The following is a 228495-nucleotide window of genomic DNA, read 5'->3' on the forward strand; positions in this document are numbered from 1 at the left end:
GGCTGTTGAGCGTCGCACGGACGAAAATCTTGCGGATCGAACCCAGGGGGCGGGGGGCAGCGCTTTCGCCAGTCGGCGCCGTCAACGCTTGCCAGGCCATCCACAACAGATAGCACGCACCGGCCAGCCGCAACAAGTCGAACGCAGGTGCCCAGCTCATGACGACAGCACCCATGCCGGCGCTGACCAGCAGTGTCAGCAGCAAGTCCGCCAGCGAAATGCCCAGCGCAGCCGCCGCCCCGGCTCGCCAGCCGTGGGCAAGTGCGTGACTGGTGACGAACGCCATGTTCGGTCCGGGGACGATCAGCAGCAATGCGGCGGCGATGACGAACAGGTAGAGGTTGGCTGCATCCGGCATGACGAGTGCTCCTTTGGATTGGCTCAAAGGGTAGGCGCATCGAGGGGGCGGGGGGAGGTACAGTTGGCGAGGAGGTGGGGGCAACAGTTGATCGGCTGGCCGATCTGCGCAGCAGGAGGTAGGTTCATTCGCTGCCAATGGCCGCTCATGCAAAGGCAAGGGATCAAATCGCAGGCGAAAAAAAAGACCTTCGCAAAGGTCTTTTTTCTGATTTGGTGCCCCGAGGGAGACTCGAACTCCCACTCCTTTCGAAAACGGATTTTGAATCCGCCGCGTCTACCAATTCCGCCATCAGGGCTTACAGGCGGCGAAGTATAGAGACGACGCGACCACTGGTCAATCAGCTTTCATGGTCAATTTTGAAGATTTTTGCTAGAATTTTCAGCCCTATACAGCCGAACCCTATCATGCGCGTCGCCGATTTCTCTTTCGAGCTTCCTGATTCCCTGATCGCTCGCCACCCGCTGGCCGAGCGCCATGGCAGCCGCCTGTTGGTCCTCGATGGGCTGTCCGGTGCGCTGGATCATCGTCAATTCACCGATCTGCCGGGCTTTCTGCGGCCGGGCGACCTGATGGTGTTCAACAACACCCGGGTGATTCCCGCGCGGGTGTTTGGCCAGAAGGCGTCGGGGGGCAAGCTGGAAATCCTGGTGGAGCGCGTGCTGGACAGCCATCGCGTGCTGGCCCATGTGCGTTCCAGCAAGTCGCCCAAGCCCGGCTCGATGATCCTGATCGACGGCGGCGGCGAGGCCGAGATGGTCGCGCGGCACGATGCGCTGTTCGAACTGCGCTTCAACGAAGAGGTGCTGCCGCTGCTCGACAAGGTTGGCCACATGCCGTTGCCGCCCTATATCGACCGGCCCGACGACACCGCCGACCGCGAGCGCTACCAGACCGTGTACGCCGAGAAGGCCGGTGCGGTGGCGGCGCCGACGGCGGGGCTGCACTTCGACAAGGCACTGCTGGCGCAGATCGAGGCCATGGGCGTTGAAACTGCCTTTGTCACGTTGCATGTGGGCGCGGGCACCTTCCAGCCGGTGCGGGTCGAGAAGCTTGAAGATCACCACATGCATAAAGAGTGGCTAGAGGTCAGCCAGGACGTGGTCGATGCGGTGCAGGCGTGCAAGGCCCGCGGTGGCCGGGTGGTAGCGGTAGGTACCACCAGCGTGCGCTCGCTGGAAAGCGCGGCCCGCGATGGCGTATTGAAACCGTTCAGCGGCGACACCGACATCTTCATCTTTCCAGGGCGGCCGTTTCATGTGGTCGATGCTCTGGTGACCAACTTTCATTTGCCCGAGTCCACGCTGTTGATGCTGGTCTCGGCGTTCGCGGGTTATCCCGAAGCCATGGCGGCCTATGCGGCGGCAGTGGCCAACGAGTACCGCTTCTTCAGTTACGGTGATGCGATGTTCATCACCCGCAATCCGGCGCCTCGCGGTCCCAGCGAAGCCGCGCCAGGGGATCAAGCATGAGTCGCACCTGTCGTATGTCGTTCGAATTGCTGGCCACCGACGGCAAGGCCCGTCGTGGCCGCCTGACCTTCCCCCGTGGCGTGGTCGAAACCCCAGCGTTCATGCCGGTAGGCACCTATGGCACGGTCAAGGGCATGTTGCCGCGCGACATCGAGGCAATTGGTGCGCAGATGATCCTGGGCAACACCTTCCACCTGTGGCTGCGCCCTGGCACCGAGGTGATCAAGGCGCACGGCGACCTGCACGATTTCATGCAGTGGAAGGGGCCGATTCTGACCGACTCCGGTGGTTTCCAGGTGTTCAGCCTGGGTGCCATGCGCAAGATCAAGGAGGAGGGCGTGTACTTCGCCTCTCCGGTGGACGGCTCCAAGGTGTTCATGGGCCCCGAGGAATCGATGCAGGTGCAGCGCGACCTGGGCTCGGACGTCGTGATGATTTTCGACGAATGCACGCCTTATCCCGCCGACGAGCAGACCGCGCGCACGTCCATGGAGCTGTCGCTGCGCTGGGCGCAACGTTCCAAGGATGCCCACGCGGAAAGCACGGCGGCGCTGTTCGGCATCGTTCAGGGTGGCATGCACGAGAACCTGCGCATGCGCTCGCTCGAAGGCCTGGACAAGATCGGCTTCGATGGCCTGGCCATCGGCGGCCTGTCGGTGGGCGAGCCCAAGCACGAAATGATCAAGGTGCTCGACTACCTGCCGGGCCAGATGCCCGCTGACAAACCTCGTTACCTTATGGGGGTAGGCAAACCCGAAGACTTGGTCGAGGGTGTGCGCCGCGGCGTCGACATGTTCGACTGCGTGATGCCGACGCGCAACGCGCGCAATGGGCATCTGTTCATCGACACGGGCGTGCTGAAGATCCGCAACGCGTTCCATCGCCACGATGATTCGCCGCTGGACCCTACCTGCGATTGCTATACCTGCCGCAACTTCTCGCGCGCTTATCTGCACCACCTGGACAAGTGCGGCGAAATGCTCGGTAGCATGTTGAATACCATCCACAATTTGCGTCATTACCAGCTGCTGATGGCTGGTTTGCGCGAGGCTATTCAACAGGGTACATTGGCCGCCTTTGTCGATGCCTTCTATGCCAAGCGCGGGCTGCCTGTGCCGCCCTTGGACTGACCGTTTTATAAAGACTTTCAAGTCAATAACTTCTAAGTAACTGGAGCGTTGAATGAGCTTTTTGATCCCCGCCGCTTTCGCGGACGCCGCTGCACCGGCTGCTGGCCCTGCCGGCACTGGCTTCGAGTGGATTTTCCTGGTCGGTTTCCTGGTCATCTTCTACATGATGATCTGGCGCCCGCAGGCCAAGCGTGCCAAGGAACAGAAAAACCTGCTGGGCAACCTGCAGAAGGGTGACGAAGTCGTTACCAACGGCGGTATTGCCGGCAAGATCAACAAGGTCACCGACGACTTCGTGGTCATCGAAGTGTCCGACACCGTCGAGCTGAAAATCCAGAAGGGCGCCATCGCCGCGACCCTGCCCAAAGGCACGCTCAAAGCGATCTAAGCTGCAGACTTTTACCCATGTCGGGGCGCGCAAGGCGCCCCGCGTCTTGAACGGGCGGCGTGATGCTGAACAAATACCCTCTGTGGAAATATGTACTGATCCTGGCGGTGCTGGCGATCGGTTTTATCTATTCCGCACCTAATCTCTATCCTGATGACGCGGCCATCCAGGTCAGCGGCGCGAGCACTGCGCTGCAGGTCAATCAGGCCGATCTGGATCGCGTCGGCACGGCGCTCAACGCCGCCGGCATCCAGGTCAAATCTGCAAGCCTGGCCGAAAACGGCAAGGGCGGTCTGCTGCGCCTGACCAAGGCCGAAGATCAGCTGCCGGCGAAGGACGTCGTGCGCAAGGCGCTGGGCGATGACTACGTGGTGGCCTTGAACCTGGCCCCCACTACGCCGCCGTGGTTGCGCAGCCTGGGTGCAAGTCCGATGAAGCTGGGCCTCGACCTCTCCGGCGGTGTGCACTTCCTGCTCGAAGTGGACATGGACAAGGCGCTCGACGCCCGCATGAAAGTCTACGAGGGTGAAGTCAAGACGCTGCTGCGCAAGGAGCGTGTACGTTATCGCAGCCTGCCGCAGCAGGATGGCGCCATCCAGCTGGGCTTCAATGACACCGCCACCCGCGACCAGGCACAAGCCCTGATCCGCAAGACGTTCACCGATTTCGACCTGGTCGCCAGCGAGCGCAACGAGTTGTCGGTGCTGCGCCTGTCCATGACTCAGGCCAAGGTTGCGGAAATCCGCGAATACTCGATCAAGCAGAACCTGACCACGGTGCGCAACCGGGTCAACGAACTGGGCGTGGCCGAGCCGCTGGTTCAGCGCCAGGGTGCCAACCGTATCGTGGTCGAACTGCCGGGCGTGCAGGATACGGCCGAAGCCAAGCGCATCCTGGGCAAGACTGCCAACCTGGAATTCCGTCTCGGCGCAGGCCCGGATGACTCCAAGGCCACCACCGAGACCTTCGAGTTCCGCGAGGGCAACCGTCCTCCGGCCGCAGTCGAGCGTGGCTTGATCATCACCGGCGACCAGGTGACCGATGCTCAGGCCAGCTTCGACGAGCATGGCCAGCCCCAGGTGAACATCAAGCTCGATGGCCATGGCGGCGACCTGATGAGCCGCGCCACGCGCAGCAACGTCGGCCGCAGCATGGCAGTGATCTTCATCGAACAGCGCCCGACCACGCGCTACGTCAAGCAGACGGTCAACGGTGTCGAGAAGGACGTTGCGGTACAGACCTTCTCCGAAGAGAAGAAGATCATCAGCCTGGCGACCATCCAGTCGCCGTTGGGCAGCCAGTTCCGCATCACCGGCCTCAATGGCCAGGGCGAGTCTTCCGAGCTGGCCCTGCTGCTGCGCGCCGGTGGTCTGGCAGCGCCCATGTACTTCGCCGAAGAACGTACCATCGGGCCGAGCCTGGGCGCCGACAACATCACCAAGGGTATCGATGCGTCGCTGTGGGGCATGCTGTTCGTCTCGCTGTTCATCATCGCCATCTACCGTTTCTTCGGTGTGATCGCCACCGTGGCACTGGCCTTGAACATGGTCATGCTGCTGGCGCTGATGTCGTTGCTGGGCGCGACCCTGACGTTGCCGGGTATCGCCGGTATCGTATTGACGATGGGTATGGCGGTGGACGCCAACGTGCTGATCTTCTCGCGCATACGTGAAGAGATCGCCAATGGCATGAGCATCCAGCGCGCCATTCACGAAGGTTTCGACCGCGCCTACACCGCGATCATCGACGCCAACCTGACGACGCTGCTGGTCGGCGGGATTCTCTTCGCCATGGGCACCGGCCCGGTGAAGGGCTTCGCCGTTACCATGTCCCTCGGGATCTTTACCTCGATGTTCACGGCCATCATGGTGACCCGCGCTATGGTCAACCTGATCTACGGCGGTCGGGACTTCAAGAAGTTGTGGATTTAAGGGGCTGCCATGTTACGTACCATCAACTTCATGGGCGTGCGCAATATTGCGTTCGCCATCACCGTGCTCCTTACCGTGCTGGCGCTGTTCAGCATGTTCCACAAGGGCATGAACTACGGGCTGGACTTCACCGGCGGTACGCTCATCGAGCTGACCTACGAGAAGCCGGCCGACTTGGGCCTGGTCCGTGACGAGCTGGTGAAAGCCGGCTATCACGACGCTGTGGTGCAGAACTTCGGTGCTACCACCGACCTGCTGGTGCGCATGCCGGGTGAAGACCCGCAGCTGGGCAACCAGGTCGCGGCGGCGCTGCAGACGGTTGGCGGCGACAACCCGGCCACGGTCAAGCGTGTCGAGTTCGTCGGCCCGCAGGTCGGTGAAGAACTGCGCGACCAGGGCGGCCTCGGCATGCTGCTGGCCCTTGGCGGCGTACTCGTCTACCTGGCGTTCCGTTTCCAGTGGAAATTCGCGGTCGGCGCCATCTTGTCGCTGATTCACGACGTGATCGTCACCGTGGGCCTGTTGTCGTTCTTCCAGATCACCTTCGACCTGACGGTGCTGGCGGCGGTACTGGCCATCATCGGCTACTCGCTCAACGACACCATCGTGGTATTCGACCGGGTTCGCGAGAACTTCCGGGTGATGCGCAAGGCGTCCCTGATCGAGAACATCAACGTCTCCACAACGCAAACGTTGCTGCGTACCGTGGCGACCTCGGTGTCGACCCTGCTGGCCATCGCCGCCCTGATGTTCTTCGGCGGCGACAACCTGTGGGGCTTCTCGCTGGCACTGTTCATCGGCGTCATGGCCGGTACCTACTCGTCGATCTACATCGCCAACGTGGTACTGATCTGGCTGAACCTGAGCAGCGAGGATCTGATTCCTCCCGTGGCCAAGGACCAGGTCGACGACCGTCCATAACACGTCAGACGTTCACCCCGGCAATGCCTGAAAGGCGCGAGTATTGAACTCGCGCCTTTTTTCATGCTCCAAGGCTGGGAAACGTGGCTTCGTGCCATGACCGTAGTCAGGAGGTTCAAAGTGAATAAGTCGTTGCTGATTGGTGCAGTGCTGGGTGCTGTCGGTGTTACCGCCGGAGGCGCCGTTGCAACCTACAGCCTCGTGAACAAAGGCCCCGAGTACGCCGACGTATTGGCCGCAGAGCCGATCAAACAGCAGATCAAGACGCCGCGCGAAGTGTGCAAGGACGTCACTGTGACTCGGCAGAAGCCGGTCCAGGATCAGCACCAGATCGTCGGTAGCGTTCTGGGTGCGGTCGCCGGTGGCCTGCTCGGTAACCAGGTCGGCGGCGGCAACGGCAAGAAGATTGCGACCGTGGCCGGTGCGGTGGGCGGTGGCTACGCAGGCAACAAGGTGCAGGAAGGCATGCAGGGACGTGACACCTACAGCACGACACAGACCCGCTGCAACACGGTCAACGACATCAGCGACAAGGTCGTGGGCTACAACGTTAAGTACCAGCTCGACGGCAAGGTCGGCCAGGTGCGCATGGACCGCGACCCCGGCTCGCAGATCCCGGTGAACAAGCAGGGTCAATTGATCCTAGGTGAGAATCAGGCCGGGCAATAAGCCCCAGGTTCCCCCTCACCCACACGCGCCGCCGGCCCCGGCGGCGTCAGCTCCACACTGCGGCAATACTCCATGAACAGCCGAGTCGCCCGACTCGGCTGGTTGTTGCGCAGGTGCGCCATCACCAGGGTCGACGCCGGCATGTCGTCCTCGATCTCCAGATGCGCCAGCAGCTTGCCGTCGTAGGTCGTGTGGCTGCATGGCCGGGTGACTAACACCGAAAACCCCAAGCCTTGTCCCACCATGCAGCGCACCATCTCGATGGAAGGCGAGCTGTAGGCAACGACCGGCGCATAGCCCTTCTCGGTGAAGATATCCATGAAGTAACTGCGGCTGGGAACGGCATCGAGCAGGATCATCGGTTCCTCGCTCAGGGCCTGCAAAGTGACAGAGGTTCGTTGCGCCAGAGGATGGTCGAGCGGTAGCAGGGCATAGGGCTTGTGGGGCGCGTTGAGGGCTTGTTTGTGGATGGTGTTGCCCAGCTCCAGGTCGTAGAGAAAGGCCAGGTCGAAGCGACCACGGTGCAGGCCGTGCATCAGCTCGTGCTGTTCGCCGTCATAAAGTTGAATGGCCACTTCCGGGTACAGGCTCTTGAATCCGGCCACCAACTTGGGCATGTACAACGGCGCGGCCGACTCGAAACAGCCAATGGCAATGGTGCCTGAAACATTGCCATTCTCGGCGCGCGAATCCTGTTCCAATTCCTGAGACAGCCTCAATAACTCCTTGGCCTTTTCATAGATCCTGCCGCCTCCGGCCGTGAGTGAAACACCTTGGGCATGATGGCGGACGAACAAGGGTTGATTGAAGGCTTCTTCGAGATTCTTGATGGCCACGGAGATGGACGGCTGGGATATATGCAATTGCCTGGACGCTTCGGCAATGCTGTCCTGTTCGACAGCCGCCACGAAGTATTTGAGTTGCCGAAGGGTGAAGTGCATCAAGTTCAGCTCCTCGGCAGCGCCGTTCGGTCCTGCGCCGCCTGAATAGGTTTTACCTATGCCTGCGAAGACCATGCCAGTGCCTGGGCCACCCTGAACTACAGGGACTGTCTGAACCCTGATCACACTTCACGCCCAGCGATAGCGGCGCTCTGCAAACGAGCTTCAGAAGTGCGGCATTACGGCACACCCAATGAATCAAGGCGCCAAACCCGTTTCGCACCAAAAAGTTTCGTCTGCCATAAGACCGGAAACAGGCTGCGCTAAAACCGTGCAGTGGTTTTCAGGCTTTTCCAATCTTTATATCTGATCAAGTAGAAACAGGGAGTGCGATGTTTGCCTCAGGAACTTCTACTTAGGTTTTTCCTATGCAAGGGGCCCGAATTTACTAATTTCGGCAGAACCTGGCATCAATCATGATGGGTTCCAGACGGGCAGAACGGGCAACGTTCGAAGTTCATATCCGACAGGAAGTCACCCACCACTATTGACCTTGCCGAGCGAGCCGACAATGACGTTTGATTGGAAATACATGTTTGGTCTGCTCAGTGATACCGAGTTCTGGATGGCGGCCTGGACCGTGATTCAACTCAGTGTATTGACCTGGGTCGTCAGTATCGTGCTGGGCTTCGTACTGGCGCTGGCGAAGCAATCTTCCCGTCCACTGCTCAACCTGCCGGCACGCGGTTACATCTGGCTGTTTCGCAGCCTGCCGCTGCTGGTCCTGCTGATATTCGTCTACAACCTGCCACAGGCGCTGCCGTCTACGTCGGCGGTGCTGGCCAACCCGTTCTGGGCTGGATTGATCGCGCTGGTGTTGAGTGAAACGGCCTACGTCGCGGAGATCCATCGCGGTGGGTTGCTTTCCATCGCCAAGGGGCAAAGCGAGGCTGCGCGAGCCTTGGGTCTGCGCTTCGCCGGCACCCAGTGGCGCATCGTCATCCCCCAAGCCTTGCGCGTCGCACTGCCGTCGCTCACCAACGAATTCATTTCCATCGTCAAGCTCAGCTCGCTGGTGTCGGTGATCTCGCTGACCGAGATCCTCATGGTGGGTCAGCGCCTGTATTCGCAGAACTTTCTGGTCATGGAAACCATGGCAGGGGTGGCGTTCTTCTATGTGCTGATTGTGACCGTGTTCGACTTCCTGCTCAAACGCCTGGAGCGTTATCTGGACGTGACCCAGACCAAGGCCGCGCGTCAGCCGGATGCCGAAGTGCTGCGCCTGGCCACCCAGCACCGGGCCGCCGTGACGCGACCCGACAGCGCCGCGACCGGTCCCGCGTTGCAGGCGACCAAGCTACACAAGGCCTATAACGACGTCGAAGTGCTCGGTGCGGTGAGCCTGCAGATCGAGCCGGGCGAGGTGGTGTCGGTGATCGGTCCTTCGGGGTCGGGCAAGACCACGCTGATTCGCCTGCTCAACGGCCTGGAGCAGATCGACAACGGCGACATCAAGATCAACGGCAAACCGTTCATTCACCTGAATCGGCAGGGCGCGCAACCGCCGCGCTATGTGGAGCACGCCGAGCACCGCATGAACATCGGCATGGTGTTCCAGAGCTTCAATCTGTTCCCGCACATGACCGTGCTGAACAACCTGCTGATGGCGCCGCGTTATCACCGTCTGGCGCCGCTGGCCGAACTCAAGCAACAGGCCTACGCCCTGCTGCACAAGGTCGGCATGCTCGACCACGCCTGGAAATACCCGCATCAGTTGTCCGGCGGCCAACAGCAGCGCGTGGCGATCGCCCGGGCATTGATGATGCGCCCGCAGATCATGCTGTTCGACGAGCCCACCTCGGCGCTCGATCCGGAGAAGGTCAACGAGGTGCTGCAGGTCATCGAGGCCCTGGCCAGCGAGGGCATCACCATGATCATCGTGACCCACGAAATGAATTTTGCCTTCAAGGTTTCCGATCGCATCGTCTTCATGGAGAAGGGGCGAGTGGTCTGCGACGACAGCCCGCAGGCGCTGCGTGGCGGTCACAACCCGCGAGTGGAAGCGTTCCTGAAAGATGTCTCGTTGGCCTGAAGCCAACCCTACCGGTGCGAGGAGAGAACATGATCGAGCAATGGCAGATAGACCAGTTTCACCAGGATGGCTTTCTGGTGGTCGAGGATGTGCTGGCGGCGCCTGAAGTGGCAGCGCTGCAGCATGACTTCGATCAATGGGTGCAGGACAGCCGCAGCCAGGCTCAGGCCTGGGGTGAAACCCTGGATGGTCGCGCACGCTTCGATGTGGAAAGCGATCACCGTGCCGACCATCCCTCGCTGCGCCGGGTAGCGTCGCCCACTGAGATTTCGCCAGCGTATCGCCAGACGGCCTTCGAATCGCGCATGGCCGAAATCGCCGGGCAGTTGATCGGCGGGACCGGCACCCGTTTCCATCACAGCAAGATCAACTCCAAGCTGCCGCACACCGCCACCCAAGTGAAATGGCATCAGGATTTCCTCTTCACCCCGCACAGCAACGACGACCTGGTGACGGCCCTGTTGATGGTCAGCGAAGTGACCGCGCAGAACGGTCCGCTCAAGGTGGTACCTGGCAGCCATAAAGGCCCGCTGTGGTCGCACTGGCATGACGAGCGTTTCACCGGCGCGGTGGCCGATGCCGTGGTCGAGGAACACTGCCAGGCGCCGGTGGCCTGCTTCGGCCCGCCCGGCTCGGTGTGCTTCATGCACACTCGCCTGCTGCATGCCTCAAGCCCCAATCACACCGAAGATCCGCGGACGCTGTTCATCAGCGTGTACGCCGCCGAGGACGCTCTGCCACTGGCCGACAACCCGCTGCCCAGTGAGCACGCCGGACGCCTGGTGGCCGGGTGCGAGAGCGGCTTGATCCGCAGCACCGAGAACCATGTGCGTCTGCCCCAGAAACCCAAGGGTGCATCGTTTTTCGTCCAACAGGCCGGTACCGACCTGGCGACTGCCTGAATCCATTGACTGCGAGGAATACCCCATGAAGTTGCCAAGCCTGAAAGCCCGCCCCGTCGCCATGGCCGTGTTCGGCGCCATCCTGGCCGCCAGTTCGTTGAGCGCTTCGGCGTTCCAGCAGCCCGGCAAGATCGTCGCCGGGTCCGACATGACGTTCTTCCCTTACGAATACATGGAGAAGAACAAGCCTGCCGGCTTCGATATCGAGTTCCTCGACGGTCTCGCCAAGGTCATGGGCATGACTGCGGAAAACATCGACACCCGCTTTCCCAACCTGATCAGCGGGCTCCAGGCCGGACGGTTCGACATCACCAACTCGTCGATGTACATCACCGCCGACCGCATGAAGGTGATCGACATGGTCCCTTACCTGAAAAGCGGTGAGTCGATCCTCGCGGTCAAGGGCAGCGCCTATCAGCCCAAGACGCCGGAAGAGTTCTGCGGGCACAAGATCGGCTCCATGGGCGCCACCTCCTGGCTTCAGCAATTGCAAAAGCTGTCCGCCGAGTACTGCGTGAAGAACGGCCTGCAGCCGATCGCCATCAGTGAGTACGGCACCGATCCGCAAACTACCCAGGCCATGCTGGCCCACGCGGTGGAAGCGCAGATCACCGACGCGGCGGTCGCTCGCGGGGTGGTCGACAAGCTGGGCGATCGCGTGGTGATTTCTTCGCAGACCCTGATCTACCCGGTGCTCAACGGCTTCGGTGTAAAGAAGGGCAACGACGAGGTCCGCAACGCGCTGATCCATGGCTTGGAGAAATACAGCAAGACCCCCGAATACGCGGCCCTGCTGGACAAGTACAAGTTCCAGGCGCCGACCGCCGATGACATCGCCGCCTTGATGCCCAACCCCTGATATCGCGCCTCGACATCAGCCGACAGTACCCGTCGATCCTGGCGGGTACGTTTCAATGGAGTGCCCAGAGCATGGCCCTGAGTTTCGAAGAACAGACGCGCATCGACCTGGCCGCAACGTTCCGCATCATCGCCCACCTGGGCATGCACGAGGCGGTTGCCAACCATTTCAGCGCCGCCATCAGCGCCGACGGCAAGCAGTTCCTGCTCAACCCCAAGTGGGTGCATTTCTCGCGGCTGCGGGCCAGTGACCTGTTGCTGCTCGATGCCGACGACACCGAAGCCGCGCACCGCCCGGACGTGGACGCCACCGCCTGGTCGATCCACGGCCAGGTTCACCAGCGCCTGCCCGATGCCCGTGTGGTGCTGCACCTGCACCCGGTCTACACCACGGCCGTGGCTTGCCTTGCGCAACCGAAGATTCTGCCGGTCGACCAGAACACGGCGCGTTATTTCAACCGCATCGCGGTGGACGAACTCTACGGCGGCATGGCCGATACCAGCGCCGAGGGTGCCCGCCTGGCCAACCTGCTGCAGGACAAGCGCCGGCTATTGATGGGCAACCACGGCATCATCGTGGTCGCGCCGACGGTAGGCGAGGCGTTCGACGACATCTGGACTCTGGAGCGGGCCTGCCAAATTCTGGTCACGGCCTGGTCGACCGGCCAGCCGCTCAAGGTGCTGGCCGATGAGGTGGCGGAAAAGACCGCACGTGACTGGGAAAAGATCTCCGACTTTTCCCAACGCCACTTCGAAGAAATGAAGCACCTGATGATCCAGGCGGATCCTTCGCTGGTGGACTGAGCGCAACCGAGCGCCCGACTGATTGAAGCTTTGCACACAGCCTCGCGGGTGCCGCAGGACGCCGTGCGCCCGGCTTTCGAATTTTCATGAAGACAGCGACTGGCCACCGACGGCCTGTCGAAGGATGCCAAGATGAACCAACAGATCACCGAAATAGACACCCTAGTCGTAGGCGCCGGCCAGGCCGGCGTGGCCATGAGCGAGCACCTGAGCCGTCTGGGTATCCCTCATCTGGTGCTGGAGCGGCATCGTATCGCCGAAGCCTGGCGCTCGGGCCGCTGGGACTCGCTGGTGGCCAACGGCCCGGCCTGGCACGATCGGTTCCCGGGTCTGGAATTCGACATGGATCCCGATGGTTTTGCCGGCAAGGAGCAGGTGGCCGATTATTTCGAGGCCTATGCCCGCAAGTTCGATGCGCCGATCAAGACCGGGGTCGAGGTCAAGCGGGTCACGCGCAATGTGGGCCGTGCCGGCTTTACCGTGGAAACCAGCGATGGCATCTATTGCGTCAACCACTTGGTATCGGCCACCGGGCCGTTTCAGAAGCCGGTGATCCCGGCCATCGCGCCCACGGATTCGACCCTCCACCAGATTCACTCGGCGCACTATTTCAATCCTGAACAATTGCCCGAAGGCGCGGTGCTGGTGGTCGGTGCCGGTTCCTCCGGGGTGCAGATCGCCGAGGAGCTGCTGCGTGCCGGGCGTAAGGTCTACCTTTCGGTGGGTCCCCACGATCGGCCGCCGCGCGCCTACCGTGGGCGCGACTTCTGCTGGTGGCTGGGGGTACTCGGGCTGTGGGACAGCGAAACGGTGCAGGCGGGTCGGGAGCACGTCACCATCGCCGTCAGCGGTGCCCGCGGCGGGCACACCGTGGACTTCCGGCGACTGGCTCAGGCGGGCATGGTGCTGGTGGGTCTGACCGAGCGCTTTGCCGACGGCAAGGTCAGCTTCGCCCAGGATCTGAACGAGAATCTGGACCGGGGCGACGAGAACTACCTGGCACTGCTCGATGCTGCCGATGCCTACGCCGAGCGCAACGGCCTGGACCTGCCCCTGGAGCCGACTGCCCGCGAGCGCGTGGCCAACGCGGCGTGCATTGCCCAACCGCTGCAGACGCTGGACCTGACCGAGGCGGGGGTGTCCACGATCATCTGGGCCACTGGCTATTCGCAGGACTACAGCTGGCTGCAGGTCGACGCCTTCCACGCCAATGGCAAGCCACGCCATCAGCGCGGTGTGAGCAGCGAGCAGGGCGTCTACTTCGTCGGCCTGCCCTGGCTGTCGCGGCGCGGGTCGGCCTTTATCTGGGGCGTTTGGCACGACGCCAAGCATGTCGCCGATCAGATCGCCACGCAGCGCAAGTACCGCGCCTATGACGAGTCCCGAAGCGCTGCCCAGACACCCGCGCCGTTGCGCGCCAACGCTTGATCATCACTGTGTCGCGTCACCTCGACGCGCACGCCAAGGAGCCTCGTTCATGGTCACTCATACCCGCATCCGCATGTTCAACACCAAGGACACCTACCCCAACCAAAGCCTGGACAATGATTTGTGCCAGGCCGTCCGCGCCGGCAATACTGTTTACGTGCGCGGTCAGGTGGGCACCGACTTTGACGGCAACCTGGTCGGCCTGGGCGACCCTGCGGCGCAGGCCGAGCAGGCCATGAAAAACGTCGAGCAGTTGCTGGAAGAGGCAGGCAGTGACCTGTCGCACATCGTCAAGACCACCACCTACATCATCGATCCGCGTTATCGCGAGCCGGTCTATCACGTCGTTGGTCGTTGGCTCAAAGGTGTCTTTCCGATCTCCACGGGGCTGGTGGTCTCGGCCCTAGGCCAGCCGCAGTGGCTGATGGAAATCGACGTGATCGCCGTCATTCCTGACTGAGGAGTTCTCTGCCATGACCTTTTCCATCGCAGCACGCTGCGCCGAAACCGGCCAGTTGGGCATCGCCATCAGTTCGTCGAGCATCGCCGTGGGTGCTCGCTGCCCGTGGCTTTTGGCCGGTGTGGGCGCGGTGTCGTCGCAGAACATCACCCTGCCAGCCCTCGGTCCGCAGGCGCTGGCGCAACTGGAACAACAGGTGTCGCCTGACCAGGCGTTGCAACAGGTGTTGGACCGCGACGGCTTCGGTGCGTATCGCCAGATCATCGCCATCGATGCGCAAGGCCGCAGCGCCTACGCCAGTGGCAGCCAGACCTTGGGTATTCATCACGCGCGCAGCGGTGAGCAGTGCGTGGCCGCCGGCAACATGCTGGCCGGCACTGCGGTGGTCGACGCCGTGGTCGAGGCGTTCGAAAACGCCTCCGGGCACCTCGCCGAGCGTCTGCTGCACGCCATGCTCGCCGGCCTGGCCGCGGGCGGCGAAGCCGGACCGGTGCATTCGGCGGCGCTGAAGGTGGTGGGCGAGCTGCCGTGGCCCATTGTCGATCTGCGCGTTGACTGGGCCGAGCATGACCCTTTGGGCGAGCTGCAGAGTTTGTGGCAGGCCTATCGACCACAGCTGCAGGACTACATCGACCGTGCCCTGAATCCGGCGGTGGCACCGGGCTATGGCGTGCCCGGAGACGCGCGATGAGCGCCAGCCGTGAGCTGCTGGCGCACTTGGTGGCCTTCGACACCACCAGCCGCGAATCCAACCTTGCCCTGATCGAGTTCGTTCGAGACTACCTGGTCGGGCACGGTGTGAGCAGCGAGCTGATCTACAACGAGGATGGCAGTAAGGCCAATCTGTTCGCCAGCATCGGCCCGGCCGATGTACCGGGCATCGTTCTGTCGGGGCATACCGACGTGGTGCCGGTGGACGGTCAGGCCTGGACGTATCCACCCTTTCAGTTGAGCGAAGCGGACGGCCGGCTGTATGGCCGCGGCACGGCCGACATGAAAGGCTACATTGCCTGCGTGCTGGCGCAGGTGCCCGCTTTGGTGCAGGCGCCCCTGCGTCGGCCCGTGCACATTGCTTTGTCCTACGATGAAGAAGTCGGTTGCCTGGGCGTGCGTTCGCTGATCGAAGCCTTGCAGCGTCAGCCGGTGCAGCCGATGTTGTGCGTGATCGGCGAGCCCACCGAGCTGGCGCCGGTGCTCGGGCACAAGGGCAAACTGGCCATGCGCTGCGAGGTACAGGGCCTGGCCTGCCATTCGGCCCATGCGCCGAGCGGGGTCAATGCCATCGAATACGCCGCCCGGCTGATTGCCGAACTGGGCCGGCTGGGCGACGCGCTGCAGGCACCGACTGCCCGCAACGAGCGCTTCGATCCACCGTTTTCCACGGTGCAGGTGGGAGTGATCGCTGGCGGTACCGCGCTCAACATCGTCCCCCAGCACTGCCGTTTCGATTTCGAGGTGCGCTCGCTGCCTGCCGAAGATCCGCGACAGTTGACCCAGGCCCTGCAACGCTACGCCGAGCACACGCTGCTGCCAGCAATGCAGGCGATCAGTGGGCAGAGTGCGATTCGGTTCAGCGAGCTGTCCAGCTATCCGGGCCTGGACGTGAGCCATGCCAGCGAGGCTGCCCGCTTGATCGCGCGGTTCAGCGGTTCGCAGGCGTTTTCCACGGTGGCCTTCGGTACCGAAGGCGGGCTGTTCGACCAGGCGGGCATCGCCACTGTGGTGTGCGGACCCGGCAGCATGGCCCAAGGGCACAAGCCCGATGAGTTCGTCAGCGTCGCGCAGTTGGCCGGATGCGACGAAATGCTGGGACGGATACTGGCTTTCGCCTGCGAAGGCTAAGCAGAACGGGCGCTTGAATCGTGCCCATAAAAAAAGCACCCCGTAGGGTGCTTTCTTGTCGCAGCAAGGCTTAGCGCTTGAGCGAGGCTGGCAAGTGCGGCTGGATTGCAGTCAGCACTGCCTTGAAGCACTTGGTGTTGCCGGCAACGATGTGGCCGTTTTCAAGGAAGTTGTGACCGCCGGTGAAATCGCTCACCAGACCACCTGCTTCCTGGATCAACAGCACGCCTGCGGCCATGTCCCACTCCGACAGGCCCGACTCCCAGAATGCATCGAAGCGGCCGGCGGCAACGTAGGCCAGGTCCAGGCTGGCGGAACCGGCGCGGCGAATGCCGGCGGTCTGGCCGACCAGGCTGCGGAACATGCCCAGGTAGTTGTCCAGGTTGTCCGTCTGGTTGTCGCGGAACGGGAAGCCAGTGCCCAGCAGGGCGCCGTTCAGGCTGGTGCGACCGCTGACGCGCAGGCGGCGTCCATTGAGCTGGGCGCCACGGCCACGGCTGGCGGTGAATTCTTCCTGGCGGACCGGATCGAGCACCACGGCGTGTTCCAGGCGACCACGGTATTTGCAGGCGATGCTGACGGCGAAGTGCGGCACGCCGCGCAGGAAGTTGGTGGTGCCGTCCAGTGGGTCGATGATCCACAGGTAATCTTGGCCTTCGCCGCTGCCGGGGTGGAAGCCGGTCTCTTCGCCACGGATGCCGTGGGTCGGGTGGGCCCTGCGCAGGGCGTCGATGATTGTCTGTTCAGCGGCGCGATCGATTTCGGACACGTAGTCCTTGGCCTCTTTCTCGTCGACCTTGATGGTGTCCAAGCGCTCGATGGAGCGGAAGATCAATTCACTGGCGCTGCGGGCGGCGCGCAGCGCGATATTCAGCATGGGCTGCATGGACGTTTCACCTAAGGTCGTTAAAGAAAGCCGCGCATTCTAGCAGAAAAGTCGTGGACAAGAAGAGGGACATAGCCTTAGTTATAGGCCTTCTGTAATATTTGCCGCCCTTTCCCCGACACAGAGCCCTAGCCGTGCTGGATAACATCCGAGTCGTCCTGGTCAATACCAGCCATCCCGGCAACATCGGTGGCGCGGCGCGCGCCATGAAAAACATGGGGTTGTCGCGGCTGGTGCTGGTCGAGCCCCGCGAGTTCCCGTCGCCCGAGGCCGACGCACGTGCCTCGGGCGCCAGCGACGTGCTGGAAAACGCCCAGGTGGTCGCCTCTCTGGAGGAGGCGCTGGTGGGCTGCACCGTAGTGCTGGGCACCAGTGCCCGCGACCGCAGCCTGCCGTGGCCCCTGGTGGATCCTCGCGAGTGTGGCGAAAAAGTCATCGAAGAGGCCGGGCAGGGCAAGCAGATCGCGCTGGTGTTCGGCCGCGAGCACGCGGGCTTGACCAACGATGAGCTGCAGCGCTGTCATTTCCACGTGCACATCCCGTCCAATCCGGATTTCAGCTCCCTGAACCTGGCGGCGGCGGTGCAGGTGCTCGGGTATGAAGTGCGCATGGCCTGGCTGGCGGGCAAACGCCCGGCTGCCGCAATGGAGAAGGCCGAAGAGCTGGCCACCAGCGACGAGATGGAGCGCTTCTATGGCCATCTGCAAGACACCCTGGTCGACATCGCCTTTCTCGACCCGGAAAAGCCGCGGCACCTGATGGCTCGCCTGCGTCGGCTGTTCGGCCGCAGCGCGGTGAACAAGTCGGAAATGAGTATTTTGCGCGGCATTCTCACCGAGACCCAGAAGGTCGCTCGGGGCGAGCCGCATAAGCGCAAGGATCAATAAATGTTCGAACGTCTGCGGGAAGATATCCAGAGTGTTTTTCATCGCGATCCGGCTGCGCGCAATGCGTTCGAGGTGCTGACCTGCTACCCGGGCATGCATGCCATCTGGCTGCATCGGGCCGCCCACGCCTTGTGGAAGCGCGAGCTGAAGTGGCTGGCGCGCGTCGTGTCCAACTTCGGCCGCTGGATGACCGGCATCGAGATTCACCCCGGCGCTACCGTAGGCCGGCGGTTCTTCATCGACCACGGCATGGGGATCGTGATCGGCGAGACGGCCGAGATCGGTGACGACGTGACGATCTATCAAGGCGTGACCTTGGGCGGCACCAGTTGGAACAAGGGCAAGCGCCACCCAACCCTGGCCGATGGCGTGGTGGTGGGGGCGGGCGCCAAGGTGCTCGGGCCATTCACGGTGGGTGCCGGAGCCAAGGTTGGCTCCAATGCGGTGGTGACAAAAGAGGTGCCGCCTGGTGCGACCGTGGTCGGGATACCCGGCAAGATCATCGTCAAAAGCGATGACCAGCTGGACGCGCGACGCAAGGCCATGGCCGAAAAGATCGGCTTCGATGCCTACGGCGTCGGTGGCGAGGACATGCCGGACCCCGTGGCGCGGGCCATTGGCCAGCTGCTCGATCACCTGCATGCGGTGGACGGGCGCCTGGAAGGGATGTGTGGCGCGTTGAACCAGCTGGGCAGCGACTACCGTGCCAAGGACCTGCCGCCGCTGCGCGACGAGGACTTCGAGTGCGTGCAAGGCGCGGAGCGCAAGGCGCAGTCCTGAGTCGCTACTTCGCGGCCGATGACCGCTCCTACGCAGTGCGCGGCTCTCTGTAGGAGCGGTCCGTGGCCGCGAATCAGGCGCCGCGATCCAGCAGACACTCCGCAGCGCGTTCTTCGCGGCCGATGACCGCTCCCACGGGGTTATGGATGTGGTGTCTTCTCCCCTTGAGCATCATTAGTCTGCTACCATTGCGCCGCCGTTTTTGCACTCAAGTCCTAGTAATTCAGTAGGACTTATAGTTGACAAATTTACTCGGAAATAGGATGATCGAACCTATTCCGAGAACCCGTGGTACTAGCCATGCGACTGACAACGAAAGGCCGATACGCCGTCACTGCCATGCTCGACCTGGCATTGCACGCGCAGCGTGGCCCGGTCTCATTGGCCGACATCTCCGAGCGCCAGGGCATTTCCCTGTCTTACCTGGAGCAACTGTTCGCCAAGCTGCGCCGGGGCAACCTGGTGTCCAGCGTGCGCGGCCCCGGCGGTGGTTATCAGCTGTCCCGCGAAATGGAAGGCATCCAGGTTGCACAGGTCATCGATGCGGTCAACGAATCGGTCGATGCCACCAAGTGCCAGGGCCTGGGTGATTGCCACGCCGGAGACACCTGCCTGACCCACCACCTGTGGTGCGACCTCAGCCAGCAGATCCACGAATTTTTGAGCGGTATCAGTCTGTCCGACCTTGTCACTCGCCGTGAGGTGCAAGAAGTCGCTCAGCGCCAGGACCTGCGCCGTTGCAATGGCAACGGTCGCACGCAGCGCCTGGACAAGATCGAAACGTCTGCCGTCGAATGAGAAAGCCAGGTTAGCCGCCTGATAGGAGATTCCAATGAAGTTGCCGATTTACCTCGATTACTCCGCGACCACGCCAGTGGATCCACGCGTTGCACAGAAGATGATCGAATGCCTGCAGATGGACGGGAACTTCGGTAACCCGGCTTCCCGTTCGCACGTGTTCGGCTGGAAGGCTGAAGAAGCCGTCGAAAATGCCCGTCGCCAAGTGGCCGACCTGGTCGGTGCCGACCCGCGCGAGATCGTCTGGACCAGCGGTGCCACCGAGTCCGACAACCTGGCGATCAAAGGTGTGGCGCACTTCTACCAGACCAAAGGCAAGCACATCATCACCACCAAGATCGAGCACAAAGCGGTCCTGGATACCACTCGCCAGCTCGAGCGTGAAGGTTTCGACGTCACTTATCTCGAGCCTGGCACCGATGGCCTGGTCACCCCGGCCATGATCGAAGCCGCCATGCGCGAAGACACGATCCTGGTCTCGGTCATCCACGTGAACAACGAAATCGGTGTGATCAACGACATCGCTGCCATCGGCGAGCTGACTCGTTCGCGCGGCGTGCTGTTCCACGTCGATGCGGCCCAGTCCACCGGCAAGGTCGAGATCGATCTGTCGGCATTGAAGGTCGACCTGATGTCGTTCTCGGCGCACAAGACCTACGGTCCCAAGGGCATCGGCGCGTTGTACGTCAGCCGCAAGCCGCGTGTTCGCCTCGAAGCGGCCATGCATGGTGGCGGTCACGAGCGCGGCATGCGTTCGGGCACCCTGGCCACGCACCAGATCGTCGGCATGGGTGAAGCCTTCCGTATCGCCAAGGAAACCATGGCGAGCGAAAACGCCCGCATCAAGGCCCTGAGCGATCGCTTCTACCAGCAGGTCGAAAACCTCGAAGAGCTGTACGTCAACGGCAGCCTGACCGCCCGTGTACCGCATAACTTGAACCTGTCCTTCAACTATGTCGAAGGCGAGTCGCTGATCATGGCCCTCAAGGACCTGGCAGTTTCTTCCGGTTCCGCGTGCACCTCGGCCTCGCTCGAGCCTTCGTACGTACTGCGCGCCCTGGGCCGCAACGACGAGTTGGCGCACAGCTCCATCCGTTTCACCTTCGGTCGTTTCACCACCGAGGAAGAAGTCGATTACGCCGCGCAGAAAGTCTGCGAGGCCGTCACCAAGCTGCGCGCTCTGTCGCCGCTGTGGGACATGTACAAAGACGGTGTCGATATCTCGAAGATCGAGTGGGCGGCGCACTAAGTAGCTGCCGACAAGAGCGGCTTACCTGATGAGTTTCAGTAAGGATCAATACCATGGCTTACAGTGAAAAGGTCATCGACCACTACGAAAACCCACGTAACGTGGGCAAGATGGACGCCGAAGATGCCGACGTCGGCACCGGCATGGTCGGCGCTCCGGCGTGCGGCGATGTGATGCGTCTGCAGATCCGTGTCAACGAGCAGGGCATCATCGAAGATGCCAAGTTCAAGACCTACGGTTGCGGTTCGGCCATCGCTTCCAGCTCCCTCGCCACCGAGTGGATGAAGGGCAAGACCCTGGACGAAGCCGAGACCATCAAGAATACCCAGCTGGCTGAAGAACTGGCATTGCCGCCGGTTAAGATCCACTGCTCGGTACTCGCCGAGGACGCCATCAAGGCGGCCGTGCGCGACTACAAGCAGAAGAAAGGTCTGCTCTGAGTCAGAGCGAAGCTGGACACAGTCTCAGGTTCGACACAGCGCGGCGCGGGTGACCGCTCGCGCTAAACCGTTTGCAGGTAAGGAGTCACGATGGCCATCAGCATGACAGAAGCCGCCGCCAACCACGTTCGCCGTTCCCTGACAGGGCGCGGCAAGGGTGACGGCATTCGCTTGGGCGTACGCACCACCGGTTGCTCGGGCCTGGCCTATGTGCTGGAGTTCGTCGATGAAGCCGGTAGCGAAGACAAGGTCTTCGAGAATCATGGCGTCAAGGTGATCATCGATCCCAAGAGCCTGGTCTACCTGGACGGTACCGAACTCGATTTCGTCAAGGAAGGATTGAACGAAGGCTTCAAGTTCAACAACCCCAACGTGCGCGGCGAATGTGGCTGCGGCGAAAGCTTCAATATCTGAGGCTGATCCGTGGGTACTCCTTGTCATTTCGCCCTGTTCGACCTCAAGCCCGGCTTTCGCCTGGACCTCGATCAACTGGCCACACGCTATCGCGAGCTGGCCCGCGAGGTCCATCCTGACCGCTTTGCCGACGCCTCCGAGCGCGAGCAGCGCCAGGCCCTCGAAAAGTCTGCTGGCTTGAACGATGCCTACCAGACCTTGAAGGCCGCGCCCAAGCGTGCGCGCTATTTGCTGTCCATCAGTGGCCAGGAAGTACCGCAGGAAGTCACGGTCCACGACCCGGACTTTCTTCTGCAGCAGATGCAGTGGCGCGAAGAGCTCGAAGACCTGCAGGACAGTGCCGACCTGCCGGGCGTGGCAGCGTTCAAGCGCAGGGTCAAGACCGCGCAGGCTGAACTCGAAGACAGCTTCGCTGCCTGTTGGGATGACGCGGCGCAACGCGAACAGGCCGAACGTCTGATGCGGCGCATGCAGTTTCTCGACAAGCTCTCCTATGAAGTGCGCCAGCTCGAAGAGCGCCTCGACGATTAACCCAGTGTCGCTACGGCCACACGCCTGAATTCCTGACCTGATAAGCATGGCCCTACTGCAGATCGCCGAACCTGGCCAGAGTCCTCAACCACACCAGCGCCGTCTGGCCGTGGGGATCGACCTGGGCACTACCAATTCGCTGGTCGCTGCGCTGCGCAGCGGTCTCTCCGAACCCCTGGCGGACGCAGACGGGCAGGTCATTCTGCCGTCTGCCGTGCGCTATCACGCCGACCGCATCGAAGTGGGGGCGGCTGCCAAGGCTGCCGCCGCCAGCGATCCGCTCAATACCGTGCTTTCGGTCAAGCGCCTGATGGGCCGCGGCCTGGCTGACGTCAAGCAACTGGGCGAACAATTGCCCTATCGCTTCGTCGGCGGCGAGTCGCACATGCCGTTCATCGAAACCGCGCAAGGCCCGAAGAGCCCGGTGGAAGTCTCCGCCGACATCCTCAAGGCCCTGCGTCAGCGTGCCGAAGACACCCTGGGTGGCGAACTGGTGGGGGCGGTGATCACCGTGCCGGCCTACTTCGACGACGCCCAGCGCCAGGCCACCAAGGATGCTGCGCGTCTGGCCGGTCTGAACGTCTTGCGTCTGCTCAACGAGCCGACGGCTGCTGCCGTGGCCTATGGCCTGGATCAACACGCCGAAGGGCTGGTGGCGATCTACGACCTGGGCGGCGGGACGTTCGACATTTCCATCCTGCGCCTCACCGGCGGTGTGTTCGAAGTGCTGGCCACCGGCGGCGACAGCGCGCTGGGCGGCGATGACTTTGACCATGCTATCGCCGGTTGGATCGTCGAGCAGGCCGGTGTATCCGCCAACCTCGACCCTGGTGCGCAGCGCCAATTGCTCCAGGCGGCCTGCGCTGCCAAGGAAGCGTTGAGCCAGGCGCACAGCACCACCATCACCTACGGCAGCTGGAGCGCGGAACTCACCCGTGATGCTTTCCAGGCCCTGATCGAACCCATGGTCGCGCGCAGCCTCAAGGCGTGCCGGCGCGCCGTGCGTGACGCGAACATCGAGATCGACGAGATTCTCGCCGTGGTCATGGTTGGCGGTTCCACTCGCGTTCCTCGTGTGCGTGAAGCGGTGGGCGAGCTGTTCGGGCGCCAGCCCCTGACCGATATCGACCCCGACCAGGTTGTGGCCATCGGTGCCGCCATCCAGGCCGATACCCTGGCCGGCAACAAACGTGACGGCGGTGAACTGTTGCTGCTGGACGTCATTCCCCTGTCCCTGGGTCTGGAAACCATGGGCGGGCTGATGGAGAAGGTGATTCCGCGCAATACCACCATTCCCGTCGCCCGCGCCCAGGATTTCACCACGTATAAAGACGGCCAGTCGGCCCTGCTGGTGCATGTGCTGCAGGGTGAGCGCGAACTGATCAGCGACTGCCGTTCCCTGGCCCGCTTCGAGCTGCGCGGCATTCCTGCCATGGTGGCTGGCGCGGCGAAGATCCGCGTGACGTTCCAGGTCGACGCCGATGGCCTGCTCAGCGTGTCCGCGCGCGAGCTGGGTTCGGGTGTGGAAGCGAGCATTCAGGTCAAGCCGTCCTACGGCCTGACGGACGGCGAGATCGCCCGGATGCTCACCGATTCCTTCCAGTACGCCGGTGACGACAAGGTCGCTCGCCAGCTGCGTGAACATCAGGTCGATGGCGAGCGCTTGCTCGAGGCCGTGCAGGCTGCCCTGGACGCCGACGGCGAGCGCCTGCTCGACGACGAGGAGCGCATGGTGATCGGCCTGCAGATGGACGAGTTGCGCGCGCTGGTCAAAGGCAATGACGGTCCGGCCATCGAACAGCAGACCAAGCTGCTGTCGCAGGTGACCGATGCGTTCGCCGCGCGTCGCATGAACAATGCCGTGAAAGACGCCCTGTCAGGGCGCAACCTGAATGAAATTGAGGAATAACTGATGCCGAAGGTGACATTTCTGCCCCACGCCGAGCATTGCCCGGACGGTATGGTGGTCGAGGCTGAAACCGGCAGGTCGCTGCTCGACGTCGCTCACGATCATCACATCGAGATCGAGAGTGCCTGCGGCGGCGTGTGCGCCTGCACCACCTGCCATTGCGTGATCCGCGCCGGTTTCAACACGCTGGAAGAAGCCGACGAGCTGGAAGAGGACTTCCTCGATCGCGCCTGGGGGCTGGAGCCGACTTCGCGCCTGAGCTGCCAGGCCAAGGTCGGCACCGAGGACATCACCGTCGAGATCCCCAAGTACTCGCTCAATCACGCCGCCGAAGCGCCGCACTGACCGAGGGATTGTCATGAACTATGGTTGGAATGACGTACAGCGTATCGCCGAGGAGCTGGAAGAACAGCACCCGGAACTCGATCCGTACTCGATCGGCTTCACTCGCCTGCAGCAGATGATCAAGCAGCTGCCGGATTTCGACGACACCTCCGGTCGCGTCGGCGAGAAGGTCCTGGAAGCGGTGCAGACCCTCTGGGCCGCCGAAAAGGGCTGATCGATTTGCAGGTTAGGCAATACCCCGGAACCCGCGTATAATTCGCGGGTTTAATTTTTCGCTTCAATCACCGTTTCTGGAGTTTCACATGGCTGTTCAACGTACCTTCTCCATCATCAAGCCCGACGCTGTTGCCAAGAACGTCATCGGCGAGATCACCACTCGTTTCGAAAAGGCCGGCCTGCGCGTCGTTGCCTCGAAACTCAAGCAACTGTCCAAGGCCGAGGCCGAAGGCTTCTACGCCGAGCACAGCGCTCGTGGCTTCTTCGGTGAACTGGTTGCTTTCATGACTTCCGGCCCGGTTGTCGTTCAGGTTCTGGAAGGCGAAAACGCCATCGCTCTGAACCGCGAGCTGATGGGCGCCACCAACCCTAAAGAAGCCGCTGCCGGTACCATCCGCGCCGACTTCGCCGAGTCGATCGACGCCAACGCCGTTCACGGTTCGGACTCCGAAGCCGCTGCTGCTCGCGAAATCGCATACTTCTTCGCTACTACCGAAGTAACCACTCGCTAAGCTACGGCTCACGAGTGAAGGTGAATCCATGACTGATATGACTGGCAAGACGAACCTGTTGGGGTTGACCCAACCGGAAATGGAACAGTTCTTCGACTCGATCGGGGAGAAGCGCTTTCGTGCCGGTCAGGTCATGAAGTGGATTCACCATTTTGGCGTGGACGATTTCGATGCCATGACCAACGTCGGCAAGGCCCTGCGCGAAAAGCTCAAGGCCTGCGCCGAGATCCGCGGCCCCGAAGTGGTCAGCGAGGACATCTCCACCGACGGCACCCGCAAATGGGTGGTGCGCGTGGCGTCCGGCAGCTGCGTCGAAACCGTCTACATCCCCCAGGGCAAGCGCGGCACCTTGTGTGTTTCGTCCCAGGCGGGCTGTGCCCTGGATTGCAGTTTCTGCTCCACCGGCAAACAAGGCTTCAACAGCAACCTTACCGCCGCCGAAGTCATCGGCCAGGTGTGGATTGCCAACAAATCCTTCGGCAGCGTCCCGGCGACCGTCGACCGTGCCATCACCAACGTGGTGATGATGGGCATGGGCGAGCCGCTGCTGAACTTCGACAACGTCATCGCGGCCATGCGCCTGATGATGGATGACCTGGGCTATGGCATCTCCAAACGCCGGGTCACCCTGTCCACCTCCGGCGTCGTGCCGATGATCGACGTGCTCGCCGATCACATCGACGTCTCCCTGGCCCTGTCGCTGCATGCGCCCAACGACGCACTGCGCAACCAGCTGGTGCCGATCAACAAGAAGTACCCGCTCAAGATGCTGCTCGAGTCGTGCCAGCGCTACATGTCGCAACTGGGCGAAAAGCGTGTGCTGACCATCGAGTACACCTTGCTCAAGGACGTCAACGACCAGCTCGACCATGCGGTCGAAATGGTCGAGCTGCTCAAGAACGTGCCGTGCAAGATCAACCTGATCCCGTTCAACCCGTTCCCGCATTCCGGTTACGAGCGCCCGAGCAACAATGCCATCCGCCGTTTCCAGGATCACCTGCACCAGGCCGGTTTCAACGTGACCGTGCGCACCACCCGTGGCGAGGACATCGACGCCGCCTGTGGTCAGTTGGTCGGCCAGGTGATGGACCGCACGCGTCGCAGTGAACGCTACATCGCCGTACGCCAATTAGGCGCTGAGGCCGATATGCCGCAAACTGCCGCGAATCGGAACTGAACGAGAGGAACCCCATGACCCTGCGCGCCGCGCTGCTGATCGTCTTCGCCTTGCTGACCGGCTGCGTCACCACGGGCAAGGTCAACCCGATGGACACCAGCAAGGGTCGGGACGAGGCGCGTCAGGCATATGTGCAACTGGGTCTGGGCTACTTGCAGGAAGGCAGCACCGAACGGGCGAAGATTCCCCTGAAGAAGGCCCTGGAGCTCAACAGCTCCGACGCCGATGCCAACGCGGCGTTGGCGTTGGTGTTCCAGGCGGAAATGGAACCCGAGCTTGCCGAGCAGCACTTTCGCAAGGCTTTGAACGCACGCAGCGATGCCCGTATCCTGAACAACTACGGCAGCTTCCTGTACGAGCAAAAACGCTACAAGGAAGCTTACGAACTGTTCGAGAAGGCCGCTGCCGATACGCTCTATCCGGAGCGCTCGCGGGTTTTCGAGAACCTGGGCATGACCGCGGTTGCCCTGGGGCAGCGCGAGGTGGCACAGCAGAACCTGGAGAAAGCCCTGCGGCTCAACCGCCAGCAGCCACGCGCATTGCTGGAAATGGCCGAAATGTCGTACCAGGACATGCACTACGTGCCGGCCAAGGAGTATTTCGACCGGTTCACCCAGTTGAGCGAGCACACCGCGCGCAGCCTGCTGCTTGGTACGCGTCTGGCGAAAGTCTATGAAGACAAGAACAAGGCCGCCAGTTATGGCCTGCAACTCAAACGGCTTTATCCCGGTACGCCGGAATATCAGCAATACCTGTCGGAGCAAAGATGAAAGCGGCGCATCCCGAAGTAGCAGCAGGCTCTCGTGTAAACCCCGGCGATACCTTGCGTCAGGCCCGCGAAAGTAAAGCGTGGTCGTTGCCTGAGGTCGCCGCGCGGCTGAACCTCACCCCCACCTCGCTGGCCAACCTGGAAGCGGGCGCGTTCGACAAGCTGCCCGGCCACACCTTTTCCCGCGGCTACATCCGTGCCTACGCCAAGTTGCTGGGTCTGGACCAGGCCGTGCTGGTGCAGGCCTTCGACCAGTACACCGGCACCAACGCGCAGGGCAGCAACGTGCATGGCCTGGGGCGCATAGAAGAACCCTCGCGCCTGGCCCACAACCTGCTGCGTATCGTCAGCCTGATGCTGGTACTGGCGCTGGTCGGCGGCGGCTTCCTGTGGTGGCAGGACAAGACCACCACCCGTGGCAGCGATCCAACCAACGTCGCGTTGGAGCACGTCGAAGTCGAAAGCGCCGACGGCACCACCCAGATCCATCCGCTGGACGAGCCCGAAGACCAGGCCGTCGTGGCCGCGCGTGAAGGCGAACCCACCTCGTTGAGCCTGGGTCAGGGCCAGACCCCGGTTGATCCTGCTACCACCGGTACACCGGCGACCACGACGGCGCAGTCACCTGCCGCCGTTGCGCAGACGCCTGCAACTGTTGCCACACCTGTTCCCGCACCTGTTTCCGCACCTGTTTCTAATACTGCGACAACACCTGCCGCGCCGGCCCCCGTTGCAACGCCTGCGCCCGTCGAAGCACCCGTGGCCGGGCAGGGCCAGGTCGGCATGAACTTCGTCGCCGACTGCTGGACCCAGGTCACCGATGCCACCGGCAAGGTGCTGTACAGCGGCCTCAAGCGCAGTGGCGAAAACCTTCAGGTCAGCGGCAAGCCGCCGCTTTCCATACGCCTGGGCGTGGCCAATGCCGCCCAGGTGACTTACAACGGTCAAGCGGTGGATGTCGCACCCTTTACCAAGGGCAATACTGCTCGCATGAAGCTGGGGCAATAACATGCACGGTGAATCTCCGATCAAGCGCCGCGAATCGCGCAAAATATGGGTAGGCTCGGTGCCGGTTGGGGGCGATGCGCCCATCGCCGTGCAGAGCATGACCAACACCGACACCAATGATGTCGATGCCACCGTTGGGCAGATCCAGCGCCTGGTCGATGCCGGCGCCGACATCGTGCGCGTGTCCGTGCCCGACATGGACGCCGCCGAGGCCTTCGGTCGCATCAAGCAGCGCGTCAGCGTGCCGCTGGTGGCCGATATCCACTTCGACTACAAGATCGCCCTGCGCGTGGCCGAACTGGGTGTGGACTGCCTGCGCATCAACCCCGGCAACATTGGCCGCGAAGACCGCGTGCGCGCGGTGGTCGATGCCGCTCGCGATCGTGGCATCCCGATCCGTATCGGCGTCAACGCAGGCTCCCTGGAAAAGGACCTGCAGAAGAAGTACGGCGAACCGACCCCCGAAGCCCTGGTCGAGTCCGCGCTGCGTCACGTCGAGCACCTGGTACGCCTGGATTTCCACGACTTCAAGGTCAGCGTGAAGGCCTCCGACGTGTTCATGGCCGTCGATGCCTATCGCCTGCTGGCCAAGCAGATCATCCAGCCACTGCACTTGGGCATCACCGAAGCCGGTGGCCTGCGTTCCGGCACCGTGAAGTCGGCGGTCGGCCTGGGCATGCTGCTGGCCGACGGCATCGGCGACACCATCCGCATTTCCCTGGCGGCCGATCCGGTGGAAGAGGTCAAGGTTGGCTACGACATCCTCAAGTCGTTGCGCCTGCGTTCGCGCGGCATCAACTTCATTGCCTGCCCCAGCTGCTCGCGGCAAAACTTCGACGTGGTCAAGACCATGAACGAACTCGAAGGCCGTCTCGAAGACCTGCTGGTGCCGCTGGACGTCGCGGTCATCGGTTGCGTGGTCAACGGCCCGGGCGAGGCCAAGGAAGCGCACGTCGGCCTGACCGGCGGCACGCCGAACCTGATCTACATCGACGGCAAGCCGTCGCAGAAATTGACCAACGAGAATCTGGTGGACGAGCTTGAACGGCTCATCCGGCAGAAGGCCGCGGAAAAGGTCGAAGCCGACGCGGCGTTGATCGTCCGCGGCTAACAGGGATTCCTAAGGATATTTTGTGAGCAAGACTCTGCAAGCCATTCGTGGTATGAACGACATCCTGCCCGAGCAGACGCCGCTGTGGCGCTACTTCGAGGGCACTGTGGCCAGCCTGCTGGACGGCTACGGCTATCGCCAGATCCGCATGCCCATCGTCGAGTTCACCGACCTGTTCAAGCGCTCCATCGGCGAGGTCACCGACATCGTCGAAAAGGAGATGTACACCTTCGAGGATCGCAACGGTGATTCCCTCACGCTGCGTCCCGAAGGCACCGCGGCCTGTGTCCGCGCCGTGCTCGAGCATGGCTTGAGCGGTGGTGGCCAAGTGCAGAAGCTGTGGTACATGGGCCCGATGTTTCGCCATGAGCGGCCGCAGAAAGGGCGTTACCGCCAGTTTCACCAGATCGGCCTGGAAGTGTTCAACCTCGACGGCCCCGACATCGATGCCGAGCTGATCGTACTCACCTGGCGGCTGTGGAAGCTGCTGGGCATCCGCGACGCGGTGACCCTGGAGCTCAATAGCCTGGGCACCAGCGAGGCGCGTGGTCGCTACCGCGAGGCGCTGGTGGAGTTTCTCACCGCGCACCTGGACCAGATCGACGAAGACAGCCAGCGCCGCCTGAAGACCAACCCCTTGCGCGTGCTCGATACCAAGCATCCGGAAACCCAGGCGGTGTTGGTCAACGCGCCGAAGCTGGCGGATTATCTGGACGACGAATCGCGCGTGCATTTCGAAGGCCTGAAGGCGCGTCTGGATGCTGCCGGCATTCCCTACGTGATCAATCCCAAGCTGGTGCGGGGGCTGGACTACTACAGCAAGACCGTTTTCGAGTGGGTCACCGACAAGTTGGGCGCCCAGGGTACCGTTTGTGCCGGGGGCCGCTATGATGGCCTGGTCGAGCAGATGGGTGGCAAGCCGACGCCGGGCGTGGGTTTTGCCATGGGCATCGAACGTCTGATCCTGCTGCTCGAAACCCTGGAGCAGGTACCCGAGTCCATTTCGCGGCAGGTGGATGTCTACCTCTGCGCATTCGGCGAGCAGGCCGAGCTGGCAGGGCTGACCCTGGCCGAGCGGCTGCGCGACCAGGTGCCAGGTCTGCGCCTGATGGTCAACGCCGGTGCTGGCAGTTTCAAGAGCCAGTTCAAGAAGGCTGACAAGAGCGGTGCGTTGTACGCCCTTATCCTGGGGGACGACGAACTGGCCCAACAAGTGGTAGGTTTCAAACCCCTGCGCGGCCAGGGCGAACAACAGAACATTGCCTGGTCGGCATTGGCCGACCATCTGGCGACCTGCGTTGTGCAGGGCTGAATCAAGCAAGCATCAAGCATTTGCGTGAATAGGAGCATTGGGGTGTCGAGTACCGAAGACGAACAAATGGGCGAACTCAAGGACTGGTGGCAGCGTAACGGCAAGCCCCTGGTGACCGGTGGCCTGCTGGCCCTGGTGGTCGTGTTCGGCTGGCAAGCCTGGACCCGCTACCAGAGCAACCAGTCGCAGAGCGCTTCCAACCTGTACCAGCAGTTGCTGGAAGCCAGCCTGACCCCGACCGGCAAGCCCGATACCGCCCAGGTCGCGGATCTGGCCGGCAAGCTCAAGAACGAGTTCGGCGGCACTGCCTATGCGCAGTACGCCAGCCTGTTCCTGGCCAAGGCCGCTGTCGACACCGGCAAGCTCGACGACGCTGCAGCCGAACTCAAGACGGTGGTCGACAAGCCTGCCGATACCACACTGGGTGAAATTGCACGCCAGCGCCTGGCCCAGGTCATGGCCGCGCAGAACAAGGCCGAAGACGCCTTGAAACTGCTCGACGGCGATGCCGACAAGGCGTTCCTGGCCGCTCGCGAAGAACTCAAGGGCGACCTGCTGGTGCAGTTGGGCCGCAGCGATGACGCCTATGCCGCCTATCAAAAAGCCAAGGCTGCGCTCTCCGATGAAGCGGCGGTCGGCGGCCTTCAAATCAAGCTCGACGACCTGGCCAAAGGGGATGCGTGACGTGATCCGTTGGAAACATGCAGCATTGCTGGCCCTGGCCTTGATGGCCGTGGGTTGCAGCAGCAACAGCAAGAAGGAACTGCCTCCGGCCGAACTGACCGACTTCAAGGAAGAAGTGTCCTTGCAGAAAGTCTGGAGCCGCGGGATCGGCGACGGCCAGGGCAAGACCTACAACATGCTCGTGCCGGCAGTCGAGAACGATCGCATCTATGCCGCCGACGTGACCGGTGAAGTGGTCGCGATGAACCGCATGACCGGCGACGTGCTGTGGAAGAAGGATCTGGACCAGCCGGTTTCCGGTGCCGTCGGCGTGAGCTACGGTATGGTCACCCTGGGTACCCTGCGTGGCGACGTGATCGCACTGGACGCCGATACCGGCGAACAACGCTGGAAGGCGCGGGTGAACAGCGAAGTGCTGGCGCCACCGGCCAACAATGGCAACGTCGTGGTCGTGCAGACCCAGGACGATCGCCTGATCGGCCTGGATGCCAACACCGGTGACCAGCGCTGGCTGTACGACAGCACTCCAGCGGTGTTGACCCTGCGCGGTACGGGCGCTCCACTGGTGACCAACCAGCTGGCGATCGCCGGTCTGTCGACCGGCAAGGTCGTGGCGCTGGACGTTTCCAATGGCGTGCCGGTCTGGGAAGCACGGGTCGCCGTGCCACAGGGCCGCTCCGAGCTGGACCGCGTGGTCGATATCGACGGCGGCCTGCTGCTGTCCGGTGGCACGCTGTACGTCACCACCTACCAGGGCCGCATGGCGGGCCTGGACCTGGAAAGCGGGCGTGTGCTCTGGCAGCGCGATGCATCCAGTTATGCAGGTGTCGCGCAGGGCTTCGGCAACGTCTACACCAGCCTGGCTTCGGGCACTGTGGAAGGCGTCGACGAGCGTTCCACCACGGCCCTGTGGAGCAACGACCAACTGGCGCGTCGTCAGTTGTCGGCTCCTGAAGTCTTTTCAAGTTACATCGCGGTGGGCGACCTGGAAGGTTATGTCCACCTGTTGAGCCAGGTAGACGGTCGCTTCGTCAGCCGTACCCGGGTCGACAGCGATGGCGTGCGGGCTCGCCCGCTGGTCGTCGGCGACATGCTTTATATTTTCGGCAACAGTGGCAAGCTGGAAGCCCTGACCGTCAAGCAATGATTGACTATGCTTCCGGACACCCGCGGGTGCCTGGAAGCCGCTTCGTTTGAAGCGCCTCGAACTCCGGCCGCTGCCTGCAGCGGCCTTTGTATTTTCTGAATCAACGCAGTGGAGAGCCGCATGGTTCCCGTAATCGCCCTGGTGGGCCGACCCAACGTCGGTAAATCCACCATGTTCAACCGCCTGACCAAAAGCCGTGACGCCATCGTCGGCGACCTGTCCGGTCTTACCCGAGATCGCCAATACGGTGAGGCGCACTGGCAAGGGCGTTCCTACATTCTGGTCGACACCGGTGGCATTTCCGGTGACGAACACGGCATGGACGAGAAGATGGCCGAGCAGTCGCTGCTGGCCATCGAAGAAGCCGATGTCGTGATGTTCCTGGTCGATGCGCGCGCCGGTTTCACCGCCGCCGACCAGATGATCGCCGAGCACCTGCGCAAGCGTAATAAGCGCTCGCTGCTGGTAGCCAACAAGGTCGACAACGTCGATCCGGAAATGGCCAAGGCCGAATTCGCCCCGTTGGGCATGGGCGATGCCATCCCCGTGGCCGGCGCCCAGGGCCGTGGTGTCAATACGCTGCTCGAAGCTGCCTTGGGCGAGTTCCCGCGTGACGAGGAAGAAGTCGACCTCAACGCCGATGTGGCCGAAGGCGAGGAACCGGTGCGCATCCCCGGCCCGAGCGAGAAGGATGGCATCAAGATCGCCATCATCGGTCGCCCCAACGTCGGCAAGTCGACGCTGGTCAACCGCATGCTCGGTGAAGACCGGGTGATCGTCTATGACCAGCCCGGCACCACCCGCGACAGCATCTACATTCCCTTCGAGCGCAACGAAGAGAAGTACACGCTGATCGATACGGCCGGTGTGCGCAAGCGCGGCAAGATCCACGAGGAAGTCGAGAAGTTCTCGGTGGTGAAGACGCTGCAGGCGATCAAGGACGCCAACGTGGTGATCTTCGTCATGGATGCACGCGAAGGCGTGGTCGACCATGACCTGAACCTGCTGGGTTTCGCCCTGGAAACCGGTCGCGCCATCGTAATCGCACTGAACAAGTGGGACGGCATGCAGCCCAGCGAGCGCGACTATGTGAAGATCGAGCTCGAACGCCGGCTGTTCTTCGTCGACTTCGCCGATATCCATTTCATCTCGGCGCTGCATGGCACCGGTGTCGGTAACCTGTACGCCTCCGTGCAGGCATCGTTCAAGTCGGCGATCACCCGTTGGCCGACCAGCCGCCTGACCCAGATCCTCGAGGACGCGGTGCAGGAGCACCAGCCGCCGATGGTCAACAGCCGCCGGATCAAGCTGCGCTACGCTCACTTGGGTGGTGCCAACCCGCCATTGATCGTGATCCACGGCAACCAGGTGGAGAAAGTGCCGAAGTCGTACGTGCGCTATCTGGAAAATACCTATCGCCGCGTGCTCAAGCTGGTCGGTACGCCGATCCGTATCGAGTTCAAGGGCGGCGAGAACCCGTACGAAGGCAACAAGAACACGCTCACCGACCGCCAGGTCAACAAGAAACGCCGCCTGATGTCGCACCACAAGAAAGCCGACAAGAAGCGCCGCGACAAGCGCTGACACACCGCGGTGCAGCCGGACGCGGCTCGCGCCGCTGCTACAGGGGAATGCATGATCTGTAGCAGCGGCGCAAGCCGCGTCGGCGGTGCACGCGGTCCATCAGACACCCCGCAACCCCCGTAGCAGCGGCGCAAGCCGCGTCGGCGGTGCACGCGGTCCATCAGACACCCCGCAACCCCCGTAGCAGCGGCGCAAGCCGCGTCGGCGATGCGCGCGATCCGCCAGACACCCCGCAACCCCCGTAGCAGCGGCGCAAGCCGCGTCAGCGATGCACGCAATCCGCCAGACACCCCGCAACCCCCGTAGCAGCGGCGCAAGCCGCGTCGGCGGTGCATGCGGTCCATCAGGCACCCTGCGATCCCCGTAGCAGCGGCGCAAGCCGCGTCATCGGCCCATGCGATCCGCCTGCTACACTGGGAAACGTTTTCCCAGGGAGCGGCACATGATCAGCAAGCTGCCGAATGTCGGCACCACCATCTTCACCACGATGTCCCAACTCGCCGCGCAAACCGGCGCTTTGAACCTGTCTCAGGGGTTCCCGGATTTCGACGGTCCGCCTGCCTTGCTCGAAGCGGTGGGGCGCCATGTGCTGGCCGGGCATAACCAATACTCGCCCATGACCGGTCTGCCCGCCCTGCGCGAACAGGTGGCGGCCAAGGTCGAGCGGCTGTATCGGCGCACCGTGGATGCCGAAAACGAAATCACCATCACCCCCGGCGCCACCCAGGCGATTTTCTGCGCGATCCAGGCAACCATTCGCCACGGCGATGAAGTCATCGTGTTCGATCCCTGCTACGACAGCTACGAGCCTGCGGTCGAACTGGCGGGCGGCACGTGCGTGCACGTGCAACTGGATGCTGCGAATTTTAGCATCGACTGGCAGCAACTGGGCCAAGCGATCAACGCGCGTACCCGAATGATCGTGATCAACTCGCCGCACAATCCCAGCGGGGCCTTGATCAGTGCTGCAGATCTCGACCAACTGGCCGCGTTGATCGCCGACCGCGACATCTACATCCTCAGCGACGAGGTCTACGAGCATCTGGTGTTCGACGGCGTCGCCCATGCCAGCGTGCTGGCCCACGAACGGCTGTACGAGCGCGCGTTCGTGGTCAGCTCGTTCGGCAAGACCTACCACGTCACCGGCTGGAAGACGGGCTACGTGATCGCACCACCGGCCCTGACTCGAGAGCTGCGCAAGGTGCATCAGTACGTCAGCTTCTGTGGTGTCACGCCATTGCAGTACGCCCTGGCCGACTACATGATGGAGCACCCTCACCACGTGGATGAGCTGCCAGGTTTCTATCAGGGCAAGCGCGATCTGCTTTGCGATCTGTTGGCCGATTCGCGGTTCACGTTCTCGCCCACTCCGGGCACCTATTTCCAACTGGTCGATTATTCGGCAATTCGCCCCGACCTGAACGATGTCGACATGGCATTGTGGCTGACGCGCGAACATGGGGTGGCCAGCATTCCAGTGTCGGTGTTCTATCGCACGCCGGTTGCGGACCAGCGCCTGGTCCGCTTGTGTTTCGCCAAACGTGAGGAGACGCTGCGCGAGGCAGCCCACAAACTATGCCGAATCTGACGCAAGCAACCCTGGCCGAGCAGGCCCCTGAGCTAAGAATCGCGTTGGTGCAGACCCAGCTCGCGTGGCACGACCGCGAGGCCAATCTCGAACACTTCGATACCTTGCTGGAACAAGCCCAAGGCGCCGATCTGGTGGTCTTGCCCGAGATGTTCACCACTGGCTTTTCGATGGAATCCGCAAGCCTGTGCGAGCCGGAAAACGGCGTCACTCACGACTGGCTGCTGGCGTGGGCGGGCAAGCTCGACGCGGTGGTCACCGGCAGCGTGATCGTTCAGGCCGCCGACGGCAGCTACCGCAATCGCCTGCTGTGGGCCTGCCCGGATGGGCGGATGCTGCACTACGACAAGCGCCATCTGTTTCGCATGGCGGGGGAACACGAGCACTACAGTGCCGGTGAGCAGCAAGTGGTGTTTGCCGTGAAGGGGTGGCGTGTACGTCCGTTGATCTGTTACGACCTGCGTTTTCCGGTGTGGAGCCGAGATGCCGAGGGTACCGATTTGCTGCTGTACACGGCCAACTGGCCAGGCGCGCGGCGCATGCACTGGAACCGCCTGCTGCCAGCCCGCGCGATCGAGAACCTCTGCTACGTGGCGGCGGTGAATCGGGTTGGCACCGATGGCAAAGGCTTTGCCTACACGGGTGACAGCCAGTTGTTGGACTTTCAGGGCGAAACCCTGTTGTGCGCAGGCGAAGCCGATGGCGTGTTTCATGCCAGCCTGAACGCCCAGGCACTGCACGCCTATCGCAGCAAGTTCCCGGCCCACCTGGACGCGGACGAATTCGAGCTGCGCTAGGAACGGTTCCCTGCGATATACCTGACACCGAGGCGTCCTTTTCGCGGCCGATGACCGCTCCCACGGGTGTCCTCGGTCGTTTGTGGGAGCGGTCTGTGGCCGCGAAGGGTTCACCGCGTTTAGCCTGACACCTCGCGGTGAGTTTTTCGCGGCCGATGACCGCTCCTACGGGTGTGCTCGGTCGTTTGTGGACGCGGTCCGTGGCCGCGAAGGGTTCACCGCGTTGAGCCTGACGCACCGCAGTGTGTTTTTCGCGGCCGATGACCGCTCCCACGGCGTAGTGCAGGCATAAAAAAACCGGCCCTGGAGGGCCGGTTCTTGTGCTGCTGCCCGTATCAGGCCGCTTTCGCGTCCTGCTGGCTCAGCGAGCGATTCAGTGCGCTGAACAGCGCCTTGAAGCTGGCAGTGGTGATGTTTTCATCCACGCCCACCCCATGCACGGGACGTCCGCCGGCCACGCGCAGTTCGATGTAGGCCGCGGCCTTGGCATTGGTGCCTGCGCCGATGGCGTGTTCGTTGTAGTCCATGATTTCCACGCCGATCGGCATGGAGGCAACCAGCGCTTCCAGGGCGCCGTTGCCCTTGCCGCGCCAGTGCTGGGTTTCACCGTCGCTGTGCACTTCCACGTCCACGGCGCTGTTGCCGTTCTCTTCCTGCAACCGATGGCTGATCAATGCGTAGGGCGTGTTGGCCTGCAGGTACTCTTTACGCAACAAGGCGTAGATCTGCTGAGCGGTCATCTCCAGGCCAAGCCGATCGGTTTCGCCCTGGACCACCTGGCTGAACTCGATCTGCATGCGGCGCGGCAGGCTGATGCCGTATTCCTGTTCGAGCAAATAGGTGATGCCACCCTTGCCCGACTGGCTGTTCACGCGAATGACCGCTTCGTAGCTGCGACCGATGTCGGCCGGGTCGATCGGCAGGTAGGGCACTTCCCACAGCGTGCCTTCCTTCTGCTGGGTGAAACCCTTGCGAATGGCATCCTGGTGCGAGCCGGAAAACGCGGTATGGACCAGGTCGCCCACATACGGATGACGCGGATGCACCGGCAGTTGGTTGCATTCCTCGACCACCTTGCGGATGCCGTCGATGTCGGAGAAATCCAGCTCGGGGTCGACGCCCTGGGTGTACAGATTCAAGCCCAAGGTCACCAAGTCAACGTTGCCGGTACGCTCACCGTTGCCGAACAGGCAGCCTTCGACGCGATCCGCGCCGGCCATCAGGCCCAGTTCGGTGGCCGCTACCCCAGTGCCACGGTCATTGTGGGTGTGCAGGCTGAGCAGCACGCTGTCGCGGCGGGTGATGTGACGGCCGAACCATTCGATCTGATCGGCATAGATGTTCGGAGTGGACACTTCCACGGTGGCCGGCAGGTTGAGGATGACCTTGTTCTGCGGGGTAGGATTCCACACTTCGATCACCGCATCGCAGACTTCCTTGGCGAACTCCAGCTCGGTGGCGCTGAACGTCTCCGGCGAGTACTGGAAAGTCCACTGGGTTTCCGGCTGCTGCGCTGCGTATTTGACGAACAGCTTGGCGGCATTCACCGCGATGTCCTTGACGCCCTGTTTGTCCTGGTTGAAGACGATCTTGCGGAAGGACGGCGAGGTGGCGTTGTACAGGTGAACGATGGCTTTCTTGGCGCCCTTGAGCGATTCGAAGGTGCGCGCGATGAGGTCTTCACGGGCCTGAGTCAGGACCTGGATGGTCGTGTCGTCCGGGATGTGGCCCTCTTCGATGAGCGTGCGCACGAAATCGAAATCGGTCTGCGAGGCGGAAGGGAAGGAGGCTTCGATTTCCTTCACGCCCACGGCCACCAGGGTTTTCCAGAAGCGCAGCTTCTTGGCCGCATCCATGGGTTCGATCAGTGACTGATTGCCGTCGCGCAGGTCCGAGCTGCACCAGATGGGCGCCGCGGTGATGGACTTCGACGGCCAGGTGCGATCGGGGAGGTCGATAGTCGGGAACGCACGGTACTTCTGCGACGGGTCTTTGAGCATGGACATGGTGGAAATCCTTGGTGAGCAGCCTGGGAAAAGGGCCTGCCGGTCATTCGAATGGTGAAGGGGCGAGGCGACTCGTTTCAGCCAGGCAGTCGTGCACTGACCAGGCAGAGGCTGCGATGCTGGCGGAGCTGGATGAGGGTATGTGCAGTGTTCATGACCTCAACCCTAACCAGTGGGGTGAAAAATGGCAAGGGTGTTGAGGAAAATGGTAGGAGAGTTGGGTATCTTGGAGCAGGCGAGATTTTATTGCTGAAGATTTGAAAAGAGGTGCGAGAGATTGCGTGGCTTTAAGGGGCTGCGCAATGCGCTGGGTCGACGGTGCGGCCTTCGCGGGCAGAGCCCGCTCCTACAGGTGAAGCAGTGCTGAGAGGATTCCCGGTGGATCAAGGCTGGAAGGCGTTGATGAAGATCGCCGGATCTACCCTGGCATCGTTGAGGCTGACGTTCCAGTGCATGTGCGGCCCGGTGGCGCGGCCTGTGGAGCCTACACGTCCGACCACGGCGCCGCGCACCAGGTCCTGGCCGACCTTCACGTCGATCTTGGACATATGACAGAACATGCTGATGAACCCCTGTCCATGGTCGACGAACACCGTGTTGCCGTTGAAGAAGTAGTCGCCCACCAGGATCACCTTGCCATTGGCAGGGGTCTTGATCGGCGTGCCAGCCGGTACCGCGAAATCCAGGCCGGAATGCGGATTGCGCTCCTCGCCATTGAAGAAACGGCGTACACCGAACTTGCTCGACAAGGGTCCGCTGACCGGCTTGTCCAGCAGCAGATTGCTCGGCGTGCCGGCGCTGAAACTGCGATAGGCTCGCAGCTGCTCGGCCAGCTCGCCGTCGATGCGCTTGATGTCCGCAGGGTTTGGGTTGACCTGGCGGGTGTTCTTCAAGGTGATGCGCTGTTCCGGGTATTTCTTGCTGCCAACGTCGAAGCTGATAGCGCGACCGGCCACGCTGAGCTGCGCCTGGCCAGGCTTGGCGGTCAACGGGATGCCGACGATCGCGCGCCAGGTACCTTGCTCATTGACCACCAGCACGCGCTTGCCGTCATAGGTGGCTTTGGGGGCCTGACTGGCGTTGCCCAGATCGATCACCGCCACGCCACCGGGCACCGGCTTGTTCAACAGACGGGTGATGTAGCTGTCTGCCTGGGCGAACGAGGACAGACAGACGAGCAGGGCAACAACGAGAAAACGCGGCATGGATCAGTCCAGTAGGGAAAGGGTAACGGGCGTGAGGTGATTGTCTTCCACGCGCACTTCGAGTTCGCCTTCGCCCAATCTGGCGATCAGGCGTTGACCGCGCCGGGTTTGCTCGGCGCTGCGGATCGCCTGGCCCTGCTCGTCGAGCAGGATGCTGTAGCCACGGCCCAAGGTCGCCAGCGGGCTGACCACGTGCAGGGTCTGCACCTGGGCCTGCAACTGCTGGCGCCGGTCCTTCAGCGTGTCGCGCATGGCCCGCGGCAAGCGCTCGGCAAGGCCGTCCAGGCGTTGCTTGAGCAGGCGCAGGACACGGTCCGGGTGCTGCCCGGCCAGGCGTGTCTGCAACTGCGCCAGGCGATGTGCACGCGCAGTCATCTGCCGCTCGAAGGCGCGGCGCATGCGCATGTCCAGATCATCCAGGCGTTGTGCCTGCTGGCGCAGGCGCTCGCCGGGGTGGCGCAGGCGTCGGGTCAGCCCCTCAACGCGCAGGCGCTCGTGGGCCAGACGGTTGTGCATGCGCAGTACCAGGCGGCGTTGCAGGCTGTCGAGTCGCCGTTGCAGGTCGCCGGCATCCGGGGCCAGCAGCTCGGCGGCCGCCGAAGGTGTCGGGGCGCGCACGTCGGCGACGAAGTCGCTGATGGACACGTCGGTTTCATGGCCCACGGCGCTGACGATGGGCGTCACGCAGGCATCCACGGCGCGCGCTACGGATTCCTCGTTGAAGCACCAGAGGTCCTCCAGCGAGCCGCCGCCACGGGCCAGGATGATCGCATCGAAGCCGCGCGCATCGGCCAGGCGCAGGGCGCGGACGATCTGTGCGGTGGCTTCGCGGCCCTGCACGGCAGTGGGGATCAAGGTCAGCTGAATCTGTGGGGCACGTCGACGGAACACGCTGATGATGTCGCGGATCACCGCGCCGGTCGGCGAGCTGACGATACCGATGCGTTGCGGGTGGGCCGGCAGCGCCACCTTGCGCTCGCTGCTGAACAGGCCTTCGGCGTCGAGCTTTTCCTTGAGCGCGTCGAACGCCATGCGCAGCGCGCCGTCGCCGGCAGGCTCCACGGTGTCGAGGATCAGTTGATAGTCGCCACGGCCTTCGAACAGCGAGACCTTGCCGCGCACTTTCACCGCTGCGCCATCCTTGAGCACCTGGCGCACGCGTTGCGCGTTCTGCCGGAACAAGGCACAGCGCACCTGGGCGCCGCTGTCCTTGAGGGTGAAATAGACGTGGCCGGACGCCGGACGCGCCAGGTTGGAGATTTCACCTTCGACCCAGATGTTGCTGAAGACGTCTTCGAGCAATACACGGGCGCGGCCATTGAGCTGGCTGACGGTGATGACCTCGCGATCGAGGTTGAGGCGGGCGAAGGGGTCTTTGATCATGTTCGGCATCATAGAGACATTCGTCTGCGGATGCACTGGGGGAGGGGGTGCAGCGAAGGCCTCTTCACCGACGGGCAAAGAGGCCTGGAGCGTTACAGGAACTGCTCGGCGTAGTGACACGCCACTTGCCGGGTATCGACGTGCCGGAACGCAGGCACTTCGGTGCTGCAGCGTTCGGTGGCGTATGGGCAACGCTTGTGGAACGCACAGCCCGACGGAAGATTCAGCGGGTTGGGCAACTCGCCGACGATCTTGATCTTGGGTTTCAGCGGATCGGGCTTGATGGTCGGCGTGGCCGACAGCAGCGCCTGGGTATAGGGATGCAGCGGCTTGGCGTAGATATCCTCCTTGGGCCCCATTTCCGCTGGCCGGCCCAGGTACATCACCAGCACCTGGTCGGCCACGTGACGCACCACGGCCAGGTTGTGGGAGATGAACACGTAGGCGGTATTGAACTCCTGCTGCAGGTCCATGAACAGGTTCAGCACCTGCGCCTGGATCGACACGTCGAGGGCCGAGGTCGGCTCGTCGGCGACCAGCACTTTGGGCTGCAGCATCATGGCGCGGGCCAAGGCGATACGCTGGCGCTGGCCACCGGAGAACATGTGCGGATAGCGCTGGTAGTGCTCGGGGCGCAGGCCGACCTGCTGCATCATGGCCTGGACCTTCTCGCGCCGCTCGGCCTTGCTCAACGAGGTGTTGATCAGCAATGGCTCACCGAGTTGGTCGCCGATCTTCTGCCGTGGATTGAGCGAGGCGTAGGGGCTCTGGAAGACCATCTGCACGTCCTTGCGCAACTGCTTGCGCTCGGCCTTGGTAGCGCCTGCGACTTCCTGGCCGGCGATCTGCAAGGAGCCTGAGGACGGCTCTTCGATCAAGGTCAATGCGCGCGCCAGGGTCGACTTGCCGCAGCCCGACTCACCCACCACGGCCAGCGTCTTGCCGGCTTCCAGTTCGAACGACACGCCATTGAGGGCGCGGACCACGGCATCGGGCTTGAACAGCCCGGCCGAGACGTTGTAATGACGGGTAAGGTCGCGGGCGGTCAGTACGACGCTCATCACGCCACCTCCTGGTTGAGTGGGTAGAAACAGCGCGCCAGGCTCTGGGCTTTCGGGTCCAGGGCCGGGCGTTCGGTGCGGCAGTTTTCCCGCACGTACGGGCAGCGTGGCGAGAGCAGGCAACCCTGGGGACGGTCATAGCGGCCCGGTACGATGCCCGGCAAGGTGGCCAGGCGCTCGGCGCCTTCGCTGTGCTCCGGAATGGCCATCAGCAGCGCTTCGCTGTAGGGGTGCGCAGGAATGTCGAACAGTTGCGGTACATGCCCCACTTCCACCGCCTGGCCGGCGTACATCACGCACACGCGCTGGGCGGTTTCGGCCACCACGGCCAGGTCGTGGGTGATCAGGATCAGGCCCATGTTCTGCTCTTGTTGCAGGCTGAGCAGCAACTCCATGATCTGCGCCTGGATGGTCACGTCCAGTGCAGTGGTCGGTTCGTCGGCGATCAGCAGCTTGGGCTCGCCGGCAATCGCCATGGCGATCGCGACGCGCTGGCTCATGCCCCCGGACAGTTGGTGGGGGTAGGCATCCAGGCGGCTTTCGGCGGCGGGAATTTCCACTTTCTTGAGCAGTTCCAGAGCCCGCTGGCGTGCAGCCTTGCCGGACATGCCCAAATGCTGGCGCAACACTTCCTCGATCTGGAAGCCCACGGTGTAACTGGGGTTCAGCGCGGTCATCGGGTCCTGGAAGATCATCGCCAGGTCCTTGCCGACCACCTTGCGCCGTTGCCGTGCGTTGAGCTTGAGCATGTCGTGGCCGTCGAAGACCAGCGAGTCGGCGGTGACGATGCCCGGTGCGTCGATCAGGCCCATCAGGGCCATCATGGTCACTGACTTGCCCGAGCCCGACTCGCCGACGATGGCCAGCACTTCGCCCTTGTCGACGCTGAGGTCCAGCCCGTCCACGACCGGTACGGCCTTGGCGTCGCCGAAGCGTACGTTGAGATTGTTGATGTTCAAAAGTGACATGATCGGCTCCTCAGGCGGCGTTCTTGAGTTTGGGGTCCAGCGCATCGCGCAGCCCGTCGCCCATCAGATTGATTGCCAGCACGCTGAGCAGAATGGTCAGGCCCGGCAGGCTCACCACCCACCAGGCGCGTTCGATGTAGTCACGCGCCGAAGCCAGCATGGTGCCCCATTCCGGCGTTGGCGGTTGCACGCCCAGGCCCAGGAAGCCCAGGGCGGCGGCGTCGAGAATCGCCGAGGAGAAGCTCAAGGTGGCCTGCACGATCAACGGCGCCATGCAGTTGGGCAGCACGGTGATGAACATCAGACGCGGCAGCGAGGCCCCGGCCAGACGCGCGGCAGTCACGTAGTCGCGGTTCAGTTCGCCCATCACCGCCGCGCGGGTCAGGCGCACGTAGGAAGGCAGCGAAACCACCGCAATGGCAATCACGGTATTGATCAGGCCAGGGCCGAGGATGGCGACGATGGCCACGGCCAGCAGCAACGACGGCAGTGCCAGCATGACGTCCATCAGACGCATGATCGACGGCCCGAGAATGCGCGGGAAGAACCCGGCCAGCAGGCCCATGAGAATGCCCGGGATCAGCGACATCACCACCGACGACAGGCCGATCAGCAGCGACAGCCGCGAGCCCTGGATCAGGCGCGAGAGCAAATCACGGCCCAGCTCGTCGGTGCCCAGGATGAACTGCCATTGGCCGCCTTCCAGCCAGACCGGCGGCGTCAGCAGGAAATCACGGTACTGCTCGCTGGGGTTGTGCGGCGCCACCCACGGCGCGAACAACGCGCAGAAGACGATGATCAGCATGAACACCAGGCCCGCCACGGCGCCCTTGTTCTTGGCGAATGCCTGCCAGAATTCCTTGTACGGGGAGGGGTAGAGCGGGCTCTGATCCACTGCGACCGTTTCGATTTTCGTAGTCATGGATAGGGTCTCAACGCTGATGACGGATGCGTGGGTTGGCCAGGCCGTAGAGGATATCCACCACGAAGTTGACCAGGATCACCAGGCAGGCGATCAACAGGATGCCGTTCTGCACGACAGGGTAGTCACGGGCGCCGATGGCCTCGATCAGCCATTTGCCGATGCCCGGCCACGAGAAGATGGTTTCGGTCAGGACCGCGCCGGCCAGCAAGGTGCCGACCTGCAGGCCGAACACCGTGAGCACGGGAATCAGCGCGTTGCGCAGGCCGTGCACGAACACCACGCGGGCTGGCGACAGGCCCTTGGCACGGGCGGTGCGCACGTAGTCTTCCCGCAGCACTTCGAGCATCGAGGAACGAGTCATGCGGGCAATCACTGCCAGCGGGATGGTGCCCAGCACGATGGCTGGCAGGATCAGGTGATGCAGGGCATCCCAGAACGCGCCTTCGTCATCGCTGAGCAGGGTGTCGATGAGCATGAAGCCGGTTTTCGGCTGGATGTCGTACAGCAGGTCGATGCGCCCGGACACCGGTGTCCAGCCCAGGGTCACCGAGAAGAACATGATCAGGATCAGGCCCCACCAGAAGATGGGCATGGAATAGCCGGCCAGGGAAATGCCCATGACCCCATGGTCGAACAGCGATCCTCGCTTGAGCGCGGCGATCACCCCCGCCAGCAGGCCGAGCACGCCGGCGAAGATCAGCGCGGCGATGGACAGCTCCAGAGTGGCCGGGAACAGCGCGGTGAACTCGGTCCACACGCTCTCGCGGGTACGCAGCGACTCACCCAGGTTGCCTTGGGCGAGATTGCCGATGTAATCCAGGTACTGAGCATACAAAGGCTTGTTCAGACCCAGGCGTTCCATCGCCTGTGCGTGCATTTCGGGGTCGACCCGACGCTCGCCCATCATCACTTCGACAGGGTCACCGGGAATCAGGCGTATCAACGCGAAGGTCAATAGCGTGATGCCGAAGAAAGTGGGGATCAGCAATCCCACACGTCGGGCAATAAAACTAAACATCGTGCGTAGTACCTCATCAGCCGGTTAGGCAAGCCGCGCATCCGCCCGGGTGGGCGCCGATACGCGGCGTCTTTTTCTACTTCACCTGGGTGGTGGCGAAGTTGTTATTGGTCATCGGGCTTATGTGGAAGCCTTCGACGTTCTTGCGCATGGCCGAGAACACACGTGGATACGCTAGGCTCAACCAAGGTTGCTCTTTGAGAAAAATGACCTGCGCCTGTTCGTAGAACGCCGCGCGTGCCGCCGGTTCAGTGGCTTCGCGGGCCTGGCTGACCAGGGCGTCGAATTCCTTGTTGCACCAGCGCGCGGCATTTTCGCCGTTCTTCGCTGCTTCACAAGTCAGGTTCGGGCTGAGGAAGTTGTCCGGATCGCCGTTGTCGCCGGCCCAACCGTAGAAAGCCAAGTCATGTTCGCCCAGTTTCAGGCGCTTGATCAACTCGCCCCATTCCAGCACGCGAATATCCAGCTTGATGCCGACGCGGGCTAGGTCGGCCTGCAACAGTTGCGCTGCAAGGCTGGAGTTGGGGTTGGTCGGGCTGCTGCCGTTGCGCGCGAAGATGGTGAACGAGGTGCCTTCCGGAACGCCGGCTTCCTTGAGCAGGGCGCGGGCCTTGTCCGGATCGTAGGGCAGGTCTTTGAGGCTGTGGTTGTAGCCCAGCAGCGTGGTTGGGTAGGGGCCCACACCCGGTGTCGCGTTGCCCTCGCCGAACAGGGTACGAACGAAGGTCTGCTTGTCGAAGGCCATCTGGATGGCCTGACGCACGCGTACGTCGCTCAGGTATTTGTGGGTGGTGTTGATGGCCACATAGCTGGTCATCAGAGCATCCATCTCGGCGATCTTGAGCTGAGGATCGGCCTTGATGCCGGGTACGTCGTCCGGCTTGGGATAGACCGCCACCTGGCATTCGTTGGCGCGCAGCTTCTGCGCCCGCACGTTGTTGTCCACGGTGATGGCGAAAATCAGCGGGTCGGCCGGTGGCTTGCCCTTGTAGTAATCGGGGTTGGCCTTGTAGCGAACCTGGGCGTCCTTGCTGTAGCGCACGAACACGAACGGCCCGGTGCCGATCGGCTTGCTGTTCAAGTCGGCGGTCTTGCCGGCCTTGAGCAACTGGTCGCCGTATTCGGCTGAGTAGATCGAGGTGAAGGGCATCGCCATGTCGCGCAGGAACGGCGCTTCGGGGCGCTTGAGCACGAAACGCACGGTCATGTCGTCGAGCTTGTCGATGCTCTGGATCAGATCACCCATGGCCATCGATTCGAAATAGGGATAGCCCATGGTCGACTTGTCATGCCAGGGATGCTTGGCGTCGAACTGGCGCATGAAGCTCCACAGCACGTCGTCGGCATTGAGGGTACGGGTCGGCTTGAAGTACTCCGTGGTGTGGAATTTAACGCCTTCGCGCAGGTGGAACGTGTAGGTCTTGCCGTCTTCACTGATGTCCCAGCTCTTGGCCAGCCCCGGCTGGATGTCGGTGGTGCCCGGCGTGAAGTCGACCAAGCGGTTGAGCACCGTCTCGGCCGAGGCATCGCTCGTGACCGCGCCGGTGTACTGCACGATATCGAAACCTTCGGGGCTGGCTTCGGTGCAGACCACCAGCGGTTTGGCACTGGCGCCCAGGCTCAGGCCGAGCAGGGCGGCAGCTACGGCAGCCTTGAGTGATAGCGTTTTCATCGTTGCCCTCGCAATCGCAGGTAAGCGTAGCCGCTGCCCGGGATTCGTCGAACCCCGGGCGGCGGTCGCCGATCAAAGAATCTGGAACGGAATGGTGGTGACGACACGCAGCTCGTTGAGACTGCCATCGACCTGATTGGCGCTGGCCCGGTGAGCGCTGTAGGTTGCGCGGACAGTACTGGCCTTCAATGGCCCGCTCTGTACGGCGTACGAGGTGCCGAAGCCGTACTCGTAATGGCTCTCGCCGTCCTGAGCCTGGATGCCATCATAGCCGCCGCCCTTGTAGTGCGTGCCATCGATACCCCAGCCGCGCGCGGTGTAGACGCTGAACTTGAGGCCCGGTACGCCGTAGCCGGCCATGTCCAGGCCGTAGCCGACCTGGAACGATTTCTCGTTCGGGCCGTTGTAGTCTGAAAACAGCGAGTTGGCCAGGAAAATGGCGTTGGTCTCGTGCAGGTAGTCGAAATACTCGTCGCCTCTCACTTCCTGGAAAGCCAGGGTCAGGCTGTGCGCCTTGTGCGTGGCGGTCAACGACAGGCTGTAGGTGTCGTTGTCGATGGCGCCCATCTTCGAGCTGCCCGCATCTTTGGTCTTGTAGTAGTTGAAACCGGTGGTCAGGCCCAGCACCGAGGCATCGCCCAGTTCATGGGAGGCACCGAAATAGTACTGGTTCCAGACATCCTTGACGTTGGACGCGTACAGGCTGGTGGTCAGGCTTTTCAGCGGCTGGTAGTTGAGGCCGAAGATGTTGACCTGGTCGGTGGTGGTGCCGTTGCCGTACTCGGTCCTGAACTTGCTCAGGCTCTGCTCGGTTCGCGGCGACACGCGGCTGAAGGTGCCCAGGTCGAAGTCGAGGTTGTCGAACTCGGCGCTGTGCAGGCTGACACCCTCGAAGCTGGAGGGCAGGGCACGGTTGCCGATGAAGGCCAGTACCGGCGTGTTCATCGACTGGCGACCCGCGGTCAGGACGGTGTTGGAGACCCGTGCCTTGAGGTTGGCCAGGCCTGCCTTGGTCCATTGGTCGACCGCTTCGCCGTTGTGATCGGTCAAGGTCCGGTTGCCCCCTCCGGCCACACGTCCCTTGCCTTGTTCCAGGGCCACGGTGTTGTAGGCCGCCACTTCGGTGCTCAAGCCTACGGTGCCCTGGGTGAAGCCCGAGGTGTAGTTGACGATGGTGCCCTGGACCCAGGTGTCGCGGCTGCCGGTGCGTTCGGTCACGCCATTGCCCTTGTTGATGCCCCAGGTCAGGCCGCGCTTGCCCTTTTCCTTGGCGAACCAGTTGCGCGTCGAGCCGGTCACGCTCGAGTCTTCGATGAAGCCTTTGGCTTCATCCTGGGCGCTGCTGGTCTTGACGGTGAGGGGGATGAAGGCCTGGCTGGCTTCGTCGGCCAGGACCAGGGGCGCGAACCCACTCAACGACAAGGTGAAGACTGCTCTCTTGGTGATTTTCAACTGAAGCTCCTTACTTTTTTAGTTTTATGGCCGCTTTATCTGTGCGGCTGGCGCCCAATCCATGGCAAGTGATGACAGTTGCAAACGTTTGCTTGCTCTTTTTTGCCAAAAGCTCCCCAAACCCATGGCATGGCCACGGGTTAGGGGAAGGCTTGGCTTATCTAGTCGCGGACGCTCACGCCGCCGAAGTCGTTACGCCCGAACGGGCTGACCTTGAAGCCGTCGACCTTGACGCTGACTGGCTGGTTGACGGTGGAGTGGGCGATCGGGGTGATCGGCACCTGCTGCTTGAGCAACTGCTGGGCCTGGCGATAGAGCACGCTGCGCTCTTCGCGGTCGGTGACGCGCTTGGCTTGTTGCACCAGCTTGTCGTAGTCCTGGTTGCACCACATCGAGTAGTTGTTGCTGCCGATCGCATCGCAGCTGTACAGCGTGCCCAGCCAGTTGTCCGGATCACCATTGTCGCCGGTCCAGCCAATCAGCGAGACGTCGTGTTCGCCGCGTTTGGTGCGGTCCAGGTACTCGCCCCACTCATAGCTGACGATCTTGACCTTGAGGCCGATCTTGCCCCAGTCGGCCTGCAGCATTTCTGCCATGAGCTTGGCGTTGGGGTTGTAGGGACGCTGCACGGGCATGGCCCACAGGGTGATCTCGGTGCCTTCCTTGACGCCGGCGGCCTGCAGCATCTGCTTGGCTTTCTCCGGATCGAAGGGCGCGTCCTTGATGCTTTCGTCGTAGGACCACTGGGTCGGCGGCATGGCGTTGACGGCCTTTTGCCCGGCGCCCTGGTAGACGGCCTTGAGGATTGCGTCCTTGTTCACCGCCATGTCCATGGCCTGGCGCACTTCCAGCTGGTCGAACGGCTTGTGGCGCACGTTGTAGGTGATATAGCCCAGGTTGTAGCCGGCCTGCTCCATGACCTTGAGCTTGGGGTCTGCCTTCAGGCCCGCGAGGTCGGCGGGGCGTGGGTAGGCGGTGACTTGACACTCGTTCTTCTTGAGCTTCTGCATGCGCACCGACGCGTCGGTGTTGATGGCGAAGATCAGTTGGTCGACCTTCACCTGGCTCATGTCCCAGTACTGCGGGTTGGCCTTGTAGCGGATCTGCGAGTCTTTCTGGTAGCGCTGGAAGGCGAACGGACCGGTGCCGATCGGCTTCTGGTTGATGTCGCGCATGTTGCCGCTCTTGAGCAGTTGCTCGGCATACTCCGCAGACTGGATGGACGCGAAGTTCATGGCGATGTTCTGCACGAACGCGGCGTCTACGGCGTTGAGGGTGAACACCACGGTGTGGTCATCGGTTTTCTCGACCTTGGCGATGTTCTTGTCCAGGCTCATGCTGACGAAGTAGGGGAACTCGGTCGGGTACGCCTTGCGGAACGGCTGGTTGGAGTCGAGCATGCGGTTGAAAGTGAACAGCACGTCGTCGGCGTTGAAGTCGCGGGTCGGCTTGAACGCTTCGTTGCTGTGGAACTTGACCCCTTCGCGCAAGTGGAAGGTGTAGGTCAGGCCGTCTTCGGAGATGTCCCACTTGGTCGCCAGCGCGGGAATCACGCTGGTGCCGCCTTTTTCGAATTCGGTCAGGCGGTTGTAGATCGGTTGCGAAGCATCATTGTCGGTACCGCTGGTGTACTGGGCGATGTCGAAGCCTGCGGGGCTGCCTTCGGAGCAGTACACGAGGCTGTTGGCGGCCTGGCTGAGGCCGACCTGGCCGAGCAGGCCCAGAGCGAGCATGGCGGAGCAAAGCTGGGTATGTCGCATGATAGTCCCTGTCTTGTTGTTTTCCGATCGTGGGTCGCCAGGTCCCTAGCGGGAATACGGCGGCCGTCGCCAAGGAAAGCTAGTCCCATTTGGCGAGGGCGTATGTCGGCCTATTCCGGTAATGCTGTGGGAAAAATCCTGGCATTTGTGAAGGCGGGCAATGGACCACTCGGTTCACTGCCCGCTTCCATAGAGGCGGCGTGTTGATCAGTCCTTCACGCCTACGCCGTAGAACGAGTTCAAGCCAAAGGGGCTGATCTTGAAGTCGGTGACCTTGGCGCTCATGGGCTGGTAGACCGTGGAGTGCGCGATCGGGGTGATCGGCACTTGCTCCTTGAGGCGCACCTGGGCCTGCTTGTACAGCTCGGTGCGCTTGGCCTGGTCGGGTGTGGCCTTGGCGGTCTTGATCAGTTGGTCGTAGTCTTTGTCGCACCACTTGGAGAAGTTGTTGCCGTTCACTGCGTCGCAGCCGTACAGCGTGCCCAGCCAGTTGTCCGGGTCACCGTTGTCGCCGCTCCAGCCGATCAGCATGGCATCGGTCTCACCGGCCTTGGCGCGCTTGAGGTATTCACCCCACTCGTAGCTGACGATCTTGGCCTTGATACCGACCTTGGCCCAGTCCGACTGCAGCATTTCGGCCATCAGCTTGGCGTTGGGGTTGTAGGGACGCTGAACAGGCATGGCCCACAGGGTGATCTCGGTACCTTCCTTGACCCCGGCTTCCTTGAGCAGCTTCTTGGCCTCTTCGACGTTGTACCCGGCGTCCTTGATGCTCGTGTCATAGGACCACTGGGTCGGCGGCATGGCGTTGACCGCCAACTGGCCGGCGCCCTGGTACACCGCTTCGATGATGCTCTGCTTGTTCACCGCCATGTCCAGCGCCTGGCGAACCTTGAGGTTGCCCAGCGGTTCGTGGGTGACGTTGTAGGCGATGTAACCCAGGTTGAAGCCGGCCTGGTCGGGCATCTGCAGCTTCTTGTCTTCCTTGAGCGGCTTGAGATCGGCCGGACGCGGATAGACGCTGACCTGGCATTCGTTCTTCTTGAGCTTCTGCATGCGCACGGATGCATCGGTGGTGATGGCGAAGATCAGGTTGTCGATCTTCACGTCATCCGGGTTCCAGTAATCCTTGTTGCCCTTGTAGCGAATCTGCGCGTCTTTCTGATAGCGATTGAATACGAACGGGCCAGTACCAATCGGCTTCTGGTTGATGTCGGCGGCCTTGCCCTGCTTGAGCAATTGCGCGGCGTATTCGGCGGACTGGATCGAGGCGAAGCTCATGGCCATGTTCTGGATGAACGCGGCGTCGACCGTTTTCAACGTGAAGCGGACGGTGTGATCGTCGAGCTTCTCGATGTTGGTGATGTTCTCGTCCATGCCCATGTCGGTGAAGTACGGGAACTCGGTCGGATAGGCTTTGCGGAACGGCATGTTCTTGTCGATCATGCGGTTGAAGGTGAACAGCACGTCGTCGGCGTTGAATTCGCGGGACGGCTTGAAGTAGTCGGTGGTGTGGAACTTGACCCCTTCGCGCAAGTGGAAGGTGTAGGTCAGCGCATCTTCGGAAATGTCCCAGCTCGTGGCCAAGCCTGGGATGACTGCGGTGCCACCACGCTCGAACTGGCTCAGACGGTTGAAGATGGTTTCTGCCGAAGCGTCGAAATCCGTACCACTGGTATACAGCGCCGGGTCAAAACCCGCCGGACTGCCTTCAGAGCAGAATACAAGGTTGCTCGCAGCATGGGCGAAAGGGGCGCTGGCAAGCAAGCCGGCCCCGACGATGAACGGAATGACCGCGGTTTTGAGCATGGTGGCCTCAGTTGTTGTCATTTTAAGAATGAGGGCGACCTTGTGAGTCGACCCGGCCGATACTTATGCAGGCGGCATACCCAAATCAACTGTTTGCGTTGTATCGGCGCTGAAACGGTGGGACGGGCGTACACGAATGTCGCATCGATATAAGTTTTTCGGTAGTTGAACGCATGTTCAACAACATTTGACAGGCGAACGCACAGTTATCGACCCCATTGCACCACGGTGACGCACTGCAATGGGGCGTTCGGTATCACTGCGAAAGGCTGACACCATAGAAGGGCGTCAGGCCGAAGGGGCTGATGCGGAAATCCTGGACTTCCTTGCGCATGGGTTGGAATACGGTCGAGTTGGCAATCGGCGTGATGGGCACCTGTTGCTTGAGAATGGCCTGCGCCTGCTGGTACAGCTTCACGCGTTCGTCGCGGTCGCTGCTCAGCTTGGCCTGCTGGATCAGCTTGTCGTAGGCCGGATCGCACCATTTGGCGTAGTTGCTGCCCTTGACCGCGGCGCAGCTGTAGAGCACACCGAGCCAATTGTCGGGGTCGCCATTGTCGCCAGTCCAGCCATAGATCATGGTGTCGTGCTCGCCGTTCTTGGCGCGCTTGATGTACTCGCCCCATTCATAGCTGACGATGTTGGCCTTGATGTCGATCTTGGCCCAGTCATTCTGGATCATCTGCGCCGACATGCGCGCATTGGGGTTGGATGCGCGCTGCACCGTCATGGCCCACAGGTCGATGGTCGTGCCCTCTTTTATTCCGGCCTCCTTGAGCAGGGCACGGGCCTTGGTAATGTCGTGGGGCGCGTCTTTGATGCGGGTGTCGTACGACCATTGCGCAGGGGGCAGGGCGTTCTGCGCCAACTGACCGGCGCTCTGGTAGACCGCCTTGATGATGGCCGGCTTGTCGATGGCCATGTCCAGTGCCTGACGCACCTTGAGCTGATCGAGCGGCGGATGGGTCACGTTGTAGGCAAGAAAGCCCAGGTTGAAGCCGGGCTGGCTCAGCACCCGCAGGTTGGGATCCTGTTTCATCACGTCGATGTCGGCCGGGCGCGGATACCCACTGACCTGGCATTCGCCGGCCTTGAGTTTCTGCAGGCGCACTGCAGCATCGGTACTGATGGAGAAGATCAGGTTGTCGAGCTTGACGTCTTCGGGCTTCCAGTACGCCTTGTTGGCGGTGTAGCGGATCTGCGAATCCTTCTGGTAACGCTTGAACACGAACGGGCCGGTGCCGATGGGTTTCTGGTTGATGTCGGCAGCCTTGCCCTGCTTGAGCAATTGGTCTGCGTATTCGGCCGATTGCACCGAGGCGAAACTCATCGCCAGGTTCTGCACGAAAGCAGCGTCGACCGTGTTCAGGGTGAACATTACGGTGTGCTCATCCTGTTTGCTGACCGACTTGATGTTGGTGTTCAAGCCCATGTCGGTGAAGTACGGCGATTCCGAAGGGTAGGCCTTGCGGAATGGGTGCTCAGGGTCGAGCAGGCGCTGGAAGGTGAACAGCACATCGCCCGCGTTGAAGTCACGGCTGGGCGTGAAGTAGTCGGTGGTGTGGAACTTGACGCCTTCGCGCAGGTGGAAGGTGTAGGTCAAGCCGTCCGGGGAGACATCCCACGAGGTGGCCAGCCCTGGTTCGACTTCGGTACCGCCGCGCTTGAACTGGGTCAGGCGATTGAAGACGGTTTCCGCCGAGGCGTCGAAATCGGTGCCGCTGGTGTACTGGCTGGGGTCGAAACCGGCGGGGCTGGCTTCGGAGCAGTACACCAGCGTGCTTGCGGCTTGGGCCATGGGCATCCCGGCGCACAGGGCAGCGGTGAGCAGCAGGGGCTTGAAGGCAGGGATATCCATAGGGAGCCTCGATAGATGAAGGGATGTACAGACTGAGTCGTCTTCGCGGACAGAACCCCTCCTGCAGGAGGGGTATGCCCTCATGGGCGACAGCGTATCAAGGCATCATGACTTCGATGACGCCGTCGGCGTTGATGCTGACCTCGCTGGTGCCGGCTTCCACATCCGGGGTCACCGGGGCGGCGTCGGCACGTGCGGCTTTCATCATCATGGGAGCCGAGGCGTAGGGGCGAGGGTAACCCGCGCTGTTGAGGTTGAGGTTGACCACCTTGTAGCTCTTGCCACCCAGGGCGTCGGTGGCCAGTTGGGCCCGGGCCTTGAACGCGGCCACCGCTTCCTTGAGCAGGGCGTCTTCGCTCTGCTTGCGAGTCTTGTCGGCGATGGAGAAGTCCATGGCGCCCATCTTCAAGCTCTGCAACAGTTCGCCGGTGAGCTTGGACAAAGCAGGGAAGTCGGCGCTTTCCAGGCGAACTTCGGCACGTTCGCGCCAGCCAGTGATGGTCTGGCCCTTGTCATCGTAGATCGGATAGCTGTTGCGACTGCCCTGGCGTACGATCACGCCCTTGACCTCACGGGCCTGGGCCAGGGCCTTGTTCAGGGTATCGCTGATGCCGGCGGCGAGCTTGGCTGGGTCGGCGTTCTGTTCTTCGCTGTAGAGGGTCACGAGCATCAGGTCGCGAGGCACTTCCTGGCTGACCTCGGCACGCAGGGAAATCTGATTGTAGCGGGCCTCGTCGGCCAGGGCAGGGAGGCTGGACAACAGGCTTGCGCCAAGGACCAGGGCGGCGCTGCGGGTGATGACGGGCATGGAAAACTCCTTGTTGTAGGTGCTGCGTAAGACTGACCAGGCGGGATGCGGTTCCTGAGAGGCGCACATGGACCTACCACCTTTCACACTAAACCGAAGGTCTGGATGACGAACGCGGTCATTTGCCGCAGTTTCCGCTGTCGGCGCGCCGAGTTGGTTATACTTGCACCGATCCGCCTGCAGCGCTCACTGGAGAGCACATGCTCGCCCACCCTATGCCTCTTTCCGCATCCCGCCAGAACCTCTGGCGCCTGACCTTCATCCGCACACTGGTACTGGCCGCACAGGCCGGTTCGGTCGGCTTCGCCTACCTCACGCACCTGCTGCCCTTGCCTTGGCTGGCGTTGAGCACAACCCTGGCGGTGTCGGCCATTCTCTGCGCGCTGACCGTCCTGCGCCTGCGCTTCTCGTTGCCGGTCACCGAGCTGGAATATGCCCTGCAACTGGCTTGCGACCTGCTCATCCACAGTGTCCTGCTGTACTACTCGGGCGGCGGCGCCAACCCGTTCGTTTCCTACTACCTGGTGCCGCTGACCATCGCCGCCGTCACCCTGCCGTGGGTCTATTCCCTGGTGCTGTCGGGTATCGCCCTGGCGTGCTACACCTTCATGCTGGCGCACTTCTACCCCCTCGATGCACTGCCGATCGGCCGTGAAAACCTGCAGATCTACGGCATGTGGCTGAGCTTCGCCCTGGCGGCTTCGGTGATCACCTTCTTCGCCGCCAAGATGGCCGAGGAGTTGCGCCGCCAGGAACGACTGCGCGCCCAGCGCCGCGAAGAGGGGCTGCGCGACCAGCAGCTGCTGGCCGTGGCCACCGAGGCCGCAGGCGCCGCCCACGAACTGGGCACGCCGCTGGCCACGATGAGCGTGCTGCTCAAGGAAATGCGTCAGGACCATCCCCAGCCCGAACTGCAGGAAGACCTGCAAGTGCTGCAGGATCAGGTCAAGCTGTGCAAGGAGACCCTGCAGCAACTGGTGCGCGCCGCCGAGGCCAACCGACGCATGGCGGTAGTCGACCAGCCGGTGACCGCCTGGCTCGACGAAGCCCTCAATCGCTGGCACCTGATGCGCCCCGAATCCAGCTATCGCTTCCATCGCGTGGGCCAGGGCGAGGTTCCCCACCTGGCGCCGCCGCCGGACCTTACCCAAGCGCTGCTCAACCTGCTCAACAACGCCGCCGACGCCTGCCCCGACAACCTCGAGGTCAAGCTGGACTGGGACAGCGAAGACATCTTCATCGTGATCCGTGACCACGGCGCGGGTGTCCCCCTGGCGATTGCCGAGCAGATCGGCAAGCCGTTCTTCACCACCAAGGGCAAGGGCTTCGGCCTTGGCCTGTTCTTGAGCAAGGCCAGCGTGACTCGTGCTGGCGGCTCGGTAAAACTCTATAGTCATGAAGAGGGCGGTACGCTCACCGAGCTGCGCCTGCCCCGTGGCGTCCGAGGAGATGATCAATGACTGACGAACACCAAGTCGAAGGCGAAGAGCTGCCGCACCTGTTGCTGGTGGACGACGACGCCACCTTTACCCGTGTCATGGCCCGCGCCATGAGCCGCCGGGGCTTCCGTGTCAGTACCGCAGGCAGCGCCGAGGAAGGCTTGAAGCTGGCCCAGGACGATGTGCCGGACTACGCTGCGCTGGACCTGAAGATGGACGGCGATTCCGGACTGGTCCTGCTGCCCAAGCTGCTGGAGCTCGACCCGGAGATGCGCGTGGTGATTCTCACCGGCTATTCGAGCATTGCCACCGCCGTGGAGGCGATCAAGCGCGGCGCCTGCAACTACCTGTGCAAACCTGCGGACGCCGATGACGTATTGGCTGCCCTGTCGGCCGAGCACGCCGACCTCGATACCCTGGTGCCGGAAAACCCGATGTCGGTCGACCGCCTGCAATGGGAGCACATTCAGCGCGTGCTCACCGAGCACGCCGGCAACATTTCGGCCACGGCGCGAGCGCTAGGTATGCATCGACGCACATTGCAACGCAAATTGCAGAAGCGGCCCGTGCGTCGCTGAGCGTGCAGCGAAGGCTCTGGTTGGCGCCTTGCCCATGCGTGCGGGCGTCATTCACCCGCCAGCCGGGGGTTTCGGCGACTCATGCCATGATCGTACAACCCGCTTTAGGCTATGATTGCTTCAATCACCGACTGTTTCGAGAATGACTTTCACTATGGATACTCAGAGCGCCGCCCCTCGCGCCCGCCGCAAACCGCGCAGCCTGGCCCAGGAACTGGTCGCCGTGTTGACCCAGCGCATCCTCGATGGCCAACTCAAGCGTGGCGACAAGCTGCCAACCGAGTCGGCCATCATGGAGGAACAAGGCGTCAGCCGGACCGTGGTGCGTGAAGCCATTTCCCGGCTGCAGGCGGCGGGGCAGGTGGAAACCCGCCATGGCATCGGCACATTCGTGCTCGATACGCCCAGCCCCAGTGGCTTTCGCATCGATCCGGCGACCATCGTCACCTTGCGCGACGTACTGGCAGTGCTCGAGTTGCGCATCAGCCTGGAAGTCGAGTCCGCTGGCCTGGCCGCCAATCGGCGCTCGCCCGAACAACTCGCCGCCATGCGCGCAGCCCTCGATGCACTGAACGAAAGCGCGGCCCATGCCAGTGATGCCGTGGCGTCCGATTTCCAGTTTCATCTGCAGATTGCCTTGTCCACCGGCAACCGCTACTTCACCGACATCATGACGCACCTGGGCACCAGCATCATTCCCCGCACCCGGCTCAATTCCGCACGCCTGGCACACGATGACCAACAGCACTACATGACCCGGCTCAGCCGCGAGCACGAGGAAATCTACGACGCCATCGCCCGCCAGGACGCCGATGCCGCACGGGCTGCCATGCGCCTGCACCTGACCAACAGCCGCGAACGCCTGCGCCAGGCCCACCAGGAAGCCGAAGCAAGCGGGGTTTGATCCGGTACACCTGAGCCTGCGCGGTGAGGCCGGACGCGGCTCGCGCCGCTGCTACAGAAATACCGCAAGTCGCATTGGCGTTGCATGCGATCCGCTCGACCCGGCACAGATATACGCAATCCCGTGTAGCAGCGGCGCAAGCCGCGTCGGCGGACAAGGTGATCTGCCTGACCCTACGCGGCGAGGCCGGCACGAATATACGCAATCCCCATAGCAGCGGCGCAAGCCGCGTCGGCGGTCGATGCGGTGCATCTGTCGTATCGCTGACAAACGCAAAATACTTCGCTCCTGCTATTGAGGAACTCCAAGAGTGGTTGTACGATGACGTACGACATCAGCCAGCCACGGCTGCTCGGTTGTTCAATTTTCCATGCGACTCAGGGTGTTCAAACAATGAATCCACAAGAACTAAAGTCCATCCTCAATCACGGTTTGCTGTCTTTCCCGGTAACCGACTTCACTGCCCAGGGCGACTTCCACCGCGAAGGCTACATCAAGCGCCTCGAATGGCTTGCCCCTTACGGTGCCAGCGCCCTGTTCGCTGCCGGCGGCACCGGTGAGTTCTTCTCCCTGGCCGCCAGCGAGTACTCGCAGGTGATCAAGACCGCGGTCGACACCTGCGCCACCAGCGTGCCTATTCTTGCAGGCGTTGGCGGTTCCACTCGCCAGGCCATCGAATACGCACAGGAAGCCGAGCGCCTGGGCGCCAAAGGCCTGTTGCTGCTGCCGCACTACCTGACCGAAGCCAGCCAGGATGGCGTGGCCGCCCATGTCGAGGCCGTGTGCAAATCGGTCAACATCGGCGTCATCGTCTACAACCGCAACGTTTGCCGCCTGAACGCACCGTTGCTCGAGCGTCTGGCCGAAACCTGCCCGAACCTGATCGGCTACAAGGACGGCCTGGGCGACATCGAACTGATGGTCTCGATCCGTCGCCGTCTGGGCGACCGCTTCAGCTACCTGGGTGGCCTGCCGACCGCCGAAGTCTACGCAGCGGCCTACAAGGCGCTGGGCGTGCCGGTGTATTCGTCTGCCGTGTTCAACTTCATCCCCAAGACCGCGATGGACTTCTACCACGCGATCGCCGCAGAAGATCACGTCACCGTAGGCAAGCTGATCGACGATTTCTTCCTGCCTTACCTGGACATCCGCAATCGTAAATCCGGCTATGCCGTCAGCATCGTCAAGGCTGGCGCCAAGATCGCTGGCTACGACGCAGGTCCGGTGCGCACCCCGCTGACTGACCTGACCGGCGAAGAGTACGAAATGCTCGCCGCCCTGATGGACAAGATGGGTCCGCAGTAAGCTTCAGAACCGCGGTGCGGCTTTCGCGGCCGCTAACCGCTCCTACTGGGATCTTGCAGACGCTGGGGATCTTTGTGGGAGCGGGGCGGGCGGTGAGCCCTCTGCCCGTGAAGGAGCTGCCCAAACACACGCTTTGCCAGAATTTCCCCGCCTCATCCCCCTATCCTCGCTATCATTGTCGCCTGACCCCAGGCAACAGGTTCCTCCGGCATGCTCGCCCTATTTCTGCAGACCCTGAACGTGACCGCTCCGGTGTTCGCCATGCTGTTTCTCGGCTATGGGCTGAAGCGAATCGAGTGGATCAACGATAACTTCATCAAGACCGCCTCGGCCTTGGTATTCAACGTCTGCATGCCTTCGTTGCTGTTCCTGGGCATCTACCACGCCGACCTGCGCTCGGCGCTCAAGCCCGGTTTGCTGGTGTACTTCGTGGTGGCCACCGTCGGCAGCTTCGCCATCGCCTGGTGGATCGCCACCAAGCGTTGCCCCGAAGTCGATCGCGGGGTCTTCACCCAAGGCGCTTTTCGCGGCAACAACGGTGTCATCGGCCTGGCCCTGGCCGGCAGCATGTATGGCGACTATGGTATTTCCCTGGGTTCGATCCTCGCGGGCCTGGTGATCGTGCTGTACAACTCGCTGTCCGTCGTGGTGCTGGCGATCTACAGCCCCAACATCAAGTCCGACCCCCTGAGCATCTGCAAGAGCATCCTGGTCAACCCGCTGATCATCAGCGTGGCGTTGGCCGTGCCCTTCGCCTGGCTGCAAGTGCCCATCCCCAACTGGATCCTGACCTCCGCCGATTACGTTGCACAGATGAGCCTGCCGCTGGCGCTGATCTGCATCGGCGGCACCCTGTCGCTGGCGGCGCTGCGCAGCAGTGGCTCGGTGGCCTTGAGCGCCAGCGCGGTGAAAATGATCCTGCTGCCGATCGTCGGTACATTCGGTGCCTGGCTGTTGGGCTTTCGCGGGGCGGAACTGGGCATTCTGTTCCTGTATATTGGCGCTCCTTCGGCCTCGGTCGGTTATGTCATGGTGCGGGCCAGCGGCGGCAACTATTCGCTCGCTGCCGCCATCATCGTGATCACCACCCTGGCGGCAGCCATCACCACCAATATCGGAATTTTCCTATTGCAGTGGGGCGGCTGGATCTAGACGCTGCTTGCCCACCGGCAAGCATTTACCCGCTAAGGAACCGCAATGGATGATCAATCCACCCCCGAAGGTCTGCATCGGGGTCTGAAAAACAGGCATATCCAGCTCATTGCCCTGGGCGGGGCCATCGGTACCGGCCTGTTCCTGGGCATCGCCCAGACCATCGGCATGGCAGGCCCTTCGGTCATTCTGGGCTACGCCATCGGCGGCCTGATCGCCTTCTTCATCATGCGTCAACTGGGTGAAATGGTGGTCGAGGAACCGGTCACCGGGACTTTCAGCCATTTCGCCAACCGCTACTGGAGCGGCCTGGCCGGGTTCATGTCCGGCTGGAACTACTGGGTGCTGTACGTGCTGGTGGGCATGGCCGAGCTGACCGCCGTGGGCATCTACATCAAGTATTGGTGGCCGGACGTGCCCACTTGGGCCTCGGCTGCGGTGTTCTTCGTGCTGATCAACGCGATCAACATGTTCCAGGTGAAGATCTACGGCGAAATGGAGTTCTGGTTTTCGTTGATCAAAGTGGCGGCCATCGTCAGCATGATCGGCTTCGGCGCCTGGATGCTGGCCACCGGCAACGGCGGGCCGGATGCCAGCGTTGCCAACCTCTGGCAATACGGCGGCTTCTTCCCCAATGGCATCGGTGGCCTGACCCTGGCCATGGCGGTGATCATGTTCTCCTTCGGCGGCCTGGAATTGGTCGGCATTACCGCCGCCGAAGCCGATGACCCCAAGCGCAGCATTCCCAAGGCCACCAACCAGGTGATCTACCGCATCCTGCTGTTCTACGTGGGTGCATTGACCATCCTGCTGTCGCTGTACCCGTGGCAGAAAGTGGTCGAGGGCGGCAGCCCGTTCGTGATGATCTTCCACGCACTGGACAGCAACGTGGTGGCGACCGTGCTCAACGTGGTGGTGCTGACCGCAGCGCTGTCGGTCTACAACAGTTGCGTCTATTGCAACAGCCGCATGCTGTTTGGCCTGGCGGTGCAGGGCGATGCACCCAAGACGTTGCTCAAGGTCAACCGCCGTGGCGTGCCCATGAAGGCGCTGGGGATTTCCGCGCTGGCAACCGGGTTGAGCGTGCTCATCAACTACCTGATGCCAGGCGAGGCCTTCGGCCTGCTGATGGCGCTGGCGGTGTCGGCACTGGTCATCAACTGGGGCATCATCAGCATCACCCACTTGAAGTTCCGCAAGGCCATGCGCGCCAACGCTCATGCAACGTTCTTTCCGAGCTGGGGTTACCCGATCACCAACTGGGTATGCCTGCTGTTCCTGGCCGGCATTCTGGTGATCATGTACATGACCCCGGGCATCCGCATTTCGGTGCTTCTGATTCCCGTCTGGCTGGGAGTGCTGGCGCTGGCATGGGTTGTCAAGAAGCGGCGAGGGTAAGGGGCGCTCAGTGCTGCCGACGCCAGGCTCGAACGGTGCCCCACAGCACCACCGCGGCGAGCACCGGCAGCACGTAGAACAGCATCAGCTCTTCCAGCCTTGCAGCCAGTGGCATGCCGGTGGTGAACGCCACCACATGCAGGCCGTAAGCGACGTACAGGCCGAGCAGTACCAGTCCTTCGATCCGTGTCACGCGGTACCCTGAATAGAACAGCGGCAGGCACAGCAAGGTGACGCCGAGCATCACCGGCAGGTCGAAATCCAGCGCGTTGGGCGAAACGCTCAAGGGCGCTGGCGCCAGCAGGGCGGTCAGGCCGAGCACGCCGAGCAGGTTGAACAGGTTGCTGCCAATGACGTTGCCCACTGCAATCTCGCGGTGACCGCGCATTGCGGCCACCAGCGAGGTGGCGAGTTCCGGCAGCGAAGTACCGACCGCGACGATGGTCAATCCGATCACCCGATCCGACAGGCCGAAATCGGTGGCCAGTTCCAGCGCCGCTTCCAGCAACCAGTGGCTTCCGGCAACCAGTAGCAGCAGCCCGCCCAGCATCATGCCCAGGCACTTGAGCCAAGGCGCTGTGCCCTGGGTCGACGCCACTCGGCCCGGATGCCGCGACTGACGCCACAATACGCCCAGGTAGCCCACCAGGGCCAAAAGCAGGATGCTGCCTTCCAGGCGTCCGAGCTGCTCGTTCAGGGCCAATCCAAACACCAGCGCGCTGGCTGCGATCAGCAAGGGAATATCGAGCCTGAGCAGTTGCCGGGACACCCGTAGCGGGATGATCAGCGCAGAGAGCCCCAGGGTTACCAGCAAACTGAAGATGTTGCTGCCCACCAGGCTGCCGACGGCGATATCGGGCGTGCCAACATACGTGGCCTGCAGGCTGACGGCCAACTGCGGCGCGCTACTGCCCAGCGCCACCACGCCCAAACCCACCACCAGGGGCCGTACCTTGAGGGCGGCCGCCAGACGCACGGCGCCGCGCACCAGCCATTCGGCGCCGGCAATCAGCAAAACCAGCCCAGCCAGCAATTGCAGCAAGGTCGGAGCGGGCAGGGTGGCGAGATCGAAGATGGCGGTGGCTCCGGGTCAGTCTTGCAAGGTTTGCACGCGCACGCGGGCAGTGCCGCTACGCAGCATGCCCAACTTTTCGGCGGCGCCCTTGGACACATCGATCAAGCGCCCGCGCGAGTGTGGACCGCGGTCGTTGATCCGTACGATGACGTTGCGTTGGTTGGCCAGGTTGGTCACCACCACTCGGGTGCCGAATGGTAGCTGGCGGTGCGCCGCGGTCAGGCCGTGCTGATCGAAGCGTTCGCCACTGGCCGTGCGAGCGCCATGGTGGCGCGCGCCGTAATAAGAGGCGACCCCGTCACGGTCGTAACCACGCGGGTCGATGATGCCGTTCGAACTGGCGCAACCAGCCAACAACGCAATCGCACCGGCACACACGACATGACGCCCAAATGAACAAGCCCCCCGTAGCAGCGGCGCAAGCCGCGTCAGCGGTATCCGCGATCCGTTTGAATCACCGCGCCGACGCCGGACGCGGCTTGCGCCGCTGCTACAGGGGGTGTGCTGTTGCATCAGCCGGCCAGCTTGCTCTTGAGCAGCTCGTTGACCTGCTGCGGGTTGGCCTTGCCCTTGGACGCTTTCATGGCCTGACCGACGAAGAAGCCGAACATCTTGCCGCGTTTGGCTTCGTCCGCCGCGCGGTACTGTTCGACCTGCTCGGCGTTGGCGGCCAGCACTTCGTCCAGGACCTTCTCGATGGCGCCACTGTCGGTGACCTGCTTCAGGCCGCGCGCCTCGATGATCTGGTCGGCATCGCCTTCACCGTTGGCCATGGCTTCGAAGACCATCTTGGCGATCTTGCCGGAGATGGTGTTGTCCTTGATGCGCTGCAGCATGCCGCCCAATTGCGCCGCGCTGACCGGCGATTCCTCGATTTCCACGCCCTGCTTGTTCAGCAGGCTGCCCAGCTCGACCATGACCCAGTTGGCGGCCAGCTTGGCATCGCCGCAGCTGGCCACGACCTGCTCGAAGAAGTCCGCCTGCTCGCGGCTCGAAGCCAGCACGCTGGCGTCGTACGCAGACAAGCCGAATTCACGCTGGAAGCGCTCGCGCTTGGCCGGCGGCAACTCGGGCAGGGTCGCCCGGGTGGTTTCCAGGAACGAATCCTCGATCACCACCGGCAGCAGGTCGGGGTCGGGGAAGTAACGGTAGTCGTTGGCTTCCTCCTTGCTGCGCATGGCCCGTGTCTCGTCCTTGTTCGGGTCGTACAGGCGGGTCTGCTGGATGACCTTGCCACCGTCCTCGATCAGTTCGATCTGGCGCGCGATCTCGCTGTTGATGGCGCGTTCGATGAAGCGGAACGAGTTGACGTTCTTGATCTCACAGCGCGTACCGAACTCGACCTGACCCTTGGGCCGGATCGAGACGTTGCAGTCGCAGCGCAGCGAGCCTTCGGCCATGTTGCCGTCACAGATGCCCAGGTAGCGGACTAAAGCATGGATCGCCTTGACGTACGCCACGGCTTCCTTGGCGCTGCGCATGTCGGGCTCGGAAACGATTTCCAGCAGCGGTGTGCCAGCACGGTTGAGGTCGATGCCGGTGCTGCCGCTGAAGTCCTCGTGCAGGCTCTTGCCTGCGTCTTCTTCGAGGTGCGCACGGGTCACGCCGATGCGCTTGACCGTGCCGTCTTCCAGGGTGATATCCAAGTGGCCCTTGCCGACGATCGGCAGTTCCATCTGGCTGATCTGGTAGCCCTTGGGCAGGTCGGGGTAGAAGTAGTTCTTGCGCGCGAACACGTTGTGCTGGCCGATCTCGGCATCGATGGCCAGGCCGAACATCACGGCCATGCGCACGGCTTCCTGGTTGAGCACCGGCAGTACGCCGGGCATGCCCAGGTCGACCAAACTGGCCTGGGTGTTCGGCTCGGAGCCGAACGTAGTGGAACTGCCGGAGAAAATCTTCGACTGGGTGGCGAGCTGGGTATGAATCTCCAGCCCGATCACGACTTCCCATTGCATGATGTTTCTCCTTAGAAGCCTTCAGGCGCGCGAGTGTGCCAGTCGGTGACTTGCTGGTACTGGTGCGCCGCGTTGAGCAGGCGGCCTTCCTGGAAGTAGGGGGCCAGCAGCTGCACGCCAACTGGCAAGCCATCGACGAAACCGGCCGGCATCGACAGGCCGGGCAGGCCCGCCAGGTTGGCGGTGATCGTGTAGATGTCTTCCAGGTAGGCGGCCACCGGGTCGGCATTCTTGGCGCCCAGTTTCCAGGCCGGATTCGGCGTGGTCGGGCTGAGGATCATGTCGACGTCTTCGAAGGCGGCCATGAAATCGTTCTTGATCAGGCGGCGGATTTTCTGCGCCTGCAGGTAGTAGGCGTCGTAGTAACCGGCCGACAGTGCATAGGCCCCGACCATGATGCGGCGCTGTACTTCCGGCCCGAAGCCTTCGGCGCGCGAACGCTTGTACAAGTCGGTCAGGTCCTTGGGATTCTCGCAGCGATAGCCGAAGCGCACGCCGTCGAAACGCGACAGGTTGGAGGACGCCTCGGCCGGCGCGATCACGTAGTAGGCGGCGATCGCCTGCTGCATGTTCGGCAGGCTGATGGGCTGGATCACCGCGCCGAGTTTTTCCAGTGCCTCGATGCTTGCCTGTACTCGCTCGGCGATGCGCGGGTCGAGGCCGGCACCGAAGTATTCCTTCGGCACGCCGATGCGCAGACCCTGCAGGGAATCGCCCAGGGTGGCGCTGTAGTCGGGCACCGGTTCATCGATGCTGGTGGAGTCCTGCGGATCGAAGCCGGCCATGCCTTGCAGGAGCAGGGCGCAGTCTTCGGCGTTGCGCGCCAGTACGCCGGCCTGGTCGAGGCTGGAAGCGTAGGCGATCATGCCCCAGCGCGACACCCGACCATAGGTCGGCTTGATGCCGGTGAGGTTGGTGAACGCAGCCGGCTGGCGGATCGACCCGCCGGTGTCGGTGCCGGTAGCCACCGGAAGCAGACGCGCAGCCACGGCCGCAGCCGAGCCGCCCGATGAGCCGCCCGGCACGTGGGCCAGGTTCCAGGGGTTTTTCACCGCGCCGTAATGGCTGTTCTCGTTGGCCGAACCCATGGCGAATTCGTCCATGTTCAGCTTGCCCAGGGTGACCGCGCCGGCCGCATTGAGCTTGGCCACGACGGTAGCGTCGTAGGGGGCCTGGAAGTTGTCGAGCATCTTCGAGCCGCAGCTGGTGCGGATGCCTTGGGTGCAGAACAGGTCCTTGTGGGCCAGCGGCACGCCCAGCAGGGCACCGCTTTCACCGTTGGCGCGGCGCGCATCGGCGGCCTGTGCCTGGGCAATGGCGTGCTCGGGGGTGACGGTGATGAAGCTGTTGAGCTGCGGGTCCAGCTGGGCGATGCGCGCCAGCAGGGTGCGGGTCAGCTCTTCGGCGGAAAACTTCTTGTCGGCGAGTCCGCGGGCGATCTCGGCCAGTGTCAGTTGATGCATGGCAGGCTCTTTTCCCTTTACTCGATGACTTTCGGAACCAGGTACAGGCCGTTCTCGACCGCCGGTGCGATGGCCTGGTAAGCGTCGCGCTGGTTGCGTTCGGTCACCTGGTCGGCGCGCAGCCGCTGGCTGGCTTCCAGTGGATGGGCCAGTGGTTCGATGCCGCGGGTGTCGACCGCTTGCATCTGGTCGACCAGGCCCAGAATGCTGTTCAGTGCTTCGATGGTGCGTGGCAGATCGGCGTCATTCAGGCCCAGGCGGGCCAGGTGAGCGATTTTTTCCACGTCGCAGCGTTCAAGCGCCATGGGGGTCTCCAGTGGAAAATGAAATACGGCAAAGCCGTGGGTTTGGGGAACACTATCGCACTTTTGCGGTCATATGGCCGCGATCGAGTGCAGGCGTGCCCGGAAAAACAGCCAATTTAACATATTGGCGCCTTGCCCAAAATCCCCGCCGTTGTTAGAGTTTGCCGCACTTTTTTACCCACGCGTTGCCTAGGGTCCTTTTCCCATGTTCAAGAAACTGCGTGGCATGTTTTCCAGCGATCTTTCCATTGACCTGGGCACTGCCAACACCCTTATTTACGTGCGTGAGCGCGGTATCGTCCTGAATGAGCCATCGGTTGTGGCCATTCGGACCCACGGTAATCAGAAAAGTGTCGTTGCGGTCGGTACCGAAGCCAAGCGCATGCTCGGCCGTACCCCCGGCAACATCGCCGCCATTCGCCCGATGAAAGACGGCGTCATCGCCGACTTCAGCGTCTGCGAAAAGATGCTGCAATATTTCATCAACAAGGTGCACGAGAACAGCTTCCTGCAGCCCAGCCCGCGCGTGCTGATCTGTGTACCTTGCAAGTCCACCCAGGTGGAACGTCGTGCCATTCGTGAATCGGCGCTCGGCGCCGGTGCCCGCGAAGTGTTCCTGATCGAAGAGCCCATGGCGGCCGCCATCGGCGCCGGCCTGCCGGTCGAGGAAGCCCGTGGCTCGATGGTCGTCGACATCGGCGGTGGTACCACCGAAATCGCCCTGATCTCGCTCAATGGCGTGGTCTATGCCGAGTCCGTCCGCGTTGGCGGCGACCGCTTCGACGAAGCCATCGTCACCTACGTGCGTCGTAACTACGGCAGCCTGATCGGCGAATCCACCGCCGAGCGCATCAAGCAGGAAATCGGCACCGCCTACCCAGGCGGCGAAGTGCGCGAAGTCGACGTCCGCGGCCGCAACCTGGCCGAAGGCGTGCCACGTGCCTTCACCCTGAACTCCAACGAAGTGCTCGAGGCCCTGCAGGAATCTCTCGCCACTATCGTGCAGGCAGTCAAGAGCGCGCTCGAGCAGTCGCCTCCTGAACTGGCTTCCGACATCGCCGAGCGTGGCCTGGTGCTGACCGGTGGTGGCGCACTGCTGCGCGACCTCGACAAGCTGCTGGCCCAGGAAACCGGGCTGCCGGTGATCGTCGCCGAAGACCCGCTGACGTGCGTGGCTCGTGGTGGCGGTCGCGCCCTGGAAATGATGGACAAGCACACCATGGATCTGCTCTCCAGCGAATAACTTCGCGGGAAAGATTCCTGGGGTCGTTTACAGGTAGCGTCTTCGATGCTACCTGTATGCGTCCTGTACTTTCGATCCGGGCCGGTTTGCCGTCACATGAATGACCACATGAACATTTGCCTGGGAGGAGCGGCTTATTAAACCGCTTTTCACCAAGGGCCCCTCACTGGGCGTGCGCCTGTTGGTGCTGGTCGTGCTGTCGATCGCGCTGATGGTCGTCGACGCACGCTTCACCCTGCTCAAACCCGTGCGCAGCGAAATGTCGCTGGTGCTGATGCGTGCCTATTGGGTAACCGATCTGCCACAACGCCTGTACGAAGGCGTTGCCAGCCAGTTCGGCAGCCGCACCGAATTGCTGGCCGAAAACGAGAAACTCAAGACCGAAGGCCTGCTGCTGCAAGGTCGCCTGCAGAAGCTCGCGGCGCTGACCGAGCAGAATGTGCGCCTGCGCGAGCTGCTCAACTCTTCGGCGCTGGTGAACGAGAAGGTCGAGGTCGCCGAGCTGATCGGCATGGACCCGAACCCATTCACCCACCGCATCCTGATCAACAAGGGCGAACGCGACGGCGTGGTGCTCGGCCAGCCAGTGCTCGATGCCCGCGGGCTGATGGGCCAGGTGGTCGAATTGATGCCCTATACCTCGCGTGTGCTGCTGCTCACCGACACCACCCACAGCATTCCGGTGCAGGTCAACCGCAACGGCCTGCGCGCCATCGCCAGTGGCACGGGCAACCCCGAGCGTCTGGAGTTGCGTCATGTGGCCGATACCGCCGACATCAAGGAAGGGGACCTGTTGGTCAGCTCCGGCCTGGGCCAGCGTTTCCCGGCGGGCTACCCGGTGGCCACGGTCAAGGAAGTCATCCATGACTCCGGGCAGCCCTTCGCCATCGTTCGCGCCGTGCCGACCGCCGCCTTGAACCGCAGTCGTTATCTGCTGCTGGTGTTCAGCGACAGCCGCTCGCCGGAGCAGCGCGCCACCGAGGCCGCGCAGGCACAGGAAGCGGCCGATCGCCAGGGCGCCGCGCCCGAGGCCAGCGCCCAGGCAACGCCAGCCACCGCACCAACCACTGCGCCGGCTGCTGCCACACCCGCAGCTGCCGCACCTGCACGCAGCACCGCACCGGCCACCACCCCCGCGCACACGACCCCGGCGACACCTTCGCGGTCCGCGCCGGCTACATCACGGGAGAGGCAATAATGGTGAGTACGCGCTCGCGCAATGGCTGGGTCATCTGGGTGACTTTCGTGGTCGGCCTGTTGCTGTGCGTGTCGCCGATGCCGCAGTTCATGGAAGTCTTGCGACCGCTGTGGCTGGCCCTGCTGCTGGCTTACTGGACACTGTCGGTGCCGCACAAGGTAGGCATGACCACCGCCTGGGTTCTGGGCTTGGCGCAAGACGTGCTGTTCGGCACCCTGCTTGGGCAGAACGCGCTCATTCTCAGTCTCATCACGTTCCTCATTCTTTCCCTGGCCCAGCGCATGCGCATCTTCCCGATGTGGCAGCAGAGCCTGGTCATCCTCGTGGTCTTCGGCCTGGCGCAGCTGGTGCAGCTGTGGCTGAGCGCCTTGACCGGCAACCGTCAACCTACCCTGGCCCTGCTGCTGCCTGCGCTGATGAGCGCCTTGCTCTGGCCGTGGGTCAGCTACCTGTTGCGTGGCTTGCGCAGGCGCCTGGGCATCAACTGACGGGCCCGCGTGCGGCCCGACGCGGAGACGCCTCGCATGTCTACCCTGTACCTGGCTTCCAGTTCGCCCCGGCGGCGTGAGCTGCTGACGCAGATCGGCGTACCCTTCACCGTGGTCAAGGCTCCCATCGACGAAACGCCCCGGCCCGGTGAAGCCAGCCTCGCCTACGTGCAGCGCATGGCCGAAGAAAAGGCCAAGGCAGGCTGGCACTCGCTGCCGCAGCCGCGCGCCGGCCAGGTGCTGGGTGCGGACACGGCCGTGATCGCCCACGGGCGCATACTCGGCAAGCCCGGCGATGAAGTCGACGCTCTGGCGATGCTGGCGCTGTTGTCCGGCAGTACTCATGAGGTGATAACCACCGTGGCGCTGTTCGACGGGGCGCGGATGGACACCTGCACCGCATCTGCGCGCGTCACCTTCCGCTCAATCGGCGAAACCGAAGCCCGTGCCTATTGGGCCAGCGGCGAGCCGGCGGACAAGGCGGGCGGGTATGGCATCCAGGGCTTGGGGGCAATATTCGTAGAAAAGCTCGAAGGCAGTTATTCTGCCGTCGTCGGCCTGGGTTTGTTCGAAACCGCGGCACTGCTGCAACGCAATGGCATCGCCTGCTGGCAAGCGTCCTGAGAAGGGCCTTGCGGGAGCGCCATCGCCACTACAATAAAGACACCAGGAACGAGACCCAGCCATGAGCGAAGAGATTCTGATCAACATAACGCCGATGGAATCGCGCGTGGCCGTGGTGGAAAACGGTGTGTTGCAAGAGGTTCACGTCGAACGCACCCAGCGTCGCGGGATCGTCGGCAATATCTACAAGGGCAAAGTCGTGCGCGTGCTGCCCGGCATGCAGGCCGCGTTCATCGACATCGGCCTGGACCGGGCCGCGTTCATCCATGCCTCGGAAATCTCCCTGCGCGAAGGCTCGACCCTGGAAACCATCAGCGCCCTGGTCCATGAAGGGCAGAGCCTGGTGGTGCAAGTCACCAAGGACCCGATCGGTTCCAAGGGCGCACGCCTGACCACCCAGTTGTCGATTCCTTCGCGCTACCTGGTGTACATGCCACGTACCCGGCACGTCGGCATTTCCCTGAAGATCGAACACGAAGCCGAGCGCGAACGCCTGAAGAAGGTCGTGGCCGACTGCGTCGAGAAAGAAGGCATCCAGGAAGTCGGCGGGTTCATCCTGCGCACCGCTGCCGAAGGCGCGGGCGCCGAAGAAATTCTCATGGACATCCGCTACCTGCGCCGATTGTGGGACCAGATCAACGCGCAGATCCAGACCGTCGGCGCGCCCACGGAAATCTACGAAGACCTGGGCCTAGCGTTGCGCACCCTGCGCGACCTGGTCAACCCGAAGATCGAAAAGATCCGCATCGATTCCCGGGAAACCTTCCAGAGAACCACCCAGTTCGTGGCCGAACTGATGCCCGAAATCGCCGACCGCCTGGAGCATTATCCGGGCGAACGGCCGATCTTCGACCTGTACGGTGTGGAAGATGAGATCCAGCGTGCCCTGGACCGCAAGGTGCCGCTCAAGTCCGGCGGCTATCTGGTGGTGGACCCAGCCGAGGCGATGACCACCATCGACGTCAACACCGGCGCTTTCGTCGGTCACCGCAACCTCGAAGAAACCATCTTCAAGACCAATCTGGAAGCGGCCACCGCCATTGCCCGGCAACTGCGCCTGCGCAACATCGGCGGGATCATCATCATCGACTTCATCGACATGGAAGATGAGGAGCATCAGCGCCAGGTTCTGCGCACCCTGGAGAAGCAGCTGGAGCGCGACCACGCCAAGACCAACATCATCGGCATCACCGAGCTGGGGCTGGTGCAGATGACCCGCAAGCGCACCCGGGAGAGCCTCGAGCAGGTGCTGTGCGAACCCTGCATTTGCTGCCAGGGCCGCGGCAAGCTGAAGACTCCCGAGACAGTGTGTTACGAGATCTTTCGCGAGATCCTGCGCGAGGCACGGGCCTACCAGGCCGAAGGCTATCGCGTGCTGGCCAATCAGAAGGTGGTCGACCGTCTGCTCGATGAAGAATCGGGCAATGTGGCCGAGCTGGAAGCGTTCATCGGACGAACCATTCGCTTCCAGGTCGAGTCCATGTATTCCCAGGAACAATATGATGTGGTGCTGCTCTGAAACGGCCAGTGAAGCGAATCTCGATCTTGCAGGCTTCGACCTTTCGCGCTGACGCGGTACGGCGCGGGAGCATGCCTGCATGGTCCGTGTAAGTGCTGCGCTGGGTGGCGTGATCCGTTGGGCCCTGGCGCTGTGCGCCGTGCTGCTGGTCCTGCTGGCGCTGTACGTCAGCCTTGGCCGGCAACTGATTCCCCTGGTGGCCGAGTACGACGCGCAAATCGAGGCACGTGCCAGCGAGGCGCTGGGCCTGCCGGTGCGCATTGGCAGCCTGGAAGGGCGCTGGAACCGTCTGGCGCCGGTGCTGCTGGTGCACGATGTGCAGGTGGGCGAGGGCAGCAACGCCCTGCGTCTGGACCAGGTCAAGGTCGTGCCCGACCTGTGGGGCAGCCTGTTGGCGCGCGCGGTGCGCATTGCCCATCTCGAGCTGGGCGGCGTGCAGCTCAGCGCGGTCGAGGACGCCGCGGGCAAGTGGTCGGTCAAAGGCCTGCCGCAGCAACAGGATCAAGCCTTCGACCCGCAGCGCACCTTGCAGCAACTGCAACAGGTCGAGCAGCTGTCGGTGCTCGACAGTCAACTGACCCTGCAACCCTTCGAGCATGAACCGCTGACCCTCACCTATGTAGGTCTCAGCCTGCGCACCGTGGAAGACCATCAGCGCCTGGATCTGCGCCTGCACCTGCCCGACGGCCAGCCGCTGGCGCTGAACCTCGAAGCACAAGTGCGCGCCGAGCAGTGGCGCCAGGGCCGTGCCCAGGCCTATCTGAACCTGCCGCAAAGCGACTGGGCGCAGTGGTTGCCGAACCGCTACACCCAGGCCTTCAAGCTCGACCAACTCAAGGCGGGCGGCGAATTCTGGCTGGATTGGGCGGACGCCAACGTGCAGCGGGCAGTGGTCCAGCTCGATGCGCCGGCATTCAAGGGCGCCCGTGCCGACCACAAGCCCTATGCGATCGCCGATCTCAAGCTGCAAGCGTGGATGCAGCGCAGCGCCGAAGGTTTCGATGTGAACCTGGGTACCTTCGCCATGACCCTGGACGGCAAGCCCTGGCAGACCCATGTGGCGCTGCAGCAGCGCGCCGCGACGGCGTCGAGCCAGGAGCGATGGAGTGTGCAGGCCGATCGTCTCGAGCTGACGCCGATCACGCCGCTGCTCGACGCGCTGGCACCCTTGCCCAAGCAGGTGGCGGCTATCGTCAACGGCTTGAACTTCACCGGTGCGCTGCGCAACGTTTCGCTGGATATCCGACCCAACGCCACTGGGGCCGAGCGCATGAGCTACGCCGCCAACCTGGAAAACGTCGGCTTCGATGCCTATTACGGTGCCCCGGCGGCAGACAATGTCAGCGGCAGCCTGATTGGCGATATCGGCCAGGGCGAACTGCGCCTGGACAGCGAAAAGTTCATGCTGCACCTGAGCCCTATCTTCGAAAAGCCTTGGCATTACCTCAAGGCCAACGCCCGTCTCAACTTCAAGCTCGATGATCACGCCTTTACCCTGATCGCGCCGGCTATCCGAGTGTTGGGCGAGGAGGGCAAGATCGCTGCCGATTTCCTCATTCGCCTGCCGTTGCATCACGAGGCCGAGCCCTACATGGACCTGCGGGTCGGCCTGCTCGACGGCGACGGTGCCTACACCAGCAAGTACCTGCCCGAAGTGCTCAGCCCGTCGGTCGACCAATGGCTGCGCACGGCGATCAAGCGCGGCGCGGTCGACCAGGGCTACTTCCAGTATCAAGGCTCGCTGGCCAGTGCGGCCGAGGCCCACTCGCGCAGCATCACCTTGTTCTTCAAGGTCCACGACGTGACCCTGGCCTTCCAGCCCGGTTGGCCGGAAGCGCGCAAGGTTGCAGGCAATGTCTATATCCAGGACGGTGACGTGCGCATCCTGGCTGACCGTGGGCAGATCCTCGATACCAAGGTGAGCGACGTGTCCGTCAGCGTGCCCCACGTGCCGGTCGGTCAGGAGAGCCACTTGTATGTCAGCGGTAACTTCGACGGTGGTCTGGCCGATGGTCTGAAGGTCCTGCAGACCGCGCCCATCGGCACTGCCGACATCTTCGCCGGCTGGCAGGGCGAAGGCCCACTCAAGGGCAAGCTCGACCTCGACATCCCCTTGGTGAAGGGCCGCGAGCCCAAGGTCGTGGTGGATTTCAGCACCCGTGCGGCGCGCCTGAAAATCAAATCCCCTGAGCTTACGCTCAGCCAGCTGGGCGGAACATTTCGCTTCGACTTCGACAAGGGCCTGAGTGGCGAGGGCATCACCGCCCAGGCTTTCGATCAGCCGGTGACCGCGCAGATCTCCGCCGAAGGCAAGCCGGGCGCGCCGTTGACGCGAATCGTCGCCAACAGCCAGATCCCCGTGAAACGTCTGGTCGACTGGCTGCACGTCAAGCAGGCCGTACCGGCGTCCGGTGATATCGCCTACCAGCTGCAGCTCAAACTGGGTGCCGACAGCGAGTTGCGCGTGGACTCCGATTTGAAGGGCGTCGACATCGACCTGCCAGAACCCTTTGGCAAGACACGTGACCAAGCCCGTCCCACGGCGTTCGTGATGAACCTGCAGGGGCGTGAGCGCCGCTTCGACGTCACCTACGCCGATCTTGCCAGCTTCGCCTATACCTCGCCGCCCGATGACCTGGCCAGTGGCCGGGGCGAGCTGCTGGTCGGCACCGGTACGCCGCAGCTGCCCACGACCCAGGGCCTGCGCGTACGCGGTGCGCTGCAGACGCTGGACCTGGAACCGTGGCAGCGACAGGCGCAGAACTACACTGGTGGCGATCCTGGTGGCACTGCCAGCCAGGTCATCAACGCCGTTGACCTGCGCATCGGCACGCTCAAGGGGTTCGGTCAGCAACTCGATCAGGCTCACGTGCAACTCAACCGCAGCCCCAGCGCCTGGCACCTGGCCCTGGCCAGCCAGCAGATTACCGGCAAGGTCGATGTGCCCGATGGCAAGGCGACCCCGATCAATGTCGACCTGGACACCGTGCGCCTGCCGCCGATCGATCCGAACGCGGTCAAGGCCGACAACCCGGTAGAAGCACCGGACCCCTTGGCCAACGTCGATCCGCGCAAGATTCCGGCGGTGAATGTGCGGATCCGCCAACTGTTGCAGGGTGATGAATTGCTCGGCACCTGGTCGCTGAAGCTGCGCCCGACTGCCAAGGGGGTCGCCCTCAACGACCTCGACCTGGGCCTCAAGGGCTTGATGCTGCAGGGCGCGGCGACCTGGGAGGGCGCACCCGGCGCTTCCAGCACCTGGTTCCGCGGACGGTTGCAGGGCAAGAACCTGGCCGATGTGCTTCAAGCGTGGAAATTCGCGCCTACCGTCACCAGCGAATCGTTCCACCTGGACGCCGATGGTCGCTGGCCGGGGTCGCCTGCCTGGGTTGGGCTCAAGCGCTTCTCCGGCAACCTGGACGCTACCCTGCGCGACGGTCAGTTCGTCGAGGTCGAAGGCGCAGCCCAGGCCCTGCGCGTGTTCGGACTGCTCAACTTCAACGCCATCGGTCGCCGTCTGCGCCTGGATTTCTCCGATGTGCTGGGCAAGGGTTTGAGCTACGATCGAGTCAAGGGCCTGTTGGTGGCCAGCGAAGGGGTGTATGTGACTCGGACCCCGATCACCCTGCGCGGTCCGACGACCGATATCGATCTGGACGGCACCCTGGACATGGTCCGCGATGGCGTCAATGCCAAGGTGCAGGTCGCCTTGCCGATCACCAACAGCCTGCCGCTGGCAGCGGTTCTGGTCGGTGCGCCGGTCGTGGGTGGCGCTTTGTTCGTGGTGAACAAGCTGCTCGGTGATCGCGTCGCGCGTTTTGCCAGCGTGCAGTACCGCATCGAGGGCTCCTGGAAAGATCCGCAGATGACCCTGGTCAAGCCCTTCGGTGGTTGATGGCGCACTGACCGTAGCCTCCTATCGGACGGCTGACCAGGCCCTGGTATTGAAAAAGCGTCGGGGCGGACGCATGTAGTCATCATCCGTCACCGACACCTGGATTGCGCGGGCCGCTCCGGGCGACCCGCTGACATCCATTCATTTGCGCAGATCGCCTGGCGGCCTGCGAGCATCTACCTACGCAGCGGCGCCAAGCGAACTGCGAGCACCTATCCCCGCAGCGCGCCATGCGCCCTGCGAACAGCGCGGAGTAAATATGAGCCAGATGTTATCCACCGTCAGCGACCATCTGCTGGCACCCGGCGGCCTCACGCTCGACAGTCTGCAGTCGGTGTTGGGCGAGCTGGCCGGCCCGGGCATCGACGCTGCCGACCTGTATTTCCAGGGTCAGATTTCCGAGTCCTGGGCGCTGGAAGACGGCATCGTCAAGGAAGGCAGCTTCAACCTCGACCAGGGCGTGGGCGTGCGTGCCCAGTCCGGGGAAAAGACCGGCTTTGCCTACAGCAACGCCATCACCCAGGATGCCCTGGTCCAGGCCGCGCGTGCCGCGCGCTCGATCTCCCGCGCCGGTCAGAATGGCCGTGTGCAGGCCTTCAGCAGTCCCGTGGTCAGCCAGCTGTACGGCCCGGACAATCCGCTTGAAGTGCTGACCCGCGCCGAAAAGGTCGACCTGCTCAAGCGCGTCGACGCTGCCACCCGTGCGCTGGACCCACGTATCCAGCAAGTCACCGTGAGCATGGCCGGTGTCTGGGAGCGGATTCTGATCGCTGCAGCCGATGGCAGCCTGGCGGCCGACGTGCGGCCGCTGGTGCGTTTCAACGTCAGCGTCATCGTCGAGCACAACGGTCGTCGCGAGCGCGGCGGCCATGGTGGCGGCGGACGTACCGACTACCGCTATTTCCTCGCCGAAGACCGCGCCATGGGCTATGCCCGCGAGGCGCTGCGCCAGGCACTGGTCAATGTCGAAGCGGTGGCGGCTCCGGCCGGCACCATGCCTGTGGTGATGGGCGCCGGCTGGTCCGGCGTGCTGTTGCACGAAGCGGTCGGGCATGGCCTGGAAGGCGATTTCAACCGCAAGGGCAGTTCGGCCTACAGCGGTCGCGTCGGTGAAAAAGTGGCGTCGAGCCTGTGCACCATCGTCGACGACGGTACCCTGGCTGGGCGTCGCGGCTCGCTCAGCGTCGATGACGAAGGCACGCCTACCCAGTGCACCACCTTGATCGAGAACGGTGTGCTCAAAGGCTACATGCAGGACAAGCTCAACGCACGGCTGATGGGCGTGGCCGCCACCGGCAACGGTCGCCGCGAATCCTATGCGCACCTGCCCATGCCGCGCATGACCAACACCTACATGTTGGCAGGCGAGAGCGATCCGGCCGAGATCATCGCCTCGGTGAAGAAGGGCATCTATTGCGCCAACCTCGGCGGCGGGCAGGTGGATATCACCAGCGGCAAGTTCGTGTTCTCGACCAGCGAGGCCTACCTGATCGAAGACGGCAAGATCACCACGCCGGTCAAGGGCGCGACCCTGATCGGCAACGGCCCCGAGGCGATGAGCAGGGTGTCGATGGTCGGCAACGACCTGGCGCTGGACAGCGGAGTCGGTACCTGTGGCAAGGATGGGCAGTCGCTACCGGTCGGTGTCGGCCAGCCCACCCTGAAGATCGATGCCATCACCGTGGGTGGTACAGGCGCCTGAAGCGAGTGACGGGCAGGCCCGGCGGCCTGCCCGCAGACGTATCAACGCAAGCCGCGTTGAGTTTCGTCCAGCTCGCGGATGTACTTGAAGATCTTGCGCGTGGTGGCAGGCGGTTTGTTGTGCGCCGTCTCGTGCTGAGCCTGGCGAACCAGGTTGCGCAGGTGCTGGCGATCGGTCTCCGGGTAGTCGGCGAAGAACGCCTCCAGCACCTGGTCCGGCCCTGCTACCAGGCGGTCACGCCACCGCTCGAGGTTGTGGAAGCGTTCGTTGTACTGCCGGGTGGAGGCGTCCAGTTGATCGAGCAGCACCAGAATGGCGTCGATGTCCTGGTCGCGCATCAGCTTGCCGATGAACTGGATGTGGCGTTTGCGCGCGATGTTCGCCGTGTGCTTGGAGGCATCGGCCAACGCCCGGCGCAGGGCGTCGGTCAAGGGCAGGCGATCGAGCACGTCCGGCTTGAGCGTGGTGAGCCGCTCGCCCAGATCGGTCAGCGCATGCAGCTCGCGCTTGACCTGAGTTTTGCTTTTTCCCTCGTCGAGGGAGTCGTCGTAAGAATCAACCATGGGGGCCGTCCGCAAATAAACGCCGCCATGATAACCAGTCGGGGGCCGCTTGTCTGGCCCGGCCGTAGATCGGCCCGCGCCGAAACCCGAATTTGAGTGGAGAACACCATGAACGCACCCCAGAGCGTCGGCCCGCAGGCATTGCCCGTCCTGCAGGAGCAAGTGCAGCAGATCATCGATGAAGCCAAGCGCCAGGGGGCCAGTGCCTGTGAGGTGGCGGTGTCGCTGGAGCAGGGCCTGTCCACGTCGGTGCGCCAGCGCGAGGTCGAAACCGTCGAGTTCAATCGCGACCAGGGCTTCGGCATCACGCTGTACGTTGGCCAGCGCAAGGGCTCGGCGAGCACCTCGGCCAGCGGTCCACAGGCCATTCGCGAAACCGTCGCCGCGGCGCTGGCGATTGCCAAGCACACCTCCGAAGACGAAAGCTCGGGCCTGGCCGACGCCGCCCTGATGGCGCGCGAGCAGCCTGACTTCGATCTCTACCATGCCTGGGACATCACGCCCGAGCAGGCCATCGAAAAGGCCCTGGCCTGCGAAGCGGCCGCCTTCGATGCCGAACCCCTGATCAAGAATGCCGACGGCACTACGCTCAACACCCATCAAGGCTGCCGCGTGTATGGCAACAGCCATGGCTTCATCGGCGGCTATGCGTCGACCCGCCACAGCCTGAGCTGCGTGATGATCGCCGAGGCCAACGGGCAGATGCAGCGCGACTACTGGTACGACGTCAGCCGCCAGGGTGAGTTGCTGGCCGATGCCGCTAGCATCGGTCAGCGCGCCGCGCAACGCGCTGCGGCCCGGCTGGGCGCACGGCCGGTGCCGACGTGCGAGGTGCCGGTACTGTTCTCGGCCGAGCTGGCCGGGGGCTTGTTCGGCAATTTCCTGGCAGCCGTTTCCGGGGGCAATCTGTATCGCAAGTCCTCGTTCCTGGAAGGGGCGATGGGGCAGCGCCTGTTCCCCGAGTGGTTGACCCTGGACGAACGTCCGCACCTGATGCGCGCCATGGGCAGCGCAGCGTTCGACGGCGATGGCCTGGCCACCTACGCCAAGCCGTTCGTGGAAAACGGTGAGCTGGTCTCCTACGTGCTCAGTACCTATTCGGGGCGCAAGCTGGGCCTGCCCAGCACCGCCAACTCCGGCGGCGTGCACAACCTGTTCGTGACCCACGGCGACGAGGACCAGAAGGCATTGCTGCGGCGCATGGGCCGCGGCCTGCTGGTGACCGAGCTCATGGGCCACGGCCTGAACATGGTCACCGGCGACTATTCGCGTGGCGCTGCCGGGTTCTGGGTCGAGAACGGCGAGATCCAGTTTCCGGTTCAGGAAGTGACCATCGCCGGGAACATGCGCGACATGTTCAAACAGATCGTCGCGGTGGGTAATGATCTGGAGCTGCGCAGCAACATTCGCACCGGCTCGGTCCTGATCGAGCGCATGACGGTCGCCGGCAGTTGATCCTACTGCCGGTCCATCGCGGCCGGCACAGTTTGCAGCACAGGTGCCCACATGGGCGCTTGTGTTGATTCTCAATATCAATCAATAATAAAACTCATTCCGGCAAAAAGGTGCGCCGATGAGTTCTGCCGTTCACGAATTCGCCCATCTCGAAAACTGGCATTGGCTCGGCCTGCAAATCCGCTGCGCGCTCGCGCCCGACGAGCCGCGACTCATCGAACACTACCTCGCCCAAGGCCGCTATCTGGCGCGCTTTACCCCGACATCTTCATGGTCCGTGGCTCATGGCACCTTTCGCCTGATGCTCGCCACCGCCCTCGATCAAGCCCTGCCGTGGCATTGGCGCAGCCTGTGTCTGGATCAGGCCTGGCGGCCCTTGCGTGACCTGCGCAATTGCGCGGCACAGCCAGCCCAGGTCCGCCAGTGGCAGGACTGCGCCCACCAACTGGCGCGCTGCGAGTTGCTGCCTTCGATTCCACTCACTGATCTGCTGCAAGGATATTGCGATGAGTAACACCCGTATCGAGCGTGACAGCATGGGCGAACTGCAGGTGCCGGAGGCTGCCCTGTATGGCGCCCAGACCCAGCGTGCAGTCGACAACTTTCCGATCAGTCAGCAACGCATGCCCGCCCAATTCATCCGCGCGTTGATCCTGGCCAAGGCCGCTGCGGCGAAGGCCAACGTCGAGCTTGCGCAGATCAGCGCTGCACAGGGCGACGCCATCGTGCGCGCCTGCGAACAGCTCCTGGCCGGCGATTTCATGCAGCACTTCCCGGTGGATATCTACCAGACCGGCTCCGGCACCAGCTCCAACATGAATGCCAACGAAGTGATTGCCACCCTGGCGAGCCGACTCGTCAGCGAGCCGGTCAACGCCAATGACCACGTCAACTGTGGCCAGAGCAGCAACGACATCATCCCCACCAGCATCCACGTGAGCGCTGCGCTGGCCCTGCACGAGCAACTGCTGCCTGCGCTGCGGCATCTGGTCCAGGTCACCCTGGCAAAGGCCGAACAGGTCCATGCCTTCGTCAAGACCGGCCGCACGCACCTGATGGATGCCATGCCGGTGCGCATGAGCCAGGTTCTGCAGGGCTGGGCTGCCCAGGTCCAGGCTAATATCGATCATCTGCAAACCCTGCAACCTGCCTTGCAGGCCCTGGCGCAGGGCGGGACGGCGGTGGGGACCGGCATCAACGCCCATCCCCAGTTCGCCCAGCGTTTCTGTCATCACCTGGGCGAACTGACCCAGGTCGAGTTCACGCAGGGCGACAATCTGTTTGCCCTGATAGGTTCCCAGGACACGGCGGTGACCGTCTCCGGCCAGCTCAAGGGCACGGCCGTGACCCTGATGAAGATCGCCAACGACTTGCGCTGGATGAACTCCGGGCCACTGGCGGGTCTGGGGGAAATCGAGCTCGAGGCCTTGCAGCCAGGCTCCTCGATCATGCCGGGCAAGGTCAATCCGGTGATTCCCGAGGCGACCGCCATGGTCGCGGCGCAGGTCATCGGCAACGACGCGGCGATCGCCATCGCCGGGCAGTCCGGCAATTTCGAGCTCAATGTGATGCTGCCGATCATCGCCCACAACCTGCTGTCCAGCATCGAACTGATGGCCAATGCCAGTCGGCTGCTGGGCGACAAGGCGATCGCGACGTTCAAGGTCAATGAATCCAAGCTCAAGGAAGCGCTCGCGCGCAACCCCATTCTGGTGACCGCACTCAACCCGATCATCGGATATCAGCAGGCTGCCCAGATTGCCAAGCTAGCCTACAAGGAAGGTCGGCCGATCATCGACGTCGCGCTGGAGCATACCGACCTGAGCCGCGAGCAGCTCAGCGACCTGCTCGACCCGGAAAAGCTCACGGCTGGCGGTATCTGACCGCTCGGCAACTGCTGGGAGACCTGCGCCATGCAGCACTGGAAACGTATCACGGAGACGGCCAACGCCTGCTTTGTCCGGGGCGAGCTGATCGATGCGCGGGAACATTACCTGCAAGCCCTGGCCTGGGCGCAGGTGCTGTTCGAGCGCTGGGCAGATGTCGACGAAGCCGTCGCCGCATGCGTCATTTCCCACCACAACCTGGCCGATTTGCACCTGCAACTGCATCAACCCGAGGAAAGCGCGGAATACCTGTGCGCCATTCATGAACGTTTGCTGCGTGCGGCGCAGGACCTGCGGCTGCAGCCAGCGCTGCGCGACGCCGCCCTGCGCCATGCCAGCAAGACCTACGCCGAGCTGCTCGGCTTCACTCGCCGGCATGGCGAATACCCCCGTACCCACCGGTTGCTGTGTGGCGCCGCCGATACCAACGACGCGCCAGTGGTCACGCAACCCGATCACCTTCATTACGGAGTTCACTGAAAATGCCCTATACCCTGCCTGCTCTGTCTTATGCCTACGATGCCCTGGAACCGCACATCGACGCGGCCACCATGGAAATCCATCACACCAAGCACCACCAGACCTACATCACCAACGTCAACGCCGCCATCGAGGGCACCGAATACGCCGATTGGCCGGTGGAAAAACTGGTGGCCTCGGTCAAGCAACTGCCGGAGAACCTGCGTGGCGCCGTCACCAACCACGGTGGCGGGCATGCCAACCACAGCCTGTTCTGGGAAGTCATGTCGCCCAATGGCGGCGGTCAGCCGCAGGGCAGCGTCGCCCAGGCCATCGATACCGAACTGGGTGGGTTCGACTCGTTCAAGGAAGCGTTCACCAAGGCTGCCCTGAGTCGCTTCGGCAGCGGCTGGGCCTGGCTCAGCGTCACACCGGACAAGAAACTGGTCGTGGAGAGCAGTGGCAACCAGGACAGTCCGTTGATGAATGGCAACACGCCCATTCTTGGCCTCGACGTGTGGGAGCACGCCTACTACCTCAAGTACCAGAACCGCCGGCCTGAATACATCAATGCGTTCTACAACGTGGTCGACTGGGCCAACGTCGAGAAGCGCTACCAAGCCGCTGTGAACTGAGCCTCGCCATGGGATCGCAGACCTTTGCGCTGGCCAGTGTTCGCCGCTTTCGTCTGGCACTGGGCACGGTGCTGCTACTGGCGGGCGCGGCTTTGCTGGTGGGCGAGCTGCTGGCCTGGCTCGACCTTGAGCCGCGCATCCTGCGTGCGCTCGAGGGCGGGGCCATCTGCGCCTTGGGCACCGCCCTGGGTGCGGTCCCTGTACTGGTCATCCGCAGCATGCCCGTTGCGGTGGCCGATACGTTGCTGGGGTTCGGCGCCGGCGTGATGCTCGCAGCCACCGCCTTCTCGCTGATCATTCCCGGCTTGGATGCGGCAGCGGCAATCGGCTTTTCACGCTGGGGCGCCGGTGCCCTGATGAGCCTGGGCATCATGTCCGGGGCCTTCTGCCTGTACCTGGTGGATAGGCGAGTCTCCGGCGTTACGCCGGACTACCTGGTGGGCACCGCGCAACAGCCGGTGATCCCGGCACGCATCTGGATCTTCGTGATTGCCATCATCGCTCACAATATCCCGGAGGGCATGGCCATTGGCGTTTCGGCGGGCGGCGGCATGCACGACGCCGACAGCCTGGCGATGGGCATTGCCTTGCAGGACGTGCCCGAAGGACTGGTGATCGCGTTGGTGCTGGCAGGAGCGGGCATGGCGCGCTACAAGGCCTTCCTGATCGGTGCCGCATCCGGGCTGGTGGAGCCGGTGTTCGCGGTACTGTGTGCCTGGCTGGTGCGAATGGGCGAGCTGTTGCTTCCCCTGGGCCTGGCCTTCGCGGCCGGCGCGATGCTGCTGGTCGTGACCCACGAGATCATCCCCGAATCACGCAGCAACGGTCATCACAAGCTGGCAAGCCTGGGCCTGTGTGTCGGTTTCTGCCTGATGATGGTGATGGACACGGCGTTGTCTTGAGTCTGCAACCTTACGGTAGCGGACGGCTCGCTGGCCGCTACCTGGGTTCTGCCTCTGGGCCGTCGCGTGGGCCTACTCGCCTTCGTCGAACTTGTCGTTGATCAACTTGACGATGGCATCCAGAGCGTCCTGATCCTGCTCGCCTTCGGTGTGCAGATGAATGGTGGTGCCTTTGCCGGCAGCCAGCATCATTACACCCATGATGCTCTTCCCATCGACCAGGGCCTCGGGCGTACGGCCCACACGAACCTGGCAGGGAAAGCGTCCCGCCACGCCGACGAATTTTGCTGCGGCACGGGCGTGCAGGCCGAGCTTGTTGATGATTTCTACTTGAAGGGCGGGCATTGCGCGGGGGATCCTTTCAGCTGAGGTCGCGGTGGCGAACCTGGACATTCTTGAGCGACTGCTGCAGCAATCGGCCCAGGCGCTCGGTCAAGTATACCGAGCGATGGTGCCCGCCTGTACACCCAATGGCGATGGTGACATAGGCACGGCTGCTGGCCGCGAAGCGCGGCAGCCATTTGAGCAGGTAGGCAGCGATGTCCTGGTACATCTCTTCGACATCCGGCTGCGCTGCCAGGTATTCGGCGACTGGCGCATCAAGCCCGGACTGCTCGCGCAGTTCGGGTTTCCAGTAGGGGTTGGGCAGACAGCGAACGTCGAATACCAGATCGGCGTCTATCGGCATGCCCCGCTTGAAACCGAACGATTCCACCAGAAAGGCCGTGCCCGGCTCGGGCTTGTTCAACAGCCGGACCTTGATGGCATCGCGCAGCTGGTAGAGGTTCAGGTTGGTGGTGTTGATCTTCAGGTCGGCCAGATCGACGATGGGCCCCAGCAAGTCGCTTTCCACCCGGATGGCTTCGGCCAGCGAGCGATTGCTGTTGCTCAAAGGGTGTCGACGTCGGGTCTCGGAGAAGCGCTTGAGCAGCGTTTCTTCATCGGCATCCAGGTACAGGACATCGCATTGGATGTGCTTGGCACGCATTTCGGCGAGTAGCTGCGGGAAGCGTGACAGATGACTGGGCAGGTTGCGCGCATCGATCGACACGGCCACCTGAGGTTGCGCCAGCTCGGTATGAATCAGCGCACGCTCGGCCAGCTCGGGCAACAGCCCTGCTGGCAGGTTGTCGATGCAATAGAAACCGTTGTCTTCCAGAACATCCAGGGCAGTGCTCTTGCCTGAGCCTGAGCGGCCACTGACGATGATCAAACGCATGGTTAACGACCGTTCTGTTCGTCCAGTACCACTTGGTACAAGGCTTGATTGCTGGGCGCCGAACGCAGTCTCTCGCGTACCTCCTTGCGATCGAGCATGCTGGCGATCTGGCGGAGCAATTCCAGATGGGCATCGGTGGCCGCTTCGGGCACCAGAAGCACGAAGAGCAGGTCGACGGGGGCGCCGTCGATCGCGTCGTAGTCGATTGGGGCACTAAGATGCACGAGGGCACTGACAGGCGCATTGCAGCCCTTGAGCCGGCAATGTGGAATGGCAATGCCATTGCCGAATCCGGTGGAACCGAGTTTTTCACGGGCGATGAGGGCTTCGAACACGGTTTGCGTGTCGAGCGACGGCACTTCGCGACCGATCAGGTTGGCGATCTCTTCGAGTGCTTTCTTCTTGCTGCCGCCCGGCACGTTCACGCAGGAACGGCCGGGGGTCAGGATGGTTTCTAGTCGAATCATGGGTGGGGAGTGTCAGCGAGCAGTCGCGCCTTGCAGCAGACTCTGCTGTTTTTCCTTATGCTTTTTGAGTTGGCGATCCAGCTTGTCGGTAAGCAGGTCGATGGCCGCATACATGTCGTCATGCTCGGCATTGGCAACCACCTCGCCACCGGGTATGCGCAGGGTGGCTTCGATTTTCTGTTTGAGCTTCTCGACCTCCATGATCACCTGAACATTGGTGATCTTGTCGAAGTGGCGTTCGAGACGCTGGAGTTTTTCCCCGATGTAGGTTCGCAGGGGTTCGGTCACATCCAGTTGGTGTCCACTGATGTTGACTTGCATACCGCTTCTCCTTATTGCCATTGCATAAAGAAGCAGGCTTGGGTGCCTGCCACTGGAACGCTGTGGCACATCGCAGGGCTACATCAACCGCTTGCGTTCGCTGGACGGCGCAATCCCTAGGGATTCGCGATACTTGGCGACCGTTCGGCGGGCTACCTGGATGCCTTGTGCCTCCAGTAAACCAGCGATCTTGCTGTCACTCAACGGCTTTTTCTGATTTTCGGCGGCGACCAGTTTCTTGATGATCGCGCGAATCGCCGTGGACGAGCATTCGCCGCCTTCGGAAGTGCTGACGTGGCTTGAGAAAAAGTATTTCAGCTCGTAGATGCCACGGGGGGTGTGCATGTATTTCTGCGTGGTCACCCGCGAAATGGTCGACTCGTGCATGCCCACCGCCTCGGCGATGTCGTGCAGCACCAAGGGCTTCATGGCCTCGTCGCCGTAATCGAGGAAACCGCGCTGATGCTCGACGATCTGCGTGGCCACCTTCATCAAGGTCTCGTTGCGGCTCTGCAAGCTCTTGATGAACCAGCGCGCCTCCTGCAGCTGGTTGCGCATGAAGGTGTTGTCGGCGCTGGTGTCGGCGCGTCGCACGAAGCCTGCGTATTGCGCATTGACTCGCAGGCGCGGGACCGACTCCTGATTGAGCTCGACCAGCCAGCGATCGTTGTCCTTGCGCACGATGACGTCGGGCACGACGTATTCCGGTTCGCTGGATTCGATCTGCGAGCCGGGCCGCGGATTCAGGCTCTGTACCAGCTCGATGACCTGGCGCAGTTCGTCTTCCTTGAGCTTCATGCGGCGCATCAACTGGCTGTAGTCGCGCGACCCCAGCAGGTCGATGTAATCGCTCACCAAGCGCTGCGCCTCGGCCAGCCAGCGGGTCTTGGGCGGTAGCTGGCGCAGTTGCAGCATCAGGCATTCGCTCAGGTTGCGCGCGCCGATGCCGGCCGGCTCGAACTGCTGGATGCGATGAAGCACCGCTTCGATTTCGTCCAGCTCGATGTCAAGCTCGGGGTCGAACGATTCGCAGATTTCCTGCAACGTCTCGTCCAGGTAGCCCTGATTGTTGATGCAATCGATGATGGTCACGGCGATCAGGCGGTCGGTGTCGGACATGGGCGCCAGGTTCAGCTGCCACAACAGGTGGGTTTGCAGGCTTTCGCCGACCGATGTGCGGGTGGTGAAGTCCCACTCCTCGTCATCGTTGCTCGGCAGGCTGCTGGCGCTGGTCTGGTAGACGTCTTCCCACGCCGTGTCGACGGGCAGTTCGCTGGGGATGCGCTCGTTCCAATCGCCTTCCTCGAGGTTGTCCACCGTCGGCGCAGACTCCTGAAAGCTCGGTTCCTGGATTTCCTGGGTCGGCTTTTGCTCGATGTTGTCGGCCAGCGGGTCACTGTTGTCGAAGTCGTCGCCTTCTTCCTGGCGTTCGAGCATGGGATTGGATTCCAGCGCTTCCTGAATTTCCTGTTGGAGGTCCAGGGTCGATAGCTGGAGAAGGCGGATGGCCTGTTGCAACTGCGGTGTCATCGTCAGTTGCTGGCCCATACGTAGGACGAGCGATGGTTTCATGGCAGGAACTTAACACCTTGGTCGCCGGCGCGAAGCGCCTTCTACTACGGGTACCGAGGTACCCGGCTTATGTCGTAAGCAAATTATATGCCTGAAACCTGAGTGTTTGCCTAGGGCGCCATGAAAATTAATGCCCGCAGGAGGGCGATGGCGCCCTCGGGCCTTACAAGCGAAACTCGTGGCCCAGGTAGACTTCGCGTACCAGATCGTTGGCCAGGATGGTCTGGGCATCGCCTTCGGCAATCAGCTGGCCGTCGTTCACGATGTAGGCCGTTTCGCAGATATCCAGGGTCTCACGGACGTTGTGGTCGGTGATCAATACGCCGATGCCCTTGGTCTTGAGGTGGTGGATGATCTGCTTGATGTCGCCGACCGAAATCGGATCGACACCGGCGAAGGGTTCGTCGAGCAGGATGAACTTGGGTGCGGTGGCCAGCGCCCGAGCGATCTCCACACGACGACGCTCGCCGCCCGAAAGGCTCATGCCCAGGTTGTCGCGAATGTGCGTGATGTGGAATTCCTGCAGCAGGCCTTCGAGCTCTGCCAGTCGCGCCGTGGCATCGAGTTCCTTGCGGGTCTCGAGGATGGCCATGATGTTGTCGGCCACCGAGAGCTTGCGGAAAATCGAGGCCTCCTGCGGCAGGTAACCGATACCCGAGCGGGCGCGGCCATGCATGGGCTGGTGGCTGACGTCCAGGTCGTCGATGAGCACACGGCCCTGGTCGGCCTGGACCAGGCCGACGATCATGTAGAAACAGGTGGTCTTGCCGGCACCGTTGGGGCCCAGCAGGCCGACGATCTGCCCGCTCTCGATGGACAGGCTGACGTCACGAACGACTTGTCGGCTCTTGTAGCTCTTGGCCAGATGCTGCGCTTTCAGGACTGCCATTACTGGGCCTTCTGCGGTGCGTCGGATTTCTTCTTGGGCTGGATCACCATGTCGATGCGCGGACGCGGCGTGGTGACCTTGCTGCCCGTGGCACGGCCGGCGTTGACCACCTGGCGCACCGTGTCGTAGACGATCTTCTCGCCTTCGGACGTGTTGCCGTCGTTGATAACCTTGGCCTTATCGATCAGCACGATGCGGTTCTGCGCCGCGAAATACTGGATGGTCATGCCGTAGGCCTGCACGATGGGCTTGTCTGCAGCCGGCTTCTGCTCGTAGTAGGCCAGGTTGCCGACGGCGGTGAACACGTCCACGTCGCCCGTGGCATTGCGGGTGATGGTCACGGTGTTGCCGGTGATCTTCATCGACCCTTGGGTAATGATCACATTGCCCTTGTAGGTCGCCACGCCCTGTTTGTCGTCGAGCTGGGCATCGTCGGACTGGATATGAATGGGCTGATCGCGGTCAGTGGGCAGTGCCCAGGCGCTCGCGCTTCCCAGTGCTGCGCTCAGGCTGAGCAAAAAGGGGAGGGTTTTAACGAGCCTCATACTGTCCTCTTACGTTGGACAGCAAGTTGATCTTGCTGTCATTCAGATACGCTTTCATGCCCTTGGCCGTCGACACGCCACCGGCGCCGTCGATTCTAACGTCTTGGTCGGTCTGCGCATATTGCTTCTGTGGGAAAACGGTCATGCGCGAGCTGGTGATCACCGTGGCACGACTCTTCTGGTCGGTCCGTGCCACGCGCACGGAGTCGATGAGTTCCACTTCGCTGCCGTCGGGATTGACCTCGCCGCGCTCGCTGGTCACGTGCCACGGGTAGACGGTGCCGCGGTAGAGCTGCATGTCCGGCTTGGTCAGCAGGGTCACCTCGGACGTCTTGACGTGTTCGACCTTGTCGGCGGTCATGTCGTACTGCACGCCACCGTCTGGCAGGTACTGCCGGGCCCGCGCGTTGATAGCGTAGTAATCGATCTGGCTTTCGTCGACAGCCGCCGTGGGCTGCTCGAGGAAGCGCTCAGGGCTGATATCCCAGTAGCCGATGGCGGCGAACAGCAGCCCCAGCACACCCAGGATCACGATATTGCGGATTTTCTTGTTCAGCATGTCAGGCCCTACAGGTACGCGGCGCGGGCCGCTTCGAGATTGCCTTGGGCATCGAGGATCAGTTCGCAGAACTCGCGCGCCGCACCAAAGCCTCCATTGGCCTGGGTCACGCCGTCGGCATGCTGGCGGACGAAGGCATTGGCGTTGGCCACCGCCATGCCCAGGCCAACGCGGCGAATCACCGGCAGGTCGGGCAAGTCGTCGCCCAGGTAGGCGACTTGTTCATAGCTCAGGTCCAGTTCGGCGAGCAGGCCGTCGAGTACCACCAGCTTGTCCTCGCGGCCCTGGAACAGGTGTGCGATGCCCAGGTTTCGGGCCCGTCGCTCCACCACCGGGCTGCTGCGACCGGTGATGATCGCGGTGGTCACGCCGCTGTTGATGAGCATCTTGATGCCTTGGCCATCCAGCGTACTGAAGCTCTTGAACTCGCTGCCGTCTTCGTGGAAGTACAGGCGGCCGTCGGTCAGTACGCCGTCGACATCGAATACGGCCAGCTTGATAGCCTTGCCCCGTTGCAAGAGGTCGTTGCTGCCTGTCTGGTTCATAGAGGCTGCCTCGGTCATTACGCCATTCTCGCTCATTACATGACTCCCGCGCGCAGCAGGTCGCCAAGGTTGAAGGCGCCTACCGGACAGTCTTGATCGTCGACCACGATCAGTGAGTTGATCTTGTTGTCTTCCATGATCTTCAGCGCCTCGGCGGCCAGCATGTCGGCGCGGGCAGTCTTGCCGTGGGAGGTCATGACGTCCTCGATTCGAGTGCTGTGGACATCGATGGTGCGATCCAATGTGCGCCGCAGATCGCCGTCGGTGAAGATCCCGGCGAGGCGGCCATCGGCTTCGAGGATGGCCGTCATGCCCAGGCCCTTGCGGGTCATTTCCATCAGCGCATCGCGCAGCAGCGTGCCGCGCGCTACCTGTGGCAGCGCGGCGCCGGTGTGCATCACGTGCTCGACCTTGAGCAGCAGGCGACGGCCCAGGGCGCCACCGGGATGTGAGAAGGCGAAGTCGTCGGCGGTGAAGCCGCGCGCCTCGAGCAGGGCGATGGCCAGGGCATCGCCCAGCACCAGGGTGGCCGTGGTGGAGGAGGTCGGTGCCAGGTTCAACGGGCAGGCCTCCTGCGCCACGCGGGCATCGAGGTTGACTTCGGCAGCCTGGGCCAGGGGCGAGTCGGGGTTGCCGGTCATGCTGATCATGGGAATGCCCATGCGTTTGATCAGAGGCAGCAATGTGACGATTTCCGCTGTCGAACCGGAGTTGGACAGGGCCAGGATCACGTCCTGGCGAGTGATCATGCCCATGTCGCCATGGCTTGCTTCGGCCGGATGTACGAAAAACGCCGGGGTTCCGGTGCTGGCCAGAGTCGCGGCGATCTTGTTGCCGATGTGTCCGGACTTGCCCATGCCCAGTACGATCACGCGGCCATTGCTCTGGAGTATCAACTCGCAGGCGCGCACGAAATCGGCGTCGATATGGGCAAGCAGGCCCTCGACCGCTTCGATCTCGAGACGGATGGTGCGCTGCGCAGATTGGATCAGGTCGCTGGTCTGGCTCATGGCAAAAGTCGATAGGCCCGGTGAAAAGGCGGCGATTATAGCGGGAATGGGCGAGCGACTCACCTGCCTATTTCGCGGCCCTGGTAAAACCGCGCCATGCCACGCCAATGGATCGATCTTGGGCGGTACGTGTCTGCAATGCTATAGTTCGCGGCTTGTTCGGCCTGTCCGCGCCAAGTGTCTTCGGTCAGAAGATGAGCGTCCGAGGGTAAGGTTGCACTGCAAGGAGTTTAAATGAGTGCCGATAGCGCCTACGCGGTCGAGCTGAAAGGGGTTTCCTTCAAGCGCGGTGCGCGGAGCATTTTCAACGACGTCGATATCCGCATTCCGCGCGGCAAGGTCACCGGAATCATGGGGCCTTCAGGGAGTGGCAAGACGACGCTCCTGCGTTTGATGGGCGCACAACTGCGGCCCACCGGCGGCGAAGTGTGGGTCAATGGCCAGAACCTGCCCAAGCTTTCGCGCAGCGACCTGTTCGATGCGCGCAAGCACATGGGTGTGCTGTTCCAGAGCGGCGCGTTGTTCACCGACCTGGACGTGTTCGAAAACGTGGCCTTCCCGCTGCGGGTGCACACCGACCTGCCCGAAGACATGATCCGCGACATCGTGCTGATGAAGCTGCAGGCCGTTGGCTTGCGCGGTGCCATCGAGCTGATGCCCGACGAACTGTCCGGGGGCATGAAGCGCCGCGTGGCACTGGCGCGTGCGATTGCCATGGACCCGCAGATATTGATGTACGACGAGCCGTTCGTCGGTCAGGACCCGATCGCCATGGGCGTGTTGGTCCGGCTGATCCGCTTGCTCAACGATGCCCTGGGCATCACCAGCATCGTGGTTTCCCACGACCTGGCGGAAACCGCGAGCATCGCCGACTACATCTATGTGGTGGGCGACGGTCAGGTGCTGGGGCACGGCACGCCCGAAGCGTTGATGGGGTCGGACAACCCGCGCGTTCGTCAATTCATGAAGGGTGATCCCGACGGTCCCGTGCCGTTTCATTTTTCCGCGCCCGATTACCGCGCCGATCTGCTGGGGAAGCGTTGATGCGCAAGAAATCAATCATGGAGCGCGTGCGCCTGTTCGGTCGATCGGCCATCGACATGGTCGGCATCCTGGGGCGTTCCGGACTGTTCCTGGGGCACGCACTGGTAGGCCGCGGCGGTATTGGCGGCGGCTTCCAGCTACTGATCAAACAGCTGTACTCGGTAGGCGTGATGTCCCTGCTGATCATTGTCGTGTCCGGTGTGTTCATCGGCATGGTTCTGGCGTTGCAGGGCTTCAGCATCCTGGCCAAGTACGGTTCGGAGCAGGCGGTCGGGCAAATGGTCGCGCTGACATTGCTGCGTGAACTCGGGCCTGTGGTGACCGCTCTATTGTTCGCCGGTCGCGCAGGCTCCGCACTCACCGCCGAGATCGGCAACATGAAGTCGACCGAGCAGCTGTCGAGCCTTGAAATGATCGGCGTCGACCCGCTCAAGTACATCGTTGCGCCAAGGCTGTGGGCCGGTTTCATTTCCCTGCCGTTGCTGGCGATGATCTTCAGCGTCGTGGGTATCTGGGGTGGATCCTGGGTAGCCGTCGACTGGCTGGGGGTCTATGAGGGATCGTTCTGGGCCAATATGCAGAACAGCGTGAGCTTCACCGATGACGTGCTCAACGGTGTGATCAAAAGCCTGGTATTCGCTTTCGTCGTCACCTGGATCGCCGTGTTCCAGGGTTATGACTGTGAACCCACGTCCGAGGGCATCAGCCGCGCTACCACCAAGACCGTGGTCTACGCGTCGCTGGCCGTCCTGGGCCTGGACTTTATTCTGACCGCCCTGATGTTTGGAGATTTCTGATGCAAAACCGATCAATGGAAGTCGGAGTCGGCCTGTTCCTTCTGGCCGGCATCCTGGCTTTGCTGCTGTTGGCCTTGCGTGTCAGTGGTCTGTCCACCAGCGCGAACACCGAGAGCTACAAACTTTATGCCTACTTCGACAATATCGCCGGTCTGACTGTCAGAGCCAAGGTGACCATGGCCGGTGTGACCATCGGCAAGGTCACGGCCATCGATCTGGATCGCGACACTTTCACGGGCCGGGTGACCCTGCAACTGGACAAGAAAGTGGACAACCTGCCCACCGACTCCACTGCTTCCATCCTGACCGCAGGCCTGCTGGGCGAGAAGTACATCGGTATCAGCGTGGGTGGCGAGGAAGCCTTGCTCACCGACGGCGGTACCATTCACGACACCCAGTCGTCCCTGGTGCTCGAAGATCTGATCGGCAAGTTCCTGCTCAATACAGTCAGTAAAGATGCCAAATAAGGAGTTATCCATGTTTTCGATCATGCGACGCAGCTTGCTGGTGCTGGTGGCTCTGCTGCCGATGTGGGCCAACGCAGCCCCTGCGGTGTCCGCGCATCAGGTGGTCCAGGGTGTCACCGACCGACTGCTGTCGGACCTGGAAAAGAATCGTGAAACCTACCGCAGCAACCCCCAGGCTTTCTACGAGGCCTTGAATAGCATTGTCGGACCGGTGGTGGATGCCGAAGGTATTTCGCGCAGCATCATGACCGTCAAATACGCGAACCGGGCGACACCTGCCCAGAAAGCCCGCTTTCAGGAAAACTTCAAGCGCAGCCTGATGCAGTTCTACGGCAACGCCTTGCTCGAGTACAACAACCAGGGCATCACCGTTGGCCCGGCCAAGGATGAAAGCGGCACACGTACCAGCGTCGACATGCAGGTCAAGGGCACTGGGGGCGCGGTGTATCCCGTTTCCTACACCCTGGAAAACCTGAACAACGAGTGGAAGGTACGTAACGTCATCATCAACGGCATCAACATCGGCAAGCTGTTCCGCGACCAGTTCGCCGACAGCATGCAGCGCAATGGCAACGACCTGGACAAGACCATCGACGGTTGGGCAGGCGAAGTTGCCAAGGCCAAGGAAGTGACCGACAAAGCTGCGCCGACGAGCGCGCAGTAATGGCTCAGGGTCACGTCGAACTGGCAGGTGATCAGCTGCGTCTGGCCGGCGTGCTGGACTACCGCAGCGGCGCGGCCCTGCGCAAGCAGGGTCAGGCGCTGATCCAGTCCAGCCAGGCTGGCGCGCTGGTCATCGATTGCACCGCCGTGGAAAAGTCGAGCAGCGTGGGTTTATCCTTGCTGCTGGGCTTCATGCGCGATGCACAGGCGGCCGGCAAGACCGTCCGGGTTCAGGCATTGCCGCACGATATGCGTCAGATCGCTCAGGTCACTGGCATGAGCGAATTCTTTTCACAGATTTGACCGGCCATCTTCCCAGCTCTCTGGCTCGATCCCGTGAATCCGGGGTTCGCAGCCGCAGGGCTTTTTTGTATGATGGCCGACCCGCGCGCACAGGGCGCCGATCGAGGTTGAGCATGCAGGCTGTAGAAGTGAAGGGTTTCCTTGAATCCAAACTGCCCGGAGTGCAGGTGGAAGTCGAAGGCGAAGGCTGCAATTTCCAGCTGAACGTGATCAGCGACGAGCTGACTGCGCTCAGTCCGGTCAAGCGCCAGCAACAGATCTATGCTCATTTGAACCCATGGATCGCCGATGGCAGCATCCATGCGATCACCATGAAATTCTTCAGCAGCGCAGCCTGGGCTGAGCGTTCCTGAGCCACCCCGCGTCGAGACTCCAATGGACAAACTGATTATTACTGGCGGCGTTCGCCTTGATGGCGAAATCCGCATTTCCGGGGCGAAGAACTCGGCCCTGCCGATTCTGGCCGCTACCCTGCTGGCCGATGGGCCGGTGACGGTCGCCAACCTGCCGCACCTGCACGACATCACCACCATGATCGAGCTGTTCGGCCGCATGGGCATCGAGCCTGTGATCGACGAGAAGCTGGCCGTTGAAATCGATCCGCGCACCATCAAGACCCTGGTTGCGCCGTACGAACTGGTCAAGACCATGCGTGCCTCGATCCTGGTGCTGGGCCCGATGGTAGCCCGCTTCGGCGAAGCCGAAGTGGCGTTGCCCGGCGGCTGCGCGATCGGCTCGCGTCCGGTCGACCTGCACATCCGTGGTCTGGAAGCCATGGGCGCGGTCATCGACGTGGAAGCCGGCTACATCAAGGCCAAGGCGCCCGAGGGTGGCCTGCGCGGCGCCAATTTCTTCTTCGATACCGTGAGTGTGACCGGTACCGAGAACATCATGATGGCAGCCGCGCTGGCCAACGGCCGCAGCGTGTTGCAGAACGCCGCGCGCGAGCCGGAAGTGGTCGACCTGGCCAACTTCATCAACGCCATGGGCGGCAACGTCCAGGGCGCCGGCACCGACACCATCACCATCGATGGCGTCAAGCGACTGCACTCGGCGACCTATAAGGTCATGCCCGACCGTATCGAGACCGGCACCTACCTGGTGGCTGCGGCTTGCACCGGCGGCCGGGTCAAGGTCAAGGACACCGATCCGACCATCCTCGAAGCCGTGCTGGAAAAGCTCCGCGAAGCGGGTGCCGAGATCACCACCGGCGCCGACTGGATCGAACTGAACATGCATGGCAAGCGGCCCAAGGCGGTCAACGTCCGTACCGCGCCATACCCTGCGTTTCCCACCGACATGCAGGCGCAGTTCATCTCGCTCAACGCCATTGCCGAAGGCACTGGCGCGGTCATCGAGACGATCTTCGAGAACCGCTTCATGCACGTGTATGAAATGCACCGCATGGGCGCGCAGATCCAGGTCGAAGGCAACACAGCCATCGTCACCGGTGCCGAAAAGCTCAAGGGCGCGCCGGTCATGGCCACCGACCTGCGGGCTTCGGCCAGCCTGGTGATCTCGGCCCTGACGGCCGAAGGCGATACCCTGATCGATCGCATCTACCACATCGACCGTGGCTACGAGTGCATCGAAGAAAAATTGCAGATGCTGGGCGCCAAGATCCGTCGCGTCCCGGGCTGATGTGCGTGCGGGGCGCAGGGATGCGCCCGGTCGTTGCCAGAAACTTTCCTGTAAGGACTGACGTTTCCCATGTTGACCATTGCGCTGTCCAAAGGCCGCATTCTTGACGATACACTGCCGCTCCTGGCCGAGGCGGGCATCGTGCCCACCGAGAATCCGGACAAGAGCCGCAAGCTGATCATTCCCACGACCCAGGACGACGTACGGCTGCTGATCGTGCGCGCCACCGATGTGCCGACCTACGTCGAACACGGTGCTGCCGATCTGGGTGTCGCCGGCAAGGACGTCCTGCTCGAGTACAGCGGCCAGGGCCTGTACGAGCCGCTCGACCTGCAGATTGCCCAGTGCAAGCTGATGACTGCCGGCGCCATTGGCGCGGCAGAGCCTACTGGTCGCCTGCGCGTCGCCACCAAGTTCGTCAACGTTGCCAAGCGTTACTACGCCGAGCAGGGTCGTCAGGTCGACATCATCAAGCTGTACGGCTCCATGGAGCTGGCACCGCTGGTGGGCCTGGCCGACAAGATCATCGATGTCGTCGACACCGGCAACACCCTGCGCGCCAATGGCCTGGAACCCCAGGAATTGATCGCCCACATCAGCTCCCGGCTGGTGGTGAACAAAGCCTCCATGAAAATGCAACACGCCCGCATCCAGGCGTTGATCGACACCCTGCGCAAGGCAGTGGAGTCGCGACACCGCGGCTGATCCCCCCGCGCGGATTCGCAACCCGCGCCCGTCTATCCGCATCATAGCCAAATAACTCAAGTGCCCATGTGGATCGATTGGTAATCTATCGGCGCTTGAGCAATTGCCATTATTTGAGGCCCGCCATGACCGCTTCCACTGCTATTCGCCGACTCGATGCCACTGATCCGGACTTCGCCCGCCATCTGGACCATCTGTTGAGCTGGGAAAGTATGTCCGATGATTCGGTCAATCAGCGCGTGCTGGACATCATCAAGGCCGTACGCGAGCGGGGCGATGCCGCGCTGGTCGAGTTCACCGAGCGCTTCGATGGTTTGCAGGTCGCCTCCATGGCGGATCTCATGCTGCCGCGTGAGCGGCTCGAGCTGGCGCTGACGCGCATCACCGATGCGCAGCGTCAGGCATTGGAAACCGCAGCCGAGCGGGTGCGGCTCTACCACGAGAAGCAGAAACAGGATTCCTGGAGCTATACCGAAGCCGATGGCACGGTGCTCGGCCAGAAGGTCACACCGCTGGATCGCGCTGGCCTTTATGTGCCCGGTGGCAAGGCGTCGTACCCCTCGTCAGTGCTGATGAACGCCATCCCGGCCAAGGTGGCCGGCGTGACCGAGGTGGTCATGGTGGTGCCCACGCCGCGAGGCGAGGTCAACGAGCTGGTGTTGGCGGCAGCGTGCATCGCTGGGGTCGACCGGGTGTTCACCATCGGTGGCGCCCAGGCGGTTGCCGCCCTGGCCTATGGCACCGAAAGCGTGCCGCGGGTGGACAAGGTCGTGGGCCCTGGCAACATCTACGTGGCGACGGCCAAACGGCATGTGTTCGGCCAGGTCGGGATCGACATGATCGCCGGTCCCTCCGAGATTCTGGTGGTCTGCGATGGCGGCACCGATCCGGACTGGATCGCCATGGACCTGTTCTCCCAGGCCGAACACGACGAAGACGCCCAGGCGATTCTGGTCAGCCCCGATGCCGAATTCCTCGACAAGGTCGCGGCCAGCATCGACAAGCTGCTGCCGACCATGGAGCGTGCCGAGATCATCAACACCTCGATCAATGGGCGGGGCGCCTTGATCAAGGTCCGTGACATGCAGCAGGCTATCGATGTGGCCAACCGCATCGCGCCGGAACACCTGGAATTGTCGGTCGAAGACCCTCAAGCCTGGCTGCCGCAGATTCGCCACGCCGGTGCTATCTTCATGGGCCGTCACACCAGTGAGGCCTTGGGCGACTACTGCGCCGGCCCCAACCACGTGCTGCCAACCTCCGGCACCGCGCGCTTCTCCTCGCCACTGGGGGTGTATGACTTCCAGAAGCGCTCGTCGATCATCTTCTGCTCCGAGCAGGGTGCGTCCGAACTAGGCAAGACCGCTTCTGTACTGGCTCGGGGCGAATCCTTGAGCGCCCACGCACGCAGCGCCGAATACCGTATTCAACCTGACCTAGCCAAAGGGGAGTGAGCATGAGCAAATTCTGGAGCCCTTTCGTCAAGGACCTGGTGCCCTACGTGCCCGGCGAGCAACCCAAGGTTGCCAACCTGGTCAAGCTCAATACCAATGAGAATCCCTACGGCCCATCGCCCAAGGCGATTGAGGCTATGCGCGCCGAGTTGAGCGATAGCCTGCGCCTGTACCCGGACCCCAACAGCGACCTGCTCAAGCAGGCCGTGGCCGACTACTACGGTGTGCAAACCAACCAGGTGTTTCTGGGCAATGGCTCGGACGAGGTGCTGGCGCACATCTTCCACGGCCTGTTCCAGCACGACCAACCGCTGCTGTTCCCGGACATCAGCTACAGCTTCTATCCGGTCTACTGCGGCTTGTATGGCATCCCCTTCGAGGCTGTGCCCTTGGACGAGCATTTCCAGATCCGTGCGCAGGACTATGCAAGGCCCAACGCCGGGATCATCTTCCCCAACCCGAACGCACCCACCGGCTGCCTGCTGGCGCTGGAAGCGGTCGAGCAGATCGTCAAGGCCAGCCCGGATTCGGTGGTGGTGGTGGATGAAGCCTATGTGGATTTTGGTGGCGAAACGGCGATCAAGCTGGTCGATCGCTATCCGAACCTGCTGGTCACCCAGACTGTGTCCAAATCACGCTCGTTGGCCGGCCTGCGGGTAGGCCTGGCGGTGGGGCATCCAGATCTGATCGAGGCACTGGAGCGCATCAAGAACAGCTTCAACTCCTATCCCATCGACCGCATCGCCGTCGCTGGCGCTGCGGCGGCATTCGCCGACAAGGCCTACTTCGAGGACACCTGTGCCAAGGTCATTGCCAGTCGCGAAAAACTGGTCGAAGGGCTACAGCAGCGCGGATTCGAAGTGCTGCCTTCGGCGGCCAACTTCATCTTCGCTCGCCATCCCGAACAGGACGCCTCGGCCATCGCCGCCCGCCTGCGCGAGAAAGGTGTGATCGTGCGGCACTTCAAGCAAGAGCGGATTGCCCAGTTCCTGCGGATCAGCATCGGTACAACGGAGCAGAATCAGGCGTTGCTGGATGCGTTGTAATGGGTGAGTTGGAAGTTTCGAAGCGCGATAAGTCCCCCAGGCCTCTCCAGGTAAAGAGGCCTGAGGGTATACAGAGCAGCATGGCAATCGAATTGCCGTCTACGCTTTTTTCATGGAGATCGATCCGAAACGAATACGTGGACCGGAAAGCCTTAGTGCCAACATATTTTTTTTCGCTGTGTAGCGAATAGGCGCCACAGGTATTCCAGGGTAGATGTCCGTATAAGGAAATTCGCCATCGCCTGATATGCTTCCTACTGAAACATCTTCTTCCTGTCCGGCGTCATTGATGAATGGCAGCAATTCATAAGTAATCACGTAGGCAGTATCAATTTCGAGCCTTCGAATGAGTTGTTGAACGCTGCTACCGTTACCAGCCAGTTGCACCCCGTCGTATTGCCAGTCACTAACGCCGCCGGTCCAGTCGATGTATGGCCGCTGAAAATGAGTGTCCTTGATGAACTCGTCGGCTTCTGGGAAGTCATCAAAAAGGCTTATGCCCCAGAGGGTCACGGGTGTGCTTCCCCCTGAGCTGATCTCCATCTCGAGACGAGTCGTCGAGCTTTGTGTCATATGTTCGAGTGTGTACGAACTTACGCCTGGGTTGAGATTGAAACTATTGACCTGCGCACCGTCTTCCCGGATCACCACCTGACCCAGGGTGTCCAGCGTATTGGAAGCTGTAGCAGGCGTGCCAAACGACCCGCCGCTGATTCTGAACGTATATTGCTTGGCTTTTGCTTCTACGGTGGCGGCCTGCTTGATGCTCGCCTGGTTGACCAGCCGAACGCCAGGCGGGGAAATGACACAGTTGGCCGGATCGCCTTTATCGTCGGTAATCCACTCGGCAAAGCCGTTGCTGAAATCGGAATTCTTGATCAAATTACCGGGCAAGTCTAAACGTGTAATTGTCACTTTTTGCTTGTTCATGACGCGGCCTCCTACGGTGAGTTGTAAGAGAAAAGGCTAGCGTTTATTTAAAGGTGCGCATGATTATGTTTTTGCATTTAATTAAGTATTGAATACTTATTTACAGGCGGGCAGGTCGGTTTTTTATAGGGAAGTTTTGGGAGGTAATTGCCGCGATACTTCCGCCCTCCCGACACATGCCTATTTCTCTTCCTTCTTCACCGGCGCCGGTGCCGGTGGCGGGCGCAGGCCCACTTCGGCACTCAACGTGATTTCCTTGCCCTGGCGCATCACCTGGATGGCAATCCGATCCCCCGGCTTGGTGCGCGCGACCTGGTTCATCGACTTGCGGCCATCGCCAGCCGGCTCGCCGTTGATGCTCAAGATCACGTCACTCAGTTGCAGCCCCGCCTTCTGCGCCGGACCGCCCTGGAAGACGCCTGCAACCACGATGCCTGGCCGATCCTTGATGCCGAACGACTCGGCCAGTTCTTCGGTCATCGGCTGAACTTCGATGCCCAGCCAGCCGCGAATCACCTGGCCATGTTCGATGATCGACTTCATCACCTCCAGCGCCAGCTTGGTCGGGATGGCAAAGCCGATGCCTTGTGAACCGCCAGACTTGGAGAAGATCGCGGTGTTGATGCCGGTCAGGTTGCCATTGGCATCCACCAGGGCGCCGCCGGAGTTGCCTGGGTTGATGGCCGCGTCGGTCTGGATGAAGTCTTCATAGGTGTTGAGCCCCAGCTGGTTGCGTCCGGTGGCACTGATGATGCCCATGGTCACCGTCTGGCCTACACCGAACGGGTTGCCGATGGCCAGGGCGACGTCGCCGGTGCGGATACCGTCGGAGCGCCCGATGGTGATCGCAGGAACGTTCTTCAGATCGATCTTGAGCACCGCCAGGTCCGTTTCCGGATCGCTGCCGATCACCCGTGCCAAGGTTTCGCGGCCGTCCTTGAGGGCTACCACGATCTGGTCGGCGCCTGCGGTCACGTGGTTGTTGGTGAGCAGGTAGCCTTCCGGACTCATGATCACCGCCGAGCCCAGACTCGACTCCCAGCGCCGTTGCTTGGGCAGGTTGTCACCGAAGAAGCGGCGGAACTGCGGGTCTTCGAACAGCGGGTGGGCGCCTTTGTTGACAGCCTTGGTGGTGTACAGGTTGGCCACCGCCGGCGCCGCGATCGCCACGGCGTCGGCGTAGGACACCGGCCCCTGGATGACACTGGCGCTCTGCGGCGCCTGCTGCAGGTTGACGTCCTGGCTGGGCAGGCCCACCCATTGCGGAAAGCGCAGGATGACCAGCAGGGCGATCAATATGCCGGTCAACAGCGGCCAACCGAAAAAGCGCAAGGCCTTGAACATGGGGACGATCCTGAAGGGTAGCGAGGGGCTGTTTCTTCGGCGCGCGGGGGCGCCATAATGGCCGGCATTATACGGGCGCTCGCGCCATGCTGAACTGCCTTTGTGGAGACTTTTATGGCTGTGGCACTGAACACGTTGGTCGAGGAAGCCGACCGCTATCTGGGCAGCGCGAAGATCCAGGATTACTGCCCCAACGGCTTGCAGGTGGAAGGGCGCCCGCAGGTGATGCGTATTGTCAGTGGCGTCACCGCCAGCCAGGCGCTGCTCGATGCCGCCGTGCAAGCCAGGGCCGATCTGGTGCTGGTGCATCATGGCTATTTCTGGAAGGGCGAGAACCCCTGCGTGGTCGGCATGAAGCAGCGGCGCCTGAAGACGCTGCTCAAGCACGACATCAGCCTGTTGGCCTACCACCTGCCGCTGGATCTGCATGCCGAAGTGGGCAACAACGCGCAACTGGCGCGGCAGTTGGACATCACTGTGGAAGGCCCGCTGGACCCAGCCGATCACCGAGTGATCGGGCTGATCGGTTCATTGCCCGAGCCGATGCATCCACGTGATTTCGCCCGGCGCGTGCAGGAAGTACTGGGCCGTGAACCGTTGCTGATCGAAGGCAGCGAAAAGATCCGTCGCTTAGGGTGGTGCACTGGCGGTGGCCAGGGCTACATCGATCGTGCGATTGCCGCCGGCGTGGACCTGTTCATCAGTGGCGAGGCGTCCGAGCAGACGTTTCACAGTGCCCGCGAGAACGACATCAGCTTCATCGCCGCCGGGCATCATGCTACCGAGCGCTATGGGGTCCAGGCGCTGGGTGATTACCTGGCACGGCGCTTTGCGCTCGAGCATGTGTTTATCGACTGTCCCAATCCCATCTGATGGTTGGACCGTGGTGCCCGAGAAGAGGCCAGGAAGCAGGCTGGCCTCTCCAAACCACAAGGCATATTGATATACCCCTTCGATCTAACCGGCCCCGCTGTCCAAACTGGACGCCGTGTTAGAGTGACCGGCTCGAACACGGCCCGTAGGCCGTCCATAAAGACTGTATTCCGTGAGTAGCCATGGTTGACAAACTGACGCATCTGAAACAGCTGGAGGCGGAAAGCATCCACATCATTCGTGAGGTGGCCGCTGAGTTCGATAACCCGGTGATGTTGTATTCCATCGGCAAAGACTCGGCCGTGATGCTGCATCTGGCGCGCAAGGCGTTCTTCCCCGGCAAGCTGCCGTTTCCGGTGATGCACGTCGACACCCAATGGAAGTTTCAGGAGATGTACAAGTTCCGCGACCGCATGGTCGAGGAGCTGGGCCTGGACCTGTTGGTGCACGTCAACCCAGAAGGCGTGGCGCAGGGTATCAACCCCTTCACCCACGGCAGCTCCAAGCATACCGACATCATGAAGACCCAGGGCCTGAAACAGGCGCTGGACAAGTACGGCTTCGATGCTGCCTTCGGTGGCGCGCGCCGCGACGAAGAAAAGTCGCGGGCCAAGGAGCGGGTCTACTCGTTCCGTGACAGCAAGCACCGCTGGGATCCGAAGAACCAGCGTCCGGAGCTCTGGAACGTCTACAACGGTAAGGTCAACAAGGGCGAATCGATCCGCGTGTTCCCCCTGTCGAACTGGACCGAGCTGGACATCTGGCAGTACATCTACCTGGAAGGCATCCCGATCGTGCCGCTGTACTTCGCCGCCGAACGCGAAGTGATCGAGAAGAACGGCACGCTGATCATGATCGACGACGAGCGCATTCTCGAGCACCTCAGCGAAGAAGAGAAAGCCAGCATCGTCAAGAAGAAAGTGCGTTTCCGCACCCTTGGCTGCTACCCGTTGACGGGCGCGGTGGAGTCCGAGGCCGACAGCCTCACCGACATCATTCAGGAAATGCTCCTGACGCGAACGTCCGAGCGCCAGGGCCGGGTCATCGATCATGATGGCGCCGGTTCCATGGAAGACAAGAAACGTCAGGGCTACTTCTAGAGCAGGGTCAGAACATGTCGCACCAATCCGAATTGATCAGCGAGGACATCCTCGCCTACCTGGCCCAGCACGAACGCAAGGAACTGCTGCGCTTCCTCACCTGCGGCAACGTCGACGACGGCAAGAGCACCCTGATCGGGCGCCTGCTGCACGACTCCAAGATGATCTACGAAGATCACCTGGAAGCCATCACCCGTGACTCGAAGAAATCCGGCACCACGGGCGAAGAAGTCGACCTGGCGCTGCTGGTCGACGGGCTGCAGGCCGAGCGTGAGCAAGGCATCACCATCGATGTCGCCTACCGCTATTTCTCCACGGCCAAACGCAAGTTCATCATCGCCGACACCCCGGGCCACGAGCAGTACACACGCAACATGGCCACCGGTGCCTCCACCTGCGACCTGGCGATCATCCTGGTGGATGCCCGCTACGGTGTGCAGACCCAGACCCGTCGGCACAGCTACATCGCGTCCCTGCTGGGCATCAAGCACATCGTGGTGGCCATCAACAAGATGGACCTCAAGGGCTTCGATGAAGGCGTGTTCGAGCAGATCAAGGCCGACTACCTGAAATTCGCCGAGGCCATCAGCCTGAAGCCGACCACGTTGGCCTTCGTGCCGATGTCGGCGCTCAAGGGCGACAACGTGGTCAACCGCAGCGAGCAGTCGCCGTGGTACACCGGCCAGACCCTGATGGAAATTCTGGAAACCGTGGAAGTGGCGGCCGACCGCAACTTCGACGACCTGCGTTTCCCGGTGCAATACGTCAACCGGCCGAACCTGAATTTCCGCGGCTTCGCCGGCACCCTGGCCAGCGGCGTCGTGCACAAGGGCGACGAAGTGGTGGTGCTGCCCTCGGGCAAGAGCAGCCGGGTGAAATCCATCGTCACCTTCGAGGGCGAACTGGAACATGCCGGCCCCGGCCAGGCCGTGACCCTGACCATGGAAGACGAGATTGACATCTCCCGTGGCGACTTGCTGGTGCATGCCGCCAACGTGCCGACCGTTTCCGACAGCTTCGAAGCGATGCTGGTGTGGATGGCCGAAGAGCCCATGCTGCCCGGCAAGAAATACGACATCAAGCGTGCCACCAGCTACGTGCCGGGCTCGATCGCCAGCATCGTCCACAAGGTCGATGTCAACACGCTGGCTGAAGGCCCGGGCAGTGCGCTGCAGCTCAACGAGATCGGCAAGGTCAAGGTATCGCTGGACAGCGCCATCGCCCTGGACGGTTACGACAGCAACCGCACCACCGGCGCGTTCATCATCATCGACCGCCTGACCAATGGCACCGTCGGCGCCGGCATGATCATCGCCCCGGCAGCGGTCACCCAAGGTGGCAAGGCCCATGGCCGTTCCGCCCACGTGACCACCGAGGAGCGTGCCCAGCGCTTTGGCCAGCAACCGGCGACCGTGCTGTTCAGCGGCCTCTCGGGCGCAGGCAAGAGCACCTTGGCCTACGCCGTGGAGCGCAAGTTGTTCGACATGGGCCGCGCAGTGTTCGTACTCGATGGCCAGAATCTGCGCCATGACCTGAACAAGGGCTTGCCGCAGGACCGCGCCGGGCGTACCGAGAACTGGCGTCGTGCCGCTCACGTGGCCCGGCAGTTCAACGAAGCGGGGCTGGTGACCCTGGCCGCCTTCGTGGCACCGGATGCGGCCGGCCGCGAGCAGGCGCGTGACCTGATCGGCGCTGATCGCCTGCTGACCGTCTACGTCCAGGCCTCACCCCTGGTCTGCCGCGAACGCGACCCTCAGGGTCTGTACGCTGCAGATCAGGACAACATCCCGGGCGAGTCTTTCCCGTACGACGTGCCATTGAATGCCGATCTGGTGATCGACACCCAAGCCTCGTCGGTGGATGAAGGGGTCAAGCAGGTGCTGGAGCTGCTGCGCAGCCGCGGCGCGATCTAAGCCTTGCAGTACTGCATAAAACCCTGCCGCGGCAGGGTTTTTTGTGTGTGCTCGGCTAATTTTCTACCACCCGGCAGGGCGCCGAACGGCGCCTGATGCGCCTTCATCTCTTGTGAAGGCAACAGCCCATGACCCATCTTCTTTCCCTGAGCGGCGAAGTCGCCCGATCCGCACCGTTGGCCAGCAGTGTCAGCAAGCATTTTGCCAGCCGCCCCTCGTTGCGCGAGGTGGCATTGCAGGTGCTGGCAACCCAATTCGCCGTCGTCTATCCCAAGTTGAACGTGGATTTTTCCCATGTTCATCTGTTCGAGCCCATCAACCGACCGGGGACTGCGTCGTTCGCGGGTTATCGCAAGCTATCGCTGGCCAATGTCCTGATCGACCGCTACCTGCACGACGAACATATCAGCCTTGTCCAGGGCTACCATTTCCTCACTGCACAGGCAGGCGCTGAAAACCCGGGTGCGCTGGCCGTGGACATGACCCAGGTGCAGGGCATCATCAACGAGTGGGGCCCGCAGATACTGCAGGCGTACAGCGAAGCGTTGTGCAGCTATTGGGATGTGACCCAGCCTGCGGGAGGCAACCGTTGGCAATGGCTGGGCAACGCACTGCAAGTCCGGCTCAAGCACAGCGTGGAGCGCGAACAAAAGGCAGGCCGCCTGAGCAATGAGCAGGGCGCTACCGCCATGCTGCTGGTGTCGATGCCGGGCGCCCGCGAGCGTGCGCTGTACACCGGCGACACCATCGAGGCGAGCCTGTTCAGTGTGCAGGCCATGGGCGTGCCGCTGCAGCGCCATGCCGAACTTACCCACGCCTTGATCATCCGCCGCCGGGTCAGCAGCCATGGCGGCGAAGTGTTGCTGATGTACACCCCGGTCAACGGTCTGGAAACGTTCCCGACCTTGCAGGCAATGGCGGATGCATTCGCCATGCACCTGGGTCGTGCGGTTACCGGTCCGACGCTGGAACTGGTACTGTATTCGCCTACGGGCAACATCTTCGAGGCGCAGGCTCAGGCCATCCTGGAGCAGCAACTCGAAGCGTTGCAGGCTCTGGGCAGGTATTGCCGAGCCAGTGGCTTCGGCGCAGAGGCTCTGGAGCAGGGCACCGAATACGTGACGTGCCTGTTCGATATCGACAGCGCTCAAGAGCGGGCACGCCTGCAAGCCCTGCAGGACAGCCTGCCGACCTGGCTGACGAAGGCCGACGACGAGCAGCGCCGGGAATTCTCGCTGTACCTGGCGACCTTGGCCGCACTGCGCGAACAGCAGCAACGGGCATCGTATCTGGACGGTATACCCACCATCGCCGACTTTGCCGAGCAGGCTCTGGTCCGTCAGATCGGCCAGGACCACCCGCATGCGCCGCTCGCCGCAGTCGACGACGTCGAAGTGCATATTCTCACGGTACCCAACGCGCAGCTGAGCATCGTCAATGCGGGTGATACCACCTTGCAGGATCACACCATCAGCCTGGTGGACCTGGCCCTATACAATTTATCGGGCCGACCCCAGGGGCACTTGGTGGTCAAGCCAAAGGCGGGAGCGACACTGCCTTCCTGGGTCGACGAGACAAGTATCCAGGCCTTGGTCACCAAGACCGATGCAGGCGGCAGCTACCTGGCGTTGCTCAACCAGAAGCTGTTGCTGGACCCTGCTGAATTCGTCTGGCGCCAGGCGCTGTTCGGCAGCCAGTTGCAATGTCAGTTGCCCATGCTGGCGTTGGAAAACAGCATCCGTGGTCAGTGGGGTTTCACCCGCCTGGGTTGGAAGTATGTCGCCGGGGTCATGGAGGCCTCCGGCGACGCTGAAATCGAAGGGGTGGCCATTGCTATTCAGGGGCTGGGAATATGGCCTGCGGCCGACATGAAGGTCGACCAGGTCTGCAACATGTATGTGATATCGGCCATCGATGGAACCGGGCTGCAGGTGCTGTACCGCCCCCTCATGCAACCGACGCTGATTCAATACCCGGACCGTGCTGCTCTGTTCGAGGCCATTGCCGAAGAGGGTGAGGTGCAGCGCAGCGTGCTTGACTGGCTCGATGCGCCGGCCCGCGCGCGATACGCCAATGGTGGCTTTCACCAGCCCCATCTGGTTCGGTTTGTACAAGGCTCGGAATTCGCGCCGATCAATGTCCCGGCCGCTGCCACCTTGAAGGGTGTGCCGCTGGGTAGCGATGTGCTGGCTGAGCTGTATAAAGCCAGTGTGAATGCTTTGGTCACCGTCGCCGACCGGCAGTCGGTTTCCACTGAGGAAAGCCGCTGGATTGGCTATCGAGCGGTGGGCTGGACAGTGTTCAACGCGCTCTTGCCCATTCTTCCGGGACCGTTGGCTACCGCTGGCTGGCTGATCCAGGCCATGGCGGCGAGCAATGTTACGCTCGTGGCGCAGGCGGGCGGCGACAAGGATGCGGTAGATGACCAACTGGTGGATCTGCTGTTCAACATTGCCCTGGTCCTGCTGGTTCACACCACTGGACGGGCTTTGGCGATCAGGGAGTTCCGTCATCCGGTGCTGCCGGCGCCTGCAGCGGCCACGGTGGCCACGCAACTGTCGCCAGCCCCGCTGCAGGTGTTCGACGCCAACGCGCACCTGAGTTTTTCCTGGGCGCGTGCCCAGCATCGGCTCAGCCCTGAAGATGCCACGGCCTTGGCCAGCTACCGCGTCGCCGCGCCGCAACCGCTACCTGAACCACTGCCCCACGGCGCCCTGCGTGGCCTGTATCTGGATGGCGAGCGTTGGTTGTTGCCACTCGATGGACACTTCTATCCGGTGATGGTCGACGATGGCCTGGTACGCATCGTCGATGCGGCTCGCCCGCAATCCCCGGGGCCGTGGGTGGAGCGCGACGAAGTGGGGCGTTGGCGCCTGGATCTGCACCTGCGTCTGCGCGGCGGTGGACCCAAGCGCAGCATTGCGGCACTACGTGCGGCGAACCGCGAGCGCATGCAGGCCTGCGACCAGCAGATCACCGCATTCAATCGACAACGCTCCGCTCTGCATGACCGTGTCAACCAAGTGTTGCGCAAGGTCAATCGTGCCTTCGACGCCAAGGACAGCGAGCGCCTGAGAGGGCTGCGCGATGCCCTGAGCGAAGCGACCGGCGACTATTTGAGTGCGTTGCGCCAAGTGCTGGCGGTCAGCCTGGAACTGAACCGCCTGGAGCCCTACGGCAACCGCGCCAAGGAGCAAGCCAGCCTGCTGTTCCAGCTGTGCGAAGTGGGCCAGGAAGAAGTCATCAACCTGCGCTACAAAAGCCTGGATTATCGCGACAGGGCCGATGACATCAGTGTGCTTCTGGATGGCTCGCAGATGAGCGATCAGCAATCCCAGGAGTTTTTCGATTATGTGAGCAACAGCATCGATATCCTCGACAAGCAGATTCAGTTGACCAAGGAAATAGCCCAGTGGAAGGAGCAACTTCGGCGCATGCCGATCGAAGGGGCGGCGGCCGTGGAGAAATTGACGGCGAACTGGATCGAAGCCTTGTCCGTGCGGCGCTGGATCGGCCTGCTGGTGGATGGCCTGGCGTTGACCAGCATTCGCTATATCGCCACGCTGGAGGTGGCTGACAGGGTGATGGACTCGGTGGCCGAGCCGGTTCGTCTGGCGGCGCAGACCCATGCGGCCCTGGAGGAAACCGCCGATTACAACCTCAACGATCGGGTCGAGCTGTTGAATAGCCTGGACCTGCAATACGAGGCGGCGCAGCAGTCCCTTGCGTTCTATGTGGAGGAGATCGGCGATCGACTCTACGCGCCTGCGCGCCTGCGCCTGGCCAACCTGATTCAGGAGCTGCGCGACAGTGCCCAGGCGGCCTTGGTACCGCTGATCCGCGAGCAGTTCAAGATGACCCGCAAGCAGCGCCAGCAGGCCCGGCACAAGACCATCTTCGTGACCCGGCACAGGGGGTTGGTGGTGGGGCAGCGGCGTGCCAAGGTTGCGGTCACCGATCGCGACATCGTCGACGTGATCGACCCCATCGAAAAGAAAGTGCTGGCCTCGTTCGACAAGGACCCGGCGCAAGCCGATTGGCAGGCACTGGAAACCGCTCCTGTGGCACGTCCGCGACCGTCGGGTAGCACGCTGAACGCCGCGATCCGGCGCGGCAATCAGCTGTTGCAGGGCGCCGACCAGCAGATCCGCAATGCCTGGAAAGAAGCGCAGAAGCCCTATCTCCCCGTCGAGGTCGAGGATCGGCTACGGGTGTACGCGCAGCAGTTGAGCGAGGCGGCCGACGCCGTCGAGCAGCAAATGACCCGTGACAACGCGGTGGACGAGGCGACCAGTCAGCAGACCTCTGCCCACGGCCGAGCACAGGTGTTTCGCGACAAGGCCGCCCAGTTGATCGAGCAAGGGCGCCTGATTCACATCCACATGGTCAAGTGGCAGCCTCCTGCGGCGGCGCGGGTGGACTACCTGTACCGCGAGGGTGAGGCACGGATCAGCCGCGTCGGGGCGCGCAGCAAGCTCAAGCGCTCGCCTGGCTATCTGGAGGAGTACCTGGTGGCTGACACGGCGAGCAAGCCCTTGTGGTATGCGCACTTTCACTACGCGCATCCGCGCGGCCCGCGCGATGCCTACACAGCCGCGCATTTGAAAACCGTGGAGCAACGCTTCGACGGGCTCGAGAAGCAGAAGAGCGACGAAGTAGCCCACGGCAAGTGGATCGGGATACTGCGCAGCGAGATAACACCGCCCTTCGATGGGGTTTACCTGGCGCTGTGAACGTTGGGCCAAGCGGCCCAGGCATAAACCCGTAGCCCAGGCATGAAAAAGCGGGACCTGGCTGTGCAGGTCCCGCTTTTCTATCGATACACCTCGAGCGATTCGAGCGGTCCGTCTTACTTGCGCTTGAGCCCGTACTGCTCGTCCAGCATGCCAGGTCCGTTCGGCGACTTGGGCGCGTAGTCGCGCGGAGGTTCGGCGTCGCGCGGTGGCGTCAGGCGCTCACGGTGGGGCTGCGGAACGTCCGAATGCAGGGCGGCCAACAGGCGCTGACGGGTCAATTCGTCCAGGGCCAGGCGATCGGCGCCTTCGGCCAGGTGATCCTGGACTTCCTGATAGCTCTGGGTCAGCTTCTTGACCAGAATGGCAGTGCTGTTGAAGTGAGTGACCACTTCGTTCTGGTAGGTATCGAAGCGTTCCTGGATATCATCCAACTGACGCTGCGTACCATTGGGCACGGCGCGAGGTGCCAGGCGCGCGACGGCAAAACCGATGACCACACCAACCACCAGGGCCACGGCCGGCAACAACCAAACTAGGAGCGAGAGTTCCACGAGTCCTTCCTCTATAAACGGCTTTGCTTTACGTTAACGGCTCGGACCTGCGCTGTATACCGCGCGCTTGCGCAATTTCACAGGACAGAATCTTCCAGCTAGACGAGTCGACCCCGCTTGGGGTCACGGAGTTCACCCCTTGCTCATCCGCGAAACCGCAGTTTTCATCGACGGCCCGCTGGGCCCACTCGAAGCGTTGTACCTCGACACCGCCCAAGCCACCGGCATTGCCTTGATCTGCCATCCCAATCCGGTACAGGGCGGGACCATGCTCAACAAGGTCGTCTCCACCTTGCAGCGCACTGCCCGCGATGCCGGCATGCTGACGCTGCGCTTCAACTACCGCGGCGTAGGTGCAAGTGCCGGGAGCCATGACATGGGCAGTGGCGAGGTCGACGATGCCCAGGCGGTGGCTGCCTGGCTTCGAGCAAAACACCCCGAGCTGCCGCTGACCATTCTGGGCTTTTCCTTTGGCGGTTTCGTGGCAGCGACTTTGGCCGGCCGCCTGGAGGCTGAAGGCGAGGCGGTGAAGCAGTTGTTCATGGTTGCCCCGGCGGTCATGCGCATCACCGAAAGCCTACCGGTACACGCCACGTTGACCGTGATCCAGCCGGACGCCGACGAAGTGGTCGATCCACCGCTCGTCTACGACTGGTCGGACAAGCTCGAGCGCCCCCACGAGCTGCTGAAAGTGGCAGAATGCGGGCACTTTTTCCACGGCAAGCTGACCGACCTCAAGGATCTGCTGCTGCCGCGCCTTTCGAATTGATGCCCGTCCACGGGCCCTGAACAAGAATCGACCCATGACCACTCGTATCCTGACCGGTATCACCACCACTGGCACGCCTCACCTGGGCAACTACGCCGGCGCCATCCGCCCGGCGATCGTCGCCAGCCGCCAGAGCGATGCCGACTCGTTCTATTTCCTGGCCGACTACCACGCCCTGATCAAATGCGATGACCCGCTGCGCATCCAGCGCTCGCGTCTGGAAATCGCGGCCACCTGGCTGGCGTCGGGCCTGGACGTGGAGCGGGTGACGTTTTACCGGCAATCCGATATTCCGGAAATCCCCGAGCTGACCTGGCTGCTAACCTGCGTGGCCGCCAAGGGCCTGCTCAACCGCGCCCACGCCTACAAGGCGTCGGTGGACAAGAACGTGGAAACCGGCGAAGACCCGGATGCGGGCATTTCCATGGGCCTCTACAGCTATCCGGTGTTGATGGCCGCCGATATCCTGATGTTCAACGCGCACAAGGTGCCGGTCGGCCGCGACCAGATCCAGCACGTGGAAATGGCCCGCGACATTGGCCAGCGCTTCAACCACCTGTTCGGCAAGGGCCGCGAGTTCTTCGTCATGCCCGAGGCCTTGATCGAGGAAAGCGTCGCCACCTTGCCCGGCCTGGACGGGCGCAAGATGTCCAAGAGCTACGACAACACCATCCCGTTATTCACCAGCGCCAAGGACATGAAAGACGCCATCTCGCGCATCGTCACCGACTCGCGCGCGCCGGGCGAAGCCAAGGACCCGGACAACTCGCACCTGTTCACCCTGTTCCAGGCCTTCGCCACGTCCGAGCAGAGCGCCGAGTTCCACGCCGCGCTGCGCGAAGGGTTGGGTTGGGGCGAGGCCAAGGCGCGCCTGTTCAACCTGCTCGATGCCGAGCTGGGTGAAGCCCGCGAGCGGTATCACCACTTCATCGAGCGCCCGGCCGAACTGGAAGACATCCTTCTGGCCGGCGCCGCCAAAGCCCGTGCCGTCGCCACGCCGTTTCTGGGTGAGCTGCGCGAGGCGGTGGGGCTGCGCTCGTTCCGCGAGCAGGTTCAGGTGACCACGGCAGGCAAGAAGAAAGCCGCCAAGGCTGCACGTTTCGTCAGCTTCCGTGACGACGACGGCAGCTTCCGCTTCCGTCTGCTCCACGCCGGCGGCGAGCAACTGCTGCTGTCGCGCAGCTTCGCCGACGGCAAGGCGGCCGGGCAGGTCAGCAAGCAATTGCAGCAGGGCGGTGAACTGGACATCCGCAGCGATGCCGAAAGCTTCACGCTGTGGCTGGACGACACCTGCGTGGCCGATGGCCCGACGTTCACCACGACAGAAGCCCGCGATACCGCCATTCAGGCGTTGCGCAAGGCACTGCAGCCCCAAGGGGAGTGATGCGACACCCTGTCGCAAAGCTCATTGCCATTATCCTGGGCCGTCGCTACAGTGACGGCCCGTTTTTGTTGCCTTGCTAACGAATATGACGCCCCTAGAACGATACCAAGCCGATCTCAAACGTCCCGAATTCTTCCACGACGCCGCCCAGGAAAATGCCGTCCGCCACCTGCAGCGTCTGTACGACGATCTGGTCGCCGCCGAGCACAGCAAACCTGGCGTGTTCGGCAAGCTGTTCGGCAAGAAGGAGCCCAAGCTGGTCAAGGGCATCTACTTCTGGGGCGGCGTAGGCCGCGGCAAGACCTACCTGGTCGACACCTTCTTCGACGCCTTGCCGTTCGAGCAGAAAGTGCGCACGCACTTCCACCGTTTCATGAAGCGCGTGCACGAGGAACTGAAAACCCTCAAGGACGTGAAGAACCCGCTGACGGTGATCGCCAAACGCTTCTCCGACGAGGCGCGGGTGATCTGCTTCGACGAGTTCTTCGTTTCGGACATCACCGACGCGATGATCCTGGGCACCTTGATGGAAGAGCTGTTCAAGAATGGCGTGACCTTGGTGGCCACTTCCAACATCGTGCCAGACGGCTTGTACAAGGACGGCCTGCAGCGAGCGCGTTTCCTGCCGGCGATCGCCTTGATCAAGGAGAACACCGAGATCGTCAACGTCGACAGCGGCGTCGACTATCGCCTGCGTCACCTGGAGCAGGCCGAGCTGTTCCACTCGCCGCTCAACGAAGCTGCCCAGGCGAGCATGCGCGAAAGCTTCAAGGCGCTGACCCACAACAGTACCAAAGTGGTCGAGAACGACCCCCTGATGATCGAGAATCGCGAGATCCGTGCGCTGCGCACCTGCGATGACGTGGCCTGGTTCGAATTCCGCGAGCTGTGCGACGGCCCACGCAGCCAGAACGACTACATCGAGCTGGGCAAGATCTTCAACGCCGTGCTGATCAGTGGCGTCGAGCAGATGAGCGTGACCACCGACGACATCGCGCGGCGCTTCATCAACATGGTCGACGAGTTCTACGACCGTAACGTGAAGCTGATCATCTCAGCCGAAGTGGAGCTCAAGGACCTGTACACCGGTGGCCGCCTGAACTTCGAGTTCCAGCGCACCCTCAGCCGCCTGCTGGAAATGCAGTCCCACGAGTTCCTCTCGCGGGCGCACAAGCCCTGACAGACCGCAGCGCCTGATTCGCGGCCGCTGACCGCTCCCACAATTGTCCGTGGGAGCGGTCAGTGGCCGCGAAAGGCGCACCGCAATGTTTCTTCAAGCCGCCTGCATGAACTGCTGCCGATAGCCATTGGGTGACAGCTCGGTGTGCTGGCGGAACAACCGGGCAAAGAAACTCGCATCGTCATACCCCACCTCATAGCTGATGGTCTTGACGCTCTTGCGGGTACCCGACAACAGCCCTTTGGCAGTTTCGATGCGCAGCCGTTGCAAGTAATGCAGCGGCTTGTCGCCGGTAGCGGCATGGAAGCGCCGCATGAAATTGCGAATGCTCATGCCGCGCTCGCGCGCCACATCCTCGAAGCGGAATTTCTCGGCGAAATGTTCTTCCAGCCACTGCTGGATGTGCAGGATCGGCACGTCGCGGTGCAGCTTCTGGCCACCGAAACCAATGCGGCCCGGCGTATAGCTGCGCTGCACTTCGTACAAGGTGTCGCGCGAGACCGCCTGGGCCACGTGAGCCCCGCAGAAGCGTTCGATCAGGTGAATGTACAGGTCGCAGGCCGACACCGGCCCACCGGCGCAGAACAGGTTGTCGGCGTCGGTCAGGTGCTTGTCCTGATTGAGCCTGACGCGTGGAAAGCGCTGTTTGAATTCCTCGAAGAAACGCCAGTAGGTGGTCGCTTCCTTGCCGTCCAGCAGGCCGCTGGCGGCCAACCAGAACACACCGCTGGCCTCGCCGCACAGTACCGCGCCGCGTGCATGTTGCGCGCATAGCCAAGGCAGCACCTGGGGGTAGCGTGCCGCAGCACTGTCGAAGTCACCCCAGCAGGCAGGCAGGATGATCAGGTCGGCATCTTCCAGGCCACCGTCCACGGGCAGCATGACCTCACTGAAGCTGCGCACCGGCAGGCCGTTCGGGCTGACCAGGCGTGTTTCGAACAGCGCATGACGCTCCAGGCTCATCTGCTTGCCATAGCGCAGGCTGGCCATGTGGAAGAAGTCCTTGGCCTGCATCAGGGTCGAAGCCATGACTTGGTCGGTGGCCAGAATGCAGACCCGCCGCAGCGCGGGCGTATGGGGCGTGAAGATCATGATTTTATTCTTGTGGGGTGAAAGCGGTCAGGATATGGCCGAAGTGCCGTTGGATTCAAGCGAGGCCGAGAATGCGATGCCGGCGCTGGCCCCTTCGCGGCCACAGACCGCTCCCACAAAGGCACACGGTCCCTGTGGAAGGCATTCTTTGGCCGCATACGATCCCTGTGGGAGCGGCCAGTGGCCGCGAAGAGGCCCGCAAGATCAGCCGAGATCAGCGATCAGGGTGCTGGATTCGGCTGCCCCTGGTGGATTGCCTCGATGCCGGCCAGTACTTCTTCGGACAACACCAGCTCGATGCTTGCCAGGTTGCTGTCCAGTTGCTCCAACGAAGTTGCGCCAATGATGTTGCTGGTCACGAACGGCTGCGCGGTGACGAAGGCCAAGGCCATCTGCGCCGGGTCCAGGCCATGCTCGCGGGCCAGGGCCACGTAGCGGCTGGTGGCAGCCACTGCCTGCTCGTTGGCGTAGCGGGTGAAGCGGCTGAACAACGCCAGACGACTGCCAGCCGGGCGCGCGCCATTCTCGAACTTGCCCGAGAGCATGCCGAACGCCAGGGGCGAGTAGGCCAGCAGCCCGCATTGCTCGCGGATGGCTACTTCGGCCAGACCGACCTCGAAGGTGCGGTTGAGCAGGTTGTAGGGGTTCTGGATGGACACCGGGCGGGGCAGGGTGCCGCTGTCGGCCAGGCCGAGAAACTTCATGGTGCCCCACGGCGTTTCGTTGGACAGCCCGACGTGGCGGATCTTGCCAGCCTTGACCTGCTCGTCGAGCACCTGCAGGGTTTCCTGCAGCGGCGTGTCGAGGTGATCCTGGGTGTGCTGGTAGCCCAGCTTGCCAAAGAAATTGGTGCTGCGTTCGGGCCAGTGCAACTGATAGAGGTCGATCCAGTCGGTCTGCAGGCGCTGCAGGCTGGCGTCCAGCGCCGCGACGATGTGCTCGCGGTTGAATTTCAGCTGGCCGTCGCGGATATGGCTGATGCCATTGCCGGGGCCGGCGATCTTGCTGGCCAGGATCCAGTCGGCCCGGTCGCCCTGGCGCTTGAACCAGTTGCCGATCACCCGCTCGGTGGCAGCATAGGTTTCCGGACGCGGTGGCACGGGGTACATTTCCGCCGTGTCGAGGAAATTGATGCCGGCCGCCTTGGCCCTTTCTATCTGCGCGAAGCCTTGCTCCTCGGTGTTCTGCTCGCCCCAGGTCATGGTACCCAGGCACAGCGCGCTCACGTTCAGATCGGTACGTCCCAGCTGGCGATAGTGCATCGGTGACTCCTCTTGGCAAAGGAATCATAAAAGCAGGTTGATATTTTTTTCGCAATCTGGATAATTCGGCCCCTCTCTGTGAAGTGGAAGTGATGCCCCCCTCCCGGAAGAATTTTGCCGTGTATGTGACGCGAAGACCCGAGCCCCCCAAAAGTGTCCCGTGCCCGGCTGCCTTTGACTTGTCAAAGTAAGCACTATTCAGTAAGATCCGCCGTCTCTTTTTGCTGGGCGGCCCCTGAGGCTATAAAGAATGAAAACTTTTACTGCTAAACCGGAAACAGTAAAGCGCGACTGGTTCGTCGTTGATGCTGCTGGTCAGACCCTGGGTCGTCTGGCTACAGAAATCGCGAGCCGTCTGCGTGGCAAGCACAAGCCTGAGTACACTCCTCACGTTGACACCGGCGACTACATCGTCGTCATCAACGCCGAGCAGGTGCGTGTCACTGGTGCCAAGACCACTGACAAAATCTACTACTCCCACTCCGGTTTCCCGGGCGGTATCAAGTCGATCAACTTCGAAAAGCTGATCGCCAAGGCGCCTGAGCGCGTGCTCGAGACCGCGGTCAAGGGCATGCTGCCCAAGAACCCGCTGGGTCGCGACATGTACCGTAAGCTGAAAGTCTATGCGGGCGCTGCTCACCCTCATACTGCTCAGCAGCCCCAAGAACTGAAGTTTTAACGGAATAGTTCATTATGTCGGCGACTCAAAATTACGGCACTGGCCGTCGCAAGACCGCAACCGCTCGCGTTTTCCTGCGTCCGGGCACCGGTAACATCTCCATCAACAATCGCACTCTGGACACCTTCTTCGGTCGCGAAACTGCCCGCATGGTAGTTCGCCAGCCGCTGGAGCTGACCGAGAACACCGAGAAGTTCGACATCTACGTCACCGTTATCGGTGGTGGTGTCAGCGGTCAAGCCGGTGCGATCCGTCACGGTATCACCCGTGCGCTGATGGAATACGACGAAGCACTGCGTCCAGCCCTGCGTAAAGCAGGCTTCGTGACTCGCGATGCTCGTGAAGTTGAACGTAAGAAAGTCGGTCTGCGTAAAGCGCGTAAGCGTCCGCAGTACTCGAAGCGTTAATTCGCGTCTTCGTTCCAGAAAAACCCGGTTCTCGCGAGCCGGGTTTTTTTTCGCCCGTCAATCCTGGGGAGGCGCTGGTACACTGCGCGCAAGACAATGCAGACGCCTGTTGCAGCAGGCTAAGGTTCATGATGGCGGAAGAGCAGGGCGGCGCATGTGACATCGACCAGGGTCGCCGGCGTTTTCTGGTCAGGACCACGGCGCTGGTAGGCGCTGCCGGTGCGGTCGGCGCAGCCGTGCCGTTCGTGGCTTCATGGCAGCCCAGTGCCAAGGCGCGCGCTGCAGCGGCGCCGGTCAAGGTGAACATCGCCAAGATCGAGCCGGGGCAGCAGATGGTTGCCCGGTGGCGTGGCCAGCCCGTGTTCATCTGTCGACGCACGCCGCAGGTACTCGAAAATCTTGCCCACGACACCGGGCATCTAGCCGACCCTGAATCGCACGATTCGGATCAGCCGGCTTACGTGGATGCTTCGCTGCGCGCCATCAAGCCCGACGTGCTGGTGGTGGTCGGCATCTGCACGCACCTGGGCTGCTCGCCCACCTTTCGCCCCGAGGTCGCTCCGGCTGACCTCGGCCCCGACTGGCAAGGCGGGTACTTCTGCCCTTGTCACGGCTCGCACTACGATCTGGCCGGGCGCGTCTATAAGGCCCAGCCTGCACCTTTGAACCTCGCCGTGCCACCGCATTTCTACGAAAGTGCCGACGTGCTGGTGCTGGGAATCGACGGGGAGAACACCTGATGCGTGGCCTGTTGCAATGGATCGAAGCACGGCTGCCGGTGGGCAGGGCGTGGCGCGACCACCTGAGCCAGTATTACGTGCCGAATAACCTGAACGTGTTCTACCTCTTCGGATCCCTGGCGCTGCTGATGCTGCTCAATCAGTTGCTCACCGGCATCTGGCTGACCATGAACTACACGCCGACCGCCGAAGGCGCCTTCGCGTCCATCGAATACATCATGCGCGACGTTGAATATGGCTGGCTGCTGCGCTACCTGCATTCCACCGGTGCTTCGGCATTCTTCATCGTGATCTACCTGCACATGTTTCGTGGGCTGCTGTATGGCTCCTATCAAAAGCCCCGCGAGCTGGTGTGGGTCTTCGGCATGTCGATCTACCTGCTGCTCATGGCCGAAGCCTTCATGGGCTACCTGCTGCCGTGGGGGCAGATGTCGTACTGGGGCGCGCAGGTGATCATTTCCCTGTTCGGTGCCATCCCTATCGTAGGCGCCGATCTGGCCCAGTGGATTCGCGGCGACTACCTGGTGTCGGGCGTTACCTTGAACCGCTTCTTTGCGTTGCATGTAGTGGCATTGCCGCTGTTGATCGTGGCGCTGGTGGTGCTGCACATTCTGGCGCTGCACGAGGTGGGCTCGAACAACCCCGACGGCATCGATATCAAGCGCCTGCGCGATGTGGACGGCAAGCCGCTGGACGGCATTGCCTTCCATCCCTACTACACGGTCAAGGACCTGCTCGGGGTGGCGGTGTTCCTGTTCGTGTTCAGCGCCGTGGTGTTGTTCTTTCCGCAGATGGGCGGTTACTTCCTGGAGCCGGCCAACTTCGAGCCGGCCAACGTGCTCAAGACGCCGGAACACATCGTGCCGGTCTGGTACTTCACCCCGTTCTACGCCATCCTGCGCGCCGTGCCCGACAAGCTCATGGGCGTGCTTGCCATGGGTTTCGCCATTGCCATCCTTTTCGTCCTGCCCTGGCTGGACCGCAGCCCGGTCAAGTCGATGCGCTACAAGGGCTGGATGAGCCGCACGGCGCTGGCGCTGTTCTGCATCGCGTTCGTGACCCTCGGCTACCTGGGCATGCAACCGGCCACCGCCATCACCACCTGGGTGGCCCGGGTGTGTATGGCGTTGTACTTCGGCTACTTCCTGGCCATGCCGCTGTACACCCGCCGCGAGGTCACACGGCCGGTGCCCGATCGGGTGCCGCGCCGATGAAAGCGCTGATTGCTGTCTTGCTATGGCTGATGGTGCCGCTAGCGGCCTGGGCGACCCCTGCCGCATCAATCGTGCAGCCGATCGAGATCGATATGGCCGACAAGGCCGCGTTGCGCGACGGTGCGAGCACGTTCGTCGGCTATTGCATGGGTTGCCATGGGGCCAGGTTTCAGCGCTACCAAAGGGTGGCCGACGACCTGGGCATACCTTATGAGCAGATGCTCAAAACCCTGGCACCGGCAGGCGCAAGCATTGCCGATCACATGGAAACGCGTCTGCAGCCAGCCGACGCCACAGCGTGGTTTGGCGCCGAGGTGCCCGACTTGACCCTGGTTGCCCGCGTGCGCGGCACCGACTGGCTGTACGCCTATCTGCGCGGCTTTCATGCCGACCCGGCACGGCCCTGGGGTGTGAACAATATCGTCTACCCCAACGTTGGCATGCCCAACGTGCTGGAGAGCCTGCAAGGGCGCCAGGTGCTCGACTGTCCAGAGGCGTCGGCGGCGCAGCCGTGCACGCGTCTGCGGGTGATACCGGGCACCGGCAGCCTCGATGCGCAGCAATTCGACGACAAGGTCAGGAACCTGGTGGCGTTCCTCGCGTACTCGGCCGACCCGGTCAAGGCACGAAGCCAGCAGATCGGCCTGTACGTATTGCTGTACCTGGCGTTGCTGGTCATTCTCGCTTACTTGCTGAAACGCGAATACTGGAAGGACGTGGGTTGAAAGTGCGGTAAACTTCGCGGCTTGCTTGCGCCCCCTGCGGGTGGTGCTCGTTTTTGCATTCATACTCTTATACGCGAGGAGGACCGCCATGGGCGTGACCAATCGGTTGGCCTGTTACTCCGACCCCGCCGACCACTATTCTCATCGGGTACGCATCGTTCTCGCCGAGAAAGGCGTCAGCGCAGAGATCATCAACGTGGAGGGCGGTCGCCTGCCACCCCGGCTGATCGAAGTGAATCCCTACGGCAGCACGCCCACACTGGTCGACCGCGACCTGGCCCTGTTCGAGTCGACCGTGGTCATGGAATACCTCGACGAACGCTATCCGCATCCGCCGCTGCTGCCGGTGTATCCGGTGGCGCGCGCCAACAGCCGGCTGCTGATCCACCGCATCCAGCGCGACTGGTGCGGCCTGGCCGACCTGATCCTGGATCCGCGCAGCAAGGAGGCCGCTCGTGTTCAGGCGCGCAAGGAACTTCGCGAGAGCCTGACCGGCGTCTCGGCGCTGTTCGCCGACAAGCCCTGCTTTCTCAGCGAGGAGCAAAGTCTGGTCGACTGCTGTCTACTGCCGATACTCTGGCGCTTGCCGATCATGGGTATCGAACTGCCGCGGCCTGCCAAGCCGCTGCTCGACTATATGGAACGTCAGTTCGCGCGGGAGGCCTTCAAGGCCAGCCTGTCTGCCGCTGAACGTGAAATGCGCTAGGTTTTGAGGAGCCGTTGATGAACTCCAGTCGTCCCTATTTGATCCGTGCTCTGTACGAGTGGATCGTCGACAATGACTGTACCCCGCACATGCTGGTCAACGCCGAGTATCCTTCGGTCCAGGTCCCGAAAGGGTTCGCCAGCGATGGCCAGATCGTGCTGAACGTTTCACCCAGTGCCGTGCGCAACTTGCACATGGACAACGAAGCGGTCAGTTTCGACGGTCGCTTCGGTGGCGTGTCGCACACGCTGTTCGTGCCGTCGGGCGCCATTCTGGGCATCTACGCTCGCGAGAACGGGCAGGGCATGGTGTTCGATCTGGAATCGCCTGAACTGGACGAGGATGAAGCCGAATTCGAGGACATCGTCGAATCCGACGACGATACCCCGCCACCGGGCAGCCCACCGCCCCGGCCTTCCGGGCGTCCGAGCCTGAAAGTAGTGAAATGAAAAAAGGCGACCCGAGTGGGTCGCCTTTTTTTATGCCTGGTTGCCGGGTGTCGGAGGGTCAGCGAAAGGTCACCGTGAAGTTGACCGTGGCATTGGCCGTACCGCCTTCCACGGGTGTATCGCCTACCTGGATATAGCGCGCAAGCAGCGGCACCTCGGTTACCCCATCCTGAACATGCAGGATAGGCACTTCCTGGTTCAGTGCGACCGGGCTCCTGTCTTTTTTCAGGATCTGCACACCGATGCCTGTGGCCGTCGACTCCGGCCGCAAGCCGATGATCCCCAAGGCGGCATCGACCACCGTCGAGCCTTTGGAGGGTTCGAGGCGCACGTTGGCGAAGTTGCCCAGAAAGTAGTTCCAGGGATAGTTGCGCGAGTACGTGCCAGCGGTGCAGGTCTGCAAGGTGATGGCGAAAGCCTTGCTGGCGCCGGCGCTGCCGGCTGTGGAAAAGTCTTTGACGTTGGTAGGCGCCATCGTCACGTCCACCTGGTTGTTCCCGGCACTGGGCATGGCGCAGCCCGCCACCACGATGGTCTGGCTCAGGGTCAGGGAGCTTTGCAGCGTACCGTTGAACATCACGCGCAAGGCATTGAGGTTGAGTTGATGGCTGCCGGGTGCGATGGGGCCGGTCTTGTACAGCCAGTAATAGAAACGGGTCATGTAGTTGGAGCCGGGGCAAGAGAAAGCGCTTTTGGGAAAGTAGCGGTCCGAGTCGGGAATCAGTCCGCCGCTTGGCGAATAGCAGAGGCTGCCCGTTCCCATGACAGCAGCTATAGCGATGCCTGGTATGTTGGTCTTATAAAGATGGTTACCTATGTCACGGGTTCCCGTGCTGCCGTTGCTGGCAGCAGGTACCGAAGGCTCTGCGGGCCCGGCAAGCATTTCCAGCAAGACGGGGCGGCCTTCACATCTATGCCCGACAGAGGTGTCGTAATTGACCGAGTTGCCGGTGATGACCGACCCCACGGGTGCATCGCGCGGTACATAGGCCGTATAGCTGTGAGTCTCTTGTGCCACCGGTGGCGGGCAGGCGGCCCAGGTATGGCCAACCGCCAGGGCGGTGCCCAGTGCGGCCAGCGCAGGCAAGCGATGAATGTTCATGAAGGAACCCGTTGCGACAGTGATTGAGGTACTGGGCCGACGTCGGCCATTTCGGCGGCGGGCTGGCACACCAGCGTTCGCACGGCTTGCGGGCTCGTCTCGGCGTGTGCTGGTGGCGCAAGGTCGATGATGCACTGCCCGTCGGCTCGCTCGTTCCACTTGGCCACCAGTTCACGGGCAGACTCGTCCACGGCGAGCAATACCTGCCCGCCAGGGCCCACCACGCCAACGGACTGGTTCTCGCGATCGAACACCTGACTGCCGAACGGAGGCTGTTTGCCGTTGGCCAGACGCAGTACCGCGATGATCTTGCGGGTCCGACTGACCTCGAAACGCGCCCTCACCACCGCCCCTCGGCGGGGTACCGATTGCAGCACGCCATTGTCGATATCCACTTCCATGCCCAGGTGCTCGGTGTCCAGGGCCACGCGGTTGCGCCGATAGGGCGAGAGGTAGGGCACGATGGCGTAACCGTCGGCATTGGTACGGGCACCGGGGCTGTTCTGCACACCGACGTTGGCCACACCGCTGGCATCGATCAGGGCGATGGTTTCACCCAACGGTTGTCCGAACGCCAGGCCGTCGGGATGTGCGAGCACCGAGCCCGAAGCGCTCACCGTGGCCTGTCGATAGCCGTCGCCGGCCGCGAATGCTGCGCCGGTCATCAGCTTGGCCGAGCGATAATTCAGCGAGGCTGCCCCGGACTGGCTGCCCTGCTCGGAATGGCTGATATCCACGCCATAGCGCCAGTCATTGGCTCGGTCGAGGCCCCCCGCGACGCTGGCCCTGTGGCCGAGGGCGCCCTGGCTGGCCGAAGCGCTGTAGGTCGCGGAAGAGCTACCACCCAGCGGCATCGACACCGTCAGGCTCAGCTGATGCTGGCCAGCGCTGTCCGAGCCCAGGTTGCGGTTGGCGTACAGGCCATAGCTGATACCGCGCCAGTAGGTATTCAAGCCAAGCTGTACACGCTGCTCGGTGTCGCGCCCGCGCCAATACGTCTGCTGAAACACGCCTAGATACAACGAGCCCTGTGCAGTGGCCTGGGCAAGGCTGACTTCGATCCGATTGCGCTTGCTGCCCAGGAATCGCTCGGTAGGTGACTGCTGCCACACCGCTTCGCTGAAATCGCGATAGCCCTCGGTGGAGTAGCGATAGCCAGCAAAACGCAGCGAGGTGCCGGTGGCGAAGGACTTGCCGTAGCGCCAGCCGTAGCTCTTGCCCTGGTCGCGCGCCTGGCCGGGATTGTCGGTCCAGGCTTGAGTCACATCCAGGGAAAGGGCGCCGAGGCTGCCCAGGCTCTTGCCCAGGCCGCCTTGGACCGCGCGATAGAAGCTGCTCGCCTGTATGCCGCCATAGGCGGTCATGTCCAACGGCAAGCCGTAGGCCAGGGTGGCTTCGGTGAAACCGGGTGTGGAGCTGTCGGCACCGGTGTTGTATTCGCCCACGGTAATGCTGTGCCGCCAGATACCGGGGCGCAGCATGTTGCTCAACGTGGCATAGGGCTGAACGAAACGCTGCTCACGCCCGTCCGCTTCGGTCACGATCACCTCGAGCTCGCCGCTGCCGCCGGCAGCGTTGAGGTTGTCGATGACGAAAGGGCCGGGTGGCACGTAGGTGGTATAGAGCGAATAACCATTCTGGCGCACTTCCACCTTGGCCTGGGTCTGAGCCAGGCCGCGCACCACCGGTGCATAGCCTTGCAGCGCGTCGGGCAGCATGCTCATATCGCTGGCCAGTGACACGCCTCGGTAGGGCAGGCTGTCGAAGACATTGCCCGGTGTAAAGTGCTCGCCTGCGGTCAAGGTGCCCCACTGGCGCGGCAAGTCCCGTTGTGCATAGGTGTTGTTGCGCTGCCACTGCGAAACGGTGTTCGGACTCTTGATGAAGGCAGAGCTCGAACGCAGTCGCCAGCCCGCCAGGTTCACGCCAGCCTGCAGGTAAAGGCTGCCCTGATAATGGCTGCCTTCGCCCTCGCGGTGCACCTGTGCGGCGCTGGCCTGGTAATTGAGCAGGGCGGCGTCGATACCGCTGTCCCATTCCTGCTCGTCGATGAAGCCGTCGGTGGAGCTGTGCAGAAACGCCTGCGGTATGCTTAGCTCGAGGGTCATGGCTCGCGGGTCGAATTGCTGGGCAGCCCCTTCGAAATGCTCGCCCAGGCTCACGCACGGCTCACTCTGACCGGGAGCCAGGGCCACGCCCCAGCCGTCCAGCAGCGCGGGGGTGAAGCAGGCTTGCAGGCGGTCCTCGCCGGGTGCGCGGAAAAACCTCAGGGTCTGCTGTTCGAGGCGTTTGCCGTTGAGCCGTACCGTGACGGGATACATGCCCGGTGGCAGCCCTTCCTGGCCGCGCAGATGGTTCAGGTCGATGACCTGCTCGGGGTCGCTGGCGCCGAATGTTCGCAGAAAGCTGCGATCGAATACTTCGTCGGATTCAGCTGCGCAGGCATCCGGCGAGGCGCACAGCAGGCAGCCGGCCAGTACCGTCGGCCATGGCCATGGCCAGGCAGCGCAGCGTTTGGGTAAGTAGTTGGGCATATCATCGCTCGGCAACGTCCCTGTGCCTGTCGTCGATCAGGCGCCGCCTGCAACAGGCACGCGCACGGGTTCGGAGTAGCCGCCATGATCGTTGATGGTGGAAAACACCACGCTGTCGGGCAGCCACGACGGTTCGTTCAGTGGGTAGTGGCGCACCGAGCGGGGCGCCACCATCAGCGGCGCGGCTATTTCATGTTCGCGCTTGGCGTCGGCCACTTTGATACCGATGAACGACACATGGTAGGGCGTGGGGTTGTCGACTTGCAGGGTCCGTCGACCGTTTTCGCGCTGCAGCGACCACTGCAATTGTTCACCCGCCTGCAGCACCGTGCCCGGCAGGCCCGGGGGGCGGTAGAACATCTTGATGCGTGTGCGCAGGGCCACTTTCAGCACGTTGTCGTCAGAGTCGCGGCTGGCCGGAATCTCCTGCACGTTGAAGTAGAACAGCGATTCCCTGTCGCCGGGCAAGCGGGCACCGACATCCAGGATGCGCACACTTTGCTCTTGCCGTGAATCCAGCCTGAACAAGGGTGGCGTGGCCATGAATGGCGTTGCCTGGGTGTCGTCGTCGGCTTCGGTATTGATCCAGGCCTGCACGGCATAATGCTGCGCGGTGGGGTTGCTGACAGTGACCGAAACTTCCTGCTTGCTGCCGTCGAACACCACACGGGTGTTGTTGAGCACGATGCCCGCCTGTGCTGGCCCGCAAGCTATCGCCATAAGTGCAAGGCTCAGCAGCAACGGCCAGCGCCGCAGAGGTGGAGGTGGAGGTGGAGTAGTCATGTCGAATCCTTGAAAGTGAAGCGGCGCGCAGGCATGCCTGCGCGCAGGATTGATCAGTGAATCTCGACCGTGAACGCAGCCTTGCCTTTGGCTGGCCCTGCCGTGGCCGCCCCGGTGGCAATGTAGTTGGCGGTGAACGCCATGGGCTCTTCGGGCTTGAGGTAGGCAGCAGACGGCTCGTTGAGTCGTACTTCGTTACCCGAGGCGTCGCGGATCTGAATGGCGACGTTCTTGGCCGCTGTCGCCGGATTTTCCAGACCCAGCCATTGACCGTTCGGGCCTTGCGCACCGGTCAGGCCGATGAAGGTGACGGAGGCGGACTTGTCCTTGAGGTCGCATCCAGGGTCAGTGGCGTCGACCATCAGGGCGAAGTGACCACCACCGGCCACGTCACCGGCTTTTTTCAGGGTGTTGACCGACACCTTGCCGATGAAAGCCTCGCCTTTGACGCCGCCGGAGGTGTCGCCCACGCTGATGACGCAGGTGCTGGTGTCGACAGAGCCGTTGAAGTTGATTTCACCGTCGGCTGCATTCGCCAGGCTGGCTGCGCTGGCCAGGCCGGCGGCACAGAGAAGTTGCGCGAGTTTGTAGCTGTTCATAGCGTGCCCTTTTCGATACTGAGAAGTTGATCTGTCTTTTTGCGTTACCAAAGAAGCCGGTATCGCGTTGACGGATCGGAATTCTGCTCAGTCGCGGGCGCACGCCCCATAGGAAAATTCCCAAACTGCAAAAACAAGACGGCCCCTGAACGGGGCCGCCTCTTACTCGTCCTACAGCAAGCTTTGGGTCAGTCGATGTACTCGAACAACTTGACGATTTTCTGCACGCCGGACACGCCCTGCACCAGATTGGTAGCACGAGTGGCCTCGGCTTGGGTCAGCAGGCCCAGCAGGTAGACGATGCCGTTCTCGGTCACCACCTTGATGCGCGAACCGGGGATGGCGCTGTCGGCCAGCATCTGGGTCTTGATCTTGGTGGTCAGCCAGGCATCGTTGTTGCGTGCCAGCAGCGAGGAGGGCGCCAGCACCTGGATTTCGTTGTGGACCTTCTTGACTCGCTGCACTTCGCTGGCCGCTTGCTCGGCCAGGGTCTTGAGGTCAGCGCGCGGCGTCTGGCCGGCGAGCAGGACCACACCGTTGTAGCTGGTCACGACCACATGGGAGTTCTTGTCCAGATCGATGTTGGCCTTGGCGATATTGACCGATACCTTGGTTTCGATCAGCGAATCATCGATCTTGCTGCCCAGGGTACGGGTGCCGCGGTCGTCGTCGATCGGCTTGTCGCGTGTAGCGGTCAGGACCGAACTGCAGCCGGTGACGCTCAAGGCCAGGCTCAGGGCCACTAGGGCAAGGCGGGTACGCTTCATTCTTCACTCCCGAACAATTGGCTGTCGATCAAGTCGCAGAGGCAGTGGATCGCCAGCAGGTGAACTTCCTGGATACGTGCCGTGACGTTGGCAGGCACGCGAATCTCGACGTCTTCTGGCAGCAGCAGGGAGGCCATGCCGCCCCCGTCGCGGCCGGTTAGGGCAACCACCACCATGTCACGGTCGTGGGCGGCCTGGATCGCCTGGATGATGTTGGCCGAGTTGCCGCTGGTGGAGATGGCCAGCAACACGTCCCCAGGCTGCCCCAGGGCGCGGATCTGTTTGGAGAATACCTCGTTGTAGCTGTAGTCGTTGGCGATCGAGGTGATCGTCGAGCTGTCGGTGGTCAGGGCGATGGCGGGCAGGCTGGGGCGTTCGCGTTCGAAGCGGTTGAGCAGTTCGGACGAGAAATGCTGGGCATCGCCGGCCGAGCCACCGTTGCCGCACGACAGCATCTTGCCGTCGCTGAGCAGCGCGCCGACCATGACCTGGCTAGCTTGTTCGATGTACGGTGCAAGGACTTCCATCGCCTGTTGCTTGGTATCGATACTGGCCTGGAAAAGCTGGCGAATTCGGGATTGCATGTCCATCAAGGTGACCTTAAGTAGGGCGGCTGGTCGGGCAAGACCGCAGGGCTGCGGCGGTTCCCGGCACAAGAGTGTGCAGCCCGCAAAGCAAAGAGCAAGAACGGGTGGCAAGGGTGTCTAGGGTCAGCTGTCGAAGGCATTGCGTATCCAGTTCAGGCGCGTGGCCTGGGTACCGGTGCCTTCCAGGGCAACCACGTCGAACCGGCATGGGTGTTGGGCCCAGCGCGCTTCCTTGATGAGGAAGTACTGCGCGGCCATCACCAGCTTTTCGCGCTTGCGGGCATCGATGCTGGCCAACGCTCCACCCCATTGTGCGTGCAGGCGATAGCGGACCTCGACGAATACTACTGTATCGCCCTCTAGCATGACCAGATCAAGCTCGCCTCGTTTGCACAGCCAGTTCTGTGCCAGCAGGCTCAGGCCCTGTGCACGCAAGTGCTCCAGGGCTTGCTGCTCGGCCTCGCGACCCGCCTTCTGGCGGGGGCTTAGCGACATTACGGCGTGGTGTTGGGCAGGCGCTGGACTTGACCACCAACGAACTGCGCCCACGGCAATTGGCGTTCGATGCGCTGGGTGGCGCTCATGCCCAGATTACCGGACAGACCCTCGACACGGCTGTCGGGCAGGGCCTTGAGCTGGCCCAGGCGCGCGGCCAAGGTGTAGGCATCGACGCCCATGGCGTACAACCGGCCCATGCTGCCGTTGGCCTGTGGCCACTGACGCACGACCTGCTGGCGCAATGGATTGCTGGAGTCGAGCAGCCAGGGCGTCTCGCAGAAGCGAATGCCGGTCATGTCGTTGTACTGGGCCTGGTCACCACTGGCACTGAACACATGCGAAGTGGCGTAGACCGGAAGGTCGCCGGCGTACTGGAAGTTCAGGGTCGGCTTGATCTGCTGGGCCTGCTGGGGCGTGGCAGCCAGGAAGATGAAGTCGATGTCCTGGCGGCGCGATGCCTGTGCGCCGGTGCTGCTCTGCAGGCCACTGCCGGCATTGCGCACATTGAGCATGCTGGCGATCTGTTGAGCCAGTTGCACGGGCTGGTCGACGCGTTCGGCTGCAACCAGGGTGCCGCCATTGGCTTCAAAGTCTTGACGGAAGGCGTTGAGGACGCGGTCGCCCCAGTCGCCCTTGGGGATCATGGCAGCGGCGTTATGCAGACCGTCGGCACGTGCCCGACGCGAGACTTCGCGGGCTTCGTCTTCGGCGGCCAGGCCGAACTGGAACAGCTGGGGTGGGCCAACCTGATTGCTGTCGCTGTAGTTCAGCGCCAGGGTCGGCAGCGGCAACTGAGCACGTGCTGCCAGCTGCTTGACCAGTGGTTTTTCCAGCGGACCGATCACCAGCTGCACGCCTTGGGCCTGGGCCTGGCGGTAGAAGTCGTCGAGCGAAGTCAGGCGCGAACTGTCGATCACGTCGATCACCGGCGGCTTCTGGCCGGCTTGCTGGGCTTGATAGTAGGCGGCCATGAAGCCTTCGCGCAGGGCGCGCGCCACACCCGCCAGTTGCCCATCCTGAGGCAGCAGCAAGGCGATGCGGGTCAATGGCTGACTGGCCAGGGCCTTGAGCTTGACCAGGGGCGTCGGCAGCTGGCGAGCGGCTGGATGAGTGGCGTGCTGGGCTACCCAAGTATCGATGGCGGCTTGCTGCTGTTCCAGGGTGCCCGCCGATTTGACCGCCAGGGCCAGGCTCAACCAGCCAGCGAAATCGTCGCTGCCCTGGTTTTGCAGTTGCTCCACCGGCAGCGAACCTACCAGTGCCCAGATGGCTTCGTGATTCTGCCCAGCGGCGTCACCACTGAGCAGCGGCGCGACGAACACCCGCTCGCGGGCTGCGGCCAGGACCTGGCCGTCGGCTTCCAGCGCGCGTGCGCGAACCAGATGGGTACGCACCTGCTGGTCCGCAGGCAGTTCGCCCAGGCGCTGCAGACTTGGATGGTGGAGCGCGGCGAGCGCGGCCTTGGCGTCGTTGCGGGTCAGCGCAAGCTCTGCGCCCAGCGTGCTGGCCAGGATCTGCAGGCCCGGCTTGAGCAGTTCGATGCGCACCTGCTGCAGGATCTGCGTCGCACGGCTTGCGTCGCCTTGCCGCGCGGCCTGGTCCGCAGCGCTCAGGCGCAGAACGGACGCTTCTTCCGGCGACTTGCTGGCAGTGGCGCGTTCGAGCAGTTGCTCGACGGTGGCGTCCGGAGTGCGGGGCAGCTCACCGAGATTGGATGAAGGCGAACTGGCGCACGCAGCCAGCAAGGCGGCGAGGCATAGGGCAGATAGAAGCCGCAGGCAGGCTGTCATGGGTATCTTCCTGATTTACTCGATCAATATACGGGCAAGTGTACCCAAGCATCGGCGAGGGTGCGATGAAGAAGGCAAGCGCGTCCTTATATAGGACGAGCAAATGTTTCACCCGAGCGGTGCCGAATCGCAGGACAAGCACTGGGTGGCGCAGAGCCTGTACAATGCCGGTTTGGCCGAACGACAAGGTGTGTGCTGTGACTGCTTCAAGCGCTTCTAATTCCACCCCAGGCACACTTTATGTAGTCGCCACGCCCATCGGCAATCTGGACGACATGAGCGCACGCGCGTTGAAGATCCTGAGCGACGTGGCGCTGATCGCAGCCGAAGACACGCGCCATTCGCTACGCCTGATGCAGCACTTCGGTTTGAATACGCCGTTGGCCGCCTGCCACGAGCACAATGAGCGGGATGAAGGCAGCCGGTTCATTCAGCGATTGCTGGCAGGCGATGACGTGGCGCTGATTTCCGATGCCGGTACGCCGCTGATTTCCGACCCCGGCTACCACCTGGTGCGGCAGGCGCGCGCGGCGGGCGTGCAGGTGGTGCCGGTGCCTGGGCCCTGCGCCCTGATCGCGGCGCTGTCGGCCGCAGGCCTGCCCTCGGACCGGTTCATCTTCGAAGGCTTCCTGCCGGCCAAGACCGCCGGCCGTTGCGCGCGCCTTGAACAGGTCCGGGAAGAGCCGCGCACCTTGATCTTCTACGAGGCGCCGCATCGCATACTCGAATGCCTGCAGGACATGGAGAAAGTCTTCGGCGGCGAGCGTCCCGCGCTGTTGGCGCGCGAATTGACGAAAACCTTTGAAACCCTCAAGGGGCTGCCGCTGTCGGAGTTGCGTGCGTTCGTGGAAGCCGACAGCAACCAGCAGCGTGGCGAGTGTGTGGTACTGGTGGCTGGATGGACCGCCCCGCTCAGCGACGAGGCTGTCAGCGGCGAGGTCATGCGCGTTCTCGACCTGTTGTTGGCGGAGATGCCGCTCAAGCGCGCTGCTGCCGTTGCCGCAGAGATCACTGGGGTGCGCAAAAACCTGCTTTATCAGGTCGCGCTGGAAAAACAGAAGGCATGATGCCGATCCCCAGAGCTCGATCGGTGTGATTAAAGCTTGTCCTAGCCGGTGCATGTCGTTAACCTGCGCGCCGGAGAGTCGATCGGACAGTCGCTGCCCGTTTTTGTTCCGCAACTTGTTGCAGGGCAAGCGGGGGGAGGAAAGTCCGGGCTCCATAGGGCAGAGTGCCAGGTAATGCCTGGGAGGCGCGAGCCTACGGAAAGTGCCACAGAAAATAACCGCCTAAGCGCGCAAGCGCCGGTAAGGGTGAAAAGGTGCGGTAAGAGCGCACCGCACGTCTGGCAACAGTTCGTGGCTAGGTAAACCCCACTCGGAGCAAGACCAAATAGGGTTCCATATGGCGCGGCCCGCGTTGGAACCGGGTAGGTTGCTAGAGGTGTCCAGCGATGGCCATCGTAGAGGAATGACTGTCCTCGACAAAACCCGGCTTACAGATCGACTCTCCACCTTTTTCCCTCGCATTACTTCGTAAAAAACGGCTGCCAAATCCCCTTTGGTAATGTCGAAAAATTCTTAGTCTTGAGACTCTACTTTAAGTTCAAGACGCAGACGCTTGAACTTAAACGGCTTTATGTCTCCCTCGCGTGCTTCAAATGCCGCGTCCCCTTCATTTTGCGTTCTAAATCTCCGATCTATAAGGCTTTTCCCTACAGACGCGCCTTGACGGTGTGGTGGGGGGGTTCCTATAGTGTGCGCGAGTGGCGGGAAGTGGCGAAAAGTGGGTTTTTCGAATGTAAAAAGCTGAGTTCAGGGGAAACGCAACGTGTTTCGTGGAGCCAATCCGATCAACCTCGATGCCAAGGGACGGCTCGCCATGCCGAGTCGGTATCGTGACGAGTTGGATTCCAAATGCTCCGGTCAGCTGATCATCACGGTCGACACCGTCGACCCCTGCCTGTGTGTCTATCCACTGGATGAATGGGAACTCATCGAAGCCAAGCTTCGCGCCTTGCCTTCCCTGGTGGAAGGCAATCGCCGTCTGCAACGCTTGCTGATCGGCAATGCCGTCGACCTCGAACTCGACGGCAGCGGACGTTTCCTGGTGCCTCCGCGCCTGCGCGAGTACGCCCGGCTGGACAAGCACGCGATGCTGGTTGGCCAACTGAACAAGTTTCAACTGTGGGACGAGGGTGCGTGGAACGCCGTGAGCGCGGCAGACCTTGCAGCTATACAACAACCGGGCGCCATGCCCGAAGAATTGCGTGATTTGATCTTGTGACTATTGATAGCGGCTTCAACCACATCACCGTGCTGCTCGACGAAGCCGTCGAGGCCCTGGCCGTGCGCGACGATGGTTGCTATCTGGACGGCACGTTCGGCCGTGGCGGCCATAGCCGCCTGATCCTGCGGCACCTGGGGCCCGATGGTCGCCTGTTGGGGTTCGACAAGGACCCTCAAGCGATTGCCACCGGGCAAGCGCTGGCGGCCGAAGACGGCCGCTTTGTCATTGTGCAGCGCAGCTTTGCCGAGCTGGGTGCCGAAGTGCGCGAGCGCGGCATGCATGGCAAGGTCAGCGGCATCCTGCTCGACCTGGGCGTATCCTCGCCACAGCTCGACGATGCCGAACGTGGCTTCAGCTTCCTCCACGACGGCCCTCTGGACATGCGCATGGATCCCTCGCGGGGCATGAGCGCGGCCGAGTTCATCGCGACCGCTGCCGAGGAAGAAATTGCCCGCGTATTCAAGGAATACGGCGAGGAGCGTTTCGCTCGGCGCATGGCCCGTGCGGTCGTGCAGCGCCGCGAGGTGCAGCCGTTCGAGCGTACCGCTGACCTGGCCGAAGTGCTCAAGGTCGCCAACCCCGCCTGGGAAAAAGGCAAGAACCCGGCAACCCGCGCTTTCCAGGGTTTGCGTATTCATGTCAACAATGAACTGGCCGACCTGGAAGCGGGCCTCGAGGCCGCGCTCGATGCGCTGGAAATCGGTGGCCGCCTGGTGGTGATCAGCTTCCATTCCCTGGAAGACCGCATCGTCAAACTGTTCATGCGCAAGCTGACCAAGGGCGAAGCCGACAACCTGCCACGTAACCTGCCGGTGCGTTTCGAAGCCTTCGTGCCCAAAGCCAAGCTGCACGGCAAGGCGCAGTTCGCCTCCGAAGCGGAGCTCAAGGCCAACCCGCGCTCGCGCAGCGCCGTCATGCGTGTAGCGGAGAAGCTGCGATGAGCAAGCTTCTCAACAAGCCACTGCCGGGTGGCAGTTTCCTCATGCTGCTGCTTTTCGTGGCCGTACTGGTCTCGGCCATCGGCGTGTCCTACAGCGCGCACATCAATCGGCAGCTGCTCAATACGCTGTACGGCGAACTGAGTGACCGTGACAAGGCGCAGGCCGAGTGGGGGCGGCTGATCCTTGAACAAAGTACCTGGACTGCCCATAGCCGTATCGAAACCCTGGCCACCGAACAACTGAAGATGCGCATTCCGGATGCCGCCGAAATTCGCATGGTGTCGCCATGATGAAGCTCGACGGGGCACTGTTCCCGTGGCGGTTCCGCCTGATGGTCGGCCTGCTCCTGCTGCTGGTTGGCGGTATCGTTGCGCAGATCGTCTACCTGCAAGTGATCAACCGCGATTTCCTGATCGGCCAGGGCGATGCGCGCAGCATGCGGCACATCCCCATTCCTGCGCACCGCGGCCTGATCACCGACCGCAACGGCGAGCCTCTGGCCGTAAGTACGCCGGTGACTACCCTGTGGGCCAACCCCAAGGAAATGCAGCTGGCCAAGGACAAGTGGCCCGCGCTGGCACGCGCGCTCGGGCAAGACCCCAAGGCCCTGGCCGAGCGTCTGGAAGCTCAGGCCAGCAAGGAATTCATCTACCTGGTCCGTGGCCTGACGCCTGAGCAGGGCGCCTCGGTGCTCGACCTGAAGACTCCGGGTGTCTACGGCATCGAGGAGTTCCGTCGTTTCTATCCGGCGGGCGACGTCACCGCGCACATGGTCGGCTTTACCGATCTCGACGACCACGGCCGGGAAGGCGTCGAGCTGGCCTACGACGAATGGCTGGCCGGCGTGCCCGGCAAGCGTCAGGTCATCAAGGACCGGCGCGGTCGGCTGATCAAGGACGTACAGGTCACCAAGAATGCCAAGGCCGGCAAGACCTTGGCATTGTCCATTGACCTGCGTCTGCAGTACCTGGCCAGTCGCGAGCTGCGCAACGCCATCACCGAGAACGAAGCCAAGGCCGGCAGCATGGTCATCATGGACGTGAAGACCGGTGAAGTGCTGGCCATGGTCAACCAGCCCACCTACAACCCCAACAACCGCCGCACCATGCTGCCGGCGGCCATGCGTAACCGCGCGATCATCGACGTGTTCGAGCCGGGTTCGACCATGAAGCCGATCTCGATGAGCGCAGCCCTGGAAAGCGGCCGCTGGAAGCCGACCGACAAGGTCGAGGTATACCCAGGTACCCTGCAGATCGGTCGCTACACCATCAAGGACGTGACCAAGACCGAAGGTCCGGTGCTTGATCTGACCGGTATTCTGATCAACTCCAGTAACGTGGGCATGAGCAAGGTCGCCTTCGACATCGGCGGCGAAAGCATCTATCGGGTAATGTCGGCGGTCGGCCTGGGTCAGTACACCGGCCTGGGCTTCCCGGGCGAGCGCGTTGGCAACCTGCCCAACCACCGTGAGTGGCGCAAGGCCGAGACCGCGACACTGTCCTACGGCTATGGCCTGTCGGTGACGGCGCTGCAGTTGGTGCATGCCTATGCTGCCATCGCCAACAACGGCCGCATCGTGCCGCTGACCATCCTCAAGAGCGACCAGCCGCCGACCGCGGCGCAGGTCATTCCCGAGAAAGTCGCCAAGACCGTGCAGGGCATGCTCCAGCAGGTCATCGAAGACACCCGTGGCGTGTACCGCGCACGAGTGCCTTCGTACCATGTGGCGGGCAAGTCGGGTACCGCGCGCAAGGCCACCATCGGCTCGCGTGGCTACACCGAGAACGCTTACCGATCGCTGTTCGCAGGTTTCGGCCCGATGAGCGATCCGCGCTACGCCATCGTCGTGGTGATCGACGAGCCCAGCAAGGGCGGCTACTACGGTGGCCTGGTCAGCGCCCCGGTCTTCAGCAAAGTGATGTCCGGCACGCTGCGCCTGATGAACGTGCAACCTGACAACCTGCCGCCGCCCGTGCCGCAGCAGCAGGTCAACGCCGCACCGGCGACCCCATTGATAAAAGGAGGGCGCGGCTGATGACCATGCCCCTGAGCAAGCTTTTTCCCGAGGCCAGCCGCGATCCCTTGATCCGCGAGTTGACCCTGGACAGCCGCAACGTGCGCCCCGGCGATCTGTTCCTGGCCGTGCCCGGAAGCAAGGTCGATGGTCGTGCGCACATCGCCGACGCGCTCAAGCTCGGCGCAGCCGCCGTGGCCTACGAAGTGGAAGGCGCCACCGTGTTGCCACTCACCGACGTGCCGCTGATTCCGGTCAAGGGGTTGATCGCGCAGTTGTCCAGCATTGCCGGGCGCTTCTATGGCGAGCCGAGCCGCCTGGTCAACATGGTCGGCGTGACCGGTACCAACGGCAAGACCAGCATCACTCAATTGGTTGCCCAGGCGCTTGATGCGCTGGGCGAACACTGTGGCCTGATCGGCACCCTGGGCACCGGTTTCTACGGCGCCCTGCAGAGCGGCCGATTGACCACGCCCGACCCGATCGCCGTGCAGTCCACGTTGTACGACCTGAAGAAGGGCGGTGCCCACGCGGTCGCCATGGAAGTGTCGTCGCACGCGCTCGATCAGGGTCGCGTAGCTGCGCTGGATTTCGACATCGCAGTGCTCAGCAACCTCTCCCGCGACCACCTGGACTACCACGGCAGCATGCAGGCGTATGCCGAAGCCAAGGCGCGGCTGTTCGCTTGGCCGGGCCTCAAATGCCGCGTGCTCAACCTGGACGACGACTTCGGCCGACAGCTGGCCGAGCAGGAACAGGATTCACGCTTGATCACCTACAGCCTCGCCGACAGCGCAGCGACCCTGTACTGCCGTGACACTCGTTTCGACGACCACGGCGTGCGCGCCACACTGGTCACCGCGCACGGTGAATACAGCCTGAGCAGTCGCCTGCTGGGCCGTTTCAACCTGAGCAACGTGTTGGCAGCGGTGGGTGTGTTGATGGGCATGGCCTATCCGCTCGACGACATTCTCAAGGTGATGCGCAACGTCGAGGGCCCGGTCGGGCGCATGCAACGCCTGGGCGGCGGCGACAAGCCACTGGTGGTGGTCGACTACGCGCACACGCCCGATGCCCTGGACCAGGTCCTGCAAGCGCTGCGGCCCCATGCCAAGGGCCAGTTGCTGTGCCTGTTCGGCTGCGGCGGCGATCGCGACAGTGGCAAGCGTCCGCTGATGGCCGAAGTGGCCGAGCGTCTGGCCGACCGCGTGCTGGTCACCGATGACAACCCCCGCAGCGAAGATCCATTGCGCATTTTCGACGACATTCGTGCCGGTTTTTCCAGTGCGGCCAATGCGACCTTCGTGGCCGGTAGGGCCGCGGCCATCGTCCAGTTGATTGCCTCGGCTTCGGTCGACGATGTCATCGTGCTGGCTGGCAAGGGTCACGAAGACTATCAAGAGATCAACGGCGAGCGTCAGCCGTTCTCCGACCTGCAGCAGGCCGAACAGGCGCTTGCTGCATGGGGAGCTGCCGATGCTTGATGCCATGACCCTCAGCCAGTTGGCCGATACCCTGCACGGCCACGTGCGCGGCGACGACGCCCGCTTCGACAGCGTGAGCATCGACAGCCGTGCCATTGTTCCCGGCGGCCTGTTCGTCGCACTGGCCGGCCCGCGTTTCGACGGTCATGACTACCTCGACGAGGTCGCGGCCAAAGGCGCAGTGGCGGCGTTGGTACAACGCGAAGTGGCAGGCTCTGCACTGCCGCAGTTGGTCGTAGCCGACACGCGCGAGGCGCTAGGCCAGCTCGGCGCGCTGAATCGTGCGGCGTTCACTCGTCCCGTGGCGGCCATTACCGGTTCGAGCGGCAAGACCACAGTCAAGGAAATGCTCGCCAGCATCCTGCGTACCCAAGGTGCGGTACTGGCGACCCGGGGTAACCTGAACAACGACCTGGGCGCTCCGCTGACCCTGCTTGAACTGGCACCGCAGCATACTGCGGCGGTGATCGAGCTGGGCGCATCGCGCGTGGGCGAAATTGCCTACACCGTGGGCCTGACTCGCCCGCACGTGGCGCTCATTACCAACGCGGGCACCGCTCACGTCGGCGAATTCGGCGGTCCGGAAAAGATCGTCGAAGCCAAGGGCGAGATCCTCGAAGGCCTGGGCGAGGGTGGCACGGCTGTGCTCAACCTCGACGACAAAGCCTTCTCGATCTGGCAGGCCAGGGCCGGCCAGCATGCGCTGCTGACGTTCTCGCTGGACAACGTCGGCGCGGATTTCCATTCCAGTGCCCGGCACAGCGATGCCCGCGGCTGTCCGTCCTTCCTGTTGCACGGGCCTGACGGCGAGGTGCCTGTCCAGCTCAACCTGCTCGGTACCCACAACGTGCTCAACGCGCTGGCGGCCGCTGCGGCGGCTCACGCCTTGGGCGTGGACCTTGCCGGCATCCAGGCAGGCTTGAACGCGGTGCAGCCAGTCAAGGGTCGCACGGTTGCGCAGCTTGCCATCGGCGGCGCACGGGTGATCGATGATACCTACAACGCAAACCCCACCTCGATGTGTGCTGCAATCGATATACTTGCCGGCTTTTCCGGGCGTACCGTCCTGGTCCTCGGGGATATCGGCGAATTGGGCGCCTGGGCCGAAGCCGGCCATCGGCAGGTGGGTGAATACGCCGTCGGCAAGGTCGACGCACTGTATGCCGTGGGCCCATTGATGAGCCACGCAGTCGCTGCGTTCGGTGCTCAAGGCCGACACTTTGCCAATCAGGCAGACCTGATCGCGGCACTGGCCGTCGAGCAGGGTTCCAATACCACTATTTTGATCAAGGGATCACGCAGCGCGGCGATGGAAAACATCGTGGCGGCGCTGTGCGGTTCTGGCGGGGAGAAACACTGATGTTGCTGCTGCTGGCAGAATTTCTGCAACAGTTCTACAAAGGCTTCGCGGTCTTCCAGTACCTGACCCTGCGCGGGATTCTGGGTGTACTGACCGCGCTGTCGCTGGCCCTCTGGTTGGGCCCCTGGATGATCCGCACCCTGCAGATTCGTCAGATTGGCCAAGCCGTACGCAACGATGGTCCACAGTCGCACCTGTCCAAGTCCGGCACGCCGACCATGGGCGGTGCCCTGATCCTCTCGGCCATCGCCATCAGCACGCTGCTGTGGGCCGACCTGTCCAACCGTTATGTGTGGGTCGTGCTGATCGTCACCTTGCTGTTCGGCGGCATCGGCTGGGTCGATGATTATCGCAAGGTGATCGAGAAGAACTCCCGTGGCTTGCCGAGTCGCTGGAAGTATTTCTGGCAATCGGTGTTCGGCCTGGGGGCTGCGGTGTTCCTGTTCATGACCGCGAACAGCCCGGTGGAAACCACCCTGATCATCCCGATGCTCAAGGATGCCAGCATCCCCCTGGGCGCCGGCTTCATCGTGCTGACCTACTTCGTCATCGTCGGCTCCAGCAATGCGGTCAACCTTACCGATGGCCTCGACGGCCTGGCGATTCTGCCGACGGTGATGGTCGGCGGCGCGTTGGGCATTTTTTGCTATTTGTCGGGTAACGTTAAATTCGCCGAATACCTGCTGATTCCCTATGTCCCGGGCGCCGGTGAACTGATTGTCTTCTGTGGCGCACTGATCGGTGCGGGCCTGGGCTTTTTGTGGTTCAACACCTATCCGGCCCAGGTGTTCATGGGCGACGTCGGCGCGCTGGCGTTGGGCGCAGCCCTGGGCACCATCGCGGTGATCGTGCGCCAGGAGATCGTGCTGTTCATCATGGGTGGCATCTTCGTCGTCGAGACGCTGTCGGTGGTGATCCAGGTTGCCTCTTTCAAGCTGACCGGTCGCCGCGTGTTCCGCATGGCCCCGATCCATCACCACTTCGAACTCAAGGGTTGGCCCGAACCACGGGTCATCGTGCGTTTCTGGATCATCACCGTGATTCTGGTGTTGATCGGCCTTGCCACCCTGAAGCTGAGGTAGAACGAGTGTCTCTGATCGCTTCTTCCCACTTCCGCATCGTTGTCGGCCTCGGCAAGAGCGGCATGTCCCTGGTGCGCTTCCTGGCGCGCCAGGGCGTGGCGTTTGCCGTGGCCGACACGCGCGAAGCGCCGCCGGAACTGGCAACGCTGCGTCGTGACTACCCTCAGGTAGAAGTGCGCTGCGGTGAGCTGGACGTCGAGTTTCTGTGCCGCGCCGACGAACTCTACGTGAGCCCCGGCCTGGCGCTGGCGACGCCTGCCTTGCAACAGGCAGCGGCCCGCGGCGTGCAGTTGTCCGGCGATATCGACCTGTTCGCCCGTCATGCCAAGGCGCCGATCGTGGCGATTACTGGTTCCAACGCCAAAAGCACCGTGACCACGCTGGTGGGCGAGATGGCAGCGGCGGCGGGCAAGCGCGTGGCGGTGGGTGGCAACCTGGGGCAACCGGCACTCGATCTGCTCGACGACGACGTCGAGCTGTACGTGCTGGAACTGTCGAGCTTTCAGCTGGAAACCACCCATCAGCTCAATGCCGAAGTGGCCACGGTGCTCAACGTCAGCGAAGACCACATGGACCGCTACAGCGGGCTGCCGTCCTACCACCTGGCCAAGCACCGGATCTTCCGGGGTGCGCGCAAGGTGGTGTTCAATCGCCAGGATGCCTTGAGCCGGCCGTTGATCGGCGAGGGCATGCCGTGCTGGACGTTCGGTCTCAACAAACCGGATTTCAAGGCGTTCGGCCTCCGCGAGGAAGGCGGGCAGAAGTATCTCGCTTACGAATTCGAGAATCTGATGCCGGTCGGTGAGCTCAAGGTGCGCGGCGCGCACAATCAGGCCAATGCCTTAGCCGCCCTTGCCCTGGGGCATGCGGTCGGTCTGCCGTTCGATGCCATGCTGGCCAGCCTGCGCCAATTCACCGGTCTGGCGCACCGTTGCCAGTGGCTGCGCGAGCGTGACGGCGTGGCCTGGTACGACGATTCCAAGGCCACCAACGTCGGTGCTGCGATTGCCGCCATCGAAGGGTTGGGCGCCGACATCGAAGGCCAGCTCGTGCTGATCGCCGGTGGCGACGGCAAGGGCGCGGATTTCACGGCGCTCGGCCAGCCCATCCAGCGCCATTGCCGAGCGCTGGTGCTGCTGGGCCGCGATGCTGCACGGATCGCCGCCGTTGCCGGGCCGGATGTTGCCCAGGTTAACGTGGCCTCGATCGAGGAAGCGGTTCAGCGCTGTGCCGAACTGGCGCAGCCCGGCGATGCCGTGCTGCTCTCGCCGGCCTGTGCGAGCCTGGACATGTTCAAGAATTACGAAGAACGCGGGCGCCTGTTCGCCCATGCAGTAGAGGGCTTGTCATGATCTTTGGTGTCATCAAGCCATTTCCCTCGCCGCTGATCAGCGGCCGCGGGATCGACATCGACTTCGCCATGCTGGCCGGTTGCCTGGCCTTGCTGGGCCTCGGCCTGGTCATGATCACCTCGGCGTCTTCCGAAGTGGCGGCGGTCAATTCGGGCAACTCCTTGTCGATGATGATCCGTCACCTGGTTTACCTGGTGATCGGCATCGGCACCTGCATCGTCACCATGATGGTGCCCATTGCCACCTGGCAGCGCCTGGGCGGCACGCTGCTGATTGCCGCTTTCGGCCTACTGGTGATGGTGCTGCTGCCTGGCATCGGACGCGAAGTGAACGGTTCCATGCGCTGGATCGGCTTCGGCATGTTCAACGTGCAGCCCTCGGAGATCGCCAAGGTCTTCGTGGTGATCTTCCTGGCCGGTTATCTGGTGCGTCGCCAGCAGGAAGTGCGCGACAGCTGGATGGGCTTCTTCAAGCCATTCTTCGTGTTGCTGCCGATGGCCGGACTGCTGCTGATGGAGCCGGACTTCGGCGCCACGGTGGTCATGATGGGCGCTGCTGCCGCCATGCTGTTCCTGGGCGGCGTGGGCCTGTTCCGCTTCGCCCTGATGGTCGCCCTGGCGGTCGGTGCGGTGTTCGTGCTGGTTCAGGCCCAGCCGTACCGGATGGCGCGTCTGATCACCTTCACCGACCCGTGGAGCGACCAGTTCGGTTCCGGCTACCAATTGACCCAGGCCCTGATCGCCTTCGGTCGTGGCCAATGGTTCGGCGTCGGCCTGGGCAACAGCGTACAGAAGCAGTTCTACCTGCCCGAAGCCCATACCGACTTCGTGTTCTCGGTGCTCGCCGAAGAACTGGGCGTGGTGGGTTCGTTGTGCACGGTCGCACTGTTCGTATTCGTCTGCATTCGTGGCATGTACATCGGCTACTGGGCCGAGCGGGCCAAGCAGTACTTTGCCGCCTACGTGGCGTACGGCTTGTCGTTCCTGTGGATCGGCCAGTTCCTGATCAACATCGGTGTGAACGTTGGCCTGCTGCCGACCAAGGGCCTGACTTTGCCGTTCCTCAGCTACGGCGGCAGCTCGCTGGTGATCTGCTGTGCCTGCCTGGGGCTGCTGCTACGGATCGAGTGGGAGAGCCGCTCGCACCTGGGCAGCGAAGAGGTGGAATTCAGCGAGAGCGATTTCGCCGAGGAGACGCCCCATGGCCGGTAAAGGCAATGTACTGATCATGGCCGGCGGCACCGGCGGTCACGTGTTCCCGGCCCTGGCCTGTGCACGTGAATTCCAGGCGCGCGGTTTCAGCGTGCACTGGCTGGGCACGCCGCGCGGCATCGAGAACGAACTGGTGCCGGCCAACGGCCTGCCACTGCACTTGATCGACGTCAGCGGCGTACGCGGCAAAAGCCGTCTGGCGTTGCTCAAGGCGCCGTTCGCGATTTGCAAGGCCGTGTTCCAGGCACGCCGCATCATTGCCCAGTTGCGGCCGGTGTGCGTGGTCGGTTTTGGCGGTTACCTGACCGGCCCCGGCGGCGTGGCCGCACGGCTGGCCGGCGTGCCGGTGATCGTCCACGAGCAGAATGCCGTGGCCGGTACCGCCAATCGCCTGTTGGTGCCTTTTGCCAGCCGCGTCTGCGAAGCGTTCCCCGACACCTTTGCCGCGTCCGCCAAGCGCCGCACCACCGGAAACCCGGTGCGCACCGAGCTGTTCATGGAAACCCCGCGCCAGGCGCTCATCGGGCGCCAGCCGCGCCTGTTGGTGCTGGGCGGCAGCCTGGGTGCCGAGCCGTTGAACAAGCTGTTGCCCGAAGCCCTGGCGCAGGTTCCGGCGCAGTACCGGCCAGAGGTGTTCCACCAGGCCGGCAAGAAACACGATGAAATCACCGCCGAGCGTTATCGCACCGCCGGTGTCGAGGCGCAGGTCGCCCCGTTCATCAAGGACATGGCCCAGGCCTATGGCTGGGCCGATCTGGTGGTCTGCCGCGCCGGCGCGTTGACCATCAGCGAACTGGCGGCCGCCGGCCTGCCGTCCCTGCTGGTGCCGCTGCCCCACGCGATCGACGATCACCAGACGCGCAATGCCGATTATCTGGCCCGCGAAGGCGCTGCCTTCCTGATGCCACAAGCGACAACCGGCGCGGCACAACTTGCCGAGCGCCTGAAAGAGGTTTTGATGCAACCCGAAAAACTCCTGAGCATGGCGAGCACTGCCCGCCGCCTGGCCAAACCCGATGCCACGCGCAATGTGGTCGACGTCTGCCTGGAGGTGGCCCATGGTTGAGAACCAGAAAGCCATTCCACAACCGGAAATGCGCCGTATCCGTCGCATCCATTTCGTCGGCATCGGCGGCGTGGGCATGTGCGGCATTGCCGAAGTGTTGCTGAACCTGGGCTACGACGTTTCGGGTTCCGATCTCAAGGCGTCGCCCGTGACCGAGCGACTGACGTCGTTCGGCGCGCAGATCTTCATCGGCCACCGTGCCGAAAACGCCGCCAGCGCCGACGTGCTGGTGGTCTCCAGTGCCGTCAACACCAGCAACCCGGAAGTCGCCACCGCACTGGAGCGCCGTATTCCCGTGGTGCCGCGCGCCGAGATGCTCGCCGAGCTGATGCGCTATCGGCACGGCATCGCCGTGGCCGGGACCCACGGCAAGACCACCACTACCAGCCTGATCGCTTCGGTGTTCGCCGCCGGTGGCCTGGACCCGACCTTCGTCATCGGTGGCCGGCTCAACGCAGCTGGCACCAATGCCCAGCTGGGCACCAGCCGCTACCTGATCGCCGAAGCCGACGAGTCCGATGCCAGCTTCCTGCACCTGCAGCCGCTGGTGGCCGTGGTCACCAACATCGACGCCGATCACATGGCGACCTACGGCGGCGACTTCAATGTCTTGAAGAAGACCTTCGTCGAGTTCCTGCACAACCTGCCGTTCTACGGGTTGGCGGTGGTCTGCCTGGACGACCCGGTGGTGCGCGAGATCCTTCCGCAGATCGCCCGCCCGACCTTGACCTACGGCATCAGCGAAGAAGCCGACGTGCGCGCCATCAACGTGCGCCAGCAGGGCATGCTGACCCACTTCACGGTGCTGCGCCGCGACCGCGAGCCGCTCAACGTGTCGGTCAACATGCCGGGCAACCACAACGTGCTCAACGCCTTGGCGACGATTGCCATCGCCACCGACGAGGGCATCAGCGACACCGCCATCGTCCAGGGCCTGTCCGGGTTCCAGGGCGTCGGCCGACGCTTCCAGGTGTACGGCGAATTGCCGGTCGAAGGCGGCAGCGTGATGCTGGTCGACGATTACGGCCATCACCCCCGCGAAGTGGCGGCCGTGATCAGCGCCGTGCGCGGCGGCTGGCCCGATAAACGTCTGGTGATGGTATATCAGCCCCACCGCTTCAGCCGTACCCGCGACTTGTACGACGATTTCGTACAAGTGCTCGCCGACGCCAATGTGCTGCTGCTGATGGAGGTCTACCCGGCGGGTGAGGAACCCATTCCAGGCGCCGACAGCCGTCAGCTTTGCCACAGCATCCGCCAGCGCGGCCAGTTGGACCCCATCTACATCGAGCGCGGCGTCGAGCTGGCGCCCCTGGTCAAGCCGCTGCTGCGTGCCGGCGACATTCTGCTTTGCCAGGGTGCCGGTGACATCGGCGGCCTTGCCCCGCAGTTGCTCAAAAGCCCGCTGTTCGCGCAGGCCCCGGAGAAATCGCAATGAACATTCTGGATTCCAACACCCTGCGTTCGCAGATCATGCCCAGTGACTTCGGTCGCGTGGCCGTGCTCTACGGTGGCAAGAGCGCCGAGCGCGAGGTCTCGCTGAAATCGGGCGCCGCGTGCCTGCAGGCCTTGCAGAGCGCGGGCGTGGACGCGTTCGGGATCGACGTCGGCGACGACCTGCTGGCCCGCCTGCAGGCGCAGAAGATCGACCGTGCCTTCATCATCCTGCACGGCCGTGGCGGCGAAGACGGCAGCATGCAGGGCCTGCTCGAGTGCCTGGACATCCCCTACACTGGCAGCGGCATCCTCGCCAGCGCCCTGGCGATGGACAAGCTGCGCACCAAGCAGGTGTGGCAGAGCCTGGGTCTGGCGACCCCCGCGCACGCGGTGCTGGCCAGCGAGCAGGATTGTATTTTCGCCGCTGGGGAACTGGGCTTCCCTTTGATCGTCAAACCCGCCCATGAAGGTTCAAGCATCGGGATGGCCAAGGTGAACAGCGTCGACGAACTGGTCGCCGCCTGGAAAGCCGCCAGCACCTACGATTCGCAAGTGCTGGTCGAGCAATGGGTCCACGGCCCGGAGTTCACCGTTGCGACCCTGCGTGGCCAGATGCTGCCCCCCATCGCGTTGGGTACGCCCCACACGTTCTACGACTACGACGCCAAATACGTCGCCAACGATACCCAGTATCGCGTTCCCTGCGGCCTTGAGCCGGCCAAGGAACAGGAACTCATCGACCTCTGCGCCCGCGCCTGCGATGCCATCGGCATCCAGGGCTGGGGGCGTGTGGATGTGATGCAGGACCAGCAGGGCCGTTTCTGGCTGCTGGAAGTCAACACGGCCCCGGGCATGACCGATCACAGCCTGGTGCCCATGGCGGCGAAAGCGGCTGGCCTGGATTTCCAGCAGTTGGTGCTGGCGATCTTAGCCGCCAGCTGCAAGGCACGAGGGTAAGACCATGCACGGCCCAATGATTCGCCATCAGTCACCTGCCATCGGCCGCAACAAGCCGGTGCCGCGTGGTGCCAGCCGCATGGTGGCCAAGGAGCCACTGTCGGTGCGCCTGCCCAAGGCCAACTTCAGCATCTTCAGGAAGCTGATGTGGCCGGTGCTGCTGGTGGGTCTGGGCTTTGGCACCTACGAAGGGGCTCAGTACCTGATGCCCTACGCCGACCGACCGATCACCAAGGTGTCGGTGCAGGGCGACTTGGCCTACATCAACCAGGAGTCGGTGCAGGAGCGCATCCAGCCCTATGTCGGCACGACGTTCTTCAGCATCGACCTGACCCGCATGCGCACCGAGCTTGAAACCATGCCCTGGATCGCCCACGCCGAAGTGCGCCGGGTGTGGCCCGACCAGGTGGTGATTCGCCTGGAAGAGCAACTGCCAGTGGCGCGCTGGGGCAACGAGTCGCTGCTCAACAACCAGGGCCAGGCGTTCGCGCCTCGCGAACTGGGTAACTACGAACACTTGCCGCAGTTGTTCGGCCCGGCACGGGCCCAACAGCAGGTGATGCAGCAATACCAGGTGCTGAGTCAGATGTTGCGTCCATTGGGCTATTCGGTTGCCCGACTGGAACTGACCGAACGCGGCAGCTGGTTTCTCACCACAGGCGCAGGAAGCGCCGGCCCGGGCATCGAGCTGTTGCTGGGGCGTGACCACTTGCTGGAAAAAATGCGCCGCTTTATCGCCATTTACGACAAGACACTGAAAGAACAGATCACGAATATCGCGCGTATCGACCTGCGCTATGCCAACGGCCTGGCCGTGGGCTGGCGTGAACCGAGCGCCCCGATGGCGGACAAGCCCGCCGTCGCGAAGAATTGACAAGAGGCAGGACCATGGCAAACGTTCAAAGCGGCAAAATGATCGTCGGGCTGGACATCGGCACTTCCAAGGTGGTGGCGCTGGTGGGCGAGGTTGCGGCCGACGGTACGCTGGACATCGTCGGGATCGGTACCCACCCCTCGCGCGGCCTGAAGAAGGGCGTGGTGGTGAACATCGAGTCGACCGTGGCGTCGATCCAGCGTGCGGTCGAAGAAGCCCAGCTGATGGCCGGTTGCCGCATCCACTCGGCGTTCGTCGGTGTCGCAGGTAATCACATTCGCAGCCTGAACTCCCATGGTATCGTGGCCATTCGCGACCGTGAGGTCAGCACGGCAGACCTGGAGCGGGTTCTGGATGCGGCTCAGGCCGTGGCGATCCCAGCCGATCAGCGCGTATTGCACACCCTGCCGCAGGATTACGTGATCGACAACCAGGAAGGCGTTCGCGAGCCTCTGGGCATGTCGGGCGTGCGTCTGGAGGCCAAGGTCCATGTGGTGACCTGCGCGGTCAACGCTGCGCAGAACATCGAGAAGTGCGTGCGCCGTTGCGGCCTGGAAATCGACGACATCATCCTCGAGCAGTTGGCCTCGGCCTACTCGGTGCTGACCGACGACGAGAAGGAACTGGGCGTCTGCCTGGTGGACATCGGCGGCGGCACCACCGATATCGCCATCTTCACCGAGGGCGCCATCCGCCACACCGCGGTTATTCCCATTGCCGGCGATCAGGTCACCAACGACATCGCAATGGCCCTGCGCACACCCACGCAGTACGCCGAAGAGATCAAGATCCGCTACGCCTGCGCCCTGGCCAAGCTGGCCGGCGCCGGTGAGACCATCAAGGTGCCCAGCGTTGGCGACCGTCCTCCGCGCGAGCTGTCGCGCCAGGCGTTGGCCGAAGTCGTCGAGCCACGCTACGACGAGCTGTTCACCCTGATCCAGGCCGAACTGCGTCGCAGCGGCTACGAAGACCTCATCCCGGCCGGCATCGTGCTGACCGGCGGTACGGCAAAAATGGAAGGCGCGGTCGAGCTGGCCGAAGAAATCTTCCACATGCCGGTGCGCCTGGGCGTACCGCATAGCGTGCGGGGGCTGAGCGACGTGATCAGCAACCCGATCTATTCCACCGGCGTGGGCCTGCTGATGTATGGCCTGCAGAAACAGTCCGATGGCTTGAACCTGTCAGGCATCAGCAACAGCAGCAGTTATAGCGACGACACCAAGGCTCCAGTGCTGGAACGGCTGAAGCGTTGGGTACAAGGCAATTTCTGATTCAAAACGGCAGTAGCGGTAGGCGCACACAAATAGAGAAAGGAGAGGGCACATGTTCGAACTCGTAGACAACATCCCGCAAAGCCCGGTAATCAAAGTTATCGGTGTCGGCGGTGGCGGCGGCAACGCCGTCAACCACATGGTCAAGAGCAACATCGAAGGCGTTGAGTTCATCTGCGCCAACACCGATGCTCAGGCACTCAAGAACATCGGCGCACGTACCATCCTGCAGCTGGGCACCGGCGTGACCAAGGGCCTGGGCGCTGGCGCCAACCCCGAAGTCGGCCGTCAGGCCGCGATGGAAGACCGCGAGCGCATCGCCGAAGTGCTGCAAGGCACCAACATGGTCTTCATCACCACCGGCATGGGTGGCGGTACCGGTACCGGTGCAGCGCCGATCATTGCCGAAGTGGCCAAGGAAATGGGCATCCTGACCGTTGCGGTCGTGACCCGTCCGTTCCCCTTCGAAGGCCGCAAGCGCATGCAGATCGCCGACGAAGGCATTCGCATGCTGTCCGAAAGCGTCGACTCGTTGATCACCATTCCCAACGAGAAGCTGCTGACCATCCTGGGCAAGGACGCCAGCCTGCTGTCGGCGTTCGCCAAGGCCGACGACGTGCTGGCCGGTGCCGTTCGCGGTATCTCCGACATCATCAAGCGTCCGGGCATGATCAACGTCGACTTCGCCGACGTGCGCACCGTGATGAGCGAAATGGGCATGGCGATGATGGGTACCGGCTGCGCCACCGGCCCGAACCGCGCTCGCGAGGCCACCGAAGCGGCCATTCGCAACCCGTTGCTCGAAGACGTCAACCTGCAGGGCGCCCGTGGCATCCTGGTCAACATCACTGCAGGCCCGGACCTGTCGCTGGGTGAATACTCCGACGTGGGTAGCATCATCGAAGCGTTCGCCTCCGACCACGCGATGGTCAAGGTCGGCACCGTGATCGATCCGGACATGCGCGACGAGCTGCACGTCACTGTCGTCGCCACTGGCCTGGGTGCGAAGATCGAGAAGCCTGTGAAGGTCATCGACAACACCATGCAGACCGCGGCGCAGACGCCTCCACCTTCGCAGCAACCTGCTCGCCAGGATGCACCGTCGGTGAACTACCGCGACCTGGATCGCCCGACCGTAATGCGCAACCAGGCACACGCCGGCGCAGCAGCGGCGGCCAAGCTCAATCCACAAGATGACCTGGATTACCTGGACATCCCGGCCTTCCTGCGTCGTCAGGCCGATTGATGCAATTTATCAGGGGTATTAGGGTGATTGGTGTTCAGCAAAGGTTCGGTCTGCTATCATCGCCAGCCTTTGTTGATACCAGTTCGCAATTTGCGCTGAAGCGGCCAATGCCATGATTAAACAACGCACCCTGAAGAATATTATCCGTGCCACAGGCGTCGGCTTGCACTCCGGTGAGAAGGTCTACCTGACCTTGAAGCCTGCGCCCGTGGATACCGGCATCGTGTTCTGCCGCGTCGACCTTGATCCGGTCGTGCAGATTCCTGCGCGCGCCCACAATGTCGGCGCCACCACGATGTCCACCACTTTGGTCAATGGCGACGTCAAGGTCGACACCGTAGAGCATCTACTGTCGGCCATGGCGGGCCTGGGAATCGATAACGCCTACGTCGAGCTCTCCGCGTCCGAAGTGCCGATCATGGATGGCAGCGCCGGACCCTTCGTATTCCTGATTCAATCGGCGGGCCTGGAAGAACAGGACGCGCCGAAGAAATTCATCCGGATCCTGCGTGAAGTGACAGTGACAGAGGGCGACAAGCGCGCCACCTTCCTGCCTTTCGAAGGGTTCAAGGTGAGCTTCGAAATAGATTTCGATCATCCTGTCTTCAAGGATCGCACGCAGAGTGCCAGCGTCGACTTTTCCAGTACCTCCTTCGTGAAGGAAGTCAGTCGCGCCCGGACATTCGGTTTCATGAGCGACCTTGAATACCTGCGCAAGCACAATCGTGCACTGGGCGGTAGCGTCGAGAACGCTATCGTGGTGGACGAGGCAGGCGTCATGAATGAGGACGGTCTTCGCTACGAAGACGAATTCGTCAAACACAAGATTCTCGATGCAATCGGCGATCTCTATCAGCTGGGTAACAGCCTGATTGGCGAATTCCGTGGCTACAAGTCGGGCCATGCACTGAACAACCAGCTTCTGCGTCGTCTGCTCGAGCAGGACGATGCCTGGGAAGTGGTCACGTTCGAAGATGCCAGCACGGTACCGATCTCCTACATGCGGCCAGCTGCGTTGGGTTGATACAACCTCTCTTCTCTGGTTTCACTTTTCTAGGCCACCCAATGGGTGGCTTTTTTTTGCCTGGGGTTCAGGGCCTGGCCAGTGCGCTCAGCGCACGCGCTTGGCGTGGGCCGCCAGCCGCTCCAGTGCCGCACGCAGGTTGGGATCGCTGATGCCCTCGGCAGTGGCCTGGATGTTCTCGCCCGCGCTGATGGACAGGTCGATGCTGCGCTCGCCGGCCTTGCTCTGCACGGTGGGCGGTTGCACCTTGAACAGGATGCGCGTCAGGCTGCTGAATTCCGGCAAGGCCTGCAGATCGCGCTGCAGGCGCTTCTGCTGATAGCGCAGGCGCGTGGCCCAGTGGCCGTCGGTGACGATCAGCAGCAGGCTGCCTTCGCGCCATGAGGCGACGTAGCAATGCTGGCGCGCTGCCGGTTGCAGTTGGCTCTCGAACAGGCGTTGCAGGTGCGACAAGCGCTGGGCGTGGCTGAACAGGGCCTTGAGCGGCTTGGCTTCGCGCAGCAGAACCGCTGGTGCCCGGGCGGGCAGGGGGCGAAAGACCATGAAGATACACCTGAAGTTACAGAGTCGGCATGTTAACAGAATCCCTTGTCGACACCGGTTTGCATGGGTCCTGCAGACGGTCCGCAAGCGTTCGAGTGGATGACATCTGCACCTTGCGGGTTGAAGTTGCCGAAAAAGCCCTTATTGTAAAACCGCCCCGTCACAACGCTGTGCCAGCATCGTGGACATCACGCCACTTTCCTCTCCATCGTTTCCGGGTAGAATGCTCGTTCGCATGCGGCCATGAGGGCTGCACGGGCGACTCACGGGGCCGCCCTCCATCCCTATGTGTGGAAGATCCTGCCAATATGTTTGCGCCTTTGTTAAAGAAACTTTTTGGAAGCAAGAACGAGCGTGAAGTACGACGCATGCTCAAGACGGTACAAGCCGTCAATGCCTTCGAAGAGCAGATGGTGGCCCTTTCGGACGAGCAGCTGCGCGCCAAGACCGCAGAGTTCAAGGCCCGCCTGGCAAAAGGCGAGACCCTCGACCAACTGCTGCCCGAAGCCTTCGCCGTCTGCCGCGAAGCCGGCAAGCGTGTCATGGGCATGCGGCACTTCGATGTCCAGTTGATCGGCGGCATCACCCTGCACGAAGGCATGATTGCCGAGATGCGCACCGGTGAAGGCAAGACCCTGGTAGCGACCCTGGGCGTGTACCTCAACGCGTTGTCCGGCAAGGGCGTGCACGTGGTCACGGTCAACGACTACCTGGCCCGTCGCGACGCCAACTGGATGCGTCCGCTGTACGAATACCTGGGCCTGACCGTGGGCGTGGTCACGCCGTTCGCTCCGCCGGAAGAGAAGCGTCTGGCCTATGCCGCCGACATCACCTACGGCACCAACAACGAATTCGGTTTCGACTACCTGCGCGACAACATGGCGTTCAGCATGGAAGAGAAATTCCAGCGCGAGCTGAATTTCGCCGTGATCGACGAAGTCGACTCCATCCTCATCGACGAAGCCCGTACGCCGCTGATCATCTCCGGCCAGGCCGAGGACAGCTCCAAGCTGTACACCGAAATCAACCGCCTGATCCCGCAACTCGAGCAGCACATCGAGGAAGTCGAGGGACAGGTCACCAAGGAAGGCCACTACAGCATTGACGAGAAGACCCGCCAGGTCGAACTCAACGAAGGCGGCCACCAGTACATCGAGGAAATGCTCACCCGCGCCGGCCTGCTGGCCGAAGGCGAGAGCCTCTACTCGGCACACAACCTGGGTCTGCTGACCCACGTCTATGCCGGCCTGCGCGCGCACAAGCTGTTCAACCGCAACGTCGAATACATCGTCCAGGACGGGCAGATCCTGCTGGTCGACGAGCACACTGGCCGCACCATGCCGGGCCGTCGCCTGTCCGAGGGCCTGCACCAGGCCATTGAGGCCAAGGAAAACCTGAACATCCAGGCCGAGAGCCAGACCCTCGCCTCGACCACGTTCCAGAACTATTTCCGCCTGTACAACAAGCTCTCGGGCATGACCGGTACGGCCGATACCGAGGCCTTCGAGTTCGCCCAGATCTACCAGCTCAACGTGATGGTGATCCCGCCGAACAAGCCGCTGGCGCGCAAGGACTTCAACGACCTGGTCTACCTGACCGCGGACGAGAAGTACGCCGCCATCGTCACCGACATCAAGGAAAGCATGGCCCAGGGCCGGCCGGTGCTGGTGGGTACTGCGACCATCGAAACCTCCGAGCACATGTCGCGCCTGCTCAACCAGGAAGGCATCGAGCACAAGGTGCTCAACGCCAAGTTCCACGAGAAGGAAGCCGAGATCATCGCCCAGGCCGGTCGTCCCGGCGCGCTGACCATCGCCACCAACATGGCCGGTCGGGGTACCGACATCCTGCTGGGCGGCAACTGGGAAGTGGAAGTCGCTTCCCTGGAAAATCCATCCGAAGAGCAGATCGCGCAGATCAAGGCCGACTGGCAGAAGCGTCACCAGCAGGTGCTTGAATCCGGTGGCCTGCATGTGATCGCTTCCGAGCGCCATGAATCGCGCCGTATCGACAACCAGTTGCGTGGCCGTGCTGGTCGCCAGGGTGACGCCGGCTCCAGCCGCTTCTACCTGTCGCTGGAAGACAGCCTGATGCGTATCTTCGCCTCCGACCGGGTGAAGAACTTCATGAAAGCGTTGGGCATGCAGTCCGGCGAAGCCATCGAGCATCGCATGGTGACCAACGCCATCGAGAAGGCCCAGCGCAAGGTGGAAGGCCGCAACTTCGACATCCGCAAGCAGTTGCTGGAATTCGACGACGTCGCCAACGAGCAGCGCAAGGTCATCTACCACATGCGCAATAGCTTGCTGGCGTCCGACAATGTCGGCGACACCATTGCCGACTTCCGCCAGGAAGTGCTTGGCCAGTTGTTTGCCCAGCACATTCCGCCCCAGTCGCTGCCCGAGCAGTGGGACGTGGCCGGTCTGGAAGCGGCCCTGCAGACCGATTTCGGTGTGAGCCTGCCGATCCAGCAGTGGCTGGACGCCGACGACAAGCTGTACGAAGAGACCCTGCGCGAGAAGGTCATGGCCGAGCTGCTGGCGGCCTACACCGAGAAGGAAGACCAGGCCAGCGCCGATGCCCTGCGTACCTTCGAGAAGCAGATTCTGCTGCGCGTGCTCGACGACCTGTGGAAAGATCACCTGTCGACCATGGACCACCTGCGTCACGGTATTCACCTGCGCGGCTATGCCCAGAAGAACCCGAAGCAGGAATACAAGCGCGAGTCGTTCAGCCTGTTCCAGGAACTGCTCGATTCGATCAAGCGCGACACCATTCGTGTGCTGTCCCACGTCCAGGTGCGCCGAGAAGATCCGGTCGAGGAAGAAGCGCGTCTGCGTCGCGATGCCGAGGAATTGGCTGCGCGCATGCAGTTCGAACACGCTCCGGCGCCTGGCCTGGATCAGCCCGAAGTGTTGGCCGAAGATGCCGAAGTCATTGCCGCTACCGTGTCGGAGCCAGTGCGCAACGACCAGAAGCTGGGCCGCAACGAGTTGTGCTGGTGCGGTTCGGGCAAGAAATTCAAGCATTGCCACGGCAAGATCGACTGATCGCGTTCCGACAGGCTTTGCAGCAATATCACGCCGCGACATGCCTGGGCTGTCCGTAGGAGCGGTCATCGGCCGCGAAGGCCGCACCGCGTAGAGACAGCTATGCGGTGTCGTCTGCTTCGCGGCCGCTGACCGCTCCCACGGAAGTTCTGTAGCGTATTCGTAGCGTCAACCATTATGGCGGCGTCGACGATACGCCGCAGATTCCTCAAAGGAGTGCTCACATGGCTGTTGGTCTTGGTCCGTTGCCCACGCTGCATCCGGTTCCCGGTTTCGAGTTGGGCATTTCCAGTGCCGGTATCAAACGCCCAGGGCGCAAGGACGTCGTGGTCATGCGCTGCGCCGAGGGTTCCAGCGTCGCTGGGGTGTTCACCCTGAACGCCTTCTGCGCGGCACCGGTGATCGTCTCCAAGCAGCGTGTGGGCGGCGCCGTGCGTTATCTGCTGACCAACACCGGCAACGCCAACGCTGGTACCGGTGAGCCTGGACTGGCCGCCGCCGAGCGCACTACCGCGCGTCTTGCCCAATTGACGGGCGTGGACGCCAGCGCCGTGCTGCCGTTTTCCACAGGGGTGATCGGCGAGCCACTGCCTGTGGAGAAAATCGAAGGGGCCTTGCAGGCCGCCCTCGATGACCTCTCGATCGACAACTGGGCAGCTGCAGCCACTGGCATCATGACCACCGACACGCTGCCCAAAGGTGCCAGCCGTCAGTTCCAGCACGAGGGCGTGACCGTCACCGTGACCGGTATCAGCAAGGGCGCGGGCATGATTCGCCCGAACATGGCAACCATGCTGGGCTACATCGCCACCGATGCCAAGGTCGCTTCCCACGTGCTGCAGGATCTGCTGCGCGACGGTGCCAACAAGTCGTTCAACCGCATCACCATCGACGGCGACACCTCGACCAACGACTGCTGCATGCTGGTCGCCACCGGGCAGGCTGCCTTGCCGGAAATCAGCGAGGCCAGCGGCCCGCTGTTCGCCGCGCTCAAGCAGGCCGTGTTCGAGGTGTGCATGGAAGTGGCCCAGGCCATCGTCCGCGACGGCGAGGGGGCGACCAAGTTCGTCACGGTACAGGTCAACGGCGGCGGCAACCACCAGGAATGCCTGGACGTGGCCTACACCGTGGCCCACTCGCCGCTGATCAAGACGGCGCTGTTCGCTTCCGATCCGAACTGGGGGCGCATCCTGGCCGCTGTGGGCCGGGCCGGTGTGCCGGAGTTGGATGTCAGCAAGATCGATGTGTTCCTGGGCGAGGTGTGCATCGCCAGCCGTGGCGCCCGTGCCGCCAGCTACACCGAAGAGCAGGGCTCGGCGGTGATGGCGCAGGAAGAGATCGGTATCCGGATCGAGCTGGGTCGCGGCGATTGCAGCGAGACCATCTGGACCACCGACCTGTCCCACGAATATGTGAAGATCAACGCCGAATACCGTACCTGACCGGCGCGCCCGGCTGCACCTTGCAGGTGCAGTCGGGCGTTGGCAGCTCAGCGCGGTCTGGAGATCGAGTGAAACGAGTACATGTAGCCGCTGCGGTGATCCGTGGCGCAGATAACCGCATCCTGATTGCCCGCCGTGGCGATACCCAGCACCAAGGCGGCCTGTGGGAGTTTCCCGGTGGCAAGGTCGAGGCCGACGAGACGGTGCACACAGCCTTGGCGCGTGAGCTGCGCGAGGAGCTGGGTATCGAAGTCAGCCAGGCGCGGCCTTTGATCAAGGTGCAGCACGACTACGCCGACAAGCAGGTCCTGCTGGATGTCTGGGAAGTGTCTGCGTTCACCGGCGAAGCCCATGGTGCCGAGGGCCAGCCGTTGGCATGGGTCAAGGCGCGCGAACTGCCCGGTTATGAGTTTCCCGAGGCCAATCGCCCCATCGTTACGGCGGCGAGCCTGCCGGGTGAGTACCTCATCACGCCAGATGGGCTCGACAACCCGACCCTGCTGCGCGGTATGCAGAAGGCGATCGCCGGCGGCATCAAGCTACTGCAACTGCGCGCGCCCAACGGCTACGATCCGCAGTACCGCGACCTTGCCGTGGATGCGGTCGGGTTATGCGCCGGCAAGGCCCAGCTGATGCTCAAGGGCCCGCTGGAATGGCTGGGCGATTTTCCCTCCGCCGGATGGCACCTGACCTCGGCGCAGCTGCGCAAATACGCCAGCAAAGGTCGGCCGTTTCCGCAGGAGCGGTGGCTGGCGACCTCCTGTCACAACGCCGAAGAGCTGGCCTTGGCGCAGCAGATGGGCGTGGATTTCGTGACCTTGTCGCCCGTGCAGCCGACCCAGACTCATCCCGATGCCCAGCCACTGGGCTGGGATCAGGCGCGTGGTTTGGTCGAGAGTTTCAACCAGCCGGTGTTCCTGCTCGGTGGGCTGGGGCCGCAGGATCAGGCGAAAGCTTGGGAAATCGGTGCCCAAGGCGTCGCAGGTATCCGTGCCTTCTGGCCCTCTTCCTGACGACCGCTCCGCGCACCCCCTGTAGCAGCGGCGCAAGCCGCGTCAGCGGTCACTCAAGACCCACTGACATGACGCAGTACAAATGACCTGCGCCACCCTTACGATTTGGCAGGCTGCCACAGAATTTCAGCAACCGCCTGACGCCGAGCAATGATCCGCGCCGCCACGAACAACAGGTCGGACAGCCTGTTGATATAAGCCAGGCTCACTGCCGACAAAGGCTCCACCGCATTGAGCTGCTGGCAGCGACGCTCAGCAGTGCGTGCCAGGCTGCGACAGACATGGGCCTGGGCGATCAGCATCGAGCCTCCTGGCAAAATGAAATTCTCCAGCGGGCCCACTTCTTCGTTCCAGGTATCGATTGCCGCTTCGAGACGCTCCACCTCACCTGCTGTAAGCGCCTGGTACGCAGGCATGGCCAACTCACCGCCCAGATCGAACAGACGGTGCTGGCAGGGTATGAGCACCTCGCTCACCTCGTTAAGCCGCGAATCCTCCGCCAGCCCCGCCAGCAGCACGCCCAGTTGGCTGTTCAAGGTATCGACTTCACCGATGGCCTCCACCCGTGGGTGGTCCTTTGGCACTCGACGCCCGTCGCCGAGCCCGGTTTCACCCTGGTCGCCGGTGCGCGTGTAAATCTTCGACAGGCGAAAGCCCATGCTCATATCTCCGTGGTGGTGAGGGGCAGCGGGTTGCCTGCCAGCGGCAGGCGCAGGGTGAAGCAGGTGCCCTGACCGGGGCTGGATTGCACTTCCATCTGGCCCTTGTGGTTGTTGGTGATGATGAAGTAGGACACCGACAGGCCCAGCCCCGTGCCCTGGCCGATTTCCTTGGTGGTGAAGAACGGCTCGAAGGTGCGCTTGCGTACGCTTTCTGGCATCCCCACGCCATTGTCCTCGACCTGGATTTCCGCCCACGGCGGGTTCAGCCGGGTACGCAGGATGATGCGCCCCGGTTCCTGCTCGTCGTTGCGCTGGTGAATGGCCTGGGCGGCGTTCTTCAACAGGTTGAGCAGCACCTGTTCCAACTCGTTGGCCGTGCCGGGTACCGGGCCCAGTGCAGGGTCGAACTGGCGCACGATGTTCTGGCCCTTGAAATCGAAACCGATCGCCAGGTCGAAGTCGTTGCCGGCGATCTCCACCGCCTGATCGATCAGCGCCGGCAGGTCGCAGGGGGCCATCTCGCGGGTGCTGCGGCGGCTGAAGCTGAGCATGTGGGTAACGATTTTCGCGGCCCGTGCGCCGGCCTGCTGAATGCCGTCGAGCAGCTGTGGGATCTCTCTTCCTTGCAGGTAGGCATTCACTGCTGCCAGGTCGATACCGGCGTCGCTGGCCTGTTCCAGATTCTTCGGCAGATCGGCGGAGAGGCGGCGCCTGACGTTCTGCACGTTGTGCAGGATCGCGCCGAGCGGGTTATTGATCTCGTGGGCCATGCCCGCCGCCAGGCCACCGACCGACAGCATTTTTTCCGACTGCACCATCATCTCTTCCAGGGACAGGCGTTGAGTGATGTCGTCGATGCGAATCACCACGCCGCGACCGGCGCCGCCCATCAGCGGATAGAACGTCAGCGCGTAGTGGCGGGGGTTGTCGTCCTTGACCCAGGTCACCCGCTCGATCTTGGCCACCGTGTGTTCTTCGACCGTGGTCTTGAGCTGGGGCAGGAACGGCTTGAGCGGGGCGAAGGCAAGAAAGATCGGCTGATTGAGCGCCTCGTCCAGGGGCGTGCCGGAGAGCGCGCTGGCTTCCTGGTTCCATTGGGTGACGTACAGTTGCTCATCGAGGGCGATGAGTGCGGAGGGCATGGAGTCGATGATGCTGTTGAGGTAGTTCTGAAAACCGGTGAGCTTCTTTTCGATCTTGCTGCGCACCTGGACCTCGAGCTCCAGCTTGCGGTTGGTGTGGCGGGTTTCTTCAGCAAGGCCCTGGGCCTGATCGTAGGCGGCCTGGGAGTCGTCGCGGGCACGCTTGAGTTGCTGCTCACGTGCTTCGATACGCGAAAGCATGGTGTTGAAGGCTTCCGCCAGGCTACCGATTTCGTCACGGTTGCCGCGCCCGGCGCGCAGGGCGTAGTTCTCTTCGCGGGTGACCTGCCGCGAGAGCTCTTCGAGGCGATAGATGGGTTGGGTGATCAGGCGCTTGATCTGGCGGGCGATGATCATCCACAACAGCACGCTGAACACCAGAATGCCGAGGCTCGCAGTGAGGGTGCCGGTGTAGAACGCCACGGGCAGCTCGCTGCTGGCTACCAGCAACAGATGGCCGGCGTTGGGCAGCGGGACCAACTGGGTGCTGCGGAATTCGGTGGAGCGCCAGCTTTCGATGGTGTCGAAGCGCGCTGGCATCTTCAGGCGGTCACCGTGTTGCAGCTGGGCAAGGCGCTCGCCCTGGGCGTCGTAGAGGGCTGCGGCGCGCAGCGGCGAATAGCTGTTGAGCTCTTCGAGCAACGCCTCGGCGTCTTGCGGCGAGCGTGCCGCCCGCTGCGCGAGGTTGGGGTTGGCCAGCAGTCGACCGATGGTCTGCAGGGCCTGGGGTGCCATGCTTTCCTGGGAAATCCAGTAGGCTGCACTGATGAAGGTCAGGTTGGCGACCAGCAGTACCGTGGTCAACAGCACCAGCAGGGCAGCCAGCAGCTTCTGGCCAACCGGCAGGTTTTCGAGTCTCTGGCGCAGGGGCATTGGGGTGGTCGCTTCCAGGGTAGGGCAGGGCGTCAGTGTAGCAAACTGTTTTGCAAGCGCCGTGGGAGTGCTCGTTGGCCACGGAGCAGGTACTGCGATTTGCCTGACACATCGTGTCGCCTGTTTCGCGGCCGATGACCGCTCCTACAGGGCGTGCGAGCCTCGTGTAGGAGCGGTCCGCGGCCGCGAAAGGAGCGACGCGGCTTCAGGGCTTGTGCAGGGCCTTCGTCAGTCGTGCCTGCAGCCGTTGTAGACCCGGCACCTCGCACTGGTGGTCGAGCGCCGCCGTGCAGGCGTAACCCAAAAGGTAGTCGACCTCGGTTCGGCGGCCCTGGTCGACGTCCTGGTACATCGATGAGTAATTGGCAGCCGTTGCCTGGATGACTCGCTGCACCTCTTCATGCAGACCGTCGGCTGCGGCCGTCTGCCCGCATGCGCGCAGCAGTTTTGCCAGCTCGGCGCACAGCGCTGCCACTTCGTCAGGGTGATCGGCCAACGCCCCGTTGCGACAGCCATGCAGCACGGTCAGCGGATTGATTGCGCAATTGAGTGCCAGTTTGCGCCACAGGCGCGATTCGATGTCGTCTGTCCACTGATGAGCGATGCCCGCCTGGACCAGGTCAGCCAGCAGCGCCACCGGAGCCTCGGCACGGCCTGGATCGGCATCGCCGAGCCAGGTGAGACCCTGCCCGGCGAACACCGTCTGGAAATCACTGGCGCGATAGGCGCCTTCGGTGGTCGAGGCATAGAGGCAGCGTGCCTGCGGTAGCATCCGGGCCACCGCTTGCTGGCTGCCCATGCCGTTCTGCAACAGGATCACCTCGGCGCCTGGCGCCAGGCGGTCGGCGATACGGGTGATGGCCGCTTGCGCATCGTAGGCCTTGCAGGCCAGCAGCAGACGAGTGATCGGCTCGTCGCTGTTCGCGGTCGTGGCCGGCAGGCAGTGAACGCGGGTCTGGTCGCCCTCGATCAGGCGCAGCCCGCCGGCATCATGGTAGGCCTGCAGGCGCGCTGTATTGCGCAGCAGCAGCTGCACCGGCACGCCAGCACGGTCCAGGCGGCAGGCCCACAGCGCACCCAGACTGCCGACCCCCAGTACATGCCAGGTTCGACTCAATGGACGCTCGGCGGCGGGCGCGTTGTTCAGGTCGGGCTTCTGCATTGCAGGCTCGCAGGGAATGTTGATGACCCACGCCGGAATTCAAGTCGCAGGTGGCCTTTCACCAGGCCGGCTCCCTTATAATGAGCGGGCATTTCAATCGTCAAGCCAGGCGTGCTCCTTCTTGCAACGAGCCGCCGATCATTTTTGGAGGAAACACATGCCCTCGTTCGACGTAGTGTCCGAGTTGGACAAGCACGAAGTCACCAACGCGGTCGACAACGCCATCAAGGAGCTGGACCGCCGTTACGATCTCAAGGGAAAAGGCAGCTTTGCCTTCAAGGAACTCACGGTCACCCTGACCGCCGAAGCCGAGTTCCAGCTGGAAGCCATGATCGAGATTCTCAAGATGGCACTGGTCAAGCGCAAGATCGACGTGCAGTGCCTCGAGGTCAAGGACGCCTATGCCTCGGGCAAGGAAATGAAGCAGGAAGCGGTGCTGCGCGAAGGCATCGAGAAGGAACTGGCGAAGAAGATCGTCGCCCACGTCAAGGATGCCAAGCTCAAGGTGCAGGCTGCCATCCAGGGTGAGCAAGTGCGCATCACCGGCAAGAAACGCGACGACCTGCAGGAAGCGATTGCCGCCCTGCGCGCCAAGGAATTCGGCATGCCCTTGCAGTTCAACAACTTCCGCGATTGATGAAGAACTGCGGCGTGGGCTGAACCTTGCCAAGTGACCGGCGTCGGAGCTTCAGTGCGGCCGGAGCCACTGGCGCCGCGGTTGTTGGAGCTTCCTGGGTCACGGCTCGGCGACGCCGGCGTCGGTTCATCCGGGCCCCCGCACGCATTTCTTGAACGAAGGCGGTAGGAGAACCCCATGGATTTGAACGCGGAAGTCAATCATCTGGTCCAGGCCTCGCAGGCCTGGATTCCGATGGTCATGCAGTACGGCAGCAAGGTCATCCTGGCCTTGGTGGTGCTGTGTGTGGGTTGGTGGCTGATCAATCGAGTCACCGCCAATCTGCAGAAACTGCTGGCCCTGCGTCACATCGATCTGGCTTTGCAGAACTTCATCGGCACGCTCGCCAACATCATCCTGAAAATCCTGTTGATGGTCAGCGTCGCCTCGATGATCGGCATCGAGACCACCTCGTTCGTGGCCGCCATCGGTGGTGCGACCCTGGCCATCGGCCTGGCCCTGCAGGGCAGCCTGGCGAATTTCGCCGGCGGTGTGCTGATCCTGCTGTTCCGTCCCTTTCGCATCGGCGACTGGATCGAAGCGCAAGGCGTGAGCGGCACCGTCGACTCGATCCAGATCTTCCACACCGTATTGCGCACCGGCGACAACCGCACGGTGATCCTGCCCAACGGCAATCTGTCCAATGGCATCATCACCAACACCAATCGTCAGCCTACGCGCAAGATCACCTTCGACATCGGTGTGGACTACGACGCCGACCTGCAGAAGGCCCGCGAGATCCTGCTGGACCTGGCCAAGGACCCGCGCGTGTTGCAGACCCCGGCACCCGAAGCGGTAGTGGCTGCCCTGGGTGACAGCTCGATCACCGTGTCCTTGCGAGTTTGGGTGAACACCGGCGATTTCGGCGGCGTGACCAACATGCTCAACGGCGAGATTCGCGATCGCCTGCGCGCCGAGGGCATCGACATTCCGTTCCCGCAGCGGGTGATCCGTGTGATGCAGGAAGACGCCAGGCAGGCTGACAAGCCGCAATGATCAAGTAGCCTGGCCAGCCGTAACGAAAAAGCCCCGGTCGTCATGGCCGGGGCTTTTTCTTGTCAGGACGCTTCTTCGTCCGGCCCATCGCGGGCGATGCGCGCATTCTCCTGCTTCCAGTGCAGAGCGATCAGCAGCAGGGTCGGCACGCCCAGCAAGGCCGTGATCAGGAAGAAATTGTGGTAGCCGAATTTCTCAACCATGACCCCTGAATAGCCCCCGATCAGGCGCGGCAGCAGGAGCATGATGGAGCTGAGCAGTGCGTACTGCGTCGCCGAGAACTTGAGGTTGGTCAGGCTCGACAGGTAGGCAACGAAGGCAGAGGTCGCCAGCCCGGAGCTGAAGTTGTCCAGCGAGATGGTCAGCACCAGCATCTGCAGATTCGGTCCCATGTCGGCCAGCATCAGGAACAGCAGGTTGGTCCCCGCCGAGGTGATGCCGCCGATGAACAGAATGGGCAGGATGCCGAAGCGCACGATCAGCAGCCCGCCGAAACCGGCGCCGAGCAGGGTCATGATCAGGCCGAAGATCTTGCTGACGCTGGCGATCTGGTCCTTGGTGAAACCCTGGTCGATATAGAAGACATTGGCCATGACCCCCATGACCGTGTCCGACATTCGGTAGGTGGCGATCAGCCCCAGCAACAGCAAGGCCTGCCAGCGGTAGCGCAGGATGAAGTCGTTGATCGGGGTGAGCACCGGTGCCAGCCCGCGGCGTCCGAACGAGGACAGGCAGACGGCGGTGAGGATAATGTAGAGCAGGGCACGCAGGAAGGCTCGGTCCTCGAGCAGCAGGTCGATCAGGCTCTGGCTGCCGAACAGCACACTGGCGAAATCGGTGTTGTACAGCTGGGTGAACATGGCCGGTACCGACACCAGCAGCACGATCAACACGAACACCGACATCAGCTGATGGCTGAAGCCATAGCGCGCCGCAGACAGTTGCGTGCGCAGGGCAACCGGTGGCTCTCGCATGACCAGCGTAGTGATCAGAGCCGGCACCATCAATACGCCAAACAGCAGATACGTGTTGGCCCAGGCCTGATGCAGATAGGCGAACCCGGTGGAGCCGAAACCTTCGGCGAAATACAGTGCGCCGGCGGTGGCCAGCAGTGCAGCCACGCGGTAGCCGGCCATGTAGCTGGCGGCGAGGGCGGCCTGGCGCTGGTCTTCGGCGATTTCCAGGCGGTAGGCATCCACCGCGATGTCCTGGGTGGCCGAGGCGAACGCGACCACCACGGCGATTGCGATCAACCACGACAGATGCTTTTGCGGGTCGCAGAAACTCATGCCCACCAGGCCAAGAATCACCAGTGCCTGGGCCAGCACCAGCCATGAGCGACGCCGCCCCAGCTTGCCGAGCAGCGGCAGTCGCCACTGGTCGAGCAGCGGCGACCACACCCATTTGAAGGCATAGGCCAGACCGATAAGGCTGGCGTAACCGATGGTTTCACGGGCGACGCCCGCTTCACGCAACCACACCGACAGGGTTGAAAACACCAGCATGTACGGCAGGCCGGCAGCGAAACCGAGCAGCAGAAGCACAACGGTGGAAGGGCTGGCATAAGCGGCGAGCGCGGCGCGCCAGGTTTTACGGGGCATGGGCTGGAATCTGCCTCAGTTTGCGAAACAAAGCGCGCACTCTAACCGCATGCTTGCTCCGGACGCCAGCCATGGCGTGCCATATCCACACGATTCTTCATGATCAGGACGCCTTCGCTGCGCAGCCGCGCGCGTTGCTCGGCACCGCTGCAAGTGCCTGCATCCAAGCTCAGGCGCCCACCGGCGGCAACCACGCGGTGCCAGGGCAGGCGGGTGCCGTCCGGCAGTTGGCTCAAGGTGCGCCCGACCCACCGTGCCGCGCGACCGAGCATGGCCAGCTCGGCAAGTTGCCCATAGGTCACTACCTTGCCCTCCGGCACCTGGGCCAGCACGGTGTACAGCGCAGTGCGGCGAATGGCCGCAGTGTGATCGGCTGTGTTGTGCAGTTGAGAATTGAACTCGTCTGTCATCTGGGTGTCTGTCCTTGCTCGGATCCATTCCTACCGAATAATGCCGCATTTCCTACACATCAGAGCCCCCAGAAACTGCCTATGTTGCTTAGAACCGTGCTGTGCCTCGCTGTGGCTTCCGCCTCTACCGTGACCTTCGCCGACACTGTCTGGCTGAAAAATGGTGACCGCATCTCCGGCAAGATTACCGTGTTCGACGGTGGCAAGCTGATGGTCAAGACCGAATACGGTGGGTCGATTCCCCTGGACTGGAAACAGATCAAGACCATGGAGAGCGATCAGGAGTTGCTGGTCAAGCAAGATGACTACATGGGCGAGAAAGCCAAGACGATAAAGGCCGCTGACGACGGCAAGGTCATTTTGCAGAACGGCGAGGCGCCCAAGACCGTCGAGCTGGCCAGCATCCAGCAGATCATCAAGCCCAAGCCCGTGGTCACCGACCTGCAGATCAAGGGCAACGTCGACATGGGCCTGGACTACAAACGCGCCGAAACCGATACCGATGACTACAACGTTGCCTTCAAGACCACTGCCCGGCACGGCAAGTGGCGGCATATCGGCTCGGGCGAGTACAACCGCGAGTCCCAGGACAGCGTCGTCACCACCGACAATTTCGACCTGGAATACTCGCTCGATCGCTTCCTGACCGATCAGTGGTTCTGGCAGGGTCGCGTGGACTACAAGCGCGACAAAATCGAAGACCTCGAGCGCCAGCGTACCGTGGGTACCGGCCCCGGCTACCAGTTCTGGGACGACGAGCTGGGCGCATTCTCCCTGGGTGGCCTGATCAACCGTACCGACTACCAGTACACCGATGGTGACAAGGACCGTTTCTATTCGGTGGCCATGAAGTGGGACTACAACCGCTACCTGATCGGCAAGACCGTCGAGTTCTTCACCAACGGTGAACTCGGCAAGCCGATCGGCAATGTGGCCGATTACAGCCTGGATGCCGAAGTGGGCCTGCGCTACAAGGTCACCGAATGGGCTTCGCTGAACCTCAAGGCGGAGAAAGACCTGGTCAGCGGTACCGATGCCGCCGACCTCGACACCACGCGCTATACCGCGGGTTTCGGTGTTGCCTGGTAACATTGCAATACGCCGACACATGTCCGCGAAGCCCCGATCCATGCGGGTTTCGCGGACTTGTGCGGACCGACTGATTGGCCCCTGCCTTGAATTAACGATTTATTGACGTCATCTAGGGTCTACTGGAAGGCATTCTTCCGTAGAGGAAACCATTTGATGCGCGCTTTTCTATTGCTGTTCCTGTTGTTCCCCGTGCTGGAACTGTACGTCTTCTTCAAGGTGAGCACGGCCATCGGGTTCTTTCCCGCGCTGCTGCTCATCATCGCCGGCTCGGCGCTGGGCGTGCTGGTGCTGCGCGTGGCCGGCCTGGCCACGGTGCTGCGTACCCGCGCCAGCCTGCAGCGTGGCGAGCTGCCCGCCGAACAGATGTTCAATGGCCTGGTGACTGCCATGGGCGGTATCCTGCTGATCGTCCCCGGCTTCATCAGCGATGTGCTGGGGGTGCTGTGCCTGCTGCCGTTCACGCGGCATTTCCTGATTCGCAAGGTGCGCGAGCGTGCCCAGGCGCAGGCCATGCGCCAGCGTGCTTTCGCCGACGACATGCCGTCGCCCGGTGCCCCCAGCCAGGCCTACCGCGCCCATGTGATCGAGGGGGAAGTCATCGAAGGCGAAGTGGTCGGCCGCGACACGGATCGCAGCGGGCGCTGAAAACCCTTCGCACCCTGTCAACGGCGCCCTCGGGCGCCGTTTCTTTTGCCCTTTTTCCTGCAAATTTTTTCACCCTGGCCCTTGTAATCCCGCGCGCCGACCTCATGTATGGGTCACCGCAAGGTCTGTGGCATCAGCGCCACACATGTTTCCGCGTCTTGCCGTGCAAGGCGCGACCGGTTACGCCGGAAGATCCACACCGCCGGTACACACCGGCCGATGAAAACCATAATTAGGAGAGATCGACAATGAAGCTTCGCCCTCTGCATGACCGCGTCGTTATCCGTCGCAGCGAAGAAGAGTCCAAAACCGCTGGCGGTATCGTTCTGCCAGGTTCGGCCGCTGAAAAACCCAACCGTGGCGAGATTGTCGCAGTGGGCACCGGCAAGATCCTGGATAGCGGCGAAGTCCGCGCGCTGGCCGTCAAAGTGGGTGACAAGGTGGTTTTCGGCCCTTACTCGGGCAGCAACACCGTCAAGGTCGACGGCGAAGACCTGCTGGTGATGAGCGAGAACGAAATCCTCGCCGTCGTCGAAGGCTGATACCACTGAACGCCCGTCACTCCCCAGTATTCAAGGAAATCGATCATGGCTGCTAAAGAAGTTAAATTCGGCGACTCCGCCCGCAAGAAAATGCTCACTGGTGTCAACGTTCTGGCTGACGCCGTCAAGGCGACCCTGGGCCCGAAAGGCCGTAACGTGATCATCGAGAAGAGCTTCGGCGCTCCGACTATCACCAAGGACGGCGTTTCCGTTGCCAAGGAAATCGAGCTCGAAGACCGTTTCGAAAACATGGGCGCGCAGCTGGTCAAAGACGTTGCCTCCCGTGCCAACGATGACGCAGGCGACGGCACCACCACCGCTACCGTTCTGGCTCAGGCAATTGTCAACGAAGGCTACAAGGCCGTCGCTGCTGGCATGAACCCGATGGACCTCAAGCGCGGCATCGACAAGGCAACCATCGCCGTTGTCGCTGAGCTGAAAAACCTGTCCAAGCCATGTGCCGATACCAAGGCCATCGCTCAGGTCGGTACCATCTCCGCCAACTCCGACAGCTCGATCGGCGACATCATTGCCGAAGCCATGGAGAAGGTCGGTAAAGAAGGCGTGATCACCGTCGAAGAAGGTTCGGGTCTGGAAAACGAACTGTCGGTCGTCGAAGGTATGCAGTTCGACCGCGGCTACCTGTCCCCGTACTTCGTCAACAAGCCTGAAACCATGGTCGCCGAGCTGGACAGCCCGCTGATCCTGCTGGTCGACAAGAAGATCTCCAACATCCGCGAAATGCTGCCGGTGCTGGAAGCTGTCGCCAAGGCTGGCCGTCCGCTGCTGATCGTTTCCGAAGACGTCGAAGGCGAAGCCTTGGCGACGCTGGTCGTGAACAACATGCGCGGTATCGTCAAAGTCGCCGCCGTCAAGGCGCCGGGCTTCGGCGACCGTCGCAAGTCCATGCTGCAGGACATCGCAGTACTGACCGGCGGCACCGTCATCTCCGAAGAGATCGGCCTGAGCTTGGAAAGTGCCACCCTGGAGAACCTGGGCAGCGCCAAGCGCGTGACCATCTCCAAGGAAAACACCATCATCGTTGACGGTGCTGGCGTTGAAGGCGACATCCAGTCCCGTATCAACCAGATCCGTACCCAGGTTGGCGAAACTTCCTCGGACTACGACCGTGAAAAACTGCAGGAACGTCTGGCCAAGCTGTCTGGCGGCGTTGCAGTGATCAAGGTCGGCGCTGGCTCCGAAGTTGAAATGAAAGAGAAGAAAGCCCGCGTTGAAGACGCCCTGCACGCAACCCGCGCAGCCGTCGAAGAAGGCGTGGTACCTGGCGGTGGCGTTGCGCTGATCCGTGCTCTGGAAGCGCTGACCAACCTGACCGGCGACAACGCCGACCAGAACGTCGGTATAGCGGTACTGCGTCGTGCAGTCGAAGCACCGCTGCGCCAGATCGCTGCCAACTCCGGCGACGAGCCAAGCGTTGTGGTCAACGAAGTCAAGAACGGCAACGGTAACTACGGTTACAATGCTGCAACCGGCGTCTACGGCGACATGATCGAAATGGGTATCCTGGACCCTACCAAGGTGACCCGTTCGGCATTGCAGGCAGCAGCTTCCATCGGTGGTCTGATCCTGACGACCGAAGCAGCCATTGCCGACAAGCCGAAAGCCGAAGGCGCGGCTGGCGGCGGCATGCCAGACATGGGCGGCATGGGTGGCATGGGCGGCATGATGTAAGCGAGCCCTCGCGCTCTACCTGTTTGCAGGTAAGAAAAACCCCGGCCAGTCGTGGCCGGGGTTTTTTTATGCCTGCCCAGCCTATAAGCTGCGCGAGCCCCGCCGGGGCGACAGCAGCACTCGGAGACCCTGCCCATGCGCATCCTACTGGTTGAAGACAATCGCGATATCCTGGCCAACCTGGCCGATTACCTGGGTATGAAAGGCTACACCGTCGACTGCGCCCAGGACGGCCTGTCCGGTCTGCACCTGGCGGCGACCGAGCACTATGACCTGATCGTGCTCGACATCATGCTTCCGGGCATCGACGGCTATACCCTGTGCAAGCGCCTGCGCGAGGACGCCCGGCGCGATACGCCGGTGATCATGCTGACCGCGCGCGACCAGTTGGATGACCGCCTGCAAGGCTTTCGTTCCGGTGCCGACGACTACCTGCTCAAGCCATTCGCCCTGTCCGAGCTGGCGGCGCGCATCGAGGCGGTCCTGCGCCGCGCCCAGGGCGGTGGACGCCGCTCGTTGCAGGTCGGCGATCTGATCTACGACCTCGACACCCTCGAAGTCACCCGCGAGGGCCGGCTGCTCAAGTTGAACCCTGTAGGCCTCAAGCTCCTCGCCGTGCTGATGCAGAAAAGCCCCCATGTGCTGCGCCGCGAAGTGCTGGAAGAGGCCCTGTGGGGCGACGATTGCCCCGACAGCGACAGCCTGCGCAGCCACGTCCATCAGTTGCGCCAGGTGATCGACAAACCGTTCGACAAGCCTCTACTGCATACCGTGCATGGCGTAGGCTACCGCCTCGCCGAAGGCCGCGATGGAGTTTAAGCAGAGCCTTGCGCAACGCATCATCATCGCCTTTGCCTTGATGAGCGCTTTGGTGGCTGGTGCGTTCGCGGTCGGTATCGTGGCCACCGTGCACCTGGTGGAAGAACGACTGATTTCCGCAGGCCTGGGCGGCGATCTGCAGCGTCTGCTGCTGATGGACAACGCTGCCGACTGGAACCACCGCCCCGAACCCGACCAGTTGTTCTATTACGATAGCGGTCCGGGCGACTTCGAGCTGGCGGCGGATGTGAAACACCTGCCGGCCGGCTTCCACGAAGTGTTTCGCGGCAAGCTGTCCTACCATGCGATGGTTCAGGTGGTCGATGGCCGTCGTTACGCCCTGCTGCAGGACCAGAGCGATTTCGAAGAGCGCGAACGTGTGCTGTTCGCCGTGGTGCTGGTGGGTTTCGTCCTCAGCCTGGCGTTGGCGATCTTTCTGGGCTGGGTGCTGGCGCGTAAGGTCATGGCGCCCGTGGTGCGCCTGGCGCGCCAGGTCCGCCATCGTGACCAGATCCTTGGCCTGGCCCCGCCCCTGGCGCCGGACTACACCGCCGACGAAGTCGGTGAGCTGGCCGTGGCCTTCGATGCCACCCTTGGCCGCCTGCGCGATGCGCTGACCCGCGAGCGCCTGTTCACCAGCGACGTCAGCCATGAATTGCGCACCCCGCTGATGGTATTGGCCAGTTCCTGCGAACTGTTGCTGGAAAACCCGGCGCTGCCCGAGCGGTCGCGCGCCCAAGTGCAGCGCATCGCGCGCGCTTGCGAGGACATGCGCGATCTGGTGCAGACTTTCCTGATGCTGGCGCGCGCTCAGCGCGATGACAGTGGCCGCGTGGCACCGGCCACCCTTGGCCAGGTCGCCGAAGACCTGATGACGCAATGGCGACCCGCGATCGAAAAGAAGGGCCTGAGCCTGGAGTTCGTCGCCGGAACGCCCCTGGCGCAGACCTACAACGGCACCTTTCTGCATGCGGTGATGGGCAACCTGTTGCGGAATGCCCTGCACTACACCGACCAGGGCTTCATCCGCCTGACACTCGGCGCAACCAGCTTCCATGTGGAAGACAGCGGCGTGGGCATTCCCGAAGCCCAGCGCGAAGCCATGTTCCAGCCGTTCGTACGAGGTCCGGAAAAACGTGGAGAAGGGCTGGGCCTGGGGTTGTCGCTGGTCCAGCGTATCTGCGAGGACCAGGGCTGGCAGGTGCAGCTGGAGACCGTCGAGCCTCACGGCTGCCGCTTCACCGTCGAACTGGGGCTGGGCAAGCAAACCGCGGCCTGAGGCTTGCTTCCCACGGCCGGATGCCTTTACTGTAGGAAATATCCTGTTTCAACTAGGAAATTTCTGACAAATTTTTCACAGTGAGATGACCTGGCCATGACGGTTGGATGAATAAGGTGTGCGCCACCTGTCCTGGAGCCGTGCCCATGTCTGATCCCGTGAAGTTGGAATTTTCAGAAAAGTATGACCGCGCCCACGCGCAGAAATATTTCGACAAGCACCGCAACAGCTTTGCTCGACGCATGTCCCACCGACGCGACGAACAACTGGCCCGCAAGGCGCTTGCCTTGATCGGCGAGCCTGGGCTGGTGCTGGACTTGCCCTGCGGCGCGGGGCGCTTCTGGCCATTGCTGGCCGAGAAACACAACCGAGTGATCATCGGCGCGGACAATTCGGCAGCCATGGTGGAAACCGCATGCGCGTCGCAACCGGCGCATATCGTGGAGCGCGTGCAGCCGTTGCAGACCTCGGCGTTCGACATTGCCTTGCCGGACAATTCGGTGGACAGCATTTTCTGCATGAGGCTGTTGCACCACATCGGTGAAGCCGAGCATCGCATGACGATCCTCAAGCAGTTTCACCGGGTAACCCGTGACAGTGTGGTGTTGTCGCTCTGGGTCGATGGCAACTTCAAGGCCTGGAAGCGTGAGCGGGCCGAGCAGCGTCGACGCCTGCGCAGTGAGCAGGACGAGTATCAGAACCGCTTCGTGTTGCCGGCGGCAACCGTGGAAGCGGAGTTCATCCAGGCCGGTTTCCGGATCCAGGAACGCCTGGACTTTTTGCCGATGTACGCCATGTGGCGAGTATACGTTCTACGTAAGGGGTAAGCAGGATGGTGGTTGAGGGCATGACGACAGGCACGGCGAGTGGCAAGGCCGGCTTCGATCACTATTGGCGGCAACAGGGCGCATGGGTCGAGGAGCCCAATGTGCGACGTGGCGGCGAAAGCGGCGTGCAGCGCCTGTTCGCGGCCGACGGGCAGATGATCTACGTCAAGCGTCAGGTCGGACACATCTACCGCAGCTGGTTGCATCCCTTCGGTCGTCCTACGGTATTGCGCGAGCGTGATGCGCTGACCGCGTTGTACCAGCTCGACGTCAAGGTGCCGAAGATGATCTTCTGCGGCACCCAGCGCGACGAGAACAACGAGTGGCGAGCGCTGCTGGTGACCAAGTCGCTGGACGGTTTCGAGGAGTACGAGCATTGGTTGCAGGGTGGGGGTCGCGAGCGTCATGGCGAAGCAGTCTACGAGCAGGTTCTGCAGAGCCTGGCGACCAATCTGGCGCGCATGCACCGCGGACGCTGGCAACACAGCTGCATCTACATCAAACACGTATTCGTCCGCGTGACGGGCGAGGGCAGCGCCGCACGCGGTGAGGTGGCGCTGCTGGACCTGGAGAAGTGTCGCCAACGCATGACCGCTCAGCAGGCCGCCTCACACGACATGAAGCAATTGCGTCGCCATTCGTCGTTCAGTGATCCGGACTGGCGTAAGCTGATCTACCTTTATGAGGCGGCATTCGGCAGCTCCATCAAAGGTTTAGAGTGATGAAACTAGAAATCGCACGAGGTTTGTTTCTGGTGGCGGCCCTTGGGGTAGCCACTGCGGCGGCAGCAGCGTGGGAACAACCGCGCTCGGCCATCCTCAGCGCTGCCCATGGCGAAGGCAACTGCCCATTGCCGCGCTCGCAGAAGGCGCACATCGCCGTGACCCCGGACAAGGATTTCATCCTGTTCATGCTGGGCCTGAGCCAAGGCGTACGCACTCAGGGCTGATACGGTCGCGGGGCCGTCAGGCCAGGTACAGGTGGTTGTCCCATAGCCCCGACGGCAGTTGCAGCGGCGTTCCCACCGGTTGAGGTGCGCGGCAGTCGTAATAGCGGCAGCGGCCTTGGCCCGAAGTCACCACGAAACCGTCTTCCACCGCACCCACGCCCGCGCAGTCGGGCAAGGTGCCGTCGTGCCTGACCGCACCGCTGTCCATGTCCCAGATGAAGAAGCGATTGGCCCTGGGCGCGGTGAGTGCCACCAGGCGCAGTTCGCTGTGCACCGCGACGCTGGCGGTGTAGTGCCCCATCGACTGCAACTGCGACAGCGAAACGGGAAAGGCTTCGAAGGCCTGGCCCGGACGCTTGATGGCCAATAGCGGCGCGCTCTCGTGGGAGGGGCCCATGAATTGCTGACAGGCGAACACGGTATCGTCCGCGCTGATCGCCAGATGCCGCACGCTGTTCATCGGCTGTTCCAGGCATTCCTTGCTCAGCAGCGACCCATCACGCCGCATCATCACCAGGCTCGGCTGCATGGCGTCCAGATTCATCTCGACCCGGCTTTCAGCCTCGGTTCGAATACCACCGTTGGCCACTACCAGGGTTTCGCCGTCCGGCATCCATGACACCTGATGAGGGCCGATACCGTGGGTGGACAGCTCCCCACTGTGCACCAGGCGCTCGTCGACGAAGCGGTAGACCCCCAGCACGCCACGCCCTGGCTCGGTGGTGTCGTTCTCGGTGGCGTACAGCCACTCGCCGTCGTTGTGAATCACCGCATGGCCATAGAAATGCCGGTCCGGGCGCGATTCCAGGGTCTGCAGCAGGGCGCCATCGCGCAGATCGATCAGGTAACACTGGGTGCCGGGACGGCGAGCCACGAACAGCGCCAGCGGCAGGGTCGGATGATCGACGATGTCATGGCAGCGTTGGCCTACCTGGGTCGCGAACACCTCACGGCCGTCCAGCCGGTAACCTACCGCGTAGTGACCGCCATCGGCGTCATCGCGTGCCGACAGCAACAGCGGTTCGCGCTTTGAATGCCTGGACAGCGTCCACTTGCCCAGGGTCAGGGCCTTGAGCAGTACGTGGGTCAGCTTCTGCGCCGAGCGTACGATCATCGTCAGTCACCGTCGTTGGCATTGAAGCCCAGTTGGATGTTCAGGGCGCGGGCCAATTCGCCTTCGTGCAGGCGATGCACCACGTTGAGGCTGTCGTAGAGGGTATTGAGAAATTGCTTGCCTGCCTCGTCGCCGAGCAGATCACCCAGGGTGCGGGTGTTGCCGTCCAGCAACTTCATGGACGTGGCGTAGGCGGCATCGATCTTGTCGGCCAGGGCTTTCTGCTCGCCAGGCAGCAGGCCGCGCAGGCCCTTGTTGTCGACACCGACCCAGACGGTCTGAGCAGCCGCCAGGCTGGCACGCACGCTGTTCATCGACTGCGCGCTGCGCCAGGCCTCGGCTTGGTAGGGCTGGGCAATGCCCTTGCTCAGGCGGCCCATGGGCGCGCCGAGCTTTTTCTTCAGGGTATCGAGTGCAGTGACCTGGGCGCGCAGCACATCGGCGATGGCTTCGTGGGAATCGGCATAGCGCTGGTTGGGGAACTTGGTCATCTGCGCGAGCATGCCGTCGGCACTGTTCCAGCTGGCGAGGATTTCTTCGGCCAGGGCTTTCTGGCGCTCGCCAATGGCGCTGAGCAACGGACAATAGCGCGCTTTCTGCGCGGCATCGGCCATTTCCGGCTTGCTGTCGAAAAGGATGTACTCGTAGGCGGACAGACCCTGCACCACCACGCTGGCCTTGGCCAGGCTCTGGGCATCGACGGGTTGCTCGGCGTTGGCCAGTTGTTCGACCTGGCGGCCGACGAGGTTTTTCTTGTCCGGCCAGAACTGCACCGACCAGGCCTTGTTGCCCTCGGCCAGCGGGCCGATCAGCAGGGGTTGCAACTCGGCCCAAGCCCGTTGTGCCTTGAGGAAATCGGCACGTGCGGCGTCCAGTGGCTGGCTGCCCTGGCAGAACGCCAGAGCGCTGGCTGCCAGTTGCCGATCGGCCTCCACCCAACGGCTATAGGTCGGCAGGATGACTTGCTTGGCGATGGCGGCGCTGGTGACGGCTTGCTGGTCTTGCGGTGAACAGGCACCCAGTGCCAGGGCGGCAAGGCCGGTGAAGAGCAGCTTGGGACGGAACATGTAGGCTCCTGAAACGTGTATTCATCTAGAGAGAGTTCAAGAACGCCAGCAGGGCGGCACGCTGCCCGGCGTCGAATTGCAATACCTGCTGCCTGGCCGCTTCGGCCTCGCCGCCATGCCACAGCACCGCTTCGAGCAGGTTGCGCGCACGGCCGTCGTGGAGGAACTGGCTGTGCCCGCTGACCGTTTCGCTCAGGCCGATACCCCACAGCGGTGGCGTCCGCCAGTCCTGTGCGCCGGCCTTGAATTCGCTGCGCCCGTCGGCCAGGCCCGGGCCCATGTCGTGCAGCAGCAGATCGGTATAGGGGCGAATCGTCTGGTTGCGCAACTCCGGTTCCGCGGCGTCGCTGGTCGTCGTGTATTGCGCCACATGGCAACCCTGACAGCCAGCCTGGTAGAACAGATTCTTGCCGGCCAGCACCTGCGCAGAGTCGACGTCGCGCCGCGCGGGCACGCCCAGGTTGCGGGTGTAGAACAGCACCAGGCGCAGGATGTTATCACTGACTTCGGGTTCGCCGCCTGGGCCATTGCCATTCGGCGCCTCGAGGCAGTTGGTTTGTGCCACCGTGCAGTCGTCGAAGGGGCGCAGTGAGGTGGTCAGCCCCATGTCGCCGGAAAAGGCATGCACGTTCTGCTGATTCAGATTGGGCTGTCCGGCCTTCCAGCCGAACCGGCCGGGCACCGTGCGACCCTGGGCGTCGTCCCATACCTGGTTGGGCCGGCCCTTGATCGGGCCGCCGCTCTCGGCCTGATGGCGGGCGTTGGCCAGGATATCCTGCTCACTGATGGCCTCGAGCAGGCCCAGGCCAATCATCGGCGGAGCGACGCGCGCGGAGAGGCGCGTGTCGGGATGCAGGTCGCCGTAGCCCAGTTGGCTGATCTGCAACTGCGGCTGGCGCAGTTCGACCTGCGTGCCGTCCTTGAAGTGCACCGGAACGCTTTGGTAGGTCACCCTCACCTTGCCTTCGGGAACGTGGCCGGGAATGGCCATGTCCTGCAGCTGCGTGCCATAGACCGGCTCGGGCACCACGCCCAGGCGTTCGATCTCGCGCAGGTAGTGCGGGCCGTCGGGCAGCGACAAGCGCACCAGCATGGACACCGCGCTGAGCGCGTCGTTTTCGGGTGGATGGCCGCGACCGTCCTTGATGTGGCAATTCTGGCAGGCGTTGGTGTTGAACAGCGGCCCCAAACCGTCACGCGCCGTGGTGGTGGAGGGCGCGATGACCCAGGGGCTGCGGAAGAAACTGTTGCCCACGCTGAAATCCAGGCGCCGGACCGGCGACAGATTGGCCGACGGCATGGAGTAGGCGTTGACGTCGAATTTGCGCACCGTGGCCTGGCCTGCGCTCTGTGCTTCGCCCGGTTCGGCCTGGGTGAAGCGCGGGGCGTCGTCGCAGCCCGCCAGGCCAGACGCCAGGAGCAGGAGGACGAAGCAGGGCAGGGGTGGGCGCATGGATGGGAAGCTGTTGTGAATAGGGTGGATGTCGGGTGGATGCAGGGCGGCGAAAGCTTTGCTTGCCGAGGCCACGCCGCCCGCCGACCGGCCTTGTGGCGGCTGCACTGGCGTCGGTTCAACCGGCGCCAGTGCAGCGTGTTTCGACACGCAAGCCGGGGTGGATCAGAACTCGTGGTCGGCGGTGTCCGGGTTGAGATCGGTGATGCCCAGTTTGCCGGCTGCCTGTTCGATGGCACCGGTCTGCTTGACCAGGGCTGCGATGGCATCACGCACCACCTGCTGGCCGGCGGCGTTGTCGGCGCTGATCAGCTGGTCGAAGTGCTCACCCTTGTTGGCGCGCTCGACGATGGCCTGCATCTTCGCCTCGGTGTCGGCCAGATCGGCCTTCAACGCGGTATCGGTGGCCGGATCGGCCTTGGCCACCAGCGAGGACAGGCTTGCACCGGTCAGCTTGGTGCCGTCGGTGCGGGTGTATTCGCCCAGATAGACGTTGCGGATGCCCTTGGCGTTGTAGAAAGCCGAGTTGTGCGTGTTGTCGCTGAAGCAATCGTGCTCGTCTTCCGGCGAGTTGGCTTCGAGTGCGACCTTCATGCGCTCGCCGGCCAGTTCGCCGAGCGACAGGCTGCCCATGCCGAAAAGCATCTTGCGCAGGCCGCTGTCGACCGGTTCGGCCACCAGGGTGGCGCGGTAGTTGTCGGCGACGTTGGGTTTCCAGTTGGCGAGCATTTCTTCCAGGTCGTTGACCAGCAGGTCGGTGACGGCCTTGAGGTAGGCACGGCGGCGATCGTTGTGGCCGCCGGTGGCGCCGGTGCCTTCCAGGTAGTCGGAGGCGGGACGGTTGCCGGCGCCAGGGCCGGTGCCGTTGAGGTCCTGGCCCCAGAGCAGGAACTCGATGGCGTGGTAGCCGGTGGCCACGTTGGCTTCCGAGCCACCCAGTTCGTTCAGGCTGGCAAGCTTCTCGGGGGTGATTTCGCTGACGTCGACCTTGTCTTCGCCGACCTGGATTTCCTTGTTGGCGATGATGTTGGCGGTAGCACCGGGGTTGCCCAGGGCGTGCTCGTAGCTCTTGTCGGTGTAGTCGATCAGGCCTTCGTCCAGCGGCCAGGCGTTGACCTGACCTTCCCAGTCGTCGATCAGCGTGTTGCCGAAGCGGAAGGTCTCGGTCTGCAGGTAGGACGGACGCGAGGCGATCCAGGCGTCACGCGCCGCTTTCAACGTGGCGTCGCTGGGCGCGGCGAGGAAAGCGTCGACGGCCTTCTGCAACGACTGGGCGGTGCTCAGGGCATCGTCGAACGTGGCGTGCACGATGTCGGCGTAATGGGCGACCACGGCCTTGGCCGCTGTCTCGTCGAGAGTGCCGGAGGCCGTGGGTACCGCAGCCGGAGCCGCCGGCGCCGACGCAGCCGGTGCTGGGGCCTGAGCGGCGGTGGTGGTTTGCTTGTCCTTGCTGTCGCAACCGGCAAGAGCAATGGCGATGGCCAGCAGACTGGCGGTGGCCAGGGGCGTACGAATCATGGCGAACATCCTGCGTCAAAAGTGGCGAGCGAGCGCGCGAAGAGCGCGCAAAACTGCGCCATAATGCGAAAGATTTGCATTTTCTGTAAAGGGTTAATGTGAAAAAACCTTCAGGCTTGCACCGTCGACGCTAGGTCCGCGTCGGTGTTGGGGCCAGGCTGGGGCGGCTGCGTTCGGACTGCTTGAGCAAAGCGGTCAGTTCGCGGGCGGCCAGGGGCTTGCTGTAGAGGTAGCCCTGACCTTCATGGCAGCCCTGGGCGACGATGTACGCTTCCTGTTCCAGCGTTTCCACGCCTTCGGCGATGACCTGCATGTTCAGGCTCTTGCCCAGCTGGATGATCGCCCGGACGATGGTCGCGTCATCCTCGTCGCTCAGCACGTCCTGCACGAAACTCTTGTCGATCTTGATCTTGTCCAGGGGCAGTGACTTCAGGTAACTGAGGGATGAATAGCCAGTACCGAAGTCGTCGATGGCGATCAGCGCCCCCGAGCGGCGCAGGCTCAGCAGGTGTTGCGCTGCGGTGCTGATGTCCTCCATCAGGCCGGTCTCGGTGACCTCCAGTTCCAGGCTGCGGGGCGGCAGGCGGTACATTTGCAGGATGTTGCTGACTACGCGGGGCAGTTCGTTGTGGTGCAACTGCACCGTGGACAGGTTGACCGCCATGCGCAGGCCGCTGAAGCCCTGGTCGTGCCATTCGCGCAGTTGGCTGCAGGCCTGGTTGAGGACCCACTCACCGATGGCGATGATGCTGCGGTTCTGCTCGGCCAGCGGAATGAACTGGTCGGGCGGCACCAAGCCGTGTTCGGGGTGCTGCCAGCGCAGCAGCGCCTCGACGCCAACGATCCGGTGGTCGCGATAGCTGATCTGCGGCTGGTACACCAGGTGCAGCTGGTTGCGTGCCAAGGCTTCGCGCAGGTCCTTTTCCAGCTCACGACGGCGACGCATCTCGGTGTCGACGCTGGCGATGTAGAACTGGTAGCGGTTGCGCGAGCGAACCTTGGCCAGGGTCATGGTCTGCTCGGCTTTTTGCAGCAGCTTTTCAGTGCTGTCGCCGTCTTCGGGGAACAGGGTGATGCCGATGGTGGCGCGCAGGCGGATCGCATGCGCGTCGAGCGCGAAGGCGGCATCCAGGTCGTCGAGGATGCGCTGGGCCAGTTCGGCCGCTTCGTAGGGCTGTTCGATGTCTGCCTGGACCAGGGCAAACTGGTCGCCACCCAGGCGTGCCAGGGTGCCGAACCTGCCGCTGTGAACCCGCAAGCGGTCGGCCAGCGCCCGCAGCAGCTGGTCGCCGGTCTGGTAGCCGAACTGTTCGTTGATGCCCTTGAAGTCGTCGAGGCCGACGCACAGCACAGCCACCCGACGCTGCAGGCGGTGCGCATCGAGCAGGACCTTGTCCAGTTGCTGTTGCAACTGCATGCGGTTGGCCAGGCCCGTCAACACGTCGTGCCGGGCCATGTGCAGCATGCTGTCTTCGGCTTCGTGGCGCAGCTGGGTGTTGCGCTCGATGGACGCCAGGAGCTGGTTGGCGGTATTCACCCACAGGCCCAGTTCGTTGTGTTCATGGCCGCGGGGCAACGGCAACTGGTACTCGCCGGGTCGGTCGGGGTTGATCTGCAGCAGATGCTCGATGATCCGCGACAACGGCTTGGTCAGCAGCCAGTGATAGATCAGGTACAGCAACAGGCCCAGGGCCAGGGCGCGCAAGGTGCCGGAGACGAAGATGATCACCGAGCTGACGATGAAATCCTCACCGTAGGTGGCGGTGTCCAGGGTGATGTGCAGGTCGCCGTAGTACTCGCTGTAGGGCCCACGGCCGATCAGGCGCGTACTGAAGCTGCGCTCCTGGCCCAGGATGCGATCGGTCAGCCAGCGACTGCTCAGGTTCTGCAGCGGTCGCGAACGTTCGGCCAGCATGGCTTCGTCGGGATGACCGATGGAGGCCAGACGCACCGCGTCGTCCTGGAACAAGCCTTCGATCACCTGCATGCCCATTTCCCGATCCAGGCTGTAGAGCGCTTGGGTCGAGGGATCGCGGAACATGGCCAGGATCCGCTCGGCGTCGGCGGAGATGGCCTGGCGGGTCTTGTAGCCATCGAAGACGATCTGTGCGCAGCTCAGTACCATGCCCACGACGAGCGCCGACAGCAGCACCACGCGAAGCAACTTGACGGACAAGCTGTTCCTGACTTCCAGCTTCAATGGCTATTCCTTGTTTCGAACGCTTGGCATCAAGGTGCCATGAGTATTGGCAACTTACCGTGGGCCGTAAAGCCACAAATGAACGCGAGTCGTACCGATTGTCTTGAATAGCGGTCAGCGCGCCAGTGTGTCGGCTGGCCCCTGCGCATTCTTGAGCGACAATCTGGCAACAAGGTGGGCGGGAAGTGCCATTGGCAAACGGAGGCACACACAAAAAAGCCCGGCACAAGGGCCGGGCTTTCCAGGAGCGACAAGCTTACGCCGTGAAGGCGCGGCCTTCGTACTGCTGGGCCACGAAGTCCCAGTTCACCAGATTCCAGAACGCCTCGACGTATTTCGGACGCACGTTGCGGTAATCGATGTAGTAGGCGTGTTCCCAGACGTCGCAGGTCAGCAACGGGGTGTCGCCGTTGGTCAACGGGTTGCCGGCGCCAATGGTGCTGGCCAGTGCCAGCGAACCGTCGGCCTTCTTCACCAGCCAGCCCCAGCCGGAACCGAAGGTGCCGACCGACGTCTTGGTGAACTCTTCCTTGAACGTGTCGAACGAGCCGAACGCAGTGTTGATGGCCTCGGCCAGAGCACCGGTAGGCTGGCCACCGGCGTTGGGCGCCAGGCAGTTCCAGTAGAAGGTGTGGTTCCAGACCTGGGCGGCGTTGTTGAAGATGCCACCGGACGACGACTTGACGATTTCTTCGAGGGTCTTGCCTTCGAACTCGGTGCCAGGTACCAGGTTGTTCAGGTTCACGACATAGGTGTTGTGGTGCTTGTCGTGGTGATACTCCAGGGTTTCCTTGGAGATGTGCGGCTGCAGGGCATCGTGGGCGTAGGGCAGCGGCGGCAATTCGAAAGCCATGGTGATTCTCCTAATCAGGTCTGTTGCGGTTTGCGCACGGCCGATCACGGGCGGCCTGAGAAACGTCGGCGAGTTTTTACTCTTTGCGACGCAGTGCCGGATCATAGCATCGGCATGGGGCCTTAACCACGCAACAACTGTGTGGAATAGAGGTTCCAGAGCCTTTGCCCGTCCAGACTGACGGTTTCAGGCAAACACCAGCTGCGCGGCCACCGCGAACATCATGACCGCCACCATCAGGTCGACCAGCCGCCAGGTATTGGGCCGCGCCAGCCAGGGAGCGAGCCAGGCTGCGGCCAGGGCCAGGCCGAAGAACCACAGCAACGAGGCACTGGTGGCGCCGGCCACGTAGGCACCCGGCACGCCCTGCTGGGCGCCCACCGAACCGATCAGCAACACCGTATCCAGATAGACGTGGGGGTTGAGCAGGGTCACTGCCAGGGCGCTGAGCAGCACGGCCTTGCGCGAGCGCAGACCGGCATTGCCTGCCTGCTCCAGGCTTTGGCTGGAGCAGGCGCGCCTGAGCGCCTTGCTGCCGTACCACAGCAGGAACAGGGCGCCACCCCAGCGCGCCACCGCCAGCAGGGTCGGATTATGCGCCAGCACCGTGGCCAGGCCGAATACGCCAGCGGCCACCAGCAGCGCATCGCACACCACGCACAGCAACGCCACCTGCAGATGGTGCTCGCGACGCAGGCTCTGCGCCAGAACGAAAGCGTTCTGCGTGCCGATCGCCATGATCAGGCCAAACGCAACCAGCAAGCCATTCAGGTAACTCTGCCACATCGATGTTTCTCCTTTTTGAAGCTGGCCATTGTGGGCAGTGCTGATGTATAAGAAAAACGAATAATGCTGATCCACCATTAGGAAAACTGATGTTCGATTACAAGCTGCTCGCCGCCCTGGCCGCCGTGGTGGAACAGACCAGTTTCGAGCGGGCAGCCCAGGTGCTGGGCTTGTCGCAGTCGGCGGTGTCGCAGCGGATCAAGCTGCTGGAGGCCCGGGTAGGTCAGCCGGTGCTGGTCCGGGCCACGCCACCCGTGCCGACCGATATCGGCCGACGCCTGCTCAATCATGTGCAGCAGGTGCGGCTGCTTGAGCGCGACCTGCAGGGGCAGGTGCCGGCGCTGGATGAACAGGGCATGCCCGAGCGCCTGCGCATCGCCTTGAATGCCGACAGCCTGGGCACTTGGTGGGGCGGCGCGGTGAGCGAATTCTGCATTCGCGAACAGTTGTTGCTGGACCATGTGGTGGAAGACCAGGACGTCGGGCTCAAGCGCATGCGCGCCGGTGAAGTCGCGGCCTGCCTGTGCGCCAGCGAGCGACCTTTGGCCGGAGCGCGCAGTGTGCTGCTGGGTGCCATGCGCTATCGGGCGCTGGCCAGCCCCGGCTTCATGGCCCGGCATTTTCCGGACGGCTTCGAGCCGGCCCTGCTGCCGCGCACGCCTGCGCTGGTGTTCGGCCCCGATGACTATCTGCAACACCGCTTCCTGGCCTCCATGGGGCTGGCGGAGGGATTTCTTCACCACCTTTGCCCCTCGTCCGAGGGGTTCAACCGCCTGGCCAAGGCGGGCATGGGCTGGGGCATGGTGCCCGAGTTGCAGGTCGAGGATGCGTTGGCCGAGGGCAGTCTGGTCGAGATTCTTGTTGGCCATCCGGTGGACGTGCCTTTGTATTGGCATCACTGGCGCAATGGCGGGCAATTGCTCGAACGGCTCACCCGGCACCTGTGTGAGGGCGCCGAGCGCTGGTTGGTGCCGCTGTGAGCCCGGCGCGCGTCTACCGGTATCGCGGTTGCACATTGATCGATGTAGAGCGGAGCAATTCATGAAGATTCTGGTTACCGGCGCAAGCGGCTTCATCGGCGGACGCTTCACGCGTCTGGCGCTGGAGCAGGGGCTTGAAGTGCGCATCAACGGTCGCCAAGCCGAAAGGGTAGAGCATCTGGTTCGACGCGGTGCGCAGTTCACCCAGGGTGATCTGCTCGACCCCGATCTCGCCAAGCGCTTGTGCATCGGCGTCGATGCGGTGGTCCATTGCGCCGGGGCGTCCGATAGCTGGGGCCGTCATCAAGCCTTCGCGCAGACCAACGTCGAAGTCACCGAGAACGTCGTCGAGGCCTGCCTCAAGGAGCATGTGCAACGTCTGGTGTACCTGTCTTCGGCGGCGATCTGTTTCGACGGTCGCAGCCATCTGGGCATCAAGGAAGAACAGGTGCCCGGCCGCCTGCTTGGGCACTCGGCGCGCAGCAAATGGCTGGCCGAGCGCAAGGTGTTGGGCGCTGCCGAATTCGGGCTGGAAACCATCGTGCTGCGCCCGCACAGGGTGACCGGTGCGGGGGATGGGCAGCAGTTCGCGCGCTTGATCGAGATGCAGCGCAAGAATCGCCTGCGGATCATCGGCGACGGCCTGAACAAGGTCGATTTCACCAGTGTGCAGAACCTCAACCAGGCGCTGTTGAGCGCGTTGTCGGCAGGCGATACGGCGCTCAACCAGGTCTATAACATCAGCAACGGCGCGCCGATTCCGTTGTGGGACGTGGTCAACTACGTGATGCGCCAGTTGCACTTGCCGCAGGTGCAGCGCTATCGCGACTTCGGCCTGGCCCACGGCAGCGCTGCGGTGTGCGAAGCGGCCTGCCTGCTCTGGCCCAGGCAGCCACGGCCGCAACTGTCGCGCATCGAAGTGCAGGCCTTGCACGAGCATTTCACCTTGGACATCAATCGCGCCCGACACTACCTGGGTTACGAGCCACGGACGTCACTGTGGACGTCGCTGGATGAATTCTGTGGCTGGTGGCGTGCACAGGCCAGCCCCAGCGGTTGAGTCAATTGCCCGGGTGGTCGGTCGATGCCCGTCGTGGCGAGGTTATACTCGCGGTCCTGGCCATTACCCCGTGACACAAAGGTTTCTCACATGCGCAAAGATGCTCCCGACGACTTCGACGACAATCTGCCCAGCCTGCGCGGCGATACCCGCGACGATCACGACTTTGCGCCGTTGGGCGGCGGGCGCGAGCGCGATGCGCTGTACTCGCGCAACACCCCGGTGGTGCGCGTCAAGGCACCCAGCACCGGTGCGCTGTGGGCACTGATCGGCGCCCTGTTCATCGCCCTGGGTGGGTTGGGGTGGTGGAGTTTCCAGCAGATCAACCTGATGGAACAGCAACTGGTGGCGACCCAGGAAAGTTTCGCGCGCATCAGCGAAGAAGCGGCGGGGCGGCTGCAGGACATCAGTGGCAAGGTCGCCAACACCCAGTCCACTGCCGTGTCGGGCAGCGAAGCGATGCGGGCCGAGATCAAGCAGTTGCAGGAGCAGCTGGCGCAGCAGAACCAGCAGCAGAGCGGCGTGGCCGGTCAGCAGAGCACCTTGCAGACGCGTCTTGAGCAAGCGGCGACGCAAGTGGCCGCGCAGCAGACGCTCAACGAGCAGTTGCAGGCGCAGTTGAAGAGCCTGGGCGGCGAGCTTGCCGCACTCAAGCAGGCCCAGCCGGACACAGGCAAGTTGCAGGCACGCCTGGATGGCCTGGACGGCGAGCTGGCCGCATTGAAGAAGAGCAACCCCAGCGCGCAGCTTGAGCGCCTGGAACAGGATTTGATCGTGCTCAAGAGTGAGCAGGAGAATCGCCCGGCGGCCAGCAGTGGGCCGAGCGTCAATGAATTCGATGCGTTTCGCGGGCAGGCGACGCGCAGCTTGACCACCTTGCAGAATCAGGTGCAGAACCTGCAGCAGCAGATCGGCCAGCTGCGTCGCTGAACGGCCGGGCACGCCTGGCGGCGGCCCGGCCTGCCGCTTACATGCGCGGGTAGTCCAGGTAGCCAGCAGCGCCCTTGGCGTAGAACGTTTCAGGGTGTGGCTCGTTCAGCGGTGCATCGGCCTGCAGACGCTCGGGCAGGTCGGGGTTGGCGATGTACGGCACGCCGAACGCCACGGCATCGGCAATGCCGTTGGCCAGGGCAGCGTTAGCCGAGGCCTTGTCGAAACGCTCGTTGACGATGTACGGACCACCGAATGCATCACGCAGTTGCGCGGCCAGGCTGTCTTCCCCTTCCTTCTCGCGGGCACAGATGAACGCGATGCCACGCTTGCCTAGCTCGCGGGCGACGTAGGTGAAGGTTTCGGCGCGGTTGGCGTCGCCCATGTCGTGCAGGTCGGCACGTGGCGAAAGGTGCACGCCGACGCGGTCGGCGCCCCAGACGTCGATGGCTGCATCGGTCACTTCCAGCAGCAGCCGCGCACGGTTTTCCAGCGAGCCACCATAGGCATCGGTGCGCTGGTTGGTGCTGCTCTGCAGGAACTGGTCGAGCAGGTAGCCGTTGGCGCCGTGGATCTCCACGCCGTCGAAGCCGGCGGCCTTGGCGTTTTCCGCGCCTACACGGTAGGCCTCGACGATATCGGCGATTTCAGCGGTTTCCAGCGCCCGCGGCGTTTCGAAACCGGTGATCGGACGCACCAGGCTGACGTGTCCGTCGGCGGCGATGGCGCTGGGCGCCACCGGCAATTCGCCGTCCAGGTACAGCGAATGGGAGATGCGGCCCACGTGCCACAGTTGCAGCATGATCCGCCCACCGGCGGCGTGTACGGCCTGGGTCACGTTGGCCCAGCCACGCACCTGGTCGTTGGACCAGATACCGGGGGTGTCCGGGTAGCCGACGCCCATGGGCGTGACCGAGGTCGCTTCGCTGAGGATCAGACCGGCGCTGGCGCGCTGCACGTAGTAGTCGGCCATCATCTGGTTCGGCACGCGGCCTTCGTCGGCGCGGCAGCGGGTCAGTGGAGCCATGATGATGCGGTTCGGCAGTTCCAGCGCGCCGAGCTTGATCGGGTCGAAAAGTGTAGTCATGGAAAACAGCCTCTATCAGTGAGTGGCAGGTGCCAGGTCCGGAGTCCGGGTCTGGCGAAAGGTGATCAGGGTGACGATCAAGGCGAGCACGGCCAGTGCCGCGGCGGCCAGCGGTACGCTGGTCAGGCCCAGGCCACCGGCGATGACCGCGCCGCCGATCCAGGCGCCCAGGGCGTTACCGACGTTGAAGGCGCTGATGTTCAGGGTCGACACCAGGTTGGGCGCCGACTTGCCGAAGGTCACCACGTTGATCTGCAGCGCAGGCACGGCGGCGAAGGCCGCAGCGGCCCACAGGAACAAGGTGATTTCAGTGGGGATGACGGCCACGGCGGTCCAGCTCAGCACCGTGGAGATCACCGCCATGGCCGCAAACACGCCGACCAGGGTCGCCCCCAGGCGTCGATCCGCCAGCTTGCCGCCGATGATGTTGCCCACGGTCAGGCCCAGGCCGATCAACAGCAAGGTGTAGGTGACGCCGCGCGGCGAGATGCCGGTGACATCGCCGAGCAGCGGCGCGATGTAGGTGAACAGGGTGAACATGGAGGCGGCGAACAGCGCGGTCATGCTCAGGGACAGCCAGATTCCGGCGCCCTTGAGCGCCGACAATTCGGCGACCATGTCCAGCTTGGCTTCTTCGCGATTGCTCGGCAGAAAACGCAGCAGACCGATCAGGGCGACGACGCCGATCAGGGTCACCACCCAGAACGTCGAGCGCCAGCCCGCGGCCTGGCCCAGTGCGGTGCCCAGCGGCACCCCCAGCACGTTGGCCAGGGTCAGGCCGGTGAACATCAGGGCCACGGCCGAAGCGCGCTTGTTGGGCGCGACCAACCCTGCAGCCACCACCGAACCGATGCCGAAGAAGGCACCGTGGGACAGTGCGGTGACGACTCGAGCGAACATCAGCACGCTGTAGTCGCTGGCGATGGCGCAGAGCAGGTTGCCGACGATGAAGATACCCATCAGCACCACCAGCGCGGCCTTGCGCGGCAGGCGTGCGGTGGCCAGGGCCATGAATGGAGCACCGATGGCGACGCCCAGGGCGTAGCCGGTCACCAGCCAACCGGCACTGGGAATGCTCACGCCGAGGTCGCCCGCCACATCGGGCAGCAGGCCCATGATGACGAACTCGGTGGTGCCGATGGCGAAGGAACTCAGCGCCAGAATCAGCAGGGGTAAGGGCATGGAAGAATCCTTGTCAGAGCTGTGCGCTCATTTGCGCGAGAAACGCCTGGATGACGTCCTCGTTGCGTTTGAAAAAGTGCCACTGGCCAACCTTCTTGCTGCTGATCAGGCCGGCCCGTTGCAGGGTGGCCAGATGGGCGGAGACGGTCGACTGCGAGAGGCCGCAGCGTTGGTCGATCTGCCCGGCACAGACACCGTTTTCAGTGCTGTGGTGCTGATCGGGAAACTGCCCCTGCGGATCCTTGAGCCACGCCAGGATTTCCCTGCGCACGGGGTGGGAGAGGGCTTTTATTATTTCGTCGAGATCGAGGGACATGACGTACTCGGCTTATATCGGGACGGGACGAAATATATATCTGTATTTCGCGATATACAAATATGAATGAGTGCTAACGAGCAACCGTTCGGTCATATCGGGTTATAACGATACACGCGCAAGGGTGCTAGACTGGCCGGCATGAACTACCTCGCGCACCTTCATCTCGGCGGTCCTCACCCTGAGCAATTGCTCGGCAGCCTCTATGGCGATTTCGTCAAGGGGCGCCTGGAAGGGCGCTTCAGTGCGCCCCTGGAGGCTGGCATCCGCTTGCATCGTCAGATCGATGCATTCACCGACAGTCATCCGCTGGTACTACGCGCCATTGGCCGTTTCCCGGCAGAACGGCGCCGCTATGCCGGCATCGTCGTCGATGTGTTCTTCGATCACTGCCTGGCACGGCATTGGGCAGATTACTCGCAGCAGCCGCTGGCGGCGTTCACCCGGCATGTCTATCAGGTGCTGGCGGCTGAAGCCGAACTGCCGGGACGGCTGGCGGCCATGGCGCCGCACATGATCGCCGAGGATTGGCTGGGGTCGTACCGTGATTTTCAGATTATCGAGCGGGTGCTGCAGGGGATTTCACGGCGCCTGTCCAAGCCCGAGGGGCTGGCCGGGGCGTTCGAGGAAGTGCAGGCGCTGTATGAGCCGCTGAGCGAGGATTTTCGGGCGTTCTATCCGGTGGTACAGGAGTTCGCTCTGGAGATGCGGTGATTGTGCCGACGTCTTCGCGGCCGATGACCGCTCCCACAGCAGCCCCCGACTCATCTGTGAAAGTGGTCCCACAGAAAGCGCGGACTTATCTGTGGGAGCGGTCATCGGCCGCGAAAAGGGCAACCCGGTACATCTGACTCACGCCGCCCGCCGCATCTCCTCGATCTCACCGAACAACGCAAACCGCACCGCCTCCTGCGCTTCGAAGGCCAGCGCCGCCCGTTCCTTGCCTACGCTGGAAATCGGCGCCAGCACCTGAATCAGTACCTGCCCGCGCGGCTGGGTAAACAGGCGCAGCAGGTGCGACAGCAGATCGTCGTCACCCACGAACGGCGCGATCGCATCCAGCTCGCCATCGCGCTCGTAACGAATCGCGATCGGCTGCACCGGCACGCCGGCATCGATGGCGCTGGACATCAGGCGGCCATGGAACGTGCGCAGGCTATGGCCATCGGTAGTGGTGCCTTCGGGGAAGATCATCAGGTCGAGATCGTTGCGCAGGTGCTGAGTCATCTGCCGCCGGATCAACTGGCTGTCGCCCGCGCCGCGGCGGATGAACAACGTGCCGGCTTTCAGCGCCAGCCAGCCGGCCACCGGCCAGGTGCGCACTTCGGCCTTGGACAGGAACGACAGCGGCGCCAACCTGCCGAGCAAGGGAATGTCGGTCCAGGACACATGATTGCCGACCCACAGCATGGGCGTGCGCGGCAACTCACCCTGCACCGTCACCTCGAAGGGTAGCGCATTGCTCAGCCGTTCCATGAACCAGCGCGACCAGCGCTGGCGCCGCTCCATGCCATTGGGCACGCGCAGCCGTTCCAGCAGGCTGAACGTTGCGGCCAGCGTCAGGCCCAGGCCGATCACCCCGAGCAAGCGCAGGATGCGCGCGTACACGCGCCAGCGCGGCATCACACGGCCGCCTTGAAGTGGCGGGCGTAGCGCGGGCAGAGGTCGTCGCGCTTGAGCAGGATGAACACGTCGGCGACCTGGAAGTCCGGGTCCCAGCACGGCTCGCCGCAGATCTTCGCGCCCAGGCGCATGTAGGCCTTGAGCAGCGGCGGCAGTTCGGCGATGACGTTGCCGGGGATGTCCAGGCTCGGCAGCGGCATCTTCGGCTCGGCGCGCAGGTGCTCGGTGCACAGGTAGCGCTCGCGCAGCCGCTGCATGATCGCCTGGGCCTGGATGCCGCCGTCCTGCATCGGAATGCTGGCGCAGCCCATCAGGTAGTCGTAGCCACCTTCGTTGAGCACTTCGGCCAACTCGCCCCAGAGCACCGCGATAGTGCCGCCGTTGCGATAGGCGGGTGCGACGCAGGTGCGGCCGATCTCCAGGATCGAGCCTTGCAGGTGCACCAGGCCGTGCAGGCTGAATTCTTCTTCGCTGTAGAAGCGCCCTAGACGGTTGGCCGCCTGATGGTCGAGCAGGCGCGTGGTCGCCACCAGTCGCCCGGTGGCCAGGTCGCGCACCCCGATGTGCTGACAGTGGGCGTCGTAGTCGTCGACGTCCAGGCCTTGCTCGGCGCTCTTGAGCTTGGCGTTGAGTTCGGTGCTGAACACCGCAAAGCGCAGGGCCTGGGCCTCGTGCAGAGCTTGCGGGCCGATGAGTCGTTCGGCAAGCAGACGGCGTTCGGTACGGGTGTCGCCAGAGCGTGCGATCTGAGTCATTGCAAGTCTCCAAAAGCCGGCCGATGAGTGCGGCAGGTCGATTTTGCTAGGCATGGCCAGCCTAGGAAGACGCGGTGTCATCACCATGAAGCTTTGGTGATGCTTGCGTGACAGCCCACGCGCCCGCACGCCGCACAACTCTTGCAGCGAACGGCTGTCATACCCGCACTGCACACTCGCTCCAACCTCGATCACGAGCCTTTTTCGCATGCTGCGTCTGTTTATCCTGTCGATCTCTGTGCTGTGCTCGTTACCGTTGTGTGCACACACCTGGCCGTCCGAGCAATGGAGCCAGGCACTGGCACCGGCGTCGCCGGCCGTGGCTGCCTTGGAACGCTACGCGTTCGTGGAACGTGACGACACTGCGCGCCAAGGCGTGCGCACCGACGCGCTGCTGGTCATTCGCGACGGCGAGATCGTCTACGAGCGCTACGCGGGGCCGGGCGCCGTCGACCGTGTGCATGCCACCTGGTCGATCAGCAAGAGCCTGCTGGCCACGGTGCTGGGCGTGGCCTACGGCGAAGGGCGCTTTGCCCTGCAGGATGCCGCCGCCGACTACTTCCAGCCTCTCGACCAGCATCGCGACATACGCGTGCAGGACCTGTTGCACTGGGCTTCCGGCCTGGATTGGCAGGAAGACTACGAATATGCGCCGCTCAATTCTTCGGTGGTGGCCATGCTCTACACCCGGGGTCACCGTGACATGGCCAGTTATGCCGCCAGCCACCGGCGCGCCCATGCTCCCGGTGAACACTTTCGCTACTCCAGCGGCGACAGCAACCTGCTCGCCGCGGCGCTGCGCAACATGGTGGGCCTGCACGAATACCCGGACTACCCTTGGCAGGCGCTGTTCACCCCCCTGGGTATCGACAATGCCGTGTGGGAAACCGATGCCAGCGGTACGTTCGTTGCTTCGTCCTACGCTTACCTGACCGCACGCGACCTGGCGCGCGTAGGCCTGCTGATGCAGCGCGACGGCCAGTGGCGTGGCCGCCAGTTGCTGCCCCAGGCGTGGGTGGCCTTCAATCGCACGCCGTTCGTCCCGAGTCAGGACGTGCCGGGCGAGCCCGCTGCCGGCGGTCATTGGTGGCTCAACAGCAATGGCGCCTGGCCCCATGCTCCGCGCAGTACCATGGCGGCCCTGGGGCATTGGGGGCAGGCCCTGTATGTATTGCCCGAGCAGCGCCTGGTGGTGGTGCGCTATGCCGATGACCGCGATGGCAGCTTCAGCCACGATGCCCTGTTGCAACGGGTGCTTGCCGCCTTCACCGAGGCGGGTGGCCAATGACCGCCGCGCAGCGCGCCTGGGCGGCGCTGAGCCTGGTGGCGTCGCTGGCCGCGGCCACCTGGCTGTGGAACGAGCGCACGCAGTTGCTGGCGTTTCCCGACATCCTCAGTGCCTATTCGGCCAAGGAATACTGTTCGTGCCGCTACGTTATGCAAAACAGCGTCGGCTACTGTCAGAGCTACATCAAGCAGTACCTACCGCTGAGCAGCCTGAGCGAAGATCCAGGGCAACGGCGGGTCCTGGCCAGTGGCCTGGGGCGCAGCAATACGGCGGCCTGGGTCGGGCCACGGCAAGGTTGCCGGTTGATCCCGGGCAGCGACGGATGAATCGGCCCGAACCTGGGCAACCGGTGCCTTTCACCGATGTCTTTCTCCCTTTGGTTACAGGACTGCCCATGCATGATTCGAACGGCTTGCAAGCGACCCTACCTGTCATGAGGGCGCGCTGATATGGGCGGGCCGGTGTTTCCATGGCGCAATTCCAGTGAATTCGAACTGCTCGTCGATGGGCCGCAGTTCTTCCCGCGCATGCTCGAACGCATTGGCCAGGCCGAGCACAGCATCGACGTCGAACTGTATCTGGTGGAAGCCGGTGCCTGTGCCCAGGCCGTGGTCCAGGCACTGCACGCGGCCGCGGTGCGTGGTGTGCATGTGCGATGCCTGTTCGACCATTACGGCTCGCTGGCTTTCACCGCCGAACTGCGCGCCCAGCTGACCGATGCCGGTGTGGAGCTGCGCTTCTATAATCCGATCAGCTGGCGGCGCGGCGTGCGCAATCTCTATCGAGACCATCGCAAGCTGCTGCTGGTGGACCAGCAGTGGGCCATGGTCGGCGGCACCGGTGTGACCGACGAATTCTGGCAACCGGAGCAGAGCGTCAGCGAATGGCACGAAGTGATGGTCGCCATCACCGGCACTCTGGTCGCTGACTGGCAGATGCTGTTCGACCGCCAATGGCGCGCCAACCTGCGGCGTACGGCCTGGCGCCCGCCCACTCATTTCGGCCTGGCGCGGGTGCCGCCCATGCCCGAAGGCGGCCAGGGATTGGGGCGGGTGGCCTATGCCGATGCGCGGCAGCATCGCGACATCCTGCAATCGCTGGTGCGCGCGCTCAACAGCGGTCAGCGGCGCATCTGGCTGGCGACGCCGTATTTCCTGCCGACCTGGAAGGTGCGCCGCTCGCTGCGCCGCGCCGCCAGTCGCGGTATCGATGTGCGACTGCTGCTCACCGGCCCGCGCACCGATCACCCATCGGTGCGTTATGCCGGGCACAACTACTACCCCAAGCTGCTCAAGGCCGGGGTCAAGATCTACGAATACCAGCCGTGTTTTCTGCACTTGAAGATGGTCTTGATCGATGACTGGGTCAGTGTCGGCTCGTGCAACTTCGACCATTGGAACCTGCGCTTCAACCTGGAAGCCAACCTCGAGGCGCTGGACCCCAGCCTGACCGAGGCGGTCGAGCGCAGCTTCACCACCGACTTTGCCGCCAGCCACGAGGTCAGCCTGCGCGACTGGCGTCGTCGACCATTGTGGGGGCGCGTCCAGCAGCGGATCTTCGGCTGGATGGATCGGTTGAGCGTGGCCGTGTTCCGGCGCCGGGGCTGAGCCCGCGCGGCAACCGTGGCCGGATGCCGGGCAGGGCTCTACACTGTCGCGCTACTGCGCACAGGACACCTCAGTGACTTCCAGCATTTTCTGGTACGACTACGAAACCACCGGTATCAACCCGCGCTGCGATCGGCCGCTGCAGGTGGCCGGGATCCGCACCGATGCGGACCTCAACGAGATCGCCGCGCCGGTCAATCTGTACTGCCAACCCAGCGACGACATTCTCCCGCACCCGGCAGCGTGCATGATCACCGGCATCACCCCGGAACGCCTGGCCGACCGCGGCTTGAGCGAAGCCGACTTCATGACTCGGGTCCATGCACAACTGGCCATGCCGGGCACCTGCGGCGCCGGCTACAACACCTTGCGCTTCGACGACGAGATGACCCGCTACAGCCTGTACCGCAATTTCTTCGACCCCTATGGCCGCGAGTGGCAGGGTGGCAACAGCCGCTGGGACCTGATCGATGTGGTGCGCGCCGCCTATGCGTTGCGTCCGGACGGTATCGAGTGGCCGCAGGTGGGCGGTCGGGCCAGCATGCGCCTGGAGTTGCTCACGGCAGCCAATGGCATCGATCATGGACAGGCCCATGACGCCCTGTCCGACGTTCGTGCCACCATCGCCCTTGCGCGGCTCATCCGACAGCGCCAACCGAGGCTCTATGACTGGCTGTTCCAACTGCGCAGCAAACAACGGGTGCAGGAACACATCCAGCTGTTGCAGCCACTGGTACATGTTTCCGGACAATTCGGCGCAGCGCGACGCTATGCCGCAGTAGTAATGCCATTGGCCTGGCATCCGAAGAATCGCAATGCATTGATTGTCTATGACCTGGCCCATGACCCGCAGCCGTTGATCGAACAAAGTATCGAAATATTGCAAGAGCGCCTGTACAAGCGTCGGCAGGACTTGGCGGAAGGCGAAGCACCATTGGCTTTGAAACTTTTGCACATCAATCGATGCCCGGTCATTGCGCCGCTCAGCGTATTGCGCGAAGAAGATTGGCAGCGTCTGAATCTCGACAAACCGCTCTATCAAGCCCGTGCAATGCGCTTGTGCGACGCTCAGCCGCAATGGCATTACAAGCTGCCGCCTTTGTATCAAGCGCAAGCGTTTTCCGAGAGCGTCGATCCAGAGCAACAGTTGTACGACAAATTCATTGGCGACCGCGATCGATTACTGTGTGAACGAATTCGTACATTGGATCCAGAACAGGTGGCCAGCGCCGAGTGGATGTTCGATGACGAACGATTGCCGGAATTATTGTTTCGTTACAGGGCGCGCAACTTTCCACACACCTTGAATCCTCTTGAAACACAGCGCTGGTTGCAATTCTGTCAGCAACGTTTAAGCGACCCGCAATTCGGCGCGCCCATCACCTTGCAAGGTTTCAATGCCGCGCTGGCCGAGTGCCTGGCCAAGGCCGATCCGGCCCAGACACAGGTGCTGCGTCACTGGCAGGCCTACGCGCAAGACCTGACGGCGCGCTTGGGCATCGCGTCGAATTGAGCCGCCGATTCAGCCATAAAAAAACGCCGGTCGCAGGACTGGCGTTCTTTTATCGGGCGTTGTGATTCACACGCGGTGATTCACAAGTTGTAACGATCAGCCCAGGAAAGTGGCCCAGGTCTCGACCACATCGCCGCCCCACTTGGCTTTCCATTCTTTCAGGGTCTTGTGGTTGCCACCTTTGGTTTCGATGACTTCGCCGTTGTGCGGGTTCTTGTATTGTTTGACCTTGCGCGCGCGCTTGGTGCCGGCAACTTTGCCAGTGGCAGGGCGCGGTGCCTTGTTCAACTTGGCTTCCGGATCCAGCAGCGCAATGATGTCGCGCAGCGATTTCTGGTATTCGCCCATCAGGGTGCGCAGTTTGCCTTCGAATTCCAGTTCGGTTTGCAATTTGTCGTCTTGCGACAGGTTTTTCAAGCGAGCTTGCAGCTCTTTGATGGCTTCTTCTGTAGCGCGATATTCGTTGATCAGGGACATGGTCATACCTCGGCAATGCAAGTGTCAGTGGAAACAGTGTCGCGATAATAAGCATCCGCCGAGGCCAAGTAAACATTTAACGCAAACACGGCGCTGAGTCCGACAGTTTATTCAACGCCTGGGTGAACGGTTCTTCATGTGTTCATCGTCCCTATCTATTTAATACCCGTGAACTCATTCACCGTGTGCCCGCCGGCTCGAGGGGCGAGACAGGGGCGTGTGCATCGGCCAGCGAAGGCTGCAATCAATACTGCAGATTTGCCCGTCAGCCGCTAGAATGGCGCCCTTTGCGAAGTTTCTGGAGTTTGAATACATGCGCACTTTTCGGCTGGTGACCGCTTGCCCGGACCGCGTTGGCATCGTTGCCAAAGTCAGCCATTTCCTGGCGTCCCACAATGGCTGGATCAGCGAATCGAACCACCACTCCGATGACCAGAACGGTTGGTTCTTCATGCGCCACGAAATTCGTGCCGACACCCTGCCGTTCGACATCGATGCCTTCCGCGAGGCCTTCACGCCCATCGCCGAAGAGTTCGCCATGGAATGGCGGGTCACCGACACCGCGCAGAAGAAGCGCGTGGTGCTCATGGCCAGCCGCGAATCCCATTGCCTGGCCGACCTGCTGCACCGCTGGCACAGCAACGAGCTGGACTGCGACATCGCCTGCGTGGTGTCCAACCACGATGACCTGCGCAGCATGGTCGAATGGCATGGCATTCCCTACTACCACGTGCCGGTCGACCCTGCGGACAAGCTGCCGGCGTTCGCCGAAGTCTCGCGTCTGGTCGATCAACACCAGGCCGACGTCGTGGTACTGGCGCGCTACATGCAGATCCTGCCGCCCCAGTTGTGCCAGGCCTATGCCGGCAAGATCATCAACATCCACCACAGCTTCCTGCCGTCCTTCGTCGGCGCCAAGCCTTACCACCAGGCCTCGTTGCGCGGCGTGAAGCTGATCGGCGCCACCTGCCACTACGTGACGGAAGAGCTCGACGCCGGCCCGATCATCGAGCAGGACGTGGTGCGCGTCAGCCACAGCGACAGCATCGACGACATGGTGCGCTTCGGCCGTGACGTCGAGAAGATGGTCCTCGCCCGTGGCCTGCGCTATCACCTGGAAGACCGAGTGATGGTGCATGGCAACAAGACCGTCGTGTTCAGCTAAGCATGAGCGAGCCCGGCGACAAGGCCAGTGCCCAGCCGCTGCCGGTACTCGGTGCCGGCTGCGCGAGCCGCTATGATCCCGAGGCGCTGAGCGAAGAGCACGGCACCGATTTTCCGGGCGCCGAGGCGTTGTGGGCGCAGCAGCTGTGTGAACAACAGGTGTGTGAACAGCAGCAGGGCGAGCCTGTGAGCGACGCCGACACGCCTGCCGTGGTCAAGCCTGACGACCCCGCAGCAGCTTGTTGAGCAAGGGCTTGCCCAGCAGCGCAACGAACACCGGGCCACCGGCGATCAGGTAGAAATAGTAGGTGACCAGCCGCCAGATCAGGATGGCGGCGGCAGCAGTCGACTTGCCTACCATGGGCGCCAGCAAGGCGGCCGACGCCAGCTCGGCCGCGCCTGCACCCCCGGGCAGCAGGCTGAACTGGCCCGCGCTCAGGGCCAGCATCTGGATCAGGAAACTCCACGCCCAGTCCACCTCGCTGCCCAGCCCTTGCAAAGTGAAATACAGCACACTGTAGCGCAGCGTCCAGTGCACGCAGGTCAGGGCGAACACCTGGGCAAGCACGCGGCGGGGCAGGCGGAAATTGTCGGCGAAGGCGTCCAGGAAGTGCAGCAGCTTGCGTGCCAGGCGCCGCCGCGTGGCCGGTTTGATGCGCAGCAGTTGCAGGAACCGGCCGTTGAGCTTGATCACCGGGCGGTGATAGCGCGCCAGGATCGCACAGGCAATCAAAGCCCCGGCCATCAGGATGCCGCTGGCCAGCAGCATGCTTTCCAGTGCCTGGCTGAGGTTGTGAAACAGCGCGTAGACCAGAATGCACAGCAGGGCGAAAAAGAAGAACATCAAGTCGTTGAGTTGATCCATGGCGAACACCGCACTGGTCTTGGCCGCGCCGATGCCCTGGCGACCCAGCAGCGCCAGCAGTGTCAGCGGTGCACCGCTGCCGCCCGGGGTGGCGCAATAGGCGAACTCGGCGGCCATGACCACCGCAACGGTCTTCACCCGACCGATGCGCGCCGCCTGCTCGGCCAGCAGCAGGCGCAGGCGCATGGCGTTCACCACCCAGCCGACGCAGATCATGCCGAACATGCCCAGCAACAAGAGCAACGAGAAGCCGCGCAAGCGCTGGAGCATTTCGGTGCCGCCCATGATCACTGGAATCAATACGGCCACGGCGATGATCAGGACCAGCCACACCATTCGGCTCATGGTCGGTGTTTCGTCGCAAGGTTGCAGGGGAGCGAAAGGGCAGTGTGCTGCATAGGAAAGTCCGTGTGGGCCGGCGCCAGGCCGTCGTGGGCGAGATGATAGCCGCGTCGGGGGGATTCGTCAGCGACTTGGCGTTGTGGGGCAGTTGATCTTGTATCGATTGTGCTGGCCTCTTCGCGGGCAGAGGGGCCCTCACTGATTCACCAAAGAGTTTTTTCTGCACGCCGACTTGTTTGGCATTACGCTGGGTCATGCTTCATTGAATAACAGCAGAGGTGCAAGATGACGGATGCCAGACACGTGTTGTTCGGTGCCGATTCCAACGGTGAGCCCGTAGGCCTGGACCTGCGCCTGGCTAACCGCCATGGCTTGATCGCCGGCGCTACCGGCACCGGCAAGACAGTGACCCTGCAACGCCTGGCAGAGGCGTTCAGCGAGGCCGGGGTGGCGGTCTTCGCTGCCGACATCAAGGGCGACCTGTGCGGCCTGGGCGCCAGTGGCAATCCGCAGGGCAAGATCGCCGAGCGGATCGCCCAGATGCCGTGGCTGGGTTATCAGCCCCAGGCCTGCCCGGTCACGCTGTGGGACATTCAGGGGCAGTCCGGTCATCCACTGCGCACCACCCTCAGCGAGATGGGACCACTGCTGCTGGGCAGCCTGCTGGAGCTGACCGACAGCCAGCAGTCCGCGCTGTACGCAGCGTTCAAGGTGGCCGATCGCGAAGGCCTGCTGCTGCTCGATCTGAAGGACCTCAAGGCCTTGCTCAACCACCTTCGGGACAACCCCGAGCTATTGGGCGACGACAGCGCGCTGATGACCACCGGCTCGAGCCAGGCACTGCTCCGCCGCCTCGCCAGCCTGGAGCAGCAGGGCGCCGAGGCGCTGTTCGGCGAGCCTGCGTTGCGCCTGGAAGATATTCTGCACCCGGACGCCGATGGCCGTGGTCGCATCCATTTGCTCGACGCCCGCCGCCTGGTGCACGAGGCGCCAAAAGTCTATGCCACGTTCCTGCTGTGGCTACTGGCCGAACTGTTCGAACAACTGCCCGAGCGCGGCGACGCCGACCAGCCGCTGCTGGCGCTGTTTTTCGACGAGGCGCACCTGTTGTTCAACGGTACGCCCAAGGCCTTGCAGGATCGCCTCGAACAAGTGGTACGCCTGATCCGTTCCAAGGGCGTGGGCGTGTACTTCGTCACCCAATCGCCCAGCGATCTGCCCGATGCGGTACTGGCGCAGTTGGGCCTGCGCATCCAGCACGGCCTGCGTGCGTTCACCGCCCGTGAGCAGAAAGCCCTGAAGGCGGTCGCCGAGGGTTTTCGGCCAAACCCCGAGTTCGACACCCTGGCGGTACTGACCGAACTGGGCACCGGCGAGGCCCTGGTCGGGACGCTGCAGGAAAAAGGCACGCCAGCGATGGTCCGGCGAGTTGCTATCGCGCCTCCCCAGTCGCGTATCGGCCCGCTGACGGATGCCGAGCGCGCCGCTACAGTGCGCAGTTCCTCACTGGCCGGCCGCTACGACAAGCCGGTCGACCGCGAATCCGCCTATGAAATGCTGACCGCGCGCAAACTGCCGCCCACAGCAGATCCTGTACAGCCATCCGAGCCGAGCCTGGCCGACAAGGCCGGCGAGTTTCTCAGTGGGGCAGCAGGGCAGGCGTTGAAGTCGGCGATGCGCCAGGCTGCCAACCAGTTCGGTCGCCAGTTGGTGCGTGGTTTGATGGGCTCTCTGCTGGGCGGTAGCAAACGCAAGTAGGTTTTCCTCACCCATAAAAAAGGCGCCCGCAGGCGCCTTTTTCGTGGGTGTCGCCCGGTACTCAGCCCACCAGTTGGCTGGCCAACCAGAACAGACCGGCCGCCAGACCCATCGACGCCGGCAGGGTCAGCACCCAGGCCAGCATGATGGTACGAACCGTGCCACCTTGCAGGCCGCTCTTGTTGGCCACCATGGTCCCGGCCACGCCCGAGGACAGGATATGGGTGGTCGACACGGGCAGGCTGAAGACGTTGGCCGCACCGATCGCACAGGCGGTGACGATTTGCGCCGACATGCCTTGGGCATAGGTCATGCCCTGCTTGCCGATTTTTTCGCCGATGGTCAGGACCACGCGCTTCCAGCCGACCATGGTGCCGATGCCCAGGGCCAGGGCCACGGCCAGGATCACCCAGAACGGCGAATATTCGGTGGTGGCGGTGAGGTCCTTGCGCAGTTTCTCGAGGTCGGATTTCTCGCGCGGTTCCAGGGCCGGCAGCTTGCCGACCTTCTTCGCCGTGTCATCCAGGCAGAGCAGGTAGCGACGCACTTCGATACGGCGTTCGGCCGGCAGCGAGTGGTAGTCGGATACGCCTTCCAGGGTGCTCAACAGCGCTGCGATGGTCGGTTCGGTCTGCTGTGGATTGCAGCTGAACTTCTCCGGCAGATCGCCTTGCTGAGCCTTGCCCAACGCCAGGAATTCACCCAGGGTAGCCTGGTTGCGCTGGTAGAACTGGCTCAGGTGCTGGGTCGCGTCGCGGGTGCGTTCGATCTGGTAGGTGGTGGCGTTCAGGTCCAGCACGAACTGCTGCGGGACGATGCCGATCAACACCAGCATGATCAGGCCGATACCCTTCTGGCCATCGTTGGAACCGTGTACGAAGCTGACGGCCATGGCCGACAACACCAGCACCAGGCGATTCCAGAAAGGCGGGTGTTTCTTGTCGTCCAGCTTGCGGCGCTGCTCGGGCGTCTTGTGCATCTTGGACGCTGGACGCCACCACTTCAGACCGATCAGCACCAGGGCCGCCGCGACGAAGCCGGCAATGGGCGAGAACACCAGCGAGGCGCCGATATCGATCGCTTTCTGCCAGTTGACGCCGTCGCCCAGGGGAATGTCGTTGATCAGGGCATTGGCCAGGCCCACACCCAGGATCGAGCCGATCAGGGTATGCGAGCTGGACGCCGGAATGCCGAAGTACCAGGTGCCCAGGTTCCAGGTAATGGCCGCGGCCAGCAGCGAGAACACCATGGCCAGGCCGTGTCCGGTGTTGACGTTGATCAGCAACTCGACCGGCAGTAGGTGGACGATCGCATAGGCCACGCCGACGCCGCCCAGCAACACGCCGAGGAAGTTGAAGATACCGGACAGGAACACCGCCAGATGCGGCGGCATGGCCTTGGTATAGATGACTGTGGCCACCGCGTTGGCGGTGTCATGAAAGCCGTTGATGAATTCGAAGGTGAGGACGAACGCCAGCGCTAAGAACAGGCTGATCAACACCCACGCATCCAGTGCGCTGAATAATTCGATCATGAAGGTTTTGTGACCGGGCCATTGAGGGGGCGCGATTATGCCAGAAATCGACACGATACGACTCCCCAGGTGCTGACCGGTGGGTCCGCTTTTTAACCTGGTGACACACAGCGACACATGATCGGGTGACAACGGCCGGCGCCTGAGCCCCGATAATTCGGGCTATCAATCGGCAGTCATCCTTTGGGAGCCTGGGCGAATCATTCAAACGGTTGTATGAAATCTGTCGCCCGATGACGCAATTCTGAAGGCAATTGACGTGGCCTGACGCGCCGAAATCACAGTGCGGCGGCGGGTCAGGCGTTCTGCTGTTGCAGATCCTTCTCGATCTTCTGGATCTCTTCCTGAAAGGCCTGGTCGAGAATGCTGGCGCGTTTGCGCCATGGCTTGCGTTCGGGTTCTGGCTGAGCGGCGTAGGTGGTGATCTCGCCGCCGTAGACTTCCTTGTAACGTTGTTCCTGGCGCTCCAGTTGCGCGCGCAGTTCTTCTTTCGTCACATTCATTACTCTGGTAATTGGAGAGGTTGCAATCAACTGATGACGCTGGAGCAGCGCGTGGCAGTCGAGGACCGCACTATAGCGGGTCTGAAGCCGACGGGGCACAGGGGCCGATCATCTGGTTTGTATCGTGATGCACGATACACGGTGAGAAAGCATAAACAGGGATAAGTTTCAGGGCTCGGGGCTACACGCCGAGTGCCGTGAAACCGACAAAGATCATCGATTTGCGATTATCGCCCACTGGTTCGATAATCGCCCTCGGTCGGTTTCGAAGAATCCAGAGGGCAGCACGATGAGCGAATACACTCCACCGGCAGGCTCGCCAGCGGCAAGTTCTGCACAGCCAGGCTCTCATCAGCCAGGCTCGAAAACGCCGCAGCGCGCTACGTTCAGCTCCCTGGCGCCCCCCATCGTCGCCTCGCCTGCCAAGCGCATCCAGGCCTTCACCGGCGATCCCGATTTCATGACCTCGCTGGCCCGCGGGCTGGCGGTGGTGCAGGCGTTCCAGGAGCGCAAGCGGCACCTGACCATCGCACAGATCAGCCACCGTACGGAAATTCCGCGGGCTGCCGTGCGGCGCTGCCTGCATACCCTCATCAAACTGGGCTATGCCACGACCGATGGCCGCACCTATTCGTTGCTGCCCAAGGTCCTGACCCTGGGCCACGCTTACCTGTCCTCGACGCCGCTGGCCGTGTCGGCGCAGCCGTACCTGGACCGCATGAGCGAGCAATTGCACGAAGCCTGCAACATGGCCACGCTGGAAGGCGACGACATCCTCTACATTGCGCGCTCGGCCACGACCCAGCGACTGATTTCGGTGGACCTGTCGGTAGGCGGGCGGCTGCCGGCGTATTGCACGTCCATGGGCCGGATATTACTGGCCGCGCTCGATGACGCCTCGCTGCATGAGTACCTGCAACACACCGACCTTGCGCCCAAGACCAGCCGGACCCTGACCAGCAAAGTCACGTTGCTGGAGTGCCTGGAACGTGTGCGGGAGCAGGGCTGGTGCATCGTCGATCAGGAGTTGGAACAAGGTCTGCGCTCCATCGCCGTGCCGGTGTACGACGCCTCAGGGCAGGTACTGGCTGCGCTCAATGTCAGCACCCATGCCGGGCGCGTCACCCGAGCGGAACTGGAGCAACGCTTCCTGCCGATTATGCTCGCCGCGAGCCGCGACCTGAGCGCCCAGCTGTTTGCCTGAATCGCCAGGGCAGGGCGCAAGCGTTGCAGTGTGCGGTGACCGCACACATCCGCAGGCGCCTGATTGACCGAGCCGGGGCCCGCTGACTAATGTCCATCGCATCGACCGCTCCCGCGGTCGCCAATAAAAACAGCGAGGATCACCTCATGCGCATCGCTATCTGCTACCCCGTTCCCGCCCGTCCGATGCGCTCGCCCCAACGTCACTAGACACCCGATCGCTCATGCATGCCGCCACAAGGCTTGCGTCGGCGTGCCCGTCTTTTTCGGACAACCACAATGACAAGAACAACAATGAACAGACCTGCCAACGCTGCAGGGGTGTGCCTGGATGTGCAGACCCTGATCAATGACCGACCGCTGTCGCGCTACCAATGGCGCGTGGTCATCCTGTGTTTCCTGATCGTCTTTCTGGATGGGCTGGACACTGCCGCCATGGGCTTCATCGCACCTGCGCTGTCGCAGGAGTGGGGCATCGACCGCGCCAGCCTCGGACCGGTGATGAGCGCCGCATTGATCGGCATGGTGTTCGGCGCCCTGGGCTCCGGGCCGTTGGCGGATCGATTCGGACGCAAGCTGGTGCTGGTCGGCGCCGTGCTGGTGTTCGGCGGGTTCAGCCTGGCGTCGGCCTACAGCGGCAACGTCGATCAGCTGTTGATCCTGCGCTTTCTCACCGGGCTGGGACTGGGCGCCGGCATGCCCAACGCCACTACGCTGTTGTCCGAATACACCCCGGAGCGCTTTCGTTCGCTGCTGGTGACCAGCATGTTCTGCGGGTTCAACCTCGGCATGGCCGGCGGCGGGTTCATGTCCGCCAAGCTGATTCCCGCCTTCGGTTGGCACAGTCTGCTGTTGCTCGGTGGCGTGCTGCCGTTGCTGCTGGCGGTGGTGTTGATGATCTGGCTGCCCGAGTCGGCGCGCTATCTGGTGGTGCGCAACAAGGCCGTGGAAAAAATACGTCGCACGCTTGCGCCGATCGACCCGGAGCAAGTGGCGCGGGCCGAGCGTTTCAGCGTGCCTGAACAGCGAACCGTCAAGGCAAGCAACGTGCTGGCGGTGATCTTTTCGGGCACTTACCGCGCGGGCACGCTGCTGCTGTGGCTGACCTATTTCATGGGCCTGGTAATCGTCTACCTGTTGACCAGCTGGCTGCCGACCTTGATGCGCGATAGCGGCGCCAGCCTTGAGCAGGCTGCGTTCATCGGCGCACTGTTCCAGTTCGGCGGTGTGCTGAGTGCCGTGGGCGTGGGCTGGGCCATGGACCGGTTCAACCCGCACAAGGTCATTGCCACGTTCTACCTGCTCGCTGGGGTGTTCGCCTACGCGGTCGGGCAAAGCCTGGGCAACATCACGCTGCTGGCGACGCTGGTGCTGATCGCTGGCATGTGCGTCAACGGCGCGCAGTCGGCCATGCCGTCGCTAGCCGCGCGCTTCTACCCCACGCAAGGGCGTGCCACCGGTGTGTCCTGGATGCTGGGCATCGGTCGGTTCGGCGCGATCTTGGGCGCCTGGATGGGCGCGACCTTGCTCGGCCTGGGCTGGAATTTCGAACAGGTGCTGACCGCGCTGGTGGTTCCTGCCGTTCTGGCGACCGTGGCGTTGTTGATCAAGAGTCGCGTCAGCCACGCCGACGCGACCTGAAGCACGCCGCTGTATCGTTCGATTATCGAACGGATAGTCGATAATCGGATTGTTCGCAAGGGGCTGGCGCCCTAACCTGTACGCCAGCTTCATTCAAACAAGATGGCTCACAGTTTCGAGGAGTCCTGCCCACATGGCTGCAATCCTGTCGCTCACCGATGCGGTGAAGCAATTCGTCAACGATGGTGACACCGTCGCGCTCGAAGGCTTCACCCACCTGATTCCAACCGCTGCCGGCCACGAGATCATTCGGCAGGGCAAGAAAGACCTGACCCTGGTCCGCATGACCCCCGACCTGATCTACGATCAGTTGATCGGCGCCGGTTGCGCTCGCAAATTGATCTTCTCGTGGGGTGGCAACCCCGGTGTCGGTTCGCTGCACCGATTGCGCGATGCGGTCGAGAAACAGTGGCCGCAGCCGCTGGAGATCGAAGAACACAGTCATGCCGACTTGGCCAATGCCTACGTTGCCGGTGCCTCCGGCCTGCCGTTCGCGGTGCTCCGGGCTTACGCCGGTTCCGACCTGCCCAAGGTCAACCCGCTGATCAAGACGGTCACCTGCCCCTTCACCGGCGAAGTGCTCGCGGCCGTGCCTTCGGTACGCCCCGACGTCACGGTGATTCACGCGCAGAAAGCCGACCGCAAGGGCAACGTGCTGTTGTGGGGCATCCTTGGCGTGCAGAAGGAAGCGGCCCTGGCCGCCAAGCGCTGCATCGTCACGGTCGAGGAAATCGTCGATGACCTCAACGCGCCGATGAACAGCTGCGTGTTGCCGACCTGGGCGTTGGCCGCCGTGTGCCACGTGCCCGGTGGTGCGCATCCTTCCTATGCGCACGGCTACACCGAACGCGACAACGTGTTCTACCAGGCCTGGGACCCGATCGCCCGCGACCGGGCGACCTTCACCGCCTGGATCGACACGTACATCCGCGGTACCCAGGACTTCAGCGAATACCAGGCGAAACTGGCCAGCGCAGCGCAGGTGACCCCATGACTTACTCCACCAACGAGATGATGACCGTCGCCGCCGCCCGACGCCTGCGCAACGGCGCAGTGTGCTTCGTCGGCATCGGCCTGCCGTCCAAAGCCGCCAACCTGGCCCGTCTGACGTCCTCACCCGATGTGGTGCTGATCTATGAGTCCGGCCCCATCGGCGCCAAGCCCAGCGTGTTGCCGCTGTCCATCGGTGACGGCGAACTGGCGGAAACCGCGGACACCGTGGTGCCCACCGGGGAAATCTTTCGCTACTGGCTGCAAGGTGGACGCATCGACGTCGGCTTTCTCGGCGCCGCCCAGGTCGACCGTTTCGGCAACATCAACACCACCGTGGTGGGCGACTACCACCAGCCCAAGGTGCGCCTGCCCGGCGCCGGTGGCGCGCCGGAAATTGCCGGTTCGGCCAAGAGCGTGTTGATCATTCTCAAGCAGTCGCACCGCAGCTTCGTCGAGAAGCTCGACTTCGTCACCTCGGTGGGCCATGGCGAGGGGGGCGATTCGCGCAAGCGCCTGGGCCTTCCAGGACAGGGGCCGGTAGGGATCATCACCGACCTGTGCATCATGGAGCCCGAAGCCGGCTCCAACGAATTCGTGGTGACGTCCATCCACCCCGGCGTGACTCGCGAGCAAATCACCGCCGCCACTGGCTGGCAGGTGCGCTTCGCGGACGATGTGCAGACCACGGCCGAACCGGACACCACCGAACTTGAAGCGCTGCGCGCCCTGGAAGCGCGCACCGCAGCCGCCCACGGCCAGGCGCCGGGAGAAGCATGATGCGTGACGTCTTCATTTGCGATGCAGTGCGCACCCCCATCGGCCGCTTTGGCGGCAGCCTGGCTCACGTGCGCGCCGACGACCTGGCAGCAGTGCCGATCAAGGCGCTGCTCGAACGCAACCCGCAGGTGGATTGGGCGCAGCTGGACGAGGTGTTCATGGGCTGCGCAAACCAGGCCGGCGAAGACAACCGCAACGTCGCACGCATGGCGCTGCTGCTGGCCGGTCTGCCCGAGGGCGTCCCCGGTGTGACCCTCAACCGTCTGTGCGCTTCGGGCATGGATGCGGTGGGCACCGCGTTTCGCGCCATCGCCAGTGGCGAGATGGAGCTGGCGATCGCCGGTGGCGTCGAATCGATGTCGCGTGCGCCCTTTGTCATGGGCAAGGCCGATGCCGGTTTTTCCCGCAACATGAAACTGGAGGACACCACCATCGGTTGGCGTTTCATCAACCCCCTGATGAAGGCCCAGTACGGCGTCGATGCAATGCCGCAGACGGCGGATAACGTGGCTGATGATTGCCAGGTGTCCCGTGAAGACCAGGACGCCTTCGCCGTGCGCAGCCAGCAGCGCACCGCTGCCGCACAGGCTGCGGGTTTCTTCGCCGAAGAAATCGTGCCGGTACGTATTCCGGGCAAGAAGGGCGAAACCGTGGTCGAGCAGGACGAACATCCGCGCGCCGATACCACCCTGGAAACCCTGGCCAGGCTCAAGCCGGTCAACGGCGCCGACAAGACGGTGACTGCGGGCAATGCCTCGGGGGTCAACGACGGCGCCGCCGCGATGATCCTCGCCAGCGCCGAGGCGGTGGAAAAATATGGCCTCAAGGCCCGTGGCCGCGTGCTGGGCATGGCCAGCGCCGGGGTAGCGCCGCGGGTCATGGGCGTGGGGCCGGTGCCGGCCGTGCGCAAACTGCTCGAACGCTTGAACCTGGCGGTCGAGGACTTCGACGTGATCGAGCTCAACGAGGCATTTGCCAGCCAGGGTTTGGCAGTGCTGCGCGACCTGGGGCTGGCGGACAACGCGGCCCAGGTCAATCCGAACGGCGGGGCGATTGCCTTGGGTCATCCGTTGGGGATGAGCGGGGCGCGGCTGGTGCTGACGGCGTTGCATCAGTTGGAGAAGAGCGGCGGCAAGCGGGGGTTGGCGACGATGTGCGTGGGGGTAGGGCAGGGGTTGGCGTTGGCGGTCGAGCGGGTTTGAGAGGCTTCACTGGCCTCTTCGCGGGCAGAGGGCTCGCCGCCCGCCCCGCTCCCACAAGAATGTGGAGTCACTTGGAGACTTTGTGGGAGCGGGCTCTGCCCGCGAAGAGGCCCTCAAGCTAACCTCGACCTCCCAGACAGCCAATCACCTTGTGCCTGAGGTTGTAACAGGTTATGTCTAGCCTTTACCGACCTCAATGAGAACTAAAACATGACAACAGTTCATTACACCGGTGAGGAGCGCAAGAAGCGCATTTTCGCAATCGTCGGCGCGTCATCGGGCAATCTGGTGGAGTGGTTCGACTTCTACGTCTACGCCTTCTGTGCCATCTATTTCGCCCCCGCATTCTTTCCCTCCGACGACCCCACCGTGCAGTTGGTCAACACCGCCGGGGTGTTCGCGGCGGGCTTCCTGATGCGTCCCATCGGTGGCTGGCTGTTCGGCCGGGTGGCCGACAAGCATGGCCGCAAGAACTCGATGATGATCTCGGTGCTGATGATGTGCGCCGGCTCGCTGGTGATCGCCTGCCTGCCGACCTACGCCACCATCGGCGTCTGGGCGCCGATCATCCTGCTGCTGGCCCGTCTGTTCCAGGGCCTTTCGGTGGGCGGTGAATACGGCACCACGGCGACTTACATGTCGGAAGTCGCATTGCGCGGCCAGCGTGGTTTCTTCGCGTCATTCCAGTACGTGACCCTGATCGGCGGGCAACTGCTGGCGGTGCTCACCGTGGTCATTCTCCAGCAGTTCCTGGACGAGCAGGAGCTGCGCGCATGGGGCTGGCGTATCCCGTTCTTCGTCGGTGCCGTGGCGGCGATCATCTCGCTGTTGCTGCGTCGCACCCTGGAAGAAACCAGCACCGCCGAGACCCGCAACGACAAGGACGCCGGCAGCATTGCCGGACTGTTCAAGAATCACAGCGCGGCGTTCATCACCGTGTTGGGCTACACCGCGGGTGGCTCGCTGATTTTCTACACCTTCACCACCTACATGCAGAAGTACCTGGTCAACACGGCCGGCCTGCACGCCAAGACCGCCAGCCTGATCATGACCGGCGCGCTGTTCCTGTACATGTGCATGCAGCCGCTGTTCGGCATGCTCGCCGACCGCATCGGCCGACGCACCTCCATGCTCTGGTTCGCCGGGCTCGGCACCTTGTGCACACTGCCGATCCTCATGGTATTGAAGACCGTCACCAGCCCGTTCCTGGCTTTCGTGCTGATCACCCTGGCCCTGGCCATCGTCAGCTTCTATACCTCGATCAGTGGTCTGGTCAAAGCCGAGATGTTCCCGCCCCAGGTGCGCGCGCTGGGCGTTGGCCTGGCCTACGCGGTGGCCAACGCCTTGTTCGGTGGATCGGCGGAGTTCGTCGCCCTGAACCTGAAGAACATGGGCAACGAAAACGCGTTCTACTGGTACGTGACGGTCATGATGGCAATTGCTTTCCTGTTCAGCCTGCGCCTGCCCAAGCAGCCCAAGTACCTGCATTCCGACCACTGAGCCCAGGGGCGCGTCGATAGTGGCGCGCCCTTGCAAAGGAGTCCCATGAGCCAACCACCGAACAACCAGTTGTTCGATGTCTACTTCACTGCTCCCGCCATGCGCCAGATCTTCTGCGACCATGGACGGGTGCAGGGCATGCTCGATTTCGAAGCCGCATTGGCCCGGGCCCAGGCTCGCGTCGACGTGATACCTGGTGCGGCAGTCGCCCCTATCGAAGCCGCTTGCAAAGCCGAGCTGTACGATTTTCATGCCCTTGCGCAGGCCATTGCCAGCGCTGGCAATTCGGCCATCCCCTTGGTCAAGATGCTCGGCAAGGCCATCGCCACGACCGACGCCGATGCCGAGCGCTATGTGCATCTGGGCGCAACCAGCCAGGACGTCATGGACACCGGGCTGGTCCTGCAATTGCTGGCGGCGCTCGATCTGATCGAAGCCGACCTGCAGCGTCTGGGCGAAGCCCTGAGCCAGCAGGCCCGTCGCCATGCAACCACGGTGATGCCCGGGCGTACCTGGCTGCAACACGCCACGCCCGTCACCCTGGGCATGAAGATCGCTGGCTGGCTCGGCGCCCTGACCCGCAGCCGGCAACGCCTGCGCGAGCTCAGGCCACGGCTGGCCTGCCTGCAGTTCGGCGGTGCTTCGGGCACTTTGGCTGCTCTCGGCGAACAGGCAATGCCGGTGGCCCGGGCGCTGGCCCAGGAACTGCACCTGAACCTGCCCGACCAGCCCTGGCATACCCAGCGCGACCGGCTGGTGGAACTGGCCTCGGTGCTTGGCCTGGTGGCCGGCAGCTTGGGCAAGCTGGGCCGCGACGTCAGCCTGTTGATGCAGACCGAAGCGGCGGAAGTGTTCGAGCCGTCCGCGCCGGGCAAGGGCGGTTCGTCGACCATGCCGCACAAGCGCAATCCGGTCGGTGCGGCAGTGCTCATCGGCGCTGCCACCCGAGTGCCGGGGCTTGTGGCGACGCTGTTCAGCGCCATGCCCCAGGAACATGAGCGCAGCCTGGGGCTGTGGCATGCCGAATGGGAAACCCTCCCAGAGATCTGCTGCCTGGTCTCCGGTGCGCTGCAACAGGCCCTGGCCATTGCCGAAGGACTGCAGGTCGACCCTGAGCGCATGCGGGTGAACCTGGACCTGACCCAGGGCCTGGTGCTGGCCGAAGCCGTCAGCATCGTGCTGGCCCAGCGGATCGGTCGCGACCGCGCGCATCACCTGTTGGAGCAATGCTGCAAGCAGGCCGTCGCCCAGGGCAGGCACCTGCGCGCGGTGCTCGGCGACGAGCCGCAGGTGACCGAGCAACTGGATGCCGATGAACTCGACCGTCTGTTGGACCCTTCGCACTACCTGGGCCAGGCCCAGGTGTGGGTCGAGCGGGCCGTGGCCGAACATGACCTTTTGAATGCGTAAGGAGATCAGCGTGGCACAGGTGAAACTCGCCGATGGCGAACTCGACTACCGTCTGCAAGGCCCGGAGGACAAGCCGGTACTGGTGCTGTCCAACTCATTGGGCACCGACCGACACATGTGGGACGGCCAGATGGCCGCCTTCACCGAACATTTCCAGGTGCTGCGCTACGACACCCGTGGTCATGGCCAGTCGCTGGTCACTCCAGGGACGTACACCATCGAGCAGTTGGGCGGCGACGTCCTGGCGTTGCTCGATGCCCTGAACCTGGACAAGGTGCATTTCTGCGGCCTGTCCATGGGCGGGCTGATCGGCCAATGGCTGGGCATCAATGCCGGCGAGCGCCTGCACAAGCTGGTGATCTGCAACACGGCGGCGAAAATCGGTACCCAGGACGTGTGGAATCCACGGATCGAAATGGTCCTTGGCCAAGGTGCGGCGGCCATGCAGTCGCTGCGCGATGCGTCCATCGCACGTTGGTTCACCCCGGCATTCGCCGAGGCCAATCCGCAGGAAACCAAACGCATCACCGACATGCTCGCCGCCACCTCGCCCCAGGGCTACGCTGCCAATTGCGCTGCCGTGCGCGATGCCGATTTTCGTGAGCAGTTGGCTGCCATCCAGGTGCCGCTGCTGGTGATCGCAGGCACCGAGGACGCCGTCACCACGCCGGCCGACGGGCAGTTCATCGTCGAGCAGGTGAAGGGCGCAGAGTACGCCGAGTTTACTGCTGCACACCTGTCCAACGTCGAAATCGGTGCGCCGTTCAGCGACCGAGTCGTCGAATTTCTGTTGCGCTGAAGGAGCCCGTTCGTGGACGAGAAAGAACGCTACAACGAAGGACTGAAAGTCCGGCGTGCCGTGTTGGGCGAGGCCCACGTGGAACGCAGCCTGAACAACCTGACCGAGTTCAACAGCGAGTTCCAGGAGATGATCACCCGCCATGCGTGGGGCGATATCTGGACCCGTCCGGGGCTGCCGCGGCACACGCGCAGCTTGATCACCATTGCCATGCTGATCGGCATGAACCGCAACGAAGAACTCAAGCTGCACCTGCGCGCGGCCGCCAGCAATGGCGTAACTCGCGAAGAGATCAAGGAAGTCCTGATGCAGAGTGCTATCTACTGCGGCATTCCGGCGGCCAATGCGACGTTTCACCTGGCCGAATCGGTCTGGGATGAGCTGGGCGTCGAATCACGCCAGTGAGAAGGGCGAGCGGGGCGGTGGCGCGCTGAACATGCGCCACCGCCCCGGCGGTTACAGAATGCTCAGCGGGTAGCTGACGATCACGCGGTTTTCGTCGAACTCACTGGTGCTGTAGTCGCGACGCATGGTCGAGTTGCGCCAGCGCATGTTCAGGCTCTTGAAGGTGCCCGACTGCACGGTGTAGGCCAGCTCGGTTTCGCGTCCCCACTCCTTGCCGTCGGTGACCGTGGCGGTGTGCACGTTGTCGCCGCTGATGTAGCGGTTCATCAGGGTCAGCCCCGGTACGCCCACTCCGGCGAAGTTGAAGTCGTGGCGCAACTGCCAGGATTTTTCCTTGGCGTTCTCGTAGCTGGAGTTGTAGCTGTCGTTGGCCAGGGTGCCGCCACTGGTGCCGTTGACGCGCATCCAGCCATTGTCGCCGGTAACTTTCTGCAAGCCGACGTAGAAGGTGTTGCTGCCGTACTTGGCAGACAACAGCGCCGACCAGGTCTTGTTGTCCAAGTCGCCCGCCCGTGCGCTGCCGTCTTCCTTGCCATGGAAGAAGCCCAGGTTGGCGCCCAGGGTCCAGTCGCCCAACGGCTGGCTGTGCAGGATCTGCAGGTACTGCTGCTGGTAGATGTCCTTGAGCTCGGCATTCCACAGGCCGACCAGGGTGTTCTTGTTGTTGAAGGTGTACTCGCCACCGACGAAATTGAAGCGGTCGGAAGTGATCCCGGCGCGACCCTGCAGGAACATGTCTTCCATGCTGGCATCGTTGCGCGGGCTGTTCTTGCGGAACTGGCCGCCGTACAGGGTCAGGCCATCGATCTCCTGGGAGGTGACTTGCCCGCCCTGGAAGGTCTGCGGCAGCGAGCGCCCGTCATCCGAACGCAGGATCGGCAGTACCGGCATCCATTCACCGACCTTGAGCACGGTCTTGGAGATCTTGGCCTTGGCGGCCACACCTAGACGGCCGAAATCATCGGCCGGGTCGTTGCCGGCGTGCACAGGCAACAACTGCGTGCCATAGGTACCACGGCCGCCATCGAGCTTGACCGAGTACATGCCCAGCACGTCCACGCCAAAGCCCACCATGCCCTGGGTGTAGCCGGACTTGGCGTCGAGGATGAAGCTCTGGGTCCATTCCTCGGACTTGCTCTGCGGGAAAGCCGGATTGGTGTGATTGCGATTGAAGTAGAAGTTGCGCAGGTTCAGACCCACCTTGGCGTCTTCCAGAAAGCCGGATTCGGCTGCAAAGGAGGGCAGGGCGGCCGTGGCGACGGTCAGTGCAATCAGGTTGGGCAACAGACGAGGTGAACGACGGGAATGCTGGCGCATGGGGTGAACCTATTGTTATTGATTTTATGATTGACGCACGCTGGTACGGGCTATCGAACATCGTGTTACGTGTTGCGCGGATGGTGCTTTGGGGGTGAGCCCGATTCAACCAGTCGCGCGACATTACGTGCGATAACCGAACACTAACTAACTGGTTAATCACAAGTCAGTTATCTGGTCATCAGACCACTATTGCTCAAGATTGAACTTTCGGCCAGTCCCGTGTGACATTTTCTTCAGATCTTTCCCGCCTGCTTCGCTTTCACTTGAGCCCGAGCATGAAAAAAACCACCGCAAGCGGTGGTTTTTTGTACAGCGTCAGGCGTCAGCCCTTGGGTGCCTGCTTGGGTTGGGCAAGCTGGGCTTGGCCCGTGCGCTCGTACCAGCCGCCACCCAGGGCCTTGTACAGATTGACCTCGCTGGTGAGCTGCGACAGCCGGTCGGTGATCAGCGACTGCTGGGCACTGAACAGCGAGCGCTGGGCGTCGAGGAAGGTCAGGTTGCTGTCGATACCGATACGGTAGCGACGCTCGGCCAAGCGGTAGTAGTCCTGGTTGGCCTGCACCGAATCACGCTGGGCCTGCAACTGCTCGTTGTAGGTCTTGCGTGCGGCAAGGCCGTCGGACACTTCCTGGAAGGCCGTCTGAATGACCCGCTCGTAGTTGGCCACGTTGATGTCTTTCTGGATCTTCGAGTAGTCCAGGCTGGCACGCAGCGCGCCAGCGTTGAAAATCGGCAGACTGATGCTCGGCGAGAACAACCAGCTGCCGGAACCGGCGTCGAACAAGCCGGAGAGCTGGCGGCTGGAGGTGCCCGCATTGGCGGTCAGGCTGATGCTGGGGAAGAACGCTGCCCGTGCTGCGCCGATGTTGGCGTTGGCGGCCAGCAAGGCGTGCTCGGCTTCGAGGATGTCCGGGCGCCGGGTCAGCAACTGCGACGGCATGCCGGCCGGCACTTCGCTGAGCAGGTCGGCATCCAGCCCACGGGCTTCGGGCAGGTCGGTCGGAATGCGCGTGCCCAGCAGCAGGGTCAGGCTGTTGCGGTCCTGTGCCACCTGGCGCTTGTAGCGGGCCAGGCTGACACGGGCGGTTTCCACCGCCGTGCGCGCCTGGCTCAGGTCCAGGGCCGAGGACACACCCACTTCGGTGCTGCGGCTGGTCAGCTTGAGGCTCTGCTCGAAGGCACCCAGGGTTTCCTGAGTCAGCTTCAACAGCGCCTGGTCGGCCTGCCAGGTCAGGTAGGCATTGGCCACGTTGGCCACCAGGCTGATCTGCGTCGAGCGCCGCGCTTCTTCGCTGGACAGGTAGGTCTGCAACGCCTGTTCGTTGAGGCTGCGGATGCGGCCCCACAAGTCCAGTTCGTAGGCGCTGACCCCCAGGGTCACGCCGTACTGGCTGGAAATGCCCGACTCGCCGAGCTGCGACAAGTCGGCCGGCGTGCGCTGGCGGGTACCGGTGCCGTCGGCATTGATGGCCGGAAACAGGTCAGCGCGCTGAATGCGGTACTGCGCACGATAGGCTTCGATGTTCAGCGCCGCGACGCGCAGGTCGCGGTTGTTCTGCAGCGCCACCTGCACCAGGCGCTCGAGCGCCGGGTCGGTGAAGAACTGCCGCCAGCCTTGCTCCGCCGCAGCCACTTCGGCCGCATCGGCGGGCGCGTAGGCCTCGCCTTGCGGGAACTGCTCGGCCACTGGCAGGGCAGGCTGCTTGTACTCGGGGATCATCGAGCAGCCGCCGAGCACGAAGGCGGCGACAGCGATGGATATCAGTGACTTGCTCATTGGCCAGCCTCATCGTGTGTAATGGCTTTGTCGTTGCCCTTCGCGTTGTCCTTCTCGTGTTCCTTGTCGTACTTGCTCTTGAACAGCGACGACACGGCCACGTAGAACATCGGCACCCAGAAAATGGCCAGGACGGTAGCGGTAATCATACCGCCAATCACCCCGGTACCGATCGCATGCTGGCTGCCCGACCCGGCGCCGCTGGAGATGGCCAGCGGCACAACGCCGAGGATGAACGCCAGGGACGTCATGATGATCGGCCGCAGACGCATGCGGCACGCTTCGGCGGCTGCCTCGACCAGGCTCTTGCCCTGTTCGTGCAGTTCCTTGGCGAACTCGACGATCAGGATGGCGTTCTTGGCCGCCAAGCCCACCGTCACCAACAAGCCTACCTGGAAGAACACATCGTTGGACAAGCCGCGCATGCTGGTGGCGATCAACGCACCGATCACACCCAACGGCACGACCAGCAGCACCGCGATCGGGATCGACCAGCTTTCATACAGCGCCGCCAGACAGAGGAATACGAACAACAGCGAGATCGCGTAGAGCGCAGGGGCCTGGGAGCCGGACAGACGTTCTTCGTACGACAGACCAGTGAACGAGTAGCCGATGCCGTCAGGCAGCTTCTTGGCCAGTGCCTCGACCTCGGCCATGGCATCACCCGAGCTGTAGCCCGGCGCCGGCGTACCGAGGATCTCCATCGCGGCCACACCGTTGTAGCGCGACAGCTTGGGCGAACCGTAGATCCACTCGCCGGTGGCGATGGCCGACAACGGCACCATGGTCCCCGAGTCGTTGCGCACGTACCACTTGTTCAAGTCTTCTGGGGTCATGCGCGCAGCGGCTTCGCCTTGCACATAGACCTTCTTCACTCGACCACGGTCGATGAAGTCGTTGACATAGCTACCGCCCAGGGCGATGGACAGGGTCTGGTTGATGGTCGACAAGGTGATGCCCAGGGCACTGGCCTTCTCGTCATCCACGGTGAGCTGGTACTGCGGCTCATCGTTCAGGCCGTTGGGACGCACGCCTGCCAGGATCTTGCTTTGTGCGGCCATGCCGAGGAACTGGTTGCGCGCCTCGAGCAGTTTTTCGTGGCCGACACCGCCCTGGTCCTGCAGGTAGACGTCGAAGCCCGAGGCGTTACCCAGTTCCAGTACCGAAGGCGGGACCACCGCGAACACCATGGCGTCGCGGAAGCTGGCGAAATGCTTCTGCGCGCGCTCGGCGATCTTGAACACGGTCGTTTCCGCGCCGCGCTCATCCCAGGGCTTGAGCATGACGAACGCCAAGCCCGAACTCTGGCCGCGACCGGCGAAGTTGAAGCCGTTGACGCTGAACACCGACTTCACGCCGGCACCTTCGCCGTTCTCTTCGTCCAGCAGGAAGGTGCGCATGTCGTCGATGACCTTCTGCGTGCGCTCGGCCGAAGAACCTGCCGGCGTCTGCACCTGGGCGAAGATGACGCCCTGGTCTTCTTCAGGCAGGAACGCCGAAGGAATGCGGGTGAACAGGAAGACCATGCCGGCGAAAATGACCAGATAGACGATAAAAGCTGGCAGCTTGTGGGTGACCATGCGTTTGACGCCGTTCTCGTACTTCACCACGCTGCGGTCGAACGTTCTGTTGAACCAGCCGAAGAAACCACGCTTGGGCTGGCCGTGCTTTTCCGGATCGATCGGCTTGAGCATGGTGGCGCACAGCGCCGGGGTGAAGATCAGCGCAACCAATACCGACAGGCCCATGGCCGAGACGATGGTGATCGAGAACTGCTTGTAGATCACGCCCGTGGAGCCGCCGAAGAACGCCATCGGCAGCAGCACCGCCGACAGCACCATGGCGATACCAACCAAGGCCCCCTGGATCTGGTCCATGGACTTCTTGGTCGCTTCCTTGGGTGACAGGTGTTCTTCTTCCATGACCCGTTCGACGTTCTCCACCACCACGATCGCATCGTCCACCAACAGCCCGATCGCCAGGATCATGCCGAACATGGTCAGGGTATTGATGGTGAAGCCGAACGCGGCGAGGATGCCGAAAGTACCGAGCAATACCACCGGCACCGTCATCGTGGTGATGATGGTTGCGCGCAGGTTCTGCAGGAACAGGTACATCACCAGGAACACCAGCACGATCGCTTCGATCAGCGTGTGTACCACGCCGGAAATCGACTCGGTCACGGTTGGCGTGGTGTCGTACGGGTAGACCACCTTCATGCCTGGCGGAAAGAACGGCTCCAGGTTGGCCACGGTCTCACGGATCGCCTTGGCGGTGTCCAGTGCGTTGGCGCCGGAGGCCAGCTTGATCGCCATGCCCGAGGCCGGCTTGCCGTTGAACTGCGCGTCGATGCTGTAGCTCTGCCCGCCCAGGCCAATGCGTGCGACGTCCTTGAGGCGTACCTGCGCACCGTCGTTGTCGACCTTGAGGAAGATATTGCCGAACTGCTCGGCCGTCTGCAGGCGGGTCTTGCCAATGATGGTGGCGTTGAGCTGGGTACCGGGCACCGCTGGCAGGCCGCCGAGCTGGCCGGTGGCGATCTGCACGTTCTGCGCGCTGATTGCGGCGCTGATTTCGACCGGTGTCAGCTGAAATTTATTGAGCTTGGCCGGATCAAGCCAGATGCGCATGGCGTACTGCGAGCCGAACACCTGAAAGTCACCCACACCCGAGGTCCGCGAGATCGGGTCCTGGATGTTGGAAACGATGTAGTTGGACAAGTCTTCACGGGTGAGTGTGTCGTCCTCGGCCACCAGGCCGATCACCAGCAGGAAGTTCTTCACCGACTTGGTCACGCGCAAACCCTGTTGCTGCACTTCCTGCGGCAACAGTGGGGTGGCCAGGTTGAGCTTGTTCTGCACCTGGACCTGGGCGATGTCCGGGTTGGTACCCTGGTTGAACGTCACGCTGATGGTCATGCTGCCGTCGGAGTTGCTCTCCGAGGACACATAACGCAGGTTGTCGATACCGTTGAGCTGTTGCTCGATGATCTGTACCACGGTGTCCTGCACGGTCTGTGCGGAAGCACCTGGGTAGGTGACCTGGATGTCGATGGCGGTCGGCGCGATGGCCGGGTACTGGTTGATGGGCAGCTTGAGAATGGCCAGCCCACCCACCAGCATGATCACCAGGGCGAGTACCCAGGCGAAAATGGGGCGGTCAATAAAGAATCTAGACATCGATCACTTACCTTTGCCGTTGGCGTCAGGGGCGGACTGGGCAGGTGTCAGGTTGCCGGCATCCTTGACGGTCACGTCGGCACCCGGCTTGACGTACTGCAGGCCTTCGGTAATCAGGCGATCACCGGCGTTCAGGCCCTTCTCGATGACCCAGTAGGCGCCGTCGGTGCGGGTGGTGACCAGCTCACGCTGCTCGACCTTGTTGTCCTTGTTCACGATCAAGGCGGTTGGGGTGCCCTTGAGGTCGCGTGTCACGCCCTGTTGTGGCGCCAGGATGGCCTCGCTGCGTACACCGGCCTGAAGCTTGGCATGCACGAACATGCCGGGCAGCAGCACGTGCTCGGGGTTGGGGAACACCGCGCGCAGGGTCACCGAACCGGTGGCCTGGTCGACCGACACTTCGGAGAACTCGAGCTTGCCGGCCTGGGCGTACTCGCTGCCGTCTTCCAGGGTCAGCTTGACCGAGGCGGCGTTGTCGCCAGCTTTCTGCAGCTTGCCGCTGTCCAGGTCGCGACGCAGCCTGAGCATTTCGGCGGAGGACTGGGTCACGTCGACATAGATCGGGTCCAGCTGCTGGATGGTGGCCATGGCGTTGGTCTGGCCATTGGTCACCAGTGCGCCTTCGGTCACGTCGGAACGGCCGATGCGGCCCGAGATCGGCGCCAGCACCTTGGTGTAGCGCAGGTCGATCTGGGCGCTCTTGACCGAGGCTTCAGCCTGCAGTTGCTGTGAACGGGCGTTGTCGTATTCCTGACGGCTGACGGCTTGCTCGTCGATCAACTGCTTGTAGCGTCCAGCCAGCGACTTGGCCGATTCCAGGGTTGCCTGGGAGCTGCCCAGATTTGCCTCGTACACCGACGGGTCGATCTGGTAGAGCTGCTGGCCTGCCTTGACCTCGGTGCCTTCCTTGAACAGGCGCTTGAGGATGATCCCGTTGACCTGCGGCCGGACTTCGGCCACGCGGTATGCGGTGGTCCGACCCGGCAGTTCGCTGGTCAGGGTGTAGGGTTGGGCTTTCAAGGTAACCACGCCGACCTGAGGAGCCTGCTGAGCCTGTTGCGGGGCTGCTTCTTCCTTCTTGTCACAGCCGCTGAGCAAGGTTGCCAGGGCGACGGCGGATACCAGAGCGGTAACAACTGGCTTGAATTGCATGAGGATCCTCGGGTCATGAGCGCAGGGGAGGGCTCAGGAATAGTGGAAAGGTAAAAAAATGTTACGACTAGATTAATAGCTGACTAACGAATATACTTACATTCATGGTTGTTTGTAAACACTTTGATGGCCTGATGCCCGCGACGACGTGGCGCACCCATCGACACTCGGGACCGACCCCACATACACGGGATTCCCGGCCAGAGCCCGCGCTGCGCATTGCATCGCGCGGGCATTTAAGATTGAGGTTCTACTGCCATGGTTCGCCGTACCAAAGAGGAAGCCCAGGAAACCCGACACCAGATTCTCGAGGCGGCCGAGCAGGCCTTCTATGAGCGCGGCGTCGCGCGCACGACCCTGGCCGATATCGCGACCCTGGCAGGGGTGACGCGTGGCGCTATCTATTGGCACTTCAGCAACAAGGCCGACCTGGTCCAGGCCATGCTCGACAGCCTGCACGAACCGCTCGAAGAGCTGGCCCAGGCCAGTGAAAGCGAGGACGAGCCCGACCCTCTGGGCTGCATGCGCAAGCTGTTGATCCGCCTGTTCCAGCAGATCGCCATAGATCCCAAGACCCGCCGGCTCAACGAAATTCTGCATCATAAGTGCGAGTTCACCGATGAAATGTGTGACATGCGCCGGCAACGCCAGTCGGTCAGCCTCGACTGCAACGTGCGTATCGAGCGTTCCCTGAGAAATGCGGTGAACCGTGAGCAGCTGCCGCCCGACCTGGACACGGTCAGGGCCGCGATCGCCCTGCACGCGTATATAGATGGCATGATCGGCCAATGGTTGCTCGTGCCCGACAGTTTCGATCTCTACCAGGAAGCGGAGCGTTGGGTGGACGTGAGCCTGCAGACGCTGAGCCTGACCCACGCCCTGCGCAAATAAAGTTCTGAATCAAGTTGTAACAGCGCCCCCGCTCGCGCCATCATCGACTGCACACCCGCCCGCCCGTCGTCTGAATGCCTGAGTGCGGCGGGCAAGTCTGGTCGGTACCCTTTCATCATCCTGTTGCGAGCGTGTGAATGAGCGTACAAAACCCGTTGCTTACTGGGGTCAACCAGCCGCTGCGCGGTATCGCGCTGATCTGCCTGGCGACGTTGCTGTTCGCCAGCCATGACGCCTTGTCCAAGTACCTCTCCGGGTTTTTCCCCATCGTCGTGGTGGTGTGGGCGCGCTATGTGGTGCACACCCTGCTGATGCTGGTCATCTTCGTGCCGCAGACCGGGCTGTCCACGGTCATCCGCACCAAGCGGCCGGGATTGCAGCTGTTGCGCGCGCTGTGCCTGATCGCCACCAGCCTGTTCTTCACCACCAGCCTGCGCTACATACCGCTGGCCGAGGCCACCGCGGTGAATTTCCTGGCCCCCTTGCTGGTGACGGCGCTGTCGGTGCCACTGCTCAAGGAAGTCGTCACCCGCGCGCAGTGGGCGGCGGTGATCACGGGCTTCATCGGTGTACTTATCGTCATCCGGCCCGGCGGCGCCTTGTTCACACCGGCAATCATCCTGCCGCTGATTTCCGCTTTCTTCTTCGGTCTGTACCAGTTGCTCACGCGCAAGCTCAGCGGCATCGACAGCCCGACCACCAGCAATTTTCTCGCCGGGATCTTCAATACGCTGATCATGAGCGCCGCGTTGCCGTTCTTCTGGCAGGCACCGGGCTGGATCGATGCCTTGTTCATGGTGGGCCTGGGCACCTGCGGCATGCTCGGGCATCTGCTGCTGACTCAAGCCTTTCGCCATGCCGCGCCGGCGTTGTTGGCGCCGTTCAGCTACGGGCAGATCCTGTTTGCCGGGATGTACGGCTATCTGATTTTCGACCACACCCCGGATATCTTCGGGGTGGTGGGCATCAGCGTGATCTGCCTCAGCGGCCTGGCCGTCGCCTGGGCCCAGCGCAAGAAGCGACCGGCTGCCTGAACGGGCCCCTTCAGCTTACTTCTCCCCATGCCCGCGGCCACGCAGTTCCAGGTTGGGCAATGCCAGTGCCACGGCCAGACCCAGCAAGGAAATCCCGGCACTGGCCCACAGCAAATGCTGGAAGGTCTGCGCCAGCTCCACGCGCAAGGCGTCGCGGGCCGGGCCTGACGCGGCATTGAGCCCGGTCAGCAGGACATTGTCGCCCATCGCCTCGAGTCCGTGACCGCTCAGGGCACCGTCCGCCAACTGCACGCCGTGCAACATGGCCAGCAGCAAAGCCGACAGGCAGGCCACCCCGACCGCGCCACCCAGCGAGCGAAACAAAGCCAGGGTGCTTGTCGCCACGCCGATGTCCTTGGCCTGCACCGAGTTCTGTGCACCCACCAACGAGGTGGGAAATTGCAGGCCGCAGGCAAAGCCGGTCAACAACATGAAGGCCACACTGAGCAGGAAGTTGTCCGGTGGACTGAACGACATGCCCAGAATGCCCAGCGGAGCAAGCAGCGCGCCCGTCAGGATGATCGGTTTGTAACGTCCGGTCTGGGACGTGCGACGTCCGCCTAGGAACGCGCCGATCGGCAGGCCCAGCGCCAGCGGCAGCAAATACAAGGCCGCCTGGTCCGCACCGGCACCGGTCACGGTCTGAAAACGCAGGGGCATCATCACGCTCAGACCGATGGCCTGGAAGCTGGTGAAAAACACCGAACACCAACACAGCACCGCCGCTGGAATGGCGAACAGGTGCAGCGGCAGCAGTGGTTCGCGAAAGCGTCGTTCATGCCAGACGAACCCCATCAGGGCCACCACGGCCACCACCAGCAGCCCCCAGACTTGCGTGTCGTCCAAACCATGCCCCTGGCCGACGCGGGTAATGCTCATGAGCAAGGTGCTCAACCCGATGATCATCAACACCGTGCCCAGGTAATCGATGACCGGCGTGCGCTGCGGAATCGGCAGGCCCGCCAGCTTGCGGTTGGCGTACCAGCAGGCGAACACGCCCAGTGGCAGATTGATGAAAAACACCCAGCGCCAAGACAGGTACTGAGTCATATAGCCGCCCAATACCGGCCCGAGCACACTTGCTGCAGCGTACATGCTGCTGAAATAACCCTGGTAACGACCGCGTTCGCGCGGGGGCACGACATCACCGATGATCGCCTGGCTGACCGACACCATGCCGCCGGCGCCCACACCTTGCAGCAGACGCGCCAGCACCAGCTGTTCCATACTTTGCGCCATGCCGCAGAACAGCGACGCTACGGTGAACAGTGCGGTGCCGATGAGAATCATGCGTCGACGTCCGTACAGATCGCCCAGTTTGCCGTAGATCGGCGTGGCCACGGTCATGGCCACCATGTACCCGGAAATCACCCAGGCCAGGCGGTCGACATCGTTGAACTGCGCGGAGATGGCCGGCATCGAGACTGCAACGATGGTCTGGTCCAAAGCCCCGAGGAAAATGGCCAGCATCAAGGCCACCAGAATGCTCTTGATGGCGGGTGGGGAGTGGCTGAGATCGGTCACAGGTAGGCCTGCATTGAAACGCCCTGGCAGGATGGCCGCGGGCCGCTGTTTTCGAGTGTACTTGATAGCTAGCTATCGGTTCTATCGGTGACCGGGTGTTTTTACAGGTCTGCCTGTGCGGCTCTACAGACTGATACGCAGCCGTGCCAGATCTCGCACCGGTGGCGCGCCGAAATGGCGGCTGTATTCGCGGCTGAACTGCGACGGGCTTTCGTAGCCCACCCGATACCCAGCCGCCGAGGCGTCCAGGTCTTCGCTGAGCATCAATCGACGCGCTTCCTGCAAGCGCAGCTGCTTCTGATACTGCAACGGGCTCATGGACGTCACCGCCTTGAAGCGGTGGTGCAGGGTGGACACGCTCAAATTGACTTCACGAGCCAGGTCTTCGATACGCAGGCTGCGATGAAAATGCCGATTGATCCAGGCGATGGCCTGGCTGACCCGGTGGGTCTGGCTGTGCGCCACGGCGATTTCGTACAGACGGTGGCCCTGTTGCCCACCCAACAAGCGGTAGAGGATTTCCCGCCGCACCAGCGGCGCCAGCACGGCGATGTCTTTCGGTGTTTCCAGCAGTCGCACCAGACGCAGCACGGCATCCAGAAGCGCCGTGTCCATCCGCTCCACATACAAGCCGCGTTGGGTCGAGCGCGTGGGCACGCCCAGCGGTCCCGCACCGGCGATCACCGCGTTGATGTCCTCGGGGTCGATGTCCAGCCGCAACGACAGGCTGGGGTCGTGCACGGTGGCGTCTAGAATACGTCCCGAGACCGGCATGGCCACTGACACCACCAAAAAATTCAGCGGATCGTACACATAGCGTTCATCGCCCAGGCGCACTTCCTTGCTGCCATTGGCCAGGATGCACAGCGCGGGTTGGACCAGGGCTGGAAACGACTGCACGCACTCTTCATAGCGCACCAGATGCAGGCCGGCGATCGCGGTGCAATGGCTGCCTGGCGTCTGGGCGCCTCGGGCGATGCGCTCGGCGAGTTCGCGACGACTGTTTTCCAGAGCAGGTTCCAGGACGGACTCCCGGGGAGGGTTCATGCAGAGGTTCATGCAGGCTCCGTGATCGGTACGGCACATGAGCGTGAGGATAATCCGTGCTTAATACTCAAGGTAGACGATAGCTGCGGGATGTTTGCCCAATCCTGCGAAATTACTACAGAGCGCTTGAACGAAGCGTTGCCCGGAGCCAGTGAATGCATCCGAACATCGCCTGAACAAGCGCAGCGCAATTGATCGAAACTGCAATGCTGCAGGATCGGGCAAGACCTTCGCAGGAAACGGCTAACCCTCGCTATCGACGGTTGCGTAACGTTGTCGCTGTACCTTTGTTCACCGTAGAGCCGTTCATTCAGGGAGAGTCGAGCATGAACTCATTTTCTACCGTCAGTCTGGCTACTGTCAGTCACTGTGCCTTGATCACGGCCCGCCAGGGTCATTCTGAGCAGGTTGGGCTCGGCCTCTCGGCACTGGTGCGACCCGCGCTGGCCATGGCCGGCTGTCTGCACTTTGCGGTCCAGCGCAGCCATGGCGATGAGCGCCTTTGGCAGGTGGCTGGGGTATGGCGCGATCAAACCGCCATGACCGCCTGGCTCAATTCACCGGGGATGCAGGTGTTTTCCGATCTGGTCCAGGGCCTGCTGGTCACCAGTCTCGACCTGCACACCTTCGGAGACGCCGCGATCGAACATGCCAGTGCCGCCTGAGCGGCGTACAATCGCGGCTTTTCCATCGGCCCGAGGTACGTCATGGCACGCAAGGTATTCGAACATCACGAAGCGGTTTCGGCGGTAGTGCCGGATGCAGGCCGTTACCGTGCAGCCATTGCCATCAAGGCACTGCAGGGCGGCGTCCCGCAGTTTCACAAGGTGCTCGACGGCCAATCGTTCGGCACTGCGCATGAGGCCGATGTCGCCGCCGCCGACGTGCTGCCGACATTGAACGATGTCGACGAAGACGGCCAACCGGTATTCGCGCCTACTTGACCTGTGGTCGGTACATCTTGAACAGCGCCTGCGGGCCAATTTCGAAATAATCCGCCGGGCCACCACCGCGCAAAATCGGGCCGGCAGCTGCGGTGTCGTAGATGCCGTCCTTGAGCAATGACTTGGCGATATGCACCGCCACCACCTCACCCAGAATCAGCCAGGTAGGCACTTGCTGCTGGTCGGCGCCTTTGAGCTGAATGATCTGAGTCACCTTGCATTCGAATGACACCGGCGCTTCGAGCACCCGCGGCACGCTGACGATCGTCGAAGGCGCGTGGCTCAAGCCGCTCAGTTCGAACTCATCGACTTCAGGGCCCACGGCGGCGCAGCTCTGGTTCATCTGCTCGGCCAAGGCACGGGTGGACAGATTCCAGACGAATTCGCCGGTCTGTTCGATGTTGTTCAGGCTGTCCTTGCGCCCCACGCTGGCGAAACCGATGATCGGCGGCGTGTAGTTGAAGGCGTTGAAGAAACTGTAGGGCGCCAGGTTCAGGCGACCTTCGCGGTCATGGGAAGAGATCCAGCCGATCGGCCGCGGACCGACGATGGCGTTGAACGGGTCGTGGGGCAAACCATGGCCCTTGGCGGGCTCATAGTAGTAGGTGTCATCCGACATCGGGGGCAATCCTCAGCGTTCAAGTGCCCCCAGTGTGCGTCGGCGTAGGCTAGCAGTGCAACTGCCCCCGCCATTGCGGCGGGGGCATGCCTGGCTTTAGTCCGTTTCGATGCGCGAATGCTTCTGGGTGTCCTTCATGAACACGTACACCAGCAGCGAGCAGGCGATGCAGGCGGTCACGTACCAGTAGTAGCCGGTTTCCATGCCGATCTGCTTGAACCACAGCGCGATCAGTTCGGCAGTGCCGCCGAAGATCGACACGGTCAGCGCGTAGGGCAGGCCGACGCCCAGGGCGCGGATTTCGGTAGGGAACAGTTCGGCTTTGACCACGGCGTTGATCGAGGTATAGCCGCTGACGATGATCAGTGCCGCCATGATCAGGAAGAACGCGCCCCACCAGGTCTGGATGGTGTGCAGCGTGGTCAGGATGGGCACGGTGCACACGGTGCCGAGTACGCCGAACGCGATCAGGATCGGGCGGCGGCCGATCTTGTCGGAGAGGGCGCCGATCACCGGTTGCAGACACATGAACAGGAACAGCGTAGCGGCCGAGATGGCCGTGGAGTCTGCCTTACTGAAGCCCACCGTGTTGACCAAGTATTTCTGCATGTACGTGGTGTAGGTGTAGAAGGCCAGGGTCCCGCCCATGGTCAGGCCGACCACGGTCAGCAGTTCCTTGGGATGGCGCAACAGGGTGCGCATCGTGCTTTCCTTGGTTTCCTTCTTCTGCGTGAAGGAATCGGTCTCTTCCATGCCGCGACGCAGCCACAACGCAACCACTGCGCACAGCGCACCGATCACGAAGGGTACGCGCCAGCCCCAGCTCAGCAGTTGCTCTTCGGTGAGGGTCTGTTGCAGCACGATCAGCACCGCCAGCGCGATCAACTGACCGGAGATCAGCGTGACGTACTGAAAGCTTGAGAAGAAGCCGCGACGTTCCTTGGTTGCCATTTCGCTGAGATAGGTAGCGGACGTTCCGTACTCACCACCGACCGAGAGGCCTTGCATCAGCCGCGCCAGCACCAGCAGCACCGGCGCCCAGATCCCGATGGTCTCGTAGCCCGGGGTCAGGGCAATCACCAGCGAGCCGAAGCACATCAGCAGTACCGAGGCCATCAACGCTGCCTTGCGGCCCTTGCGATCGGCATAGATACCCATCAGCCAGCCGCCGATGGGGCGCATCAGGAAGCCGACGGCGAAGATTGCGGCAGTGTTGAGCAGTTGGGCGTTGAGGCTGTCCTTGGGGAAGAACACCTGGGCGAAGTACAGGGAGAATGCGGCGTAGACGTACCAGTCGTACCACTCGACCATGTTGCCGACCGAGCCGCTGAAGATCGACTTGACGCGGCTGGCGGTGGTGCGGGGCGGGGCAGATGCGGCGGATGCCCCGGCGGGCAGGGTGTTGGAGTTATCCATGGTGGATCCTTCTCATTATTGTTGGTAGCGCGCAGGTTCGCGCTTGCCAGGGCAGTAGCAGGAGCCGTGCCAGGGTGCGAAACCCCCGTTTTTTAGGGGGTTGCACGCCTCGATGAGCGGATTCTTGCCGATGCGCAGGGCGGCAATGAGCGGATTCTTGCCTAGTCGCGGAAGTCTTCACGGGCCAGGCCATGGCGCTGCATCTTCTCGTTCAAGGTGCGCCTGGGCAGTTGCAGTTCCTCCATCACCGCCTTGATGTCGCCGCGATGACGGGCGAGCGCTGCACGCAGGCATTGCGCCTCGAACGCCTCCTGTTGTGCCGCCAGCGAAAGCCCGCCTCCGGACGTCTCGAGGGCAGGCGCGGCCAGGCCCAGTACATGGCGTTCGGCCGCATTGGCCAGCTCGCGAACGTTGCCCGGCCAGTCGTGGCTGAGCAACTGGGCCAATTGCGTCGAATTGACCACCGGTGCCTGGCGACCGAGGCGTTTCGCGGTGGCCGCGGTGAAGTGATCGAACAGGCGCACGATGTCTTCGCGCCGCTCGCGCAGCGGGGGCAAACGCAGTTCGGCGACATTCAATCGATAGGCCAGGTCTTCGCGAAACAGCCCGGCCCGGGCCTGTTCCAGCAAGTCCGGCTTGCTGGCCGCGACCAGGCGCAGGTCGACCGCAATGCTCTGGTTGGAGCCCAGGCGTTCGAGCTTCTGCTCCTGCAGCACACGCAGCAGCTTGGCCTGCTGGGCCATGGGCAGGCTTTCGATCTCGTCGAGAAACAGGGTCCCGCCGTGGGCGTATTCCAGCTTGCCGATGCGTTTGCCTTGGGCGCCGGTGAAGGCACCGCTTTCATGGCCGAACAGTTCGGCCTCGAACAATGCCTCGGGAATCGCGGCGCAGTTGAGCGCCACGAACGGCTTGCCTGCACGCGGGCCAAAATCGTGCAGGCAGCGCGCGACCAATTCCTTGCCACTGCCGGTCTCACCCCGAATCACCACGTTGACCGGCAGTGGCGCCAGGTCCAGCACCTGGCGGCGCAGCTGAGCAATGGCCGGGGCGGCGCCGAGCAGGGTCGCCTGCAATTGCTCGCTGAAATCGGCGCGGCTGTGCAGGCGGCGGTTCTCCAGGACCAGGCGACGCTTGTCCTGGGCACGCCGCAGGCTGCTCAGCAGGCTTTCCGGGCTGAACGGTTTCTCAAGAAAGTCGTAGGCGCCATCGCGCATGGCCTGTACCGCCATCGGCACGTCGCCGTGGCCGGTCAGGAGGATCACCGGCAATTCGGGGTCGCGTGCCTGTACCTGCGCCAGCAGGCCAAGCCCGCCCATGCCCGGCATGCGTACATCGCTGAGGATGACCCCGGCGAAATCCGCCGGCAACTGGGCCAGGCAGTCTTCAGCCTGGCCGAAGCGTTGCACCGAAAAGCCACTGAGGCCCAACCATTGTTCGACGGCGTCGCGAATGCTCGCTTCGTCGTCGATGACCATCACTTGATTGCTCATGCAGGCTCCGTATCGAGGGGCAGGGCGAGGGTGAAGCGAGCACCGTGTGCCAGATTCTCCACGCTCAACTGGCCGCCGTGTTCGTGGGCGATCGCCAGGGAAACCGCCAGCCCCAGGCCAAGCCCCTCGCCGATCGGCTTGGTGGTGAAGAACGGATCGAACAGGTGGTCGATGTGCTCGCTGGCGATGCCGCCGCCACTGTCGGCGATGCTCAGTTGCCATTGCTCGCCCTGCAGGTGCAAGGCGATGTGCATCTGCTTGGTGGGCGCACTGGCCATGGCGTCCAGCGCGTTGCGCACCAAGTTGATCAGCACCTGTTCGAGACGAATGGCGTCACCTCGCACGTACGCAGGCTGCGTTACCTGCAAGTGCAGGTGTACCCCGGCGGTGCGCAGCGGCGTTTCCAGCAGCTGCAAGGCCTGCTCGAGCACCCGCGCCAGGTCGAGGCGTTCGCGTACCCCGGCCGGACTCTTGCGTGCGAAGGTTTTCAAATGGGCAGTCAGCGCCGCCATGCGCGTCAGCATCTGCTCCAGCGGCCCCAGGGCCTGGCGCGCTGCATCGATGCGATCCTGATCGAGCAACAGACGCAGGCTCGCCAGCTGCATGCGCTGCGCCGTCAGCGGTTGGCTGATCTCGTGGGCCAGCGCTGCCGACATCTGGCCCAGGGCGGCCAGTTTCGCGGCCTGGACCAGACCCTCCTGGGCATCGCGCAGCTCGCGCGTGCGCGCCCGCACCAATGATTCGAGCTGCTCGCGGCCGCGCTGGCGCAGGGCGGCCAGGCGTCGGCGCTGGTTCAGCCAGAGGCCGCCGAAGACCAGGCTCAGCCACACCCCGGCTGCCGCCAACGCGGCATTGCGGCTGTCCTCGGTGCCTACCACGGGCGGCTTGAGCAGGTGCAGGGTCCAGCCTTCGCTGGCCATCGGCAGCGACGCCCACAGATACTCGGCCGTGCCCTGCGGGCCGTTGACGCGCACTTGCCTGGCCGCACCCCCAAGGTTGCCCAGCACCTGGTGATCCAGCGGTTCCAGGGTTTGATCGTGGTACTGGCGCGTGCGCTGCAGTTCTTCGCGGTCGGCGTCGTCGAGGACGTTCAGTGTGCGATAACGCCAGCCTGGCCGGTTGGCGATGAACACCACCCCACGCGCATCGCTGACCAGCAAGGTGTCAGGGCCCTGCGCCCATTCCTGCTCCAGCTCGGGCAGCTCCAGCTTGACCACCATGGCACCGAGAAAGCCTTCTCGGCCATCCTTGATCGCGCTGGACAGGAAGTAGCCGGGGATGCCACTGGTCACGCCCACGGCGTAGAAACGCCCACTGCCCTGGCTGACCGACTGGCTGAAGTAGGGGCGAAAGGCGTAGTTGTGACCCACATAGCTGGTGGGCAGGCGCCAGTTGCTGGCTGCCACCGCCAGGCCTGTATGGTCGAGCAGTTCCAGGGTCGACGACCGCGCCGCCGCATTGATGCGTTCCAGCTTGCGGTTCAGCTCGTCCTGGGTGGCCGCGTCGATCGGGCCCTGCAACGCCCGTTGCAACTGCGGATCGAGCGCCAGCACGGCGGGCAGGGTGCGATAGCGCTCGATCAGGGTGTGCAGGCCGTTGGCATACAGCGCCAACTGGCCATTGCTGCGCGCGGCCTCTTCATTTTGCGCCAGCCACTGGGCATGACGGCCGGCCCAGACGGCGGACAGCAGCGCGCCGGCCACGACGACCAGCACGATGACGGTCAGGCGCAGGCTGCGGGCGATGACCACGGGCGCTGTCGGGCCGAAGCCGCCTACAACAACTCGAAGTTCGCCTCTTTCACATCTTCGGAATCCAGCCCGATCATCACCGTGAACTGCCCGGCTTCAGCGGCCCGAACCAGCTGCTGGTTATAGAACTTCAGATCATCCTCGACGATGTCGAACGTCAGCGTCTGGCTTTCGCCCGGCTTGAGCATCAGCTTGCGGAAATGCTTGAGTTCCTTGACCGGCCTGGCCATGGAGGCAGCCACATCACGCACGTACAGTTGCACCACGGTTTCGCCCGCTACCTTGCCGACGTTACGCACATTGATGCTGGCCGTGACCTTGCCGTCGCGACTCATGCGCTTGCTCGAAAGACTGACGTCCGACAGGCTGAAATCGGTGTAGCTCAGGCCATACCCGAACGGGTACAACGGACCTTGCTCACTGTCGAAGTACTGCGAACTGTAGTTGCCCGGATGCCCTGGCGTGAACGGCCGACCGATGCTCAAGTGGCTGTAATACAGCGGCACCTGGCCCACCGAACGCGGAAAGGTGATCGGCAGCTTGCCCGAGGGGTTGTAGTCGCCGAACAGTACGTCGGCGATGGCGTTGCCGCCCTCGGTGCCGCTGTACCAGGTTTCCAGCACGGCATCGGCCTGGCGCTGCTGATCGCCGATGGCCAGCGGACGGCCGCTCATCAATACCAGCACCAACGGCTTGCCGGTGGCACGCAGGGCGGTGATCAAGGCCTGCTGGGTGCGCGGCAGGTCGAGGGCAACGCGGCTGGCCGATTCGTGGGTCATGGCACGCCACTCGCCGACCGCAGCGACGATCACGTCGGCATCGCGCGCGGCGGCCAGCGCTTCGTCGATCATGGCCTGACCGGAACGCGGGTCGATGGCGCGCTTCACGGTCTCGGGGTTGAAGTAGGAAATGAAGTCCAGGGTGGCGCGGTCATCGGTGAGGTTCGCACCCTTGGCGTACGTGACCTTGGCCGGATCGGCCACGGCATTGCGCAGCCCGTTGAGCAAGGTCACCGATTGCGCGGCAACGCCGGCGGCCGACCAGCTGCCGAGCATGTCGTCCGGCGAGTCGGCCAACGGGCCCACCAGCGCGATGCGGGCGTCCTTTTTCAGCGGCAGCGTCTGCTTCTGGTTCTTCAGCAGCACCAGGGTCTTGCGCGCCACCTCGCGCGCCTCGGTGCGATGCAGGCGGCTTTCCGCGTTGACGTCGGCCGGGTCGTCCTGGGCCTTGCCGATGCGCAGGTACGGGTTGGCGAACAAGCCCATGTCGTACTTGGCGCCCAGCACTTCACGCACGGCATTGTCGATATCGGACTGGCTGATCTGGCCACTCTTGATCAAGCCTGGAAGCTGCGCGCCGTAGGCCTCGTCGTTCATGCTCATGTCGACGCCGGCCTTGATCGCCAGCTTCGCTGCCTCGCTATCGTCCTTGGCCACGCCGTGGCGGATCAGCTCGTGGATGGCGCCGTGGTCACTGATGGTGACGCCCTTGAAGCCCCACTGCTTGCGTAGCACATCGTGCATCAGCCAGGTGTTGGAAGTGGCAGGCACGCCGTTGATCGAATTCAATGCGACCATCATGCCCCCCGCACCGGCATCGACGGCGGCGCGATAGGGCGGCAGGTAGTCCTGGAACATGCGCTGTACGCTCATGTCCACGGCGTTGTAGTCACGCCCACCTTCGATGGCACCGTACATCGCGAAATGCTTGGCACTGGCCAGCATGCGGTCCGGATTGGCCGAGCTGGGGCCCTGTATGTTTTCGATCATCACCCGGGCGATCTTCGACACCAGGTAGGTGTCTTCGCCAAAGCCTTCGCTGGTCCGGCCCCAACGCGGATCGCGGGAAATGTCGACCATCGGCGCGAAGGTCATGTCGATCCCGTCGGCCGTGGCCTCGGCGGTCGAGGTCCGGGCGCTCAGCGCGATGGCGTCCATGTCCCAGCTGGCGGCCAGGCCCAGGCTGATCGGGAACTGCGTGCGGTGACCGTGGATCACGTCGTAGGCGAAGAACATCGGAATCTTCAGGCGGCTGCGCTGTGCAGCATCCTGCATGGGCCGGTTTTCCGCGCGAGTGATCGAGTTGAACGTACCCCCGATGCGCCCGGCAGCGATCTCGGCCTCGATGCGCTGGCGGGTCATTTCCCCACCGATGGCGATCAGCCGCAACTGGCCGATCTTCTCGTCCAGGGTCATGCGTGCGAGCAGGTCGGCAACGAATGCCTCCTTGCTCTGCGGACCTTGCGATGGGCTATCGGCATACACAGGTTGAAACGCCAGGCCGACGACGACACCCAGCAGACACAGCTTGTTCATGGAGTTCTTCTCTTTGGCCTGCCGCAAAAAGCGCCGCAGCCGGTGACGGTGACAGTGTTTTTATAGTTCGTGGGAGGTGTTTTAACGTATCGGCGCCCTGCAATCCAGTCGGGTGCCGGGATTGATACAAATGCATCCGCGCCGGGGGCTTCGAATCAAATCCCCCAAGTGGACGTACACTCACTAAAATGCCCGCCTGAACACACCCGAGATCCGTTTCGCCATGCCCGTCACCGACCCCCGCGCCGAATTCCTTGCTTCGCTCGACACCAGCCTGTCGCAGAACGCTTTCATCAAGCTGGTGCTGGCTCGCCACGTCGGCCAGGAGCCGGAGCTGCAACGGCTGATCGTCAAGCTGGCGACCATCAAGGGCGAACCGTGCCTGTCGTTCGTGTACCGCTACAAGACCCGCGACATCACCAAGAACTTCAGCCTGGTCGACGGTCAGCAGTTCATTGCCGAAGCCTTGCCCGACACCTTCAAGAACGCCCATCTGCTGACCCTGACCGACGAGCTGCAGCTCGAATTCAGCAAGAAGAACAAGGCCAGCCTGCATCGCAACAAGCAGCAGCAGGAGCGCGCCGCGCCGGAGCTGGGCCACGATCGGGAAAAGAAGCGTTTTCTCGAGCTGAACCGACCGTTTCTGCAGGACCTGGGCGTGACCGACCAGCAGGGCCAGTTGATCCCGTCGATGTCGCGCAAGTGGAAACAGATCAACAAGTTCATCGAGGTGTTCTCCCACGCCTTCGCCTCGTCGAGGCTGGCCGGGGCCGATGCGCCTGTGCGGGTCGCCGAT

General features: G+C 62.8%; 212 protein-coding genes, 1 tRNA gene and 1 other RNA gene (2 of these 214 running past the window's edge). 135 read left to right on the plus strand and 79 right to left on the minus strand.

Annotated elements, in window-relative coordinates; translation table 11 throughout:
* A protein-coding gene (locus LT40_RS03385) for a LysE family translocator (protein ID WP_043186494.1) crosses the window boundary here: on the minus strand, nt 1–358 show its 5' portion. 272 nt of this gene lie to the left of the window's left edge; the window shows 358 of its 630 coding nt (coding positions 1–358); the start codon lies at nt 356–358; the stop codon falls past the left edge of the window.
* A gap of 213 nt (nt 359–571) precedes the next feature.
* Nucleotides 572–656 (minus strand) — tRNA-Leu (locus LT40_RS03390).
* 109 nt (nt 657–765) lie between these two features.
* On the opposite strand from LT40_RS03390, the gene queA reads away from it, so the two are divergent.
* The 6 genes from queA (at nt 766) to LT40_RS03420 (ending at nt 6869) form a co-directional block, all read left to right on the plus strand.
* Complete coding sequence (queA, locus tag LT40_RS03395) at nt 766–1830, plus strand: tRNA preQ1(34) S-adenosylmethionine ribosyltransferase-isomerase QueA (protein ID WP_043186496.1); 1065 nt, start codon at nt 766–768, stop codon at nt 1828–1830.
* A gap of 14 nt (nt 1831–1844) precedes the next feature.
* Complete coding sequence (gene tgt / locus LT40_RS03400; RefSeq protein ID WP_162473363.1) at nt 1845–2960, plus strand: tRNA guanosine(34) transglycosylase Tgt; 1116 nt, start codon at nt 1845–1847, stop codon at nt 2958–2960.
* 52 nt (nt 2961–3012) lie between these two features.
* Entirely contained in the window at nt 3013–3348 is a 336-nt protein-coding gene (yajC, locus tag LT40_RS03405) for a preprotein translocase subunit YajC (protein WP_043186500.1), read from the plus strand.
* 62 nt (nt 3349–3410) lie between these two features.
* Nucleotides 3411–5279: a protein translocase subunit SecD gene (secD, locus tag LT40_RS03410; RefSeq protein ID WP_043186503.1), complete on the plus strand. Its 1869-nt coding sequence runs from the start codon at nt 3411–3413 to the stop codon at nt 5277–5279.
* 9 nt (nt 5280–5288) lie between these two features.
* A complete protein-coding gene (secF, locus tag LT40_RS03415) occupies nt 5289–6200 on the plus strand; it encodes a protein translocase subunit SecF (protein WP_043186504.1) in 912 nt (303 codons plus the stop codon).
* A gap of 120 nt (nt 6201–6320) precedes the next feature.
* A complete protein-coding gene (locus LT40_RS03420) occupies nt 6321–6869 on the plus strand; it encodes a glycine zipper 2TM domain-containing protein (RefSeq protein ID WP_043186507.1) in 549 nt (182 codons plus the stop codon).
* Here LT40_RS03420 and LT40_RS03425 read toward each other — a convergent pair.
* Nucleotides 6854–7813, minus strand: coding sequence for a LysR family transcriptional regulator (locus tag LT40_RS03425; protein ID WP_148308508.1), 960 nt, complete (start codon nt 7811–7813; stop codon nt 6854–6856). The genes LT40_RS03420 and LT40_RS03425 overlap by 16 nt on opposite strands.
* Nucleotides 7814–8321: 508 nt before the next feature.
* Here LT40_RS03425 and LT40_RS03430 point away from each other — a divergent pair.
* The 8 genes from LT40_RS03430 to argE all read left to right on the plus strand — a co-directional run bounded on the left by LT40_RS03430 (nt 8322) and on the right by argE (nt 16136).
* Nucleotides 8322–9842, plus strand: a complete 1521-nt coding sequence (locus tag LT40_RS03430) for an amino acid ABC transporter permease/ATP-binding protein (RefSeq protein ID WP_043186511.1) — start codon at nt 8322–8324, stop codon at nt 9840–9842.
* A 29-nt stretch (nt 9843–9871) separates the two neighbouring features.
* The gene (locus LT40_RS03435; protein ID WP_043186514.1) at nt 9872–10744 is read left to right on the plus strand and encodes a phytanoyl-CoA dioxygenase family protein; all 873 of its coding nucleotides are present in this window, start codon (nt 9872–9874) and stop codon (nt 10742–10744) included.
* 25 nt (nt 10745–10769) lie between these two features.
* Entirely contained in the window at nt 10770–11603 is an 834-nt protein-coding gene (locus LT40_RS03440; RefSeq protein WP_043186519.1) for a transporter substrate-binding domain-containing protein, read from the plus strand.
* A gap of 71 nt (nt 11604–11674) precedes the next feature.
* Nucleotides 11675–12406, plus strand: coding sequence for a class II aldolase and adducin N-terminal domain-containing protein (locus LT40_RS03445; protein WP_043186522.1), 732 nt, complete (start codon nt 11675–11677; stop codon nt 12404–12406).
* A 132-nt stretch (nt 12407–12538) separates the two neighbouring features.
* A complete protein-coding gene (locus LT40_RS03450) occupies nt 12539–13834 on the plus strand; it encodes a flavin-containing monooxygenase (RefSeq protein ID WP_043186524.1) in 1296 nt (431 codons plus the stop codon).
* 49 nt (nt 13835–13883) lie between these two features.
* Nucleotides 13884–14294 carry a RidA family protein gene (locus tag LT40_RS03455; RefSeq protein WP_043186527.1) on the plus strand — a complete coding sequence of 137 codons (411 nt, stop codon included), beginning with the start codon at nt 13884–13886 and terminating at the stop codon, nt 14292–14294.
* A gap of 13 nt (nt 14295–14307) precedes the next feature.
* Entirely contained in the window at nt 14308–14985 is a 678-nt protein-coding gene (locus tag LT40_RS03460; protein ID WP_043186529.1) for a DUF1028 domain-containing protein, read from the plus strand.
* Complete coding sequence (gene argE / locus LT40_RS03465) at nt 14982–16136, plus strand: acetylornithine deacetylase (protein WP_043186531.1); 1155 nt, start codon at nt 14982–14984, stop codon at nt 16134–16136. The genes LT40_RS03460 and argE overlap by 4 nt, the downstream gene beginning before the upstream one ends.
* 70 nt (nt 16137–16206) lie before the next feature.
* Here the strand turns inward: argE and suhB are convergent, their stop codons facing one another.
* Entirely contained in the window at nt 16207–17022 is an 816-nt protein-coding gene (gene suhB, locus LT40_RS03470) for a type III secretion system regulator SuhB (protein WP_043186533.1), read from the minus strand.
* Nucleotides 17023–17156: 134 nt separating this feature from the next.
* Between suhB and trmJ the strand changes: the two genes are divergently transcribed.
* The 21 genes from trmJ to LT40_RS03575 all read left to right on the plus strand — a co-directional run bounded on the left by trmJ (nt 17157) and on the right by LT40_RS03575 (nt 36280).
* Entirely contained in the window at nt 17157–17909 is a 753-nt protein-coding gene (gene trmJ / locus LT40_RS03475; protein ID WP_043186536.1) for a tRNA (cytosine(32)/uridine(32)-2'-O)-methyltransferase TrmJ, read from the plus strand.
* Nucleotides 17910–18689 (plus strand): serine O-acetyltransferase, encoded by a 780-nt coding sequence (gene cysE, locus LT40_RS03480; RefSeq protein WP_043186538.1) that lies wholly within the window; start codon nt 17910–17912, stop codon nt 18687–18689.
* Nucleotides 18690–18989: 300 nt separating this feature from the next.
* On the plus strand, nt 18990–19487 hold the full coding sequence (gene iscR / locus LT40_RS03485) for a Fe-S cluster assembly transcriptional regulator IscR (RefSeq protein WP_043186540.1): 498 nt from the start codon (nt 18990–18992) through the stop codon (nt 19485–19487).
* Nucleotides 19488–19521: 34 nt separating this feature from the next.
* Entirely contained in the window at nt 19522–20736 is a 1215-nt protein-coding gene (locus LT40_RS03490) for an IscS subfamily cysteine desulfurase (protein WP_043186542.1), read from the plus strand.
* A gap of 53 nt (nt 20737–20789) precedes the next feature.
* Nucleotides 20790–21176, plus strand: a complete 387-nt coding sequence (iscU, locus tag LT40_RS03495; RefSeq protein ID WP_043186545.1) for a Fe-S cluster assembly scaffold IscU — start codon at nt 20790–20792, stop codon at nt 21174–21176.
* Between the two features lie 90 nt (nt 21177–21266).
* On the plus strand, nt 21267–21590 hold the full coding sequence (gene iscA / locus LT40_RS03500; RefSeq protein WP_043186548.1) for an iron-sulfur cluster assembly protein IscA: 324 nt from the start codon (nt 21267–21269) through the stop codon (nt 21588–21590).
* A 9-nt stretch (nt 21591–21599) separates the two neighbouring features.
* Nucleotides 21600–22121, plus strand: coding sequence for a co-chaperone HscB (gene hscB, locus LT40_RS03505; RefSeq protein ID WP_043186550.1), 522 nt, complete (start codon nt 21600–21602; stop codon nt 22119–22121).
* Between the two features lie 46 nt (nt 22122–22167).
* Complete coding sequence (gene hscA / locus LT40_RS03510; protein WP_043186553.1) at nt 22168–24030, plus strand: Fe-S protein assembly chaperone HscA; 1863 nt, start codon at nt 22168–22170, stop codon at nt 24028–24030.
* A 3-nt stretch (nt 24031–24033) separates the two neighbouring features.
* Nucleotides 24034–24375, plus strand: a complete 342-nt coding sequence (gene fdx / locus LT40_RS03515) for an ISC system 2Fe-2S type ferredoxin (RefSeq protein WP_043186555.1) — start codon at nt 24034–24036, stop codon at nt 24373–24375.
* A 13-nt stretch (nt 24376–24388) separates the two neighbouring features.
* The gene (iscX, locus tag LT40_RS03520) at nt 24389–24589 is read left to right on the plus strand and encodes a Fe-S cluster assembly protein IscX (RefSeq protein ID WP_043186557.1); all 201 of its coding nucleotides are present in this window, start codon (nt 24389–24391) and stop codon (nt 24587–24589) included.
* An 88-nt stretch (nt 24590–24677) separates the two neighbouring features.
* A complete protein-coding gene (ndk, locus tag LT40_RS03525; RefSeq protein WP_043186559.1) occupies nt 24678–25103 on the plus strand; it encodes a nucleoside-diphosphate kinase in 426 nt (141 codons plus the stop codon).
* A gap of 28 nt (nt 25104–25131) precedes the next feature.
* Nucleotides 25132–26280 (plus strand): dual-specificity RNA methyltransferase RlmN, encoded by a 1149-nt coding sequence (gene rlmN, locus LT40_RS03530; protein ID WP_043186562.1) that lies wholly within the window; start codon nt 25132–25134, stop codon nt 26278–26280.
* A 14-nt stretch (nt 26281–26294) separates the two neighbouring features.
* The gene (pilW, locus tag LT40_RS03535) at nt 26295–27050 is read left to right on the plus strand and encodes a type IV pilus biogenesis/stability protein PilW (RefSeq protein WP_043186565.1); all 756 of its coding nucleotides are present in this window, start codon (nt 26295–26297) and stop codon (nt 27048–27050) included.
* Entirely contained in the window at nt 27047–28057 is a 1011-nt protein-coding gene (locus LT40_RS03540; RefSeq protein ID WP_043186568.1) for a RodZ domain-containing protein, read from the plus strand. The genes pilW and LT40_RS03540 overlap by 4 nt, the downstream gene beginning before the upstream one ends.
* Before the next feature lies 1 nt (nt 28058).
* Nucleotides 28059–29168: a flavodoxin-dependent (E)-4-hydroxy-3-methylbut-2-enyl-diphosphate synthase gene (gene ispG, locus LT40_RS03545; RefSeq protein ID WP_043186570.1), complete on the plus strand. Its 1110-nt coding sequence runs from the start codon at nt 28059–28061 to the stop codon at nt 29166–29168.
* A gap of 22 nt (nt 29169–29190) precedes the next feature.
* Nucleotides 29191–30480: a histidine--tRNA ligase gene (gene hisS / locus LT40_RS03550; protein ID WP_043186572.1), complete on the plus strand. Its 1290-nt coding sequence runs from the start codon at nt 29191–29193 to the stop codon at nt 30478–30480.
* Nucleotides 30481–30522: 42 nt separating this feature from the next.
* Entirely contained in the window at nt 30523–31164 is a 642-nt protein-coding gene (locus LT40_RS03555) for a YfgM family protein (RefSeq protein ID WP_043186575.1), read from the plus strand.
* Nucleotides 31157–32311, plus strand: a complete 1155-nt coding sequence (bamB, locus tag LT40_RS03560) for an outer membrane protein assembly factor BamB (RefSeq protein WP_043186579.1) — start codon at nt 31157–31159, stop codon at nt 32309–32311. Before LT40_RS03555 ends, bamB begins: the two co-directional genes overlap by 8 nt.
* A gap of 120 nt (nt 32312–32431) precedes the next feature.
* Nucleotides 32432–33895 (plus strand): ribosome biogenesis GTPase Der, encoded by a 1464-nt coding sequence (gene der / locus LT40_RS03565; protein ID WP_043186581.1) that lies wholly within the window; start codon nt 32432–32434, stop codon nt 33893–33895.
* A gap of 442 nt (nt 33896–34337) precedes the next feature.
* Nucleotides 34338–35483, plus strand: coding sequence for a pyridoxal phosphate-dependent aminotransferase (locus LT40_RS03570; protein WP_043186583.1), 1146 nt, complete (start codon nt 34338–34340; stop codon nt 35481–35483).
* A complete protein-coding gene (locus tag LT40_RS03575; protein ID WP_043186585.1) occupies nt 35471–36280 on the plus strand; it encodes an amidohydrolase in 810 nt (269 codons plus the stop codon). The genes LT40_RS03570 and LT40_RS03575 overlap by 13 nt, the downstream gene beginning before the upstream one ends.
* A gap of 335 nt (nt 36281–36615) precedes the next feature.
* Here LT40_RS03575 and leuA read toward each other — a convergent pair whose 3' ends face one another.
* The 13 genes from leuA to LT40_RS03640 form a co-directional block, all read right to left on the minus strand.
* Complete coding sequence (gene leuA, locus LT40_RS03580; protein WP_043186587.1) at nt 36616–38286, minus strand: 2-isopropylmalate synthase; 1671 nt, start codon at nt 38284–38286, stop codon at nt 36616–36618.
* Nucleotides 38287–38669: 383 nt separating this feature from the next.
* A complete protein-coding gene (locus LT40_RS03585) occupies nt 38670–39491 on the minus strand; it encodes a M23 family metallopeptidase (protein ID WP_043186589.1) in 822 nt (273 codons plus the stop codon).
* 3 nt (nt 39492–39494) lie between these two features.
* A complete protein-coding gene (gene xseA / locus LT40_RS03590) occupies nt 39495–40874 on the minus strand; it encodes an exodeoxyribonuclease VII large subunit (protein WP_043193273.1) in 1380 nt (459 codons plus the stop codon).
* A 92-nt stretch (nt 40875–40966) separates the two neighbouring features.
* The gene (locus LT40_RS03595; RefSeq protein ID WP_043186593.1) at nt 40967–41935 is read right to left on the minus strand and encodes a peptide ABC transporter ATP-binding protein; all 969 of its coding nucleotides are present in this window, start codon (nt 41933–41935) and stop codon (nt 40967–40969) included.
* Entirely contained in the window at nt 41935–42903 is a 969-nt protein-coding gene (locus LT40_RS03600) for an ABC transporter ATP-binding protein (RefSeq protein WP_043186595.1), read from the minus strand. Before LT40_RS03600 ends, LT40_RS03595 begins: the two co-directional genes overlap by 1 nt.
* A gap of 10 nt (nt 42904–42913) precedes the next feature.
* Entirely contained in the window at nt 42914–43825 is a 912-nt protein-coding gene (locus LT40_RS03605; RefSeq protein WP_043186600.1) for an ABC transporter permease subunit, read from the minus strand.
* A 10-nt stretch (nt 43826–43835) separates the two neighbouring features.
* The gene (locus LT40_RS03610) at nt 43836–44846 is read right to left on the minus strand and encodes an ABC transporter permease subunit (RefSeq protein WP_043186602.1); all 1011 of its coding nucleotides are present in this window, start codon (nt 44844–44846) and stop codon (nt 43836–43838) included.
* Between the two features lie 76 nt (nt 44847–44922).
* Nucleotides 44923–46518 (minus strand): ABC transporter substrate-binding protein, encoded by a 1596-nt coding sequence (locus tag LT40_RS03615; protein ID WP_043186605.1) that lies wholly within the window; start codon nt 46516–46518, stop codon nt 44923–44925.
* A gap of 72 nt (nt 46519–46590) precedes the next feature.
* The gene (locus tag LT40_RS03620) at nt 46591–47970 is read right to left on the minus strand and encodes an OprD family porin (RefSeq protein ID WP_043186608.1); all 1380 of its coding nucleotides are present in this window, start codon (nt 47968–47970) and stop codon (nt 46591–46593) included.
* A 161-nt stretch (nt 47971–48131) separates the two neighbouring features.
* Entirely contained in the window at nt 48132–49730 is a 1599-nt protein-coding gene (locus LT40_RS03625; RefSeq protein WP_043186612.1) for an ABC transporter substrate-binding protein, read from the minus strand.
* 207 nt (nt 49731–49937) lie between these two features.
* Nucleotides 49938–51539 carry an ABC transporter substrate-binding protein gene (locus tag LT40_RS03630; protein ID WP_043186614.1) on the minus strand — a complete coding sequence of 534 codons (1602 nt, stop codon included), beginning with the start codon at nt 51537–51539 and terminating at the stop codon, nt 49938–49940.
* Between the two features lie 256 nt (nt 51540–51795).
* Entirely contained in the window at nt 51796–53397 is a 1602-nt protein-coding gene (locus tag LT40_RS03635) for an ABC transporter substrate-binding protein (RefSeq protein WP_043186616.1), read from the minus strand.
* Between the two features lie 97 nt (nt 53398–53494).
* Nucleotides 53495–54205, minus strand: coding sequence for an SIMPL domain-containing protein (locus LT40_RS03640; protein ID WP_043186618.1), 711 nt, complete (start codon nt 54203–54205; stop codon nt 53495–53497).
* Between the two features lie 200 nt (nt 54206–54405).
* Between LT40_RS03640 and LT40_RS03645 the strand changes: the two genes are divergently transcribed.
* From LT40_RS03645 to LT40_RS03670, 6 genes are all read left to right on the plus strand, one after another.
* Nucleotides 54406–55665 (plus strand): ATP-binding protein, encoded by a 1260-nt coding sequence (locus LT40_RS03645; protein ID WP_043186621.1) that lies wholly within the window; start codon nt 54406–54408, stop codon nt 55663–55665.
* Entirely contained in the window at nt 55662–56222 is a 561-nt protein-coding gene (locus LT40_RS03650) for a response regulator transcription factor (RefSeq protein ID WP_043186624.1), read from the plus strand. Before LT40_RS03645 ends, LT40_RS03650 begins: the two co-directional genes overlap by 4 nt.
* Before the next feature lie 154 nt (nt 56223–56376).
* Nucleotides 56377–57126 (plus strand): FadR/GntR family transcriptional regulator, encoded by a 750-nt coding sequence (locus LT40_RS03655; RefSeq protein ID WP_043186627.1) that lies wholly within the window; start codon nt 56377–56379, stop codon nt 57124–57126.
* 393 nt (nt 57127–57519) lie between these two features.
* A complete protein-coding gene (kdgD, locus tag LT40_RS03660; RefSeq protein ID WP_043186629.1) occupies nt 57520–58431 on the plus strand; it encodes a 5-dehydro-4-deoxyglucarate dehydratase in 912 nt (303 codons plus the stop codon).
* A 210-nt stretch (nt 58432–58641) separates the two neighbouring features.
* A complete protein-coding gene (locus LT40_RS03665) occupies nt 58642–59583 on the plus strand; it encodes an AEC family transporter (protein ID WP_043186633.1) in 942 nt (313 codons plus the stop codon).
* A 45-nt stretch (nt 59584–59628) separates the two neighbouring features.
* The gene (locus LT40_RS03670) at nt 59629–60981 is read left to right on the plus strand and encodes an amino acid permease (protein WP_043186638.1); all 1353 of its coding nucleotides are present in this window, start codon (nt 59629–59631) and stop codon (nt 60979–60981) included.
* Nucleotides 60982–60988: 7 nt separating this feature from the next.
* Here the strand turns inward: LT40_RS03670 and LT40_RS03675 are convergent, their stop codons facing one another.
* From LT40_RS03675 to gatC, 5 genes are all read right to left on the minus strand, one after another.
* Nucleotides 60989–62014, minus strand: coding sequence for a calcium/sodium antiporter (locus LT40_RS03675; protein ID WP_043193275.1), 1026 nt, complete (start codon nt 62012–62014; stop codon nt 60989–60991).
* Between the two features lie 57 nt (nt 62015–62071).
* On the minus strand, nt 62072–62434 hold the full coding sequence (locus LT40_RS03680; RefSeq protein ID WP_043186643.1) for a septal ring lytic transglycosylase RlpA family protein: 363 nt from the start codon (nt 62432–62434) through the stop codon (nt 62072–62074).
* A gap of 134 nt (nt 62435–62568) precedes the next feature.
* The gene (gene gatB, locus LT40_RS03685) at nt 62569–64014 is read right to left on the minus strand and encodes an Asp-tRNA(Asn)/Glu-tRNA(Gln) amidotransferase subunit GatB (RefSeq protein ID WP_043186646.1); all 1446 of its coding nucleotides are present in this window, start codon (nt 64012–64014) and stop codon (nt 62569–62571) included.
* Between the two features lie 11 nt (nt 64015–64025).
* Nucleotides 64026–65477 (minus strand): Asp-tRNA(Asn)/Glu-tRNA(Gln) amidotransferase subunit GatA, encoded by a 1452-nt coding sequence (gatA, locus tag LT40_RS03690; protein ID WP_043186649.1) that lies wholly within the window; start codon nt 65475–65477, stop codon nt 64026–64028.
* A gap of 17 nt (nt 65478–65494) precedes the next feature.
* A complete protein-coding gene (gene gatC / locus LT40_RS03695) occupies nt 65495–65782 on the minus strand; it encodes an Asp-tRNA(Asn)/Glu-tRNA(Gln) amidotransferase subunit GatC (RefSeq protein ID WP_043186652.1) in 288 nt (95 codons plus the stop codon).
* 205 nt (nt 65783–65987) lie between these two features.
* On the opposite strand from gatC, the gene mreB reads away from it, so the two are divergent.
* From mreB to tldD, 7 genes are all read left to right on the plus strand, one after another.
* Nucleotides 65988–67025: a rod shape-determining protein MreB gene (gene mreB / locus LT40_RS03700; protein WP_008371426.1), complete on the plus strand. Its 1038-nt coding sequence runs from the start codon at nt 65988–65990 to the stop codon at nt 67023–67025.
* 166 nt (nt 67026–67191) lie between these two features.
* Nucleotides 67192–68223 carry a rod shape-determining protein MreC gene (gene mreC / locus LT40_RS03705; protein ID WP_237749310.1) on the plus strand — a complete coding sequence of 344 codons (1032 nt, stop codon included), beginning with the start codon at nt 67192–67194 and terminating at the stop codon, nt 68221–68223.
* Nucleotides 68223–68711 (plus strand): rod shape-determining protein MreD, encoded by a 489-nt coding sequence (mreD, locus tag LT40_RS03710; protein ID WP_043186657.1) that lies wholly within the window; start codon nt 68223–68225, stop codon nt 68709–68711. The genes mreC and mreD overlap by 1 nt, the downstream gene beginning before the upstream one ends.
* A 36-nt stretch (nt 68712–68747) precedes the next feature.
* Entirely contained in the window at nt 68748–69335 is a 588-nt protein-coding gene (locus LT40_RS03715; RefSeq protein WP_043186660.1) for a Maf family protein, read from the plus strand.
* 61 nt (nt 69336–69396) lie between these two features.
* Entirely contained in the window at nt 69397–70854 is a 1458-nt protein-coding gene (gene rng / locus LT40_RS03720; RefSeq protein WP_043186664.1) for a ribonuclease G, read from the plus strand.
* 79 nt (nt 70855–70933) lie between these two features.
* Nucleotides 70934–74749 (plus strand): YhdP family protein, encoded by a 3816-nt coding sequence (locus LT40_RS03725; protein ID WP_043186667.1) that lies wholly within the window; start codon nt 70934–70936, stop codon nt 74747–74749.
* A gap of 259 nt (nt 74750–75008) precedes the next feature.
* Nucleotides 75009–76451 carry a metalloprotease TldD gene (tldD, locus tag LT40_RS03730; protein WP_043186669.1) on the plus strand — a complete coding sequence of 481 codons (1443 nt, stop codon included), beginning with the start codon at nt 75009–75011 and terminating at the stop codon, nt 76449–76451.
* A 41-nt stretch (nt 76452–76492) separates the two neighbouring features.
* Here tldD and yjgA read toward each other — a convergent pair whose 3' ends face one another.
* Entirely contained in the window at nt 76493–77014 is a 522-nt protein-coding gene (gene yjgA, locus LT40_RS03735; protein WP_043186673.1) for a ribosome biogenesis factor YjgA, read from the minus strand.
* 108 nt (nt 77015–77122) lie between these two features.
* On the opposite strand from yjgA, the gene pmbA reads away from it, so the two are divergent.
* The 6 genes from pmbA to LT40_RS03765 all read left to right on the plus strand — a co-directional run bounded on the left by pmbA (nt 77123) and on the right by LT40_RS03765 (nt 82351).
* Nucleotides 77123–78469 carry a metalloprotease PmbA gene (gene pmbA / locus LT40_RS03740; protein WP_043186679.1) on the plus strand — a complete coding sequence of 449 codons (1347 nt, stop codon included), beginning with the start codon at nt 77123–77125 and terminating at the stop codon, nt 78467–78469.
* Nucleotides 78470–78587: 118 nt separating this feature from the next.
* Nucleotides 78588–78983, plus strand: coding sequence for a hypothetical protein (locus LT40_RS03745; RefSeq protein WP_043186681.1), 396 nt, complete (start codon nt 78588–78590; stop codon nt 78981–78983).
* A complete protein-coding gene (locus tag LT40_RS03750; protein ID WP_043186683.1) occupies nt 78976–80352 on the plus strand; it encodes a class II fumarate hydratase in 1377 nt (458 codons plus the stop codon). The genes LT40_RS03745 and LT40_RS03750 overlap by 8 nt, the downstream gene beginning before the upstream one ends.
* Before the next feature lie 30 nt (nt 80353–80382).
* Complete coding sequence (locus LT40_RS03755) at nt 80383–80835, plus strand: hypothetical protein (RefSeq protein ID WP_043186687.1); 453 nt, start codon at nt 80383–80385, stop codon at nt 80833–80835.
* Between the two features lie 2 nt (nt 80836–80837).
* Entirely contained in the window at nt 80838–81449 is a 612-nt protein-coding gene (locus LT40_RS03760; protein ID WP_043186689.1) for a superoxide dismutase, read from the plus strand.
* Between the two features lie 8 nt (nt 81450–81457).
* Nucleotides 81458–82351, plus strand: coding sequence for a ZIP family metal transporter (locus LT40_RS03765; RefSeq protein ID WP_043186693.1), 894 nt, complete (start codon nt 81458–81460; stop codon nt 82349–82351).
* Between the two features lie 72 nt (nt 82352–82423).
* Here the strand turns inward: LT40_RS03765 and LT40_RS03770 are convergent, their stop codons facing one another.
* The 10 genes from LT40_RS03770 to LT40_RS03815 all read right to left on the minus strand — a co-directional run bounded on the left by LT40_RS03770 (nt 82424) and on the right by LT40_RS03815 (nt 89478).
* Nucleotides 82424–82696, minus strand: a complete 273-nt coding sequence (locus tag LT40_RS03770; RefSeq protein ID WP_043186697.1) for an HPr family phosphocarrier protein — start codon at nt 82694–82696, stop codon at nt 82424–82426.
* A 16-nt stretch (nt 82697–82712) separates the two neighbouring features.
* Nucleotides 82713–83570 carry an RNase adapter RapZ gene (gene rapZ / locus LT40_RS03775; RefSeq protein WP_043186701.1) on the minus strand — a complete coding sequence of 286 codons (858 nt, stop codon included), beginning with the start codon at nt 83568–83570 and terminating at the stop codon, nt 82713–82715.
* Between the two features lie 2 nt (nt 83571–83572).
* Complete coding sequence (gene ptsN, locus LT40_RS03780; protein ID WP_043186706.1) at nt 83573–84037, minus strand: PTS IIA-like nitrogen regulatory protein PtsN; 465 nt, start codon at nt 84035–84037, stop codon at nt 83573–83575.
* 12 nt (nt 84038–84049) lie between these two features.
* Complete coding sequence (hpf, locus tag LT40_RS03785) at nt 84050–84358, minus strand: ribosome hibernation-promoting factor, HPF/YfiA family (protein WP_043186709.1); 309 nt, start codon at nt 84356–84358, stop codon at nt 84050–84052.
* 78 nt (nt 84359–84436) lie between these two features.
* Nucleotides 84437–85930: an RNA polymerase factor sigma-54 gene (locus LT40_RS03790; RefSeq protein WP_043186712.1), complete on the minus strand. Its 1494-nt coding sequence runs from the start codon at nt 85928–85930 to the stop codon at nt 84437–84439.
* 163 nt (nt 85931–86093) lie between these two features.
* Entirely contained in the window at nt 86094–86819 is a 726-nt protein-coding gene (gene lptB / locus LT40_RS03795; RefSeq protein ID WP_043186715.1) for an LPS export ABC transporter ATP-binding protein, read from the minus strand.
* Nucleotides 86819–87364, minus strand: a complete 546-nt coding sequence (gene lptA, locus LT40_RS03800; RefSeq protein WP_043186718.1) for a lipopolysaccharide transport periplasmic protein LptA — start codon at nt 87362–87364, stop codon at nt 86819–86821. Before lptA ends, lptB begins: the two co-directional genes overlap by 1 nt.
* Nucleotides 87351–87923: an LPS export ABC transporter periplasmic protein LptC gene (gene lptC, locus LT40_RS03805; protein WP_043186721.1), complete on the minus strand. Its 573-nt coding sequence runs from the start codon at nt 87921–87923 to the stop codon at nt 87351–87353. Before lptC ends, lptA begins: the two co-directional genes overlap by 14 nt.
* Before the next feature lie 8 nt (nt 87924–87931).
* Complete coding sequence (locus LT40_RS03810; protein ID WP_043193278.1) at nt 87932–88468, minus strand: KdsC family phosphatase; 537 nt, start codon at nt 88466–88468, stop codon at nt 87932–87934.
* A gap of 35 nt (nt 88469–88503) precedes the next feature.
* The gene (locus tag LT40_RS03815) at nt 88504–89478 is read right to left on the minus strand and encodes a KpsF/GutQ family sugar-phosphate isomerase (RefSeq protein WP_043186724.1); all 975 of its coding nucleotides are present in this window, start codon (nt 89476–89478) and stop codon (nt 88504–88506) included.
* A gap of 234 nt (nt 89479–89712) precedes the next feature.
* Between LT40_RS03815 and LT40_RS03820 the strand changes: the two genes are divergently transcribed.
* The 10 genes from LT40_RS03820 (at nt 89713) to hisC (ending at nt 97598) form a co-directional block, all read left to right on the plus strand.
* Nucleotides 89713–90522 (plus strand): ATP-binding cassette domain-containing protein, encoded by an 810-nt coding sequence (locus LT40_RS03820; RefSeq protein ID WP_043186728.1) that lies wholly within the window; start codon nt 89713–89715, stop codon nt 90520–90522.
* Nucleotides 90522–91319 carry a lipid asymmetry maintenance ABC transporter permease subunit MlaE gene (gene mlaE, locus LT40_RS03825; RefSeq protein ID WP_043186730.1) on the plus strand — a complete coding sequence of 266 codons (798 nt, stop codon included), beginning with the start codon at nt 90522–90524 and terminating at the stop codon, nt 91317–91319. Before LT40_RS03820 ends, mlaE begins: the two co-directional genes overlap by 1 nt.
* On the plus strand, nt 91319–91786 hold the full coding sequence (gene mlaD, locus LT40_RS03830; RefSeq protein ID WP_043186734.1) for an outer membrane lipid asymmetry maintenance protein MlaD: 468 nt from the start codon (nt 91319–91321) through the stop codon (nt 91784–91786). The genes mlaE and mlaD overlap by 1 nt, the downstream gene beginning before the upstream one ends.
* 10 nt (nt 91787–91796) lie before the next feature.
* Nucleotides 91797–92450 (plus strand): MlaC/ttg2D family ABC transporter substrate-binding protein, encoded by a 654-nt coding sequence (locus tag LT40_RS03835; protein ID WP_043186738.1) that lies wholly within the window; start codon nt 91797–91799, stop codon nt 92448–92450.
* Nucleotides 92450–92752, plus strand: a complete 303-nt coding sequence (locus tag LT40_RS03840) for an STAS domain-containing protein (protein ID WP_043186741.1) — start codon at nt 92450–92452, stop codon at nt 92750–92752. Before LT40_RS03835 ends, LT40_RS03840 begins: the two co-directional genes overlap by 1 nt.
* Before the next feature lie 113 nt (nt 92753–92865).
* A complete protein-coding gene (locus LT40_RS03845) occupies nt 92866–93105 on the plus strand; it encodes a BolA family protein (protein WP_043186744.1) in 240 nt (79 codons plus the stop codon).
* A gap of 22 nt (nt 93106–93127) precedes the next feature.
* Nucleotides 93128–94393, plus strand: a complete 1266-nt coding sequence (gene murA / locus LT40_RS03850) for a UDP-N-acetylglucosamine 1-carboxyvinyltransferase (RefSeq protein ID WP_043186747.1) — start codon at nt 93128–93130, stop codon at nt 94391–94393.
* Nucleotides 94394–94462: 69 nt separating this feature from the next.
* Nucleotides 94463–95098: an ATP phosphoribosyltransferase gene (gene hisG, locus LT40_RS03855; RefSeq protein ID WP_043186752.1), complete on the plus strand. Its 636-nt coding sequence runs from the start codon at nt 94463–94465 to the stop codon at nt 95096–95098.
* 125 nt (nt 95099–95223) lie between these two features.
* Complete coding sequence (gene hisD / locus LT40_RS03860) at nt 95224–96552, plus strand: histidinol dehydrogenase (protein WP_043186756.1); 1329 nt, start codon at nt 95224–95226, stop codon at nt 96550–96552.
* 2 nt (nt 96553–96554) lie between these two features.
* Entirely contained in the window at nt 96555–97598 is a 1044-nt protein-coding gene (gene hisC, locus LT40_RS03865; protein WP_043186759.1) for a histidinol-phosphate transaminase, read from the plus strand.
* 99 nt (nt 97599–97697) lie between these two features.
* Here hisC and LT40_RS03870 read toward each other — a convergent pair whose 3' ends face one another.
* Together LT40_RS03870 and algW are read right to left on the minus strand one after the other, a co-directional pair.
* Nucleotides 97698–98528, minus strand: a complete 831-nt coding sequence (locus LT40_RS03870) for a hypothetical protein (RefSeq protein ID WP_043186764.1) — start codon at nt 98526–98528, stop codon at nt 97698–97700.
* A 180-nt stretch (nt 98529–98708) separates the two neighbouring features.
* Nucleotides 98709–99872: a Do family serine endopeptidase AlgW gene (algW, locus tag LT40_RS03875; protein ID WP_043186768.1), complete on the minus strand. Its 1164-nt coding sequence runs from the start codon at nt 99870–99872 to the stop codon at nt 98709–98711.
* 114 nt (nt 99873–99986) lie between these two features.
* Here algW and LT40_RS03880 point away from each other — a divergent pair, with 114 nt between their 5' ends.
* From LT40_RS03880 to LT40_RS03895, 4 genes are all read left to right on the plus strand, one after another.
* Nucleotides 99987–100745 (plus strand): Nif3-like dinuclear metal center hexameric protein, encoded by a 759-nt coding sequence (locus tag LT40_RS03880; protein WP_043186771.1) that lies wholly within the window; start codon nt 99987–99989, stop codon nt 100743–100745.
* A 182-nt stretch (nt 100746–100927) separates the two neighbouring features.
* Nucleotides 100928–101845: a sulfate adenylyltransferase subunit CysD gene (cysD, locus tag LT40_RS03885; RefSeq protein ID WP_043186772.1), complete on the plus strand. Its 918-nt coding sequence runs from the start codon at nt 100928–100930 to the stop codon at nt 101843–101845.
* Nucleotides 101846–101859: 14 nt separating this feature from the next.
* Entirely contained in the window at nt 101860–103758 is a 1899-nt protein-coding gene (gene cysN / locus LT40_RS03890) for a sulfate adenylyltransferase subunit CysN (RefSeq protein ID WP_043186774.1), read from the plus strand.
* 128 nt (nt 103759–103886) lie between these two features.
* Nucleotides 103887–108491 (plus strand): hypothetical protein, encoded by a 4605-nt coding sequence (locus LT40_RS03895; RefSeq protein WP_043186776.1) that lies wholly within the window; start codon nt 103887–103889, stop codon nt 108489–108491.
* 116 nt (nt 108492–108607) lie between these two features.
* On the opposite strand, the gene LT40_RS03900 is transcribed toward LT40_RS03895, so the two are convergent.
* A complete protein-coding gene (locus tag LT40_RS03900; RefSeq protein WP_043186779.1) occupies nt 108608–109045 on the minus strand; it encodes a Z-ring associated ZapG family protein in 438 nt (145 codons plus the stop codon).
* A 139-nt stretch (nt 109046–109184) separates the two neighbouring features.
* On the opposite strand from LT40_RS03900, the gene LT40_RS03905 reads away from it, so the two are divergent.
* The 3 genes from LT40_RS03905 (at nt 109185) to zapE (ending at nt 112378) form a co-directional block, all read left to right on the plus strand.
* Entirely contained in the window at nt 109185–109814 is a 630-nt protein-coding gene (locus tag LT40_RS03905) for an alpha/beta hydrolase (RefSeq protein WP_043186781.1), read from the plus strand.
* A gap of 34 nt (nt 109815–109848) precedes the next feature.
* Nucleotides 109849–111198 carry a tryptophan--tRNA ligase gene (locus LT40_RS03910; protein WP_043186783.1) on the plus strand — a complete coding sequence of 450 codons (1350 nt, stop codon included), beginning with the start codon at nt 109849–109851 and terminating at the stop codon, nt 111196–111198.
* An 85-nt stretch (nt 111199–111283) separates the two neighbouring features.
* Complete coding sequence (gene zapE, locus LT40_RS03915) at nt 111284–112378, plus strand: cell division protein ZapE (protein ID WP_043186785.1); 1095 nt, start codon at nt 111284–111286, stop codon at nt 112376–112378.
* 93 nt (nt 112379–112471) lie between these two features.
* Here zapE and LT40_RS03920 read toward each other — a convergent pair whose 3' ends face one another.
* Together LT40_RS03920 and LT40_RS03925 are read right to left on the minus strand one after the other, a co-directional pair.
* On the minus strand, nt 112472–113368 hold the full coding sequence (locus tag LT40_RS03920) for a GlxA family transcriptional regulator (protein WP_167335532.1): 897 nt from the start codon (nt 113366–113368) through the stop codon (nt 112472–112474).
* A gap of 323 nt (nt 113369–113691) precedes the next feature.
* Nucleotides 113692–114732 carry an NADP(H)-dependent aldo-keto reductase gene (locus LT40_RS03925; protein WP_043186789.1) on the minus strand — a complete coding sequence of 347 codons (1041 nt, stop codon included), beginning with the start codon at nt 114730–114732 and terminating at the stop codon, nt 113692–113694.
* Between the two features lie 250 nt (nt 114733–114982).
* Between LT40_RS03925 and rplM the strand changes: the two genes are divergently transcribed.
* From rplM to LT40_RS03960, 7 genes are all read left to right on the plus strand, one after another.
* Nucleotides 114983–115411 (plus strand): 50S ribosomal protein L13, encoded by a 429-nt coding sequence (rplM, locus tag LT40_RS03930; protein ID WP_043186791.1) that lies wholly within the window; start codon nt 114983–114985, stop codon nt 115409–115411.
* 14 nt (nt 115412–115425) lie between these two features.
* Nucleotides 115426–115818, plus strand: a complete 393-nt coding sequence (gene rpsI, locus LT40_RS03935; protein WP_043186793.1) for a 30S ribosomal protein S9 — start codon at nt 115426–115428, stop codon at nt 115816–115818.
* A 131-nt stretch (nt 115819–115949) separates the two neighbouring features.
* Nucleotides 115950–116558, plus strand: coding sequence for a ubiquinol-cytochrome c reductase iron-sulfur subunit (gene petA / locus LT40_RS03940; RefSeq protein ID WP_043193279.1), 609 nt, complete (start codon nt 115950–115952; stop codon nt 116556–116558).
* Nucleotides 116558–117772 carry a cytochrome b gene (locus LT40_RS03945; protein WP_043186795.1) on the plus strand — a complete coding sequence of 405 codons (1215 nt, stop codon included), beginning with the start codon at nt 116558–116560 and terminating at the stop codon, nt 117770–117772. Before petA ends, LT40_RS03945 begins: the two co-directional genes overlap by 1 nt.
* 29 nt (nt 117773–117801) lie before the next feature.
* The gene (locus LT40_RS03950) at nt 117802–118497 is read left to right on the plus strand and encodes a cytochrome c1 (RefSeq protein ID WP_420329682.1); all 696 of its coding nucleotides are present in this window, start codon (nt 117802–117804) and stop codon (nt 118495–118497) included.
* A gap of 88 nt (nt 118498–118585) precedes the next feature.
* Nucleotides 118586–119203, plus strand: coding sequence for a glutathione S-transferase N-terminal domain-containing protein (locus tag LT40_RS03955; protein WP_043186799.1), 618 nt, complete (start codon nt 118586–118588; stop codon nt 119201–119203).
* A 17-nt stretch (nt 119204–119220) separates the two neighbouring features.
* The gene (locus LT40_RS03960) at nt 119221–119652 is read left to right on the plus strand and encodes a ClpXP protease specificity-enhancing factor (RefSeq protein WP_043186801.1); all 432 of its coding nucleotides are present in this window, start codon (nt 119221–119223) and stop codon (nt 119650–119652) included.
* 58 nt (nt 119653–119710) lie between these two features.
* On the opposite strand, the gene LT40_RS03965 is transcribed toward LT40_RS03960, so the two are convergent.
* The 8 genes from LT40_RS03965 to LT40_RS04000 all read right to left on the minus strand — a co-directional run bounded on the left by LT40_RS03965 (nt 119711) and on the right by LT40_RS04000 (nt 128312).
* Complete coding sequence (locus LT40_RS03965) at nt 119711–120754, minus strand: fimbrial protein (protein WP_052393231.1); 1044 nt, start codon at nt 120752–120754, stop codon at nt 119711–119713.
* The gene (locus LT40_RS03970) at nt 120751–123288 is read right to left on the minus strand and encodes a fimbria/pilus outer membrane usher protein (RefSeq protein ID WP_052393234.1); all 2538 of its coding nucleotides are present in this window, start codon (nt 123286–123288) and stop codon (nt 120751–120753) included. The genes LT40_RS03965 and LT40_RS03970 overlap by 4 nt, the downstream gene beginning before the upstream one ends.
* A 36-nt stretch (nt 123289–123324) precedes the next feature.
* Nucleotides 123325–124071, minus strand: coding sequence for a fimbrial biogenesis chaperone (locus LT40_RS03975; protein WP_158497435.1), 747 nt, complete (start codon nt 124069–124071; stop codon nt 123325–123327).
* Nucleotides 124072–124124: 53 nt separating this feature from the next.
* A complete protein-coding gene (locus LT40_RS03980) occupies nt 124125–124670 on the minus strand; it encodes a fimbrial protein (RefSeq protein WP_043186805.1) in 546 nt (181 codons plus the stop codon).
* A gap of 188 nt (nt 124671–124858) precedes the next feature.
* On the minus strand, nt 124859–125437 hold the full coding sequence (locus LT40_RS03985) for a BON domain-containing protein (RefSeq protein ID WP_043186807.1): 579 nt from the start codon (nt 125435–125437) through the stop codon (nt 124859–124861).
* Entirely contained in the window at nt 125434–126027 is a 594-nt protein-coding gene (locus LT40_RS03990; protein WP_043186809.1) for a phosphoheptose isomerase, read from the minus strand. The genes LT40_RS03985 and LT40_RS03990 overlap by 4 nt, the downstream gene beginning before the upstream one ends.
* A 120-nt stretch (nt 126028–126147) precedes the next feature.
* Nucleotides 126148–126519 carry a YraN family protein gene (locus tag LT40_RS03995; RefSeq protein WP_043186811.1) on the minus strand — a complete coding sequence of 124 codons (372 nt, stop codon included), beginning with the start codon at nt 126517–126519 and terminating at the stop codon, nt 126148–126150.
* Nucleotides 126519–128312 carry a penicillin-binding protein activator gene (locus LT40_RS04000; RefSeq protein ID WP_043186813.1) on the minus strand — a complete coding sequence of 598 codons (1794 nt, stop codon included), beginning with the start codon at nt 128310–128312 and terminating at the stop codon, nt 126519–126521. Before LT40_RS04000 ends, LT40_RS03995 begins: the two co-directional genes overlap by 1 nt.
* Before the next feature lie 197 nt (nt 128313–128509).
* Between LT40_RS04000 and rsmI the strand changes: the two genes are divergently transcribed.
* The 18 genes from rsmI to lpxC all read left to right on the plus strand — a co-directional run bounded on the left by rsmI (nt 128510) and on the right by lpxC (nt 147920).
* Nucleotides 128510–129379: a 16S rRNA (cytidine(1402)-2'-O)-methyltransferase gene (gene rsmI, locus LT40_RS04005; RefSeq protein WP_043186816.1), complete on the plus strand. Its 870-nt coding sequence runs from the start codon at nt 128510–128512 to the stop codon at nt 129377–129379.
* A gap of 74 nt (nt 129380–129453) precedes the next feature.
* Nucleotides 129454–129826, plus strand: an RNA gene (gene rnpB, locus LT40_RS21010) — RNase P RNA component class A.
* A gap of 316 nt (nt 129827–130142) precedes the next feature.
* Nucleotides 130143–130598 carry a division/cell wall cluster transcriptional repressor MraZ gene (mraZ, locus tag LT40_RS04010; RefSeq protein WP_043186819.1) on the plus strand — a complete coding sequence of 152 codons (456 nt, stop codon included), beginning with the start codon at nt 130143–130145 and terminating at the stop codon, nt 130596–130598.
* Nucleotides 130595–131542 (plus strand): 16S rRNA (cytosine(1402)-N(4))-methyltransferase RsmH, encoded by a 948-nt coding sequence (gene rsmH / locus LT40_RS04015; protein WP_043186822.1) that lies wholly within the window; start codon nt 130595–130597, stop codon nt 131540–131542. The genes mraZ and rsmH overlap by 4 nt, the downstream gene beginning before the upstream one ends.
* Nucleotides 131539–131832: a cell division protein FtsL gene (gene ftsL, locus LT40_RS04020; protein WP_043186825.1), complete on the plus strand. Its 294-nt coding sequence runs from the start codon at nt 131539–131541 to the stop codon at nt 131830–131832. Before rsmH ends, ftsL begins: the two co-directional genes overlap by 4 nt.
* Nucleotides 131832–133577, plus strand: coding sequence for a peptidoglycan D,D-transpeptidase FtsI family protein (locus tag LT40_RS04025; protein ID WP_162473364.1), 1746 nt, complete (start codon nt 131832–131834; stop codon nt 133575–133577). Before ftsL ends, LT40_RS04025 begins: the two co-directional genes overlap by 1 nt.
* Nucleotides 133577–135040: a UDP-N-acetylmuramoyl-L-alanyl-D-glutamate--2,6-diaminopimelate ligase gene (locus tag LT40_RS04030; protein ID WP_043186831.1), complete on the plus strand. Its 1464-nt coding sequence runs from the start codon at nt 133577–133579 to the stop codon at nt 135038–135040. Before LT40_RS04025 ends, LT40_RS04030 begins: the two co-directional genes overlap by 1 nt.
* Nucleotides 135033–136400: a UDP-N-acetylmuramoyl-tripeptide--D-alanyl-D-alanine ligase gene (locus tag LT40_RS04035; protein WP_043186834.1), complete on the plus strand. Its 1368-nt coding sequence runs from the start codon at nt 135033–135035 to the stop codon at nt 136398–136400. Before LT40_RS04030 ends, LT40_RS04035 begins: the two co-directional genes overlap by 8 nt.
* Entirely contained in the window at nt 136400–137482 is a 1083-nt protein-coding gene (gene mraY / locus LT40_RS04040) for a phospho-N-acetylmuramoyl-pentapeptide-transferase (RefSeq protein ID WP_043186836.1), read from the plus strand. The genes LT40_RS04035 and mraY overlap by 1 nt, the downstream gene beginning before the upstream one ends.
* 5 nt (nt 137483–137487) lie before the next feature.
* Nucleotides 137488–138834, plus strand: a complete 1347-nt coding sequence (gene murD, locus LT40_RS04045) for a UDP-N-acetylmuramoyl-L-alanine--D-glutamate ligase (protein ID WP_043186839.1) — start codon at nt 137488–137490, stop codon at nt 138832–138834.
* Complete coding sequence (ftsW, locus tag LT40_RS04050; RefSeq protein ID WP_043186842.1) at nt 138831–140045, plus strand: putative lipid II flippase FtsW; 1215 nt, start codon at nt 138831–138833, stop codon at nt 140043–140045. The genes murD and ftsW overlap by 4 nt, the downstream gene beginning before the upstream one ends.
* Complete coding sequence (murG, locus tag LT40_RS04055; RefSeq protein WP_043186845.1) at nt 140035–141111, plus strand: undecaprenyldiphospho-muramoylpentapeptide beta-N-acetylglucosaminyltransferase; 1077 nt, start codon at nt 140035–140037, stop codon at nt 141109–141111. Before ftsW ends, murG begins: the two co-directional genes overlap by 11 nt.
* Nucleotides 141104–142549: a UDP-N-acetylmuramate--L-alanine ligase gene (murC, locus tag LT40_RS04060; RefSeq protein ID WP_043186847.1), complete on the plus strand. Its 1446-nt coding sequence runs from the start codon at nt 141104–141106 to the stop codon at nt 142547–142549. The genes murG and murC overlap by 8 nt, the downstream gene beginning before the upstream one ends.
* A complete protein-coding gene (locus LT40_RS04065) occupies nt 142546–143505 on the plus strand; it encodes a D-alanine--D-alanine ligase (protein ID WP_043186849.1) in 960 nt (319 codons plus the stop codon). The genes murC and LT40_RS04065 overlap by 4 nt, the downstream gene beginning before the upstream one ends.
* Nucleotides 143506–143509: 4 nt before the next feature.
* A complete protein-coding gene (locus LT40_RS04070; protein WP_043186852.1) occupies nt 143510–144379 on the plus strand; it encodes a cell division protein FtsQ/DivIB in 870 nt (289 codons plus the stop codon).
* A 14-nt stretch (nt 144380–144393) separates the two neighbouring features.
* Nucleotides 144394–145650 carry a cell division protein FtsA gene (gene ftsA, locus LT40_RS04075; RefSeq protein ID WP_043186854.1) on the plus strand — a complete coding sequence of 419 codons (1257 nt, stop codon included), beginning with the start codon at nt 144394–144396 and terminating at the stop codon, nt 145648–145650.
* A 52-nt stretch (nt 145651–145702) separates the two neighbouring features.
* Complete coding sequence (gene ftsZ, locus LT40_RS04080) at nt 145703–146896, plus strand: cell division protein FtsZ (RefSeq protein ID WP_043186856.1); 1194 nt, start codon at nt 145703–145705, stop codon at nt 146894–146896.
* A 112-nt stretch (nt 146897–147008) separates the two neighbouring features.
* Nucleotides 147009–147920 carry a UDP-3-O-acyl-N-acetylglucosamine deacetylase gene (lpxC, locus tag LT40_RS04085; protein ID WP_043186858.1) on the plus strand — a complete coding sequence of 304 codons (912 nt, stop codon included), beginning with the start codon at nt 147009–147011 and terminating at the stop codon, nt 147918–147920.
* 87 nt (nt 147921–148007) lie between these two features.
* Here the strand turns inward: lpxC and LT40_RS04090 are convergent, their stop codons facing one another.
* A complete protein-coding gene (locus tag LT40_RS04090; protein ID WP_043186860.1) occupies nt 148008–148463 on the minus strand; it encodes a DUF721 domain-containing protein in 456 nt (151 codons plus the stop codon).
* Between the two features lie 308 nt (nt 148464–148771).
* Between LT40_RS04090 and secA the strand changes: the two genes are divergently transcribed.
* The 3 genes from secA to LT40_RS04105 all read left to right on the plus strand — a co-directional run bounded on the left by secA (nt 148772) and on the right by LT40_RS04105 (nt 153968).
* Nucleotides 148772–151513, plus strand: a complete 2742-nt coding sequence (gene secA / locus LT40_RS04095; protein ID WP_043186862.1) for a preprotein translocase subunit SecA — start codon at nt 148772–148774, stop codon at nt 151511–151513.
* Between the two features lie 224 nt (nt 151514–151737).
* A complete protein-coding gene (gene argJ, locus LT40_RS04100) occupies nt 151738–152955 on the plus strand; it encodes a bifunctional glutamate N-acetyltransferase/amino-acid acetyltransferase ArgJ (RefSeq protein ID WP_043186864.1) in 1218 nt (405 codons plus the stop codon).
* A gap of 68 nt (nt 152956–153023) precedes the next feature.
* Entirely contained in the window at nt 153024–153968 is a 945-nt protein-coding gene (locus LT40_RS04105) for a Nudix family hydrolase (protein ID WP_043186866.1), read from the plus strand.
* Nucleotides 153969–154066: 98 nt separating this feature from the next.
* Here the strand turns inward: LT40_RS04105 and LT40_RS04110 are convergent, their stop codons facing one another.
* The 3 genes from LT40_RS04110 to LT40_RS04120 all read right to left on the minus strand — a co-directional run bounded on the left by LT40_RS04110 (nt 154067) and on the right by LT40_RS04120 (nt 157762).
* Nucleotides 154067–154627 carry a cob(I)yrinic acid a,c-diamide adenosyltransferase gene (locus tag LT40_RS04110; protein WP_043186869.1) on the minus strand — a complete coding sequence of 187 codons (561 nt, stop codon included), beginning with the start codon at nt 154625–154627 and terminating at the stop codon, nt 154067–154069.
* A 2-nt stretch (nt 154628–154629) separates the two neighbouring features.
* A complete protein-coding gene (locus LT40_RS04115; RefSeq protein WP_043186870.1) occupies nt 154630–156645 on the minus strand; it encodes a sensor histidine kinase in 2016 nt (671 codons plus the stop codon).
* A 205-nt stretch (nt 156646–156850) separates the two neighbouring features.
* Nucleotides 156851–157762 carry a putative 2-dehydropantoate 2-reductase gene (locus tag LT40_RS04120; protein WP_043193283.1) on the minus strand — a complete coding sequence of 304 codons (912 nt, stop codon included), beginning with the start codon at nt 157760–157762 and terminating at the stop codon, nt 156851–156853.
* A 202-nt stretch (nt 157763–157964) separates the two neighbouring features.
* Between LT40_RS04120 and LT40_RS04125 the strand changes: the two genes are divergently transcribed.
* Entirely contained in the window at nt 157965–158444 is a 480-nt protein-coding gene (locus LT40_RS04125) for a YajQ family cyclic di-GMP-binding protein (RefSeq protein ID WP_043186872.1), read from the plus strand.
* Between the two features lie 177 nt (nt 158445–158621).
* Nucleotides 158622–159479 (plus strand): mechanosensitive ion channel family protein, encoded by an 858-nt coding sequence (locus LT40_RS04130; protein ID WP_043186874.1) that lies wholly within the window; start codon nt 158622–158624, stop codon nt 159477–159479.
* Between the two features lie 62 nt (nt 159480–159541).
* Here the strand turns inward: LT40_RS04130 and LT40_RS04135 are convergent, their stop codons facing one another.
* Together LT40_RS04135 and LT40_RS04140 are read right to left on the minus strand one after the other, a co-directional pair.
* Entirely contained in the window at nt 159542–161080 is a 1539-nt protein-coding gene (locus LT40_RS04135; RefSeq protein WP_043186877.1) for an AmpG family muropeptide MFS transporter, read from the minus strand.
* A 41-nt stretch (nt 161081–161121) separates the two neighbouring features.
* Nucleotides 161122–161490: an MGMT family protein gene (locus LT40_RS04140; RefSeq protein WP_043186879.1), complete on the minus strand. Its 369-nt coding sequence runs from the start codon at nt 161488–161490 to the stop codon at nt 161122–161124.
* 81 nt (nt 161491–161571) lie between these two features.
* Between LT40_RS04140 and LT40_RS04145 the strand changes: the two genes are divergently transcribed.
* The 9 genes from LT40_RS04145 (at nt 161572) to LT40_RS04185 (ending at nt 169335) form a co-directional block, all read left to right on the plus strand.
* Entirely contained in the window at nt 161572–162579 is a 1008-nt protein-coding gene (locus LT40_RS04145; protein WP_043186882.1) for a DUF481 domain-containing protein, read from the plus strand.
* Between the two features lie 156 nt (nt 162580–162735).
* Nucleotides 162736–163227: an FxsA family protein gene (locus LT40_RS04150; RefSeq protein WP_043186884.1), complete on the plus strand. Its 492-nt coding sequence runs from the start codon at nt 162736–162738 to the stop codon at nt 163225–163227.
* Between the two features lie 248 nt (nt 163228–163475).
* A complete protein-coding gene (locus LT40_RS04155) occupies nt 163476–163769 on the plus strand; it encodes a co-chaperone GroES (RefSeq protein WP_043186886.1) in 294 nt (97 codons plus the stop codon).
* Nucleotides 163770–163814: 45 nt separating this feature from the next.
* Nucleotides 163815–165461, plus strand: coding sequence for a chaperonin GroEL (gene groL / locus LT40_RS04160; protein WP_043186888.1), 1647 nt, complete (start codon nt 163815–163817; stop codon nt 165459–165461).
* Between the two features lie 135 nt (nt 165462–165596).
* On the plus strand, nt 165597–166280 hold the full coding sequence (gene colR / locus LT40_RS04165; RefSeq protein WP_043186890.1) for a two-component system response regulator ColR: 684 nt from the start codon (nt 165597–165599) through the stop codon (nt 166278–166280).
* The gene (locus LT40_RS04170) at nt 166270–167559 is read left to right on the plus strand and encodes a sensor histidine kinase (RefSeq protein WP_043186892.1); all 1290 of its coding nucleotides are present in this window, start codon (nt 166270–166272) and stop codon (nt 167557–167559) included. The genes colR and LT40_RS04170 overlap by 11 nt, the downstream gene beginning before the upstream one ends.
* Nucleotides 167560–167705: 146 nt before the next feature.
* Nucleotides 167706–168386 carry a class I SAM-dependent methyltransferase gene (locus LT40_RS04175; protein ID WP_043186895.1) on the plus strand — a complete coding sequence of 227 codons (681 nt, stop codon included), beginning with the start codon at nt 167706–167708 and terminating at the stop codon, nt 168384–168386.
* Between the two features lie 20 nt (nt 168387–168406).
* Nucleotides 168407–169108: a lipopolysaccharide kinase InaA family protein gene (locus LT40_RS04180; RefSeq protein ID WP_237749282.1), complete on the plus strand. Its 702-nt coding sequence runs from the start codon at nt 168407–168409 to the stop codon at nt 169106–169108.
* Entirely contained in the window at nt 169108–169335 is a 228-nt protein-coding gene (locus LT40_RS04185; protein ID WP_043186900.1) for a hypothetical protein, read from the plus strand. Before LT40_RS04180 ends, LT40_RS04185 begins: the two co-directional genes overlap by 1 nt.
* Before the next feature lie 16 nt (nt 169336–169351).
* On the opposite strand, the gene LT40_RS04190 is transcribed toward LT40_RS04185, so the two are convergent.
* From LT40_RS04190 to LT40_RS04220, 7 genes are all read right to left on the minus strand, one after another.
* On the minus strand, nt 169352–170449 hold the full coding sequence (locus LT40_RS04190; protein ID WP_043186902.1) for a DUF1513 domain-containing protein: 1098 nt from the start codon (nt 170447–170449) through the stop codon (nt 169352–169354).
* Nucleotides 170450–170451: 2 nt separating this feature from the next.
* Nucleotides 170452–171516: an imelysin family protein gene (locus LT40_RS04195; RefSeq protein WP_043186904.1), complete on the minus strand. Its 1065-nt coding sequence runs from the start codon at nt 171514–171516 to the stop codon at nt 170452–170454.
* 25 nt (nt 171517–171541) lie between these two features.
* Nucleotides 171542–172969, minus strand: a complete 1428-nt coding sequence (locus LT40_RS04200; protein ID WP_043193284.1) for a di-heme oxidoreductase family protein — start codon at nt 172967–172969, stop codon at nt 171542–171544.
* A gap of 165 nt (nt 172970–173134) precedes the next feature.
* On the minus strand, nt 173135–174487 hold the full coding sequence (locus LT40_RS04205; protein ID WP_043186906.1) for an imelysin family protein: 1353 nt from the start codon (nt 174485–174487) through the stop codon (nt 173135–173137).
* 130 nt (nt 174488–174617) lie between these two features.
* A complete protein-coding gene (locus LT40_RS04210) occupies nt 174618–176687 on the minus strand; it encodes a putative bifunctional diguanylate cyclase/phosphodiesterase (protein ID WP_043186909.1) in 2070 nt (689 codons plus the stop codon).
* A 256-nt stretch (nt 176688–176943) separates the two neighbouring features.
* On the minus strand, nt 176944–177540 hold the full coding sequence (locus LT40_RS04215) for a superoxide dismutase (protein WP_043186911.1): 597 nt from the start codon (nt 177538–177540) through the stop codon (nt 176944–176946).
* Between the two features lie 186 nt (nt 177541–177726).
* Entirely contained in the window at nt 177727–178326 is a 600-nt protein-coding gene (locus tag LT40_RS04220) for a LysE/ArgO family amino acid transporter (protein WP_043186913.1), read from the minus strand.
* A gap of 89 nt (nt 178327–178415) precedes the next feature.
* Here LT40_RS04220 and LT40_RS04225 point away from each other — a divergent pair, with 89 nt between their 5' ends.
* The 3 genes from LT40_RS04225 (at nt 178416) to LT40_RS04235 (ending at nt 181296) form a co-directional block, all read left to right on the plus strand.
* A complete protein-coding gene (locus LT40_RS04225; protein ID WP_043186915.1) occupies nt 178416–179306 on the plus strand; it encodes a LysR family transcriptional regulator ArgP in 891 nt (296 codons plus the stop codon).
* 61 nt (nt 179307–179367) lie between these two features.
* A complete protein-coding gene (locus LT40_RS04230) occupies nt 179368–180366 on the plus strand; it encodes an NAD-dependent epimerase/dehydratase family protein (protein ID WP_043186917.1) in 999 nt (332 codons plus the stop codon).
* Nucleotides 180367–180456: 90 nt separating this feature from the next.
* Complete coding sequence (locus LT40_RS04235) at nt 180457–181296, plus strand: hypothetical protein (protein WP_043186919.1); 840 nt, start codon at nt 180457–180459, stop codon at nt 181294–181296.
* A 37-nt stretch (nt 181297–181333) separates the two neighbouring features.
* Here the strand turns inward: LT40_RS04235 and LT40_RS04240 are convergent, their stop codons facing one another.
* From LT40_RS04240 to LT40_RS04250, 3 genes are read right to left on the minus strand one after another with little or no spacing between them, the layout of a single operon-like run.
* Nucleotides 181334–182383 (minus strand): alkene reductase, encoded by a 1050-nt coding sequence (locus LT40_RS04240; RefSeq protein ID WP_043186921.1) that lies wholly within the window; start codon nt 182381–182383, stop codon nt 181334–181336.
* A 15-nt stretch (nt 182384–182398) separates the two neighbouring features.
* On the minus strand, nt 182399–183565 hold the full coding sequence (locus tag LT40_RS04245) for an MFS transporter (protein WP_043186923.1): 1167 nt from the start codon (nt 183563–183565) through the stop codon (nt 182399–182401).
* A 13-nt stretch (nt 183566–183578) separates the two neighbouring features.
* On the minus strand, nt 183579–183881 hold the full coding sequence (locus tag LT40_RS04250) for an ArsR/SmtB family transcription factor (protein WP_043186925.1): 303 nt from the start codon (nt 183879–183881) through the stop codon (nt 183579–183581).
* 141 nt (nt 183882–184022) lie between these two features.
* On the opposite strand from LT40_RS04250, the gene LT40_RS04255 reads away from it, so the two are divergent.
* A complete protein-coding gene (locus tag LT40_RS04255; protein WP_043186927.1) occupies nt 184023–184595 on the plus strand; it encodes an acyl carrier protein phosphodiesterase in 573 nt (190 codons plus the stop codon).
* Nucleotides 184596–184733: 138 nt separating this feature from the next.
* Here the strand turns inward: LT40_RS04255 and LT40_RS04260 are convergent, their stop codons facing one another.
* Together LT40_RS04260 and olsB are read right to left on the minus strand one after the other, a co-directional pair.
* Nucleotides 184734–185504, minus strand: coding sequence for a lysophospholipid acyltransferase family protein (locus tag LT40_RS04260; RefSeq protein ID WP_043186929.1), 771 nt, complete (start codon nt 185502–185504; stop codon nt 184734–184736).
* Nucleotides 185504–186259 carry an L-ornithine N(alpha)-acyltransferase gene (olsB, locus tag LT40_RS04265; protein WP_043186931.1) on the minus strand — a complete coding sequence of 252 codons (756 nt, stop codon included), beginning with the start codon at nt 186257–186259 and terminating at the stop codon, nt 185504–185506. The genes LT40_RS04260 and olsB overlap by 1 nt, the downstream gene beginning before the upstream one ends.
* A gap of 208 nt (nt 186260–186467) precedes the next feature.
* On the opposite strand from olsB, the gene LT40_RS04270 reads away from it, so the two are divergent.
* The 4 genes from LT40_RS04270 (at nt 186468) to sbcB (ending at nt 190667) form a co-directional block, all read left to right on the plus strand.
* Complete coding sequence (locus LT40_RS04270) at nt 186468–187547, plus strand: serine hydrolase domain-containing protein (protein WP_043186933.1); 1080 nt, start codon at nt 186468–186470, stop codon at nt 187545–187547.
* Nucleotides 187544–187873, plus strand: a complete 330-nt coding sequence (locus LT40_RS04275) for a hypothetical protein (protein ID WP_043186935.1) — start codon at nt 187544–187546, stop codon at nt 187871–187873. Before LT40_RS04270 ends, LT40_RS04275 begins: the two co-directional genes overlap by 4 nt.
* 123 nt (nt 187874–187996) lie before the next feature.
* Nucleotides 187997–189154, plus strand: coding sequence for a phospholipase D-like domain-containing protein (locus tag LT40_RS04280; protein WP_043186937.1), 1158 nt, complete (start codon nt 187997–187999; stop codon nt 189152–189154).
* A gap of 73 nt (nt 189155–189227) precedes the next feature.
* Nucleotides 189228–190667 (plus strand): exodeoxyribonuclease I, encoded by a 1440-nt coding sequence (gene sbcB / locus LT40_RS04285; protein WP_043186940.1) that lies wholly within the window; start codon nt 189228–189230, stop codon nt 190665–190667.
* Between the two features lie 96 nt (nt 190668–190763).
* Here sbcB and mvaT read toward each other — a convergent pair whose 3' ends face one another.
* Nucleotides 190764–191144 carry a histone-like nucleoid-structuring protein MvaT gene (mvaT, locus tag LT40_RS04290; RefSeq protein WP_043193285.1) on the minus strand — a complete coding sequence of 127 codons (381 nt, stop codon included), beginning with the start codon at nt 191142–191144 and terminating at the stop codon, nt 190764–190766.
* 313 nt (nt 191145–191457) lie between these two features.
* Here mvaT and purU point away from each other — a divergent pair, with 313 nt between their 5' ends.
* Nucleotides 191458–192309: a formyltetrahydrofolate deformylase gene (gene purU / locus LT40_RS04295; RefSeq protein ID WP_043186942.1), complete on the plus strand. Its 852-nt coding sequence runs from the start codon at nt 191458–191460 to the stop codon at nt 192307–192309.
* Nucleotides 192310–192311: 2 nt separating this feature from the next.
* Entirely contained in the window at nt 192312–192554 is a 243-nt protein-coding gene (locus tag LT40_RS04300; RefSeq protein WP_043186944.1) for a hypothetical protein, read from the plus strand.
* Here the strand turns inward: LT40_RS04300 and LT40_RS04305 are convergent.
* A complete protein-coding gene (locus tag LT40_RS04305; protein WP_043186946.1) occupies nt 192523–193518 on the minus strand; it encodes a glucosaminyl phosphatidylglycerol flippase in 996 nt (331 codons plus the stop codon). The two genes, LT40_RS04300 and LT40_RS04305, sit on opposite strands and share 32 nt — an antisense overlap.
* A gap of 282 nt (nt 193519–193800) precedes the next feature.
* Here LT40_RS04305 and LT40_RS04310 point away from each other — a divergent pair, with 282 nt between their 5' ends.
* The gene (locus LT40_RS04310; protein WP_043186948.1) at nt 193801–195273 is read left to right on the plus strand and encodes a helicase HerA-like domain-containing protein; all 1473 of its coding nucleotides are present in this window, start codon (nt 193801–193803) and stop codon (nt 195271–195273) included.
* A gap of 61 nt (nt 195274–195334) precedes the next feature.
* Here LT40_RS04310 and LT40_RS04315 read toward each other — a convergent pair whose 3' ends face one another.
* Nucleotides 195335–196807 (minus strand): inorganic phosphate transporter, encoded by a 1473-nt coding sequence (locus tag LT40_RS04315; protein WP_043186950.1) that lies wholly within the window; start codon nt 196805–196807, stop codon nt 195335–195337.
* A gap of 296 nt (nt 196808–197103) precedes the next feature.
* Nucleotides 197104–197304 carry a hypothetical protein gene (locus LT40_RS04320; RefSeq protein ID WP_043193288.1) on the minus strand — a complete coding sequence of 67 codons (201 nt, stop codon included), beginning with the start codon at nt 197302–197304 and terminating at the stop codon, nt 197104–197106.
* A 295-nt stretch (nt 197305–197599) separates the two neighbouring features.
* On the opposite strand from LT40_RS04320, the gene pcaR reads away from it, so the two are divergent.
* From pcaR to pcaC, 9 genes are all read left to right on the plus strand, one after another.
* On the plus strand, nt 197600–198514 hold the full coding sequence (gene pcaR, locus LT40_RS04325) for a pca regulon transcriptional regulator PcaR (RefSeq protein WP_237749283.1): 915 nt from the start codon (nt 197600–197602) through the stop codon (nt 198512–198514).
* Between the two features lie 293 nt (nt 198515–198807).
* Nucleotides 198808–200154, plus strand: a complete 1347-nt coding sequence (gene pcaK / locus LT40_RS04330; protein ID WP_043186952.1) for a 4-hydroxybenzoate transporter PcaK — start codon at nt 198808–198810, stop codon at nt 200152–200154.
* Between the two features lie 133 nt (nt 200155–200287).
* The gene (locus LT40_RS04335) at nt 200288–201148 is read left to right on the plus strand and encodes a CoA transferase subunit A (RefSeq protein ID WP_043186954.1); all 861 of its coding nucleotides are present in this window, start codon (nt 200288–200290) and stop codon (nt 201146–201148) included.
* The gene (locus tag LT40_RS04340; RefSeq protein ID WP_043186958.1) at nt 201145–201924 is read left to right on the plus strand and encodes a CoA-transferase subunit beta; all 780 of its coding nucleotides are present in this window, start codon (nt 201145–201147) and stop codon (nt 201922–201924) included. The genes LT40_RS04335 and LT40_RS04340 overlap by 4 nt, the downstream gene beginning before the upstream one ends.
* Nucleotides 201921–203126, plus strand: coding sequence for a 3-oxoadipyl-CoA thiolase (pcaF, locus tag LT40_RS04345; protein ID WP_193385569.1), 1206 nt, complete (start codon nt 201921–201923; stop codon nt 203124–203126). The genes LT40_RS04340 and pcaF overlap by 4 nt, the downstream gene beginning before the upstream one ends.
* Nucleotides 203127–203336: 210 nt before the next feature.
* Nucleotides 203337–204626: an MFS family transporter gene (locus tag LT40_RS04350; protein ID WP_043186962.1), complete on the plus strand. Its 1290-nt coding sequence runs from the start codon at nt 203337–203339 to the stop codon at nt 204624–204626.
* Nucleotides 204627–204671: 45 nt separating this feature from the next.
* The gene (locus LT40_RS04355) at nt 204672–206036 is read left to right on the plus strand and encodes a 3-carboxy-cis,cis-muconate cycloisomerase (RefSeq protein WP_043186965.1); all 1365 of its coding nucleotides are present in this window, start codon (nt 204672–204674) and stop codon (nt 206034–206036) included.
* Between the two features lie 10 nt (nt 206037–206046).
* On the plus strand, nt 206047–206835 hold the full coding sequence (gene pcaD / locus LT40_RS04360) for a 3-oxoadipate enol-lactonase (RefSeq protein WP_043193291.1): 789 nt from the start codon (nt 206047–206049) through the stop codon (nt 206833–206835).
* Between the two features lie 12 nt (nt 206836–206847).
* Entirely contained in the window at nt 206848–207240 is a 393-nt protein-coding gene (pcaC, locus tag LT40_RS04365) for a 4-carboxymuconolactone decarboxylase (RefSeq protein ID WP_043186968.1), read from the plus strand.
* 51 nt (nt 207241–207291) lie between these two features.
* Here pcaC and LT40_RS04370 read toward each other — a convergent pair whose 3' ends face one another.
* From LT40_RS04370 to LT40_RS04385, 4 genes are all read right to left on the minus strand, one after another.
* Complete coding sequence (locus LT40_RS04370) at nt 207292–208557, minus strand: OprD family porin (RefSeq protein ID WP_043186971.1); 1266 nt, start codon at nt 208555–208557, stop codon at nt 207292–207294.
* Between the two features lie 325 nt (nt 208558–208882).
* Nucleotides 208883–210337: an AdeC/AdeK/OprM family multidrug efflux complex outer membrane factor gene (adeC, locus tag LT40_RS04375; RefSeq protein ID WP_043186973.1), complete on the minus strand. Its 1455-nt coding sequence runs from the start codon at nt 210335–210337 to the stop codon at nt 208883–208885.
* Nucleotides 210334–213516 carry an efflux RND transporter permease subunit gene (locus tag LT40_RS04380; protein ID WP_043186976.1) on the minus strand — a complete coding sequence of 1061 codons (3183 nt, stop codon included), beginning with the start codon at nt 213514–213516 and terminating at the stop codon, nt 210334–210336. Before LT40_RS04380 ends, adeC begins: the two co-directional genes overlap by 4 nt.
* A gap of 3 nt (nt 213517–213519) precedes the next feature.
* Nucleotides 213520–214668, minus strand: a complete 1149-nt coding sequence (locus LT40_RS04385) for an efflux RND transporter periplasmic adaptor subunit (RefSeq protein ID WP_043186980.1) — start codon at nt 214666–214668, stop codon at nt 213520–213522.
* A gap of 258 nt (nt 214669–214926) precedes the next feature.
* Between LT40_RS04385 and LT40_RS04390 the strand changes: the two genes are divergently transcribed.
* Together LT40_RS04390 and LT40_RS04395 are read left to right on the plus strand one after the other, a co-directional pair.
* Nucleotides 214927–215559, plus strand: a complete 633-nt coding sequence (locus tag LT40_RS04390; protein ID WP_043186984.1) for a TetR family transcriptional regulator — start codon at nt 214927–214929, stop codon at nt 215557–215559.
* A 137-nt stretch (nt 215560–215696) separates the two neighbouring features.
* Nucleotides 215697–216593 (plus strand): DMT family transporter, encoded by an 897-nt coding sequence (locus tag LT40_RS04395; RefSeq protein WP_043186986.1) that lies wholly within the window; start codon nt 215697–215699, stop codon nt 216591–216593.
* Between the two features lie 15 nt (nt 216594–216608).
* On the opposite strand, the gene LT40_RS04400 is transcribed toward LT40_RS04395, so the two are convergent.
* Nucleotides 216609–218117 carry an MDR family MFS transporter gene (locus LT40_RS04400; RefSeq protein ID WP_043186987.1) on the minus strand — a complete coding sequence of 503 codons (1509 nt, stop codon included), beginning with the start codon at nt 218115–218117 and terminating at the stop codon, nt 216609–216611.
* Between the two features lie 123 nt (nt 218118–218240).
* Entirely contained in the window at nt 218241–219164 is a 924-nt protein-coding gene (locus tag LT40_RS04405; RefSeq protein WP_043186988.1) for an AraC family transcriptional regulator, read from the minus strand.
* 326 nt (nt 219165–219490) lie between these two features.
* Between LT40_RS04405 and LT40_RS04410 the strand changes: the two genes are divergently transcribed.
* Both LT40_RS04410 and LT40_RS04415 read left to right on the plus strand, forming a co-directional pair.
* Nucleotides 219491–219829, plus strand: a complete 339-nt coding sequence (locus tag LT40_RS04410) for a putative quinol monooxygenase (RefSeq protein ID WP_043186989.1) — start codon at nt 219491–219493, stop codon at nt 219827–219829.
* A 42-nt stretch (nt 219830–219871) separates the two neighbouring features.
* Nucleotides 219872–220108, plus strand: a complete 237-nt coding sequence (locus tag LT40_RS04415; RefSeq protein ID WP_043186990.1) for a hypothetical protein — start codon at nt 219872–219874, stop codon at nt 220106–220108.
* Here the strand turns inward: LT40_RS04415 and LT40_RS04420 are convergent.
* From LT40_RS04420 to bglX, 5 genes are all read right to left on the minus strand, one after another.
* Nucleotides 220101–220727, minus strand: a complete 627-nt coding sequence (locus tag LT40_RS04420; RefSeq protein WP_043186991.1) for a flavin reductase family protein — start codon at nt 220725–220727, stop codon at nt 220101–220103. The two genes, LT40_RS04415 and LT40_RS04420, sit on opposite strands and share 8 nt — an antisense overlap.
* 96 nt (nt 220728–220823) lie before the next feature.
* The gene (locus tag LT40_RS04425; protein WP_043186992.1) at nt 220824–222143 is read right to left on the minus strand and encodes an MFS transporter; all 1320 of its coding nucleotides are present in this window, start codon (nt 222141–222143) and stop codon (nt 220824–220826) included.
* 161 nt (nt 222144–222304) lie between these two features.
* Nucleotides 222305–223633 carry a sigma-54-dependent transcriptional regulator gene (locus LT40_RS04430; protein WP_043186993.1) on the minus strand — a complete coding sequence of 443 codons (1329 nt, stop codon included), beginning with the start codon at nt 223631–223633 and terminating at the stop codon, nt 222305–222307.
* The gene (locus LT40_RS04435) at nt 223630–225384 is read right to left on the minus strand and encodes a sensor histidine kinase (protein WP_043186995.1); all 1755 of its coding nucleotides are present in this window, start codon (nt 225382–225384) and stop codon (nt 223630–223632) included. The genes LT40_RS04430 and LT40_RS04435 overlap by 4 nt, the downstream gene beginning before the upstream one ends.
* A gap of 23 nt (nt 225385–225407) precedes the next feature.
* Nucleotides 225408–227699, minus strand: a complete 2292-nt coding sequence (gene bglX, locus LT40_RS04440) for a beta-glucosidase BglX (RefSeq protein WP_043186998.1) — start codon at nt 227697–227699, stop codon at nt 225408–225410.
* Between the two features lie 223 nt (nt 227700–227922).
* Here bglX and LT40_RS04445 point away from each other — a divergent pair, with 223 nt between their 5' ends.
* Nucleotides 227923–228495, plus strand: partial view of a class I SAM-dependent methyltransferase gene (locus tag LT40_RS04445; RefSeq protein ID WP_043187000.1) — the start only. Its footprint extends 624 nt past the window's final position; the window shows 573 of its 1197 coding nt (coding positions 1–573); its start codon is at nt 227923–227925; the stop codon falls past the right edge of the window.

The organism is Pseudomonas rhizosphaerae (genome assembly GCF_000761155.1).
GTDB classification, from domain to species: domain Bacteria; phylum Pseudomonadota; class Gammaproteobacteria; order Pseudomonadales; family Pseudomonadaceae; genus Aquipseudomonas; species Aquipseudomonas rhizosphaerae.

Excerpts from the sequence above, each read along its gene's own strand:
- queA (WP_043186496.1), top strand. The coding sequence starts at position 766 with ATGCGCGTCGCCGATTTCTCTTTCGAGCTTCCTGATTCCCTGATCGCT.
- tgt (WP_162473363.1), top strand. The coding sequence starts at position 1,845 with ATGTCGTTCGAATTGCTGGCCACCGACGGCAAGGCCCGTCGTGGCCGC.
- yajC (WP_043186500.1), top strand. The coding sequence starts at position 3,013 with ATGAGCTTTTTGATCCCCGCCGCTTTCGCGGACGCCGCTGCACCGGCT.
- secD (WP_043186503.1), top strand. The coding sequence starts at position 3,411 with ATGCTGAACAAATACCCTCTGTGGAAATATGTACTGATCCTGGCGGTG.
- secF (WP_043186504.1), top strand. The coding sequence starts at position 5,289 with ATGTTACGTACCATCAACTTCATGGGCGTGCGCAATATTGCGTTCGCC.
- LT40_RS03430 (WP_043186511.1), top strand. The coding sequence starts at position 8,322 with ATGACGTTTGATTGGAAATACATGTTTGGTCTGCTCAGTGATACCGAG.
- LT40_RS03435 (WP_043186514.1), top strand. The coding sequence starts at position 9,872 with ATGATCGAGCAATGGCAGATAGACCAGTTTCACCAGGATGGCTTTCTG.
- LT40_RS03440 (WP_043186519.1), top strand. The coding sequence starts at position 10,770 with ATGAAGTTGCCAAGCCTGAAAGCCCGCCCCGTCGCCATGGCCGTGTTC.
- LT40_RS03445 (WP_043186522.1), top strand. The coding sequence starts at position 11,675 with ATGGCCCTGAGTTTCGAAGAACAGACGCGCATCGACCTGGCCGCAACG.
- LT40_RS03450 (WP_043186524.1), top strand. The coding sequence starts at position 12,539 with ATGAACCAACAGATCACCGAAATAGACACCCTAGTCGTAGGCGCCGGC.
- LT40_RS03455 (WP_043186527.1), top strand. The coding sequence starts at position 13,884 with ATGGTCACTCATACCCGCATCCGCATGTTCAACACCAAGGACACCTAC.
- LT40_RS03460 (WP_043186529.1), top strand. The coding sequence starts at position 14,308 with ATGACCTTTTCCATCGCAGCACGCTGCGCCGAAACCGGCCAGTTGGGC.
- argE (WP_043186531.1), top strand. The coding sequence starts at position 14,982 with ATGAGCGCCAGCCGTGAGCTGCTGGCGCACTTGGTGGCCTTCGACACC.
- suhB (WP_043186533.1), bottom strand. The coding sequence starts at position 17,022 with ATGCAGCCCATGCTGAATATCGCGCTGCGCGCCGCCCGCAGCGCCAGT.
- cysE (WP_043186538.1), top strand. The coding sequence starts at position 17,910 with ATGTTCGAACGTCTGCGGGAAGATATCCAGAGTGTTTTTCATCGCGAT.
- iscR (WP_043186540.1), top strand. The coding sequence starts at position 18,990 with ATGCGACTGACAACGAAAGGCCGATACGCCGTCACTGCCATGCTCGAC.
- LT40_RS03490 (WP_043186542.1), top strand. The coding sequence starts at position 19,522 with ATGAAGTTGCCGATTTACCTCGATTACTCCGCGACCACGCCAGTGGAT.
- iscU (WP_043186545.1), top strand. The coding sequence starts at position 20,790 with ATGGCTTACAGTGAAAAGGTCATCGACCACTACGAAAACCCACGTAAC.
- iscA (WP_043186548.1), top strand. The coding sequence starts at position 21,267 with ATGGCCATCAGCATGACAGAAGCCGCCGCCAACCACGTTCGCCGTTCC.
- hscA (WP_043186553.1), top strand. The coding sequence starts at position 22,168 with ATGGCCCTACTGCAGATCGCCGAACCTGGCCAGAGTCCTCAACCACAC.
- fdx (WP_043186555.1), top strand. The coding sequence starts at position 24,034 with ATGCCGAAGGTGACATTTCTGCCCCACGCCGAGCATTGCCCGGACGGT.
- iscX (WP_043186557.1), top strand. The coding sequence starts at position 24,389 with ATGAACTATGGTTGGAATGACGTACAGCGTATCGCCGAGGAGCTGGAA.
- ndk (WP_043186559.1), top strand. The coding sequence starts at position 24,678 with ATGGCTGTTCAACGTACCTTCTCCATCATCAAGCCCGACGCTGTTGCC.
- rlmN (WP_043186562.1), top strand. The coding sequence starts at position 25,132 with ATGACTGATATGACTGGCAAGACGAACCTGTTGGGGTTGACCCAACCG.
- pilW (WP_043186565.1), top strand. The coding sequence starts at position 26,295 with ATGACCCTGCGCGCCGCGCTGCTGATCGTCTTCGCCTTGCTGACCGGC.
- LT40_RS03540 (WP_043186568.1), top strand. The coding sequence starts at position 27,047 with ATGAAAGCGGCGCATCCCGAAGTAGCAGCAGGCTCTCGTGTAAACCCC.
- ispG (WP_043186570.1), top strand. The coding sequence starts at position 28,059 with ATGCACGGTGAATCTCCGATCAAGCGCCGCGAATCGCGCAAAATATGG.
- bamB (WP_043186579.1), top strand. The coding sequence starts at position 31,157 with ATGCGTGACGTGATCCGTTGGAAACATGCAGCATTGCTGGCCCTGGCC.
- der (WP_043186581.1), top strand. The coding sequence starts at position 32,432 with ATGGTTCCCGTAATCGCCCTGGTGGGCCGACCCAACGTCGGTAAATCC.
- LT40_RS03570 (WP_043186583.1), top strand. The coding sequence starts at position 34,338 with ATGATCAGCAAGCTGCCGAATGTCGGCACCACCATCTTCACCACGATG.
- LT40_RS03575 (WP_043186585.1), top strand. The coding sequence starts at position 35,471 with ATGCCGAATCTGACGCAAGCAACCCTGGCCGAGCAGGCCCCTGAGCTA.
- leuA (WP_043186587.1), bottom strand. The coding sequence starts at position 38,286 with ATGTCCATGCTCAAAGACCCGTCGCAGAAGTACCGTGCGTTCCCGACT.
- LT40_RS03585 (WP_043186589.1), bottom strand. The coding sequence starts at position 39,491 with ATGCCGCGTTTTCTCGTTGTTGCCCTGCTCGTCTGTCTGTCCTCGTTC.
- xseA (WP_043193273.1), bottom strand. The coding sequence starts at position 40,874 with ATGATCAAAGACCCCTTCGCCCGCCTCAACCTCGATCGCGAGGTCATC.
- LT40_RS03595 (WP_043186593.1), bottom strand. The coding sequence starts at position 41,935 with ATGAGCGTCGTACTGACCGCCCGCGACCTTACCCGTCATTACAACGTC.
- LT40_RS03600 (WP_043186595.1), bottom strand. The coding sequence starts at position 42,903 with ATGTCACTTTTGAACATCAACAATCTCAACGTACGCTTCGGCGACGCC.
- LT40_RS03605 (WP_043186600.1), bottom strand. The coding sequence starts at position 43,825 with ATGACTACGAAAATCGAAACGGTCGCAGTGGATCAGAGCCCGCTCTAC.
- LT40_RS03610 (WP_043186602.1), bottom strand. The coding sequence starts at position 44,846 with ATGTTTAGTTTTATTGCCCGACGTGTGGGATTGCTGATCCCCACTTTC.
- LT40_RS03615 (WP_043186605.1), bottom strand. The coding sequence starts at position 46,518 with ATGAAAACGCTATCACTCAAGGCTGCCGTAGCTGCCGCCCTGCTCGGC.
- LT40_RS03625 (WP_043186612.1), bottom strand. The coding sequence starts at position 49,730 with ATGCGACATACCCAGCTTTGCTCCGCCATGCTCGCTCTGGGCCTGCTC.
- LT40_RS03630 (WP_043186614.1), bottom strand. The coding sequence starts at position 51,539 with ATGCTCAAAACCGCGGTCATTCCGTTCATCGTCGGGGCCGGCTTGCTT.
- LT40_RS03635 (WP_043186616.1), bottom strand. The coding sequence starts at position 53,397 with ATGGATATCCCTGCCTTCAAGCCCCTGCTGCTCACCGCTGCCCTGTGC.
- LT40_RS03640 (WP_043186618.1), bottom strand. The coding sequence starts at position 54,205 with ATGCCCGTCATCACCCGCAGCGCCGCCCTGGTCCTTGGCGCAAGCCTG.
- LT40_RS03645 (WP_043186621.1), top strand. The coding sequence starts at position 54,406 with ATGCTCGCCCACCCTATGCCTCTTTCCGCATCCCGCCAGAACCTCTGG.
- LT40_RS03650 (WP_043186624.1), top strand. The coding sequence starts at position 55,662 with ATGACTGACGAACACCAAGTCGAAGGCGAAGAGCTGCCGCACCTGTTG.
- LT40_RS03655 (WP_043186627.1), top strand. The coding sequence starts at position 56,377 with ATGGATACTCAGAGCGCCGCCCCTCGCGCCCGCCGCAAACCGCGCAGC.
- kdgD (WP_043186629.1), top strand. The coding sequence starts at position 57,520 with ATGAATCCACAAGAACTAAAGTCCATCCTCAATCACGGTTTGCTGTCT.
- LT40_RS03665 (WP_043186633.1), top strand. The coding sequence starts at position 58,642 with ATGCTCGCCCTATTTCTGCAGACCCTGAACGTGACCGCTCCGGTGTTC.
- LT40_RS03670 (WP_043186638.1), top strand. The coding sequence starts at position 59,629 with ATGGATGATCAATCCACCCCCGAAGGTCTGCATCGGGGTCTGAAAAAC.
- gatB (WP_043186646.1), bottom strand. The coding sequence starts at position 64,014 with ATGCAATGGGAAGTCGTGATCGGGCTGGAGATTCATACCCAGCTCGCC.
- gatA (WP_043186649.1), bottom strand. The coding sequence starts at position 65,477 with ATGCATCAACTGACACTGGCCGAGATCGCCCGCGGACTCGCCGACAAG.
- gatC (WP_043186652.1), bottom strand. The coding sequence starts at position 65,782 with ATGGCGCTTGAACGCTGCGACGTGGAAAAAATCGCTCACCTGGCCCGC.
- mreB (WP_008371426.1), top strand. The coding sequence starts at position 65,988 with ATGTTCAAGAAACTGCGTGGCATGTTTTCCAGCGATCTTTCCATTGAC.
- mreD (WP_043186657.1), top strand. The coding sequence starts at position 68,223 with ATGGTGAGTACGCGCTCGCGCAATGGCTGGGTCATCTGGGTGACTTTC.
- LT40_RS03715 (WP_043186660.1), top strand. The coding sequence starts at position 68,748 with ATGTCTACCCTGTACCTGGCTTCCAGTTCGCCCCGGCGGCGTGAGCTG.
- rng (WP_043186664.1), top strand. The coding sequence starts at position 69,397 with ATGAGCGAAGAGATTCTGATCAACATAACGCCGATGGAATCGCGCGTG.
- LT40_RS03725 (WP_043186667.1), top strand. The coding sequence starts at position 70,934 with ATGGTCCGTGTAAGTGCTGCGCTGGGTGGCGTGATCCGTTGGGCCCTG.
- tldD (WP_043186669.1), top strand. The coding sequence starts at position 75,009 with ATGAGCCAGATGTTATCCACCGTCAGCGACCATCTGCTGGCACCCGGC.
- yjgA (WP_043186673.1), bottom strand. The coding sequence starts at position 77,014 with ATGGTTGATTCTTACGACGACTCCCTCGACGAGGGAAAAAGCAAAACT.
- pmbA (WP_043186679.1), top strand. The coding sequence starts at position 77,123 with ATGAACGCACCCCAGAGCGTCGGCCCGCAGGCATTGCCCGTCCTGCAG.
- LT40_RS03745 (WP_043186681.1), top strand. The coding sequence starts at position 78,588 with ATGAGTTCTGCCGTTCACGAATTCGCCCATCTCGAAAACTGGCATTGG.
- LT40_RS03750 (WP_043186683.1), top strand. The coding sequence starts at position 78,976 with ATGAGTAACACCCGTATCGAGCGTGACAGCATGGGCGAACTGCAGGTG.
- LT40_RS03755 (WP_043186687.1), top strand. The coding sequence starts at position 80,383 with ATGCAGCACTGGAAACGTATCACGGAGACGGCCAACGCCTGCTTTGTC.
- LT40_RS03760 (WP_043186689.1), top strand. The coding sequence starts at position 80,838 with ATGCCCTATACCCTGCCTGCTCTGTCTTATGCCTACGATGCCCTGGAA.
- LT40_RS03765 (WP_043186693.1), top strand. The coding sequence starts at position 81,458 with ATGGGATCGCAGACCTTTGCGCTGGCCAGTGTTCGCCGCTTTCGTCTG.
- LT40_RS03770 (WP_043186697.1), bottom strand. The coding sequence starts at position 82,696 with ATGCCCGCCCTTCAAGTAGAAATCATCAACAAGCTCGGCCTGCACGCC.
- rapZ (WP_043186701.1), bottom strand. The coding sequence starts at position 83,570 with ATGCGTTTGATCATCGTCAGTGGCCGCTCAGGCTCAGGCAAGAGCACT.
- ptsN (WP_043186706.1), bottom strand. The coding sequence starts at position 84,037 with ATGATTCGACTAGAAACCATCCTGACCCCCGGCCGTTCCTGCGTGAAC.
- hpf (WP_043186709.1), bottom strand. The coding sequence starts at position 84,358 with ATGCAAGTCAACATCAGTGGACACCAACTGGATGTGACCGAACCCCTG.
- LT40_RS03790 (WP_043186712.1), bottom strand. The coding sequence starts at position 85,930 with ATGAAACCATCGCTCGTCCTACGTATGGGCCAGCAACTGACGATGACA.
- lptB (WP_043186715.1), bottom strand. The coding sequence starts at position 86,819 with ATGGCAGTCCTGAAAGCGCAGCATCTGGCCAAGAGCTACAAGAGCCGA.
- lptA (WP_043186718.1), bottom strand. The coding sequence starts at position 87,364 with ATGAGGCTCGTTAAAACCCTCCCCTTTTTGCTCAGCCTGAGCGCAGCA.
- lptC (WP_043186721.1), bottom strand. The coding sequence starts at position 87,923 with ATGCTGAACAAGAAAATCCGCAATATCGTGATCCTGGGTGTGCTGGGG.
- LT40_RS03810 (WP_043193278.1), bottom strand. The coding sequence starts at position 88,468 with ATGAACCAGACAGGCAGCAACGACCTCTTGCAACGGGGCAAGGCTATC.
- LT40_RS03815 (WP_043186724.1), bottom strand. The coding sequence starts at position 89,478 with ATGAGCCAGACCAGCGACCTGATCCAATCTGCGCAGCGCACCATCCGT.
- LT40_RS03820 (WP_043186728.1), top strand. The coding sequence starts at position 89,713 with ATGAGTGCCGATAGCGCCTACGCGGTCGAGCTGAAAGGGGTTTCCTTC.
- mlaE (WP_043186730.1), top strand. The coding sequence starts at position 90,522 with ATGCGCAAGAAATCAATCATGGAGCGCGTGCGCCTGTTCGGTCGATCG.
- mlaD (WP_043186734.1), top strand. The coding sequence starts at position 91,319 with ATGCAAAACCGATCAATGGAAGTCGGAGTCGGCCTGTTCCTTCTGGCC.
- LT40_RS03835 (WP_043186738.1), top strand. The coding sequence starts at position 91,797 with ATGTTTTCGATCATGCGACGCAGCTTGCTGGTGCTGGTGGCTCTGCTG.
- LT40_RS03840 (WP_043186741.1), top strand. The coding sequence starts at position 92,450 with ATGGCTCAGGGTCACGTCGAACTGGCAGGTGATCAGCTGCGTCTGGCC.
- LT40_RS03845 (WP_043186744.1), top strand. The coding sequence starts at position 92,866 with ATGCAGGCTGTAGAAGTGAAGGGTTTCCTTGAATCCAAACTGCCCGGA.
- murA (WP_043186747.1), top strand. The coding sequence starts at position 93,128 with ATGGACAAACTGATTATTACTGGCGGCGTTCGCCTTGATGGCGAAATC.
- hisG (WP_043186752.1), top strand. The coding sequence starts at position 94,463 with ATGTTGACCATTGCGCTGTCCAAAGGCCGCATTCTTGACGATACACTG.
- hisD (WP_043186756.1), top strand. The coding sequence starts at position 95,224 with ATGACCGCTTCCACTGCTATTCGCCGACTCGATGCCACTGATCCGGAC.
- hisC (WP_043186759.1), top strand. The coding sequence starts at position 96,555 with ATGAGCAAATTCTGGAGCCCTTTCGTCAAGGACCTGGTGCCCTACGTG.
- LT40_RS03870 (WP_043186764.1), bottom strand. The coding sequence starts at position 98,528 with ATGAACAAGCAAAAAGTGACAATTACACGTTTAGACTTGCCCGGTAAT.
- algW (WP_043186768.1), bottom strand. The coding sequence starts at position 99,872 with ATGTTCAAGGCCTTGCGCTTTTTCGGTTGGCCGCTGTTGACCGGCATA.
- LT40_RS03880 (WP_043186771.1), top strand. The coding sequence starts at position 99,987 with ATGGCTGTGGCACTGAACACGTTGGTCGAGGAAGCCGACCGCTATCTG.
- cysD (WP_043186772.1), top strand. The coding sequence starts at position 100,928 with ATGGTTGACAAACTGACGCATCTGAAACAGCTGGAGGCGGAAAGCATC.
- cysN (WP_043186774.1), top strand. The coding sequence starts at position 101,860 with ATGTCGCACCAATCCGAATTGATCAGCGAGGACATCCTCGCCTACCTG.
- LT40_RS03895 (WP_043186776.1), top strand. The coding sequence starts at position 103,887 with ATGACCCATCTTCTTTCCCTGAGCGGCGAAGTCGCCCGATCCGCACCG.
- LT40_RS03910 (WP_043186783.1), top strand. The coding sequence starts at position 109,849 with ATGACCACTCGTATCCTGACCGGTATCACCACCACTGGCACGCCTCAC.
- zapE (WP_043186785.1), top strand. The coding sequence starts at position 111,284 with ATGACGCCCCTAGAACGATACCAAGCCGATCTCAAACGTCCCGAATTC.
- LT40_RS03920 (WP_167335532.1), bottom strand. The coding sequence starts at position 113,368 with ATGGCCAGCCTGCGCTATGGCAAGCAGATGAGCCTGGAGCGTCATGCG.
- LT40_RS03925 (WP_043186789.1), bottom strand. The coding sequence starts at position 114,732 with ATGCACTATCGCCAGCTGGGACGTACCGATCTGAACGTGAGCGCGCTG.
- rplM (WP_043186791.1), top strand. The coding sequence starts at position 114,983 with ATGAAAACTTTTACTGCTAAACCGGAAACAGTAAAGCGCGACTGGTTC.
- rpsI (WP_043186793.1), top strand. The coding sequence starts at position 115,426 with ATGTCGGCGACTCAAAATTACGGCACTGGCCGTCGCAAGACCGCAACC.
- petA (WP_043193279.1), top strand. The coding sequence starts at position 115,950 with ATGGCGGAAGAGCAGGGCGGCGCATGTGACATCGACCAGGGTCGCCGG.
- LT40_RS03945 (WP_043186795.1), top strand. The coding sequence starts at position 116,558 with ATGCGTGGCCTGTTGCAATGGATCGAAGCACGGCTGCCGGTGGGCAGG.
- LT40_RS03950 (WP_420329682.1), top strand. The coding sequence starts at position 117,802 with ATGGTGCCGCTAGCGGCCTGGGCGACCCCTGCCGCATCAATCGTGCAG.
- LT40_RS03955 (WP_043186799.1), top strand. The coding sequence starts at position 118,586 with ATGGGCGTGACCAATCGGTTGGCCTGTTACTCCGACCCCGCCGACCAC.
- LT40_RS03960 (WP_043186801.1), top strand. The coding sequence starts at position 119,221 with ATGAACTCCAGTCGTCCCTATTTGATCCGTGCTCTGTACGAGTGGATC.
- LT40_RS03965 (WP_052393231.1), bottom strand. The coding sequence starts at position 120,754 with ATGAACATTCATCGCTTGCCTGCGCTGGCCGCACTGGGCACCGCCCTG.
- LT40_RS03970 (WP_052393234.1), bottom strand. The coding sequence starts at position 123,288 with ATGCCCAACTACTTACCCAAACGCTGCGCTGCCTGGCCATGGCCATGG.
- LT40_RS03975 (WP_158497435.1), bottom strand. The coding sequence starts at position 124,071 with ATGACTACTCCACCTCCACCTCCACCTCTGCGGCGCTGGCCGTTGCTG.
- LT40_RS03980 (WP_043186805.1), bottom strand. The coding sequence starts at position 124,670 with ATGAACAGCTACAAACTCGCGCAACTTCTCTGTGCCGCCGGCCTGGCC.
- LT40_RS03985 (WP_043186807.1), bottom strand. The coding sequence starts at position 125,437 with ATGAAGCGTACCCGCCTTGCCCTAGTGGCCCTGAGCCTGGCCTTGAGC.
- LT40_RS03990 (WP_043186809.1), bottom strand. The coding sequence starts at position 126,027 with ATGGACATGCAATCCCGAATTCGCCAGCTTTTCCAGGCCAGTATCGAT.
- LT40_RS03995 (WP_043186811.1), bottom strand. The coding sequence starts at position 126,519 with ATGTCGCTAAGCCCCCGCCAGAAGGCGGGTCGCGAGGCCGAGCAGCAA.
- LT40_RS04000 (WP_043186813.1), bottom strand. The coding sequence starts at position 128,312 with ATGACAGCCTGCCTGCGGCTTCTATCTGCCCTATGCCTCGCCGCCTTG.
- ftsL (WP_043186825.1), top strand. The coding sequence starts at position 131,539 with ATGAGCAAGCTTCTCAACAAGCCACTGCCGGGTGGCAGTTTCCTCATG.
- LT40_RS04025 (WP_162473364.1), top strand. The coding sequence starts at position 131,832 with ATGAAGCTCGACGGGGCACTGTTCCCGTGGCGGTTCCGCCTGATGGTC.
- LT40_RS04030 (WP_043186831.1), top strand. The coding sequence starts at position 133,577 with ATGACCATGCCCCTGAGCAAGCTTTTTCCCGAGGCCAGCCGCGATCCC.
- LT40_RS04035 (WP_043186834.1), top strand. The coding sequence starts at position 135,033 with ATGCTTGATGCCATGACCCTCAGCCAGTTGGCCGATACCCTGCACGGC.
- mraY (WP_043186836.1), top strand. The coding sequence starts at position 136,400 with ATGTTGCTGCTGCTGGCAGAATTTCTGCAACAGTTCTACAAAGGCTTC.
- ftsW (WP_043186842.1), top strand. The coding sequence starts at position 138,831 with ATGATCTTTGGTGTCATCAAGCCATTTCCCTCGCCGCTGATCAGCGGC.
- murG (WP_043186845.1), top strand. The coding sequence starts at position 140,035 with ATGGCCGGTAAAGGCAATGTACTGATCATGGCCGGCGGCACCGGCGGT.
- murC (WP_043186847.1), top strand. The coding sequence starts at position 141,104 with ATGGTTGAGAACCAGAAAGCCATTCCACAACCGGAAATGCGCCGTATC.
- LT40_RS04065 (WP_043186849.1), top strand. The coding sequence starts at position 142,546 with ATGAACATTCTGGATTCCAACACCCTGCGTTCGCAGATCATGCCCAGT.
- LT40_RS04070 (WP_043186852.1), top strand. The coding sequence starts at position 143,510 with ATGCACGGCCCAATGATTCGCCATCAGTCACCTGCCATCGGCCGCAAC.
- ftsA (WP_043186854.1), top strand. The coding sequence starts at position 144,394 with ATGGCAAACGTTCAAAGCGGCAAAATGATCGTCGGGCTGGACATCGGC.
- ftsZ (WP_043186856.1), top strand. The coding sequence starts at position 145,703 with ATGTTCGAACTCGTAGACAACATCCCGCAAAGCCCGGTAATCAAAGTT.
- lpxC (WP_043186858.1), top strand. The coding sequence starts at position 147,009 with ATGATTAAACAACGCACCCTGAAGAATATTATCCGTGCCACAGGCGTC.
- LT40_RS04090 (WP_043186860.1), bottom strand. The coding sequence starts at position 148,463 with ATGGTCTTTCGCCCCCTGCCCGCCCGGGCACCAGCGGTTCTGCTGCGC.
- secA (WP_043186862.1), top strand. The coding sequence starts at position 148,772 with ATGTTTGCGCCTTTGTTAAAGAAACTTTTTGGAAGCAAGAACGAGCGT.
- argJ (WP_043186864.1), top strand. The coding sequence starts at position 151,738 with ATGGCTGTTGGTCTTGGTCCGTTGCCCACGCTGCATCCGGTTCCCGGT.
- LT40_RS04110 (WP_043186869.1), bottom strand. The coding sequence starts at position 154,627 with ATGGGCTTTCGCCTGTCGAAGATTTACACGCGCACCGGCGACCAGGGT.
- LT40_RS04115 (WP_043186870.1), bottom strand. The coding sequence starts at position 156,645 with ATGCCCCTGCGCCAGAGACTCGAAAACCTGCCGGTTGGCCAGAAGCTG.
- LT40_RS04125 (WP_043186872.1), top strand. The coding sequence starts at position 157,965 with ATGCCCTCGTTCGACGTAGTGTCCGAGTTGGACAAGCACGAAGTCACC.
- LT40_RS04130 (WP_043186874.1), top strand. The coding sequence starts at position 158,622 with ATGGATTTGAACGCGGAAGTCAATCATCTGGTCCAGGCCTCGCAGGCC.
- LT40_RS04135 (WP_043186877.1), bottom strand. The coding sequence starts at position 161,080 with ATGCCCCGTAAAACCTGGCGCGCCGCGCTCGCCGCTTATGCCAGCCCT.
- LT40_RS04140 (WP_043186879.1), bottom strand. The coding sequence starts at position 161,490 with ATGACAGACGAGTTCAATTCTCAACTGCACAACACAGCCGATCACACT.
- LT40_RS04145 (WP_043186882.1), top strand. The coding sequence starts at position 161,572 with ATGTTGCTTAGAACCGTGCTGTGCCTCGCTGTGGCTTCCGCCTCTACC.
- LT40_RS04150 (WP_043186884.1), top strand. The coding sequence starts at position 162,736 with ATGCGCGCTTTTCTATTGCTGTTCCTGTTGTTCCCCGTGCTGGAACTG.
- LT40_RS04155 (WP_043186886.1), top strand. The coding sequence starts at position 163,476 with ATGAAGCTTCGCCCTCTGCATGACCGCGTCGTTATCCGTCGCAGCGAA.
- groL (WP_043186888.1), top strand. The coding sequence starts at position 163,815 with ATGGCTGCTAAAGAAGTTAAATTCGGCGACTCCGCCCGCAAGAAAATG.
- colR (WP_043186890.1), top strand. The coding sequence starts at position 165,597 with ATGCGCATCCTACTGGTTGAAGACAATCGCGATATCCTGGCCAACCTG.
- LT40_RS04170 (WP_043186892.1), top strand. The coding sequence starts at position 166,270 with ATGGAGTTTAAGCAGAGCCTTGCGCAACGCATCATCATCGCCTTTGCC.
- LT40_RS04175 (WP_043186895.1), top strand. The coding sequence starts at position 167,706 with ATGTCTGATCCCGTGAAGTTGGAATTTTCAGAAAAGTATGACCGCGCC.
- LT40_RS04180 (WP_237749282.1), top strand. The coding sequence starts at position 168,407 with ATGACGACAGGCACGGCGAGTGGCAAGGCCGGCTTCGATCACTATTGG.
- LT40_RS04185 (WP_043186900.1), top strand. The coding sequence starts at position 169,108 with ATGAAACTAGAAATCGCACGAGGTTTGTTTCTGGTGGCGGCCCTTGGG.
- LT40_RS04190 (WP_043186902.1), bottom strand. The coding sequence starts at position 170,449 with ATGATCGTACGCTCGGCGCAGAAGCTGACCCACGTACTGCTCAAGGCC.
- LT40_RS04195 (WP_043186904.1), bottom strand. The coding sequence starts at position 171,516 with ATGTTCCGTCCCAAGCTGCTCTTCACCGGCCTTGCCGCCCTGGCACTG.
- LT40_RS04200 (WP_043193284.1), bottom strand. The coding sequence starts at position 172,969 with ATGCGCCCACCCCTGCCCTGCTTCGTCCTCCTGCTCCTGGCGTCTGGC.
- LT40_RS04205 (WP_043186906.1), bottom strand. The coding sequence starts at position 174,487 with ATGATTCGTACGCCCCTGGCCACCGCCAGTCTGCTGGCCATCGCCATT.
- LT40_RS04215 (WP_043186911.1), bottom strand. The coding sequence starts at position 177,540 with ATGGCTTTCGAATTGCCGCCGCTGCCCTACGCCCACGATGCCCTGCAG.
- LT40_RS04220 (WP_043186913.1), bottom strand. The coding sequence starts at position 178,326 with ATGTGGCAGAGTTACCTGAATGGCTTGCTGGTTGCGTTTGGCCTGATC.
- LT40_RS04225 (WP_043186915.1), top strand. The coding sequence starts at position 178,416 with ATGTTCGATTACAAGCTGCTCGCCGCCCTGGCCGCCGTGGTGGAACAG.
- LT40_RS04230 (WP_043186917.1), top strand. The coding sequence starts at position 179,368 with ATGAAGATTCTGGTTACCGGCGCAAGCGGCTTCATCGGCGGACGCTTC.
- LT40_RS04235 (WP_043186919.1), top strand. The coding sequence starts at position 180,457 with ATGCGCAAAGATGCTCCCGACGACTTCGACGACAATCTGCCCAGCCTG.
- LT40_RS04240 (WP_043186921.1), bottom strand. The coding sequence starts at position 182,383 with ATGACTACACTTTTCGACCCGATCAAGCTCGGCGCGCTGGAACTGCCG.
- LT40_RS04245 (WP_043186923.1), bottom strand. The coding sequence starts at position 183,565 with ATGCCCTTACCCCTGCTGATTCTGGCGCTGAGTTCCTTCGCCATCGGC.
- LT40_RS04250 (WP_043186925.1), bottom strand. The coding sequence starts at position 183,881 with ATGTCCCTCGATCTCGACGAAATAATAAAAGCCCTCTCCCACCCCGTG.
- LT40_RS04255 (WP_043186927.1), top strand. The coding sequence starts at position 184,023 with ATGAACTACCTCGCGCACCTTCATCTCGGCGGTCCTCACCCTGAGCAA.
- LT40_RS04260 (WP_043186929.1), bottom strand. The coding sequence starts at position 185,504 with ATGCCGCGCTGGCGCGTGTACGCGCGCATCCTGCGCTTGCTCGGGGTG.
- olsB (WP_043186931.1), bottom strand. The coding sequence starts at position 186,259 with ATGACTCAGATCGCACGCTCTGGCGACACCCGTACCGAACGCCGTCTG.
- LT40_RS04270 (WP_043186933.1), top strand. The coding sequence starts at position 186,468 with ATGCTGCGTCTGTTTATCCTGTCGATCTCTGTGCTGTGCTCGTTACCG.
- LT40_RS04275 (WP_043186935.1), top strand. The coding sequence starts at position 187,544 with ATGACCGCCGCGCAGCGCGCCTGGGCGGCGCTGAGCCTGGTGGCGTCG.
- LT40_RS04280 (WP_043186937.1), top strand. The coding sequence starts at position 187,997 with ATGGGCGGGCCGGTGTTTCCATGGCGCAATTCCAGTGAATTCGAACTG.
- mvaT (WP_043193285.1), bottom strand. The coding sequence starts at position 191,144 with ATGTCCCTGATCAACGAATATCGCGCTACAGAAGAAGCCATCAAAGAG.
- purU (WP_043186942.1), top strand. The coding sequence starts at position 191,458 with ATGCGCACTTTTCGGCTGGTGACCGCTTGCCCGGACCGCGTTGGCATC.
- LT40_RS04300 (WP_043186944.1), top strand. The coding sequence starts at position 192,312 with ATGAGCGAGCCCGGCGACAAGGCCAGTGCCCAGCCGCTGCCGGTACTC.
- LT40_RS04305 (WP_043186946.1), bottom strand. The coding sequence starts at position 193,518 with ATGAGCCGAATGGTGTGGCTGGTCCTGATCATCGCCGTGGCCGTATTG.
- LT40_RS04310 (WP_043186948.1), top strand. The coding sequence starts at position 193,801 with ATGACGGATGCCAGACACGTGTTGTTCGGTGCCGATTCCAACGGTGAG.
- LT40_RS04315 (WP_043186950.1), bottom strand. The coding sequence starts at position 196,807 with ATGATCGAATTATTCAGCGCACTGGATGCGTGGGTGTTGATCAGCCTG.
- pcaR (WP_237749283.1), top strand. The coding sequence starts at position 197,600 with ATGAGCGAATACACTCCACCGGCAGGCTCGCCAGCGGCAAGTTCTGCA.
- pcaK (WP_043186952.1), top strand. The coding sequence starts at position 198,808 with ATGAACAGACCTGCCAACGCTGCAGGGGTGTGCCTGGATGTGCAGACC.
- LT40_RS04335 (WP_043186954.1), top strand. The coding sequence starts at position 200,288 with ATGGCTGCAATCCTGTCGCTCACCGATGCGGTGAAGCAATTCGTCAAC.
- LT40_RS04340 (WP_043186958.1), top strand. The coding sequence starts at position 201,145 with ATGACTTACTCCACCAACGAGATGATGACCGTCGCCGCCGCCCGACGC.
- pcaF (WP_193385569.1), top strand. The coding sequence starts at position 201,921 with ATGATGCGTGACGTCTTCATTTGCGATGCAGTGCGCACCCCCATCGGC.
- LT40_RS04350 (WP_043186962.1), top strand. The coding sequence starts at position 203,337 with ATGACAACAGTTCATTACACCGGTGAGGAGCGCAAGAAGCGCATTTTC.
- LT40_RS04355 (WP_043186965.1), top strand. The coding sequence starts at position 204,672 with ATGAGCCAACCACCGAACAACCAGTTGTTCGATGTCTACTTCACTGCT.
- LT40_RS04370 (WP_043186971.1), bottom strand. The coding sequence starts at position 208,557 with ATGCGCCAGCATTCCCGTCGTTCACCTCGTCTGTTGCCCAACCTGATT.
- adeC (WP_043186973.1), bottom strand. The coding sequence starts at position 210,337 with ATGAGCAAGTCACTGATATCCATCGCTGTCGCCGCCTTCGTGCTCGGC.
- LT40_RS04380 (WP_043186976.1), bottom strand. The coding sequence starts at position 213,516 with ATGTCTAGATTCTTTATTGACCGCCCCATTTTCGCCTGGGTACTCGCC.
- LT40_RS04385 (WP_043186980.1), bottom strand. The coding sequence starts at position 214,668 with ATGCAATTCAAGCCAGTTGTTACCGCTCTGGTATCCGCCGTCGCCCTG.
- LT40_RS04390 (WP_043186984.1), top strand. The coding sequence starts at position 214,927 with ATGGTTCGCCGTACCAAAGAGGAAGCCCAGGAAACCCGACACCAGATT.
- LT40_RS04395 (WP_043186986.1), top strand. The coding sequence starts at position 215,697 with ATGAGCGTACAAAACCCGTTGCTTACTGGGGTCAACCAGCCGCTGCGC.
- LT40_RS04405 (WP_043186988.1), bottom strand. The coding sequence starts at position 219,164 with ATGAACCCTCCCCGGGAGTCCGTCCTGGAACCTGCTCTGGAAAACAGT.
- LT40_RS04410 (WP_043186989.1), top strand. The coding sequence starts at position 219,491 with ATGAACTCATTTTCTACCGTCAGTCTGGCTACTGTCAGTCACTGTGCC.
- LT40_RS04415 (WP_043186990.1), top strand. The coding sequence starts at position 219,872 with ATGGCACGCAAGGTATTCGAACATCACGAAGCGGTTTCGGCGGTAGTG.
- LT40_RS04420 (WP_043186991.1), bottom strand. The coding sequence starts at position 220,727 with ATGTCGGATGACACCTACTACTATGAGCCCGCCAAGGGCCATGGTTTG.
- LT40_RS04425 (WP_043186992.1), bottom strand. The coding sequence starts at position 222,143 with ATGGATAACTCCAACACCCTGCCCGCCGGGGCATCCGCCGCATCTGCC.
- LT40_RS04430 (WP_043186993.1), bottom strand. The coding sequence starts at position 223,633 with ATGAGCAATCAAGTGATGGTCATCGACGACGAAGCGAGCATTCGCGAC.
- bglX (WP_043186998.1), bottom strand. The coding sequence starts at position 227,699 with ATGAACAAGCTGTGTCTGCTGGGTGTCGTCGTCGGCCTGGCGTTTCAA.